We start from the raw sequence: 209,411 nt of genomic DNA, 5'->3' as shown, positions 1-209,411 counted from the left end.
CCGATAGCGGACCATCGGGATCTGTAATCCACGGATAGCTGATTCGACGAACATTAAATGACCGCTAGCGAACCTAAGCAGCCATAAAAAGAAAAACCGCCCGAAGGCGGTTTAAATTTGACGCAAATTTGATTAATGGTTATACCCTGAATTACCCATGGGCATATTTTGTTGCATCTGCTGGGGCATTTGTCCGCCGCCCATTGGCATATTCCCACCATTCATAGGCATTTGCTTTTGCATCTGCTTAATTTGTGCAGGAGTCATGTTGCCCATCATCTGTTGGTGCATTTGCATCATTTGTGAATGCATTGCAGGATCACATTGCTCATACCTTGCATTGCCACTCATTTGATGAGTGTCAGCATCTTTATAGCCAAGTAGCGATGGGTCTAACATCCCCGAAATCATTGCTACATGTCCAAATACCAGGAATAAGGCAACGCAGATTGCGTGAATCTTTAACTTACCCATTTGGTCTAGCTTTTGATTCACAAAACCAAACTCTTGCAAGGCAATCCAAATTAATGGCAAGCCACCAATGAGGTAACTACCCACAGCAACCACATCAATTGCCGTTCTCCATTCACCGCCTTTGGTAAGAGGAACAACTGCGGTAGTCATCAAATAGGCAATGATGCCAATAAAGTACAGCCCAACGGTTGTGCCCGAAAAGCGGTTGAGGTGATAAACAAAGCCATCAAACTTGCGAGTAAAGAGGATATACAGCTCAGTAATTGCCAAAGTCTCAGCAAGCACTATCGGTATAGCCATAAAGATGAGCAGATTCCAAGGCTGGTTGTCTGCCAATAACTGCATATAGTGAGTCATATTCATTACTAAATCTCCAAAACATAAATTATCAAAACGACAAAAGTCGTCCAATCAGAAGTGATTACAGATATTGTTTTGGTGGCTTGTAGATCGATTCAGTAATGTTAGAGATAGACTTGGGTGTTTCACCAAGCAAATAGACGTCAGATGATTCGTTAAGTGCAAAAGTAACTGGGTTATTTAAAACCGCAATAGATGAACAGCAATAGTGGCTAACACTTAACTTGCTAACTGGCTGAGATTCATCATGGGATGCAGAAGCAACTGCCTCCTCGCAGTGACTATGAGAAGCAGTCTGCAGGGCATGGGAAGATTCGCCTGATGCAATAGGCATTGTGCTGGCATTAACCATGCCAACTATGAAACTCAGAAAGAGCATTACTGCAATCTTCTTCATATACCTATTTTAAGCCCTAATAGCCAATTAAGCTTGGGGATTAGCCACAACAGCAGCCACCACTCTTTTTCTGGGCGGGAGCAGCAGATTGTTCATCCAAGTCCAAGCTAGATGGGTAGCCCTCTTCATCCAAGGCATGGATAAGGTCACCAGATTGATCTGTCGTTCTACCAACTTGCACACGACCAGACTGCAAATCCACATGAACACTTTCAACACCATCCAACACTTCGAGAGCTTTGGTTACATGCTTTACACATGAACCACAAGTCATACCCTGCACACTTAAATTGATTTGAGGCATAGCACCCCCCTTTACTTTATCTATATCTATATATGGTTACTTTTTTGTAAAAAACAAGTACTTACATAGGGCTGCTATCGAAAGAATGAGGGTAATTAAGACCAAAACCCTGACCAATCCCATTCCACCCATCATTGAGCCATCCATGAATTGATTCATATCAACCTCCACTAGGTTAAGTGCTTAGTTTCATCCTATGCCTATCTAGGCAGCATGTCTAGGTTTCTATAAACTGGACTGCAGCATATTATTTAGAGGCACAAATGGCTTGGATCATTACTAAGTACCTACTTACAGCAGGTATGGTTGTATTCATATCTGAAGTTGCCAAACGAAGTGATAGGTTAGGCGGTTTCATTCAAGCATTACCGCTAATGACATTACTCACCTTAGTTTGGCTCTATATCGAGAACCAATCTGAAGAAAAGATTGCAAATCACGCTTATTACACTTTTTGGTATGTGATTCCAACATTGCCGATGTTTCTATTATTTCCATACTTACTTCCAAAGCTGGGGTTCTGGATCACCATGAGTGCATGCGTAGTGGTAACGGTTATTTGCTATGGATTATTTGCCATTGTGATGAAGTGTTTTGGGATCCAACTTCTCTGAGTAAGGGCCGTTTCTGGCCGATTTGAGCCATCCAGGTTGCTTTAATCGAATAGTCACTTATCGACCCATGACGGACGTCTATAAACCCTCAGCCCTCATTATGACTTATGGTTTATTTGCATCGTATCGGGATCCAGGTTTGAATCGTCGTTGGCCTGCCCAGGCAATGGCATCTATCTGGACTGTTGCTGTTTGTTACTGTTTGCTGATGTCTGACTTAACTGCAGAAGCATTGGGAACCGCAGCTTCTACAGCATCATTTGGAGGATATCGGCAGATTGCACACCAATCATATCTGCATTACTTGAGCACATTAAAGAAAATAAAAAAGCGCTAAAGACGAAGCAAGCATGATGTTTCTAATTAGCATTCGCGTGCAAACCTCTTTGGTTAAGTAATGAGACTACAGAATCTTTTAAATAGTCAAATTAGTCAGTAGCCTGGATCAATTTTTGTCCGTCCACATCAACAACCGAGACTACGGATGACGCTTGCAATATGGCACCATCTACCCGTTCATCAAGTGCCGCTAATACCTGAACGGGATTAAGGGAATGCATTAGTTCAGTCGCCTCAGAATCCGATCTATTGCGAACATTAGGCAGGTCAACGCGTAACTCCTCCAATAAATCGATCATTTTTGCAGTCTTCTGCTCGGTTAATAAATTCACCTTAAGATCAAGATGAGCCCTTTGCTCCTCAATTTTTGCTAAGCGATTTTGGTTTGACAAAACAATAGTTGCCGTTAATAAAGCACTTAGACCAATGATTCCTTGCAAATAATGAAAAGGAGCAGGATCAAATGGATTAAAAGAGAAATACGGCATCAAAATGTTACAAGCAATCCAGGTAAATACAATAAATAAAATTAATACCAAAAAGATTGGCTCACTTATAAAGCTGCTAATTTTTTCAACTAGACGTTGAGCGTAGCTCATCTTTTCATCTTCGCGAACATAAAAATCAAGCACGGCATCTATGTTTTGATTTATATGGCTACGCTCAACCTCATCCGGAGTAGATTCAGAGTTTGGGAAAAATGAATTACCCAATAGAGGCACCCAAAAAATAATAAATTAAAGCTTTCATGGGGTTATTTCCATTGAATACTAATATTTTGATGTACGCCATTTTTAATAGTTAAGCTTGTATTCTTAACCTGCCCTTCATAACTTGACTCTATATAATATTTTCCAGGATTCAGTCCGATCAAAATTATAGGGCCATTAATTTGATGTGAAAGAACTAGCTCTCCTTTTGTATCTTTAATTACCAGCAATACATTCGATACCCATTCAGACTGCTGGCCATTAGCCTTGGAAAAAGTGAGCTCTAAAGGCCAGTTTTTCGAATCAGCCTTGATCGCATCAGACTCCCCAAGTCCAACACCGCCTTAAATATACTTCATGCCGTTATCAGTGTGGATCGGCGGCAATTGAGCCATTGCCATTAATGCGCTCATAGAAAAAATTAAACCAATGAGAATTTTAATCATCATCCATTCCTTATTCTTAAGTGAACTAACCAGCCACTAGACTAACAATCCTATGATTATTAACCCATCTTCTATCAGACATTGTCGAAGTCTAAAGAGAAAACATATGAATCCTTTAAACAACTCTATTAATACGTATTAAGAAAAATTAAGGCCGCGCTGAGGCAGCCCTAATAATTTCTCAATGCAAGTTACATCCTGACTATATGCCAAGCCCCATTGAGGTAGCCATCTCCGTTACGGTCATCCGGCTTTTTATCCATGCTGAAGTAATACAAAGGCTTGCCTTTATAGGCAAATTGCATCTTGCCATCATCGCGAGTAATGATGGAGTAGCTTCCATAGGATGTGGCATTTTTGTCCACCAATAATGGAGGCCAATTAATAGCGCAATCGCCATAACATGCTGACTTACCGGATCCTGCCTGATCACTATCAAATGTATACAAGGTCATATTATTAGTGCCAACCAAAATTCCATCATTTGTTTTCACAATACTTTGACTTGCTGACATAGAAACGCAAGCTATCAAAGAAATACTCACAAGCAATCCAATTCCAATTTTTTTAATAATGCTCATATCAATACCTTTTTGTAAGTCCCCAAAATTGTTTAAATATCAATCCTGGGGATCAATTCATAAAACAACTAGAAGGACTTAGAGCTTGCTTTTAAGGTCAGCTTTAACATCACCCAAACCAGCTTGAATCTTCCCAACTACTTGCTGAGTTAACCCCTCTGCTTGAAGAGACTTATTTCCAACTACATTGCCAACAACCTCTTTCGCTTTGCCTTTAACTTCTTCGACGCGGCCTTTTACTTGATCTTTGTTCATAACTAACTCCTTAGTATTACGTTTAACAACAGAACGACTACTACATGAGCTCTTCTCTCACATAATTTCTATTTGTAAAATGGGTTATTACTACCCTTTACCCGCATATCATTTTTCACTGAGGTCACGCCTGGGATACCCCTGGCAACCTCTACGGCTTTATTGGTTTGATCAATACTGCTAACAAAACCACTCAGCTGCACCTCACCCTTAAAGGTCTGAACGGTTATTTCGGAGGACTTTAATGTAGGCTCGTTAAAGATAGCTGTTTTGACCTTAGCAGTTAAAACACTGTTGTCTACATACTGACCAGTGCTTTCTTTGGTGTCAGTTGCAGCACAAGCTGATAACGAAATTAATATGCCAGTAAACGCTAATGCAGTAATTTTATTAATTAGACTCATTTGCTTCTTTCGTATAAATTGATGGTCGACTATTTTTTGGTGCCGACAGTTCCTCATGCAAGACTTGAGCGTATTCCCCAATTAATTAATTTCATGTTCGCTATCAGACATAAGAAATTATTTTTTTATATGTTGGATATCAGACAAATGCAGTCAATAATTGCCGCTAGAGTGTTCTATGAGTTAATTTTTTAGCTCACATGATTAGAGATATCTCTACTCATATTTTTAGGAGAAATATATGACAATCGACCCAAAATCAATTAGCACTATGCAACCTACCTCACAACAAACTCATGCTAAAGCTGCAGAACATTGCGATGCTGCCTCAATGGCTCACAAAGAAGCCGCTAAACATTGCGCTACTGGCGATACCAAGCAAGCTGGATATCATGCCGCTGTTGCGCAGGGTCATGCGCTTCAAGCAAACGAGCATAGTGAAGCCGCTTTAATAAATGCCGCGAATTCAGCCCCTGTAATGAAGTAATACGATCTGGCGACCTTATAGGGTATAAATTCTGCTAAAAGCAAGAATACTCAAATAAAAGAGCCTACCCACCACCCTGTGGTGGGTTTTTATCGTGTAATCTGATCATATGTGCGGTATCGCACATACTCAATTGGTTCCAGAAAATATATTTGAGTTGTCTCAAAACGATAATTCATACCTAGGCGCATCATGGAAACAAAGTTACTTAAAGATCAAAATCATCTTTTCCATTCAATACCCACGCTTGAGTGGGAAAGACTTCTTCCTCATATTGAAGTAACCGAGCTCCCGCTGGGCAAAGTTTTGTATGAGCCTGGCATGAAAATGAGTCATGTTTACTTTCCCTCAACAGCCATTGTCTCTTTGCTATATGCACTAGAAAATGGTTCGTCAGCTGAAATTGCGATTGTTGGAAATGAAGGAGTTGTTGGAATTTCTATTTTTATGGGCGGCGAATCTACATCCAGTAGAGCTGTTGTCCAAAGTGCAGGTAAAGGCTACCGCATCAAATCATCCATTCTTCTTGAAGAATTTAATCGCGCAGGGCCAGTAATGCACTTGTTGTTACGCTATACCCAAGCATTAATTACCCAGATGACTCAAACCGCAGTATGCAATCGGCATCACACTCTAGACCAGCAATTCTGCCGCTGGTTACTTTTGAGTCTAGACAGATTGCAAAGTAATGAGCTGCTAATGACCCAAGAGTTAATTGCTAACATGCTTGGGGTTCGCAGAGAAGGTGTCACCGAGGCAGCCCTAAAAGTCCAAAAGGCTGGACTTATTAAGTACGCTCGCGGACATATATCCGTCTTAGATCGATTAGGATTGGAGAGACGCACCTGCGAGTGCTATCAAGTAGTTAAATCTGAGTACGATCGCCTACTACCAGAAAAAATGGCCATTTAAGTGCGATAACAGACTGAGCAATCCAAAGTATATGCACATACTCCAACTGGGATAGTTACCGTATAGATTATTAGAGCCCTATTGCCCAAGTAAGGTTTATGAATACAACCCCAAGGCTTGGCAAATGAATAAAAATGCTCTAATCAATTTATTGCCACATAAGAATCAAGAGGCTCTTTTATATAGTGCTGAATTGGTTAATTTAAATTTATCTCAAATTATTTGTATGGTTGGCGAGCCAACCACTCATATTTTCTTCCCAATTAATTGTTTTATTTCTATCACCCAAGGAATTGATCATTACCCTCCAATTGAAATTGGGATGATTGGCAGAGAAGGCTTACTTGGCGCTGAAACTGTTCTTGGTGTCAGCGCCAATCCATTTGGAGCTTTAGTTCAGGGGGCGGGAAGCGCATGGAAAATAAATTCCCAATTTTTCACAAACCAAATTGAAAATGATCCAGAACTTAAGGACATCATTAATGCTTATATTGCAGTACGAATTAATCAACTTGGGCTATCAGCAGCTTGTGAGCATTTTCACCAAATTGGACCGCGTTTAGCTAAGTGGTTATTAATGAGTCAAGATCGCGCTCAATCTCCCACCTTCCTAATGACACATGAGTTTATTTCACTGATGTTAGGCGTTAGGCGTGTTGGAGTTACGACTACAGCAGCAGATTTTAGGAGAAGAGGGTTAATTGAATATCATCGTGGGGAAATGAAGGTACTCAATCGAGCTGCTCTGAAGGCTGAAGCCTGTAGCTGTTATATAAAAAATAGAAAAATTTACTCTTCCTTAATTGGTTAAACAGGCATTAGTCAAAAGCCTTGAATTTCAATTGGAATGATAGGGAGCCAGATACACGATCACCAATAGTTGGAATCACTATTAGATTTAATCCAACCCACTTACCTTCCACCGTAAAAGCAGGCAAGATTGCAGGAAACCACCCGCCATTGTTATTGCTAGGGTAGCCATTAAAGCCTCCAGCAACCACTCCAATATTTATTGGTCCAATTGCAATAGGCTGCCAGTACGCGCCAATATAGTTTGATTGATGGTAATTACTATTTCGGAAAGTCCCAGCTGTCAAAGAGGCGACAGATGAAAATTTATATTCAGCCCCAAACCCATAATTAACGGCATTGAAATTCCTGCTTTGATCAAAGTGATATGACAATAACCCGGGATTTAACCAAATTTCATTTTTCTCAGTTGGCTCAATAAAGTCAATTGGGCCATACGAATCCGCAAAGCAGCTACTAGCAAGAAATAGCAAAAGGATTACAGAGGCCGTTTGCCTAGAAAATTTATTGATCACCTTAATGAATGTATAGAAGGTTGGCGCTGTAAGACCTAGAAATCACTAAAAACTAAATCCAATTCACAGCGCCTATTTCGTTTTACTTCACTTCGAAAGGTTTAAAGTCTTTATTTTGCTCTTCAAACAGCTTAATTTGCTCCTCTACTTCGTCTTTAGTAATACCGTAGGCTTCTTGAATTTTTCCCGCTAATTCAATTCTTTTGCCTGCGATGAGTTCTAAGTGGTCATCGGTTAACTTACCCCAACGAACACGAACCTTACCTTTAAATTGCTTCCAATTACCTTCAACGATATCCCAATTCATAATAATTTCCTTTGCTGAGTGAAAATTTATCGTACCTGTTTATAAGATTTTTATTAGTACGATTCCGCACACAAGAAAAATTACTTAAATTTTGACCATATGTCTGATAGCGAACAGTCAAAAAATTGCTAAATAAGTAAATTAGTCCTTAGTAATTAAAGTAAAGGAAATTGATATGTTGGGAACAATCGTTTTAGTACTTTTGATTTTGATGTTACTAGGAGCCATACCTGCATGGCCCCACAGTAGAAATTGGGGATACGCACCTAGTGGGGGATTGGGTATTGTAGTAATCATCCTACTCATCCTTCTTTTGACCGGCAGAATTTAAATCCTTAAGAAAGAAATCTCATGAAAATGGAAAATAGTTTTAAAGCAATATTTGCATCAATGATGATTGTTTCTGGCCTAGCGGCTTGTGATAATCCAGGTCCAGCCGAAAAGGCTGGCAAGAAAATTGATCAGGTTACAGAGAATGTATCTACTTCTGTATCCAATGCTGCTGATAAGGCTGATAAGGTCGTTACAAAACAAGCAAATACTACCGGACAGGCAATTGATGACTCTACGATCACTGCAAAGATAAAAGCAGCACTTCTAAACGAGCCAGGGATGCAGTCTATGAAAATTACTGTTGTCACTGAAAAAGGAATGGTTAGACTTACAGGATCAGCCGATACTCAGGAAAAAATTGATAAGGCTATTAAATTGGCTGGGGCAGTAGATGGAGTTCAGTCAGTAAAAAGTAAGCTTGTAGTTTCAAACTAATTATTTGTTAGAGCTAACAAAAAAGCCGCATCAGCGGCTTTTTTGTTGACCGCCAATTCTTTAGTTAATGGTTGACTTGGAGGAATTTGATTTAGATGGAGATTTACTTTGATTCTTTTCATGCTGATCATATACATAACCACCTACAGCGCCTATAGCAGCCCCACCTGCCGCGCCCCATAAAAGACCTCCACCAGTAAGAGCCCCAATACCCACTCCCGCCGCGGTACCAATTGCAGCGCCAGATAAAGTTCTTTGTTGCGTATCACTCATATTTGAGCAAGCAGACAAAGTTAATATTGAGGTTGCCGATAAAACGATAAGAATCTTTTTCATAGTATTTCCTTTTTGCTTTTAGCGAATGATTTTGTTAACTGCTTTTCCAGGGGACATGTTTGATGATTCACATGGAAAACGAACAGCCAAAAATCTCAACAATGTATCTGCTGCAGGAGCGGTGTTATATCGAGGATTTTGTTTAACCCAATCAATAAACTGATTCATTACTTCACGACGCGAAGGAGCTGGCTGAACTACACAAATGAAGTCTGGTGCCTTTTTAGGATGGCGAGTAACAAGATAGCCATCAAATACACCCTGACCATACACATCACAATAAATTTGTGGCTGTGGACTAGACTGATCTCCACAAACACCCGCTAACTCTTGCGTACTAATTGCCCTAGTGCCATCTGGGGCAGCTATTGCAATCCCAGAGAAAACTAATAATGAAGCTATAAGCATTGTGATTTTTTTCATAGACTACCATCTCTTTCTAATTAATTGAACTAACTAGAAATTAGTCTAGAAATAATAAAATGATTGGTCTGTCTGGTATCAGACATATGAATTAAAGTCTGTGATTTTTAAAATATATTCAAATACCCCCTACCCCGAGGGATGGCTTTGATAACAAAGGTGCTGTATCCCTATAAATCCTTGTGATAACTATTGACTTGGTAGAAGAGGTCGCATCAAAACTAATGAAGGTCTCTTAATGGCCGGACTCGGTCGGTCAAAACCCTAGAAATAGTCTCTTTTGAGTGTCTGCAATGGGTAAAAAAGGAGTCTCCAAATATGGATTGAATCGTCCGTTTAGATCATCATGAGCGATTCTTTTGAGCGTAATACGAACTATCTGCGGAAACGATTCAATAGTTGCGGAAACGATTCACGTTTAGGTGTTTTATAAATCGCCATAAAACCCATGCTGGTGGCGGAGAGGGAGGGATTCGAACCCTCGGTACCTTTGACAGTACGCCTGATTTCGAGTCAGGTACATTCGACCACTCTGCCACCTCTCCGTTAACTACAGGATAGAACTTAAACGCTATCCCCACTTGAAGCCCTGCAATCTATTGCTCGCAGACGCCTGTCATAAGAAGTCCGCCAGAAAAGAACCCAAAGGGCTTCTTACTACCTTTTACAAACTCTTCGATGCTGAGGTATTCCACAAAAAAGCCATTCTTACCTTCAGCTTTTTGAGTCCAAATGACTTTATAAGAATTGCTTGCACTTCCGGAAGCCAGCACCTTGGGATTTTTTAGAGTATCCATTACATCTCCAAAAACTTCCCCAGTTTTCTTGATCACCACAAATTCCAGACCAACTCTAGGGCTGTCTTGAACTACCGCTAACTCCCCATTAGTTTTAATGTAGGCATCACTTAATACCTCGCAGCGATAGAATTTTTCAGCAGCGAAAACACCTTGAGACATCAATGCCGTAGCAATCAGGCATAAAAATACTGAGCATCTATTCATTTGAGTGAGCCCACTTTTCATTTGCTCTAAGATTAAATTGGTTTGAGCACTTCTAAGCCGCCCAAGTAAGGCTGCAGCGCTTTAGGAATAGCAATGCTGCCGTCTACTTGCTGTTTATTTTCCAGCAAGGCAACCAATGCTCTTCCTACTGCAAGACCAGAGCCATTTAATGTGTGAACTAATTCTGGCTTACCTTGACCCGCTTTAAATCTTGCCTGCATGCGTCTTGCTTGGAAGTCACCCATGCTGGAGCAAGAGCTAATCTCACGATAGGATTTTTGTGATGGCACCCATACCTCTAAGTCATATGTCTTGGCACTTCCGAAACCCATGTCGCCAGTACAAAGCAATACTTTTCTGTAAGGCAGCTCAAGTAACTCCAAAATCTTTTCTGCATGACCGGTTAAATCTTCTAGAGCCTGCATCGAATCTTCAGGCTTAGTGATTTGCACCAACTCCACTTTGTCAAACTGATGTTGACGAATCATGCCACGCACATCGCGCCCATAACTACCTGCCTCAGAGCGGAAGCATGGAGTGTGTGCAACATATTTCATTGGCAGATTATCTGCATTAACAATCTCATCGCGCACTAAATTGGTTACCGGCACTTCTGCTGTCGGAATCAAATAAAAGTTTTCGATTTTTGCTTCGCCTGATCCATCTTCGCCGCCCATCTGACGAGGCACCTTAAATAAGTCCTCTTCAAACTTCGGCAACTGGCCAGTGCCACGCATTGAAGCGGCATTCACCATATAAGGTGCATAGACCTCTTGGTAATCGTGTTGTGTAGTGTGGGTATCGAGCATGAACTGCGCTAAGGCACGGTGCAATCGAGCGATTGGCCCCTTCAGAACTACAAAGCGTGAGCCACTGATCTTCGCTGCCACCTCAAAGTCTAGACCCAAAGGACCGCCAAGATCAACGTGGTCTTTAATCTCAAAATCAAATATTGGAGCATCACCCCAACGCTTCACTTCTTTATTCTCGGTTTCGTCTTTACCCACTGGAACTGCTTCATCCGGTAAGTTTGGAATACCCATTAAGAAATCTGCAATCTCTGCCTGCAAAATCGCTAAGCGAGCTGCGCCTGATTCCATATCCACGTTAATCTGCGTTGCTTCAGCCATCTCAGCAGCAGCATCTTCACCCTTACCCTTTTTCATACCAATAGCTTTGGCCAATTGATTACGCTTAGCTTGCAATTCTTCTGTACGTGTTTGCAAAGATTTACGCTCGGACTCCAAGGTATTGAATTTCTCAACATCCAATTGAAATTTGCGAGTAGCTAAACGAGCAGCAACAGCTGCGATATCTTTACGGAGTAATTGCGGATCAATCATGTAATGCTCTACTGGTTAGGATGTAAGGGTGCCACTGAAGCTCTAGTTTAAGCGTAAGACCTCTGCTCCGGCGGGCGGAACAAATGTGAAGCGATTGGCGGGTAGATTCACATTGAGTTGGATCTTATCCAAAGTGACCAATACCACGCTACCTAAGCCATCAATGAGTTCTAGCGCTTTAGGGAGGCCATTGACCATTCCGACGGAGATCTTGGTGTACGGCAAGTCGTTGCCATTTTTAGCATTAGGATTTTTCTTAGGAACAAGGGCAACCCATTTCATACCCAGGCGATCTTCGCCCTCAACCAAATCAAAATGCTGGTCTAGTGAAGTCTCGCCAAATAAGATTGCAGCAGGAGTGGCAGCCAAAGCCTGGCCTGCAGGTCTGAAGGTTGCTTGATTTAAGTCCTTATCCCACAAAATGAGTTGCTTGCCATCAGCAATCAATTTTTGCTCGTACGGTTTTTGCGTATCCCAAATAAATCGGCCTGGGCGTTGAAACACAAAACGCCCTTGTGTTTGCCGAACTACTTTTAAACCTTTGTCTTGCGGCTCATTTGCTTTGGGTGCACGCAACTGCTGTTGCACAAATTCACCTTCAGCGGTTTTAGAGTTACGTACAAACTGACGCAACTGCTCTGCACCACTCTCACCATCCGCAAATACCAAACCTGAAGATAAAAGAACTGTGAGCCCTAAAGCTGCTGCTGAGAAAATTCTACGCAATGGAGTCGCCTTATTCAGAAGGACGATGAAGGATTTCGCGATTGCCGCCGTTACCCATCTTCGAAACTAAACCGGCTTTTTCCATATCCTCGAGCAAGCGGGCTGCACGGTTATAACCAATGCGCAAGTGACGCTGCACCAAGGAAATAGATGGACGCTTGTTTTCTAGAACGATGGCTACTGCTTGGTCATACAAAGGATCGGCTTCGCCGCCACCCTCACCAGTTAGTGCATCAATATTAGATTCATCGGCACCTTCCAGAACACCGTCAATGTAATTGGCTTCGCCCTTCTCTTTAAGCCACTCCACCACGCGATGAACTTCATCATCAGAAACAAAGGCGCCATGAACGCGAACTGGCAAACCAGTACCCGGTGCCATGTAAAGCATGTCACCCATACCGAGCAGTGCTTCAGCACCCTGTTGATCTAGGATAGTGCGGCTATCAATTTTTGAACTTACTTGGAATGAAATACGGGTTGGCACGTTGGCCTTAATCAGACCAGTAATCACATCGACGCTTGGACGTTGAGTTGCCAATACCAAATGAATACCAGCAGCTCGCGCTTTTTGCGCAATACGTGCAATTAACTCTTCAATCTTCTTGCCAGAAACCATCATCAAGTCAGCCAACTCATCGATCACGATCACGATCACTGGCGCTTTATAAATTGGCTCTGGATCATCCGGAGTCAAGCTAAATGGATTGGTGAGCTTCTCACCTTTTTCTTCCGCTTCTAAAATCTTTTTATTAAAGCCAGCCAGGTTACGCACACCAAACTTACTCATCAGTTTGTAGCGACGCTCCATCTCATTTACAGCCCAATTGAGCGCGTTATACGCCTGCTTCATATCAGTTACAACTGGACATAAGAGATGCGGAATCTTGTCGTACATAGCCATCTCGAGCATCTTCGGATCGATCATGATCAGACGCACTTCATCAGGCTTGGCCTTGAAGAGGATGGACAAAATCATGGCGTTGATACCAACAGACTTACCAGCACCAGTCGTACCAGCAACTAAGCAATGCGGCATCTTCGCCAAATCGGCAACGATCGGGCTACCTGAAATATCTTTACCCAAAGAGAGGGTCAAGTTGGAATGACTGTCGTTGTAAACCTGAGAACTCAAAATCTCGGAAAGGTAAACCGATTGACGCGTTGGATTTGGTAACTCCAAAGCCATACAAGTTTTACCTGGAATAGTTTCCACCACACGCATACTCACTACGCCCAGCGAGCGCGCCAAGTCACGTGAGAGATTCACAATCTGACTGCCCTTCACACCTACAGCAGGATCGATTTCGTAACGGGTTACTACCGGGCCTGGATAGGCGGCAATGACTTTCACTTCCACATTGAACTCAGCCAACTTGCGTTCAATTAAACGGGAAGTGAATTCCAATACATCTGCAGAAATCGTTTCTTTCGCTTCAGGCACAGGATCAAGCAATGCCAGCGGAGGTAATTCTGAATCCGGGATATCCACAAATAGTGGCTGCTGTTTCTCACGCTCCACTCGAGCGCTTTTCACTACCTCTACTGGGGCACGAACAATCTGTACCGGCTTAGCAATTTCAACGCGTCCACGAAACTCTTCAACAAACTCTTCGCGCTCTTCAGCTGCAGCTTCACCCAATTTACGATCTTCTTCGCTATCGCGACGTTCACGCAAGCGGTTGTAGGCGAGCTCAAGGGAGCGTCCTACTTTTTCAGCAACATCCAACCAAGAAAAATGAAGAAATAAGGACAGTCCAGCACACAGCGTAAAGAGCAAAACCAGGGTGGAACCAGTAAAACCCAAGGTCATCTGCAAGGGATCGCCAATCAACTCCCCTAAGATGCCCCCAGGAGGCCTTGGAAGCTCCCAGGTAAGCGAATGCATCCGAATAGACTCAAGACCCATGCTGCTGAGCAAAGTGAGCCCAAAGCCCAGCCAACGCATTAATAAGGAGTCTGGCTTGGCATCTGGATCTGGCGGCAAAGGAATGCTCCAAAGCTCGCGCCAACCACTCAGAACACGGCGGCCAAAGAGTACTACCCACCAAAAAGCAGAAATACCGAAGATATAGAGCAATAAATCAGCCAAATAGGCTCCAAAACGGCCGCCTAGGTTCTTGGGAACCTCAAAACTGGCATGTGACCAGGCTGGATCAGCCTTGGAATAGGTCAACAAAATGGCAAATAAGCCCAAACATAGGCCGCAGGAGATAAACCAACGGGCCTCTAAAAGGAGGCGGGGCATCCTACCCTGCCCTTGATTCTCAGGGGGCTGGGGGCTTAAAGGGGTTTGGGACTTCGGGTATGCGGTTCTTGCCATGTTCTACCGATTGTAATCAAGCAATCCTATAATTTGGAGATGACTACAAATACTCCAAAACACTCCAAAGTCCTTATTCTAGGTTCAGGCCCTGCCGGCTACACAGCAGCCGTATATGCAGCCCGCGCTAATTTGAGCCCAACCCTCATTACTGGCCTAGCCCAAGGCGGTCAATTAATGACCACTACTGATGTAGAAAACTGGCCAGCAGACCCTGATGGCGTCCAAGGACCAGAGCTCATGGATCGCTTTTTAAAGCATGCTGAACGCTTTAATACCGAAGTGATCTTTGATCATATTCACACGGCTGCGCTGACTGAAAAACCGATTCGTTTAGTGGGTGACTCAGGCACTTACACCTGTGATGCCTTAATTATTTCTACGGGCGCATCTGCTCAATATATTGGCCTCCCCAGTGAAGAGGCATTTATGGGTCGCGGCGTTTCTGGATGCGCAACCTGTGACGGCTTCTTCTATCGCAATCAAGATGTTTGCGTAGTCGGTGGTGGTAACACTGCTGTTGAAGAGGCACTCTATCTCACGGGTATTGCTAAGAAGGTAACTGTGATTCATCGTCGCGATAAATTCCGCGCAGAGCCAATTCTCAATGACCGCCTCATGGCCAAAGTTGCTGAGGGCAAAGTTGAACTCAAATTGAACTCAACTCTTGACGAAGTACTTGGCGATGAAAAAGGTGTTACTGGAGTGCGCATTAAGAAAGCCGATGGCAGCAAAGAAGATATCGCTGTGACTGGCGCCTTCATTGCAATTGGTCACAAGCCTAATACCGAGTTGTTTGTTGGTCAGTTGGATATGAATAACGGCTATCTCAAGACTCACTCTGGTTTGGAAGGTAACGCCACCGCTACCAACATCCCCGGTGTATTTGCAGCGGGCGATGTACAAGACCATATCTATCGTCAAGCGATCACTAGCGCAGGTACAGGCTGTATGGCTGCACTAGATGCGCAGCGCTATTTGGAGACTTTGGCTTAATAGGGGCAATCAAAGTATCAAATAAAAATGCCTAGCATTGCTAGGCATTTTTATTTCTAAGGAATCAATCAAACACTGAGAGCAAGCAATGCAATCTCAGGAGCCCTATCCAGAATCTTCAACAAAGCTTTGGCCGCACCAGTGGGACTGCGCTTGCCCTGCTCCCAGTTTCGAATTGTCTCCAGGGAAACTTCGATACGCTTAGAAAATTCTTGCTGGGATAAACCAATTCTCTCGCGCACGCCTTTTGCATACTTAGCAGCATCTAACATCGCATCTGCATCATCTTGCTGTTGATGCAATTTAATCAAACGCTCTGATGTCACATCAACCAATTTTTTATCGATGAATCCTTTAGGGAAGCTACTAGGATCATTTAGATCCACGCTAACTCGAACGATTTTCTTCATAACGTCTAACCTCCCTACGATTTGCCCGCCTAGCTGAAATAATCCTAATTGCTGTAGGCCTCTTTGTCTAAATCACTACAAATACTTTTTCATCCAGCAAGCCCAATGCCCGAAATCGCTCTTCCCCATAATCCCAGCGCTGATCTCTTTCTATCAACAAATTTGAATCTATAAAAATTGATATCACATATGTGAAATCAAAATTTCGGGAGTTCTGGCATAAATCACTTCTAGCCATATCCCATTCAAAATCCATTATCTCCATTGTAGGCCATTGGCCTACCATTAGTCAATCAACCTAGGGCACCCATCTATTGGTGTTGCTGCAGAAAGCCTTAAACTAGAGTCCATAAAGCATTCATGGCTTTAATTGCAGGAAATAGATTCGATCTTCAACAGCAAGGGTCCGCCTCTTTGCTAAGATCGAAGCGCACATTAATCACTAACCGGAGTATTTATGAGTTACGACAAGGTCAGCCCAGGTAAGAAAATCCCAGAATCATTCAACGTCATTATTGAGATCCCAATGAATGCGGATCCAGTGAAGTATGAAGTGGACAAAGAAACTGGCTGCCTCTTCGTAGATCGCTTCATGGGGACAGCAATGCACTACCCATGCAACTACGGTTACATCCCTAAAACAGTTGCTGGTGACGGCGATCCTGTGGACGTTCTCGTCATGACTCCATTCGCATTGGTTCCAGGCTCAGTTGTTAGCTGCCGCGCTATCGGCATGTTAGAAATGGAAGATGAAGGCGGACAGGATGCAAAGTTGTTGGCAGTTCCAGAAGACAAGATTTTGCCAATCTACAAGCATTTGCAAAAACCTGAAGATGTAAACGAATTACTCCTCGCCCAAATTCAACACTTCTTCGAGCACTACAAAGATCTCGAAAAAGGTAAGTGGGTAAAAGTTAAAGGCTGGACTGGTGTAGCTGCTGCCCATAAAGAAATCTTGGACGGCATCGAAGGTTACGCTAAGTCACAGAAGTAATTTAGTAGTCATTGGGAGTGAGCTCGCAAAAAATCGCCTTAGCGCAAATCAACCCTCTTTTGGGTGATTTGCCTGGCAACGCGCAGCTCATCTCTCAAGCCGCCGCAGAGGCTTATGCACAAGGCGCCACAGTAGTTCTTACGCCAGAGCTCTCGCTCACCGGCTACCCCCCAGAAGATTTGTTATTGCGCCCTGCTTTTATTGAGGCTGCTGATCGCGAGCTCAGTTGTTTAATGCTAGAGCTCCAAAAATTTCCAGGGCTGACCGTGATTATTGGTCACCCTAAAAAGACTGTCACTGGCTTACAAAACTATGCCTCCGTTATTCGTGATGGCAAAGTCATTGCTGGCTATGCCAAACAAGAATTACCCAATCATGAAGTGTTTGACGAGGTGCGTTATTTCACGCCAGGCAATGAAGCCTGTGTATTTGAAAATGCCGGAGTCAAATATGGGCTCATTCTTTGTGAAGATGCTTGGCATGAGGGTCCCGCTAAGCAGGCTCATGCTGCCGGCGCCCAAGTACTGCTAGTTCTCAATGCTTCGCCTTATCACCTCCAAAAAGAATCTTTACGTATTGAGGTGCTACGCAAACAGATTGCCTTAACCAAGATGCCGTTGGTTTATGTCAACGCAGTCGGCGGTCAAGATGAATTGGTATTTGATGGCGGATCATTTGCTTTAAATAGTGCGGGCAAAGTAGTTATGACTATGCCGCAGTTTGAAACTGCTCTTGGCTATGTCGATCTCAATGCGGCAGCCGATTTAGAGCCAGGATCCTTGGTCACTCCATCTACTGTAGAAGCTCAGGCATACCAAGCACTTGTTATGGGTGTGCGCGACTATGTTCAGAAGAATCGTTTTCCAGGAGTCATCATTGGCCTCTCAGGTGGAGTGGATTCCGCATTGGTACTAGCGATTGCGGTGGATGCTTTGGGTGCGGATAAAGTACGCACCGTCATGATGGCTTCACGCTATACCGCTGACATCTCTTGGATTGATGCTAGAGAAATGGCTCAGAATCTAGGCGTTCAATACGATGAGATCCCTATTAGCGAACCTGTGGATGCTTTAGAGCAGGCATTGGCTGAGCAATTCAAAGGCTTAAAGCTCGACGCTACTGAAGAGAATATTCAGGCACGAGTGCGCGGCACTCTTCTAATGGCGCTATCTAACAAAACTGGTCGCCTAGTTTTAACAACAGGCAATAAGAGTGAAATGGCTGTCGGCTACTGCACTCTCTACGGAGATATGGCTGGCGGCTTTGCTGTGATTAAAGATATTGCCAAGACTTTGGTCTATCGCTTGTGCGCTTATCGCAATAGTATTTCTCCAATCATTCCGGAGCGGATTTTGACTCGCGCCCCTTCTGCAGAATTGCGCCCTGATCAAACTGATCAAGACAGCCTGCCATCGTATGAAGTGCTAGATGGCATCGTAGAGCGGTATATGGAGCAAAACCAATCCATCGCCGAGATTATTGCTGCCGGCTTTGATGCCGAAAGCGTAGAAAAAGTAACCCGCCTGATTAAGCTCAACGAGTACAAACGTCGCCAAGCGCCTCCAGGCGTTCGTGTGACTACCCGAGCCTTTGGGCGTGACTGGCGCTACCCTATTACGTCCCAATTTAGGGCGTAACCGGGCATTCGTTTTCAGTTCTAGGTATGATTACTGTATTAAGGGGAATATATGAAGCTAATCACATCCATTATTAAGCCGTTCAAACTTGACGAAGTTCGTGAAGCCTTAGCTGAAGTAGGCGTTACCGGACTGACTGTTACTGAAGTTAAAGGTTTTGGTCGCCAAAAAGGTCACACCGAACTCTATCGTGGTGCCGAGTATGTGGTCGACTTTTTGCCTAAAGTAAAAGTTGAAGTCGTTGTTGCTGATGACCGCGTAGATTCAGCAATCGAAGCAATTACTAAAGCTGCACGCACTGGCAAGATTGGTGACGGTAAGATTTTTGTTAGCCCAATCGAACAGGCTATTCGTATTCGCACTGGCGAAACGAACGACTCAGCAGTTTAAGCATCAGCACTTAATGCGCTAATCCCCAAGGGGTTAGCGCTGCTGAGAATCTGTCCGGTCTACGGGTGGAGCCACCACTTCAGCAGCTTCCAATACTAAGGTTTTGAAATTCGAATTTGTCAGGCGCACTTTTGCGCCCTGAAAAAATACATCTGCCTGAGCAAGGCCACCAGTCAGCACTTTAAACGGCGGCTTGCCATAAAAGGATGCGCCCACACCAGGCTCAACCATCTTGTTCTGCATCTTTCCAGAAGCATCACTTACGCAAATCACTTGCTTGGTTTTAACTTGCACATAAACCATATCCGCAGCCTTACGAGGCGCATCAGGCTTATAACTAATGATGCCTTCCTCAGCGGGGCAAGCTGTTGAGGCCTCAGCACTAGCCGCAGGAACTGCTGCTGGCAGAGCCGCGGTTGGAGCAACTGGTACAGGCTCGACTGGAGTTGCTGCAGGGGCCGGTTCAATAATTTCTTCTTTGACAACAACGATTTCTTCTGGCTTGTCGGCAAAAAAGAGTGGGCGCAAGTTAATTACTGAGAACACCAGCGCAGCCAATACGCTGAGCCAAAGAAACAACTTCTTTGATGAGGTAGGCTTTGAGCTTGATGAAGTCGCAGAAAAAGGAATTTGTTTTGAGGTAACTTTTGTAGGCTCTACTTTTGTAGTTTCTGCTTTTTGGACTGGATCTTTTTTTTCTTCTTCAGCCACCAATATGGGAGCTTGAGTCTCCTCCGCTACCTCTTCAACTACTACAGCTTCTTTTTTTGACTGTGCTTTTTTTGCTGGAGCTTTAATAGGCTCTTCAACTTTTGACTCTTCAACAATTTTTACTGGGGCTTGAGAGCCATAGTCGAATGCTTCCTCATCACTTAAGTTCAGAAGCTTTGCTACTTTCTTAGCAGCGGTAAATTTATTCTGGGCTCCGTAGAAAAAACTGGACTCGCCATTTTCAATTTGAGAGATTTGATGGTGCGAAAGACAGGCCATCCCACCAAGATCTTTCGTGCTAAGACCAAGCGTTTCCCTGGCTTGAGCAAATGCCTCTTTACGAATCTCAGGTATTTTAGTGTTAGCAGTCACGAAAGTATTTAAAGTGATTTATCTGTCGAAATGATGCCCAATAATAGTGTCTATATAACACCAGGGAAATTAGCTCAAGAGCTAGCTTTTCTGGATGTTTTCTAAATCGGATTCAAGGTACTTTGCAACTAATGTTTGGACTGACTCCACATGCATTTTGTCCATGACTCTGGCCTTATGGACCTTAATCGTAGCATCTGTCGTGCCCAGTTTGACGGCAATATCCTTATTAAGCAATCCCTTGACCAGCCAAAAGCAGACTTCCTTTTCTCTAGGCGTGAGGGTTGCATAGTCTTTCTTGGTTTCCACCTCTTTAGAAACGCGCTTGAGCTGACGTCTATCGAACTCCAAGGCATCGGCAACAGCCTTTAATAAATCCTCTAAATTGAATGGTTTAAAGAGGAAATCGAGAGCACCGCGTTTGAGGCTTTTGACGATTTGATGAGGGTGACTCTGGCCGCTAACAAACACAATCGGGGTTTTACGGCCCAGTTGGACTAATTTTTCCTGTAAATCCAGGCCGGTCATATCCGGCATTTGCATATCCAGCAAGATGACGGCTGGCGCTACGGGCACTGAATGTTCTAAAAATGTCACAGCAGAGGAGAAATCTTCCACGATATAACCCACATCCTTGAGCATTCTGCTTAAAGAGGTACGCATCGACTCATCGTCGTCGATTAAGTAAATATGGCCAACTTTAGTCATTGAATTTAAAAGGAAAAGTAGTAGATAAGGCAATGTACCGCAGCTTTTTTACGAAGGATATTAGCTCTCAAGCTAATGATGGGCTCAAATCACCAAATACAATAGAGAAATCTGCTTGCTGCAGTGCACGACAAGAACACAGGAAAGACTGCATAAACCCCTGCGTTCAGCCTAGTCTCACGGCACAATAGAGCTTTTCGACAAATTCTTTTCTGGAGTCAATATCAGCATGAAACGCCTCAATGAACGCTCGCGCAATGTCACCGAAGGGGTTGCTCGCGCACCCAATCGCTCAATGTATTACGCGATGGGCTATGAAGAGAAGGATTTTGTTAAGCCGATGGTTGGTGTAGCAAATGGTCATTCCACTATCACCCCTTGCAATAGCGGTTTGCAAAAACTGGCAGACGCAGCGGTAGCTGCCCTTGAAGAAGCTGGTGCAAAAGCGCAAATGTTTGGAACACCCACTGTCTCCGATGGAATCGGCATGGGTACTGAAGGCATGAAGTACTCCCTCATCTCACGTGAAGTGATTGCGGACAGTATTGAAACTTGCGTCAATGGCTTATGGCAAGACGGTGTTCTAGTCATCGGCGGTTGCGATAAGAACATGCCGGGCGGCATGATGGCGATGGCACGCACTAACGTACCCAGCATTTATGTTTACGGCGGAACGATCAAACCGGGCCACTTTAAAGGCAAGGATCTGAACATTGTTTCTGCATTTGAAGCTGTTGGTGAATTCACATCAGGCCGCATGAGTGAGGAAGACCTCAAGGGCGTAGAGCAACATGCTTGCCCAGGTAGCGGATCTTGCGGCGGTATGTACACCGCAAACACCATGAGCTCCTCCTTTGAAGCTTTAGGTATGAGCCTGCCCTACTCTTCTACTATGTCCAATGTAGATGCTGAGAAGGTTGCCAGTGCGCATGACTCAGCTTTAGTGCTAGTTGAGGCAATTAAGAATAATTTACGTCCACGCGACATCATCACCAAAAAATCGATTGAGAACGCAGTCAGCGTGATCATGGCCGTTGGTGGATCCACTAACGCTGTTCTCCATTATTTAGCCATCACTAGCGCTGCTGAAATTGATTGGACTATTGATGACTTTGAGCGCATTCGTAAGCGTGTGCCTGTCATCGTCGATATGAAGCCTTCTGGACAATATTTGGCAACCGACCTTCATGAAGCTGGCGGTATTCCGCAAGTCATGAAGATCTTGCTAGATGGCGGACTCTTGCATGGCGATTGCATGACGATCACTGGCAAGACCATTGCTGAAACATTGAAAGATGTTCCATCAGTACCGCGAGCCGATCAAAAGGTGATTCGCACTTTGGATAACCCACTGTATAAGCAAGGTCACTTAGCTATTCTGAAGGGCAATATCTCTCCTGAGGGTTGCGTTGCCAAGATTACTGGCCTCAAAAACCCATCGATTACTGGTCCTGCACGCGTATTTGATTCTGAAGATGATGCAATGGCCGCCATCATGGCGCAAAAGATCAAGGACGGCGACGTCATGGTGATTCGTTATGAAGGCCCTAAAGGCGGTCCAGGCATGCGTGAGATGCTTGCCCCTACCTCTGCCCTTGTTGGTCAAGGCTTAGGTGAGACAGTGGGTCTGATCACTGATGGACGCTTCTCTGGCGGCACCTGGGGCATGGTAGTTGGTCACGTTGCTCCTGAAGCATTTGTTGGTGGCGTGATTGCCCTGATTCACGAAGGTGACTCGGTGACGATCGATGCACATAAGCTTCTCATTCAACTTAATGTGAGCGATGAAGAGATTGCGAAGCGTCGCGCTGCTTGGATACAACCTAAGCCACGTTATACCCGTGGATTACTTGCTAAGTATGCTCACCTTGCAAGCACTGCAAGTAAAGGTGCAGTAACCGATCTTAATTTGGATTAAGCATCAGCAACAAATCTAAAGCATCAAAATAAAAGCCCCTAAGTAAAACTAGGGGCTTTTTTAATGTTGAATCTGAATGTAGAAAACTGCGTACTTAGTGCTTCATAGCCCCAGGATTACCCATAGCATTCACAGGCATCTTCACCTCTACTTCACCCGCTTTAGCAAACTTCAACTTAACCGGAACAGTCTCGCCTGCAGTTAATGGCGCCTTGATATTCATGAACATTAAATGCATACCGCCTGGCTTTAATTCAACGGCACCACCTGCTGGCACAGGGATATCTTTCACTTGACGCATTTTCATGACATTGCCTTCCATAGCCATCTCATGCAGTTGCACCTCGCCAGCTACTGGAGAGCTAGCGGATACCAATAAATCTACGCCACCTTTGTTTTCAATCTTCATGAAACCACCAGCTACCTGCTGCCCGGGGACGGTAGCACGTGTATATGCATTCTCAATTTGTACGCTACCAACTTTAGCGTTTTGGGCTTGTGCGGTAGCCGTCAAACCAAAGCCCACTGCAGCAACTAATAAAGCATTTAATAAAGTATTTCTTTTCATGTTTACTACCTCCTAATTAATCTTATCGAGTATTTTGATGATCTGCTCCGAGCATCGCGCCCCGCACTAAATTCATTTGGGTAAAGCTATTATTCTCTAAGCAGCTTGGACAAACAATGATGGTTGCACCATTTGCAATTGCTTGCCTTATCGCCTCTTGTTCCTTGGAAATGCCTCCTGATTTAACTTCTACCCCAAGAATAACCGCCTTGTCATTGAGGTAGATAACAATCGGATACCCTTTTTCTGCGTATCGCCGACCCGCGTCTAATGCCATTGAAACCTTGGCCGGATCATTGGTGGCTAAGTTAATGTAGATAGGTTCTTTAGCCGCAAAAGCAGATAAAGGCAGAGAGATGACCGCTATCGTGGCCAATAATCTGAAAACTCTAGAGATCATCATTTGCCCTTTCTTTTCAATTAAATCGGCAGTTAGAACTTCATATTAGCGGAGACATAGAATGTTCTGCCCATGCCAGCGACACCAACGCCCCAAGGAACAGAATTCATTCCCATGGATGGCCCTTGACCAAGGTATGCCCCGCCCTGCGGTAAGGCGTAGAGCTTATTGAATAAGTTTTCAATACCCAAGTTCACTCGGTACTTCTTATCATCGTACGATGATCGGAGAGCAAATAATGAATATCCTCCAGTTGCCACTTCATTTCTAACTGAGTTCACATTAGTTTTTGATGTAACAAATTGACCTTGAATCGTATTGGTCCAGTGTGCACCGAGATACTGCACCAACCCGACTGTGCCGTTGAGTGGCATGATGTTATATAGATTAGTTCCAGCCGTTACGTTTTGTCCACGTGTATATGAACCTTGCGCATTTAACTGGAATTTTCCAAGTTGAGGATGGCTACCAAGGGCGGTAAAGCCTGACAAGTCAATGCCGTAAAGCTGTGCATTTTGATTGGCGTATTGCAATACATTAAATTGATTTGCTTTACATGGCGCCGTATAGGCAGCAGAACCGCATACAGCATCAATATAGTTGCTTACATAGGTGTAATAAGGATTTGTCTTAAAGCCCCAACGCTCCTTATTAGCATCATGCCAGTCGCTGGCAAAACTGAATGTATTTGCAACCTCAGGCGCCAAGCTAACGTTTCCATAGTAACCGTTACCATCGCCAACAAAGTTATTCATAATCGATGTCATGGAGTTTGTTGACCAGGTATAGCGCTCATACAAGTTAGGTGAACGAGTCTTACGTGAGTAGCCTGCCTCATAGTTTTGATTATCATCAGGCTTATATCTTGATAAGGCAGTTAAATCCCAGTTGTAATCTGTCTGCTTATGTTGCTGAGCATTAAATGCATTTGAATCACGACGATAATCTGTTGACATAGACATCATGCCCATGCCAATACTGTTTGTATTGCTATATGGCTGAACATTCCCCGCATTCGAGGCCACCTGCTCAACACGTAAACCAGCCAACCCCATCCACTCTTTCGTCCATTGCTGCTCTAGCTCGCCAAATAAACCAGCACGATCCCTCGTACCGTTATTAATATTTTGCATCGTGTTGGGGCCCATCATTCCCATGCTTCCAGGAACGGCAGGCCACCAATCATTCAGCTTATAAGTCTGAAATAGACCGCCCATCCTAGCTAAAGCAGTTTCCGAAAGCGGTAAAGTGCCTTTCACGTTGACGCCGTTTGTTGCGCTTGCAGTCAACATAGGCATTTGCATTTGTGGCGTACCGTTAGCATTCGTTCTCGCGCCAACGTTGTCATCCATCTGATGATTAACTATATGGTTATAAGCCTGCGCTTCAAGCTGTCCCCAATCATATTGGCCGGTGTACTTCAAATTAAATTGCGCACCGATGTTTTTAGTCATATCCATACGCTGATTTGAATAGCCCTCAAACGGTACAAATTGGTAGCTGGTCTTAAATTCAACTAAGTGATTATCTTTTTTCCAAGCTAAAGATAGCTGCTGATTTGTAGCGATGTATTTTGAGGCCCCCACCGTGCTTGGAGATATTCCATTTCCAGCTGGCTTGAAGTTTCCACCGGCAGTGTAATTTCCTGCCTTTGCGGAATCTACCGTGTAATTAGCGCTGAACTCATCACCAGCAGCGGTAATGTTTAAGTTACCAGCAATCGCGCTGGCATTACTGCTATAGGACGCACCGACTTCACCCTGTTGCAGTGTTTCACCCTTATTGGCAAATACTGGTGGCAAAGACTGAACAGAAACTACTCCACCCAAACTATCACCACCAGCGCTTACTGGCGATAGGCCGGTAATCACCTTAACGCTAGCAACATTAGATGGGCTGATATAGGACAGCGGTGAGTTCATGTGATTTGGACAGGAGGATAAAAGATCCATTCCATCAACCTTAACTGCAATACGATCATCCGCTAAGCCATGAATCGATGTTAATCCAGATACGCCACCGTTGGTGTACATACTGACACCAGGAATGTTGAGCAACATCGCCGCAGTGTTATTGGTATTTACACGTGATTGGTTAAGCTCTTTACCAGTAAGCGTTGTTTGGGTTGCTGGCGCATCCTGAATGCCCGTCACAGTGAGGGTATCTAAAATAGGGGCTGCTTGACCGTATGCATTAGAAATCATCAAAGATGCTACTAAGGCTATTGGCGTTATTTTTAATGCATTCATTTCTGCTCCGAGATATTTAATGTCTATAAATTAATGTGAATTTTTTACTTTTGAGTGGATGTAATTGGCGTGAGCACAAACTCTGCGCTAGGCAATGGGGTATTGGAATTGACTGCATTTGACAGAATGAGATAGCTGGCATACAAGAGCCAAATCGCTAAGCCCATAGCAATGCCAACATAGACGCGCTTTAGGCGTAATGAAATTTTTTCAGATAAAAACATGTAATTCTCCACACAACATCACGGCAACTGGGTTGCCAACTACATAGCTAAGCTATGCCCTAAAAAGATTTAGGCTTGTGTAGGAGGTGCTGCTGAAGGGGGTGTTACCCAAACAGCGAGAGGCTTGGGTGATTGATAGAAAAGCCGTGGCAGCAAAGCAAGTGTTTGCGGCGCTTGGAATGTGAGATTGGTATTGAATGCTGGTGTGATGGCTGTTTGAGCGATGCAATATGGGCAAGGCTGCGCTTCTGCCCGGTCTGCCTGATCTTCGCTCTGGATATTAATCTGGGCTTTAGCGCCATCAGCAGAACAGATTTCCATTGCAAAACCTTGGCCATGCTTCGCTAGCGATACCGCTTGAGAAACCGTTGGCGCAAGCGCACTCATTGCGATTGCTAGAGCAGCAATCCAGTGAATGAGGCGTTTTTTGTGGAAATTCATGATGGGGAGATTTTATCGGAATTTTGCTTTTTGCATGAAAAAAGGGGCTTGCGCCCCTTTTCCCTTATGAAATCGCTATTTCTAGCTTATTTCACTCTTATGCTGCAGCAGCTTTTTTCTTGCCTACAAACTTGCCAATCAATGGCCAGAATAGTAATAGCAATGCAAGACCTGTAATACCGCCTACCAATGGGTTAGAGAAGAAAATATCTAAGCTTCCCTGTGAGAACAACATGGATTGACGGAATGAGTCTTCTGCACGGTCACCCAACACCAAGGCCAAGACCATAGGCGCCATTGGGTAATCAAGTTTCTTGAAGACGTAACCCAACACACCGAAGCCCAACATCAACCAAACGTCAAACATCGCGTTGTGGACAGTGTATGCACCAACCGCACAAATCACGATGATGACTGGAGCAATGATGGAGAACGGAATTCTCAAGATTGAGGCGAACAATGGAACGCAAGTTAATACAACAAACAAGCCTGCCAAGTTACCCAAGTACATACTAGCAATCAAGCCCCAAACAAAGTCTGGTTTCTCAACGAAGAGCAATGGGCCTGGTTGCAAGCCCCAGATCAACAAACCGCCAAGTAATACAGCAGCTGTTGGTGATCCTGGGATACCTAATGACAACATTGGCAACAAGGCAGCTGTACCAGCAGCGTGGGCTGCAGTTTCTGGAGCAACAATACCTTCCATTTTTCCAGTACCAAACTTGTCACCTTCCTTAGATACGCGTTTTGCAACACCGTAAGCCATGAATGATGCAGGAGTAGCGCCACCTGGAGTAATACCCATCCAGCAACCAATCAGGCAGCTGCGTAATGAAGTTGCCCAGTACTTAGGCAACTGCTTCCAAGTTTCCCAAACAACCTTACCGCGAATCTTCGCTGCAGCACCCTGGAATGCCAAGCCCTCTTCCATTGAAAGAAGAATCTCGCCAATACCAAACAAGCCGATCACAGCGATCAAGAAGTCAAAACCACGCATCAACTCTGGGTTACCAAAAGTTAAACGCAACTGACCTGTAACCGTATCCATACCAACGGTAGCCAAAGCAAAGCCCAACATCATTGCTGAAATTGTCTTGAATGGCGAACCTTTATTCATACCCACAAAACTACAGAAGGTCAGGAGGTAGACCGAGAAGAATTCGGGCGGACCGAATTGCAGAGCAAACTTCGCAACCAATGGTGCCAGGAAGGTAATCATCACAATCGCAAAGAACGCACCTACAAATGATGATGTGAACGCTGCAGTCAATGCTTCGCCAGCTTTACCATTACGAGCCATTGGATAACCGTCAAAGGTTGTCGCAACAGACCATGGTTCACCAGGGATGTTAAAGAGTACGGATGTAATCGCACCACCAAACAATGCGCCCCAGTAAATACAGGACAACATGATGATTGCGGATGTTGGCGGCATTGTGAAGGTTAAAGGCAACAGAATCGCAATACCGTTCGCGCCACCTAAACCAGGCAATACACCAATAATCACACCAAGAGTTACACCAACAAGCATTAATAGCAAGTTAAAGGGTGTCATTGCAACGGCAAAGCCGCTGAATAGAGCGTTAATTTCTTCCAACTTAGACTCCTTTTTTAATCTTTTTTAATAGTTATTGTTTTTTAATTTACGCCCACAAACTCGAGTGGATTGAACCATGCACCGTGTGGCAATGGAACTTGGAACCAGTATTCGAACATGAGGTAAAGAGCCGCGCTCACTCCAACAGAAACAGCAACAGCTTTCCAAATTGGATATTTTCCCAGCCACACCATGAAGACCGCGATATAGAGAGCTGAAGAAACATAAATGCCAATCAATTGCACACCAAGCACAAACACAATCGCTGGCAACAATACCGCCATCACCTGCTTGGCGGGCTCACTATCAACAAAGGATTCGGTTTTCTTTTTCTTGTTCACGATTGCAGATTGATACAAAGTAACCGTGCTAGATAACATGATGATCAAGCTGATATAGAAAGGGAAATAACCAGCCTCTGGGCCATCAACACCCCAGCTAGCACCCAACTTCAGACTACCAATCATCACTGTCAGACCTATTGCCAGGAACACGATCGATGTAATGATGTCCATCGCTCTCACGCTAATGACTGAGTCTTGATTTGTATTGTTTGTATGTTCAGACATTTTTATACTTTTTTAATAAATTTAATAAACACAACCACTCAAAAAATAGGACCCCTTACTAGTGGGGCCCTATTTAGTTTCTCGAAAATTACTTAGCCAAGAAGCCAGCTTCAGCCATTAATTGCTTATGTAATGCTTCATTTAATGTGAGCCAATTTCTGAACTCTTTACCAGTCATGAATGTCTGATTGAATGCGCCATCAGCCATAAACTTCTTCCACTCTGCTGTCTCGCGTACTTTTTTGAACACGTTGATGTAGTAATCAACCTGGTCTTGAGTTACGCCAGGAGCCATAAAAATGCCGCGCAACATCACGTAGTCAGTTGGCACGCCAGCTTCTTTACAAGTTGGAACGTCGTTCCAAGATTGAGTTGCAGTGATCTTTTCTTTGTAAGGCATACGAGTGTCATCAAATACGCACAATGCACGTAATTTGTTTGCACGCCATTGAGCAACTGCTTCAATTGGATTGTTCACAGAAGAATCGATGTGATTACCAACGAGTTGCACAGCAACGTCGCCACCCCCTTTGAATGGGATGTATGTGAACTTAGCGCCAGTTGCTTTTTCAATCGCTACAGTAATGATCTGGTCTTCAGACTTAGAGCCAGTACCACCCATCTTGAACTTGCCAGGACCAGCCGCTTTGGCTGCATCGATATACTCCTTGGCAGTTTTGTAAGGCTTGTCAGCGTTATCCCATAAAACGAATTGGTCAAGTGCCAACATGGCTACTGGAGTGATGTCTTGCCAGTTAAATGGAACGCCTGTTGCCAATGGAGTTGTAAACAAGTTGGAGAGCGTAATCACGATCTTATTTGGATCGCCCTTAGCTTCTTTCATTGCCAAGAAGCCTTCAGCTCCAGCGCCTGCACCCTTGTTCACAGGAATGACTGCCTGTTTCATCAAGTTATTTTTTGTAATGATTCCTTGGATCATGCGTGCCATCTGGTCAGCACCACCGCCAGGACCGGCAGGAATGATGAACTCAACTGGCTTGGTTGGTTCCCAAGCAGCGAAAGCAGGTGAAACAGCAGCAGCACCGAGGGCTAATGCGGTGGAAATCAATGCCCCTTTTAACTTCATCTTCATGAACGCTCCTCCAAAAAATTTTGAATACCAATATTACTTTGGCTTCTCTTTGTTATGCATGGATTTTTATCCATATCGGGGCATGAATACTTGATTGCCATCAATAATTACCAAATGGACAGTTAGGGGTAACACTAGCTTATTAGTACTAACCCTATAAGGATTTTGCAGGGAAAATTCTTAGCGGAATCGATCCAAAAGCTTCTTACTGACTTTATCAAGCTGAGTGGAATCTTTGATCAAGAATTGGAGGCCATTAGAGTCGGCAATCAGAAGCGTATTGCCAGCAATTCGGCGAATGTCTTCTTCACCTTTAAGGCGAATTCTGGTGGGGCCACGGTCAGTTTCGAGATCCCAAATACTTGGGGTGGCAAAAGTCGATACCTTGGTGATTTTTTCGATCACAGGCATGAACTCACGAGCAGCCAACTCTTCCTCAATCAGAGCTAATTCGCCCTCCGGAATGGCGGTGACGCCGTCAAACCAACACAATTCTTTACCCGACTGATCCATGATGGAGATTCCAGCGCCTGGAGCGGTAATCGGGAAGGCTCTGACTGGATAGACCCCTGTATGGCGAGTGCCAGCAGCATCAATAAATACTAAGCGGCCAAGGGCATCACGTTCTAGCGTGTGCGATTGTTGATGATGACTCATACCCCGCCCCCAGTTTCTTTGGCAATTACTTGCAGGTGCTCTTCTTCGCGCTCATCTTTGCCTTCTTCAATGCTTTCACCAATAGCGCCGCCCTCAACCAACTCGGCAGCATGGCGTAGTTGGGCTTGATACAGGGCGTAGTAAGCACCTTGTGCATCCATGAGCTCATCATGCGAGCCAATCTCCACAATCTCACCTTTATCAAGCACAACCAAGCGGTCTGCTTTTCTTAAAGTGGAAAGTCGATGGGCAATCGCAATCGTAGTGCGGCCTTTAACCAAATTATCTAAAGCGCGTTGAATTTCTTTTTCAGTGGTGGTATCTACTGATGAGGTGGCTTCATCCAAAATCAGAATGCTTGGATTAATCAATAACGCACGTGCGATTGAAATACGCTGACGCTCGCCACCCGAGAGGGATTGACCGCGCTCACCCACCAATGAGTCATAACCTAGTGGTAGGCGAAGAATAAATTCATGGGCATGTGCGGCGCGTGCGGCTTCAATAATTTCTTCACGAGTAGCGTCTGGTTTTCCGTAAGCAATATTTTCTGCAATCGTGCCAAAGAATAAAAATGGCTCTTGTAAAACTAATCCAATACGCTTGCGATAGTCAGCAATGCCGATGCTACGAATGTCGCGCCCATCCAATGCAATTGAGCCAGCACTCACATCATAGAAGCGGCAAATCAAGTTCACCAAAGTACTCTTACCAGAGCCGCTATGTCCAACTAAACCAATCATTTCTCCAGGGGCAATATCTAGATCGACGCCTTTAGAAACCGCACGGTTACCGTACCGGAAACCCACACCACGCAAGGAGATGCGGCCTTTAACCTCACCCAAAGGTGCTGGATTAATTGGCTCAGGAACGCTTGAGACATGATCCAAAATATCAAAAATACGTTTAGCGCCAGCAGCTGCTTTTTGCGTATGGGAAACGATGCGACTCATTGAATCGAGTCGAATGTAGAAGCGTCCAATGTAGGCCAAGAAAGCAATTAATACACCAACGGTGACCTTTTGATGTGCCACCTGCCAAATACCGAAACCCCATACTACCAAGAGACCAGTTTCAGTTAGGAGCGTGACGGTTGGGGAAAATAATCCCCATACGCGATTGACGCGATCATTGATTTGTAAATTGTGTTTGTTGGAATCAACGAAACGTTTTAGCTCACGGTCTTCTTGAGCAAAGGCTTTCACTACCCGAATACCCGGAATCGTATCGGCCAAGATATTGGTTACTTCAGACCAAACACGATCAATCTTTTCAAACCCAAAACGGAGTTTGTCTCGCACTACATGAATCATCCACACGATAAATGGCAAAGGTGCCAAAGTAACCAATGCGAGCAAAGGATCAATTGATACCAAAATTGCTGCGGTCATCGTAATCATGATGACGTCGGTCGCAAAGTCCAAAGCGTAGAGGGATAGGAATACGCAAATGCGGTCAGTCTCAGCACCAATGCGCGCAATCAAGTCACCCGTTCTTTTGCCGCCGAAATACTCTAAAGATAATTTGAGTAAGTGTTCAAAAGTTGTATTGCGCAGATCTGCACCGATACGCTCACTCACCAATGCAAGCAGATAGGTTTTCCACCAACCCAAACCCCAGGCCACGATTGCCGCAGCAAATAAAGCCAAAAGGTATTTGGTGGCCAGAGCAAAATCAATCGGGTTACCTTTTTCATAGGGAATCAACACGTGATCCATCAAGGGCATCGTCAGATAAGGCGGTATGAGCGTAGCGCCAGTAGAGAGCAAGGTCAGCACGAAACCTAGTAAAAGCTGTTTTTTGTAAGGACGCGCAAAACGCCACAACTTAAATAAAGTCCAAGTTGATGGAGGGGCATCCTCTTCTGGATCGCAAGTAGGGCAAGCATCTGAATTAGCAGGCTTAGGACTCAAGCACACCGGACAAACCTGTTTGTCGTACTCAGAAGCCTCAGGCTCTTTAGTGGCCTGGTCACCTCGGATTAACCGTTTAAAACCACTCTGTAGGCGCAATACCTGAGGATTAACAGCTAAGGTGAAGTACCAAAGCCGGAGCAGACTATTCTCAGACTCCAGCTTGAGGTGCCCTACTCCAGCATGATCTCCATGCAAAAGATGAGCCCCAGGGCTAATGGGCCAGAATTCCGAGTGAGTGCCATCGGTCCAAAATAAGCCCGTTGGGGCCAAACAAAGCAGGCTTTTTTCAAAGCGCATTTCACTATCGAGATCCAGCTCAACCCATGCCAGTATTGAGTTAGCGTCTTTTACTGGAGATTGGGGTGCCTCTAAAGCGCCAGCCCAATGGGTTGGGAAAGGGGGAGCTGTTGGGGAGATTTCTGGCTTCATTAGTCCTAAAAGTATAGTGGAGCTAGATTTTTTAGATTTACTAACTCTGTCAACTTTAGTGGACGGAAAGCCGTTAAATTATTGAAGTAAGCTTTTTTGTGTATTTTTGCTAATTTTGTGGATTTTGAATAATTACTAAAACCAGAGAGACAGTCTGAGATATCCCGCCCTCACCTTCTGAAGCGGCGTTGAGACCCCCCATTCCACATATGCCCCAATTACTAGATAAAACCATTGAGATCTTGAGTGTCAAGCATCTCCGCGGCCCCAATATGTGGACTTACCATCCTGTTATTGAGGTTTGGCTCGATATTGGTGAATTAGAGGATTTCCCCTCTAACCTCATCCCTGGGTTTTATGACCGACTCGTCAAAGCACTCCCCAGCCTTCAAGAACACCGCTGCAGCTATGGCGAAGCTGGTGGATTCCTCAAAAGAGTAGAAGAAGGTACTTGGCCAGCTCACATCCTTGAGCACCTAACCTTGGAATTACAAAATTTAGCTGGCATCCCTGGCGGCTTTGGTAAAGCACGTGATGGCGATCGTCGCGGTGTTTACAAAGTCATGGTGAGCGCAATCAATGAAGAAGTAACTCTCACCGCCCTCAAGTACGCCCGCGATCTCTATCTTGCTTTAGCCCAAGACACCAAGGATCCTGTTGCTCTTGTAAGCACGATCATTGAAGAACTGCGCGAGCTGGGTGACGATCTATTACTTGGACCAAGTACTGCCTGCATCGTGAATGCAGCAGAAGAGCGCGGCATCCCCTCTATCCGTTTGTCTGAAGGCAACCTAGTACAACTTGGTTATGGCGCCAAGCAGCGTCGCATCTGGACTGCTGAAACCGATCAAACCAGCGCAATCGCAGAAACGATTTCTCGCGATAAAGATCTTACCAAGAGTCTTTTATCTAGTGCCGGAGTCCCTACACCTGAAGGCCGCACCGTTACTAGCGCTGATGATGCATGGGAAGCCGCGCAAGATATCGGCCTGCCAGTTGTGGTTAAGCCAATTGATGGCAATCATGGTCGTGGTGTCTTTATCAATCTGTACACCCAACAAGAAATTGAAGCTGCCTATGCGGTTGCAATTGATGAAGGTAGCGAAGTTTTAGTAGAGCGTCACATCATTGGCGACGAACATCGCCTGCTAGTCGTTGGCAACAAAGTAGTTGCAGCAGCCAAAGGCGAAACTGTTTGGGTTACTGGTGATGGCAAACATACCGTGCTTGAACTCATTCAGACCCAAATTAATTCTGACCCACGTCGAGGTACTACCGAAGAGTGCCCACTCAATCCAGTACGCATTGATTCTGCGGTGGAGTTAGAGCTTGCACGCCAGAAACTTACTGGTGCAAGTATTCCAGCTTTGGATCAAAAAGTACTCATTCAAAGTAATGGCAACGTTGCATTTGATGTGACCGATTTAATTCATCCAGAAGTTGCTAGCCAAGTTGCTTTGGCCGCCCGCGTAGTGGGGCTGGAGATTGCTGGCGTTGATCTAGTTGCACAAGACATTAGCAAACCATTGGATGTGCAGAATGCAGCCATTGTTGAAGTGAATGCTGGCCCAGGTTTATTGATGCACTTGAAACCTGCCAGCGGCAAACCTCAACCAGTTGGGAAAGAAATTGCAAATCATCTCTTCCCACCAGGAACTGATTTCCGCATTCCAGTAGTTGGCGTCTGCGGTTCTAGAGGCAAAACTCCAGTGGCTGAAATGATTGCCCACTTCTTGCGACTCACCAATTTGTATGTTGGATTATCTTGCAGCAAGGGTTTGTTTTTTGGTCATCGCTCAATTCAAAAGAGCAATGCTGCCAACTGGGAAAATGCCCGTCGTACTTTATTGAATCGTGCGGTTGAAGCAGCCGTCATTGAGAACAACAATCTATCGATGTTGATCGAAGGCTTGGCTTATGACCGCTGCCAAGTAGGTGTTGTTTTGAACGTAGATCCAACAGCCAACTTCCCTCAATACGCCATCTACGATGAAGACCAAGTGTTTAGCATCGTCAGAACTCAAGTGGATGTGGTTTTGCCAACAGGCGTTGCCGTTCTTAATGCGGATGACCCGATGGTTGTGAACATGGCAGAGTTATGCGATGGTGAGGTGATCTTCTTTACTCAAGACTCTGCATCTACTGTTGCTCAAGAGCATCTCAAGAATGGTGGTCGTGTCGTGATGATTGGCAACCAACAAATCACTCTGAAATCTGCCAAACATGATCAAAAAAGTATTCCGGTGCCGCGTAACTCTGAGCCTAGTGCCACTGAGCCATGGAAACCAATGAATCTTGGTGCTGCGATTGCTGCAGCTTGGGCATTAGATATTCCGTTCAACGTAATCGAAGCTGGTGCTGAAACCTTTGTTTCTGATGCCAGTATTCCAGCAGGGGCTTAATTGGAAATCACCCGTATTCGCATGTTGCGCGGCCCAAATTTATGGAGCCGCCACACAGCCCTAGAGGCAATTGTTTCTTGCGATGAAACAGAACGCTCCATTGAATCAATCCCGCAGTTTGAAATCAAGATTCGCGAACGCTTCCCTCAGTTGGGCAGCATGCGTCGTGGTGGACATAATGAAATCCTCTCCCTCGCACACGCTCTTGAACATGCCGCTTTAGGTCTTCAGTCTCAAGCAGGCTGTCCAGTAACTTTTAGCCGCACTGTACAAACTACTGAAGTCGGCATATTTCAAGTAGTGGTGGAGTACACCGAAGAAGTTGTTGGGCGCATGGCATTTGACTTTGCTTTTGGGCTAATCCAGGCAACACTCAATGATGTGCCATTTGATTTAGCAGCCGCCCTCTCTGAATTAGAGGCTTTGTATGAAGATGTACGCTTAGGGCCAAGCACCGGATCTATCGTCGATGCTGCCGTACAAAGAAATATCCCCTATCGCCGCATGACTGAGGGCAGCATGGTGCAGTTTGGTTGGGGTAGCAAGCAAAAGCGTATTCAAGCTGCTGAGACCAGCGACACCAGCGCAATTGCTGAAGCTATTGCACAAGATAAAGAACTCACTAAAAATCTATTAGCAGCTGCGGGAGTATCCGTTCCGATCGGCGAAGTAGTTACTACCGCTGATGATGCTTGGCGCGCTGCCCAAAAGATTGGTGGCCCGATTGTTCTTAAACCTAAAGACGGTAATCAAGGCAAAGGTGTTGTTGCCAACATTCAAACTGAAGAAGAGGTGCGCGCAGGCTTTGTAGTTACCCAAGCCTTTGGTCGTGAAACCATTGTTGAGCGCTACTTACCTGGCGCTGACTATCGCCTGCTAGTGGTAGGCAATCGCCTATCCGCTGCAGCTCGCCGCGAACCCGCTCAAGTGGTTGGCGATGGAAAACATTCCGTCTCTGAGCTGGTTGAACTAGAAAACAAAAATCCATTGCGCGGCGACGGCCATGCAACCGCATTAACCAAAATTCGTTTTGATGACATTGCCCTTGCACACTTAGCCAGCAATGGCTTAAGCCCTCAATATGTTCCCAAGACTGGTGAGCGCGTCTTACTTCGTAATAACGCCAATCTGAGCACTGGTGGTACAGCGACCGATGTGACTGATGATGTTCATCCAGATGTAGCTGCCAGCGCAATTGCAGCCGCCCAAATGATTGGCTTAGATATTGCTGGTGTCGACATTCTTTGTGAGGCGATTTACAAACCTCTAGAGACTCAAGGTGGTGGCATTGTTGAAGTCAATGCTGCACCAGGCCTACGCATGCATCTCAAACCCTCGTACGGCAAGAGCCGCCCTGTTGGTGAAGATATCGTCAATATGATGTATCCATTGGGTGAGGATGGCCGTATTCCAGTGGTAGCTGTCACTGGCACCAATGGTAAGACCACTACCGTTCGCCTGATTTCTCATTTATTGAATGAGACTGGTTTACGCGTGGGCATGACGACTACTGATGGCGTCTATATCAACCATCGCCTAATTGATTCCGGTGATTGCAGTGGCCCTAAGAGTGCACGTAATGTCCTCATGCATCCTGATGTCGATGCTGCCGTATTAGAAACAGCTCGCGGCGGAATGTTGCGTGAAGGTCTTGGCTTTGACCGCTGTGAAGTTGCCGTTGTGACCAATATTGGTGAAGGTGACCACTTAGGCCTTAACTACATCACCAGCGTAGAAGACTTAGCGATTCTGAAGCGGGTCATTGTGATGAACGTCGCGCCAACCGGCGCAGCAGTTCTGAACGCTGCCGATCCGATAGTCGTGAAGATGGGTGATGTTTGCACTGGTCGCGTGATTTTCTTTGCACAGAATCAACATCATCCTGTAATTGCGGCTCATCGCGCAAAGAATAAAAAAGTAATCTACTTTGATGGTACCTATATCGTCTGCTCAAAGGGAGCGCGAGTACTCTTCCGCTTCCCCGTAAGCGAGATTCCGCTGACTCAAAATGGTGTTTTAGGTTTCCAGATCGAAAATGCTATGGCTTCTATTGGTGCTGGCTGGGCTTTAGGCCTTGATGCCGAAAAGATTGCACGTGGACTTCATTCTTTTGAGAGCTCAGCTAATTCGGTACCGGGACGCTTTAATCAATTCCAGCATAAAGGCGCCACTGTGATTGCTGACTATGGTCACAACCCAGACGCAATGCGTGCTTTAGCAAGCGCTATCGAGGCCATGAAGCCTAAGAAGAGCCACGTAGTCATTAGCGGTGCCGGCGATCGTCGCGATGAAGATATTCGTGATCTGACACGCATTCTTGGCAATAGCTTTGACAATGTCATCCTCTATCAAGATCAGTGTCAACGTGGTCGAGAAGATGGAGAAGTTCTTAAACTTCTACAAGAAGGTTTGGTAGGCACTAAGAAAGCCAAACAGGTTAAAGAAATTACTGGTGAATTTCTCGCTATCGATACCGCCCTCAATGATTTATCAGCTGGCGACATCTGTCTAATTCTCATTGACCAAGTAGAAGAATCTCTGGCCTATCTTAAAGAGAAAGTGCAGCCTTAGTTCTTTAATTGATTTTCAAGTGATCGTCTGAAATAAAAAAGCCCAATCAGTGATTGGGCTTTTTTGTTAGATCTTACTCACTCTAAGTGCTGTAAGAATATTAGGCCTGAGAATGGTAATGCTGTAAACGCTCAATCTCCTCCTTAGAACCCAGCATGACAGAAACACGTTCATGTAGCTCTGTAGGAACCATATCCATAATGAGTTGATCACCATTGGTCGACGCGCCGCCAGCCTGCTCTACCAAGAAGCTCATCGGGTTTGCCTCATACATCAGGCGTAGCTTTCCTGGCTTATGTGGCTCACGTTGATCCCAGGGGTACATAAAGATACCGCCACGCGATAAGACACGGTGCACATCAGCAACCATGGATGCAATCCAGCGCATATTGAAATCTTTATCACGCTCTCCACTCACGCCAGCTAAGCACTCATCGACGTAGCGACGCACAGGCTCAGCCCAGTGGCGCATGTTCGACATATTGATAGCGAATTCTTTAGTTGAGTGAGAAATCTCTACCGCGTGCTTAATTAAAACAAATTCACCAGTCACTTTATTGAGGGTGAACATCACTACGCCATCACCCAGAGTTAATGCCATGGTGGTTTGTGGACCATACACAACGTAACCAGCTGCTACCTGGTGGCGGCCTGACAATAAGAAATCTGAAGTTTGCAAAGGCGCCGTAGGATCTTGTTTTTTGAGCACAGAAAAAATAGTGCCGATAGATACATTCACATCGATATTTGAAGAGCCATCCAATGGATCAAATAACAACAAGTAGTCGCCAGTACCTTGAACCGGGAGTGGTAACTCCATCTCCTCAGAGGCTAGACCAGCCAATGATTTGCATCCCTGCACACCATCAATTAATAAGTCATTGGCAATCACATCTAGTTTTTGCTGAACTTCGCCCTGAACATTGCCAGTACCAGCAGAGCCCAATAAACCAATTAAGGCGCCTTGAGCAACTTCATGACTCAAGGTTGAGCAAGTATCAGCAACTGCTAATAGCAACTCTTGTAGGCCCGCAGGAATGTCTGCACCCTTCACCTTGGTAGAAGTCAGGTATTGCTTGAAATTGGTATTAAAAGTACTTGAAGCGCTCAAAAGGAGTTTCTCCGTGATGGGTTTATATCTGTATGAGGTCTATTTTGCCTTGTTCTAGCTAGCTGAATTGCCTAAAGCCTTAGAAACCACCTCTTTCACATCTGCAGAGAGGGTTTCGCATGCTGCAACCCGCCTTAGGGCTGACAGCATCTGCTCCTGATAAAGCGGGGCAAATTGACGCCAGCGATCCAATCCCCTGGCCAAACGAGCAGCAACTTGTGGATTAATTGGATCTAAGGCGAGAACGGATTCAGCCCAAAATGCATAACCGCTACCATCCACTTGATGAAAGCTAGCGGGGTTATTCATACAAAAAGCATGAATCACGCTACGAACACGGTTGGGGTTATTCATTTTGAAAGCTTCATGTTCACGCAAACGTTTGACTTCACTCAAGGTAGATTCAGCGTTCGCCACTGGAGGTCTGCTCGATTGCAATGCAAACCACTTATCAATTACTAAAGCATCATCAGCAAATCGGGTATAAAAATCTTCCAGACAGACTGCGGCTGCTTTGCATCCATGCATCACTAAACCAGCCAAGGCGGCATATCGGTCAGTCATATTGTCAGCATTTTGATATTGATTGACCGCCATAGGTGCCCAGATCAACGGATCGGCTTCAAGCAGCATGCTGAGTGCAAGATTCTTTAAAGCACGCTTACCAGCACTTGCTGCATCAGGATTAAACGGTCCTGGTGTTTGCATCTGCTGGTAGAGAGCCGCCCACTCTATACGCAACTCGCTCGCAATAGCATGGCGAAAAGCACGACGTGCAGCATAAATCTGTTGAGGATCAACGCTTGCGCACTGTTCGTATAAATAAGTCTCAGCAGGCAAAGTCAGCGCCAGCTCTTTGAATGCCGGATCTAACTCCGGATCAGTCAAGAGAGTGCGATAAGCCTCAATCAGGGCTTTATCGGGTAAGCGATTACCCAAAATCATTTGCATTGCCAGTTTCTGACCGGCTTCCCAGCGATTAAAAGCATCGTCATCGCTCGAGAACATAGTGAGCAGGTCCGCCTCACTTTGATCAAAATCTAAATTGATCGGGGCTGAGAAATTGCGATTGATCGATAGCACGGGGCGACTTGTCACTTGATCAAAAGTCCAGGTTTGCTGATCTTGAATTAGCTCCAATAAAGTTTCGACCTGATCATCTGCAGGAGTTAATAAGCGCATCTTCAATGGAATATGAAACGGCTTGCTATCCTTGTGCGCTGTATTTACTGAAGGACTTTGCGTCAAAGTAATTTGATATTGCTTTTTATCCGCATCATAGAACTCCTGAACCTTGACCTTAGGAGTACCTGCTTGGCTATACCAATTCTTAAACTGGGAAAGATCACGGTGATTAGCATCAGCCATCGCCGCCAAGAAATCATCACAGGTGACTGCTTGACCATCATGACGCTTGAAATACAGATCCATGCCCTTACGGAAACCCTCAACACCTAATAGGGTTTGATACATACGCACAACTTCAGCACCCTTCTCATACACGGTCACCGTATAGAAGTTATTGATCTCTTGATACTCGTCCGGACGAATTGGATGTGCCATCGGGCCGGCATCTTCAGGGAACTGAAGTTGGCGCAATAAACGCACATCTTCAATACGCTTAACTGCCCTACCGGACTCGCTACCCATTTGATCGGCAGAGAACTCTTGATCACGGAATACAGTTAAACCTTCTTTAAGAGAAAGCTGAAACCAATCTCGACAGGTAACTCGATTGCCCGTCCAATTGTGGAAGTACTCATGGGCTACCACGCTTTCGATGTTAGCGAAGTCAGCATCCGTTGCAGTTTCTGCTTGAGCAAGAACATACTTGGTATTGAAAACATTGAGGCCCTTGTTTTCCATCGCACCCATATTGAAATCACCTACCGCCACAATCATGAAACGCTCGAGATCGAGTTCAAGGCCGTAGCGTTTTTCATCCCAATGAATCGAGGCAATTAAAGAATCCATCGCATGACGGGTCTTTTTCAAGTCATGTGGCTCAACCCAAATCTGCAATAACTTTTTTGCACCACTACTAGTGGTGATAGTTTCTTCAATGCACTCGAGCTTTCCGGCAACCAAGGCAAATAGGTAGGATGGTTTTGGAAACGGATCTTCCCAAACGGCGCTATGCCAACCATTAGGCAACTTTTCAGTACTAATGAGGTTGCCATTGGATAGCAATACTGGACACTCTGCCTCACGAGCACGGAGAGTGACACGATAGCGCGCCATCACATCCGGTCTATCAAGGAAGTAAGTAATCTTCCTGAAACCCTCGGCTTCACACTGGGTGAAGAAATTTCCATTCGAGACATACAAGCCCATGAGTGAGGTATTTTTCTCAGGCACACACACGCAGATGATCTCAACAACGAAAGCTTGTTTGCCTTCATTGGGTAGTGCATTAATCGTTAACGTTTCTGGAGTGAGCTCAAACTGACGATGCGCTTCGCCATTAATACGCAAACTCACAAACTCCAATTCATGACCTTGCAATACCAAAGGCATACCAGCTTCATGCCCAGCACCAGGGAGAACCTCTAGGCGACTCTTCACAATCGTCCTAGCAGGATCTAAAGCAATGTCTAGCTCAACCTGTGAAAAGGTGTAATTGGGAGCGCGGTATTCGAGCCTGCGAAAGCTCTGTGGCAGATCAGTTTTCATAGGGCAATTTTAAGCCCCTTAGAAAAATTCGACCTAAGCCCAGATGAGGGTAGCAATACCGATGGCAATGAATGTAACGGCAGCTATAGCGTGCACCCACTTAATGGGCATACGCTTGGTAAATTTCTGTCCAATCCAGACTGCTGGAGCATTAGCCAACATCATCCCCAAAGTGGTGCCAACCGTTACTGAAAAGACATCAGAATATTTAGCGCCCAAGGCGATCGTAGCAATTTGGGTTTTATCCCCCATCTCCGCTAAGAAAAAGAGTCCAACCGTCAACATGAATACTTGAAAGGCTTTATCGGCTACCTTTGACCCACCAGCATCATCAATATGGTCGGGTACTAATAGCCACAGACCAATTCCTAAAAAGCTCAAGCCCAAGACCCACTTCAGAAGATCTGGGCTCATAAAAGTGGTTAACCAATGTCCCAGCAAGGCTGCGCAAGCATGATTGGCAATCGTTGCAATGAATATCCCACCAATAATGGCAAGCGCCTGTTTTGGATAGCGCGCAGCCAACATCAAAGAGAGTAATTGGGTTTTATCACCCATCTCAGCGAGAGCGACTACACCAGTAGAAAGTGCTAAAGCAGATAAGTCCATGCTCTTAATGATAGAGGAAAGCTTGGGAGCCTGGACTCCCAAGACTTTCAATCATGACAACTTAGGTGAAGCAACTAAGCAGCCAGCAACTCTTCCGCTGGCACAAAATCGACTTTCTGCGCTTTCGCTACTGGCTCAGAAGTGAGATTACCCCGATGCACACTCAATCCATTTCGCAGATGATGGTTATGTGACAGTGCCCGCACCATTCCGCTGTTTGCTAAGACCTCAATGAACGGGTAAGTTGCATTCGTCAAAGCAAAAGTGGAGGTTCTAGCAACAGCTCCGGGCATGTTCGCAACGCAGTAGTGCAGCACACCATCTACGATAAAGGTAGGATCCGCGTGTGTAGTGGCTCTAGATGTCTCAAAGCAGCCACCTTGATCAATTGCCACATCCACTACCACTGCACCCGTTTTCATTTTTCGTACCATCTCTCTGGTCACTAGCTTTGGAGCTGCAGCGCCAGGCAACAATACGGCACCAATCACGACATCCGCCTCACAGACTTCTAACTCCACTAAAAGTGGGTCGGCGTAAAAGGTTCTCACACGATTGCCAAAGAGCATATCAATCTGTCTTAAGCAATCAATGTTGCGATCGAAAATGCAAACATCTGCACCCATGCCAACCGCCATCTGTAAGGCATTACGCCCCACTACGCCTGCACCCAATATAACTACCTTTGCAGGTGCTACTCCAGGCACACCCGCCATTAAGATGCCTAAACCTCCATTTGTTTTTTCCAAATGCGTAGCCGCTGCTTGAATGGACATCCTGCCCGCAACCTCACTCATTGGGGCTAGCAACGGCAAGGCACCACTACAGGAGGTAACAGTCTCATAAGCGATGCAACTCGCACCTGAGGCAAGCAAGGCCTTGGTTTGTTGTGGATCTGGCGCTAGATGTAGATAGGTAAATAGAATTTGATCTTCACGTAACATCGCACACTCTTGTGGCTGAGGCTCCTTCACCTTCACCACCATCTCTGCTTTTGCAAACACCTCGGCAGCGCTATTGATCAAGGTAGCCCCAGCCAAGCGATACGACTCATCACTCAAACCAATTTGCTCGCCTGCACCACGCTGGATTAAAACGGAGTGACCCTGTTTGCACAAACCCCTCACATTGCCCGGGGTTAAGCCAACACGAAATTCATTATTTTTTACTTCTTGAGGTACGCCAACAATCATTTATGTCTCCTTATTTGAATTCACGACTCAGTTTTGTTTTGCGATGCAAGCCAACGATGTAGAACATAGCTAGATACACACCCAATAAACACGGACCTAAGACCAATGCAATCCGTGCATCCTCATGAAAGCCCATTAACACCACTACCAAGGCAATAAATGCCAATGCGAACCACGAGGAATAGGGCCACCAAGGCGTGCGATATGCCAACTCAGCAACTTGGTCTTTTGTAAGGGAGCGACGAAATTGAATTTGGGTGAGCAAAATTGCAATCCACACCATTAATCCAACAAAGGTAACCGCAGCCATGACGTACTGAAATGCTTTATCTGGAACGAAGTAGTTGAGCACCACTCCAGTCATGCAAATTGCTACCGTCGCCATCACCGCACGATGTGGCACACCGTACTTGGATAGCTTGGCAAATGGCGAAGGTGCATAGCCATTGACTGAGAGTGCATATAGGAGTCGCCCGCCGCTAAAGATGCCTGCGTTGCAAGATGACAATGCGGCAGTAATCACTACAAAGTTAATGATTCCAGCGGCTTCACGCAAACCAATCCGCTCAAACATCACTACGAATGGACTACCCTGTTGACCAACCTCATTCCAAGGGAAGATCGCCAAAATGACTAGGATCGCACCCATGTAAAAAATCAAGATGCGCCACGCCAGAGAATCAATCGCCATCGGAATGGTTTTGCGTGGGTTCTCAGCTTCACCAGCAGACAAACCAATCATCTCGATACCAACGTAGGCAAATAAGACCATCTGCAAGGACAGCAGCATTCCACTAATGCCATTAGGGAAGAAGCCTCCGTGCTGCCATAAGTTACTAAAGCCAATAGGATTCCAGTTATTGGTAAAGCCAAAGAAAATGACTGAGCCGCCCAATGCAATCATGGCAACAATCGCAACTACTTTGATAAGAGCAAACCAAAATTCAAACTCACCAAATACTTTTACGGCAATGAGATTTATCAAACCCATCATCAAGATCGAAGACAATGCCCAGATCCACTGAGGTGTGTCAGGAAACCAAATAGTCATGTAAATGCCAACGGCAGTCACCTCAGCTATTCCAACAACAATCCAATAGGTCCAGTAACCCCATCCGACCATATAGCCCGCGAGTGGACCGACGTAAGTATTGGCATAGGCTGCAAATGAACCTGCGACCGGCTCATGCACTGCCATCTCACCCAAAGCGCGAAGGACGATGAAGGCAACGATGCCAGCTAGTAGGTATCCCAACAAGATTGAAGGTCCCGCGATCTGAATCGCGCTTGCCGAACCTAGAAATAATCCAACCCCGATAGTGGACCCCAATGCCATGAGGCGAATGTGCCGCACTTTGAGGTGGCGCTGTAAACCAGTTTGTTCAGTCTGCAAAAGAGACCTCCTTTCGATTTGTCGTTGGTAAGTCACCAACGAGGCAAAGTCTAGGGAGGACTGCGCATCTGCACTAGGGTAGAAAAATACGAAAAGTATTTATACAGATAAATGTGATGCTTAAGAAATGGGTCGGCTACGTAGGTGCCAGCCTAATAGCGAATTAATAAATTTGGGATGACATTAGAATCCGTAATTTCCTACAGGGATTCCCCCTAAGGATTTACTGGCGTATTTGAAGAAAAGGCTTGTTGAGCAGCAATCAGATTTAAAACTTCGGCTGCAGCAGCCAAACCACAGGCTGCAGTAACCATCACGGTGGAACCATAACCAGAGCAAGCAAGCCCACCACTAGCAACCCCTGCACGAGGCTCATGTGAGTAGATTGCGCGAATACCAATTTTTCTCTTCAGATTTCTAGAGAAGCCATGATCCTGTCTAAGACCCTGACGTACTTTTGCTAGCAACGCATCCTGCTCTGTTCTAGAAAGATCGTCACATCGCACAGAGGTAGGATCTGATTTCCCACCAGCAGCACCACACATTACTAGAGCTCGCTGATTTTTATTGGCCCAAACCGCCAAAGCAATTTTAGTTTGCACCGAATCCGTTGCATCTAAAATAGTCGCATTTTCAGGAATCAAAGCATCAAGGTTTTCTGGCTCTAAAAATGCATCGTGGCTAGTGAGCGTAATTTCAGGATTAATTTGACGAATGCGATCGGTCATGGCCTGTACTTTTGCTTTGCCATACTGGCCCTCAAGCGCATGCAACTGACGATTAGTGTTGCTTTCGGCAATATGATCAAAATCAATTAAGACAAGATGACCGATGGCGGTACGAGCTAGAGCTTCAGCAGCCCAAGAGCCTACACCACCTAATCCAGCTACGACGACTGTGGCGTGACGAAAACACTCACGCAGCTCTGGCCCATATAGCCGAGCTACACCCCCAAAGCGACGATCTCCCACACTGTCTTCTATCTTGTCTTCTGCCATAGCTTCTCTTTATACTGAAAAAATGGACTCCATCGCTCAACTCCGCAAAAACTATACCTTTGGCCAGCTTTCAGAGACTGAGGTTCCACCCAATCCACTGAGCTTATTTCAAGTTTGGTTTGATCAGGCCGTCAAAGCGGAATGTCCTGAGCCCAACTCGATGACTTTGGCAACAGCAGATACAGCAGGCAATCCATCAGCTCGTATTGTCTTACTAAAAGGTGCTGATGAGGCAGGCTTTACCTTCTTCACCAATTATGAAAGCCAAAAAGGCAAAGATTTGGCTGTTCGCCCTCATGCCGCTTTGTTATTTCATTGGCATGAACTAGAGCGCCAGGTTCGCATCAAGGGGATGGTTGAGCGTGTCAGCCCCACCGAGAGCGATGAATACTTCCACTCCCGCCCAGCAGCTTCTCGTATTGGGGCTTGGGCTTCACCACAAAGTGCCGAGATCCCCAATCGCGAATTTCTTGAAGAAGCTGAAAAACGTTTCGCAGCTGATTTTGGGGATAAGCCGCCAAGACCTGAGCATTGGGGTGGTTATCGCTTACATCCTACTGAAATTGAATTCTGGCAAGGTCGACCTTCTCGCCTGCATGATCGCATTCACTATCAACTTGAAGGCGCTCATTGGCGCATTGCTCGACTAGCGCCTTAATAAATTAACTTCGTAGATTTAAATACGCTTGATCTGATTGCTCTAGCGAAACTCTGGCGCAATCAGAGATTGAAACTTTGCTCTAAATTTTGCCAACTTAGGAGCAACTACTGCCATGCAGTAGCCCTGCCCTGGATGCTGACGAAAATAATTTTGGTGATAATCCTCGGCTGGATAAATAACCGGCGCCACATCAATTTGCGTCACCACTGGATTGGAATAGATCTTCGCCTCCTCCAGCTCTTTAACTACCTCATGAGCGGTTGCGCTTTGGCTATCGCTATGAGTAAAGATCACTGAACGGTATTGGGTACCATGATCATTACCCTGATAGTTCAAGGTGGTTGGATCATGAATGACAAAAAAGATCTCCAGCAAATCGCGGTAAGACACTACTGCCGGATCAAAATAGACGTCGACAATTTCAGCATGCCCCGTTTGGCCTGAGCACACAGAGTCATAGTCAGGGTTTGGAGTCGCCCCTCCTGCGTACCCTGAAACCACTGCGCTTACGCCTGAGATTTGCTGGTAAACCGCTTCTAGGCACCAGAAACAGCCGCCTCCCAAAGTGGCGCGTTCAAGACTTGGGTGGTTTTTGAGTATGGATTCGTTCATACCTTTATCCTAATACCTTATTCAATCGTTTGCTTGCCCCACATAAAACCCCCATGTCGATAAATCGCTTCACACTCCAATTAGATGAAATCAAGGCAGCTTATGCTGCAGAACCTAACCCTACGCTAGAGGTTCGCCTTGAGCGAATTGGGCGCATTGAGCGAATGATTTCTGCCAATGAAGAAAAAATCTGCAAAGTTTTGGCTGCAGACTTTGGCGTTCGCCACTCGATTGAGAGTCAGCTTCTAGAGTTTCAGATGATTTATCAAGCATGCAAACATGTTCGCAAACATCTGAAAGAGTGGATGAAACCTCAACTGGTAACAACACCAGGATTCTTAGGCTCATCTCACGCCTGGACTCAAATGCAATCGATGGGCGTCGTTGGCATCATGAGCCCTTGGAATTACCCCGTGCAACTGGCGCTAGTTCCAGCCATTGCAGCATTTGCCGCAGGTAATCGCGTTTGGCTAAAGCCTTCAGAAAAAAGTTCTCGTACATCTGGATTCTTGGCAACATTAATCCAAGAATATTTTCACCCAAGCGAATTTTGCGTGAGTGTCGGCGGCACTGAAGTGGCTGAATCTTTTGCAGCACTCCCCTTTGATCATCTCTTTTTTACAGGTTCAGGAGAGATTGCTAAGAAAGTAATGCGCGCTGCAGCCGATCACCTAACGCCGATTACTCTTGAGTTAGGCGGCAAATCGCCGGCGATAGTCGACTCCTCAGCCAAACTCAAAGATGCTGCTGCCAGCATTGTTTACGGCAAGCTGGTGAATGGCGGACAAACTTGCATTGCTCCAGATTACGCGGTAATTAACGCAAGCCATTGCGATGCATTTGTTCAAGAGTTACAAAATGCAGCTCAAAAACAATTCTCCAATCCAGAGGAATTTACTGGTGCGATTGATGAACATCAGCTGGCGCGTTGGCATCAACTAGTTCAAGATGCGTTAGATCGTGGGGCGCAAGCAATCCCACTTATCCATTCTGCTGATAACACTGAGTTGCCATTCACCCCAGTAGCACTCTTAAATGTTTCTGAAGATGCGCTCATCATGCAAGAAGAAATATTTGGACCCATCCTGCCTATTGTGGCAATCAACGATATCGACTCCACAATTCGCTACATCAATGAACATCCAAAGCCATTGGCTCTGTACTGGTTTGGCAAGGATAAAAAGGTGATGCAACGCATTTTGAATGAAACTCGCTCTGGTGGCGTAACAATCAACGACACGCTATTGCACGCAGCTATCGAAGATTTACCATTTGGTGGCATCGGTGCAAGCGGTATGGGCGCCTATCATGGCAAAACAGGTTTTGAGGCTTTTAGCCATCGCAAATCGGTTTTAGAGGTTCGCGGCTTCTTTGGTCTTAATTTCTTACGCGGCACCAAATTGGCAAGGCCACCCTACGGTAAAGGTGTTGAGCGCTTGTTGCGCTGGATGCGTTAATCGAATTACTTGCAATTAACTCGGGAAAACCCTTGTAATTAGCCTCTTAAAATGCCATAATAGGAGGCTTTTTAAAGCAATTTGATTCATCGCCCCCCAGCTATATTTCAGCGTACCGTTTAGAAGTCATAAACACCGAAGTTTAAAAAACGCGCTGCCGCCTGTCTGATGGTCGATGCCTTTGACCATCACACTCAATAAAAAACAGAGAGTGTATACACGGAGACATCCCTTAAAAGGGATGTGTAATAGCATGACTTTTTCTAAAGAAACTAATCCCTCTGGAAACGATTTCCAGAATTTCGCCCTCGCGGCGCCACTCCTTAAAAACGTTGCTGAACTGGGTTACACCCAAGCCACTGAAGTGCAAGCTCAGGTTATTCCTGCAGCTCTCGCTGGCGGTGACTTATTGGTCAGCAGCCAAACCGGTAGCGGTAAAACCGCAGCCTTCTTATTACCTTTGATTAATCAACTCATCGAAGACAACCCAAACGGCTCACCTGTACCAGGCCGCGCACAACCTAAAGTGTTAGTGCTCTGCCCTACTCGTGAATTAGCTCAACAGGTTGCCGCAGATGCAGTGAACTTAGTTCGTGGCATGAAAGGTATCCGTATTGCAACCGTCATGGGTGGCATGCCTTATGGCAAGCAAATCCAAGCGCTGAAAGGTGCATTGTTAGTTGTCGCAACTCCTGGTCGCTTACTCGACCTGACCGACAGCAAAGCAATTCGCTTAGATGATGTCAAACAACTCGTTATCGACGAAGCCGATCGCATGCTCGACATGGGATTTGCTGATGATCTCGAGGCGATTGATAAGCGTTGCGCTGCTCGCACCCAAACATTGATGTTCTCTGCAACTTTTGCACCGAAGATTATGTCTTTGGCTAATGAGTTGACTACTAACGCTAAACGTATTGAGCTTGCTCATGCTGGCGAAAAGCACGCAAACATTGAACAGAAGCTCCACTGGGCTGACAGCATGTCACACAAGCATAAATTGCTTGAGCACATTCTGGCTGACGCCTCTTTGGATCAAGCGGTGGTATTTGCAAGCACTCAGATGGAAAGCGAAAAAATTGCTGACACCTTACGTGCCAATGGTTACGAAGCTAGCGCCTTACACGGTGCAATGCCTCAAGCTGTTCGTATGCGTCGTCTTGAGTCTTTGCGTAAAGGTCACACCAAGATTTTGGTTGCGACTGACGTAGCGGCTCGCGGTATTGATGTGCCACGTATTAGTCACGTGATTAACTTTGGCTTACCAATGAAACCAGAAGACTATACGCATCGCATCGGTCGTACTGGTCGTGCGGGTCGTAATGGTGTTGCTATCACTTTGGTTGAACATCGTGATCGCGCCAAGATTCGCAATATCGAACGCTTTACACAGCAAGATATCGTTGCTTCTGTTATCGCCGGACTCGAGCCACAAGCCAAGCCTAGCTTTGGTGGTGGCGGTGGTCGCCCAGGTGGCGGTCGCTCTGGTGGTGGCTTTGGTGGTGGCAATCGCTCCGGTGGTGGCGGTGGTCGTTATGGTTCTGGTGCTCGTTCAGAGTCTCGTTCTGGTGGCGGAGGCGGTGGCAATCGCTCAGGCAATCATTTCGAATCTCGCTCTGGCGATTCCCGTCCATCCGGTGACTCACGTCCATCTGGCGATTCACGTCCTGCTGGTGGCAATCGTTTTGCTGATTCACGCCCTGCACGCTCTGGTGACTCACGTCCTGCTGGTGGCAATCGCTCTGGTGACTCACGTCCGTCAGCTGGCCCACGTTTTGCTAAACCAAAAGCTGGTGGTCAACGTAGAAACTTTAGCGGCAGCTAAAAATGGTTCACCGTCGTCGCCTCCGTTCTGCATGGAATCGAGTCGATTCCGGTGAATTGCATCAAGCGCCACGCAAGTGGCAGTCTTGGCTTAGTGATACCGGTTCTTTAACCCAAAAAATTGAACGTGCGATTGGACAAAAACTAGAAGTTCTGGTTTTACGAGATTGCCGTCAAAACCTAAATAGCGACGAGAGTCGCTATTTTCATTTCAAGATCAAACGTTGTCGCATCAGAGAGGTATTACTGTGTGCCAACGGCATTCCACTGGTGATGGCGCATAGCATTATCCCTAGCAGCAGCTCAAGTGGCAGTAACCATGAGGTTTTGCGCTTAGGAAAAAAGCCATTAGGTGCAGTGCTATTTGCCAAAACACGCATGCACTCCAAACAGAAACCACCTCGAGAAATTGCGCGCCTAGATAAACAAAGTGCCCTGTGGAAAAAATGCTTTCAGCAATATCCAGGGCTGCCATCAGTCAGTTGGGCAAGACGGACGCTATATCAACTTAAAGGTCGCCCGCTCCTGGTAAGCGAAGTATTTCTGCCGGCGCTACTTAACTACACTAGTAATTAAATAGATAGCCAAGCTTGCGATGCGGCAATCAAAGCCTCATCACCAGGCTCGCAAGTAAACACCTCACCAAAACCGATTTGCTCAGCAGCATCAGCAATGTTGTGATGCGGGCAAATAGCTGTTGCGAGATCGAGTGGTAATTTTGCTTGACCCAAATAGCGCACTGCCTCAGATGAGGTGAGAAGCCAAAGTGATTTAGCAAAATCCATCTCATGAATTTCGTTCCAGGCGGGACTATTGAGATCTAAAGGCACGCGTGCATAAACTGAAAATGCTTCAACTTGCGCACCAGCATGCTTCAAAGTATCAGCCAGCCAATCGCGCCCACCCTCTCCTTTAAAAATGATTACTGTCTTGGTGGACCAATCCCATTTCAACTTCTGCAATTCCGTCCATAAGCCCTCGGAATCCCATTGCGCGTTGTTTTGAGGAAGAATGACTTTCGTGGGATTACCCCCAATACCAATGCCATGATTTTTGAGGGCCGCCATGCTGCTGCCTCCCATCACTCCAACAGGTAAGGGCTTGTCAGAGAAATCTTGCCAAGATTGCTCGAGTAAACGCATCGTGCATTCAATCGCATTTGGACTAACGAATATTGCCAGGTCTGCAGTCTTGAGTGCTGCAGTAATCTGCCCCAGCAAAACATCATCACCCTTCGGGGCAATCGTCAGTAGAGGTAAAGAAATAATCTGGGGGGTGGTTGTTTTCGTAAACCCACTATCTACAAGACTTGTCTGCAATGCTTCTGACAATTGGCGCGCCTGTCCACTTGGACGAGTAATGACAATGGTCTTATTGCTCATTAGCGAATTACCTTGTTACCACTTACTTTGGTAAACCGTTAGGCAGCAATCGCTCTGCGCCTTGAGAAATTAAATCACGCGCAACTGAGAGCCCCAAAGCCTCTGCGTCTTCCAAACTCTTTACCGCACCTTGAGCACTGGCTAAGCAACTTGCAGTGCCATCAACGCTAGCAACAAAAGAGCGGATATTCATGTGATCTTGATCCCAAGTGGCATACGCCGCTAAAGGTACTTCACAAGAGCCGCCTAATTGGCGTGACACCATACGCTCGGCAGTGACAGCATAAAGAGTTGGCAGATCATTGAGAGGCGCTAGCCACGCTTTGATATTAGGATGCTTGCTGAGGGTTTCGATACCGAGCGCGCCCTGTCCAGCAGCTGGTGTGTAAGGATCAATCGGTAACAGCGCACGAATACGACTTTCTAGACCCAATCGTTTAAGACCTGCGGCAGCCAAAATAATGGCCTGATATTCACCGCGATCGAGCTTGCCCATACGGGTATCTAAATTGCCACGTAAGGGCTGAATCACTAAATGTGGAAATTTGGATCTCAGGACCGACTCACGGCGCAAGCTAGAAGTGCCCACTACTGCGCCTTTTGGCAAATCTTCTAGGCTGGCGTAATCGTTAGAGACAAATGCATCATGGGCATCTTCCCGCGCCATTACACAAGACAAATCAAAACCCTCGGGCATGACCATAGGCACATCCTTCAGGGAGTGCACGGCCAAATCAGCCCGACCATCCTCCAAGGCTGTTTCGAGCTCTTTCACAAATAAGCCCTTACCGCCTACTTTAGAGAGGGCCTTATCCAGTATTTGATCGCCCCGGGTAGTCATTCCCAGGATCTGCACGTCGCAAGCTGGGTAGAGATTTTTAAGGCAATCCCGGACGTGTTCCGCTTGCCACATAGCAAGGCGACTCTCACGGGAGGCAATTACCAGGCGCTGAGGGGTGGGGGAAACAGGGGATGTGGAGCTAGAAATGGGGGTTTGGGACATAACATTTAAAATAATCAAAGACCTACACCAATATACTGCGTTTATGAGCTCATCAAAAAATTCCCTTGCCAACAAAGCCCAAGCTTGGTCGGCCCGTTTTAACGAACCCGTTGACGAACTTGTTCAGCGTTATACCGCCTCTATTGGCTTTGATCAACGCTTTGCCTTGGTTGATATCGCTGGATCTTTGGCTCACGCTGAAATGCTGGCTACCCAAAAGATTATTAGCGCCCAAGATTTGACAGATATTCAAAAGGGGATGGCTCAGATCAAAGGCGAAATCGAAGCTGGTGAATTTAACTGGCAACTCGCCTTAGAAGATGTGCACCTCAATATCGAAGCTCGCCTCACTGAATTAGTTGGTGACGCCGGCAAGCGTCTTCATACTGGTCGCTCACGTAATGACCAAGTAGCTACTGATCTACGCCTGTGGTTACGTGGCAGCGTTGATCAAATCGCAGCCACTCTTAAAACCTTACGTATCGCCCTGCTCGATCTTGCTGAGACTCACTCTGCAACGATCATGCCCGGACATACTCATTTGCAAGTAGCGCAACCCATTACTTTTGGTCATCACTTGATGGCGTATTACGAAATGTTTAGTCGCGATGCTAGCCGCTTAGCTGATTTACGCGCCCGCTTCAATCGCCTGCCACTCGGTGCAGCCGCATTGGCCGGAACGACCTATCCGATCGATCGCGAGCAAGTTGCCAAGACTCTTGGTTTTGATGGCATCTGCAATAACTCACTTGATGCCGTATCTGATCGCGACTTTGCGATTGAATTCTGCGCCTTTGCATCCATCTTGATGATGCATGTCTCCCGCTTATCTGAAGAGCTAGTGCTGTGGCTTAGCCCACGCTTTGGCTTTATTGATTTGCCAGATCGCTTCTGCACTGGTAGCTCGATCATGCCGCAGAAAAAGAACCCAGACGTTCCTGAGTTAGCTCGCGGAAAAACTGGTCGCGTCTATGGCGATTTAATCTCTTTGTTAACTTTGATGAAGAGTCAGCCATTGGCATATAACAAAGATAACCAAGAAGATAAAGAGCCTTTATTTGATGCAGTCGATACCGTGCAAGATACATTGCGCATCTTCGCCGATATGGTTCCACATATTCAGGTCAAAGCAGATGTCATGAAAGCTGCGGCTGAAGAAGGCTTCGCAACAGCAACTGACTTAGCCGATTACTTGGTTAAAAAAGGTTTAGCGTTCCGTGATGCCCATGAAGCAGTAGCCCATGCTGTTAAGGCCTGTGTTGGTCGTAACTGTATGCTCAACGATCTAACACTTCCTGAATTGCGCTTTGCTTGTGGCCTAGACAATCGCCCCGAACTCATGGGTGACGATGTCTTTGCCCTCTTAACTGTTGATGGCTCTGTTAACTCTCGTCAACATGCTGGTGGCACCGCTCCAGCGCAAGTGCTTGCTGCGATCAAACGGGGTCGTGCAGATCTCTAAACTGCATGGGCTTTTGGGGAACGCTCTCAACAGGAATTGACCGCCTAAATCAATTCCTGGGCAAGATTGCTAGCATCATGATCTTGCTGTCTTGTGTAGTGTCAGCTGTCAACGCTGTACTCCGCTATAGCCTAGACATGAGCAATAACTGGCCACTGGAATTACAGTGGTATCTGTTTGCTGCTGCTGTCATGCTAGGCGCTTCTTATACCCTGAAACGCAATGAACATGTTCGGGTAGATTTAATTTACTCGCAGCTTTCCGATCGCAGTCGCCTTTATGTTGATCTTTTTGGCTTGACTGTTTTCTTAATGCCAGCGTGCATATTATTTACCTGGCTATCTTGGACGAGTTTGTTTTATCCCTCATGGTTAGTCTCAGAGCATTCACTCAATGCAGGGGGTTTGTCGCGCTACCCCATTAAGTTTGTTGTGCCTTTTGGTTTCTTCATGCTGAGCCTGCAAGGCTTATCCGAAATCATTAAACGCATTGGCGCACTCAGAGGCAAAGAAACATTGCCCGCTGCTGATCTCCATTATGGAAAGCCCATGCAATGATTCCACTTGAATGGATGCCACCGCTCATGTTTGGCGGACTCATCGTATTTATGTTGATCGGCTTTCCGGTAGCCTTCTCTCTAATGGCTGCGGGATTATTTTTTGCTGGTATTTCAATTGCCGAGAATTTCTTTGGCTTGCCGTTTTTGCAAGCCATCCCTCAACGCATCTTTGGCAGCGTCCTTGCTAACGACCTACTACTAGCAATTCCCTTCTTCACTTTCATGGGCGCCATTCTGGAGCGCTGCGGCCTTGCCGAAGAAATGCTGGACTCGATGGGTCAGCTCTTTGGACGCATTCGGGGTGGTCTTGGTTACTCAGTAATCATTGTGGGATTCATTCTGGGGGCAATTACCGGCACAGTAGCAGCTCAGGTGATCGCTATGGCGATGATCTCTCTGCCGGTGATGATGCGTTACGGCTACAACATGCGCTACGCTACGGGCGTTTTAGCGGCTTCTGGGACTATTACCCAGTTAGTACCACCCTCTTTAGTGCTAATTGTGCTGGCTGACCAGTTAAAAACCCAAAGTGGCAGCGCCGATGTAGGCAGTATGTACTTAGGCGCTTGGGGTCCATCCCTCCTGCAAATTGGCCTTTTTGCCCTTTACACCTTTTTCCTCTCTCGCTTTAGACCCGACTACCTACCCGCGGCCCCTGAGAATGAACTCACCCTGACAGGCTGGGCACTCTGGAAAAAATGCCTCATGGGAATCATTCCTTCGGCAGTGCTGATTTTCTTGGTACTGGGAACCATCATGACCGGTATCGCTACCCCAACTGAATCTGGCGCCATGGGTGCAATGGGTGCATTGCTCTTAGCTTGGATACGCAGAGCAAGTATTCCTAACCTTAAAGGGTTAATACAAGAGGCTTATCAAAACACCATGCGTATTACTGCGATGGTGGTCTTCATATTGATTGGCTCAACTTGCTTCTCGGTTGTCTTCCAAGGTGTTGATGGTGGTCACTGGGTAGAAGAGTTATTTTCTAATCTACCAGGTGGCTGGGTTGGATTCTTGGTGGTTGTGAACTTGTTTGTTTTCTTCTTGGCATTCTTCTTGGACTTCTTTGAAATTGCTTTCATCGTTGTACCCATGCTGGCACCAGTTGCAGTGAAGCTGCTTTCACCGGTGCTGCTTGCCTCCATGAATGGCAATCCTCAAGCTGCAGCTAGCGCTGCACTAGTATGGTTCGGCGTAATGCTCTGCGTGAATATGCAAACCTCATTTATGCATCCGCCATTTGGATTTGCGCTGTTCTATTTGCGTGGAGTTGCACCGAAAGAAGTCAAAAGTAGCGATATCTACTGGGGTGCGTTACCTTGGGTGGCGCTTCAACTCATCATGGTTGTGGTGGTTGCTGCATTCCCAGCATTGGTCACTACCCTATTGGATAAGCCTGCAGCAGTTATTCAGAGCCAGGACTTTAATTTCATTGGAAGTGATGACGCTAAATCGGAGACGCCTTCAAGCAAAGTGGATGAAGATGCACCGGTTGTATTTCAATTAGATAAGCCAGGCAAGTAGCAAGCCTTGAATCATGGTCATTGATAGTGGTATCGGCACGCAATAATCACAAGTTGATTTTTCTCGATGGCATAAACAAGACGATGAACATCATCAATTCGCCTTGACCAAAATCCCGATAAACTTTCCCTTAATTCCTCAGGCTTTCCAATTCCATCCTCAGGATTTCGCATGGCATCTTTTATGAGTGCGTTAGTGCGTTTTAAAGTTTTTTTATCTTGCCCTTGCCAGTAAACGTAATCAGACCATGCAGCGCTTGTCCAAACAACCCTACTCAGCATCTACAAGAGCCTTTTCTTTGGTTTGCCCTTTGCGATATTGCGCCAATGATTTCTCCAAATGTTTTACGTTAGCTGGAGATTTTAATAAATGGAGTGTTTCCATCATGCTGTTATAGGTATTTAAAGACATCACCACAGCATCATCAGCATCCCTGCGAGAGATGATCGCTACATCACAATCACTCACCACTTGATCGATTACTTGTTTGAATTGGTTTCTTGCGTCAGAAAAATTAATTACTCTCATGGTCCAGCCTTACTTGTTCAATATATCGTACAAGTATAGTCAAAGCCTTATTTAGACACAAGTAAAAAAATACCCTGCATTTGCAGGGTATTGGAGGATGGTTTACTTAAGCTGGATCACAGGGTGATATCCGGCTCTTGCCTCACGCAATCAACGTAGTACTCGCTGCGTCCATCAATATCGGCCTTAACCAAGCCGTGGATATCAGTTTCAAAACCTGGGAATCGCTCATTGAAGTCTCGAGCAAAGTAGAGATAGTCAATGATGCGTTTATTAAAGCGCTCGCCCGGGATCAGCAATGGAATACCTGGAGGATATGGGGTTACCAACATCGCAGTAATACGATCTTCAAGCTGATCTAAAGGAACACGATCTACTTTTTTGTGCGCCATCTTCGCCCAAGCCTCTGAAGGCATCATCGCCGGCACCATGTCTGATGTGTACATCTCTGTAGTCATGCGAGCTACGTTACGACTCTTATAAAACTCATGGATCTGCTGACAGATATCTTTCAGGCCAACGCGCTCATAGCGAGGATGTTTAGCAACAAACTCTGGCAATACTTTCCACAAGGGAGCGTTCTTATCAAAGTGATCTTTAAATTGCTGTAGCTCAGTTACCAAGGTATTCCAACGACCCTTGGTGATGCCGATAGTGAACATGATGAAGAAGGAATACAAACCGCACTTCTCTACGATCACGCCATGCTCAGCTAAATACTTTGTAACAATGCTTGCTGGGATGCCCATAGAGCCGAAGTTGCCTTCGATGTCTAAACCAGGGGTTACAACGGTAGCCTTGATTGGATCAAGCATGTTGAAGTCTTTGGCCACATTGCCAAAGTCATGCCAGCTGGCATTAGGCTCCAGAATCCAATCTGAACGCTCACCAATGCCTTCTTCAGTTAAGTGATCTGGGCCCCAAACCTTAAACCACCAGTCCGCACCGAACTTATCATCCACTTCGCGCATCGCACGGCGGAAGTCCATCGCTTCAGCGATAGATTCCTCAACCAGCGTAGTGCCGCCAGGGGACTCCATCATGGCAGCAGACACATCGCAAGAGGCGATGATGGCGTACTGTGGACTAGTCGAGGTGTGCATCAAATAGGCCTCATTGAAGCAATCACGATCAAGCTTCGTATCCTCTGCATCCTGCACTAACACCTGAGAAGCTTGTGAGAGGCCGGCCAATAACTTGTGGGTTGATTGGGTGGCAAACATCAAACTCTTCTTAGTACGCTTACGATCAGATCCGATCGCATGCATGTCTTTGTAGAAAGGATGAAAGGCAGCGTGTGGCAACCAAGCTTCATCAAAATGCAATGAATCTACTTTGCCGTCGAGCATTTCTTTAATCATCTCGACGTTATAGATGATGCCGTCATAGGTACTTTGCGTAAGCGTCATGACACGAGGCACCACGTTCTTATCTTTAATGAACGGGTTGGCATCAATTTTCTTCTTGATGTTTTTCCACTCAAACTCTTCTTTTGGAATCGGGCCAATAATGCCAAGGTGATTACGAGTTGGCATTAAGAAGATCGGAATCGCGCCCATCATCGTGATGGAATGAATCACGGACTTGTGGCAGTTGCGGTCCACCAACACTACGTCGCCAGGAGCAACAGTAGAGTGCCAAACAATCTTGTTTGATGTGGATGTTCCGTTAGTCACGAAGAACAAGTGATCGGCATTAAAGATACGGGCAGCATTACGCTCGCTTTGCAATACAGGGCCAGTGTGATCTAACAACTGACCCAACTCCTCCACTGCATTACAAACGTCAGCACGAAGCATGTTCTCGCCAAAGAATTGGTGGAACATGCGTCCCACTGGACTCTTTAAGAAAGCTACGCCACCAGAGTGTCCAGGGCAATGCCAAGAGTAAGAACCTTCAGAGGCGTAATTAGTCAGTGCGCGGAAGAATGGTGGGGCCAATGAATCTAGGTAAACTTTTGCTTCACGAATAATGTGACGCGCCACAAACTCCGGCGTATCTTCATTCATGTGAATGAAGCCGTGCAACTCACGCAAGATGTCGTTCGGCATATGACGTGAAGTACGAGTCTCGCCATACAAGAAGATTGGAATGTCTTCATTGCGCTTGCGCACTTCTGTAATAAATGCGCGTAAGTTATTTAATGCAGGTAAGTCATGGTCTTCAGAGTCAGAAACAAACTCCTCGTCATCGATCGACACAATAAAGCTAGAAGCCCGGGAGGCCTGCTGGGCAAAGGATGTTAGGTCACCATAGCTGGTTAAGCCAATAACCTCCATACCCTCGTTTTCAATCGCCTCCGCTAGGTCGCGAATACCCGAACCTGAAATATTTTCAGAGCGAAAGTCCTCATCAATAATGATGATTGGAAAACGAAATTTCATGAGTACCCCTTAGAGTCGCCAATATGGCGATGAAGCAGATTAAGCAGATTAAGTCTTCGGCAGAGTTACGCCGACTTGGCCTTGATACTTACCGCCACGATCTTTGTACGATGTACCGCACACTTCATCGCTTTCAAAGAATAGAACTTGCGCACATCCTTCACCGGCATAAATCTTTGCAGGCAATGGTGTGGTGTTAGAAAACTCGAGTGTGACATAACCTTCCCACTCAGGCTCAAAAGGAGTCACGTTCACAATAATTCCGCAACGTGCGTAAGTACTCTTGCCAACGCAAACAGTTAATACGCTGCGTGGAATCTTGAAATACTCAACGGTTCTTGCCAAAGCAAATGAGTTTGGAGGAATGATGCAAACCGGGCCCTTGAAATCCACAAACGATTGCTCGTCGAAATTCTTAGGGTCAACGATGGTGCTGTTAATGTTCGTGAAAATCTTGAACTCATCAGCACAACGAATGTCATAGCCATAGCTTGAAGTGCCATAGCTCACAATTTTTTGCCCGGCGGCGTCTTGGCGGACCTGCCCAGGTTCAAATGGGCTGATCATGCCTTGCTCGCCCATGCGGCGGATCCAGTGGTCAGATTTAATAGTCATGGCCGAATTGTAAAACCATCGCAGGCCATATGCCCACGAATTTACGAGGTGGCAGGCGGGGAGGTAAAAATCACCCTCTCAGGGGCATTGAAGATCTCAAAATGCTTCCCAGAACAGCGAGATAGCAAGGTGAGATTAGTCTTGCGGGCAAGCTCCAGACCCATCAAGGTCATGCCAGAGCGGGTCATCAAGAAAGGAATGCCCATCTGAGCACCTTTAATGACCATCTCTGAGGTTAGGCGCCCAGTAGTGAAGAAGATGAGATCTTTGCCTGGCTTGTCGGCGAGCCACATGAGACCGGAGATAGAGTCAACGGCGTTGTGACGTCCAACATCCTCAATAAAGTGAAGCAGGCGGACGCTGTCGTTACCTTCCCTCTCAAATACAGCGCAAGCATGTACTGAGCCAGATTTCTTATAAATGGTGTCGTGAACTCGAATACTGTCGATGAGGGCGACTATTGCCTCTTGGGTTAATTGAGGGCCATCTGGCAATCTAATCTCCGCCATCTCCTCAATCAAGCCGCCAAACATCGTGCCCTGCCCACAACCCGTAGTTACTACGCGCTTGCTGGTGAGGGCATCAATATCTACCGTGCTGCGATAGGTCTTGACCGCCGCCGAATCAGTCTCCCAATCTACCTGAATACTGGCAATATCGTCAGGCGACTCTACTAGGCGCTGATTACGTAAATAGCCTAGCACTAGGGCTTCAGGAGCGCTTCCCAAGGTCATCAGGGTGACAACTTCCCGTTTATCCAGGTAAATGGTTAAAGGACGCTCCCCAGGAATATGGGTGGTCTTAATACGCCCTGCCTCATCCATGACCTGCACTTCGTGAACCAAAGGCACGGAAGCGTGAGACATCTGAATGTTGTGGGGCAAAGCCATAAAACGCCTCTTAAATAGGTTCAAATCGGTATTAACTTTAACCGCAGACTAAAATTGCTGCTGAAGTAAGGCCCCAAGCCCCATAATCTTGTATTCCCATTTGTTGAAATTATTTCTATTTAAGTACGCATGAGTAGCCCTAAACGTCGCCTGCTAGTTACCTCCGCCCTGCCTTACGCCAATGGCCAGATTCATATTGGGCATTTGGTGGAATACGTCCAGACGGATATTTGGGTTCGCTTCCAGAGAATGCGTGGTCACGAAGTGCACTACGTTGGCGCTGATGACACCCACGGCACGCCGATCATGTTGCGCGCTGAAAAAGAGGGTCTTACCCCTAAAGAACTGATCGCCAATGTTTGGAAAGAGCACAAACGCGACTTTGATGATTTCTTAATCTCATTTGATAACTACTACACGACAGACAGTCCTGAGAATGAAAAGCTATCTCAAAGCATCTATCTCAAACTTCGTGATGCAGGCTTGATTGAAAAACGCGCAATCGAGCAAGCCTACGATCCTGTTAAAGAAATGTTCTTGCCGGATCGTTTTATTAAAGGCGAGTGTCCTAAGTGTGGCGCCAAGGATCAGTACGGTGACTCTTGCGAAAAGTGCGGAGCAACCTATTCCCCAACCGATTTAAAGAATCCATTCTCGGTAGTGAGTGGCGCAACACCGATTAAAAAAGTTTCCGATCATTACTTCTTTAAATTATCCGATCCGCGCTGCGAGACATTTTTACGCGAGTGGACACAAGTCAAAACTCCATTGCAACCTGAAGCGCGCAACAAAATGAAGGAATGGGTTGGACAGCCTGGAGATAGCAAGCTTGGGGACTGGGACATCTCCCGTGATGCACCCTATTTTGGCTTTGAAATCCCTGATGCGCCAGGCAAATACTTCTATGTATGGCTTGATGCGCCAATTGGCTATTACGCCAGCTTCCTCAACTACTGCCAGAGCAAAGGCTTGAACTTTGAGGAATGGGTCAGACCTGATACGACTACCGAGCAGTACCATTTCATCGGTAAAGATATTCTGTATTTCCACACGCTCTTTTGGCCAGCAACCCTGCACTTTGCAGGCTATCGCACACCAACCAATGTATTTGCTCATGGCTTCCTCACCGTTGATGGCGAGAAGATGAGTAAGTCACGTGGTACTTTAATTTCTGCGCATAGCGTGATTGAATCTGGATTTAATCCTGAATGGTTCCGCTATTACTTTGCAACCAAACTCAATGACAGCATGGAGGATTTAGATTTAAATCTTCAAGACTTTGTTGCTCGAGTAAATAGCGATCTATTAGGCAAGTACATCAACATCGCGAGTCGCAGTGCCGGTTTCTTAGTGAAGCGTTTTGGTGGGGTCGTTTCTGATGCGGCAATGAACAATCCGCTGCTGGCTGAGATTGCATCTGCCAGTGAAAAAATTGCTGAGCTATATGAAGCTCGTGAATATGCCAAAGCATTGCGCACGATCATGGAGCTAGCCGACAAGGTTAATGCCTTTGTTGATGAAAACAAGCCTTGGGAAATCGCTAAAGATCCTGAGCGTGAAGCTGACTTACAGCGAGTCTGCAGCATCACCTTAGAGGCATTCCGTTTATTGAGTCTCTATCTCAAGCCAGTACTGCCGCAAGTAACGGCTGGAGTTGAGGACTTCCTCTCAGTCCCAGCCATGACCTGGAGTGACGTTAAAACACCCCTCTCCAGTCAAAATCCGATCAAAGCCTATAAACACCTCATGACCCGAGTCGAAGCGCCTCAAATCGAGGCTTTATTGGCAGCAAACCTCTAAAAACGACCCCAAATAGGCTAATTTCCAGGAATTAGGCAAAAAGTCGGCAGCTTTGTAGGAAAAATCGTTAATAATGATGGGCTAGGCAGACAGTTGCCCCACAGTAATTTTTGCAAGCTATTGAATTAATTAAGAATTTTAGGAAATATGATGGCTAGATATACATCCGAATTCACCCAGTTCTTAAATGAGCTCAAATCCGAGAAACCGGACCTCGAAGCAGGCCAGCAAGCTGGTCGCGCACTCCTTTGGGATAAAGAGCCTTTGACTACTGAAGATCAACGTCGCGCTAAGGCAGCTAAATTAAAGCAGCGCGCTTACGTGTACTCGAATGACTGAGTTGGGAGCCGAGCCAGGAGCTCAATCTGAGTTATTAGATAGCACCCCATCGGTAACCGATGGAATGTCTTCCGCATTCGCCAAACTTTATGGCGAGCCATTATTTAAGCTTCCTACAGATCTATATATTCCGCCAGATGCACTAGAGGTTTTTCTAGAAGCATTTGAAGGTCCTCTGGATCTTCTGCTGTACCTGATTCGTAAACAGAATTTCAACGTCCTCGATATTCCGATGGCGCAGGTGACTCAACAGTACCTGAGCTACATCGATCAAATCCGCCACCATAACTTAGAGTTAGCAGCTGAATACTTGCTGATGGCTGCTATGTTGATCGAGATTAAATCTCGCATGCTATTGCCAATGAAGAAGGCTGATAGCGATGAAGAGGTTGAGGATCCACGTGCAGAACTGGTTCGCCGCCTCTTAGAGTACGAGCGTATGAAATTAGCCGCTCAAGAGCTCGATCAAATTCCACAGCAAGGGCGTGATTTCCAGATCGCCCATGGCCATGTGGATACAACCGTTGCAGTTACCTGGCCAGACGTTAATCAAGACGACTTACAGATGGCCTGGCGTGATGTCCTGCACCGCGCAAAACTAAACCAGCACCACACCATTACTCGCGAAGAGCTGTCTGTGCGTGACTTTATGACACGTATTTTGCGCCGCTTGCAAAGCACTAAATTCGTAGAGTTCGGCGAGCTGTTTGAAGAAGCCATTAAATCTGGCAAAGGCATTCCGGTCGTCATCGTCAACTTCATTGCCATGCTTGAGCTCTCACGTGAAGCGTTAGTGGAGATTACCCAAGCAGAGCCGTATGCACCGATTTATGTGCGCCTCGCCTACACACCTGTTGCATGAAAATTATTAGCGATATACAAGAGTTGCGTGACCACTTACGTGGACAAAATCGCGCCTCCTTTGTGCCGACTATGGGCAACCTCCATGAAGGTCATTTATCGCTCATGCGCCTTGCGAGACAACATGGCGATCCAGTGGTGGCCAGCATCTTTGTTAACCGTCTGCAGTTTGGCCCAAATGAAGATTTTGATAGCTACCCGCGAACCATGCAGGCAGATATTGATAAGTTAGAAAAAGAAGGTGTGTACATCTTGTTTGCGCCAACTGAGCGCGACTTATATCCACAGCCCCAAGAGTATCGAGTAGATCCGCCACAGCAATTAGGTGACATCCTTGAAGGTGAGTTCCGCCCCGGCTTCTTTAAAGGTGTTTGCACAGTTGTACTCAAGCTACTTTCTTGTGTACAACCTAAAGTCGCAGTGTTTGGAAAAAAAGATTACCAACAGCTGATGATCATTCGTCAAATGGCTAAGCAGTTTGCATTGCCTGTAGAAATCATTCCGGGCGAAACAGTGCGTGCTGAAGATGGCCTAGCCCTCTCCTCTCGCAACGGCTATCTCTCTCCTGAAGAGCGCGCAGAAGCACCTGAACTACAGAAAGTCTTACAAGAAGTTCGTGCCCGAGTGCTAGATTTAAGTCAGCGCAATATGCACTCACTGATCGAGATTGAAAAAATCGCGGTAGATCTTCTCACTGGCCGTGGTTGGCAACCGGACTACATTGCTATTCGTCAGCAAAGTGATTTAGCCCCAGCTTCCAATGAAAGCCTGCAGACTGGCGAACCGCTCGTCATTCTGACGGCTGCCAAGCTTGGTAAAACGCGCTTGATTGATAACCTAGAAATCTAGTTTCTAGGTATTTGATTTACGCTGCGATTTACAGCGCGAAGAACTGTCCCACTTCCAAGTTCAACTCTTTGGCTAATTCAGCGCCAGTTACTTTTCCAGCTGCGCCTTTTGCCTTCAGGACTTCGATTTGTCCACCATGGCAGGTGACAAAGAAAGAATCTAGGGTAATTTGAGTGACTTCACCAGGCTTACCCTTGACCGAACCAAATGTAGCCGCCACATGCTTGTGACAGTCGTAGATCTGCACTTTTTGCTCGCCAAACTTAGTCCAAGCGCCAGGCGCAGGATTGCATGCACGAATCAAGTTGTAGATCTGGGTAATGTGAGTAGTCCAATGGATTTGAGCTGCATCAACACCCAACCAACCTTCATAATTTGCCTGAGATTCATCTTGAACAACTTCTTGATGTTTATTGGCAACTACGAGATCAGCAGCCTCAAGCAAAGCCTTCACGCCATCCGGGAAAAGATGATCAAAGTAAATCTTACCCAAGGTGTCATCAGGGCCAATAGCGACCTCTTTTTGCAAAATGACTTCACCTTCATCCAAACCATCGGATGGGCGGAAGATCGTTAAGCCCGTTTTCTCCTCACCCAATGCAATCGCCCAATTGATGGCGCTTGGGCCACGATACTTAGGTAGAAGCGAAGGGTGATACTGAATAGTGCCGTGCTTTGGAATCTTGCAAAGCTCTTGCGGTACAAACTGAAGCACATAGGCCATCACACAGATGTCAGCCTTGCTATCAATCATTGCTTGCGCCGCCTCAGGGCCTTTAAGAGAGGCAAATTGCAAGGGAGTTAAGCCTCTAGCAATCGCCGCCTCTTTAAGGACTTCAGGCTTGGTTGATTTCGGATTATCGGGCGGACAGAACACGGCAACAACTTCATCGCCGCGATCTAAAAAGGCTTCTAATGCTGCCTTACCAAAATCCGCACTTCCAATCAACGCAACCCGCATCTTAGATTACCTTATCGTGACGAAGAGCAATCAACTCATCAGTAGTAAAGCCTAGCTCACTAAGAATCTCATCGGTATGCTCACCAAGCAATGGTGAACGAGTCACATCAGTTGGGCTATCAGACATCTTGATTGGATTACCCACAGTGAGGTACTTGCCACGAATTGGATGATCCACTTCAACAACCGTTCCAGTTGCACGCAGTGAAGGCTCCTCTGCAATTTCTTTCATTGACAGAATTGGACCGCATGGAATGTCATACTTATTTAAAGTATCCATTACTTCAAACTTAGACAATGTGGATGTCCACTTTTCGATCTCTGCAAAGATTTCCATCAGGCGGGGTAATCGAGCCATTGCAGACGCGTAATTAGGATCAGTGATCCAATCTTCACGGCCAATCACTTTGCAAATCGCCTCCCATACTGGAGCCTGAACCACTACATAAATATAGGAATTGGGGTCTTGCTCCCAGCCTTTGCATTTCAGAATCCAACCAGGCTGACCGCCACCAGAGGCATTACCAGCGCGGGGTACAGAATCGCCAAACTCGCCATTCGGAAACTGTGGGTACTCTTGCATCGTGCCGTTACGCTCTAAGCGCTGTTGATCACGCAACTTCACGCGGCATAAATTCAATACCGCATCTTGCATTGCTGCCAATACTTTTTGTCCGCGACCAGAGTGCGTGCGTTGATATAGCGCAGTCACAATACCAAGCGCCAAATGTAAGCCGGTACCGCTATCACCAATCTGTGCACCAGTTACCATTGGAGGACCGTCATCAAAACCAGTAGTCGATGCTGAACCACCAGCACACTGCGCTACGTTTTCATAAACCTTGCAGTCTTCATAAGGACCAGGACCAAAACCTTTTACAGAAGCCATGATCATCATTGGATTGAGCTCTTGAATACGCTCCCAAGAAAAACCCATACGATCTAATGCGCCAGGAGCAAAGTTCTCAACCAGAACATCGCACTCTTTAATCAAGCGCTCAAGAATTTCTTTGCCTTTTGGAGTCTTCGTATTCACAGTGATGGAACGCTTGTTATGGTTCAACATCGTGAAATACAAACTGTCTGCATCAGGGATATCGCGCAATTGACCACGAGTAGCATCGCCCTCACCCGATTTTTCTACTTTGATTACATCCGCGCCGAACCAAGCGAGCAACTGAGTGCAAGTTGGGCCGGATTGAACGTGCGTAAAGTCGAGGACTTTCACCCCTTCTAATGCTTTTGCCATGATTAAAGTCCTAATAAGATTGAAATTTTGAATTAAGCCAATTTTACCAGCGACGGATTGCGGTGCAACATGGCATGCCTACTTATTGGGCACATCTAGCAATGGATGCCCCATATTAGCTATTTGGGCGCAAATTTATTGATTTTCAAGATCAGAAAGTCGCTTTTTAAGAGCACTTTCTTCAGTAAAACGCTCAGTCTCATCACGAATCACTGCTGCCACCCCATTAGCCTGATGTTTCTCATCAAACAACATGCCCACGCTAAAGGCGATGGATAAAGTACGTCCATCTTTGTGCTTTGCTGGGACTTTTAATAATGAAGTACCGTATCGGGTAGTTCCTGTCTCCATGGATTTGCTGTAACCCTCGTTATGCCTTTGACGTTGACGCTCGGGAACGATCAAATCCAAGGTATTGCCAAGCGCCTCTTCCTCCGAATAGCCAAAAATTCTGGTGGCAGCGGCATTCCAAAGAACAATCTTTTCATGGGCATCGGCAACCACTACCGCGTCACCAATACAGTCAATTAATTGGTTTAAATCAATATTCGTTTTCATACTGTCAGTCTATAGACATTAGTTTGATCCAGGCAAATAAAAAAGGCGCCCACAAGGAGCGCCTTCAAAACTAAAACAAGTAATACTAATTATTATTAAACCGCTTTTGCTGCATGTAACTTAGCGATGTCATCAGCGCTATAGCCAAGGTCAGTCAATACTTCATTGGTGTGCTCACCCAATACTGGTGATGGACCAACTTCGATTTCCAAATCAGAGAACTTGATTGGGCTACCAATTGTCAAATATTTGCCACGAACTTTGTGGTCAACTTCAACGATAGAACCACTCTTACGCAAATCAGGAGATGCAGCCAATTCCTTCATTGAGAGTACTGGTGCACAAGGAATATCGAACTTGCGGAGGATGTCCACAGCTTCGTATTTAGTTTTGTCCTTGAGCCACTCTTCAATTGTTGCGAAGATGTCAAAAATCTTATCTTGACGCGCTTCAGCAGTCATGTAGGCTGGATCTGTTGCCCACTCTGGTTTGCCCAAAGCTTTAGTGATTGGCTCCCAAGCATGACCTTGAATAGTGAAGTAGATATAAGCATTAGGATCTGTTTCCCAGCCCTTACACTTCAATACCCAACCTGGCTGACCGCCACCACCAGCGTTACCGCCACGTGGAACTACGTCAGAGAATGTACCGTGTGGATACTGTGGATACTCTTCGAGGTAGCCAATTTTGTCCAAACGCTGTTGATCACGCAACTTCACGCGGCACAAGTTCAATACAGCATCTTGCATTGAGCAGGATACTTTTTGACCTTTGCCAGTTTTTTGACGCTGCATCAATGCAGTCAAAATACCAATTGCCAAATGCATACCTGTATTGCTATCGCCCAAAGCGGCAGCAGAAACTGTAGGAGGACCATCCCAGAAACCAGTTGTAGAAGCGGCACCACCGGCACACTGAGCAACGTTCTCATACACTTTTAAGTCTTCATATGAGTGGCCATCGCTAAAGCCTTTTACGGATGCCATGATCATCTTTGGATTCAATTCCTGAATACGTGCCCAGCTAAAACCCATGCGATCCAAAGCGCCTGGACCGAAGTTCTCAACCATCACATCAGAAGTCTTGATCATCTTCTCTAAAACTTCTTTACCTTCTTGAGTCTTAGTATCCAAAGTCAAAGAACGTTTGTTACCGTTCAACATAGTGAAGTACAAAGCATCCGCACCTGGGATGTCACGTAACTGGCTACGAGTTACGTCGCCAGAACCTGGACGCTCTACCTTGATCACGTCCGCGCCGTACCAAGCCAATAGCTGAGTACATGCAGGACCTGCTTGTACGTGTGTGAAGTCGATGATACGAATGCCGTCTAATGGTTTAGTCATGTTTGATTCTCCTTAAAGTCTTTCTTGTGTATTGCTAAATTTGTTCTTAAAAAATTACTGATTAATTGCTTTCGGATTACTTCTTGCCTGCTGCAGTTGATGGGTTCAAGTTAGTCAAACGTCCACTCTCTGTACCAGCTGTCTCATCAATCACGGCATTAATCAAAGCAGGCTTACCTTCGGCAATCGCTTTAGTCAAAGCCGCTTCCAATTCAGCTGGAGTAGTTACGTAGTAACCAACGCCACCAAACGCCTCAATCATCTTGTCGTAACGGGCATTTTTAACGAATACTGTTGGGGCAACATCTGCACCACCAGTTGGGTTTACGTCAGTACCGCGATACACGCCGTTGTTATTGAATACAACTGTAGTGATTGGCAGGTTGTAACGGCAAATTGTTTCCAACTCCATGCCGCTAAAGCCAAATGCGCTATCACCCTCAACTGCTACAGTTGGCAAGCCGCTAGTTACAGCAGCACCAATGGCGTAGCCCATACCAATACCCATAATTCCCCAAGTACCGGAATCGAAACGCTTACGTGGCTTATACATATCCACAATTGCGCGGCAATAGTCGAGTGTATTTGCGCCTTCGTTAACCAAGTTCACATCTGGGTTCTTCTTGATCACATCACGAATAGCGCGCAATGCGCCGTGGAAGTTCATTGGTGAAGCTTCTTTAGCAAGAGTCTCAGCCATCTTCGCCAAGTTCTTATCTTTCTTCTCATTGATTGCGCCAATCCACTCAGCGCTTGGCTTCGGAACAGCAGCAATACCTTTGAGGAGCTCGCCAACAACAGAGCCGATATCACCAATCAATGGAGCATCAATTTGTACGTTGCTATCAACTTCGTTTGATTGAATATCGATCTGGATAAATTTCTTAGGATCTTTGCCCCATGTCTTACCCTTACCGTGTGCAAGCAACCAGTTCAAACGCGCACCAACCAACATCACCGCATCGGCTTCAGCCAATACAAATGAACGTGCTGCAGAAGCAGATTGCGGGTGATTGTCTGGTAACAAACCTTTGGCCATTGACATTGGTAAGTAAGGAATACCAGACTTCTCAATCAATGCACGAATATCCGCATCGGCTTGAGCGTATGCAGCGCCTTTACCCAAGAGAATTAATGGACGCTTAGCACCCTTCAATACATTCAAGGCGCGCTCAATAGCATCGGCCGCAGGGATTTGACGTGGAATTGGATCGATTACCTTGAAGATGGACTTCTTAGCTTCTTCCACAGGCATTGTCTGAGCCAATAGTTGTGCAGGCAAGTCCAGGTAAACACCACCCGGACGACCAGAAACGGCTGCACGAATAGCGCGCGCAAAACCAATGCCGATATCTTCGATGTGATTAATACGGTATGCAGCTTTGCAATATGGCTTAGCAGCATTGAGCTGATCCATCTCTTCGTAATCACCCTGCTGCAAGTCAACGATTTCACGTTCGCTTGAACCAGAAATCAAAATCATTGGGAAACAGTTCACTGTGGCATTTGCCAACGCTGTTAAACCATTCAAGAAACCAGGCGCTGACACAGTCATGCAGATACCAGGCTTTTGAGTCATGTAACCAGCAATTGCAGCGGCGTTACCTGCATGCTGTTCGTGACGGAAACCAATGAAGCGCAATCCTTCCGCTTGAGCCAAACGGCACAAGTCGGTAATTGGAATACCAACGAGACCGAAAATAGTATCTAGGTCATTTGCTTTTAAAGCATCAATAACGAGATGGAAGCCATCGGTGACTTGGGTATTTTGATTATCTGTTGTCATAGAAATTTATAGTTAATTACACCGCCCGAACGTAAAGGTGTTCAGTGCAATTTAGCTTTCGCTAACTGTCTCCAATTAAGTTATTAGTAGTGCCACGGGCAACTAAAAACATACCCGTTGAGGCTGAGATGAATCTTAGGCTCGGGGCCGGTGTTCATCATTGACTTCGGTCAATTTCCCCTGAAATCTAGAAGCAACCGGGGGTTTCTAATTAGACAAAGAGCTCTTTATGCTTGGTTTTGAGGCGGCTCAAAGTCTCTGGGGAGAGGTTCAGGTAGGCAGCCAGCTCTTTTTTGGGGAGAAGCTCGAATAAGTCCTCGTATTTACGTAAAAACCGCTCTACTCGGCCCGGGGCATCGAGCATATGCAAGGTGATTGTGTGGGCCATGATCTCGCTCATGAGGCGCATAACCTCAAACTCAAAGCTTTCCTTGAGAGGTTTGTGGGCATCCAAAAACTCAGCCCACTTCTTGAGCGGCATACGGGCAACGCGGGCTTTGGTTACCGAGGCAATGCTGTATGGGGCCGCCGTCTTGAGGCGCCAAGCTGCATAGCTCGTTTCAATATCTTTTTCGATGGCAAAACGCAAAATCATCTCTTTTGCATCCGCACTAGAAACAATGCGCTTCAAGATTCCGTCCAGCACAAAGTACTGCTCCATCTGGTGATCACCTTGATGAAGCAGGATTTCTGATTTTTTGAGGTCTGAAATGACTAAATGGCGCTCTAAATCAGCCATCGCTTCAGGATCCAAGCTTTTCAACACCGAGTTTTGGCTCAGCTGCAAACGAATCAGGTTTTTTTCGGGGTGCTTGTCTAATGCGGTCATGAATCCTTAATCCTAGAGGCTCTATTGTAGGCTTTTTTAGCTTTTTAAGCCGATCCGAGGCTGGCCTGGGATAGAATTGCAGGGTCGTGGTGCTTTATTGCAGTGCAATAAAGTTAAACGGGAAACACAAAACGTGTGCTGCCCCCGCAACGGTAAGTAAATACACCCTAACTTCAAAGTGAAGGTGTCAGGAGTCTGAGTAAGCCACTGTGCGCGTCAATTGCATGGGAAGGCCAGATTCTGAGATTTACTAGCCCGGATACCGGCCAAGACAGGTGGAATTTTGCGGACGGGGACCTTCGCGCGCCGATGAAGCATCCCCAGTCAAGCTGGTCAGATGCCCAATTGACGCCTGAACTCTCACAAAGTGAAATTCTGTTCGACCCAGCTTACGGGGAAGTGAGCTAGGTGATTCGAAGGCAGAAGGTTCATCATGAAACAGCAGTTCAGCAAAACTAAAGTTACCCTCTTTATGGGTGTACTTACTAGCATCAGTGCCTTTGCGCAAAACAACTCACCCACAGTTTTAGCAAGCGCCAACAATTCCACTAATCCCATCATCGTCACTGCGACTCGGACACCAACTAAAGCCAGTGATGTACTGGCCGATAACGTTTACATTGGCTCAGAAGAAATTGAGCAAGCAGGGCAAACCAGCTTAGTGGAATTGCTCCAACGACAAAAAGGAGTGACCATCTCTAGCTATGGAACTGGCGGATCTAATGCCAGCGTTTTCTTACGCGGCACTACTAATAATCAGACTCTCGTATTAATCGATGGAGTACGCATTGATGATTCCATTAATGGCGGCACCAACTGGTCAGCAATCCCACTAACGATCATCGATCATATTGAAATTGTTTTCGGACCTCAAAGCAGTCTATATGGATCTGATGCCATAGGCGGTGTAGTGCAAATTTTTACAAAGAAAGGTGATGGTCCTGCCAAGGTAGGCGCTTCCTTTGGATACGGCAGCTATGGCACAAGCATTAGCGAAGTCAGCATCAATGGTTCAACTCAAGGCGATCAAAAAATTCGCTACGCTCTGGCAGCCAGTCAAACCCTCTCTATGGGTTTCAATACCATAGCAACCAACAACAAGGATGGACTTACTGCATCAGGAAGAACTGGGTATGTTCAAGATAGTATTACCGGCAGGCTATCGCAGGAATGGAGCAACGGACAAGAGATTGGTTTGCAGTTTCTAAATAGCCGACTGAATAATCAGCTACCAGGATATGACCCACAAGAGTTTTTATATCAGCAAACTCAAAATCAAGTTTCTCAATTAGGGACCTATTCCCTCTATTCTAAAAATCAAGTGATGGAAAACTGGCGCAGTCTCTTGCAAGCATCTGCGCAAACAGGGACTGCTTTGACTCATGCTCCCAACACACCTGATAATCCTGCATACGACAGCACTCTAAATCAGAGACAAAATACTTACACTTGGCAAAATGATTTTTCTATCGGCACCGATATTTTGCAAGTATTGGCAGAACGTAAAACCCAAAAGATATCGAGCAATCAACTCGACTACAACAACGGTGACTTTAATAATCTGACTGCACCCTATCCTTTTTTAGGCTTTAGTCAAACCCGCAATACGAATTCAGGGGCAATTGCGTATCAACTCAAAAGAGAAGCGCACATCGCAAACTTCTCACTCCGTAATGACAGCATCTCAGGCTACGGCCCTCAAACCACAGGCGCAGCAGCTTACGGCTACTTCTTCACTAAACAATGGCGCGCAAATATTAACTATGGCACTGGCTTTAGAGCGCCAACATTCAATGACCTCTATTACCCGGGCTATGGAAATACAGCGATCCTTCCCGAGAAAAGTAAGAACACGGAAGCAGGTCTGCACTACGAAAAACCAGGCCTTGATGGACACCTCGTAGTCTATAGCAACTCCATCTCAAACCTGATTCAAGTCAGCAATTCCGATACATGCCCAGTAGGAACGGGTATTTTTGGCTGCGCATCAAACGTAGCTAGCGCCAAAATTACCGGTGGGACTTTGAGTGGGGCCGCACAAATTTCATCATTTAGCCTCAAAGGCTCGTTTACCCAACAAAATCCAGTCAACGAGAGCACCAATAGCGTCCTTATTAAGCAAGCAAAACAATATGGCAATTTGGCTGCTGAATACCTCTACCTCAAACTGACTGCCGGCGTTGGCGCCACTTTCTCCGGAAGAAGAGATGATTTTCAGGGCGCCAATACCGGCATGGGGGGCTACACCATTTTTAATCTCTATGCCAACTATGATCTAGCGAAGGACCTGAGTGTCTTTGCCCGCTGGAATAATGCTTTAAATAAGAACTACCAATTAAGCTATGGCTACAACACCCCGGGCTCAAACGTATTTGTGGGCCTGCGTTACGCCATGAAATAAGCCCTTTTTTCAGACTACAATGCCATTATGAATGAGACTCCCCCTCTTTCCACTGGCAACCAGGCATCAGATATGGATGGGCTATGCGCTTCCATCAATCGCGTGACTGGAAAAATTCACGCCATTGCCCAAGCAGTTCAGAACTTAAATCAAAATCGAGTGCAACTCGAAAATAAGATTGAAGATGCACAAAAACGGATTCAGCATATTTTGAGTCGTCTGCCAGAACAAAGTGACGGACGTCAATTGAACTTGCTCGGTGAGCCCGTGACACCAACCAATCCAGAGGATGACAATGAGCCAACAACGCATTGAAGTAACCCTCGCCGGTCAAAAGATCACATTAGCAACTAGCGCTGAGCATGAGTCTTTACTTCGTGCGGCCTGCACATTAGTCGATGAACAAATTCAACTAGCAATTAACGGTGGCAATCGCAGCATTGAGCGCGCCAGCATGATGGCTGCGCTAAAGATCGCTGGTGACCTCATTAAATTACAAACCGCTTCCGAGCAAATTCCTGCTCAGAGTCATTCATCCAATCCTGAAGAGATTGCTCGACTCCAGAATGAAATTCATACCCTGGAAGATCAAGTGGATGCTCTGATGCAAAGCCTTTCCCTGCCTGGTTCGCCAAGGCCAATAGTTCCTTGAACCGATGCGCAAGCATCAGGAACGATCTTTACACTGTGGGCGTGAGCGTTTTGAATCTTCACAGTGGCAGCTTCGCGCTGTTCACTCCCTGAACTTCTTAATGCACCCGAAGCAGAGTAGCCGTTCCACCTTGAACCTTAGGGTTCAGGATGACGGCCTAGCGGCTAAGGCGGGGAATTCATGTCAATAACCGATATCGCAATGTTGATGTTGTGTGGGAGCATATCGGGCTTTCTAGCCGGACTCCTAGGTATTGGTGGCGGAATGATTTTGGTGCCATTCATGATTGTGGTCTTTAACCATTTAGGGTTTGGTCAAAATGTCATCGTACATATGGCCATCGCAACCGGTATGGCAACCATCCTATTTACAACTACCTCAGCCATCTGGGCGCATCACAAACACAACTCAATCGATTGGAAGTTAGTGGCATCACTTAGCCCAGGTCTAGTGATTGGCAGCCTTGTAGGCGGTAGTGAAATTTTTGAAGCAATTAATACCTCTTGGCTATCTCTATTCTTTGCCATTTTTATCGTCTACACGTCGATCCAAATGATCATCAATAAAAAACCTACAGCCGGAAGAGAGCTGCCAGGAACCCTTGGACTTTTCTCATTCGGAGCGCTGACAGGGGTGATTGCCAGTCTAGTTGGCGCAGGCGGCGCATTTATTACCGTGCCATTTATGCTTTGGTGCAATGTAAAACCGCATACCGCTATGGCAAGTTCTTCGGGCTTAGGATTTCCGATTGCGGCTGCAGCCACAATTGGTTATATGTATGGAAGTTGGGGCAACCCCAATCTTCCCGCTGGCTCACTCGGATTTGTTTATGTTCCAGCGGTACTCTGCATTGTGGCGGTCAGTATATTCACCGCCCCACTTGGCGCAAAAATGGCCAGAAAACTCAATGTAGCTCAACTCAAACGCATCTTTGGTGTGATGCTATTTATGCTTGCGGCCTTCATGTTTAATGAAAGCCGCAAGGCATTCGGTTTCTAAGTCAGTATTTTCTGCTGTTAGCTGGTGTATTGCTGACGCAGAATATTCTTCTGCACTTTACCCATAGCGTTACGGGGCAAGTCAGAAACAATCTCTAAACGCTTTGGAATCTTGAAATTCGCAATTTGAGTTTTGAGTGTGGCGATCATTGCTTGCGCATCTAATTTAGCGCCTGCTTTTGGCACTACCACCGCCATTACCGCCTCACCAAAGTCTGGGTGTGGAATACCGATCACAGCACTTTCATCTACGCCGTCCATATCATCAATAAAGCTCTCGATTTCTTTTGGATAGACGTTATAGCCACCAGAAATAATCAGATCCTTGCTGCGACCAACGATGCAGAGGTAGTCTTTAGGCGCTTTACCGCCATTGGCATCACCACCCCAGCGACCGACGTCACCAGTCTTAAACCAGCCGTCCTTGGTAAATTCCTCAGCGGTTTTTTCTGGCATGCGCCAGTAGCCCTTGAATATATTTGGACCCTTAACCTGAATGCTGCCGATTTCATCAACACCGCATGGCTTATTACCCTCATTCACCACGCGAACTTTGACGCCCGGTAAAGGCAAACCAACGGATCCACCTACGCGATTGCCTTTATACGGATTGGAAACCAACATCACGGTCTCACTCATGCCATAGCGCTCAAGAATCGGCTGGCCAATCACTTCTTTAAAAGAATTAAATGTTTCGGTCAGCAACGGTGCAGAACCAGAAACGAACAGGCGCATATTGCGGGCAACGTTTTTATTAAAACCTTTATCCGCCAACAAACGTACATAGAAGGTTGGCACACCCATCATCACAGTGGAGTTTGGCATGTGATGAATTAATTGCGCAGTATCTAAGCGTGGCAACCAAATCATTTTGCTGCCGTTAATTAATGCGCCATGTGCAGCCACAAATAATCCATGAACGTGGAAGATCGGGAGTGCATGCAATAAAACATCGCCTTTTTTCCAACCCCAAAACTTTTGTAGCACTTGCGCATTACTTCCCAAGTTTTTATGGGTCAACATTGCGCCTTTGCTGCGACCAGTTGTGCCAGAGGTATACAAGATTGCCGCCAAATCATCATCTTTAACGGCGACTGTTTTGAACTGATCGCTTTGACCAGCAGAGCGCTCTAATAGAGTGCCCTTGCGATCTTCATCCAAAGTAAAGACATGTTTAGTGCCAGCCTTAAAAGCAACCTTGGATACCCAAGAGAAATTCTTGCTGCTGCAAACTACGACTGCAGGCTCAGCATTCTCTAAGAAGTATTGAATTTCTGCTGCTTGGTAAGCGGTATTCAGAGGCAGATAAACGTAGCCCGCCTTAATAGTAGCGAGGTACAGAAAGAGCGCTTCAGGAGATTTCTCAACCTGCACCGCAATACGAGATCCTGCGGGTAGTTTGAGACTCTTGAGAAGGTTCGCCATTTTGGCAGTAGCGCGCTCTAGATCACTCCAGGAGTAATACAACCCATCATGCGTTTCTAGTGCACATGCCTGCTTATCTTTTGGAAAACCTTTTTCCAATAAGGAATATAAATTCATTAGAGCCTCAAATCCAAACCAGTAAATTAAATCAAATTGTTAATCAAGCTTTGCGCCAGAGGCCTTAGCCACTGCAGCCCAACGCTTAATATCAGCGGATACAAATTTGCCAAAAGCATCACCAGTCAAAGTTGGTGTATCTGAACCGTTGTTGGTCCAAATTGTTTTCAACTCAGGGGTATTGAGTGCTTTTTGCACCTCAGCAATCATCTTGTCAACGATAGGCTGAGGAGTTCCCTTAGGAGCAAACAGGCCATACCAAGTTGACACCTCGTAGCCCACTAAACCAGCCTCAGCCGCTGTAGGTACATTTGGAAATGCAGCAGAACGCTTCTGAGATGCAACCGCTAAAGCAACGATTGAACCATTTTTGATTTGTGCTGCTGATGAGCCTAAACCATCAAACTCCACATCGACCTGGCCTGCAATCAGGTCTTGCATAGCCGGGCCTGCACCGCGATAAGGAATGTGAGTAATAAAGGTTTTGGTCAACATTTTAAACTGCTCACCAGCCAAGTGATGTGAAGAGCCATTACCAGCACTAGCGTAGTTGAACTTACCTGGATTCTTTTTCAAGAGTTCAATAAATTCTTTTAAGTTTTTAACTTGAACATTCTTTGGGTTCACCACGATGACTTGAGGTGGGCTAGCAATCATTGCAACCGGGATAAAGCTTTTCTCAATGTCGTAATCCAAGTTTGGATACATGGAGGGAGCGATTGCATGATGAGCCGCACCAACAAAAAAGCTGTAGCCATCTGGAGCCGCTTTAGCAGCCAAGGATGCACCCAATGTACCGCCAGCGCCGCCACGGTTATCGATGATGATTTGCTTGCCCAACTGCTTTGTTAGTTGCGCAGCCAAAGGACGGGCAAAGGCATCAGTACCACCACCAGCAGGAAAAGGCACAACAAAAGTAATTGGTTTGTTTGGCCACTCTTGAGCCATCACGGCAAGAGGGGCAGCGCAAATTAAAAACAGCGCTTTTTTCAAAGTGCTTAATGAGAATGCAGAATTGCTGTTTGTTTTAGTAAACATGCTTGTCTCCTTTATCTTTTACCAACTATTGCGTTGGTTTTTGTTTTCACAACTAACTATTAACCCCTTATTCTAAGGGGACTTCCGCTTTTCAGCAGAAGTTAGCCCTAGCGTTAACACTAGGGCGCCATTAAGCGACCTACGGCTTTGGAATACACAATTTCACCATTGGCGAAGCGTTCATGATTATCTTCCACGCTTCCTAAGTCATACAGGTAATTCACCATCAGGCCAGCAGACTGGCGCAATCCTTTACGGGATAAATCACCCGCCCAGTTCACTAGGTGCAACTTCGCGCCATTACCCAAATGAAACTTCGCCACTGGATTACCATCACGCCCGGTGGAGGCAAGACCTAAATACATACTTGCCAAGCTCAATAAAGCTGCTTTTTCTTTCTCAGAGGCAAGATCTGGATGCCAGCCACCTGCTAAGCGCTCGCTCCAAGATTGACTCTCGAGCTTTAGTACTGCCAAAGCAGCATCTCTTGCGATCTTGAGATTTGGCTTCAATCTTTCAGCTGGAACACCCTCACCTAAATTCGCACCTGCGGCAACCCAATCCATAAACCCTGGAATTGGGGATAAAGTTACAAAGGTTTTTATTCCAGGGAATTCAGCATGCAACTGCTCTGCTACCCGCTTAATTAAAAAGTTACCCATCGAAACACCGCGAAGTCCGGGCTCACAGTTACTGATGGAATAAAAAACTGCAACCTTGTATTGAGAGGTTTGATCCACTACATCCGCCTTCTTGTCCACTAACGGAGTAATCACCGTTGGAATCTCAGGCAATAGCGCAACTTCAACAAAAATCAGAGGCTCACTAGGAAGTTGAGGATGAAAGAAAGCGAAGCAACGACGATCTGGCTGGAGGCGACGACGCAAGTCATCCCAACCATCAATAGCATGCACTGCCTCATGCTTAATGAGCTTCTCGAGCACCTCAGCTGGGGACTTCCAGTCAACCCGATGCATTTTTAGAAAACCCGGATTGAACCATGAAGATAGGAGATGACGTAAATCAAAATCGACTGCGGCTAACTCTGGTTTTTTATCAAGTAATTGCAATAAATCTCGGCGCATTTCCACTACGGCAGCAGTGCCCTGACTAGCGCGATTGAGGCGGCGAAAAAATTCTTGGCGAGGAGACTCAGAAACTTTTTGCAGCTGAATGTAATTACGTGCACTGGAATCAGCAACAAAATTTTGTGCCGCTTTCAGCACCGCATCAGCCTGAGGATTTAGCTTTTCAAAAAGAAAAGTGAAAAAAGATACGTACTGATCTTTAGTTAATTTACGGTAGTTATTAACCACATCATCAGCCATGCTGAGGGCATTCGATTCGCCTCGCTCAGATATCAAACGCTTAATGGCGTTATTTGCCTTAGACAAATTTCGAGCTTTTGTTAGCTTCTCCAGCATGAATATCCTTCAGTTGAGGTGGAAATAGTCAGAAATCGGGCAAATTCATCAAATAGCTGATGTTTTCATGGGGAATCTGGCCAATTTTAAGGAATTGGCTACAAAAGACCCAGAAAAACCGTTTTTTAACTACTGATAGCTGCCGTTTTTCGTATTTACTCTCACTATAAGGTAAATTCCGAAAATTATCATGGGCACCGAAAGCCACTGCCCCATGGACAGGCCAAGACCCAAGAGGCCCAAGAAGGCATCGGGCTCACGGGCAAATTCTGCTAAAAAGCGGCAAAGTCCATAGCCCAACAAAAACAATCCTGAAACCTGCCCCACCCGACGTGGCTTGCTGGAATAGATCCACAGAACAATGCCCAAACAAATGCCTTCGCCAAAGAACTGATAGATCTGAGAAGGGTGACGGGGAATGGAGTCAACCATTGGAAACACCATGGCCCAAGGCAAGTCTGTCGGCCTACCCCACAGCTCCCCATTGATGAAATTACCCAAGCGGCCAAATGCCAAACCAAAAGGTACTAGTGGCGCAACTAAGTCACTCACAACAAAGAATGAAACCTTACGACGATAAGCAAACCAGAGCAATGCCAGCAAAACGCCGAGCAGTCCTCCATGAAAGGACATGCCGCCCTCCCATATCTTGAAGATACTCAGGGGGTTTGCAAAATAGTAAGCGGGCATATAAAACAGGGTGTAACCCAAACGCCCGCCAAGCACGACACCCAAAACACCGGCAAACAGAAGATCTTCAAGATCTTTGTATGACCAACCTAAAGATTGATATTGCGCAGCGCGTATACGCAGACGACCTAACAATAAAAATTGAGTAAAAGCTAAGAGATACATCAAGCCATACCAATGGATGGCAAACGAGCCAATCCGAATTGCGGCAGGATCAAATTCTGGATGAATCAACATACTTGGAGATGGTTAATGATCACGCTTTAGATTGATCAAAGTTATGCAATTCATGACCTAAGTCGCGATAGGCTTTATAGCGCTCGCGACCTGCAAGGCGCTCCGCCTCATTGATAGTCACAACCTCAACAATGCGAGGAAAGCGTGCAAGCAATCCCGGAACATCAGAAGGCATACGCATCCCCAGATGAATCAGAACGTCTGCATGTGGTAGCTGAGATAAAGCTGGTGACAAGAAATCATCTGTCAGCAAAATAGGTGTATCGATTGCCGCCTCATCATCAATAAAACAATGGGGCAAGAAATCCACCGCACTAAATGCCCATAGAAGCTCATCTAGCTTTTTGAGATCCGCCTTCTCACCCACCATCACGATATGACGCACGGGTTCGCCAGCGGGTGTAGCACTCCAGATCTTGCGTGTTAAGCGACAGGCGTATTCCAGCTTATCGCTAACATTGCTATGAAAATCAATGCGGGCCATCAGCGCTGTCTTCTACTTTTGTTCTAGCAAGTAATTTACGAGCAATGGCACTGGGCGCCCAGTTGAACCTTTAGCGGCGCCACTTTTCCAAGCAGTACCAGCGATATCTAAGTGAGCCCATTTATATTTTTCAGTAAAGCGCGACAAGAAGCAGGCCGCAGTAACACTACCCGCTGGGCGTCCGCCAATATTGGCCACATCTGCGAAATTAGATTTGAGTTGCTCGTGGTATGCCGCATCCAAAGGTAAGCGCCACACGGTATCTAAAGAAGCATGGCCCGCCTTAGTAAGTGCACTGACCAAACCTTCATCATCAGAGAACACACCGCTGTGCACATGGCCCAATGCAATGATGCAAGCACCCGTTAAAGTAGCCACATCAATCACCGCCTTAGGCTTAAAGCGCTCTACGTAAGTTAGGGCATCACACAAGATCAAGCGACCTTCAGCATCCGTATTCAGAATTTCAATTGTTTGCCCTGACATGCTCTTCACAATGTCACCTGGACGAGTAGCTTGGCCAGATGGCATGTTTTCACAAGTTGGAATGACACCGATGACATTCTTTTTCAACTTCATCAAGGCAGCTGCATACATAGTGCCAATCACAGATGCAGCGCCGCACATGTCGTACTTCATCTCATCCATAGCTTCACCAGGCTTCAGAGAGATTCCGCCGGTGTCAAAAGTAATTCCTTTACCCACCAACACAATCGGAGCCTCACCCGCTTTACCACCCTGGTGACGCATCACAATAAATTGTGGCGGCGTATCTGAACCCTTGGCTACTGATAAAAATGAGCCCATACCCAAGGCTTCAATTTGCTTACGACCTAGGACCTCAACCTTGAGACCATTCTTTTTGCTCAGGCCTTGCGCTGCTTTACCCAAGTAAGTTGGGGTACAAATATTCGGAGGTAGATTGCCTAAGTCTTTGGCTAAGTTCATACCCTCCACCATTGCCGCACCCTCTGGCACAGCAGCCTTCAACTCCTTGGCGCAAGTATCGTTACCTGCAAAGGTGAGATGAGTAAAAGTATCTGCTTTGTCTTTAGCTTTGAATTTCATGGCAGGTTGACGCACTCCAAAGCGATAAGCCTGATCACCAGCATATTGAATTGTTAAGCGCACTTCTTCGGCCATGAACTCAGCACGGTGTCCAAAAGCAAAACTAGGGATAAACCACAAAGCACTTTGGATCGAGCCACCACTTAACTGCTTTAATGCAGCGCGAGCAATTTTTGAGTAGGCATTGAGGCTACGCGCGCTAGCAGGAGCAACATCTCCCAGGGACACTAAAAGAATGCGTTTAACCTTTGCGCCAGAAGTTGCCCAGGATTTTTCAGCACGAATTACACAGGTAGAGGCTGACTGACTGTCGAGATCGCCCACCAAATTTGCATGGGTAACCGAGCCACCAAGCAAGCGATCCAACTCGACTAAAAGTCCAGACTTGGATTTGCTTGCCGTCAAAGCATCTAAATCCGCCTTTGAGTAGGCCAAAACCAGGCAATCAGAGCTCTGCGCCAACAGAGTACTCAGGCTCGCCTTAAGTTGTTTGGGGTTATTTAGATCGGCTTGCGCGAAAATCTTGGTGCTAAATTGAATAGTCATAATGTCTTACGGTATTTTTAAGTCAATTCAAGGGAAAAAATGGGTGTTTATCCATTATCCTCCGAGATGCAGGTTCACATCTTGAGTGAGCCCATAACAGCCAATTCACTATTAATTCATGATTTTTCACCAAGCCCTTCGCCGCGAACTCAGTTTTACGACTGGCGGTGTTTTTTTGGTCTTGGTAACCATCATGATTACCACCCTGGTCATCCGAATTCTGGGCTTTGCAGCAAATGGCGCAGTAAACCCAGAGGATGCCCTAGTTCTCATAGCCCTAGCTACTCTCGGTTATATGGCCGTTTTGCTCACGGTCTCTCTATTTGTGGCTGTCTTAATTGTGCTGGTGCGTTGGTACAAAGATTCTGAAATGATTGTTTGGTTTGCAAGCGGCCTCAGTATTGCCAGTCTGATTAGACCAATCCTGCGTTTTGCGACACCCCTCATCATCATCATCGCCCTACTGGCTCTCTTTGTTTGGCCTTGGGCTAATCGTGAATCCACTCTGATTAGCCAAAGATTTCAGCAACGCAGTGACGTTTCCATGGTTGCCGCTGGTCAATTTAGAGAATCCGCCAAGGCAGAGCGCGTATTTTTCATTGAGGAACTGGATGTTGATAAAAGTGAAGTTAAAAATATCTTTGCCGCAGAAACTAAGAATGGTCGACTGAGCGTCGCCGTTGCCTCTACTGGATTTATTGAGGGTGCAAAAGGGGGTGGCAAATCCATCGTGCTCAATAATGGTCGCCGCTACGAGGGGGTGCCCACACAACCTGATTTCAGAATTCTAGAGTTTGCTGAGTACAGCACGCACATTCAAAGCAAAAGCGTTCTTGATCCAGCCCCACGTGATCGTGAAAAAACAGTCTCCGAACTTTGGAACGATTCCAGCGCCGACACAATCAACCCCAATCGCGCTGAATTACTCTGGCGTATCGGTTTACCGTTAATGGCTTTAGGCCTAGTGCTAATTGCCATACCACTTGCCTACGTCAACCCTAGGCTTGGTAACTACACTGCGATGTTTTATGCCGTGCTGATTTACCTTATCTATAGCAACCTTCTCAACCTCACGCAAAACTTTGTGTCGCAAGGTAAGGTAAATGTTTTTGTAGCAGCTTGGCCCATACACGCCCTCGCCTTTAGTATTGCTTTTTTACTCATCCGCAATCGCATCAACCCCTCACTGAAATGGTGGCGCCGTCAACTACCTTCATTCTTGGCCAATAGATGAAATATCTATTTCCATACATCTTTGAACGCTACTTGGCTAGGCAGATCTATGCTGCCTTTGGCTTCATCCTATTTGCCTTGGTGGCACTGTTTTTGTTTTTTGACATCCTCAGCGAGCTTGGTTCGGTAAAGGGTCAATACACTCTGCCATTAGCGCTTCTACACGTTTTATTGAAGGCCCCCAGCCGCATTTCCGAGATCATTCCAATCGCTGGTTTGATTGGAAGTATTTATGTATTTGCCATGCTAGCAAGCCAGTCTGAGTTCACGATCTTGCGTATTGCTGGATTGGATATGCGCAGAGGCTTGACTACTCTAGCTAAAATTTCATTACCGCTAATTGTTCTGACGCTCGTCATGAGTGAGTGGCTAGGACCCTATACAGAGAATCTGTCAGAGCAGATTCGCATGAAGGCTTTAGGTTCATCTTATAGCTCCCAATTTAAAACTGGGGTCTGGGTAAAAGATCGTTTGCGAGATGAAGATGGTAGTGGGCCGATTAGGCCGGGAGTTCGCTATGTCAACGTTGGCAAGATCGAACAAGATAACGAAATCAAAAATATTCGCATGTACGAATTTGATGATGCATATCGCCTACTTTCTATTAGAAGCGCTGTGTCGGGACGCTTTGATCATACGGGGACCTGGATTCTGGATGACGTCACCGAAACTCGCTTTAAAGAAACCAAACAGAGTGATCCACTCAACCCAGTCTATTCGGCGCAGACTTTTGTTCATCCAATTGTTAGCCTAAATTCTGAAGTCACACCTCAAATCTTGAGCGTGCTTTTGGTAAGCCCAGAAAAGATGTCTATTTTTAGTTTGGGGCGCTTTATTTCTCATCTAAGAGACAACAAACAGGATGCTCAGCGTCACTCTATTGCGTTCTGGAAAAAAGTCATCTACCCATTTACGATCTTCGTGATGCTGGCCTTAGCACTGCCATTTGCTTACCTCAAGGTACGCGCGGGTAGCGTTGGCATCAAGGTGTTTGGCGGCATCATGCTGGGCATGAGCTTTCAGCTCTTTAATTCACTCTTTTCGAATGTTGGCCTGCTAGGCTCTTGGCCCGCGCTGCTTACCGCTCTGACACCGCCATTGCTTTATTTCATCTTGGCGATTGTGGGTTTACGTTGGGTATCTAGGGCTTAATACCTCAAAATCATATAGAATGTCATTCATATATCGCATTTGATATAAAGAATGGAATCCATATGAATCTTCACCAATTTCGTTTTGTTCGCGAAGCTGTAAGACAGAATTTCAACCTGACTTCAGCTGCTAAAGCGCTCTTCACCTCCCAGCCTGGGGTCTCTAAGGCAATTATTGAGTTAGAAGATGAGCTGGGGGTAGAAATATTCCGACGCCACGGCAAACGCATTCGCTCGCTCACTGAGCCAGGCAAACGCATCCTCACCTCGATTGAGCGCATTCTGGACGAAGTAGAAACTTTAAGAAGAGTTGGTAAAGACTTTGCCAGTCAAGATCAAGGCAACTTTGTGATTGCTACTACTCATACTCAGGCGCGTTATGCTTTACCAAAGGTACTTACTGAATTTACTAAACGCTTTCCAAAGGTTCGGGTCAGCATTCAACAGGGAAGCCCCGGTCAAATTGCAGAGTTGTTAATTCATGATCGTGCGGATATCGCAATTGCAACGGAAGGCATCGCCAATACCCCTGGTGTACTGGCGCTTCCAGGCTACCAATGGCAACACGTTGTCATGGTGCCGTTAAGTCATCCCCTGCTTAATCAGTCAACAATTACCTTAGAGGAAATTGCGAAGTACCCGCTCATCACCTATGACAAAGCGTTTGCGGGTCGCAGCAAGATTGATGCCGCATTTGGGCAACGCAATCTCAGTCCAGACATTATTTTGGAAGCAATCGATGCGGATGTCATTAAGACTTACGTTGAAACTGGAATGGGTGTTGGGATTGTGGCTGGATTGGCCTACGATGCAGATCGAGATCGCAATCTCCGAGTGATTCCAGTTGGGCACTTGTTCGGTAATAACGTGACGCATTTGGGAGTTAAGCAAGGCGCTTACTTGCGCTCTTTTGTGTACACCTTCATCGAACTATTCTCACCAACACTCACAAAGAAAATTGTGGAGCAAGCCATGAACAGCGAATCGGAAACTTACGAGATTTAAGATTTGGAGCATCTCAAGGCGTCAATAACAACCTATTTGAGATGGTGCCCCGGGGCGGACTTGAACCGCCACGCCTTGCGGCACCGGATTTTGAGTCCGGCACGTCTACCAATTCCATCACCGGGGCAGGTGTTTGCAGTGGAAAAACTGCATTGAAGCTTACTAAGAGGTGAGAGTGTAACAAAAAAGTTGTACTACCCCCATTCTTGACCTGAGAAGCCTTTAAAATGAGGTCTTCAAGCCACATTACTCAAAAGGACTTACCCGTATGGCCGGCCATTCGAAATGGGCCAATATTCAGCACCGCAAAGGACGTCAAGACGAAAAGCGCGGCAAGATTTGGACCAAACTCATCAAAGAAATCACGGTTGCAGCTAAATTAGGCGGCGGCGATATCGCCACGAACCCGCGTTTACGTCTGGGAATCGATAAGGCTAAAGATGCCAATATGCCGAATGACAACGTGCAGCGCGCCATTCAGCGTGGTACAGGCTCACTCGAGGGTGTGAACTACGAAGAAATTCGTTACGAAGGTTATGGCCTCAATGGAGCTGCCATCATCGTTGATTGCTTAACTGATAACCGCACCCGCACCGTTGCAGAAGTGCGCCATGCGTTTGCAAAAAATGGCGGCAATATGGGCGCTGAAGGTTCTGTTGCTTTCATGTTTAAGCACTGTGGCCAAATGCTATTTGCCCCGGGCACGAATGAAGATCAACTCATGGAGATCGCGCTAGATGCTGGCGCTGAAGATGTTATTACCCATGATGATGGATCACTTGAGGTGCTCACACCAGTGCCTGACTTTTCTAAGGTACAAGACGCGCTCACCCAAGCAGGTTTAAAAGCTGAGCTTGCCACAGTGACAATGCGCCCAGAAACCGAAACTGAGTTCGAAGGTGAGCAATCTGAAAGCATGCAAAAACTGTTGGATGCACTTGAAAACTTAGATGATGTTCAAGAGGTATTTACGAACGCATCCTTGTAAGCCATCGAATTTATAAATTCTATTTATTAACTTATTTCTTAGCTCGTCATGAAAATTCTTTTAGTTGGATCCGGTGGTCGTGAACATGCATTGGCATGGAAGCTGGCTCAATCCCCACAAGTTCAAACCGTCTATGTAGCTCCTGGGAATGGCGGTACCGCCACAGCAAAACAGACTGCTGCCGGAATTGAAAATCTCCCCATCTCCGGTCTTCAAGAGTTAGCAGACTTTGCCAAGCGTGAAAAAATTCATCTCACCGTAGTGGGTCCTGAAGCCCCATTGGCCGCAGGTATCGTAGATGTGTTTCGCAACAATGGTTTGCGCATCTTCGGACCAACTCAACTGGCCGCTCAATTGGAGTCTTCAAAAGATTTCTCTAAAGCGTTCATGAAACGCCACGGCATCCCAACAGCGGAATACCAAACTTTCTCAAGTGCATTAGAGGCGCATGCTTACATTGATACTAAAGGTGCACCGATCGTCATCAAAGCGGATGGTCTAGCTGCCGGCAAAGGTGTGGTTGTAGCTATGGATTTAGCAGAAGCGCATGCGGCTGTCGATATGATGCTCGCCGATAACAAACTCGGTAATGCGGGTGCACGTGTCGTGATTGAAGAATTCCTGACTGGGGAAGAGGCTAGCTTCATTGTGCTCGTAGACGGTAAACATGTTTTGGCTTTGGCTACTAGCCAAGATCACAAACGTTTGCTCGATGCTGATCAAGGTCCTAATACTGGCGGCATGGGTGCTTACTCCCCTGCCCCAGTTGTCACTCCAGAGATTCATGCACGCGCTTTGCGCGAAGTGATCATGCCAACCGTTAAGGGTATGGAAGCTGATGGCATTCCTTACACCGGCTTCCTCTACGCAGGTCTCATGATTTCTCCCGACGGCAAGATCAAGACCCTGGAATTTAACTGCCGCATGGGTGACCCAGAAACGCAACCAATCATGGCACGCCTGCGCAGCGATCTTGTTAATGCATTGGATCACGCGGTTGACGGCACACTCAATGAAGTGGAATTAGATTGGGATCGTCGCACCGCTTTAGGCGTTGTGCTGGCAGCGCATAACTATCCGGATACCCCGCGCAATGGCGATGTCATCACCGGCATACCAGCCGATACTGAAGATCAATTGACCTTCCATGCCGGTACCAAACTTCAAGATGGCAAGCTTCTTACCTCGGGTGGTCGCGTTATGTGTGTAGTGGGCCTGTCAGATACTGTTCGTGGCGCACAACAAAAAGCATATGACGCTATTTCTCAGATCCAGTTTGATGGCATGCAATATCGCAAAGATATTGGCTATCGCGCTGTTAAATAACTTCAATAATTCATAACATCCAATACGAAGATCTCTGAACCTTGTCATCCACTGAACATACTCAAATTGATATTGCAGTCTTAAAAGATTACTTTTTAGGCCTGCAAGATCGCATCACGAGCGCAATGAGTGCGCTCGATGGCAAAGCCTTTGTGATGGACGCCTGGGAAAAGCCTGAGGATAGTAAGTTAAAGGGTTATGGACGTACCTGCATCCTGGATGGCGGCAATATTTTAGAGAAAGGTGGTGTGGGCTTCTCGCATGTCCGCGGTGATCAAATGCCGCCTTCAGCATCACACCATCGCCCAGAAGTTGCGGGGCGCAGCTTCGAAGCCATGGGCGTTTCTTTGGTCTTTCATCCAAACAATCCTAAGGTACCAACCACCCATATGAATGTGCGCTGCTTTATTGCGCAAGCTCCTGATAAGGAGCCAGTTTGGTGGTTTGGTGGCGGCTTTGATCTCACGCCCTATTACGGCGTTGATGAAGATTGCAAACACTTTCATCAAACAGCAAAAGATGCTTTGGATCCATTTGGTGAAGAGCTATATCCACGCTTCAAAAAATGGTGCGATGAATATTTTTACCTGAAGCATCGTGAAGAGCCTCGCGGTATTGGCGGCGTCTTTTTTGATGACTTTAATGATCTTGGCTTTGAACAAAGCTTTGCCATGACGCGCGCTGTTGGCGATGCCTTTATTGATGCTTACTTGCCGATTGTGGAGCGTCGCTATAAGGACAGCTTTACCGCTGAAGAAAAAGCATTTCAAGAATACCGTCGTGGTCGCTATGTGGAATACAACTTGATATTTGACCGTGGCACCATTTTTGGCTTGCACTCCGGTGGACGTACTGAGTCTATTTTGATGTCCATGCCACCGGTAGTGCAGTGGTGGTACAACTGGCAGCCGAAGCCAGGAACACCTGAAGCAAAGCTTTACGATTACTACCTTCAGCCGCGTGACTGGCTAGCCTAACTTGAGCTCAGCGCGTTTGGATACCCCAAAAAAAATTGGCATCTTAGGTGGTACTTTTGATCCGCCACATCTTGGCCATCTTAAGTTGGCCACACATTTTGCAAAGGTCTTGCATCTCGACGCGCTGCTTCTCATTCCCAGTGGGGAACCTTGGCAAAAAAATTCCGGCATAACCCCTGCAGAAATCCGCTTACAACTTACTGAAGCTGCGGGTATTGATCTAGCGAGAGCATTTCTCTATTTGCAAATCCCCACTCAAATTGGCGTTGATCGCATCGAAATTGATCGTGCAGGGCCGAGTTATGCCATTGATACTGCAAAAGCCCTAAGAGAGCGTTTTGGGCCTGATGTCAGCTTGATCTGGCTAATGGGGGCAGACTCCCTTCTGAACCTCCCCTCCTGGAACTCCTGGGATCAATTGCTAAGCTTTGTGAATTTCGCAGTAGCCAGCAGGCCACACCATGAGCTTTCAGCAGAGAAGAGCCCTGAAATTGAGGCTTTATTAGCAAATCATCAATGCGCAGACCCAAATACCCTTGAAAAAAGCCAATTTGGCCGCATCTATGTAGATAACAGTCTTTCAGTAGACCTTTCATCAACCGAGTTGCGAAATCAGCTTAAAAGCACCTCTCGTAGCGCCATTGCCTCCGAGCATATTCCGTCTCACGCTTTAGAAATCATCACAAATCTAGGCCTGTATAAGTAATCAGGCTAAGATCACCCCTATATACAAAAATCTTAGAAAAATATTAAAGAAACTATGGACTTAACTAAATTACAACGCGTCGTGATCGATGCCCTAGAAGATGTCAAGGCGCAGGATATTCGTGTTTACGACACCACCAAACTCAGCGAACTATTTGATCGCGTCATCATTGCTACCGGCTCCTCTAATCGCCAGACTAGATCCTTGGCTATCTCCGTTAAGGAATCTGTCAATGCTAAAGGTGGCGAAGTGATCTCCGTTGAAGGCCTGGAGACTGGTGAATGGGTACTCGTCGATTGTGGCGATATCGTGGTTCACATTTTGCAGCCTGCACTGCGTGCGTACTACCAACTTGAAGGCATGTGGGGCGCTAAGCCAGTGCGTGTCAAATTAGCAGCAGACAAGGGACTTGTGAAAGCAAGCGAACCTGACGACGAAGAGTAATGCTTTAGTAATGCGCTTAACGATTGTTTCTGTTGGTCACAAAATGCCAGAATGGGTTGCAACTGCAACCCATGATTACATTAAGCGCATGCCAGCAGATTGCAGTATTGAAATTAAAGAGATCAAACCTGATCTCACCCCAGCCAAAGAAGCTATAAAAATTGCCGCAGCCATTCCAAAAGGCTCCCGTGTCATTGCGCTTGATGAGCGCGGCAAAGATCAAACTACACAAAATCTAGCTACGCAGTTAGCAAACTGGCGTCAAGAAGGTTTTGACATCACTTTTTTAGTTGGTGGTGCCGATGGACTTCATGCTAGCCTCAAAGAAAATGCGCAAGCAATGTGGCGTCTGTCGAGCCTGACGCTACCGCATGCCATGGCAAGAGTCTTATTGGTCGAGCAGCTTTATCGAGCTTGGACTATTTTGCAAGGCCACCCCTACCACCGCGAGTAATCCATTGATGTTTTCTTATATTTATCTTGCATCACAAAGCCCGCGACGCCAAGAGTTGCTCAAACAGATTGGTATCCAGTTTGAGATGCTGATTGCTGCACCAGGTGAAGATACAGAGACCCTTGAAGTGCCACTCCCGAATGAAAAAGCCCGTCAATATGTTGAGAGGGTCACTTTCGCCAAAAGCGCTATTGCATTAGCAAGGTGGCAAAACAGCGGAAAACCATGGGCGCCTATTTTGTGCGCAGATACCACTGTCAGCCTACAGGACAATCCCGCTGGTGAAATCCTCGGAAAACCTAACGATGCCGCCGATGCCGCACGCATTCTGAAAATGCTCAGCGGTAAAGTGCATGAGGTACTCACTGCAGTTGTTCTCACGGTCGATCCCCAAACTACCCCCCTTTGTTTGGTGCAAGTATCCGAAGTGGAATTTGCCCACTTAACTGAAGCGCAAATTGATAGCTACATTCAGAGCGGTGAGCCTTTTGGCAAGGCTGGAGCATATGGCATTCAGGGTCTTGGGGGAGCTTTTATTCCCTCAATTAAAGGCAGCTATAGCGGTATCATGGGATTACCTATTTTCGAAGTTAACCAATTATTGGATTTCGCTAAAGTTGCCCGCATATGAATGAAGAAATTCTGATCAACATCACCCCCCAAGAAACACGGGTGGCATTAATTCAGCAAGGCGCCGTTCAAGAACTTCAGATTGAGCGCACACGTCAACGCGGTATCGTCGGCAATATCTATTTAGCTAAAGTAGTACGGGTACTACCAGGCATGCAATCTGCCTTCATTGAGATCGGCTTAGAGCGCACTGCATTTATGCATGTTGCGGATATCACCCAAAACAATCCTCAAGCTCAAATTGAAAAGCTGCTCTTTGAAGGGCAAAATGTTTTGGTCCAAGTACTTAAAGATCCTTTGGGAACTAAAGGTGCACGCCTTACAACCCAGCTCAGTATTGCAGGTCGCAACTTGGTTTATCTACCACCAGCTGGTACCGATGCAGCCACCGAGAAATATATTGGCGTATCTCAAAGAATTGATCAGCCAGAAGAGCGTGAAGCAATTAAGACGCGCCTTGCTGGACTGATGCCAGCCGATGAAAAAGGCGGAATCATTGTGCGTACCAGCGCACAAGATGCTAGTGATACCGAGCTTGAGCACGATATGCTTTACTTACGCACCACCTGGGAGAAGATCCGAGAAGCTGTGAACCACAAGGCTGCCCCTAGCCTGCTTTACCAGGATCTCAGCTTAGCTGAACGTGTATTGCGTGACGTTGCTGGCGAAGAAGCTACCCAAATCCGAGTCGACTCCGCTGAGAACTTTGAAAAGCTCAAAGGTTTCGCTACGCTCTATATGCCTAACCTCTTGGAGAAGTTAACCCTACATCGTGGTGAGCGCGCTCTATTTGATTTATTTGATGTTGATGCTGAAATTAATAAGGCCTTAGGCAGAAGAGTTGACCTCAAATCGGGCGGCTACCTGATGATCGATCAAACGGAGTCTATGACTACGATTGATGTCAATACTGGAAGTTATGTCGGCGCCCGCAATCTCGATGACACCGTTTTTAAAACGAATCTTGAGGCTGCTCAGGCTATTGCTCGTCAACTCCGTTTACGCAATCTCGGCGGCATCATCATCATTGACTTTATTGATATGCTGAGCAAGGACCATCAAGAATCTGTTTTGCACGAACTCAATCGCAATTTAGAGCGTGATCATGCGCGGACTTCAATTAGTGATTTTTCCTCACTGGGCTTGGTGGAGATGACGCGCAAACGCACTCGAGAATCCCTAGCCCACATCACCTGTGAACCTTGCGCTACTTGCCAAGGTAAAGGCGAAGTCAAAACAGCGCAGACTATTTGTTATGAGATTTTGCGGGAGATTGTGCGAGAGCATCGCCAATTTAATCCTCGTGAATTTAGAATTGTGGCTGCACCCGATGTAATTGACCTCTTCCTTGAAGAAGAAAATCAATTTTTAGCGCAATTGGGCGACTTTATTAGTAAGCCCATCAAGCTTCAAGCTGAAGGTAGCTTCCGCCAAGAGCAGTACGATATCGTTCTAAGCTAATCATCCCTTACGAGGCTCTTTTGAATATTTTACTTACTGGCGGCATGGGTTATATCGGCAGCCATACAGCACTCCTCTTGGCAAATGCTGGTCATCAGGTTCATATTTATGACAATCTTTGTAATAGCAATATTGGCACTTTAGATCGCGTTCAGAAGATTTGCTCCAAGACCATCGGATTTACTGAGGGTGATGTTCGGGATACCGAAAAGCTCACCAAAGTACTGCATGATAAAAAAATTGAGGCAGTGATTCATCTTGCTGGATTAAAGGCTGTCGGCGAATCATCCCAAAAGCCAATTGAATATTATGCAAACAATGTACAAGGTAGCATTAGCCTAATACAAGCAATGCAAGCGGTTGGCATTAAGACTCTAGTTTTTAGTAGTAGCGCCACCGTTTATGGCGATCCAATTTATCTACCGTACGATGAAAACCATCCCACCAGCCCAACCAATCCCTATGGTCGCAATAAGCTTCAGATAGAAGAAATACTGCGTGACCTGAGCGTAAGTGACAAGGAATGGCAAATTGCCTGTCTAAGATACTTCAATCCAGTCGGCGCTCATGAATCGGGGTTGATTGGCGAGAATCCCAATGGAATTCCGAATAATTTGATGCCAGTCATTGGGCAAGTTGTGAATGGAAAGCTGCCAGTACTCAATATTTTTGGAGATGATTACGACACCCCAGATGGCACAGGTAAGCGCGACTACATCCATGTCATGGATTTGGCTGAAGGCCATCTAGCTGCGCTCATCTGGCTTCAGAACAATGCCGGGTGCCATACCTTTAACCTAGGTAGCGGTGATAGCTATAGCGTTCTGGATCTCCTACGTCACTTCGAAAAAGCTAGTGGCCATAAAATTCCATACAAGATAGTTGGTCGACGCCCAGGCGATCTTCCGGAGTACTACGCCAAGGCAGATAAAGCAGAGAAAGTCCTGGGGTGGAAAACCAAGCAGAAGCTATCGGATATTTGCAATAGCTCTTGGCTCTGGATCAAAAATTCTAGAAAGAATTAAGCATTCGAAAACTGGATGCGATGCAGGTTCGCATACAAACCATCCTTAGCAATCAATTCTTCGTGCGAGCCATTCTCAATCACATGACCATGCTCCAGCACCACAATTCGATTGGCATGCTCAATTGTCGATAAGCGATGCGCAATAACTAAAGTAGTTCGTCCAGCCATCAGGCGCTCTAGAGCATCTTGTACTTGACGCTCAGACTCAGAATCCAAAGCGGAAGTTGCCTCATCCAAGATCAGGATAGGTGCATCTTTATAAATCGCCCTCGCAATCGCTAAACGCTGGCGCTGGCCACCAGATAAGCGATTGCCATTATCACCAATTTGGGCATCAATACCTTCAGGCATTTCTTTTATGAGAGTGCTTAAGTTTGCCGCCTCGAGCGCCTCCATCACGCGCCCTCGATCGATGCCCTCTGGGCCTACAGCACCATATGCAACGTTTGCTGCAATGCTGTCATTAAATAAAATGACATCCTGGCTTACAAAAGCAATTTGCTTGCGTACATCGGCCAGAATAATATCCTCAAGAGGAATATCGTCCAAGAAAATTTGTCCGCTAGTGGGCTTAAAGAAACGCGGCAATAAATTAACCAGAGTAGATTTACCACCGCCAGATGGGCCGACAAAGGCAACTACTTCACCAGGTTTGATATTTAAATTCACGCCAGTAAGCGCATCTTTGCGGCCGGCTTCTTGCTGATAAGAGAAGCCAACATCCTCAAATCGAATTCCGCCTTTAGCCTTAGCTAAGGACTTCATATTCTCTTTGCGGGACTCATCCTCCTCAAAAGGCTGGTCCATGAGAGAGAAGATCATTTCTGCAGCAGTTAAACCCCGCTGCAAAGGCTGATTAATATCCGCCAAATGTTTTATCGGCGAAATTACTAACATCATGGCGGTAATAAATGCGGCAAAACCACCAACCGTAGTGCCTTCAGAGGCTGACTGCATCAAGGCGATTACCAATACGATCGATAGCGCCATAGAAGCGATGAGCTGAGTGATAGGCTGATTTAGACCCCCCGCTACCGCTGCTTTCAGTGAGAACTGGCGTAAGCGCTCTGCCTTATCCATAAAGCGTCGCATCTCGTACTCTTCCGCACCATGCACCTTCACAATCTTGTACCCGGCCGCAGACTCCTCAACGATATAGGCCAATTCACTTGTCAGAGTCTGTTGTTCACGATTTAAAGTACGCAGGCGCTTGTTGATCTTGCTCATGATGAAGGCGATGATAGGAAAGATCACCAAAACCACTAAAGTCAGCTGCCAATTCAAATAAATGAGATAACCAATCAAACCTACTACAGTGAGCGAATCCCTTACCAAGCTAATCAACATGCCGCCCATGATAGAGAGGACATTGTTCACCTCAAAAACAACTGCATTAATTAAATTGGATGCGGAGTTCTTTTGGAAAAAAGTAGTTGAGGCATTTAGTAGCGTTTGGAACATCTGCTCACGTAATTTAAGTAGCACCGAATTAATGACGCGAGTGAGTAAATAATTTGATAGGAACTGGGCCAAACTACGAACTAGCGCCAAACCTACCAAGAAGACCGGTACCTGCCAGAGCTTGCTGTTGAGCTGTCCAGTAAAGCCGCGGTCCAATAATGGCTTCATTAAGGCAGGAATAGAGGTTTCAGCGCCTGCTACTAGCGCCATGGCCAGTAAAGACCCAATAATCGTCCAGATATGGGGCTTCAGGTACTGAATTAAGCGATTTAGGGCGGTACGGTCTTGAGCATTCATATAATGAATTATGCCCACCTTATCCGTCATACTCATCACTCGCAATGAAGAGGCCAATTTGGCCGATTGCTTGGCCTCCTTGGAGGGGATTGCCCAGCAAATTGTGGTGGTCGATACCAATAGCACCGATAGCACCCTAGAAATTGCCAAAAACCATGGTGCAGTCATTAGCCAACCGACTGATTGGCCCGGATTTGGACCCCAAAAGAACCGCGCTCTGGACCTGGCAACTGGTGAGTGGGTTCTCTCCTTGGATGCGGATGAGCGACTTACCCCAGCACTGAGAAGTGAAATTCTGACTGCCATTCATCATTCAGCTCATGTTGACTGTTTTGCGATTCCACGCCTTTCTTGGTATTGCGGTCGCTTCATTCGACACTCCGGCTGGAGCCCTGATTATGTGGATCGACTATTTAAACGTGGCACAGCTCGATTCTCAGATGACCTAGTTCACGAACGTCTAATTCCAAATGGGCAAGTAGCGAAACTAGAAAATCCCATGTTGCACTTCAGTTTTATGAATTTCTCACAAGTGCTCCAAAAAATTGATCGTTATTCAACAGCATCAGCTGAACAAGCTTTTGCTAAGGGAAGGCGAAGCAATCCCCTTAAAGCAATTCTGCACGGCATGTGGGCCTTCATCAGAACCTACTTCATTAGAGCGGGATTCCTAGATGGTTATCAGGGCCTTGCATTAGCCCTCTCAAATGCTGAGGGTAGCTACTACCGCTACATGAAAATTTGGCTCATTCAAAACCAAACAGAAAAATGAAGATCAGCGTCATCGTTGCAACTTACAACAGAATCGATGCCCTCGATTTTGTTTTGCAATCCCTAGAAACTCAAACCGATTCCAACTTTGAGATCCTGATCGCCGATGATGGCTCAAAACCGGATACCAAAGACTTTATTGACTCCTTTAAGCTCAAATCTAAACTGCAGATTAAACATGTTTGGCATGAAGATTTAGGATTTCGTTTGGCCCTCATTCGCAACCTTGCAAGTGCAGAGGCTTCTGGTGAGTACTTCATATTTTTAGATGGGGACTGCGTAGTTCAGCCCGACTTTGTAGCGCAACATCGAAAGCTAGCGAAAAAAGGTTACTTCACTACCGGCAGTCGAGTCTTGCTGAATGAGGCTTTAACAAAAGATATCCTCTCTTGGTCACGATGGGATTTCAAGAAATTCATCAGCCACTTGTTGAGCTATCGGTTATCTGGCGGCATCAATAAGTATTGGCCCATCAAAATCAAGCTGGGTGATGGAACCTGGCGTGACTATAAAAAATTTGTCTGGCGTCGCATTAAGGGTTGCAACCTGGCTTGCTGGAAAGCAGATGCCCTTGCCATAGGTGGCTTTGATGAAACTATGACAGGATGGGGGCATGAGGATGCTGATTTTGTTTTCAGACTGCAGAACAGGGGCTTGATTCGTAAATCTGGGTCATGGTCAACCGAAGTGCTCCACCTTTATCACCGCATCAATGACCAATCGAATGCCGCAGAAAATGCACGTCGCGTACGTGAAAAAATTCTGGCTAAAGCTCAGTAGGATTAAGTTACATTAACCCTATGACTGCATCCTCAGCACTAAAGCCAAAAAAAGTTTTATTTATTGCGACTCGCCAGATTGGAGATGTCCTTGTTACTGCGCCACTGATCGCACAAGCGCGCGAGCTTTGGCCTGATGCTGAGTTTCACTTTTTGGGCTACCGCGGTAAGCTCGACATGCTCAAGGGCAATCCTGATATTGCCCAGAAAATCGAAACTTCAGATCGACCTAAACTAAAAGAATATCTTTCCTTATTTTTTAAGCTCTTTCAACGTTACGACTTAGCAGTGGTTACGCAACCGAGCGATCGCGCCTATTTCTACGGCTTAGTAGCAGCTCATCAACGCGTAGGCGTATTGGGTGGACACCCTCAAGGCCTCACAGAGCAAGATAAAGCTAAGAAAAGTAATCAGCAAAATGCCTGGAAGAAGGCCATTAGCTTACATACGATTGATGTGGATTATTTTGCACAGCATGTCATTACCGAAAAGCTTCGTCTGCTTGAAATTTTTTATAAGAGGCCTCGAGAGATATTTAGTAAACCGATCTCAGTGATGGCTCCAGCAGGTGATCCTATCGCCCCGACGATTGCGGGTCAACTTCACTCGCCGTATATCGTGGTGCATCCTGGGCCTTTAACCGCCTACAAGCGCTGGCCACTGGCCTATTGGCAATCCTTGCTGACGTGGATTACGAAACAAGGTTGGCAAGTTGTGCTGAGTGCGTCACCAGCCAAGCAAGATCTACAACTTAATAAAGATATTCTTTCTCTACTTGATGAAAAAGCGCGCAGCCACGTTATTGATACCGCAGGCCTACTCTCTATTCCGCAAGCAGGCACCCTGATTCGCGGAGCGATAGCCTATGTTGGCGTCGACACTTCGATTACCCATCTTGCGGCAGCATGCAACACACCCACTATTGCATTGTTTGGTCCAACACCACCCACCAATTTTGGCCCATGGCCTAATGGCTTTATTGGCATGCAACCTTATCAATTGAGAGCGCGTTCGCAGACCGTTGGTAATGTCACGATTCTGCAAGGGCCTGGCGAATGCGTTCCTTGTCGTAAAGCAGGCTGCGAAGACCGCGCAAGCAGCAATAGCGCATGCTTGGATCTCCTAGAGCCAAATCAAGTAATTACAGCGCTTCAAGCCGCTACAAATAAATAACTCTATCTGGGTAGTTTGACTACTAATGATTTAGTGGTACTGAACCTGAACGGTATTGGATTGCTTGGCAGCCAAAATTTGATTCAGGCTATGTAAGCAAGCATCATCAGGATAGATGCGCAACTCTTCTGGGAATTGCATTAGACAGGCGCCGCCACTGGTAGTGACTGCAGCCGTAAGCATTAAACCTTTGAGCCCCTCACTGGCGCTTGGCATAGAGGCTGCTGCAGGCCCTAACTTAGGATCTCGCACGCGATTGCTCATTAAGTAAGGTCCAATTTGGCTACGCAAGGATTTAAGATCAATTGCTGAATCGATCGATAGATGTACATTGCGCGCAAAACGCATGCGGGCACCCGTAATATCCATCACCGCCTCTGACACGATACGCATTCCACCAGAAAACTTATCGGGCGTGACGTTTACCTTGGCTACCAGCAATTCATCTTCTTTGAGCCAAGAGCGATTCGGTTCATACACCTCGCTGTAGAGAGTCACCTCAATTGCAGCAGTTCCATCATCAATTGTTGCAATCATCATACGGCCACGCTGACCAGTTAGCATGCGAGCAGAAGTAATAATGCCGGCGATCAACTGATCTTTGCCCTCAGTCACCTTAGACAATGGCTGGCGAATAAAATGCGCAGTCTCGTCGCGATAGGCATCAAACATGTGGCCAGTCAAACAAAGACCTAGGGCACTTTTCTCATCCTGCAGACGCTTCTTCTCAGACCAGACTGGTTCGCGCACTAACTCAGGTAGATGGCGATCTTCTTCGCCTGCTACCTCAAACAAACTGACTTGGTTTATAGAGGCCTCGGCTTGTTCAGCCGCCTCAATTGCGCGAGCCAAAGAAGCCAGTAAAGTAGATCGAATATCGTAAGGATTGCCACCTGCAGGAATGGAGTCTTTATATAAGCCATCAAAAGCCCCAGCACGCATCAATGCCTCAATCGCACGACGATTCACCTGTCTACGATCGACGCGGGCACAGAAGTCAAATAAATCTTTGAACGGTCCGCCAGACTCACGCGCCTTCACAATTACTTCAATTGCTGCCTCACCAGTACCTCTTACGGCACCTAAGCCATAACGAATATGACTGATTGGTGAATCTGGTGCAGCATCTGGCGCACGCAATGGTGTGAACACATAAACACCAGTATTGATATCAGGTGAGAACACGCGAATATTATTTGCCAAACAATCGTCATACAGAATCTTCACCTTATCGGTGTCATCCATTGCGAGCGATAAGTTGGCCGCCATAAATTCAGCTGGGTAATAAGCCTTTAGCCAAGCAGTTTGATATGCTAGGAGTGCATAAGCAGCAGCATGGGATTTATTAAATCCATAGCCTGCAAAACGCTCCATCAAGTCATAAATCTCGTTGGCTTTGCCTTCGGTAATGCCGCCTGCTTTTGCACCATCACTAAAAATCTTGCGATGCTGCGCCATCTCTTCAGGCTTCTTCTTACCCATCGCACGACGCAACATATCCGCGCCACCGAGTGAGTAGCCACCGATCATCTGGGCCATCTGCATCACCTGCTCTTGATAGACCATGATGCCGTAGGTCTCTTGCAGAACTGGCTCAATACGCGGATCTGGATACTCTACTTTTTGACGTCCATGCTTACGCTCAATAAAGTCCGGGATCAAGTCCATTGGACCTGGACGGTACAGCGCGACGAGCGCAATAATGTCTTCGAAGCGGTCAGGCTTGGCTTCACGAAGCATGCCTTGCATGCCGCGACTTTCTAACTGGAAGACGGCGACCGTATTGGCATTCTTTAAAACCTCAAAAGCTTTTTCATCATCGAGTGGAATCTCACCGATATTCCAATCTTTACGATCAGCATGCAGCGTCTTAATCCACTTTTCAGCAGCCGCCAAAATCGTCAGCGTTGTTAAACCTAAGAAGTCAAACTTTACTAAGCCGATTGCCTCTACGTCATCTTTATCAAACTGACTAATGACGGAGCCACTCTCTTGATCTTTAGAGTCTTTTGCTTCTTGGGTATAGAGCGGGCAAAAATCGGTTAAACGGCCTGGAGCAATTAATACGCCACCCGCATGCATACCGACGTTGCGGGTCATACCCTCTAATTGCTGGGCAAGAGACAGCAGTTGACGAACTTCATCTTCGTTCTTTTCACGTTCACCTAATTGCTTCTCTTCCTTCTTCGCCATTTCAATAGTCATGTACTGACCTGGCTTATTTGGAATCAACTTAGCGATACCATCCACAAAGTTATAGCCTTGCTCGAGCACACGACCCACGTCACGAATTGCTGCGCGCGCAGCCATTGTTCCAAAGGTAGCGATCTGACTAACCGCATCTTTGCCGTATTTATCTTTTACGTACTGAATAACGCGATCGCGCCCATGCTGACAAAAGTCAATATCGAAGTCGGGCATAGACACCCGCTCAGGATTAAGGAAGCGCTCAAAGAGGAGGTTGTAGCGCAATGGATCTAGGTCAGTAATACCGAGTGAGTAAGCAACCAAAGAGCCAGCGCCAGATCCACGACCTGGGCCTACAGGTACACCATTATTTTTTGCCCAGTTAATGAAGTCCGCAACAATCAAGAAGTAACCTGGGAAGCCCATTTGAGCAATCGTCTTCACCTCAAAGACTAAGCGCTCGTGATAGCGAGCCTCTTCCTTGGCGCGCTCTTCTGGATCGGGGAAGTTGCGCTCCATATGGCGCTTCAAGCCAATCTCCGATTGCTGCAACAAATAATCGTCGAGCGTAATTCCAGGCGGCGTTGGAAAATCCGGTAAGCGTGGCTGACCTAAGGTCAACGAGAGGTTGCAACGTTTGGCAATCTCAACTGAATTAGCGAGTGCAACAGGTAAATCTGCAAAGCGCTTTTCCATCTCCTCTTGGGATAAGAAATATTGCTCTTCATTAAATTTCTTGGTGCGACGGGGATTGCCTAGAAGCTCACCCTCTGCGATACACACCCGCGCCTCATGGGCTGTGAAATCACTGCGTTGCATGAACTGCACAGGATGCGTAGCAACAATCGGTAAATCTAATTCACTGGCTAGGTGACAGGCAAGCTGCAGCTGTTTTTCATCTTGGGGATGACCGCCACGTTGAACTTCAATGTAAAAAGAATTTGGAAATAATGTCGCCCAGTGTTTAGCGGCCTCTTTGGCCTGATCTTCTTGACCAGCCAACAGCGCAGCACCAACATCACCCCAACGTCCGCTCGAAAGCGCAATCAATCCGTACGCTAGCGTTCTTTTTACAGCTTTATCTTCTGCTTTAGAAGCGGGCTCACTAAACCATTTAGGATCTACCTCAGCACGACCGCGTGTCTGATTTTCTAGGGAGGCCTTACTCAGCAACTGACATAGATTGAGATAGCCAGAGTGGTTTTGCACCAAGAGTAATAGACGATAGGGTTGATCTGGGTCCTGAGGATTGCTCACCCAAACATCCGCGCCCGCAATTGGCTTAATTCCACCAGAGCGTGCGGCACTGTAAAAACGAACCAAACCAAATAAATTACTTAAATCAGTGAGCGCTAAGGCCCCCATCCCGTCATTTTCAGCCGCAGCAACCGCATCGTCAATGCGAACGACGCCATCCGTAATAGAAAACTCGGAATGGACGCGCAGATGAACAAAACGGGGTGAAGCCATGAGATCATTTTAGCTGTGCCGAACCTGAAAAACCCCTCATCCCCAGCCGACGGCTATCGCGGGCGCTTTGCCCCCTCGCCCACCGGCCCGCTTCACGCGGGATCGCTAGTTGCGGCCCTGGGAAGCTGGCTGGATGCCCGACAAAATCAAGGGAAATGGTTGCTTAGAATCGAGGATTTAGACATCCCCCGCTGCATTCCGGGGGCGGATCAAGAAATCTTGCGCCAATTGCTTGCCTGCGGCCTCACCTGGGACGAGGAGCCGACTTGGCAATCCAGGCATCAAGAGGGCTATAAAAAGGCTCTGGAGAGCTTAAATCGGCTTCAAATCGTCTATCCATGCACCTGCTCCCGGCAAAGCATTGCAAACACCCTAGAGGCTTGCGGAGTCATTACCCCTCGCAACCAAGAGATGGTCTACCCCGGAACCTGCCGCCCCCAGGACATACTCACATACAAGGATGAAAGCGTTCTCTTGGATGGGGTGGCTTGGAGACTCGCCCTCCCCCCAGAACTCATCCTTCATTTTGAAGATATAGCCCTAGGCAGGCAAAGTCAGGATCTGAATCAAGAAGTAGGAGATTTTGTACTGCGGCGTCGAGACGGGATATTTACTTATCAACTTGCCGTAGTGGTAGATGATGCCGAACAAGGAATAACGCACATCGTGCGTGGCGCAGATTTACTCAATAACACGGCAAGACAAATTCATCTTCAACACGTTTTAGGATATGCAACACCGAACTACTTGCATCTACCACTAGTGCTCGATGCGCATGGTGAAAAACTGAGCAAGCAAACTTTAGCAAGTGCCATACATACTGAGAGTGCGCAGCAGGCTTTACAAGAATTACGTAAAGCTGCAGGACATTTAGGATTAAGAGATCTTCCGGACGGAAAAGATACTTCGATTGCTGAGTGGCTTTTAGCAGCCACCCAGGCTTGGGATAGAAAAATTACTTCTTCTTAAATCCACCGAGTAAGGCGCCGACAGCTGGCCTTGCGGGAGTGATACCCACTTTTTTCTCTTCTGAATTTGTAGCGCTAGCGTTTGGCTGTGCAGCAGCGCTAGGCTCATACGGCTTATAGAAAAATGGATCTGACATTTTTACCGGCGCATCTGATCTTGACGAAGTTCTAGTTGGTGCAGAGCTAGGACTACCTTCAGGTAGCGGTTGAATATCCAACTTACGCTTCATCAACTTTTCAATATCGTCGAGCAAACGCTTTTCACTGGCATCGACCAATGCAATCGCATCACCTTTGCTGCCTGCACGACCAGTACGGCCGATGCGGTGAATAAAATCTTCCGCATTAAATGGCAGCTCATGATTAATCACGCATGGCATCGAAGGAATATCCAAACCACGTGCAGCTACGTCAGTTGCAACCAGAGCTTCAATCGCACCAGACTTAAATGCATCCAGCGTTAAAGTGCGCTCACCCTGACTCTTATCACCATGAATCGCGCCCGCTTTAATACCATCGCGCTCCAATGAGCGCGCCAATCGAGCGCAACCTAAACGGCTGTTAGTGAAGATGATGCACTGACGAGATAAACCTTGACGCGTACGCGCTTCAAGCACTTTCACAATCGCGCGCTGCTTGTCAGCACTAGAAACCATATGCACCACTTGCTTGACAGTATCTGCTGCGGCATTCTGACGAGCCACTTCAACAGTGACCGGTGTACGCAAATAACTTTGCGCTAATTTTTTAATCTCTGGTGAAAACGTTGCCGAGAACAAAAGTGTTTGGCGCTGCGCTGGAATCAAATCAATAATGCGCTGCAAGTCAGGCAAGAAGCCCATATCGAGCATGCGATCCGCTTCATCCAATACGAGAATTTCCACCTGTGAAAGATTGGCCACCTTAGAGCCAATGTGATCAAGCAAACGACCTGGAGTGGCAATTAAAATCTCTACGCCACCACGCAATGTTGCTACCTGTTCTTTCATATCTACGCCGCCATAAACTACAGCAGCGCGTAAATCGGTGTGCTTGGAATAACTCGCTGCGTTCTCAGCAACCTGAACAGCCAACTCACGAGTCGGCGTTAATACCAGAGCACGAATTGGATGGCGAGCAGGAGACGCGCTGCTGCTAGCGTGACGCAGAATCTTTTGAATGATCGGCAACACAAAAGCCGCCGTCTTACCAGTACCCGTTTGGGCAGCGCCCATCAAATCGCTTCCCGCCAAAACGTGCGGGATAGATTGCGCTTGAATCGGAGTTGGGGTGTTGTAACCCTGCTCAGATACCGCTTTTTGAATCTTTGGATCTAATCCAAAGTCAGCAAAGGTAATTGTTGCTGGGGTGGCGCTACTCTCGGTAGCGCCGGTAGGGGAATTTATTTCAGGAACAGTATTTGTCAAGGTAACTTACAGAATGGCTGCAATGCCGGCCTTCGCGGTTTCGGCATCCTCAGTCGATTTAACGCCGGAAACGCCGACTGCGCCGATGGTAAACCCATTTACCTCGATATTGACGCCACCTTCCAACATGCCCGAAATATGTGGGGCAGATAAAAAGGAAACGCGTCCGTTATTAATAATTTCTTCGTAGACACGGCTCTCGCGCTTACCCATTGCAGCAGTGCGCGCTTTTTCTTCGGCAATGTAAGCTGAGACAGGAGCGCAACCATCGCGACGAATTAAACCCAACAGATGACCACCATCGTCACAAACGGCGATAGTCACTGCCCAGTTATTTGCTGCTGCATGCTTATCCGCTGCATCCAAAATCTTTTGAACATCAGCCTGGGTTAAATACGGTTTAGTTGCCAACATGATTAATCTCTCTGTCTCTAATGCTATTGATATATATGGTGAATTATAGGTTGAGTCTGCCGACCAAGCCTTACTTTAGGTACTCTTGGGCTGCAACAACACCGCTGGCCTTAGGTTTGTACCCAATAGAGCTAAAACTCATCTCTACGCCACTTAATGCGGCCATCAGGCTCAATTCGTTGCAATCACCAAGATGGCCGATACGGAAAATCTTGCCTTTGAGCTTGCCCAAGCCGGTTCCAAGCGAAAGATTGAACTTTTCTAAGGCATGCTTACGCAGCACATCCGCATCCATTCCCTCTGGAACCACAATCGCTGTTAATACTGGTGAATAGGCATTTGGGTCTAAACACTGGTTCTCAAGACCCCAGGCTGCAACTGCGCGACGACAAGCTTCTGCCAAACGTTGATGGCGAGCAAAAATCGTATCCATGCCCTCGGTTTGCATCATATCGATTGCTTCATGCAAACCGTACATCAAATTAGTACTTGGAGTAGTTGGCCAGTAACCTGTTTTATTCGACTCTAAAATTTCATCCCAAGCTAAATAGGCTTTTGGAATTTTGCTGTGCTTACTTGCTTCAATCGCTTTTGGTGACAAAGCATTAAAGCCAATCCCTGGAGGCAACATCAAACCTTTTTGTGAGCCGGAAACGGTTACGTCAGCACCCCATTTGTCATGCTCATAATCGGCCGAACCCAAGCCAGATACGCTATCCACGAGTAATAGCGCTGGATGTTTTGCATCATCAATCGCCTTGCGAACCGCAGCAATATTGGATGTCATACCAGTTGAAGTTTCGTTGTGTACTACACAAACTGCCTTGATTTCATGCTGAGTATCTTTGCGTAAGCGCTCTTCAATTACCGCTGCATCTATACCCCAGCGCCATGTATCTTGACCAGGCTTTCCAATGACCTCAACCTCGATGCCAATCTTTTTGGCCAGAGCGCGCCACAAGTTTGCAAAGTGGCCGGTTTCATAAAAGAGCACCTTATCGCCAGGATTGAGCACATTAACTAAAGCACCTTCCCAAGAACCGGTTCCAGAAGCGGAATAAATAATCACAGGCTGCTCAGTCTTAAAAATCTTCTTAATGCCATCCAAAACCTTGAGGCCAAATGCGCCAAATTCTGGGCCGCGGTGGTCAATCGTTTGGTAGCTAATTGCCCGCAAAATGCGTGAAGGCACTGGACTTGGGCCGGGAATGTGTAAGAAATGACGTCCTGAGAGGTGGTTATCTAGTTTTAGCATGCTGAGTCTCGCTTGGTTTTTGTAGTTAATCTTGCAAGCCAGTGTAAGTTACTTTTTGGCAATTGACAATTTTGTATGCAAAATATTTATCAAATAAGTAAAAAATAAGGCTTTTATAGCGTTATTTATGCTTATTGATGGGTTATAGTAAATATGTATACAAATTTAAGGCATTTCAAATGATGCTCACGGCACCCCCAAATACCCAAAACTTACACGAAGCGACCTTTCAAAAGCTCCGATCTTTATTGGTGGAGGGTGCGATCACTCCCGGCAGCAAACTCAATGAACGTGAGCTAGCAGAACAACTCAATGTATCGCGTACCCCTATTCGTGAGGCGATTCGTCGCTTAGCCGCCGATGGATTGGTTGAATTGATTGCTAACCGGGGCGCAATCGCAGTGCAACTAACTCGGGACGACATCATTCACACATTTGATGTGATCGCAAACTTAGAGGGCTACTCTGGGGAGTTAGCAGCGCAAAACATTAGTGATCAAGCACTCATCGAACTTGAAGCACTTCAATACGAAATGATGGCCTCTTACGCGCGTAGAGATCTTTCTAGCTACTACCGACTTAATCTCAAAATTCATCAAGCAATTAATCACGCAGCGAACAACCCCGTCTTAAGCCAGCTATTTACTCAGGTTAACGCGCGCATCGAGGCGCTCCGCTTTCGCTCCAACCAAGATGGCGTGAAATGGGAAAAAGCCGTTGGGGAACACCAAGAAATGTTGGATGCATTAAAGGCACGCGATAGCGTTCGTATGCGCAAAGTCATGATGCAGCATGTTATGAATAAGCGCGATGTGGTGATTCAATTAGTTGACTCAGAATCTCAAGAGAAAGTTGCAGCATGAACAAGCCACTGGATTTGCCCTTACCGGAATTCGTTGCCAATAAGGCAGAGCTAGCAAAGCGCCTGAAACAAGAAACCTCTGGCGAAGTCATGACAGACGTGGCTAGTCGCGGACGTTACGCAACCGATGCCTCGATCTATCAAGCCATGCCTGTTGCCGTCTTTGTACCTAAAACCGCTGAAGATATTGCGACTGCCATCCAAATTGCAGCGGATCTGGGTGTCCCAGTTTTGCCGCGTGGCGGAGGTACTAGTCAGTGTGGCCAGACCACTGGTACAGCACTCGTCATTGATAACACCAAATACTTTCGTAAACTCTTGCATGCAGATCCAAAAAAGGCGACTGCAGTAGTTGAGCCTGGCATTGTTTTAGATCATCTTAATGCTGCACTGAAACCCCACGGCCTTTGGTATCCCGTAGACGTCTCCACTGCAGGACAGGCAACGATCGGTGGCATGGCGGGTAATAACTCCTGCGGTAGCCGCTCGATTGCTTACGGCAATATGGTGCACAACGTTTTAGGAATTGATGCCTGGTTAGCAAATGGGCAGATCGCCAGCTTTGGTAATTATGCGCATAGCTCTGGCGCTGCAAAACAACTCGGTGACTTTGTAAAAGGTCTTGCTAATACACTCCAACCTGAAATCGAAGCCAACTTTCCTAAAGTATTGCGACGTGTTGCTGGATACAACCTCGATGTGTTCCATCCGCAAAGCGAGCGCCCTTACACTCAAGACGGTAGTGTCAATCTAGCGCACCTCTTAGTGGGCAGCGAAGGCACATTGGCTTACTTCAAATCGCTTGAACTCAAACTAGCGCCATTACCGCAACACAAGGTGCTTGGAGTAGTGAACTTCGCCAGCTTCTTTAAAGCGATGGATAGCGCGCAGCATATTGTCAAACTGGGGCCTACTGCTGTTGAGTTAGTGGATCGCACCATGATTGACTTAGCGCGCCACAACCCGAGTTTCAAGAAAACCATTGAGACAGCGCTGATTGATGCTAATGCTCAAACGCCTGAAGCCATTTTATTAGTAGAGTTCTCAGGAGAAGCGCATGCGCCCTTGCTCGAGAAACTCAAATCCTTGCAAAGCCTCATGAGCGACTTGGGACTTCCGGGTTCAGTAGTTGCAATGCCTGATGCGGGCTTACAAAAGAATTTATGGGAAGTGCGTAAGGCCGGCTTAAATATTATGATGAGTCTGAAGGGTGACGGTAAGCCAGTCAGCTTCATTGAAGACTGCGCAGTCCCACTAGAAAGTCTTGCTGAATACACCCAAGCACTGACAGATGTATTTTCTAAATACGGCTCGCGTGGGACTTGGTATGCGCATGCTTCTGTTGGCACCCTCCATGTCCGCCCGATCTTAGATATGCGTCGCGATGGCGCACAAAAGATGCGTGCAGTTGCAGAAGAAGCTTCAGCACTCGTTCGAAAATACAAAGGCGCCTATAGCGGCGAGCACGGCGATGGACTGTGCCGTGGCGAATGGATCTCTTGGCAGTTTGGCCCCAAGATTACTGAAGCTCTCGCAGAAATCAAGCATGCGTTTGATCCCAATGGATTATTTAATCCCGGCAAGATCATTGATCCACCCAAGATGGATGATGCAAGCAACTTCCGCTTTCCGCCAAGCTATAAAGTGATTCCACTGCAACCGGCTTTAGATTGGTCTGCCTGGAACGTACAAAACAATCCCGTTACTGAAGAAACGAGTGCGCCTGGTACTGGCGGCGACCCTGCAATGGGCTTAGCCAAAGCCGTTGAGATGTGCAATAACAATGGCCACTGCCGCAAGTTCGATGCAGAAGTGATGTGCCCAAGCTATCGCGTTACACGCGATGAAAAACACCTCACCCGTGGTCGCGCCAACACCCTGCGTCTCGCACTCTCCAATCAACTGGATATCAAAGATGAAAGCTCACCACTCGGAAGCGATGCCATTAAAGAAGTAATGGAGCTCTGTGTCAGTTGCAAAGCCTGCCGTCGTGAATGCCCAACTGGCGTAGACATGGCGAAGATGAAAATTGAGTTTCTGTCAGCCTATAAGAAGCGAACCGGTCATACGCTGCGCGATTTAGCAGTTGCCTACCTACCTAAATACGCCCCAATAATTAGCAGTATTCCAGGCCTTCCTGCCCTACTCAATCTTCGCAATCACATTGCGCCGATTGCTAAATTGCAAGAATGGGTCATGGGAATCTCTGCTCAAAGAAGTCTACCGATCTGGAAATCCAAAACATTCTGGAGCGATAAGAGCGCTATTACATCCTATCAATTTACCCCGGCAGAGCTGAGTAAGGCCGATACAAATGGCAATAAGGGTGTGGTGCTGTTAGCCGACACCTTCAATGCTTACTTTGAAGATGAAAACTTACAAGCCGCATTAGCTGTTCTGAAGGCTGCTGGATATCGTGTACATATTCCACAGAAGCGCTTGGATCAGCAAAACGCACAAGCAAGCTCAACACCAAATAGCTGCTCTAAAGAATTCTGCTGTGGTCGCACTTACCTAGCCGCCGGTATGGTGGATAAGGCTAAAGCCAGCTTAGATGAATTAGTAAATCATCTTGCCCCGTTTGCTGAAAAAGATATCCCGATAATTGGTCTCGAGCCTTCTTGCCTCTTTACCTTAAAGGATGAAGCATTGGTGATGGGTTTTGGTGAACGCGGAGTGACGGTAGGTCAGCATGTACAGCTTTTAGAGGAGTTCTTAGCTAGCGAAGTAAAGAGTGGGAAGCTCAAGCTGCAATTAAAACCTGCTTCGCGCCCCGTGTTATTTCATGGGCATTGCCATCAAAAATCATTTGCTGCTGTTACGCCAGCAATGGAACTCTTAAAGCTAATCCCCAATGCTGAGCCTAAGCTTATTGAGTCCTCTTGTTGCGGCATGGCGGGTAGCTTTGGTTATGAAGCCGAACATATTGAAGTGTCAAAGCAAATGGCAGAAGCCAGCCTATTGCCTGCAATACGTAAAGCGCCAGATAGTTGGGTGGTTGCGGATGGAACAAGCTGTCGCCACCAAATTGTCGATGGCACACAAAGAGATGCTGTGCATATTGCCAAAATTCTGGCAGCCCATCTCTAAACCAAATTACTAGGGTGATTGACTTAGCGCATTACGCCGTAAGCGAGCATCAAAAGTGTTCCAGTCAATAAGGCTGGAACGAGACGGCGTGTTGGCTTAGACACCATCACGCCAATACTGAGAACGCAGATCAGAATCCGAATCCATACAGGGACGGTTGCCAGAAGGCCAATCGGCATCAAAATCATTCTGACCACTAAGGCAGCAACCATCGCATAAGTTACTGCTGCGAGCCAGCGAAAGATCTCGCTATCTTGATTAATTCGTTTTGCAAGAAGGACACCAATCGCGCGACAGAAGTAGGTCCCGATTGTGGCGCCAGCTAAGGCAATCCATAAACCCCATCCTTGAAGAGCGGCATTCATCAGCTGACGACCCCTGCTTTCTTACGCAATACCTTGCGATCAAAGAAGTAAGCAGCTGTACCTGCTACCAAGCCAGTAGTGAGCAAGCTAGTATCGCGATCCAAGATGAAGAAAAAAGGTCCGAGCACAAAGCCCAAGCCAATTGCAATCCGATTAATCCAAGGCTTGACCTCGGTAAAGGTCAGCAAAAAGAATAATGGGTTGATGAAAACGAGGCCAAGCGTAATTGCAGCGGGAACCATACCGGCTAGAAAATATCCCAAGATAGTTCCGGGAATAGAGATGAGCCAACATAACAATCCCAAGCCAACAAAATAACTCAGGCGATGTTTTGCTTCCATCGTCTGAAACTCGCGCATCGAGATCGCCCAAGCGGTCATTGCTAACAAATGCACCGAAGCATAGAGGCGATGATTGCGATCTTTCTCATGGAACTGCGGAAAGAGGGTTACTGTCATCGTGATGAAGCGAGTAGACGTCAGTGATACGGCCAAAATGATTGCCAAGACTGATGATCCAGTAATCGCCATTTCCAGCAAAACTACCTGGCCAGGCAAGGCAAACATTAAGAAGCTGGTGGCTCCAGTGAACCAAGCATCCATTCCATTGGTTTTGCCCATCGCCCCAAAGCCCACCATGCCAGCAAACAAGACCATGGCTGGCGCCCCTGCAGCATCCCGAATGCCGGTCCAGAAAGCCTCACTGCGATTTTTAAAACGCTGTGCTGCTGAACCCTCTAGAGCAATTTCGCTAGGGTCTATATACGGTTGATCGGCTGATGACATGAAATCATTGTAAGTGAGATGGGGGCAACATTTCCAAACCGAGCTTAAGAACCCAACGCCCACTGGATATGCTCGGCGACCAAGGCGTCTGCCACGGGCAAAGCATCGCTCAGAGCCCTTCGCAGCAAGTCTTTATCTGCCTTAGGTACAGCGCTATCAGCTAGAGCATTGCCCATAGCCACCGCTAAGTTTCTGCGCCAGCGGGAGTAACCGATACGGCGGATGGCACTGCCCTCATGGCGCTTTTCAAATTCATCCTCAGCCCAAGACCAAAGTTGCAAGAGACTTGCTCTGCCAAGGCCATGACGCTCAGCAAAATCTGGCAAGGTAGATCTTTGCGCAAATTTATTCCAAGGGCAAATCAATTGGCAGTCATCGCATCCGTAAACGCGATTACCCATCGCCCTACGAAACTCTAACGGAATGGCATCCGGATTTTCAATCGTTAAATACGAGATGCAGCGTCGCGCATCTAATTGGTAAGGCGCAGTAATGGCCTGTGTTGGGCAAATATCAATACAGGCTTGGCAGGTTCCACAATGGGACTCTTCTTCTTGGTCAATCGGTAGTGGAACATCGACTAGGATTTCACCTAAAAAGAATGTCGATCCGGATTCACGATTTAGCAGCAGTGTATGTTTACCTCGCCAGCCTAAGCCTGCCTTACGAGCCAACTCAACCTCCATCAATGGCGCTGAATCCGTAAAGACACGATAACCAAACGATCCAATTTTCTTTTCAATCAGTTGCGCAAATTCTTGTAAACGATTACGCATGACCTTGTGATAGTCGCGCCCTCTTGCATACACTGAGACCACAGCTTGAGTAGAGTCCTTCAATCTATCCCACTCATTGTCAAAATCAATGGTGGGTGATAGGTAATTCATGGTGACGCAAATGACTCTGACGGCTCCTGGAACTAGCATGCTCGGATCAGAGCGAACATTGGCATGCCTAGACATATATTCCATCTGACCATGGCGACCCTGCTCTAACCACTCATGCAGCCTATCTGTAGCTGATCCAAGATGGGTATCGGTAATACGCAAACCATCAAAACCGAGCACACGAGATTGCTCATCTAGCCATTCACGCAGATTGGCTTGATCAACAGAGTTCGGTATTTGAGAAGAAGTCATTAGGAATACAGAATGTAGCTCAATAATTGAATAAACTAGGCAAATGGCTCAGAATTCATTTAATCAATATTGTAGGCAAGAAGCGGATACCACTGCTTTAGCGCAAAAGCTTGCCAGCAGCCTTAGCCATCTTTTCCAAGCAGATCAAAGCGCTCACCTCAATATCTCCCTAGAGGGTGATCTGGGAGCCGGCAAGACCACCTTTGCTCGCCATCTAATACAAGCGCTGGGATATGAGGGTCGAGTCAAGAGTCCCACCTACACTTTGTGTGAGCCTTACCCCATTCAAATGAATCGCAGCAATCCATCCACTGCTACAAATGTCACAGCACACCACTTCGATCTCTACCGCATGAGAGATCCGCTAGAGTGGCAAGAAGCTGGCTTTGCAGAGCATTTTGATGAGCCCGGATTCTGTTTAGTGGAGTGGCCAGAAAAAGCCGAAGGCACCCTGCCCGCTTTTGATATTGAAATTCATCTTCTTACTGGTGATGACGAGAATGCAAGAGATATTAGTTTCAAAGCCAACTCCACCCAAGGAATAGTTGTTATCGAAAAGATGCAAACCCAATAGAGATGAGCAAACCCCTGATTAATTCCTCCAGAAGAAAGCATCTCAAGACTTCAGCAAAGATGTTGGGCTTTATCCTCTTCTTCAGTGAGGCGGAGATCGCTTGGGGATCCAAGATTTTGGGTGTACGTATCTGGCCCGCAGAGGATTACACGCGCATCACCCTAGAGTCAGATAAAGCATTACCGATTACCCAGCAACTGCTTACCAATCCCGATCGCTTAGTGGTCGATGTTCAAGGTATGGAATTGAATTCCACCCTGAAAGACTTAGTTGCCAAAGTCAAACCGAACGATCCTTATGTTTCACAAATTCGAGTAGGTCAATTCCAGCCTGGCATGGTGCGCTTGGTATTTGATCTTAAGGAGCCAGTCAAACCTCAGCTCTTTACGCTAGATCCCATTGCCGAGTATCAATACCGTATGGTGCTCGATCTCTACCCCGCGATCCCGCCCGATCCTTTAATGGAATTAGTGAAGAGCAGTGCCCGCAAAGAAAGTGCTCTAGAAAAAGCCAACGAAGAGATTGACCTGATTGCACAGTTCGCTACCAAAAAAGAAAAGGATGCCCCAAGGGCTCCGGTAGCTCAAGCAATCCCAGATGTGAAGGAGCCTCCTGCGCTAGCAAAACATAAACGACTCATCACTATTGCAATCGATGCTGGTCATGGCGGAGAAGATCCAGGCGCAATTGGCACTATGGGCTCCAAAGAAAAGCATGTAGTGCTCTCAATTGCCAAACGCTTGCGTGACAAGATTGAAAATGATCCCTATATGCGTCCGTTCCTCACTAGAGATGGTGATTACTTTGTACCGCTACATACTCGCGTACAAAAAGCACGTCGAGTAGAAGCAGATCTATTTGTCTCCATTCATGCAGATGCCTTTATTGAGCCAAGAGCAAAAGGGGCTTCAGTCTTTGCCTTATCTCAAATGGGTGCCAGTAGCACTACCGCCCGCTGGATGGCTAATAAAGAAAATGCCTCCGACCTCATTGGTGGCATCAATATCAAAACCCAAGATAAGCAATTAGCAAATCTATTGCTGGATATGTCTACAACTGCCCAGATCAAAGACTCACTTCAAGTAGGCACATCGATCCTCAAACAAATTAGTGGATTTGCACCGCTACACAAAGGGAAAGTTGAGCAAGCCAGCTTTGCGGTTCTCAAGGCCCCCGATATCCCATCTATCCTGGTAGAAACTGCCTTTATTAGCAACCCTCAGGAAGAGGCTCGCCTCAATGACGACGCCTACCAAGACCGTATTGCAGAGGCTATTTTGAGGGGAATTAAGGACTATTTCTCAAAAAATCCACCAGTTGCTAGACGGGCAAACGCGTAGCGCTCTTGTAACTACAAGGCGTAGAGGGAAAACTCAGCAAACCGAGGCAAGGCCAACCAAGTTCTTGCTATAATTTCTGTCTTACTGGGTCGGTAGCTCAGTCGGTAGAGCAGCGGACTTTTAATCCGTTGGTCGCGAGTTCGAATCTCGCCCGACCCACCAGCATCAAGAAACCCTCACTAGCAATAGTGGGGGTTTTGTCTTTCTAGGTTGGTGAAATGTGTGGACTGTTCGGAACAATAGGCAATCTATTGGACGTTTCGAGTGGGGATGGAAGGCGCTGGGTTACCGTGGAGGGCCGTGGGGGGCTCTAAGAACTGCAGTATTTCCAAATGAACTCACCGGCAAAGTCCATAAAGCAGAGAAATACCTCATCCATCTTATCTGCCATTTCATCTGCTTTTTCATCAATGTCAGAATTTTTGTCAATTTTCCATATTTGATGAACTACTACATTGTTGGCTATTTCATCTGCAACTTTAAAGTTCCAGAAATGCGCTCTATTTCCTCGTGTAATTGACGAAATCCTTGTTGATGACTGGCTTGCCAAATCCTCAATAGCTCTAGTTATCAACTTGCTCGACTCATCATAATGAAAGGTCATAGTATTTCTTATGATGCCAATCAAGCCCTCTAATTCAGCCCTTCTATCACCTTTTGGCAAAAATCTAATCAGTTGATCAAATGATTGTTTGGTTCTTATATCGCAATTCTCAACCACCTTAAGTAGAAGCGGGTCTTTTGATATTGCATCTATAACCTGGAAACCTTCGTAAAGATGACTCATTTGGGTCCTGATGAAATACATACCAGCACCTTTTTGGCGATATGTTTTGTGCGGTAACTGAGGCTTTCTCCATTCTCCTAGAGCTTGATTTGCTAAAGACATATCGTTACACGCCATCATCAACTTAATTACGGTGGCACCGCTTTTTCCTCGACTTTTTAAAACATCGATATTGACTGATTTTGAGACTGTTGAACGCATCGCTGTAGTTGGAACCTGGTATTTAGAAAAACTGTTTGTGAATTAAAAAACTATATTGTCGTGTTTCCCGAAAACCTAGGCTTTCTCTGCCCTACTCCTGCGATTTCTCTGCTCAAACTCAATAGCTTCTTCTAATACGGCTTTTTGACGTGCAGCCTCAAGAGCAACTTCTTTTTGTTGCTTAATTAAGTGCTTGCCTGTAATCACGTGCCGGTCATTAAGCAGTGACTCTAATGTGGGCTTACCCTTCCCAGGGGAATCTTTCCACATCGGTTTTTTATAAATTCATGCTATAATGTAATCATGCGGCATGAATATAGGAGAATGCTATGGGCGCAGTAATAGATCATCAAGTTATTAAATCCATTGGATCCAGTGGGCAGATCTCGCTTGGGAAAGAGCATGCAGGACGTCAGGTATTAGTGGAAACGCCTGAACCTGGCGTTTGGGTGATTCGTACCGCAACAGTTATCCCCGACAATGAGCGTTGGATACATACGCCAGCCATTAAAAAGGACTTATCAGCAGCATTAGCCTGGGCACAAAAATCGCCGACCAAAGCAACTGACCTTTCTAAACTAAAAATGGCTAAAGCTCATGGCGCGAAACGCAAAGCCTGAACCCTTAGTTGAGCTTGATCTGAATAACCCCATCTTCCAATCAACCTGGGAGAGTCTGGAGCCAACTGAGCAAGAGAAAGCCTTTGCCACTTTTGAGAAAATCACGCAATTGACCTGGAACCAGGTTTACCGCGATAAGGGATTAAAGTGGGAAAAGATTCATAGTATTCCCACACCAAAAGGCATTGATGCACTCTACTCATTTCGAGTTAGCAAATCAGTCCGGGGAATTGGCTTCAGAGAAGATCATTTCCTAAGGGTTTTATTAATTGAACCAGATCATGATGCCGCTTATGGAAAAAAATAAACTGCCAAACAAAAGCGTTGGTTACACCACTGTTGAGCAGATCCTCAATTCGCCTGATCCCGATATTGTTGGATCTTATTACGCCATGCAACGTGCTGGGCAAGCAGCAATTGACTTAGCAATTCAAACGAACACCGCAATCGTAACTACCGTTGATGGCAAGATAGTGCGGATCCCTGCCGCAGAACTCATTAAGCAGCGGCAACTTACGGTCTAAACACCGTTGGTCGCGAGTTCGAATCTCGCCCGACCCACCAGTAATACCAAAAGCCACCTTCGGGTGGCTTTTTTTTGACTCAAGATCGCTTTGGGTACAAAGGCAAAATTAGGGTAATGTATATCTAAGATGAAATACATTGCCCGGGTAAACATGGCCTACAAAAAATTACTAAGTACTAGCTTGCTCGCTCTCGTCGCTGGATGCCAAAGTACGCCCGTAATAGTTCCTGCATTAAAAGATCCCGGGGGAGATGTTAGCCTCATTTTTAACCGTGAAAATAAGATATTAGCCAGCCGAGAAAATGCAAGGGTGTATGTAGACAGCACTGAAGTATGTGCCATTCCGAATGGTGATAGTTGCCAGATCAATATCCAGTCAGGCACTCATGCCCTGAAAGTAGACAATCCTTGGTCTTATTCTTATGGGATGTTTTCTAAGAGCTATGAATTTTCAAGCGGTAAAACCTATCGATTCATTATTTCACCAAACAACCCAGACTTGATTGTCAACATGGTTGGCACTGGAAGCATTATTTATAACGAAGCTAATAGGACAGCCACAACTAGCGACAATGGTGACTTCACCATGAAACTAGCCGATTAACCGTCAACTGTAGCAACCCCTCATGACAATTTATTGATTTATTAATTGCAATCGGGGATTTTAAAAAAACGTCATCTTTCCCACACACTGATTCGGTAGTTTCATACATAAGCTGTCTTATTTAAAAGAGTGCAAATTGCAAAACTTAATTTTTCAAAGTGACACCACCCTGATCCTCGCCCTGTTGATTGGCTTCACAAGTCTTTCAACTCTGATTACTTGGCTTGTTATCCACCCAGAGAATAAACACTTCGTTGAACAATATGAAGGGATTGTTGCCCCCTTCTTTAGTCTTCCTGCAGTGCTGTTTTCACTAACTGCCGCCCTCCTGGCAACATCTATCTGGGACAACTACAGTATCGCCACTAAGGCTATTAAAAACGAGAGTCAGGGCATTCTCAACATTATCAGTCTCGCTAATTCAATCCCAATACCCAAAGAAATTGATCTGCCTGGAGCTGCAAAGACATATACACAGTCCATCATTCATGATGAATGGAAAACATTATCGAAAAATCGATCCATATCACCAGAGGCTGATGAAAAATTTATCGCTTTGAGAGCAACTACATTTAAAGCCGCAAACATGCTCCCCGATAAGGCTGAATCTAAAGCGTTATTAAGCGCATTCAATTTAGTCAACACTGCCCGAGAAACGCGACTAGCCTATGCCACTATCGATGTCCATCCTATTCGTTGGTATGCATTACTCTTTTTAGGTGTTTTGGTTTTGATTACCGTTGCCTTTACCCACTCTTCCAAGCCCAAGGCTTTGATGCTAGCCATGCTCATCTCAACCCTCACCATCACCACTCCGCTTTGCATCATCTCCTTGACTTTTAGTAATCCCTATCAAGGTTTGATTTCCATCTCTAATGCGCCTTATTTGCAGATTACCAATTAAGTAGAAAATGATGGGTGGATGAAGTTATTCTCGCCCGACACGCCCGCAATAAAAAAGCCACCCTTGGGTGGCTTTTTCTTTATTCGGTCAACTATTTTCTAGTGACCTCATGACAATCAGCAACCGGACCAGCATCTTTATTCTTTGGAACAGTTGTAGTGGTAGCAAAACACACTGCAAGTTGATTAGGATTGAGTACTTTAAAACTATAAGTACCATCTTGGTCAGCCATAGCACCGCTCACCATATCAGCGCTCACGGAGCCAACGATGGGTACAGTATGTCCAGCGATACTAAAGGTACCTGAAAAGGCGCGATTCTTTTGCTGATCAAACTTATAAGTCACTACTGATTTCAAAAAACGAATTTCACCAGACTTACCATTCGGATAGTGGGTGCCTGCACCAATAACAGCATCATTAGTCTCGCCAACCCAAGTACCAATCAAATTTGGCGCCTGTTGAGCTGAAGCCAACTGGCAAGTGGCGAATAAACATCCAAATAAAGGCAATACAAACAATCTTTTGAAACTGAAAAATTGAGTGCCCATGGTGCACCTTTCATTAATGATCCGCTAGAGCAGAGTCCATCGAGTGCGATAGTTTTAGCAAAATGTTAAAACAGCTAAACGAGGTTATTTAATTAAACCACTAGTAAATACTGCGTGTCCTTGCTAACACGCACCACTATGGTGATATTGCTATTAACAAGGTAAATTCCTGAAATCCGTTGGTCGCGAGTTTGAACCTCGCCCGACCCACCAGTAATACAAAAGCCACCTTCGGGTGGCTTTTTCTTTTGGCTGGTAACTCATCAATGCGTAAATATCACGCAACAGGATCTTAATAAATTTGCCAGCCACCAATCGATATTAGACTCGGGCCACCCTCTTCTGAATTTGCTTCATTATTAATTGCCCTAGCCTCCCGCCTTCTTGCTGCCGCCTCTTCTCGACGAGCCTCCACCTGAAGATCTTTATTTAAGCCAGGGGCATCCACTGGCCTTCTGATGAAAATTCGGTAATTTCCATTAAGCCCGTCACATAGGGGCGTTACGGGCGAGGAAGCTATAGCGCCACTTGCCCATCTAGCCGTGAATGAGGGAGCTTCGTAACAGCTACCCTCAGCTTTTAGCATAGCCTTGCTGATATCTGGGGTTAACTCAATTCGATGAGGCGCAATACCTATGCTCTCATTATTACTGCTAATCAATGCCCCCTCTGGAACTGAGAGAACTGTAATGGAGCCCATACATGCACTTAATGTGAATGCCGGCAAAACAACCATAAGGAGACTTTTAATCATTATTTTTCTAACGGAATTGGGCTATTAGATACTATACATCCTGGTTAATACCCACCAATGAAGGCTAATTCCATCCGTTGGTGGTGAGTTTGAATCTCGCTGGGTCCACCATCAACACCAAAAGCGACCCTCTGATGGTTTTTCACTTCTACTCCACCTCTTACTCGGAAGCATCTATCCAAGTCGGATGCTTAATCATCACTGAGTTAAATAGATCTGACTCAAGTTGTTGATTTAGCCATGTCTTGACTGAGGAAAATGGTAAGCCTTCAAACCGCTGCGGATTCACTCCAGCAAACTGTCTGATAAATGGAAAAATGGCTACATCCACCAAAGACTTCTTATCGCCCATCAAATACTTGCTTGATTGGAGAGCGTACTCCATCGGTTTAAGCATGAGCTCTATAGCGCTATTGAGAACATCCTCTTGGTTCAGATCCGGAAATCGATTTGGATACTTGTACTGGTCTAGCAGTACTTTAAATGGACCATCATTTTTCTCAACCCATGTCTGAGAAACTTCTTTATCAACTTCGCCCCAGCCATCAGGGTCAGACTGCTCTAAAGCCCAGCGCATGATATCCAAGCTCTGGTCCAAGATCAGCCCATCAACACATAGAACTGGCACAGTTCCTTTTGGTGATACCAGCAGCATAGATTTCGGCTTATCTCTTAATGCAATCTCTCTGTGCTCAACCTGAATTCCAGCATACTTTAATGCCATGCGCGCCCGCATTGCATAAGGGCACCTTCGGTATGAGTACAAAATTGGCATCATTGATAACTAACCTAAGAACATTAATATTGCCGCGAGCGCCATCAAGGCCGTAGCAAACCACCCCAAAAATAATAGGATCTTTCCAGCAGTATGAGGTCCCATAACGGAGGCCCTGGAAGCCAGAACCAGAATCGCCACCATCAATGGCACAGCAACGACGCCGTTAATTACGGCACTCCAAAACAATGCCTTCATGGGGCTAATGGGAGAGTACTGAATCACGAGTGCGCCTAATACACTGAGTGCAATTACTGCATAAAATCTTACTGCATGCGAAGGGGTATCTTCAAGACTTGCTGGCCAGCCAAATACTTCAGATAAAGCATACGCAGCAGAACCTGCTAGAACTGGAACACCCATTAAACCTACACCTAGAATTCCTAAAGAAAATAAGAGATAAGCAAAATTTCCAGCAAGAGGCTTTAGCGCAGATGCCGCCTGGGAAGCTGTATTGATATCATTAATACCGGCAGCATGCAAAGTCACAGCGGTAGCCAAAATAATGCAGTAGGCAGCTACATTAGAATACAGCATACCGCTCCAGGTGTCCCATTTCATACGACGCAACTCAGACTTAATGGTGGCACTATTCTCAGAGAGTAAATCAACTTGATGGTGACCTTTCATCTCCTCAACCTCCTGAGAGGCCTGCCAAAAAAATAAGTAAGGGCTAATCGTCGTACCAAAAATTCCTACGATGACTGCGGCAGCTTCGGGAGAAAAGCTGAACTTTGGAAACAAAGTGCTCCAGAGAACTTCACCCCAAGGAACGTGCACCGTAAATAAAACCGCTGCATAAGCCAACAAAGACAGCGTTAACCATCTCAGAAAAAAAACATAACGGTGATATGGCACCAGTATTTGCAATACGAGGGTAAGCATGACAAAGAAGGCTGTCATGATGTGCCAATTAACTCCAGTTACAAGTTCGGCGACCTCACCCATGGCAGCAATATCGGCGGCAATATTTAAGACATTAGCAATGAGTAATAAAAGCACCAAACAGAACAAGACCGCAGGCGGAAAAGTGGTTTTAATGTTGGCCGCTAAACCGCGCCCCGTCACCCGACCAATACGTGCACACAAAAGCTGGATTGCCGACATTAAGGGGTAGGCAACTGGCATAGTCCACAACATATTGAGGCCAAACTGAGCGCCAGCCTGAGAATACGTAACGATTCCGCTTGGGTCATCATCTGCAACGCCCGTCACTAATCCCGGCCCAACACGGGTTAAGGGATGAGCTTTAATGCGGGCCCAGATGCTGCGAATATTCATAAATGGGAAGATGTAGGGTGTTCAATCACTTAAGCCTTATCAAGTTAGCACGAAAGATCATCGCAAATGATTTTAATAAGCGAAAAGCGCGTTTTGGGCCTTTATTGAGATAACTGTATTGATCTAATAAATAGATAATTAGTATCTAAATTATTTATTATGCAAATAAATAAATAGCCTCTAGAATGGTACCTGTTGTGAATCAACTATTTCATTTTTTACAGGAGAAACCCATGTCACTAATTAACACACAAGTTCCACCATTCAAGACCCAGGCTTTCCACAACGGTAAGTTTGTCACTATTTCCGATGAGACTCTCAAAGGAAAATGGTCAGTATTGATTTTCATGCCAGCAGCATTCACATTCAACTGCCCAACAGAAATTGAAGATGCAGCTGATAACTATGCAGAATTCCAGAAGATGGGTGCAGAGGTATACATCATTACTACTGATACACATTTCTCACACAAAGTATGGCATGAGACTTCACCTGCAGTAGGCAAGGCTAAGTTCCCATTGGTTGGCGATCCAACCCATACATTGACACGTGGTTTTGGCGTACACATTGAAGAAGAAGGTCTCGCATTGCGCGGCACATTCATCATCAATCCAGAAGGCGTTATCAAAACAGCTGAAGTTCACTCAAATGAAATCGCTCGCGATATCTCTGAGACGTTGCGTAAGCTCAAAGCCGCTCAGTACACAGCAGCTCATCCAGGTGAAGTATGCCCAGCTAAGTGGAAAGAAGGCGCAGCTACATTGACTCCATCTTTAGACCTCGTAGGCAAGATCTAATCATCGAAGTCAGCAGTAACTAGCAATCAATAGACTCTCTTCGGAGAGTCTATTGGGCAGGATGAGCAGCAGAAGCCCTGCCCAATAGACTCATCAAGATTAAATACCAAGGAATACATCATGTTAGATGCAAACATCAAGGCTCAACTCAAGGCCTATTTTGAAAAAATTGAGAGCCCAATTGTTTTAGAGGCAACATTGGATGACAGCGCCCATTCCGCTCAGATGTTGGAGTTATTAAATGAGGTTGCCGAGCAATCTCCTAAGATCACAGTAAAAACCTCTGGTAGTAGCAAAAACATCCCTAGCTTTACTGTCGCTAAGGTTGATGAACTTGCTCGTATTGCATTCTCAGGGTTGCCAATGGGTCATGAGATGACTTCTTTCATCTTGGCTATTTTGCAATCAAGCGGCTATCCACCAAAAGTTGAGCAAGACGTCATTGAGAGCATTAAAGGGTTGGAAGGTAAAAAGCGCTTCCAGACATTTATCTCTTTGTCATGCCACAACTGCCCTGATGTTGTTCAAGCCTTGAACCTCATGGCTGCACTCAATCCCAACATCGAACATGAAATGATTGATGGTGCCCTCTTCCAAGGTTTAGTAGATCAATATCAAATCATGGCTGTACCTACCGTGATTCTGAATGGTGAAGTCTTTGGCCAAGGCCGTATGAGTGTTGAAGAAATTGCCGCCAAACTAGATACCAACTCTTCAGCACGTGATGCAGAAAAATTGAACGCTAAAGATGCCTATGATTCTTTAATTATTGGCGGTGGTCCAGCAGGTGCTTCAGCAGCGATCTACTCTGCTCGTAAAGGCATTAGGACTGGTGTAGTGGCTCAGAAATTCGGCGGTCAAGTTGCTGATACTGTTGGCATTGAAAACTTCATTTCTGTTAAAGAAACTGAAGGGCCTAAATTAGTGATGGCGCTTGAGCAGCACGTGAAGGAATATGAAGTTGATGTCATGAACTTGCAAACTGCCAAGAGCTTAAGCAAGACTGGTGAAGAAATTGCCATCACCCTAGAAAATGGCGCGGTTCTGAAAAGTAAGACCGTCATCTTGAGCACTGGTGCACGCTGGCGCGAAATGAATGTGCCGGGCGAGCAAGAGTACCGAGGCAAGGGCGTAGCTTACTGCCCACACTGCGATGGCCCCTTGTACAAGGGGAAACGCGTTGCCGTGATCGGCGGAGGAAACTCTGGAGTGGAAGCTGCAATTGATTTGGCTGGCATTGTCAGTCATGTCACCTTGATTGAATTCGACACCAAGTTACGTGCTGATGCAGTCCTGCAAAAGAAATTAAATAGCATGCCGAACGTAACCATTATTACCAACGCTTTGAGCAAAGAAGTGTTGGGTGCGGATGGCAAAGTAACCACCCTGAGATATGAAGATCGTGCTGATAATCAAATGCATGAACTTGCCCTTGAAGGCATCTTTGTGCAAATTGGTTTATTGCCAAATACCGATTGGCTCAAAGGTGTGATTGATTTATCCCCTCGTGGCGAAGTCATTATTGACGCCAAAGGAGAGACATCAATGCCTGGAGTATTTGCTGCAGGAGATTGCACCACCGTGCCTTATAAGCAAATCATTATTGCTATGGGTGAAGGTGCAAAAGCCTCCCTCTCAGCGTTTGACTATTTGATTCGATCATAAGATCTTCAAAGCACCCTGAATGTAGAAAAGCCCCGAATCGCTCGGGGCTTTTTTTATTTCAAATGGGTAACTTCGCACGCATCATTAAGGGTATAAACCACGCATCTGCCGAGCCTTCAGAATACGTTCACACCCTACAATAAAGGTTGCAGTTCTCAAGCTCACATCATGCCTCTTGGCTACATCACAAATGCCCTTGAAGGCATCGACCATCAAAATATCTAGACGATTGTTAATTTCTTCCTCAGTCCAGAAGAAGCTAGAAAAATCTTGCACCCACTCGAAGTAACTTACAGTCACACCACCAGCATTGGCAATGACATCAGGCACAACCGTGATATTCATATCCCGCAAGATGTCATCCGCCTCTGGTGTAGTAGGTCCATTGGCACCCTCCACAATTAACTTCGCCTGAATGCTCGCAGCATTAGCGGGCGTAATTTGAGACTCTAATGCAGCTGGTATCAAAATATCGCACGGTGATGACCAAAATTGTTGACTGGTAATGGATTCACCAGGAAAGCCATTAATCTCACGAGCAATTGAGGCATGATCAAGCAAAGCATCGATATCAAATCCATTGGGGTTGTACAAAGCACCAGAGTGATCTTGAATTGCCACTACCTTAGCGCCAGCCTGAGCAAATAGACGCGCTGCATGACCGCCAACATTACCTAGGCCTTGAATCGCTATCCGCGCTCCAGAGAGCTCACGATTCATTTGCCCATAAGCCTCTCTTGCCACCACGAATACACCTCGACCAGTCGCATCCCTTCTTCCCAAACTTCCACCGAGCGAGATGGGTTTGCCTGTAACAACTCCGGAAGTGGTGTAACCCTGATTAACGCAATAGGTGTCCATCATCCACGCCATAATTTGCTCATTGGTATTGACGTCAGGCGCTGGAATATCTTTTTGAGGACCAATCATCATATTGATCTCACTAGTAAAGCGCCTAGTCATTCTTTCAAGCTCGGATTGCGATAGCTTTTTAGGATCGACACGAATGCCCCCTTTTGCCCCACCAAATGGAACATTCACAACTGCAGTTTTAATCGACATCCATGCCGATAAAGCAGTGACCTCAGATAGCGTGACATCCGGATGAAAACGAATACCGCCCTTACCCGGACCGCGAGATAAATTGTGGTGTACCCGATATCCTTCAAAATGGGCAATGGTACCGTTATCTAACTCTATAGGGACATCCACAATTAAAGATCGCTTTGGTCGCTTTAAAGTCTCTACCCAGCGTGTCAGTGGACCTAGATAAGGAGTTACACGATCAATCTGTTCGAGGTATGTGCCCCAAGCACCAAGATTTTTAGGGTCTAAATAAGATGCAATTTCATGGCTCATAGGCGCTCCAGAGGGTGACGTAATTAACTTAAGTACATATTACGCCTTAGATAGAGCAACATACCCAATATCTAGATTCCCATAATGCAAATACGTTTAATTGGGTGGTACAAATAAAAAATCCCCCGAATTAGCTCTCGGAGGATTCTTTATCTTAAATTGTAAATTTGTTACTTTGCTTGATGTGCCATCAGCAAAAGCTCTGCCAAATGCTTTACCTTGCGGCCAGTTTCTTGTTCGATCTGCTCTCGGCAACTAAAGCCATTGGTGAGAATGATCGTTTCTTGATCGGCAGCTCGGACAGCCGGAAGTAATACCAATTCTCCAACCGCTTTAGATATTTCCACATGCTCAGGATTAAATCCAAAGGAACCTGCCATGCCGCAACAACCGCTATCGATGTAATTCACCTTTGCACCTAAAGCAGCTAACAAGGCTACATCACCTTTGGTACCAAATAAAGACTTCTGATGGCAATGGGAGTGAACCAAAATATTGCAGTCTAGAGGTGGTGGTGTATAGCCCTTCTCATGCAGGAAGTCTCCAAGCAAATAAGTGCTAGAAGCCAAGAGTTGCGCTCTTGGATCGTGAGGAAAGAACTTTAATAGTTCATCTTTAAATACTGACATACAGCCAGGCTCAAGACCCACTACGGCGATAGGTGAATTTGGATCTGCGTTAATTTCATCCCCAATAGCATCCAGAATCTTCTCTAGTTTTTGCTTGGCGAGATCTAAATAACCAAAGTCATACAAAGGACGGCCGCAGCATAGCGGGGTCTTTGGCAGGGTTGCTTCAAAGCCAGCATGAGCCAGAACTTCTACTGCCGCATTAGCAACCTCAGGATGAAAGTGCTCGCAGAAAGTATCTACCCAGAGAATGACTTTCTTCTGCCCAGTACTTGCACTCTTTGATTTCTCAAATTGCTTTCTGAAAGATTGGTTTGCAAACTTAGGCAAGCTACGCTCTTGTGCTACGCCTCCAACCCATTTAGCTAGACTAGATAGCACCGGTGTTTGCATCATCCCATTGATCAGCCAAGAGAACTTGCTAGCTAGTGGCGCCCAGTCACCAATCCGCCCCATAGTGAGAGCCTGACGAGGCCTACTATTGGTCTCGTGATAGTGAGATAAGAACTCCGCCTTATAGGAAGCCATATCCACGTGCGCAGGACAATCCGACTTGCAACCTTTGCAAGAGAGGCAAGTATCGAGAGCATCTTTAAGCTCTTCGCTTTCCCAGCCATCCTTAATCACTTCACCTTGGAGCATTTCCCAAAAGAGTCGTGAGCGTCCACGAGTGGAGAAGCGCTCTTCTTTAGTAGCGCGATAGCTTGGACACATCGTACCAATTTTTTCACTACGACACTTGCCCATACCAACGCAACGCTCGACTGCTCTCTGGAAGCCATTACCTTCTTGGCTCAAGAAGTTCAGGCGGGTCTTGATATTCACAACTTTGTATTCCGGACCCATGCGGAGGTTTTCATCTACGCGATACGGGTGAACTACTTTGCCAGGATTGAGTTTGTTCTGCGGATCCCAGATGCGCTTGAATTCATGCATTGCACCCATTAGCTCTTCACCGAACATAATGGGTAGGAACTCTGCTCTGGCTTGGCCATCACCATGCTCACCAGTCAGCGAGCCACCAAACGCAACAACTAAAGTTGCCGCATCCCGAATGAAGGATCTAAATTTGGCTACACCTTCTGCAGAACGCAAGTTAAAGGTAATGCGCGCATGAATACATCCATCGCCAAAGTGTCCATAGAGCGAGGTCTCGTACTCATAAGAGTCTACGAGCGCTTGGAAGGAACGCAGATACTCACCCAAACGCGCCGGATCGACCGCAGCATCCTCCCAACCTACTACTGGGTCAGGAGAATTCGGATCAATGGACAGGTGGGTCGCAGATGCCCCATTCTCACGAATAGACCAAATACGCTTCTGCACCAATGGATCAGGCTCGAGCCAAGTTGATGGCTGAGGCCCTTTGGTTCGAGACTTGAAATACTCTTGTGCTTTTTCAGCCTGAGCTATAGCACCTTCTAGCGTGTCATCACCAAACTCCACAACCACCCACGCATTTCCAGGGGGAAGTAAATCAATTTCAGCTTTAGCTAAATTACGCTCTTGCAAGCCACGGATAATTTTGTAATCCAAACCTTCAATCGCGATTGGATTAAAGGATTGGTATTCAGGTACGGCATCACCAGCCAAATAGATGTCATCGAAACCTAACACCAAGACCACGCGCTTAGCAGGGCTCTTCACCAATCTCACTTTGGCAGCCAAAGTAAGTGCACAAGTACCTTCGGTACCAACCAATGCGCGTGCAACGTTAAAACCGTTCTCAGGCAAGAGTTGATCTAAGTTATATCCAGAAACGCGGCGCTTAATATTAGGGAAGCGCGCACGAATTAAATCGGCATAGCGATCACGCAAGGTAAGCAGGTCTTGGTAGATCTGACCTTTGCGCCCACCAGCAGCAATAATTTCTTGTAACTCTTGATCGGATGTCGGGCCAACCCAAAAACGTTCGCCATCGTAAGTCAGAATTTCTAAAGCTTCAGTGTTCTCAAGCGTCTTACCTGCCATCACCGAATGCGCACCACAGGAATTATTGGCAACCATACCGCCTAAAGTGCAGCGGCTATGGGTAGATGGGTCTGGAGCAAAAGTTAGGCCATGTAATTCGGCAGCATCGCGCAAGGAGTCACAAATCACGCCCGGCTCAACAACTGCATTACCAGCAGCTGGATCCAAAGCGAGAATGTGATTGCAATACTTGGAGATATCAAACACCACAGCGTTATTCACTGTTTGGCCATTCATAGAGGTGCCTGCGCCACGCATCAATACTGGAGCCTTATTGCGATGACAGATCTCGATACCTTTTACAAATTCTTCGGTATTTTTAGGGGTAACAACCCCAATCGGAATTTGACGGTAATTCGAGGCTTCGGAGGCATATACGGCCTGATGGGCTGTATCGAAATGAACAGAGCTTCCAAGAGCTGCTGTGAGCTCAACGTTGAGCTGCTCCCACTGAGAAATACCACCCATATTCAATCCTTGTTAGATGCACTTACCCCTTATTGGGCAATGTACATTCTAACAATTTCTGCTGTTTTGTGATTCCCGGCAGATTATTCAAATATGCTGAATTTATGCTCGTTTATGGCGTGGATTTTGCAATAAAGAAGGCCTTGGGAACCTCAGTACACCAAACTACACCGTCCCCTACTTGACCAGTTTGGCAAATAGTCACAATCCGGTCCATGAAAACCTGCGCAACCTCATCATTGCAAACAATTTCAACCTTCACTTTCGCAGAATAGTCCGTGAGTTCATCTTTGATATTGAACTTACCAGTGCGATTGGGAGCGCTACATCCCTCAACTTTAGTCACCGTCATCCCCGGAAAGCCTGGGGTCTCCAGTAGCGCCGTTCTGAGGGTGGCTAATTTATTTGGGCGAATGACCGCCTTCACTTCCATCATGCTTCCACCTCTTTATCTTCAAACCATCTGTATAAGACAGGGAGTACTAGTAATGTTAATGCGGTTGAGGTTATTAATCCTGAGATTACTACGGCTGCTAATGGGCGAGTCACCTCAGAGCCAGGACCACCAGAAAAGAGCATCGGCACCAAAGCCAACATCGCCACAGAAGCAGTCATCATGACCGGCCTAAAGCGATGACCACAGCCATGGAGCAAGGCATCTTCCATTGAGTAACCATCCTCGCGCAATTGCTTAATAAACGAAATTAAGACCACGCCATTGAGCACTGCAATACCCCAAAGATTGATGAATCCAACTGCAGCTGGAACAGACAAATACTCACCCGTGATGAACAAACCAAAGACACCGCCGATCGAGGCAAACGGCAAGACCAAAATAATCAGACCTGCCAAGCGCATGGACTTAAAGAGCATGAAGAGCAGGAAGTAGATAGCCAAAATCGTTAATGGGATGATGATCATCAAACGCGCCATAGCGCGTTCCATGTTTTCAAATTGTCCGCCCCACTCCAGGCTATAGCCTTGCGGTAACTCTACCTGCTTAGCGATAAGACTTTGCGCCTCTTTTACGAATCCACCAAGATCTCGACCATCCACATTGACGCCAACGACTAAACGTCGCTTACCAGACTCTCGAGAAATCTGTGCCGGGCCGTCAACCAAAGAAATATCAGCTAAGTCACGCATCAGGACTTGAGCGCCATCAGGTGAATGCAAGATGATGTTTTCAATCGCATCCACTTTGTCCCGGTATGGGGCTGGATAACGCAGAACTAAAGGAAAGCGTCTCTCTCCTTCATACACTGTACTTGCCTGCTTACCACCTATTGCTGTTTCAATCACATCATTTACATCAGAAACATTAATTCCATACCGAGCGATTGCATCGCGATTGATGTTGATATTGAGATAGTTTTGCCCAGTGGCTTGCTCGATGCGCAAGTCATTACTGCCCTTCATCTTGGTCAGAATTTGACTGATCTGAGCACCCAGCTTTTGGAGTGTGGCCATATCATCTCCAAAAATTTTGATTGCCACTTGAGAACGCACGCCAGAAACCATTTCATCTACACGCGCAGCAATTGGTTGAGAAATCGAGAGCTCAATACCTGGCAAGGTCTTCAATTTGTCACGAATCTCTTGCGCGATCTCTTCCTGACTGAGCTTACGATCCCCCAAAGGCTTGAGGGTCACAATCGGGTCAGATTCATTAGGCTGCCCCGGGTCTGCGGGGGATTCTCCCTTGCCTAAACGAGATACCGCCATCTGAACATCTGGAATTGTCATAATGCGTTTGATCGCCTCAAACTCCAACTTAATCGATTCATCCAAAGAGATATTTGGAGCTCGCACAATCACTGGGGTAATCGAACCTTCCTGCATCACTGGAATAAATGCCTTACCTAAAAGCACAAAGCCCACCAAGCTAACTGCGAGAGCAACTAAAGAACGTTTCACTACTAACTTAGGATTAGCCAAACTCCAATGTAACCAACGTTCATATGGAGCACGCAAGCGCGCCACAATTTTGGTGTCATCTTCACTGCCGCCCTTCAAAATATATGAGCACAGAACCGGGGATAAGGTGAAAGAAAGAATTAGTGAAATGGTGAGCGCAATGGCGATCGTAATAGCCATTGGTGCAAACATCTTTCCTTCCATGCCCTCCAGAGATAGCAGAGGCATGAAAACCAAAATAATGATGCCAACACCAAAGAGCACCGGCGTACCAACTTCGGTAGCGGCCTCCAAGATAATACGAATCTTTGACTCACCAGTCTTCAGTCTTTCACCTAACTTAGCAAAGGTGTTTTCTACCACTACTACCGAGCCATCGACCATAATGCCGATTGCAATCGCCAAACCTCCAAGCGACATGAGATTGGCAGAAATCCCATAGCGATTCATGACCAAGAAGGTTAAGAGTGGTGTCAGGATTAAGGTTGCCACCACAATGAGAGAGGAGCGCACATCGCCCAGGAACAAGAAGAGCAAGATCACTACTAAGATCACGCCTTCAATCAACACTTTGGCCACATTGAACATCGCAGCATTTACCAGATCCGTACGATCATAAAAAGGCACAATCTGCAGGCCATCAGGCAATAACTTGCCCTCATTAATCTCGGCAACTTTAAGTTTGATGCGATTAACAACCTCTCGCGCATTCCCCCCGCGGATCATCTGAATGATGCCCGCAACACTCTCTGTGTAACCATTCTTAATGGCAGCACCCTGCCTAACCTCGCTCCCAATAGTCACTTCCGCGACATTCTTCACGTAAACCGGGATTCCCTTAACCTCTTTGAGAATAATTTTTCCAATGTCTTCAGGCTTGGTAACTAATCCCACACCTCGAATCAGGAAACGCTCTGCATAGCTAGGCAATTGCCCGCCGCCAGAATTGGCATTATTTCTAGCAAGCGCTTCATATACTTCACGCAAACTGATTTGGTAATGACGCAATCTTTCTGGATTAACCAGCACCTGATATTCACGGGCAAAACCGCCCTGGGTATTGATTTCCGCAACACCTGGAATGGATCGCAACATAGGACGAACAACCCAGTCTTGAATCGTGCGACGTTCCTCGAGCTCTTCTACTGATAACTGCCTATCTCCATCAGAAGGATGGTCTAGGGTGTATTGGTAGATCTCTCCCAACCCTGTAGATGGGGGCGCCATTACCGGAGTAATGCCCTCCGGCATTTTGGCGGCAACCTCAATCAAGCGCTCGGTAACTAATTGACGAGCAAAATACAAATCAGTTTTTTCAGTAAAGACCAAGGTAATGACAGACAAACCATTGCGGTTCAGGGAGCGCATTTCCGTTAACCCCGGAAGACCTGTCATTGCTAACTCAACTGGCACCGTGACAAAGCGTTCGACCTCTTCAGGCGAGCGACCTGGTGCCTCTGAGGCAATTTGCACTTGCACATTGGTGACATCCGGGAAAGCATCGACTGATAAACGCTTGGTGGCAAGTAAGCCTGCGACCATCAGTACGATTGCAATAATGACGACTAGAAGTCGCTGTTGCAGTGAAAGTCGAACAATTTTCTCAATCATGAGATCTATCCACCGCTCAACTGTCGCTTACGTTCAGCATTTAAATGAAAAGCCCCATTAACAGCTATCTCCTGGCCCTCTTTGAGTCCAGAAATTACAGGACGATAGCCTTTTCCCTCTGGCCCCAATTTAACAGCGACCATTCGATAGGTGTCTTCATCTTCACGAACAAAAACATGATCATGATTATCTTGGCGAATCACGGCACTGACTGGCACCAATAATCTCTCTGTAGGTTGACTTTCAATCATCATTGTTGCCAACATGCCGGGTTTGATCAGACCATCTTTATTGGGCACTTCCATTCTGACAACTACCGTACGTGTTTGTGGATTCACAATCGAGTCCACGTGAGCAACTATACCTTCCACCTCAGCATTCCTGAGGGCTGGAATAATCAAGGTAATTTTTTGCCCCTTGTGAATCAAGTAGGCATTGCTCTCAGGTATCTCAGATACGGCCCATAAAGTACTCAAGTCAGCCACTGTAAAGAGCGCTTCTGCAGGCTGAACAACTTGACCCTTATTAATCTTACGCTCAACTATTTCACCAGGAATAGTGGCAATGACATTATTAGTGGATTCAATCACGCCAGATTTAGCCAGTCGATCAATGCTAGGCTGATCCATACCTTGAACCCTCAACTGATCATTGGCCGCACGAAACTCTGCCTTTGCGCTACTAGCTTCTGACTCACGTCTTTGCAACTCAGCTAACGCAATCACATCTTCTTTGTACAAAATTCTGGCCCGATTAGCAGCTTGATCGGCTAACTGACTAGCACTCTTGGCTTTTAGGTAAGCGAGTTGGGATTGCGTTAATTCAGTGGAAGTAATTTTAGCGAGGATATCGCCCTGCTTTACGACCTGCCCAGGAACACCCAAAATATCAGAAACTCGCCCCGTAACATTGGCACCAATACGGGATAAAAAGAGCTCATTGAAATCAATGCGGCCAGACGCTCGCAGCTCCTCAACAAATGAGCCCGTATAAATATTGCCATCTGTAATCATTTTTCTTAAATCAGCATTAACAATCACTATATTGGGATCCTGAACCGACTTTATAGTTGGGCTTCGATCAAACACATTGAAGTAATTCAAGATGATCAGGAATAAACAAAACCAAGGAAAGTAAAAAAGCCCTTTCTGAGTCCACTGTGGACTCTTATCGTATTGCTGAGCAACGCGAGGCAAATGCGTACTAAACCACTCATGAGTCAGCGCATACCAGTCGTTCTGAGTTTTAATGACGATGGCAATCCATTTCTGAATATGCACCTTTGCCACTGCCCTATAGCGAGCGTATAGCTCCTTTAATTTTCCGACTGCTGCCATGAATTCTTGCTTCATTGCTTTCCACTCTCAATTTTTGCAATCCATTCTGGAGTTGCTCTTAAACGCTGAATCTCTGTAACAACCGAAGCCAAATCAAAGCGAGCCTTGATCAAATCATTGCGAGCCACCCTAAATGTTCTTTGTGCATCCAAATACTCGAGCATGCCTCGCTCACCATAACGGTAAGAAACTTCGGCAATCCGCCTTGCGCTTGAGGCCAACTGAACAACGTCCTGATCTAGAATTTTTACCTGATAGCTAGTCATCTGATAGAGCTTGTATGCTGTCTCCAACTGCTGCTCTAGACTTTGGCTTTGTGCATTAAGCTGGTTCTTAGCTTTTGATGCATTAGCTTCCGCCTCTGCAATCTGCCCGCCCTTAAAGTCCCAGATAGGAATGCTCACCACTAAGCCATAGAGGCGATCAGTGAAATTGGGGTCGTTATATTGTTGCGCCTTGATAGACAGCTTTGGTAATCGAGAGTTCTGCTCAAAACTAAGCCTAGATTCAGTCGCCTCAACCTCTGCTTTTGCCCTTTGTAACTCGGGACTCTGCGAGTGCAACTCACTGAGCAAGGTTGGTAAGGGGGGTAAAGGCTCTATCTTGAAGGTTTGAGAAACCACCTCATAGTCAGCCGGCAAGTTATGTCCGACCACCTGTCTGAGTTGCCCCTTGGCCTGCTCAACTCTAAGCTTGCTAGATTCCGTATTAATTTGCGCATTTAGGAACTCAGTTTGTGCGCGGATTAATTCAAATCGAGCAGTCTCACCAACATCGTACCGAATTTGCATGCGATCACGAATTTGCTTCGTTAATCCCAAATCTTCTTCAGCAGCCTTTAGCTCTGCATCACGACGCATTAATTCATAAAAACGCTGTTGCACTCTTGAAATCATTTCAATCTCGAATGCAATTCGCGTTGCATCTGCGGCACGGACATTCGCTTCGGCAGCATTCACTCTAGGATAGCGGGTATACGGCATATCCAGAGGCTGTGTTACCGACCATGATGAGACATTACCTGTAGTCAATGGACCTGTTACCGACCTTTGTTGTCCAGTATTTAATTCAAACTCAGGATTTGGAATGGCACGGGCAGTAGAGAGCTGGCCTTTGACTACCTTAGACTGATCTCGTGCAGCCAAAACTTGAGGGCTTGATTCCAATGCAATCCCTATCAACTCATTGAGCGTAAGTGGCTTTTGACCCTGCGCACCAACCCCGCCCGCGAAGAGGATGCAGACAGTCAGTATCGATGCAGACGTTAAGCGATTCATTACGACAATTTTAGAAAATAGATGTGACTTCCCATTATCCGTCTCTGAGATGGCAAATAGCCGAGAAATTCCCCAAATCAGGGATCTGGGCACGATTTTGAGTGGACAAACGAACGATTGGGGCAGCAAATTCAAAAGATAACCATTTATAAAAATTAAAATGGTCTTGCCTTGAGATTAAATCACCCTTACACCGGACCCAAAGGTCGAATTGTCGGCATAAGGGACTCAGAAAACTGAGCAGGCTACTCCCCATGTGTATGTCTGTAATTAGATCATACTTATGATGAATAAATTGAAATGGGGGTGAAGTTCTCATACGTAAACATGTTTTGAAAATCGCCCATATTTTTGACTTTTATGAAACGCCTTCTGAATCAGCTTATAGATTTTCTTAAGGCACATTTCTAGAGCCATCCGCCTATCTCTCGCGGTCATGCTCACCTCGATTTGATGGTGGTCAAATGTCTCCAAGCTAATCATGCAATGTTGATTGCAAGTCGACTTTGATGACGGCACTGCAGAATATTGAATCTTGATTTTTCGCACCATCCAAAAGAGTCGCTTCAATGAGAACTTCACCCGATTCTCTGTGAAGGCCTTTAATTCCGACTCAACTTCTTCCTTCGCATCTAAGATCACATTCATTGTCATATCTCCTTTGTCAAACACAGATTCAGAATAGGGCAATCTTTACTTCTAATAAAGCAGAATTTAATTGACTTTATTTCAGTATTTAACTGAATATATAAAGGCAAAAAAAATGCCCTCAGAACAAGGGCATAAAAGAGAACAGCTGGATTAAAACTAATCGATCACAACAGCCATCAGTGCAGTTGCTGCGCCAGCACCCAGGGCTGGAATACCCCAACGCTCAAGTGCGGGCAAGGAGTTGCCAGTGACCACCTCTACTGGAATATCGCTGATTTCAAGCAACTTAGCGGTAGTAGAGTTTTCAAATAAACGGCTCAAAGAGTTTTTCTTTGCAGTACCAATCACTATGCGATTGCATTCAAGTCGCACTGCTTCATCACGAATGGCGCTACCTTTATCTCCACACACATAGGTAAAAGAAAAGTTCAACCCATGCTTTTCGAGGTAAGCGGATGCAGACGCTGCAGCCTGGGCAGCACGCTCAGCATGCCACTCATTAATGCTTTGTTTACTAAAGAATTTTCCGATGTGGCGATACAAAGTAGGCTGTACATTGCACAAGTGAAAATGTGCACTGGGGTCCTGCCCATATGTCTTCACAGCATGCTTTACTGCCATATCTGAATTTTTTGAACCATCCACAGGAATTAAAATTTTATTCATTTTGCTTTCTCCAAAATTAGGGGACTGCTCTTGTGAAACAACACTTGCAGACTCGGTAACTACAACCGAAGGAGCAATCACACTTTCAAGTGAACGCCTACTTCTAATAAACCCACTAGCTAACACACCCAACACAACAACCACTTGAATCACGTACTCCAAAGCGGGGCTCTGGGAAGCAAGCCACTCTTGAGAGATAGGCTCAGAGGTCATCATTTTTGCAGCCGTCCATGCCAGCACGCCAGCGCCCAAGTAGGTAACAGAAGGGAAGCGTTCGACCAACTTGAGTATTTGTGTAGAACCCCAAATAACCACTGGAATACTGATTAACAACCCTAGAACAACAAGCACGTAACTGCCATGAGATGCACCTGCCACTGCGAGCACATTATCTAAACCCATGATGGCATCTGCGATCACAATGGTTTTCATAGCACCCCAAAAAGTGGTGGATGCTTGACCGTGCTCATCATTCTCTTGCTCTGGATTTAGCAAGCGATAAGCAATCCAAACCAACAGCAATCCGCCTATCAGCATCAAGCCAGGCACCTTCAGCAAATAGACAACCATTAGCGTCATAGCGCTTCGGACCGCGATCGCACCAACAGCGCCCCAGATAATTGCCTTTTTCTGTAAATGGGCAGGGAGATTTCTAGCCGCCATCGCAATCACAATGGCGTTATCACCCGCGAGCACCAAGTCAATCACAATGATTGCCAGCAAAGCCGAAAAAAATTCGGGGCTAAATAGTTCCAATTTCATCTCCTCATTTAATTACCCATGAATTCCATGGATTTCCATGTGGTTAATTTAGGTTGATTTGCACTTAAGTAAAAGCAGAGATATAGTGATAGTAATTTCGTAAAAACCTGATAATCAAATGCTCTATAACTATCGTCACCTTTACTACTTCTGGGTAGTGGCTAAAGAGGGCAGCATGTCTAAGGCTGCCGAACGCCTTAATATCGCGATCCAGACAATTAGCGCTCAAGTGCACGAATTAGAGAAATCATTGGGATATCTACTATTTAAGCCGGCTGGTCGAGGTATTGCGCTAACCGAATCTGGATTTGCTGCCCTAGCAATTGCCGATCAAATCTTTCTCTTAGGTGAGCGCTTACCTGAGGCAGTGAGGGAGGCAGCAAGCTCTCCTAAAACCAAAATTACAGTTGGCGTATCCGATGGCCTACCCAAGCTGGTAACTAGGCAGTTACTAGAACCCATCTTAGAGAAAAATGATGTGCAGCTGATTGCGCATGAAGGTGAATTTGAGGATCTCTTGGCAGACTTAGCCTTACATAGATTGGATATTGTGCTGGCTGACAGACCCGCTCCAATCAACAAAAATCTTCACGTCTACAGTGAAGAATTAATCAAGTCATCTATTGCATGGTTTGGGCCCAAGAAACTACTCAAACAATCCAAGAAAGCCTTTCCCGCATGCCTGAATGAGTTGCCCATCTTGCTACCAACCTCTCACTCGAAGGTTCGCCATTTGATAGACCAATGGTTTGCTCAAAATGGCATCAACCCCAATATCGCAGGGGAGTTTGAAGATAGCGCCCTACTAAAAACCTTTGCAGCTAGCGGTCTTGGAGTATTTCCAGCCGGGGAAATAATCCAAAAGGATTTAAAAGAGACCTATCACATCGAAATGATTGGTAAGTGCGAGGATATCTACGAATATTTTTACGCTATTCGCTCAGAGAAGAAGATTCAGCATCCACTAGTAGAAGCAATTATCAGGCGTTAAGTTATGGCAAATTTTTTAGATCCCGCAATCCTGTTTTTCATATTTGGCGCATTTGCTGGCGCCGTGAAGTCGAACCTAGAAATTCCGCAACCCATTGCTCGCTTTCTATCGCTCTATCTATTAATGGCATTGGGCCTCAAGGGCGGATTCGCACTACATAAATCCGGCTTTACAACAGAAATCGCCCTCTCTCTGGGCCTCGCAATATTTTTAGCCATTCTAATTCCTATCATTGGCTATCAAATCCTCAGAACTAAACTGAATACATTTGATGCGGCAGCGATTGCTGCTACTTATGGTTCTGTCAGTGCAGTGACATTCATCACGGCTACCCAATACTTAGATCAATTCAATATTAGCTATGGTGGCCACATGGCAGCAGCGATGGCGCTGATGGAATCTCCGGCGATCATCCTCGCAATAGTTCTGGCAAACAAAGCGAGGGCCGCACACGCACAACAAACTCAAACTGATGTTAAACAAACGGGGATCTCAAAAATACTACATGAGTCCTTTACCGATGGCGCACAACTCTTGCTGCTTGGATCAATGGTAGTTGGTCTAGTAAGTGGCGATGCGGGCCAGAAACTTATGGCGCCCTTTTCTATTGATCTTTTCAAAGGAATGCTCGCATTTTTTCTTCTGGACATGGGCTTAATGGCAGCCAGAAATATCAAAGGTCTTCATGGGAAGCCACCTATCACCCTGCTCTATGCAATTGCATCTCCACTCTCACATGCTCTTATCGCATTGGCGCTCTGTAAGTTGATTGGGCTGCCACTTGGCAATACTATTTTGCTGATGGTTCTTGCTTCAAGCGCATCCTATATTGCCGTGCCAGCTGTTTTACGACATGCATTGCCTGAGGTCAATCCCGCACTCTATATGGGCATGTCCCTGGGCATCACCTTCCCATTCAATATTATTTTAGGCATTCCTTTGTATGCCATGATTGCCAAACTGGTGATGTAGCTAGCACCCGGGCTCTATGTAGAGATATTCTGATGAATATATATTTCAATAGAACAGCCAGCGTTTTAACAAAGCATGGCAAAGAGCTTGTTCTGAGAGATGTCCTGAGCCCTAGTATTGGACTTGAGATAAAGCATACCGATGCTTACGATACTGATTTGTTGGGAACCTTTACTTTAGAGACGCCCCGATACGGCAGCCAATTAGATGCCGCACGCAAGAAAGCTCAGATTGGCATGGAGCTTATCGGTACCGACCTCGGGTTAGCAAATGAGGGTGCCTTTGTCGCTGACCCATACACTGGGATGCTGTCATGGAATCATGAATTAGTCATCTTCATTGACCAAGCGAACCAGCTAGAAATTACAGGGTTTTATAGCGGCCCCGCTCAAAACGCCCATACTTATATCAGCCACTGGGAGGAGTTGGAGAAATTTGCACATACTGCACTTTTTCCATCCCATCATCTCGTTATAAAACCAACCGATGAATATCATCCACAATCAATAAAAAATATTAGCAACGTAAAGCAACTGAGGGATGCTTTTGAATGGGCCTGTGCACATTCATCAAAGGGGATTGTTTATGTTGAGAATGACCTCAGAGCCTTTGCCAACCCAACACGAATGGAACATATACGGTTAGCAACCATCGATCTTGCAAACAAATTAAATTCTCTATGCCCAGAATGTAAGACGCCTGGCTACTGGATTAAGGATATTCAGCGTGGATTACCTTGCAACGCTTGCGGCATGCCTACCAATCAAGAGATTGCAAAAATATGGGGATGCCTTAAGTGCGAATACAGGGATACGGAGGGGATGAAAGTACTTCAATTTGCCAACCCCTCCCTATGTGAGCACTGCAATCCATAGTCTACCAATTCAAATGCATAGCCTTATTTCTTTTTCGACTTTGCGGCAGGGCTACTTTTTTGTGCTGACGAAAACTGACTCATGTTTTCTACGCTCTTCTCAAAACTTACAAATGAGTCTGCCATTGCCGCTCGGATCAACTCAAAATTCTGAAGTGCATTGTTAAATGAGGCTTTGAATACAGAGGTATAGGGCTCAGTTCCCGCCGGAGCATTTTGAGTAGCTTCATTCACAAAATGAATTAAATCATGTTGCGATTCCTTAATCATCGTTTCCGCAATGTTTGCAAGCTCTTTATTGCCACTGGCGAAAGCTTGAAAAAGTTGGGCTTGATAGTCGGCAACCTCTTTTGCAGCATCCTGCAACACCTCGGCATGCACATAATCAAAAGCCGCCTTTGGATCCTGCGTTTTCATGAGCTCTGCAACTTTGGCCTGCAAGCGAGAAGATAGCTCTTGTGCAGCGCGTTGATTTAATTGGGCGATCTCCTGAGCACTTGTCAGCGCGGCTTGGCCAACCGCCTGGGCGGCTTTCATACCCTTGTTCTGATTTGCCATTGCACCTAAATCAAATGGATTCTTGCTCATTTGCACTCCCTTATTTAATCAGTGATTTTTTTAATCTACTCCCGAATGATTGGCAAGGAGATAGAGAAATACCACTAGAGACTGGCAGAAATGCAAAAGAGCGCCCTCAGGCGCCCTTTTTCATCGTTTAACTTGATTTAACGTACGACGATAGTGGCGCCCTGACGCAATTGGGACAAGAATTCAAACTGCTTCTTCTGCATCAAACCATTACGAATGGCTGTTTTAGCCTGCTCAAAAGTTGGCGGCTTGCTGGATTTTTTATCTTCCAACTTAATTAAATACCAACCTTGCGGCATCTGAATTGGCGCTGGAGAAACCTGACCCTTAGACAGGGTTGTCAGAACACTGGCAATTTGTGGCAAGGTCTGGCCCGCCTGCACCCAACCTACAGCACCGCCCTGAACCTTATTTGGGGCCAATGAAACACTCTTAGCCACTTTATCGAAAGACTCACCTTTTTTAATTCTGGCCAAGGCAGCTTGTGCATCCGCTTCAGTAGCGACAGCAATATCACTCACCTTATATTCCACGATCATGCCCTGCGAACCTAAAGAAGCAATCTCGCGGTTGTACTCCGCTTGAACATCTGCATCACTCACAGGATTTTTCGACATATAAGTAGATAGCTCTAGATCTGCTAAATAATTTTGACGAATCATAGCTAACTGACTATTGGCTCTATCAGAATTTGCAAGACCATCTTTGTCGGCTTGTTGTGACAAGAGGGAAATTTCAATCATCTTTGCTAAAACTGCTTTGCGAAGCTCTGGAGAATCTTTTTGACCCTGAGACAAAGCTGCCTGAATACCTTGCTCAACAACATCGTTGGAAATAATGTATCCATTAACAGAGGCGGCCGCGTTAATCGGTAGCGAGTTTTGGGAATGTGCAGCCGTAACAAAACCTAAGGCTATTACAGCGCTTGTAAGCAAACGAATGGAATGTAATTTCATGGGAACTCTTTTCTAAAATGTAGAAGCAATATTAACAGTTAGACCTTGCTAGAAGGTAAAGGTGGCAGGTATTGGCTCAAAGGGCGCAGCGGATTCGGTCTCCTGCGCTTCAGCCTGCTCTTCACCATCTGGATTTTTGACATAGCGTGAATCAAAAGGCACTTTGGGCTTTTGACTAACGGGGGGCGGGTCTAAGTAAACCGGGCCTGAGGGAGTCTCCATCGGCGCAATAGGCTGATTATTAAATTCTTGGATTTGCTCGGGAGTATAGGGTGAGAATGTCTGCGCATGAATAGCGACGGGAAATGCAAAGCTAAAAGTAATCCCGAAAATCAAACACGTCTTAAGTCGAATGGAATAATTCATACATCTTTCTAGATTGTGCCTAGGCCAGCAAGCCATCAGCAATTAATTTAATACTAGCCACTAATAAGAAAAATTGGACAATGATGTAATACCACTTAGCTGAAATCCTCTTGGCTAAATAAAAACCTAGATATACCCCGACAGGCACTAATGGCAGCAAGAGTATTGAGGTAGCCAACTGATTAAAGTTCAGCAAGTCAAGATAGGCATAAGGAACTAATTTGCCAAAATTGATCACCGTAAAAAATATACCTAATGTTGAGGTGTACACCATAGGTGAAACCTTCTCCCTCAGCATATAGATTGTGATTGGTGGACCGCCTATATGCGCAATGAATGAAGTAAAACCAGATACTCCTCCCATCAGCCTTCCAAGCCAAGGAAATGGTTTAGCTTCTTTAAGATTCAAGCGCGAGATCACCAAACTTTGTATCAAAAAGAGTAAGGTGAAGATGCCAATTGAGAGCGATAGAATTTTAGGCGTAATGGCAGAAAAGAAGAGGTAGCCTAAAAGCATTCCGAATGCAGCTGGCAATAGGACCAGCTTGAGTATTCTCCAATCAGCATTTCTGAGAAATCGTCGTAATCCCACCAAATCAATTGCAATCAACAGTGGCAACAGAATTGCTAAGGCCTCATTGATGCTGGACTGACTTGCCATTAGAGGCAAGGAAAGAACCCCCAGGCCAGCACCAAACCCACTTTTAGAGATTCCTACGATGATGACGCTCATAACCGCCAATACGAAGAAGAGTGCGGAATGGTCGTTAAAAGCCTGAACCAAAGAAATCATGAGGGAATTGCCAAGTGCGATAAGGTGAAAACCCATTTTAGAGCCAAAACACGATGGGGGTAGCTATAAAAAGGTATTCTGAAGCAAGGAGCCTCGCCCATATCTAGCTGATGAAGACACCGATTTCATTTTCCAATAAGACATATGCGCTTGACGGTGGGTCGAACTACCTTATTCGCCCTATCCAGCCGGATGATCGAGAGCGAATCATTGGGCTCTTTAATCACCTCTCACCCGAAAGCCGCTACCTGCGCTTTGCACATGCCATTTCTAAGTTGCCGGATGATTTTCTAGATGACATCCTGCACTTAGACTACAAAAAAGAAATGGCTCTAGTTGCAGTCATTGAAAATCATTCAGGCACGGATGAGATTGTTGGAATTGCACGTTATGTGACGCCACCCAAAAAAAGTAGTTGTGAATTTTCTCTAAGCGTTAGTGATAGCCATGCTACCCATGGTATTGGTACGCATCTAATGCTTGACCTCATTGCACATGCAAAAGAAAATGGATTGCAAGAAATATTAGGTTATGTCTTAAGTAAGAATCTCAAAATGTTGCACCTAGTTTCTGATCTGGGTTTTCAAATTACCAATCTCGATGATGATCCCGACTTTAAAACTGTGAGCCTTCTTCTATGAAACCAATAGCTATGAATACATCCAATCACATTCATTCAGAGTTATCCATCTTAATCTTGATCGATTTACAAGGGCGTCTGATGCCCGCAATAGATCAAGGCGAGGCAGTGCTAAATCAATGTATCCGCACCGCCAAAATTGCCCAACTGCTCGAGATTCCGATTATCGGCACCGAGCAGAGCCCAAGTAGCCTAGGGAGCAATGCCGAATCCATTAAGTCCTTTTGCAGCACCACCATTAGCAAAGAGCATTTCAATGCCTGCGCTGATGGCCTTACCGAAGCAATTCCTAGCAATCGCCAGCAATGCATTTTGATGGGATGTGAAACCCATGTTTGCTTATTGCAAACAGCACTCAAGCTTATCGACGAAGGCTATGACGTGTCGGTAGTAGTGGACGGAGTTGGCTCACGCAGAGCGCTTGATAAGCAAGTCGCACTAGACCGACTACAAACCGCCGGAGCCCGACTAATCACTGGGGAGATGCTGGGATTTGAGTGGCTCAAGAGTGCTCAAAATCCAGCCTTCAAAGAAGTTCTTGCGCTGCTCAAATAATAGGGCTGGGCTAGCGAGAGTTTATTTGCTATTCTGCATCATCACTTAAAGGATTTATATGACAAACGACACTCAAACCCAAAACGACGAAGATTTTGACTATGGGTGCGAATGCGCCATGACACTCTTAAATGAGCCGACAGAAGATTGCTTGAATGATCTGATTGACGAGCTGGATGAAGATGGCATGATCGCAACCGAAGTTGTTTATGGCCTGCTAGCAACTATCCTCATGAGTATTACCTCCGAAGATGAGGACGACGAGGAAGTTCAGTAAAGAAATTAGGCTAAGACTTGACGGGCAAATTGATCCATGGCGCTTGCCATGGTGATATCTAGCTCAGTTAAGGCCTTCATCGAATGGGTACTCAAGCGCACCGATACTCTATTCCAAGAATTAGACCAATCTGGATGATGATCCAGCTCTTCAGCAAAGTCTGCAGAGAGCGTCATAAACTCAAAGGCATCTTTAAAGTCTTTAAATTCAAATACTCGAGTTAACTCTTGAGCGTTAAGATTCACCTGCCACTCGGGTAGTATTTTTTCAAACTCAAAATCGCTTGCAACTAGTTTTGGCTTAGGCACTCGGGGCATCCACGCTCTTAGATAACTTTTGTAAATCTTCTGGATATAGCCAACGCCACTCACCTTCAGCTAAATCCGCAGGCATAACATATTGACCGATTTCAGTACGGTGTAGTTTGGCGACATGATTGCCTACTGCAGCCATCATTCGCTTCACCTGATGGTAGCGACCTTCAACGATAGTCATTGCTAATACATTTTCGCCAAGCTGTTTGCATGCTGTGGCAAAACAAGGCTTGGGATCATCATCTAGCACAACGCCTTTGAGCAAGTGGTCGATCTGTTTTTGGGTAATGGGTTCCGGAGTGGTGATCTCATATACCTTACCAATATTCTTCTTTGGCGTGGTCATCTTATGAATAAACTGACCGTCATCTGAAATCAAAATTAAGCCAGTGGTATCAAAATCTAAGCGGCCAACACATTGCAAACCCCGCTCTACAAAAGGCTTAGGCAGCAAGCTATAGACGCTTGGATGATGCGTAGTTTTGTGAGAACACTCGTAGTTTGGGGGCTTGTTAAAGGCGATATAGGCTTTTTCATGAAACTCCCAATCCTTGCCTTCTACATTGAGCATTAAACCCTCTGTAGCAATGCGCTCCTCAGGATCTTCCGCTAACACGCCATTGACCTTGACTAGGTCGGCATAGACTAAATCACTGCAAAAGCGCCTTGTGCCAAATCCTTGGCTGAATAATATTTTTTCGAGAGAAATTGGTTTGGCCATATGTTGCCGAGAATACTACAAAGCAGACCGACTACGCGACCGCGAAATGAAGCCGTTATGATTGACATACACCGTCTCTTAGATTTTTACTTACTGTCACCATGCTCTCCGCCCCAGCCCCTAGAAACCCCTTACATACCCGTGAAATTACTTTTCAGGGTTATGCCCGAGATGATGGCCTTTGGGACATTGAAGCCCATTTACGGGATTTCAAGTTTCAGCCTTTTAATACCGGTGGAAAAACCTGGGAGCCTGGCCAGGCTTTTCACGATATGTGGGTTCGCATCACCGTCAATACGGAATTAGTCATTCAGGCGATTGAGGTAGCAATGGATAGTCATCCGCACCCAGAGTGCCCCCAAGTGATACCTCCAATGGATGCGCTGATTGGAGCGCGCATTGGCAAAGGTTGGCGAAAAACCATCAATGAACATCTTGGTGGAATTAAAGGGTGCACGCACTTGCGAGAACTGCTGAGCAATATTGCAACAGCAGCTTTCCAATCTATTCCCGGAGCCTTATTTGATCCGGATGACAACAAGCCACCGCTCTATTTAGGGACCTGTAAATCTTGGGACTTTGACGGACCAGTAGTGATGCGCGTCTATCCCAAGTTTTACAAGTGGAAACCTACAGTCTAGGTTTCCTTAAAACTCACCACGGTGAACATTAAAGCCGTTGAAGGCTTGCTGCACTGGCATCAGCTCAACTAAATTAATGTTCATATGGCTTGGCAAGTTGGCGGACCAGTAAATAGCCTCAGCAACATCATCCGCACTCAATGCCTGAACACCGCTATAGACCTGACCCGCCTTATCATCATCACCCTTAAAGCGCACATTGGAAAACTCGGTTCCAGAACACATGCCAGGCTCAACGCAAGTAACGCGTACTGGTGTGCCAATTAAATCCGCTCTGAGGTTCAAACTAAATTGCTGCACAAAGGCTTTAGTACCACCGTAAACGTTGCCGCCTGGGTAGGGATAGTTTGCCGCCACGGAACCTAGATTGATCACATGCCCACATTTACGCTCCACCATTCCCGGTAAGAAAGCACGCGTCATATGCACGAGGCCTTTGATGTTGGTATCAATCATCTGATCCCAGTCAGAGAGAAATGCTTGATGTGCTGGCTCTAAGCCTAAAGCCAAGCCAGCGTTATTCACTAGCACTGTCACCTTAGCAAAGTCTGCCGGCAATGTTGCCGCAAGACCATCAACCTTGGCGCTGTCACATACATCCACAGCTAAAGTCAGTAATTTTTTCTGCTGCTCCGCCGGAAGGGATGCTTTTAAAGCCTCTAAGCGCTCTACCCTTCTGCCTACAGCAATCACTTTATGGCCATTCGCTAGGAATCGTCTAGCAGTTGCCTCTCCAAAGCCAGCGGTAGCGCCAGTTACTAAAACTGTATGTTCCATATTCTTTCTGCTTATCTTTTTTAATTGACTGAGTCATTTATATTAATGCCTATATGACATTGCTGCGGATTTTTACTCACCATCTGATTTCCATGGCTCTTCTGGGATTAATGGGGTCAGCTTTGGCCGATGAAAGCAAATTCTCAGGCGGATTTTTAGATCTTGAGAAAGCGTCTGATCAGTACTCTAGTCAACGGGTGCTCGAATTTTGGGGATATCACAATACCTTCGGAGAGCAAACTCAAAGCGACACCCTGAAACTGCGCTACTACCAACCTCTACAGCTTGATCAATGGCGGGGCACATTGCGCTTAGATACCTCCTATGTATCTACTTATGGACCACAACTTCCAGAGCAATCATCTGGAACCTATAGCGCGGGTAACACCATGCTTACCGTTTGGGGAAACCATCCTAGCATTCTAAAAAATTGGGAAGGCACTTTGGGCGGTCGAATCATCTTTCCATTTGGTAATTATGGGCAGTGGGCAGCTGGACCTCAGATAGGGACCGTATATGTTCCCAAAGAGGGATCTGACTCACGGCTCTCAGATTTTTCACCACTCTTGCGATATATGTACGGGTTTAACACCAAAGGCAATTCCTTTGCCAATAATTCCAACCAGCCACCTTTAGTTCGCAATCTGAATATTTTTCCAACGCTAGGATTTAACATCTTTCCCGATACTCAAATTCGTTTTTGGGATGAAAACGGGATTGCGTGGAATACTGGTGGGGGTGGTGGCTGGTTTGTGCCAATTGATGCCATGGTGACTCATCGACTCAATAAACACTTCTTATTTGCGGTAGGGGCTAGCAAACAGGTAGTGCAGAGCTATCCTGTTTACGACTGGTCTTTCTATGGAAAGCTCTCATTTAATTTCTAGTTAAAAGAGTTAATCAAGATTTACCAGGTAATCTTTTTCGATAGTTGCCGCTTTCGATTTCACTAAAGCCTGCACTAACCAGTCTTGAAACTCTTCAGCACCGAGATTCATTTGCTGACGGATACTTTCCAGTGCGGGCGTACCTGAAATCCACTGATTCACCGTTGCCAAATCCTGATTGCGCCATTCCAATAATTTGTACTTGAGAAGCACCTTGGCTCCATGACGGGCATTGCGATCGGCATCGCTTGAGAGGTAATCCAGGCGGGATTTAGCAGTCTCGATAGACTTCTTTACATCAGTAAAAGGTTTGCCATGCCCCGGAATAACCAGGGCAACAGAGAGGCTTTCAATTAACTCTAGCGTCTGCGCCACCTCTTCAAAGCCACCCTCACCCCAAAGCTCGGGGAAGATAACTCCAAAGCCCTCCTCCCAAAGTGCATCAGCAGAGATCAAGATTTGATGCTCCTCTTGGTACAGCATGATGGAATGATTATCATGGCCAGGAGCTGCAAGAATTTGCCAGCGATAAGGGCCTAAGGTAATTTCTTTGCCAGGCAGGAGGAGAGCATGATGTCTAAAGCGCGGGCATTCTTGCCCCAATTGCTTAAAGCTGAGTAAATTCTCATCCCAGTCTTGGACAGCAATTGCCTCGGCCTCTGGTATCCAGATCTCGCAATCAAATTCGTTTGATAGAGCTGCATTGCCACCACAATGATCTGAGTGCAAATGGGTATTGACTACTTTATTGAGCGTTTTTAAGCCATGCCGCTTGAGCGCATTGACGACTAAGTCAACCGTCATCTGCTGATGAGCGCAGTACCCAGTATCGACCAAGGAAACATCATCATCGCCGAAAAGAAAAATATTATTTGCCGATAACCAACCACGTTCGAAGATATCGATTCCAGGGGGTAGCAAGTAATTGCCGATTCGCTTTTCAGACACGTTAATTTTTCTGGGAAGTGAGCTCGAGCTTTTGAATGTCGAACTGCTGCTGCTTCAAACGCTGCAATAAATCGGCATACACTTTGGGATCGAGCTGCGGCGTTCTCGATAAAACCCAAAGATATTCTCTTCTCGGGTCGCTTACAGCCGCCACCTGATATTGCGCATCCAAATCAATTACCCAGTAATCGCCCCATACCATTGGTAAAAAAGAAAGCCAGTCCGGAGCAAAGCGTACTTCCAGTTTTGGGGAGTCCTTAGCGCCAATTTGACGAGCCAAACCCTCTGCCTCTGAAGTCTCTCCACCAGCAGTTTTACAGCTATTGAGTACTCGAAGATTGCCATCGGGCTTAGCGGTATATACAGCCTTGGTATTCGAAATGCATTTTTTCTGAAACCAGTTCGGAAACTTCGCTATCTCATACCAGGTTCCTAGATAGCGAGGAACATCTAGAGTCGCTATGGTCTTTACTGCTTGGTCACCCTGCTGAGCTATGGCCTGCGATGATCCCATGCAAATCAGCAGCGCGCCCAATATGGAAGTAAGTGAAGCGCGAGAATGTGAAAACAAAGTCATAGGTGAGTTGAGATGAGGTGATGTTAAGTAATGAACTGCTTGCTCAGGAGCTTGCGGATATAAGGAATCCTACAACATAACAGTAATAGCAAAACAACTGCATAGATTGTCACGGTATCTAGATCGTTCTTGCCTGCCTTGTGCCACCAATAATGCAGGATCACGGTGCAAGCAATAAGATAAATAAGTCGATGTAGTTGTGCCCAACGACGACCTAGCTTTCTTTGAGCCCAATGAGTCGAAGTCAAAGCTAATGGGATGAGCAACACAAAGCTAATAAAGCCCATGGTGATAAATGGCCGCTTCACCACATCTTTAATCATTCCCGCTAGATCGAAGTCTTGATCCAGCCAAAGCCAAATACCAAAATGTAGGCAGGCATAGAAAAAACTAAATAGGCCCAACATTCTGCGATACCGAATCCATGCAACTGAATTTGTGAGTAAACGTAATGGCGTCATCGCCAGTGTCAAACATAGAAAAACTAGTGACCATGTGCCAGTTGAACGCGTAATGAACTCAATGGGGTTAGCGCCCAAGCTATCAGTAAAGCCTAGCCAGATCAAACGATCTAAAGGCAGTAGCGCCAACAGGAAAATCAGTAACTTCATCAAGCTGTACTTATCACATGACCTTAGTAAAACTTCTTGAGGTCCATCCCGGAGTACATGCTTGCTACCTGATCACCATATCCATTGAACATTTGGGTTTTGATTTTGGGAGCAAAGACACCTTTGGGATCGCCAATACGCCGCTCGGTCGCCTGACTCCAGCGTGGATGATCTACTAAAGGATTCACGTTGGAATAAAAGCCATATTCCCTTGCATCGAACTGGCTCCAGCTAGTCTTCGGCATCTCTTCTGTCAAACGAATTTTGACAATCGACTTAGCACTCTTAAAGCCATATTTCCAAGGCACCACAATGCGTACTGGGGCGCCATTTTGCTTTGGCAGAGTCTCACCATAAAGACCAAAGGTAAGCAGAGTCAATGGATTCATTGCCTCATCCAAGCGCAGACCTTCGCGATAAGGCCATTCAATAATCTGACTCTTGAGTCCTGGCATTTGCTTGCGATCCGCCAAGGAAATAAATTCGACATACTTGGCGGAGCCTAAAGGCTGAACTTGATTCAGCAACTTGGATAAAGAGTAACCATCCCATGGAATAATCATCGACCAACCTTCAACACAGCGCATGCGATAGATGCGCTCCTCCATCGGGGCAAGCTTGAGCAATGCATCCATATCCAAGGTCATTGGCTTTTTAACTAAACCTTCAATCGTTACTGTCCACGGACGCGTCTGCAAGCTTTCAGCATAGGCGGCGGGATCTGACTTATCCGTACCAAACTCATAGAAGTTGTTATAGCTGGTCACATACTTATAGCTAGTCGACTCGTCCTTCAGAACAAAGTTTGGGTTCGGTGTAGCGAGTAACTTCTGTGGATTACTGGCAAGCGCCTCGCGCGAGAACCAGGGAGCAAGTGCAAGCCCAAAAGCGCCGGCAGCGGCACTTTTAATCAAGTCACGACGTCCCTCAAAAACTGCCTTGGGGGTTACCTCCTGAGATAGCCGCTTCAGTTCATTTGCGCGCATATTCAATTCTCCTCAATGGATATAGGCCAACATTGCTAATACCGACCATTCTCCTACGCCTACCAATTTCTTGCTGAACTGCTGAATTCCAGCAAATAGAGCCGCATAAGAAAAAAGGCAAACCGCTTGGTTTGCCTTTTTTGTGACGCTAACTCAGCTTAAGCTGCAGCTTTTTTCAAGATCTCGTTAAGCGTAGTGCTTGGGCACATTACCGCTTTGAACTTAGCTTGATCAGGCATAAAGTAGCCGCCAATATCGGCTGGCTTGCCTTGCACTGCCTTGAACTCAGCAACAATCTTTTGCTCATTCTCAGTTAGTGCTTTTGCAATCGGAGCAAAGTGGGCTTGTAGCTCTTTGTCTTCGGTTTGCACTGCCAAGGCTTGAGCCCAGTACATCGCCAAGTAGAACTGGCTACCGCGGTTATCCAACTCACCAGTACGTGGTGATGGTGACTTATTGTTGTCCAACAATGTACCAGTTGCTTCATCTAGGGTACGAGCCAAAATCTTCACTTTTGGATTATTAGTCTTGTCACCGATATCTTCCAATGAAACAGCTAAGGCCAAAAACTCACCTAGAGAATCCCAACGTAAATGGTTCTCTTCAACTAATTGCTGAACGTGCTTAGGAGCAGAACCGCCCGCACCAGTTTCAAAGAGGCCGCCGCCCGCCATCAATGGCACGATAGACAACATCTTGGCGCTGGTACCGAGTTCCATAATTGGGAACAAATCCGTGAGGTAGTCACGCAAAATATTACCTGTTACTGAGATCGTATCTTTACCGCGAATGATGCGCTCCAAGGTGTAGCGCATTGCGCGAGTCTGAGACATGATCTGAATATCCACACCAGTTAAGTCATGATCTTTCAAATAGGTTTGAACCTTCTTGATCAACTCAGCTTCATGTGGACGGTACTCATCCAACCAGAATACCGCTGGAGTGCCAGACAAACGCGCACGATTGACTGCCAACTTAACCCAGTCACGAATTGGCGCATCTTTAACCTGACACATACGCCAGATATCACCCTCTTCAACGTTCTGCTCAAGCAATACTGTGCCGTCATCCGCAACAATACGGGCTACGCCAGCTTCAGGGATTTCAAAAGTCTTGTCATGTGAACCATACTCTTCTGCCTGCTGAGCCATCAAGCCCACGTTTGGCACAGAACCCATCGTTGTTGGATCAAAGTTACCGTGAGTCTTACAGAAGTTAATCATCTCTTGGTAGATACGGGCAAAAGTACTTTCCGGAATAACCGCCTTGGTGTCATGCAAACGGCCGTCAGCACCCCACATCTTGCCGCCTACACGAATCATCGCTGGCATAGATGCGTCCACAATCACATCGCTTGGTGAATGGAGGTTGGTAATGCCTTTAGCAGAATCTACCATCGCCAATGCTGGGCGGTGCTCATGGCAAGCGTGCAAATCTTGAATGATTTCTTCGCGCTTGGATTCTGGCAAAGTTTTGATCTTGTCATACAAGCTGCTCATACCGTTGTTAGGATTAACACCCAACTCTTCAAACAACTTACCGTGCTTTTCAAAAGCATCTTTGTAGAAAATCTTTACAGCGTGACCGAACACGATTGGGTGTGACACCTTCATCATGGTTGCCTTCACGTGCAAGGACAACATCATGCCAGTCTTGTAAGCATCTTCGATTTCTTTTTCATAGAACTCGCAAAGTGCTTTCTTGCTCATATACATGCTGTCAATAATTTCACCAGCGAGCAAAGAGACTTTTGGCTTAAGAACAATTGTCTTACCGCTCTTCGTCACTAAATCCATCTTCACATCACATGCCTTAGTCATGGTCATTGACTTCTCACCTGCGTAGAAGTCGCCACCATGCATGTGGGATACATGCGTACGGGAAGCCTGGCTCCAGTCACCCATCGAGTGCGGGTTCTTACGGGCATAGCGCTTAACAGCATTTGGTGCGCGGCGATCAGAGTTACCCTCACGCAATACTGGGTTTACAGCACTACCCAAGCATTTAGAGTAACGAGCACGGATTGATTTTTCAGCATCATCCTTAGGATCATCTGGGAAATCAGGGAGCTTGTAGCCCTTCGATTGCAACTCTTTAATAGCAGCGAGCAATTGCGGAACTGAAGCACTGATATTAGGCAGCTTAATGATGTTGGTATCAGGCAATAGAGTCATGCGGCCAAGCTCAGCCAAATTATCAGGAACTTTCTGCTCGGCCGTTAAGCAATCAGAGAACTCTGACAAGATACGTGCCGCAACAGAAATGTCGCTTTCTACAACCTGTACTCCAGCTGGCGCTGTAAAAGTACGAATGATTGGTAAAAATGCACAGGTCGCCAATAAGGGCGCTTCGTCTGTCAGCGTGTAAATGATCTTTGATTTCTCTGAAGCCATTGATTTTTCCTCGATATGGATAAATATTAGGGCCCGGTCTTATACCGAACCACTCTCGCATTCCGCACGCAACACTTCAGGCGCTTTTGGCTGTCTTGGGTGTAATTTCACGCACTGGACCGAGACATCTATTTTAAATCATCGACCCCAGCAATTTAAGGGCTTTTAGGCACCAAATTGGCTGAAGTCGGTCAATTTAAGGGAATCCACCAAGCCAATATCGAACTTACTTACATCGTAAACTGCTGTGCATGACCAACAAGCACCCCCTACTCAACAAAAACCTCGTACTGTTGATTCTCTGCCAGGGCTTGTTTTTAACCAATAATGTGACCTTTATCGCCATTAATGGCCTAGTTGGGCTTAGTTTGAGCCCGGTTGCCTGGATGGCTACCTTGCCAGTGATGGGCTACGTTGTAGGCGGCGCATTCTCCACCTCGATTGTGGCCAAAACCCAAAATTACTTTGGCCGGAAGATTTCCTTTCAGCTAGGCCTCCTGGTAGCCGTCTTTTCAGCGCTTCTGTGCGCCTATGCCGCCATTACCAAGAACTTCTGGCTTCTAGTGCTAGGCACCTTTATTGCGGGCTATTACAGCGCCAATGGGCAACTATATCGATTTGCAGCTGCTGAGCTAACCGTTATCAGCCAGAGGGACAGGGCGGTCTCCTGGGTGCTTGCCGGAGGAATCCTTGGGGCTGTCATTGGACCTAACCTCGCCTCCTGGACTAAAGACTTCTTTGACACTGCTTTTTTGGGGGCTTACCTCACCCTCTCGATAGCCGGCTTTATCGGGATCATCGTGATGCAGTTCATCCACTTCCCAGAAGAGTTCAAAACCCAACACTCACTTTCTGATGGCAGAGATCTTAAGACTATTCTTCGCCAACCCGTTTTTATGGTTGCTGTGATTGGCGCCTCCCTGGGTTATGGCGTCATGAACCTCCTGATGGCAGCAACGCCACTGGCGATGCAGATTTGTGGACTACCCTTTTCCGAGACGGCACTGGTATTGGAATGGCATGTGATTGGTATGTTCGCACCCGGATTTTTTACTGGCTCACTCATTCAGCGCTTTGGCACACTCAAGATCATGGGCGTTGGAGTAATCCTCAATCTCATCTGCATTGCAATCGCACTTTCCGGCACCAACTTGCATCAATTCTTAATCGCACTATTTTTATTGGGTGTTGGTTGGAACTTTTTGTTTACAGGATCCACCTCACTAGCGATGACCGCTTACCGACCAGAAGAGCGTGACAAAGCTCAGGCAGCAATTAACTTCTTTGTATTTGGCACCATGGCCTTCACTTCATTTGGATCGGGTGCGCTCATTACTTCGCAGGGCTGGAGCATCCTGAACTTCGGATCACTACTCCCCGTCGCCGTCACAGCGGGTGCCTTGATTTGGCTGAGCGCCAATCGTAAGAAGACTGGCGCAGCCTCTGCTACTTAGGAAGCTTTAGCTAAGGGCAAATTGAAGAGTAAGTTTTGCGGTTTGAGTTTGAGTTGCTTTTCATCATTCATGGCAATAGCCATATATACCGGCTTGCCAGCCTGAGACTGAGTAACAGCAGCCTCATCAATAAAGTCTAGGCGGAATAAACAAATCACCTTCTCAAGCTCGTCAGAATCGACTGACTCTTTGTTGTAGAGCTTATTCAAGATATCGGTTGCAGCAGCATCTAGGCCAACATGCCAAGACCACTTAGGATCGGAAATTTGCTGCATTGGAGTAATGCGCACTTGGGCACCTAAAAAGTGTTGCACCCATTTTTCGAGAACGCGGCAAAAATGATTGATGGGTGGCTGACCAAAATTGAGCTGAACTGCAAAATCATGATCTTCATTCTTCTCCCAATACAGATCAGCATTTTCTTCATGCAGGACATCTAAATCGATCGAGCGCATGGACATCGACTTACTCTTCAGAAGATCCAGAATGTTTCCAGTCTCACCAGCTTGCGCATTGCGAGTGACCACCTCATCATCCGCGCCCATCACAACGCCGTCTTCTAGTACGGTGATCTTTTGAGTCCGGAAAAAAATCTCGCCCATACGCGCATCCAAGGGGTGGCAATCCTCACCCAAGATGTGTCGAATAAATATTTCCGCCAGCTGAGAAATAAATAATGGCGGTACATCAACGCCATCACCTTTAAACAAACTCATATAGAAGTTTTCTAAAGAGCTGGCTGCCAATAGCTTGGCTCGATACCTCAACCAAACTTGATAGTTGACCTGAATATCTGGATCCGCCATGGCAGCTACTTCTTGCTCTGAAATAGTTGCTCGGGGGTTCTCACTTAAGCGCTGGTGCAGAGCACGCTCTGCATCGCAGGATTCAGGAACGAGGTTTAACTCTGGGCGCAATAAGTAGGTGCGCAGAAAATCATCCGTCACCTGCAGTTGATTGTCCGAGCCAACCGCAAGGGTTTTATACGCAGAATGGGGCCAAAAGTTTGTCATGTTAGTTTGCTCGAACAAAAAGATTACGCTCAGAATATACTAGCCCTTCAATTTCAGCCAAAGAGGAAGATAAACGTGAGCGAACTCCAAAAAATAGATACCGTTGTTGGTGATGGCAAAGAAGCGACTGCCGGCAATCATGTAGATGTGCATTACACCGGATGGTTGTTTGATGACAAAGCGCCAGATCACAAAGGTCAGAAGTTTGATAGCTCCCTGGACCGCGGCCAACTGTTTAGCTTCCCTTTGGGTGCTGGGCATGTAATCAAGGGCTGGGATCAAGGCGTACAAGGCATGAAGATCGGCGGCAAACGCACTCTCATCATTCCTTCTGAAATGGGCTATGGCGCACGCGGCGCTGGTGGCGTCATTCCCCCAAATGCAACCCTAGTATTTGACGTAGAGCTACACGGAGTAAATTAATTCCAAGCTAGCATCTGCAAGTAATAAGGCCACTCGATGAGTGGCCTTATTTTTTACCAGAGAAAAACTGCCGATCTTACGAACGCAAGTCTTTTCCATTCAAGGTTAATTTATTTTGCATTGCTGGCTGACACAAGCCAATCAAACGATTTCTTTCAGCCATTACCTTATCGGTATAGCCACCATCGTTATCCGCATTTGCAGCGCCGACGTAATATTTCAAGCCATTGCGTAATGAACCACTGGTGGCAATCAAATATTTCAAAATATAAGCGCCTACCCGAATATTTACTTCAGGCTTCACAGCATCAGTAGCTCCACCGTACAAAGCATATTTATCTTTATGAATGGTGGTCATCACCTGCATCAAACCTTCAGCACCAGCCTGGCTTTTAGTCAGGGGATTAAAGTTCGACTCAACTGAAATTACGGCAAGCAACAAAACTGGATCAATGTTGACTTCTTTTGCGATCAACACCGTATTGGAAACGTATTCCTCAATCTTGGCACGATCTAACTTGTACTTCTTTTCAAAGAAGTCAGCGACAGCACGTTGATTCTGAATCGACACCATCAACTTTGAATCGAGCGCCTGCGGATCGATTTTTGAAGCGGGGATGCGATCTGATAGATGAGAAATCGGCTTTACTTGGGCATGAGCCACTGAAGGCATCAAGAGAGCAACTGTTTGTTGCTTAGCGCTCATGAGGCCGCTACTAGGACTGACCGAAGCTTTCCCGTAGATCACATTGGCAATCTCTTTATCTGCGATGACCTTTGGAGCTTCTTCTTGGTACTGATCAAGCATTCCAAAACCGTTTTGCCACACCATATGGCGCGATTCATCGGGAACCAGGATGCGAGCTAAATCAAAAGCACCTGCTTGAGTTCCATTGCCGGAGAGCCAGAGCCCCACGATCATGAAAATAGTCACGATCACCAAACCATTCATCACCCGATACACAGGCGATAGTGCGTGAGCTAACAACTCTTTAGCGTTAACCGTTGCTGGTTGCGCTAGTTGCAAGTCACTCGAATTGGTAGAAAAACATTTAATCATTCATGGTCTTGCAGCACACCTAAAATCAAGCTTCTGATTTATGTTGCGATGCAATAAGTAAAAAACATGAGTCATCCTAAGAAGGTTCTTATATCAAGTCAAGAATAAAGAACTCTGTTTCGATAACTTTTAGGTCTTGAAATAAGGATGATCCCTAATGAGGCCCCTGATTTTTATATTTAACTCTTTAAATTCAATGACTTAAATAAGTTAGTGAGGACTTATTTCATATAATAAAAAAGTGCTCAAAATCCAACTTTTTTACTATTTTTCAACTTCAAAAGCACTGTCTGACCCATACATCTAGTATTCCGGCGGACTGTATTTTCTACCGGTAGTGTTCTGATGGCCTTCTCTGCCAGTTGAGGATCTTGCATTATTTACGCCTTACGGTGACGTAAGGCAGCTGCACAAAATGCTTCTTAAGCCCCGTCCACACTAGCTCTAGAGCTAACTTAAATGCCCAGTAGACGAAAAACTTTTACATCCTCATGGCACCACTCATTACACTGACATGCAATGAAATTCCTGGTCAAACCATTCTTACTTAGCCTACTTTGGCTACCGCTCAGTGCGTTCGCCCTCTTCGATCAATGTAAAGATCTGTTCCCGGCCCAGCAAATACCGACAACGACTCAGGTAGGACGAGACCTTTGCTTCGACGATTTTGCGATCTACTACTCACCTTCAGATAAAAAGCCCATCTACACCATTGAGAAACTCAATGGCGAGCAGCTCCAAGCGCCTCACCCACGCCGCACCAATCAGTTTTATGAAGAGGCTAGACTGCCTTTTCATGAGCGCGCCCTACTGGCAGACTATCGCGGCAGTGGGTATGACCGTGGCCACAACGTGCCAGCTGGGGACATGACAAGTGAAAAGGGGATGGCGCAGTCATTCTCCCTGGCAAATATGATGCCGCAAGCCAGGCAAAACAATCAGGGTATCTGGGCAAAACGGGTTGAAGAACCTACGAGGATGTATATCAAACGCGCGCAAGGCGATGTGTACGTCTTTACAGGATCAGTTGGCAATGCTGGCAGCATAGGTAAAAGCAAGGTCACTATTCCAAGCCATCTATATAAGCTGGTCTACGACCCCAACAAAAAATTGGCTTGGGCTTATTGGGTTGAGAATGCTGATGATGCGCAAATGAGCGCGCCAATCTCTTACGCTGATCTGATTCAGAAAACCGGTATCGACTTTCACTTGCCAGTAGAGAGCGCCGAAAGTAAATCAATCAAATCGACTACGAAGAGCGCATCAGCACCCAGGCAAGTAGTGGGCGGTTGGTATCCGGTCTTTTTTGACCAATACTCACCTGAGAAGGTGGCGGCACTCATCTCCAACATCAAGTCAGGAAGGGTTGCCAGCATAGAGCTTCAATATGACCGCAACCTCAATTTGGCTCAAAGCTTAGCGAAAGAGATTGAAGCTCAGAGCTCAATCGTGGTCACACTCTCGCAAAGCAGTCCGCCGGATTCAGTCAGTGTGACTTATGAACGTCATCGCGTCATCGCGATAGTGCACTCCAAATAAATTATTACTCCCGAGTGCGGGGAGAAATTCCATGGGCCCGCTGAATGGGCGCCAATAAGCCTCGTAATCCATTGTGATCAAGGGTATGCATTAGCTCCAGGAGCTGTCCAAGCTCGCCCTTAGGAAAGCCTTCACGAGCGAACCAGGCCAAGTAATTACCAGGCAAGTCCGCAAGCGCACGACCAGCATGCTTGCCATAAGGCATCTTCATAGTGACCAGCTTCACAAGGGCTTCTGAATCCATAGCTACGGATCTTACAAGCTTGGCAGTCAACCCAGTCAAATCTCAACACCAAAGCACATAGGGTCATTTTCTCAATTGAGAATTATTCTCATTTACTGTATATTGCGAATGATTCTTAATTACTTTTACTAACCAGACCACCTCACTATGAAAATGACTATCAAAAGACTTGTTGCCTTTAGCATCCTATTAGCCACCGCCTTGCACTTCTCATTCGCCAATGCGGGTGAAGGTGCGTTTGGATGGATTTACACCCTAGATCTACAGCCAAAAGGAAAGCTTGAGTTTGAGCAGCGCTTACAGCTCAATAAACAACAAGCAGCCGGTTCTTATAACGCTTGGTTTTCTAGATCGGAATTGGAATATGGCGTCACGAATGACTTTCAACTTGCCGGCTACCTTAATGCCTATTACGTGAATGCAAATCAAAATTACACCAACTCAGATGCATGCGATGGCGCCGCATCCTGCACTGGTGGGCAACCTGTCCCTGAATCACATAATCCTGCCTCACCCTACAGAAAAGGTGGCATTGAGGGTGGTTCACTAGAGGCAATTTATCGCATCACCAATCCAGTCACCTCTCCAGTCGGAGTTGGCCTGTATTTAGAACCAACTATTGGTAAGAACAAGAATGAGATTGAAGCGCGTTTATTACTGCAATCCAACTTTATTGACGATAAATTAGTTCTAGCCGGCAACGTTGTAGTTGCAAATGAGCAATTGAAGTTTGTTGGCAATGGCAATGTTCCTGAATCGATGCTGGATTTCCTAGTGGGTGCAAGCTATCGATTTGCACCCAAGTGGTCTGGTGGCGTTGAGGCACGTTTTCATAATGACTACTCTAGCTACAACTTACAAAACCAAGTACAAAGAGCCACTTTTGTCGGCCCCAACTTACATTACGCAGAAAAAGACTGGTGGGTCACTGGTGCTTGGCGCTATCAACTCAAAGGCAATACGTGTATGGGTGACGGAACCGCAGAATGCTCCAATGCTCGCGTTTGGGATAGTCACTCGGTTAATGAATTTATCGTCAAAGTTGGCTTCCCGCTGAACTAAACAAGATCTCTCATATTTTTAATTTAAAGGTAATTATGGAAAAGCAAAATTTATTAATGGCCGCACTGATACATTTGATTAAGTTTCAGTCTACTCATTGCGCGACTGCGAGAGAGCGGGCATTGATGATGTTTGAGGCCTTAGCTCAAATAAGTGAAAGCACTGAAGATCTTGATGATCTTTGCTTTGAGGCCAATGCATTACTGGCAAATTAATTTATATCCCCCTCAAGAAAAAGAATTTAGAACATGAACTGGAAACTTAATCCTCTATTCATTATTGGGCTGGCTGCAACAACGATACCGATGGTCGCGCATGCCAAGATTTACGTATCCGTGGAGCAAGCACAAAAGATACTCATACCCAATAAACCGCTTATCAAAAATCCCATCATCATTACAGATGAACTGCAAGACAAAATGCGCTCAGCATCGAGTGTCCGACAAGCTTTTCAAGGAGATCGCATTTGGAAAGCAGCTGACGGAAGTTGGTTCATCGTAGATGAGGTGGTCGGTAAACACGAAATGATTACCTATGCCGTAGCACTAAGCCCATCGGGTGCAGTCACCGGCATTGAAATCCTAGACTATGTTGAATCCTATGGGTACGAAGTAGCTGAAGCCCAGTGGCGTAATCAGTTTATTGGCAAAACAGCAGCAGATCCCATTAAGCTTAACCAAGATATTCAAAACATTGGTGGCGCCACCCTCTCTTGCAAACACCTCACTGATGGCGTCAAGCGTATTGCAGTGCTTTATGACATTGCACTCAAAAACCAATACCAAGCGCCCAAAGCAAAATGATTCGCTGCAAACCACTCTTAGGCACCTTTGTTGAAATTTCAACTGAAGATGGAGAACACTCCCTGCATGCAATAGAGATGGCATTCACTGCCATTGAACAGGTTCAATCCTTGATGGGATTTCATGATCCGGAGAGTGAGCTTTCTCAAATTAATGCTAGATCCCATTTAGAGCCGATTCGCATTCACTCCTGGACAGCCGAGGTACTGGCCATTGCTAAAGAGATTCATATTGAGTCTCAAGGCATATTTAATTGTGGGGTTGGTCACCGCCTGGTAGAAGCAGGTCTACTGCCAAGGCATATCAACTTAAATGATCACTCATTCGGAGGCATTGAAGATCTTCGATTTATTGAGCCAAACCTAGTTCAATCTAAGCCCCCACTCTGCCTTGATCTTGGTGGCATTGCCAAAGGCTACGCTGTAGACAAAGCCGTTGAGGCTCTACAGGCTACAGGCGTTGTATCTGGTTCGGTCAATGCAGGAGGTGATATGAGAGTCTTTGGTGATAAAGCACAAGACATTCAAGTCCGAAATCCGAGTAAGCCTCTAGAGTTAATTCAGATTGGTAGCATGAGGGCAGGTTCTATTGCGACTAGTAGCCTCTACTTTGCAAAACGCGACACTGATGCCAAAAGTTATATGGTCAATCCCCTTAATCATGAACACATAGAGTTTTCCGAGTCTTACTCAGTCATCGCTAATGAATGTGTCTATGCGGATGCCCTAACTAAAGTGGTCAGCATTTCTGGCAATACCCAACATCCCTGCTTGAGTCATTTCTCTGCTCAAGCCATCAAAATTCCTCACGCTACTACCCTATGAACAACACTAGTCGCCTTGGCAAGATGCCAGCATGGCAAAAACATTTCGTCCTCATTGGCATGTTGAGCTGCTCTCTTACCGGTACAGCCTATTTGCTTGGGCATGAATTTCACATTCAAGGCCCTGTATTGGGCGCTCCCTCTATCCTGATGTGGCATGGCATTGCCGCAATGATTGCTACGATGGCTTTGGGCTCAGTCTTACCTTTTCACCTAAAAGCGGGCCTCAAGTCTAAGAGGAAGTTGTGGAGCGGATTAAGCCAATTGGCTTTTTTGGCTACTTTATTGATATCAGGCGCCTTGTTGTACTACGGCCCTGAAGAAATTCGAGATAGCGTCATCACAACCCACTGGGTGATTGGCATTGCTTTCTTTGCCATCTTTTTGTTGCACGCCGTTTATGCTAAAAAAGTGGGTACTCCAAATGGAAATAAGGCGTATTGAGTTTTATCTCTCAATACGCCTTAATCACACAGTAGAAAACTTACTTACAGCAAGAATCTTTGTCGCTAGATGTTCCGCAAGAATTGATTCCCAACAATGGGTAAGCTGGGCAGAAACGGAAAATGCCCGTAGCCAAAGGAATCACTCCAAGCCAGCCCCACCAACCTACGGTACCGTTAGCTGCAAGTGCTACCAGCACAATACCTACCGAGATTCTTAAGATACGATCGATACCACCGACGTTACATTTCATAATGAACTCCCTTTAAAAACGATTAAACAATTCTTTAAATTACTTTTTACAGTAATGCTTGTATAGCAAGCTCATTACTGCTACAGCAACCTGGCTTGATAGGGAGTAATAAATTTGTTTACCCTCTCTACGCGTTTTAACCAGATTTTCCTTACGTAATACGGTGAGCTGCTGGGAAAGGGTTGGCTGATGCAAATCTAATGCTGCCTCCAGCTCACCAACGCATTTTTCTGCTTGCCCAATTTCACATAAGAGCATCATGCGATCACGGTTCGATAAGACCTTCATGAGCTTGCAAGCCTCATCTGCCGATGACTGCATCTTCTTTAACTCTGCTTTAGAGATAGGCATATTCATTGTCATCACCCAATCAAAGCGCGTTTAAAGGAATTTTTAGGTAGGCAACGCCATTGGCATCTGGCTCAGGAAAATGTCCAGCCCGAATATTCACCTGAATGGAAGGCAAAATTAATGTTGGCATTTCCAAGGTTTTATCGCGCGCTGTACGCATCTGTACAAATTGATCCTCAGTGACACCATCATGCACATGAATATTGTTTGCCTTCTCATCGGCAACGGTAGTCATACCCGACGCGGGACGATTGTTTGGCGGGTAGTCATGGCACATATATAGCTTGGTCTGGCCAGGGTAAGACAAGAGCTTCTGAATCGAGCGATAGAGGGTCTTCGCATCGCCACCAGGAAAATCACAGCGCGCCGTACCAACATCCGGCATAAACAAGGTGTCGCCTACAAAGATGGCATCACCGATTTCATAAGCCATACATGCGGGGGTATGGCCCGGCACAAAAAGCGCCTTCAAGGAAAGATTTCCAAAGACGAGTGACTCACCTTCTTTAAGCAAGTAGTCAAACTGGGTGCCATCAGCTTTAAAGCGATCATCTAGATTGAAAACACCTTTAAATACTATCTGTACATTTTTGATGTGATCCCCAATCACCAACTTACCACCCAGGTGACTTTGCAAGTAAGGAGCAGCAGTTAGATGGTCTGCATGGGCATGGGTCTCCAGAATCCAACTTACCTGAAGCTTGTGCGCTTTAACGAAAGTAATTACCTCATCAGCAGATTTGGTGCTAGTTCTGCCCGACTTAGGGTCGTAGTTCAATACAGAGTCGATGATGACGCACGAACTGCCATCACCTTCATAGACCACATAGGTGTAGGTCCAGGTTTCTGGGTCAAAAAAGTCCTTAATTAGCGGGGTTTGCTGTGTGGTCACGAGATTCTTTCGATTGAATAAATATTATATATATTTATATACTATATTAATCTAAAATAAATTGCAATGGACTACTCAACCCTTATCAGCCCAGCACTAGGAATCCTAGTGGGCGTCCTTATGGGCCTCACCGGCGCTGGGGGCGGTATTTTGTCGGTTCCTTTGCTGGTCTTCTTTCTGGGCCTCCCTATTGCGGAGGCTGCTCCGATTGCACTGTGTGCCGTTGCCCTCGCTTCTAGTGTTGGGGCCATTCTAGGACTGAGAGATAAGATCCTGCGCTATAAGGCCGCAGGGTTCATGGCCCTCTTTGGATTGGCGCTATCCCCTTTAGGCCTTTGGCTTGCCCCACAGATTCCGAACGCACCGCTACAGATTCTGTTTAGCTTGATTCTCTTATATGTAGCCATCCAGCTATTGAGTCAAGCGCGCAATCAAATCAATAGCATTCCCGAAGCCAGCAGAAAGCCACCTCCTTGCCTAATGAACCCAGCCATTGGAAAGCTCCAATGGACCCTGCCCTGCGCACGTGCATTGATGTTTGCCGGCAGTATCGCTGGCTTCTTATCTGGATTACTCGGTGTTGGCGGCGGTTTCATCATCGTCCCTGCACTCAAGCGCTATACCGATTTACCAATCAAATCGATTGTTGCTACCTCACTCGGTGTTCTTGCCATCATCACTGGTGGAGGTGCGATTTTCTCAGCAGCTTCTGGCAGTCTCAATATATTGGTGGCAGCACCATTTGCGCTAGCGGCTTTAGGAGGGCTGTTGATTGGGCTCCTCTTAGGTAAAAAGTTAAGCGGTCCGCATACTCAACTCATTTTCTCGATCTTCACTTTAGCGATTGCAATTAGCCTGCTCATTAAAGGTGTGCTAACTTTGAATCCGTGAAACAACCGCTTCAATCTTTTCCTCTTATTTTCTCTCTCATACTGTTGGGAGCTCTACTCATGACACTCAAACCCAGCTCTTTTCTAACTAACTCTGTGAGCACTATTTCTGGAACGGTCAGTAATCTCAATAATGAGCTCCTGGAATATGTAAATCCTGAAAAGCCCACTCATGATCATTCTTCGGTGTATTACCAGCGTTTCTTTGTATCCAAATTCAATTTAGGCAATCAGGCTATCGAAGCTAAATTCTCAACACCTATGGTGGTGAGTGATGGTGATACCGTGACAGTCTCCGGCTATCAAAAAGGCAATGGCTTTCAGGTGCTCGCTTATGTCAATCAGAGCCAGAAGATGAGCAAGCATGAGAATTGGATTGTCTTGGGCCTAGGCGCCCTATTCTTCTTAGCAGTTGCCCTAGGGCTTCTCAACTCAGAACTAGCGGCTGAGGGCGCATTAGTACCTAAGTTATTTTTGATTGGTTTTGTAGGTGTCGCTATGTATATGGGTTATCGCGCCCTACTCATTAGAGAGGCGATCTCACTGCTTCAGAATTAGTTTGGCAAGTGGTTTGATTGCACCTCAATAGAAAAAGCCCTCTTTCGAGGGCTTTTTAACAATCAGCACACAACTAAATCTTAGTGACCGCCAGCACCACCCAAGTAAGCTGCTTTCACAGCTGGATCATGCATCAGCTTGTCGGCTGGACCATGAGTAGCAATCTTGCCATTCTCGAGTACATATCCGTAGTCAGCAACGTTAAGAGCCGCAGCAGCAAACTGCTCAACCAATAACATCGTCACACCCTGAGATTTGAGGTTAGAAATAATCTTAAATACTTCCTCAACCAAAATTGGTGCAAGACCCATTGATGGCTCATCCAAGAGAATGATCTCTGGGTTGAGCATCACAGCACGAGCCATCGCCAGCATCTGTTGCTCACCACCGGACAATGTTCCAGCCAATTGGTTACGACGCTCTTTTAAGCGCGGGAACATTTCTAGAGCGCGCTCTAGATCGTTCTTAATATCACCCTTTGGACGGCTACCTGTAAAGCGTGGAAATGCGCCTAACAGGAGGTTGTCATTGACTGACATAGTCGTAAATACACGACGACCTTCTGGGCTATGAGCTAAACCTAAGCGAGCGATTTTATGAGAGTCGTAACCATCAATTTTTTCACCGCCCAAGGTTACTTCACCACCAGTTGGTTTAATCATGCCGGTGATAGCACGCATGGTCGTTGTTTTACCGGCGCCGTTTGACCCGATCAAAGTAATAACTTGTCCTTTAGGCACATCAATATTGATGCCGTGCAGAACTTTTACTTTGCCGTAGCCTGCTTCAAGATTCTTAATAGATAACATGGTATTTACCGATTCAATATAGTTCTAGTGATTAAGTACCCAAGTAGGCATGAATCACCTTCTCGTCTGCCTGAACTTCAGCTGGTTTACCTTCTGCAATCTTCTGACCGAAGTCCAATACAGAAACGGTATCGCATACTGACATCACCACATCCATGTGATGCTCAATCAGGATGAAGGTAATACCGTTATCGCGGATCTTACGAATAATGCGCAAGAGCTCTTTGATATCAGGCGCTGTCAAACCAGCCGCAGGCTCATCCAACAAGAGCAACTCTGGATCCAATGCCAATGCACGGGCAATCTCCAAGAGACGTTGCTTACCGTATGGCAAGTTACGCGCTTCTTCATTTGCCAAATCATCTAAACCAACAAACTTCAGGAGAGCCATTGCGCGAGCGTGGGCTTCGGTTTCTTCTTTCTTGTAACGCGGCAGATTTAAGGCAATCTCCACCATGTTTGATCTGAAGGTGTGGTGTAAGCCAACCAAAATATTTTGGATTGCTGTCATTTCACCGAAGAGCTGAACGTTTTGGAAAGTACGTGCAATACCTGACAAGGCGATATCAGATGAAGTTTTACCAACTACGCTCTCGCCAGCATAGAGAACATTACCGGCGGTAGGCACATAAATACCCGTCAACACGTTCATCATCGTGCTCTTACCGGAACCGTTAGGACCGATCAGACCATGAATAGTTCCGCGCTTGATACTCAGATCAACATTGTTCAATGCTTTCAAGCCACCGAACTGCATCAATACAGAGTCTACTTTCAGGAGCTCAGCGCCGGAATTTTGATCGCTAACTTTGCTGATAAAGCTAATGGAGTCGTCTACCGCTTCAACTTCTTCACCGCGAGTAGTTTTTGTTTTGCCAACGATGGATTGGTAGAAGCTCTTCGCAAAACCAACAATACCGTTTTGCAAGTAGTACACAACTAACAAAATCATGAAGCCGAAAATACTCAAGCGCCAATCTGAAATGCTATTGAGCCAGAATGAGAATGCCGCCAAACCAACAACGCCTGCAATCGGAACTGCAACGCGGCGTACTGTAGTGACCTTTTTCGACAAAGCCATCGCAGCACCTACCACTACAACGATTGCAATGACAGAGGCAACAATACGGAATAGGTTGATGTCATCCAAGAGTTTTGGCAACAACACAATGATCGCCGCACCAATAACTGCACCAAGGCGTGACTTGCGTCCACCCATGATGATGCCTAGCAAGAACAAAACAGCAAGTTCGTTGTTATAGGTATTTGGTGAGATGTACTGTTCAGAGTAGGCATACAAGCAACCAGCCAAACCAGCAAAGCCCGCACTGATCACAAACGCAATCACCTTAAAGCGATATACGGATACACCCATACAGTCACAAGCAATTGGGCTGTCACGCAAAGCTTCGAAGGCACGACCGATTTGGGATTTTACAAAGCGGTCAACGATGATCAGAGAGATGATCAAAATGGCAGAGACCAACCAGAAATACTCTGCTTTGGTCATAGGTACGCCCATCAACTCTGGCTTTGGAATCTTGATACCTAATGGGCCTTCAGTCAACCAAGTCATCTCGTTAATCAGAATCTGTGCGATTGTGCCAAATGCCAAGGTCACCATCGCAAGATATGGTCCGATTACTTTCAATGCTGGCAACGCTAAGATGCCGCCAAAGATCGCAGTGACAATAATAGATGCTGGAATATTGATCCAAATTGGCAAGCCAAAGTGGAAATATAAAACACCGGCGGTATATGAACCGATTCCAAATAAGGCAGCGTGCCCTAAGGAAACCTGACCCACATAGCCCACCACGATATCCAAACCAAACAACAGAATGGTGTAAATCAGAATCGTTTCAACTAAGTGAATGTAATAAGGGTTATGAATAAACAGGGGTAATACAAACAGCCCCGCAATCGCAATTAATAGAGGTATTAGAGACTTCTTCATCATTAAACTTTCTTAATTGCAGATTTACCAAAGAGACCAGATGGTTTGTATGCAAGCACTAGCAACAGCAAAATCAAACCTGGTACATCTTTATAACCAGTAGAGATATAAAAACCTGTAGCTGTCTCAACGATTCCCAGAATCAAACCACCCACAATGATTCCCATACCGCTGGAGAGTCCACCAATAATCGCAACCGCGAAAGCCTTTAAGCCTAAGGCGCCACCCATACTTGCGCCCGTCAATGTCAGAGGGGCAATCAATACACCGGCAAACGCTGCAGTCAATGAAGAAAGAGCGTAAGAGAAAGTAATTACCAAGCTGGTATTGATGCCCATCAAACCAGCAGCATCACGATCGTTTGCTGTTGCTACAACAGCCTTACCGTAAATCGTTTTACGGTTAAAAAACTCGACCAATAGCATCATCACAAGCGCACCAACCACCACCAAAATTTCCATTGGCAAAATGTTTGCGCCAAGGAACTCCATTGGCTCCATCGGCAATGGTGAAGGGAATGGCAATGCGTCGCGTCCCCAGATATTTTCTGCTACGTTCTTGAAAATAATGCCGAGTGCGATGGTGGACATAATCCAACCAAACTCAGATTTAATCTTGATTGCAGGACGCACACCAATGAGCTCTACAAAGCTACCTTGAATCATGCCGAACAAACAAACTACGGGAATCATGACCCAGTAGTTCATGCCAAAAGTGTCTACGCAGGTTAAACCTACTAGAGCACCCAACATCAGTGCTTCACCTTGACCGAAGTTCAGAGTGCCTGATGTGGCAAAAGTTAGCTGGAAACCGAAAGCGATTACCGCATAGATCATCCCCACCGCGATACCGCTTGAGAGGATTTGTGCAAGCATGTCCATTTTTATTGGCCTAAAAGAAAATACTTAAAACTGTTTTATTAACGAATTCGACATTGTAAGCAAAACGCCGCCTTTTGGGCGGCGCTTTGATCTAACAAATGTTGCAGTGCAAAATAATTAGTGCTATTGCCTGCACACTTCAGCTAATTACTTCTTCTTAGCTGTAGCGTCTTCAGCATTCAAGAACTCAACTTTACCGTTCTCAACAACACCCATGACTACGTCCTTAGCTGCGATAGCCTCGTGGTTAGTAGCGCTAAATGGCTTGTTGTAAGTAATTACAACGCCTTCAACCGGAGTCTTTAAGTCTTGCAAAGCTGCCAAGATCTTTGGTCCTTCTGTGCTATTTGCTTGCTTGATAGCGGCTGCCAAGAGGTATACAGAGTCGTAGCCTTGAGCTGCTGATACTGGGGAAGCGATGATACCGTTCTTAGGTTTGAAATCCTTCAGGTAAGCATCTACGAAAGCTTTACGCTTTGGTGTAGTTGCAGGATTCTGAATGAAAGTCTCAGGCATTGTTGCGCCGTTACCGTTCTTACCAGCAGTATCAATGAAGCTAGCCATAGACAATGTCCATGAACCGATCATTGGCTTCTTCCAACCCAACTTCGCCATACCGTTAGCAATTTGTGCCAACTCAGGTCCAATTGCGTAAGTCAAAATCACTTCTGCACCAGCATTTTTTGCTTTGAGCAATTGTGAAGTCATATCCACGTCGCCAATGTTGAACTTCTCTGTAGCTACTGGAGTTACGCCATAGCCCTTCAAAGCCTTTTCTAAGTCTTCGCGACCCAACTGACCGTAGTTTGTAGAGTCAGCCAAGATAGCTACCTTCTTCAAACCACGCTTCTCAACCGCTTCTTTAGCGATCATTGGTGCTTGAATGTTGTCAGCTGCTGCGTTACGGAAGATGTAGTTCTCTGGTGCATTAGGGAACTGCTTAGTGATCAATGTGCCAGTTGCCACGTTGTTCATTACAGGGATCTTCGCCTCTTGGTAGAAACGCTGTGAAGCCAAAGCAACACCAGTGTTGATATAACCGAGAGTAGCAACTACTTTTTCATTGTTAATCAATTCTTGAGCAATTTGTACGCCACGTTCATTCTTGGCTTCATCATCGCGTTCAACTAAAACAATCTTGTTGCCATTAACACCGCCGGCAGCATTAATTTCTTTTGCGGCAAGACGCACGCCGTCACGCATACTTACGCCCATGGATGCTGAGCCGCCAGTGAACGGGCCTGCAACACCAAGTTTGATATCGGCAGCGTATGCGCCGGTTGTAAACATTGCAGCAGCAGCTACTGCAAAAATGTGATGACGAATATTCATAAAGTCTCCATGACTAAAAATGCTTAATTAAATAAATTCTTTTTTAGGTACAACTTGAAACGAATAGCCATCTTACAGTTAATGTAGGGGCAAAAAAAGGGGTTTGTATTAGGGTTTTACATTAGCCCTTGAGGATAAAAGTCGTTTTAAAAAAACTGACGACTTTTCTCTCGCAATGTTGGCCAGAAAAGATTGACCACAAGACCGGCAATTACCAAGCCAGCAGCCATGACTTTCCAGCTTGGCAAAGCCTCGCCCAGGAAGAAGGCTGAAGCCCCCATTCCAAAAATGGGTACTAGCAAGGGTGCAGGGGCTACCACGGCTGCTGGGTGCTTTGAGAGCAACCAGCCCCACGCTGCATAGCCAAATAAGGTGTTAGCCCAGGACTGCCAGAGCACGCCCACCCAAGCCCCCACGGGGGCTGCCAAGGTGACTTCCCATAAATGATTAACGCCACCCTCAAAGATGAGTGAAGTGATCAGTAGAGGGGGTATTGAGAAGGCGCTTGCCCAAACTACATAGGACAGCATATTGATGGCACCCGCCCTACGGCTCACGGTATTGGCAATCCCCCAGGAGAAACCAGCAAATACCACCAAAGCAAGGCCCAAGAAAGTCGTTGTGGAATCTGTGTGCAGCGCAATAATTACTAAACCTGTCATTGCTACCGCAACAGCTACTGCCTGATAGAGCCTCAGACCCTCCTTGGCAAAGAACATTGCAAAGCCAATGGTGAAAAACACCTGCGTCTGAATAACCAAAGAAGCGAGCCCTGGAGAAATACGTCCATCTATCGCAAAGTACATCACACCAAACTGCCCCACCCCGGTTGCCAGACCATAGACGCAAAGATTGCCCCAAGAGACCTTAGGCTTGGGCATAAAAAATACCACCGGCAATAAAGCAAAAATGTATCGCAGAGCTGCAAAGAAAAATGGCGGGAAGCTATCGAGAGATATCTTAATAACTACAAAGTTTGTTCCCCATACCGCAACAATGGCGAGCGCCAAAAGTAAGTGACTTGCTGGAAGCCCAGGATGGGACTGCGAACTGCCTTGTATTTTTGAACTACTCACTCGTGAGCAATTCAGCAGCGCGTTGCGCAATCATCATGGTCGGCGCTGCAGTATTACCAGAAGTAATTGTTGGCATTGCAGATGCATCAACTACTCTCAGATGATGAATGCCTCTCACGCGTAATTGTGAATCGAGCACTGACATCGGATCGTCATCGCGCCCCATCTTGCAAGTGCCTACTGGATGAAAAATCGTCGTACCAATATCACCAGCAGCTTTAATAAGCTCTTCATCAGTTTGATATTGCTTGCCTGGCTTGTACTCATCTGGTGTGTAGGGCTTGAGTGCAGGACTTTCCACAATCTTGCGCGTGAGGCGCAATGAGTCTGCAGCCACTTTGCGATCTTCCTCAGTCGATAAATAATTTGGTGCGATCACTGGAGGCGCTTCTGGATCGAGCGAGCTGATGTGCACACTGCCGCGAGAGGTTGGGCGTAAGTTACAAACGCTTGCAGTAATTGCATTGAAGGAATGTAAATCTTCACCAAACTTTTCTAGCGATAGAGGTTGTACGTGATATTCCAAATTTGCTGAAGGCTGATCGGGCGAGCTGTATGCAAAAGCGCCTAGCTGCGAAGGCGCCATTGACATCGGGCCAGAGCGCTTAAACACATACTCCATACCAATTAACAACTTACCCAATAAAGAATTCGCTTTGGTGTTCAAAGTCTTAATTCCATTGACCTTGTAGATCATGCGCAACTGCAAATGGTCTTGTAAGTTCTCGCCTACACCAGGTAAATCGGTAACCACCGGAATGCCTAGCATAGTGAGGTGTGCGGCTGAACCAACACCTGAGCGCTCTAGAACCTGCACGCTACCAATGGCGCCTGCGCTCAAAATCACTTCGCCTGGATTACTAGCATCGGAAGCGGTGCAATGCACATCGATGGTTTTGCCATCTTTAATATATTGAACACCGAAGCAATTTTTCGAACTTGGATCAATCAATAATTTATTGACCATAGCTTCAGTCACTACAGTGAGATTGGATCGCTTGGCAGCATCACGCAAAAATGCTTTAGAGGTATTGAGTCGCCAACCTTTGCGCTGACTGACATCAAAATACCCGACTCCAAAATTATCACCTTGATTGAAGTCATCGGATGCGGGGATACCAGCTTGTACTGCTGCTTCCCTAAAGATATCCATGATGGGCCAACGCAAGCGCTGCTTAGAAACAGTCCACTCGCCACCTTTACTGTGCCACTGATTAGCTGCGCCGTGATAATCCTCAAATGATTTGTAACGGCGCAATGCGTTTTGCCAAGACCAAGACTCATCTCCGGTTGCCTTAACCCAGGAATCGTAGTCGCCTGTTTGGCCGCGCATATAGATCATGCCGTTGATAGAAGAGCAACCGCCCAAAACTCTACCGCGCGGATATAACAATGAGCGCCCGTTCAGACCTTTTTCAGCAGCAGTCTTAAAGCGCCAATCTGCCCTCGGGTTATCGATGCAATACAAATAGCCAACTGGCACATGGATCCAGATGTAGTTATCGTTCTTGCCAGCTTCAATTAAGAGCACCCGTTTAGCGGGATTCTCAGTCAGGCGCTTGGCTAGCATGCAGCCTGCGCTGCCGGCGCCAATGATGATGTAGTCGTAGGTATTTGGATGGCTTGTTGTGCTCATGTCTCTACTTTTATAGATGCCTATTTTTAAACTCTATTATTTACCAAATCTCCCATTACGAAGAAATTAGGCGATTCAGCTAGAAACGGCAAATACCCGTCTAAAATAGCCCCATGCATGTCAATGAAAAGAACCGCACCCCCAAGAAAGAAGATCTTGACGAGGGACCCAGCAAATCTGAGCTAAAGCGGCTGATGACCGAGCGCCAAAAGCTGGCCGAAGTTCTAGCGGGGCTTAGTAGTGATGCATTAAAGACCATACCAATGGATGAGGCTATTAAAACCTCCATTGCCGAAACAAACAAAATTAAGAGTTTTGAGGCGATCCGTCGTCATAAGCAGTATCTAGGCAAGCTGATGCGCTTTTTGGATGAGGAAGAGTTGGATGCCATTCAGAAACGCTTGGATGCGATTCAGGGTGTTAGCAAGGCAGAGACTGCAAAGCTCCACCATCTAGAGTCTTATCGCGATCGTCTCATTGCGAATGATGAAGCCTTCACTAAGATGATTGAGCAATATCCGGATATGGACATTCAGAATATGCGCACTCTTATTCGTAATGCGCGTAAAGAAAAAGAAACCAATAAACCTCCTAAGGCTTTTCGAGAAATCTTCCGCGTCTTAAAGGATATGGGAATATAAACACCTCTCTTACCAAGAATCAGGCTTTTGGATTTTTGAGTTCGGGATCTTAGATGGAAGCTGCGCAGCGGCAATATGCGAAACACTAAGAATCTTCCTCCAATCTGAGTGCTTTGCTAGATCACCCGAAATATGTCGGTGATCTTTACTTTGAATTGGCGCAACTAAACCGATTCGCAATTGCGCATGGTGCCTCTTTACTGCCGCCAACGCACCCTCAAGATCAGAATCATTGCTACAAACTACCGCCTGCTCATATGCTCCCGTCCAAGCCCCAGTAATTAGATCTGATGCCAAATTAACATCCGTCTTTTTTTCATTAAAGTCATAAACCTGAACTATTTTTAATTCAGGGGCCTCATTAATCGGCCTCACCAATCTTTGGTAGGGTGTTGTCGCTAAAATTTTCCCTTGTATTATTTCCAAAGAACTGGGATACATTTTTCTTAAGGCCTGAAGATATAACCGTTGTCGCTGGGTTGACATCGGGTCATCCGACATCCTTCCTAGGACAGGCGCTGTGTAATAGCGCACTTGAGTTAATTCTGCATTTTTACCTAAGATGTACTCAGAAAACAACCTAACAATATCAACCCACTTCAATTTTGAATTTCTTAGCAAGCCGTAATAGAGGTTGTAACCATCAATATAAATAGTGGTTTTGATAATTTTCCCATTCCAGAAAAGACAAAACCACCCGAAGGTGGTCTGTCGCCCAAAAAGCAATCGGATATACCGAACGGTTAATGGGTGAGTCGTGAATAAATTATACGCCTTTTGAAGATCTCTGAATTCACCTAAACATTAAATGGTTTTCAATTCTGAAATAAAAAAATCTTCTAAATCTTTAACTTCGCTGAAGGAATCTCAACCAAACGATATAAGTAGCTAGCAGCAATAGTGCTACATACTAAAACTCCCAACATTAAGCCAATTGCAATGAGGCCGCTTTCGTGAGCGTGCATTCCAGAGGCAATATAGAGCGTATTTGCTAGCAAGATAAATGCAAAGTGAATTAAGAAGGCACAGTAGGAGCGTGGACTAGCCCAAGCAATTGAACGCAGTGTTAATGTCTTCAATCCGTGAACTGCGGATCCAGTGCTGAGATAAGTAGCGCTCCCCCACACAAATAATAGTAAGGCCACAAACCAAGCTAAGAAGTTGCGTAACCATACTTCATGCAATGTGGAGATCGTAATAACTACCCCAATAGCAATGAGTGCAAACCTAGCCAATCTTTGGACCCTCTGATCGGCAAAGTTCTTAGCAAGATAAGCCAATACGCCAAGGCCATAAGAGCCAATGAAGTAAATAAAGTAGGCTTCGTATTGTGCGGAACGATTGAAGTACAGCAAAGAGCTCACGGCAACAATACTAATCAACCATATCAAGGCTTGATAAGAAGAAAAAGAAATCAGCAATACCGCTAAAACTGAGTAGAGCTGCCAGTCAATCGCGATATACCAAGCACCTGCAGAGATCGAGTCAAGACCCAGAATGCCCTGCAGAAAAAATAGGTGGGCAATAAATTGACTCAGCGTTTCTTGCTCACCAACGAATTCATCATTCACCCAAAAGCGTGCAATCCAAGCACAGAGAATCGTGAAAATCAAAGCGGCAATGTATGGCGCAAACAAACGCAGATAGCGATTGATGATCACTCGCAGCAAATTCTGGCTACTGAATTTCGCATTAGCGAATCGCGTGAGGGACTGAGTTGCCAAGTAGCCAGCCATCACTAAAAAGATTTGCACGGCATAGCGACCATACTCAAAGAGCCATGTCATCAAGCCTGGCAATATTAAGCGCGCATCTTCTGCTATCTGGCCGTAGCTAGATAGGTGATGCAGGATGATTAACAGCGCTGCGAAGACCTTAAGAAGGTCAATTAAGAAAAGGGGTTGGGTTCGCTTCAAAACAGAAATAGACCGGCACTCAAATGAATAAAGAGTGCCTATAAAGAGTAATTATTTGGTTTTCTCGGACTTTGTCTTGCCCATCAAAGAGGCCAGCATAGGATTACTACTGGCAAGCTCTTTTTTGGTTTTTGCAATACTCTCCGCAGCACCTGGCTTTGGCGTCTTTGCAGCATTCTTCATACGTTGCGCAGTTGTCAGAGCTAGGTTTTTATAGAGATCGGTTTTTTTCATTGACATAACGTTTGCATTTCTAAATAAGTTCTACGGCTCTATTTTTATTTAGTTAATGAACGTGCGGCTAGACCCAAGAACAACAATGACCAGCCTTGCAAAAGCAACTCAATTGCAATCAGCAAGCCAGGCAACCACAAACTACTTTCTGGATAGCCATTCATGATGAGAACGCCCATCAAGATAGAAATCGCAGAAGACAAAACTAACCAGAACCATTCACGGAAATGACGATGCTGAAATGCAGAGATCAAGCGTAAAAATCCGGTAATAAAAAAGATCGCAGCAAGCCATAAGGTAATAGCTTCTAGCGCAGGAATTGGAAATGCCCAAGTGTAGACACCAGCGGCAATATATAAAACAGCTAATACCACTTGAATGCCAACACTCTTCCAGCCGGTGGATTTAAGGGCATGGGCAAATTGCACTGCACCACCAATGATCAAGAACGCACCCAATACATTAATAGAGACAAATGAAAACAATGTCTGACCAGCAATACCAATCATTCCCAAGGCAATGAAAAGAACGCCCATACCAATTAATGCACCAGGCACTTTAGCTGCGGCACCCAGGACCGCAATGCGGATTTCTTTAATTTGGCTTACGGATAATTCGGTCATATTGAATGCTTTCGAAGAAATATTGACTGCTAAAGACTCTACTGTATCAACAAAGTCAGGGTTTTAGAGCATAAATCAGGTCAAACGAGCCACCAAGCGCAATTGGTGCGTAGGAAAAACGGGTATTCTTACTTCTTTTATATGACTAGTTCACCGGTCGCCAGCATAAGAAAGTATTGAATTAGATGGATAACACGCTCACCGTTGTTCTTGGCATTGTTGCCATGCTATTGCCACTCGTAGTGGGTCGATTAGTCTGGAAGCGCTTTGACCAATACTTTGGTCGTAATGACGAAGCCTATATGGATACCCTGGAATATTTCCTCAAGAAACTTGGCTTCACTATTTTGGTTGCCTTCATCCTCCTGTGGATCGGCATCAGCTTGGTCTTCAGCGGCAGCCCTAATTACTAAGAGCAACTAAAAGAAGAAAAACCTAGGAACACCACGCAAAATGAATGATCAGTTACTCACGATTCTTAAGAAAGCAAAGCTCAACTTTGCGGTACTGGGCAGCATTCTGGTTCTTGCGATTGTCGGCAAGATCACCAACCCAGAGTTCACCAATGGGATCTTCTTCATGGCGGATCAACTGGTTTCTGAACTGATTCTGCTTTTTGTTGCCATTACCCTGGGTGCATTTATCCCAAACTTCAAGCTAGTAGTGTTCGGTGCAATCGCCGCCTTTATTGCCGCAGCTATTGCCATTCAGATAGGCGTCTTTACCTATTTGACAATTGACTACCTTTTTGCCGTTCTGATCGTAGTTCTAGGCTTTGCATCGATTGCCAACCTCTATCGGCATTACAGGGAATTTAGCTTCTAGAATTTCTGATCTATCAATAAATAAAGCCCCAGTTAATTGGGGCTTTATTTGTTTAAGCGGCTTCCCTTTGGAAGACTCTAATGCGCGGCTCTATTTCTTTCTGCAAGGTTCTTTTGGCAACCCTGATGTCATATTCCATCTGCAGGTTTAACCAGAACTTTGGATCCATCCTAAAAAATAGACCTAGACGTATTGCTGTGTCTGCAGTGATTGGGCGAGCTCCATTAACAATTTCACTAATCCGACTTGGAGATACATCAATATCGGCGGCAATCTGGCGCGCAGTGATCCCCATCGGCTTCATAAAATCTTCTAGCAATATTTCGCCAGGATGAATTTCATCTAATAGTTTTGACATCAAGTTCCTCTCAGTGGTAATCCACTATCTCCACCTCATAAGCTCCATCGGCTTTCCAAATGAAACAGATACGCCACTGCTCATTAATACGAATGCTATGACAACCTTTTCTATCGCCCATCAACATCTCCAATCTATTGCCCGGCGGAATTCGCAAACTTTGCAACTCAGTAGCAGCATGTAGTTGCAACAACTTACGTCTAGCCACCCTCTCAACACTCTTAAATCTCTGCGACATATGGCTGTTAAAGAGGGATTGGGTTTCCGCACATGAGAATGAATGGATCATGCGTAATTATATTCTATCATACAGAATCCGTTATATGGAACTTTTGTTACTTTTATTGCGGCATCCATCTAAAATAGTTGCTACATCTATATATAGAAATTAATATATAGATTCAATATTTAAGTATTTGTAGTTATAGGCATAGCCCCAGACAATATGGGTCTATGTACAAATATGACCATATTGACCAAACCCTTGTAGATCAACGGGTTATCCAATTCCGAGACCAAGTTGAGCGACGCCTGAACGGCACCTTAGCCGAAGAAGAATTCCGACCTCTCCGTCTGCAGAATGGTCTCTACCATCAGCGCCATGCTTACATGCTGCGTGTCGCCATTCCTTATGGCTTATTGAGTGCTAAGCAGCTTCGCACCCTCGCCTTCATTGCGGATAAGTACGATCGTGGATATGGTCACTTTACGACTCGTCAAAACATTCAATTTAATTGGGTAGAGCTAGAGCAGACTCCCGATATCTTAGCTGAGCTAGCTAAAGTTGAAATGCATGCCATCCAAACTTCAGGCAACTGTATTCGCAACATTACAAGCGACGCCTTTGCTGGTGTTGCCGCTGATGAATACATCGACCCAAGACCTATCTGTGAATTACTCCGCCAATGGTCAACATTACATCCTGAATTTGCTCATCTACCACGCAAATTTAAGTTTGCAATTAATGGCGCGAAACAAGATCGCACTGTCTTGCTCTGCCATGACGTCGGTATTGAACTCAAGAAAAACGCTGCAGGAGAATTAACTGCAGACATCTACGCTGGTGGTGGCATGGGACGCACACCGATACTGGGATCATTAATTAAGCAAGGTTTGCCATGGCAAGTTTTACCAAGCTATTTGACTGCCCTACTACGTGTGTATAACCGCTTTGGCAGAAGAGACAATCTCTATAAAGCCCGCATCAAGATTTTAGTGAAAGCCTTAGGCCCAGAAGAATTCGCACGCCAAGTGGAAGGCGAATGGGCTCAACTACATAATGACTCCAAACAGAGTAAAGATAACTTCACGCAGGCCGAGTGGGAGCGTGTTGCCAAGCACTTCACCAGACCAAACTACAAAACTTTGCCAGCATTGAGCAATGTGCAATTGCAGACTCATGCCGAAACTAAGATAGGCTGTAATGAGAAGATTGCATTTACTCGCTGGCTAGAGCGCAACGTTAGGCCGCATCAAGTGCCTGGTTATGCTTCAGTCATTCTGTCGCTCAAGCCCCATGGCACCGCTGCACCTGGTGACGCTTCTAGCGCCCAAATGAATGCCATCGCTGACTTGACAGATCAATACAGTTTTGGTGAATTACGTGTCACCCATGAACAAAACTTAGTCTTAGCTGATGTTGAGCAAGCGGAGTTATTGAATCTTTGGCGCGCCGCCAAAAACTACAACTTAGTTTTGCCTAATATTGGCTTACTCACAGATATCATTGCCTGCCCTGGTGGTGACTTCTGCTCACTAGCTAATGCCAAATCACTGCCGATTGCCAAAGCCATTCAAGAGCGTTTTGATGATTTGGATTACCTGCACGACTTAGGTGATATCACTTTAAACATCTCCGGTTGCATCAACTCCTGCGGCCACCATCACGTCGGCAACATTGGGGTTCTGGGTGTCGATAAAGATGGTGAAGAGTGGTACCAAATTACTCTAGGTGGAGAGCAAGGCAACGACGCCTCTATTGGCAAAGTCATTGGGCCTTCTTTCTATGCCAATGAAATTCCTGATGTTATGACCAGTCTGATTAACACCTATGTAGAGCAACGCACAAGTGATGAGCCTTTTATCGAGACTTATCGCCGACTAGGTGTAACTCCCTTTAAAGAAGCTGCCTATAAAAATAATGGCAAGCACCCCAAAGGGGCGACAGCCTAATCCTAGAAAAACTATGAACAAGCAAATTATTTCTTTTCCAAAAGGTGGCAAGCCAACCATCATTGCCAATGAATGGCAGGTGTGGGATGGCGAGCGTGATGAAGGCGGCATCCCTGATTTAGAGCATGGATTTCACAAGGTATTGGTACCATTTCATTGGTGGATTGCGCACTATAAAAATGCTGACATTATTGAACGTGCCAATAAAGGTGAGATTGGGGTTTGGTTTGCTGCGGATGATGACATCCTCAAGCATACTGACATCATCGAGGAAAGCAAAAGCCTTTGGCCAGTAGTAGGAGCTCATTTCCCTATTTTTAGAGATGGTAGAAGCTTTAGTACTGCAGCCCTCCTCAGAGATCGCTTTGAGTGGCAAGACGAAGTCCGCGCAATTGGGGATGTCTTAATTGATCAACTCTTACAAGGTGCACGCGTAGGCTTTGATGCTTTTGAACTACGTCCTGATCAGAATCTCGATGTCGCTCTCAAGCAATTTAATCTCTTCTCTGTAGTTACGCAAAACAGCTGGCGCGATCAACGCAGCACTCAAGAAGTCAACTAAGCCAGGGATAGCATAGGCAGATCATGGGCAATCTAAGCAAACTCGGAAAAGTGTATTTGGTTGGCGCAGGTCCTGGCGCCACTGATCTCATTACTGTGCGCGGAGCAAATCTACTGGCAAAGGCAGATATTGTGTTTCATGATGCCTTGGTAGACCCAGCTATGCTGGAGCTCTGCCCCCAAGCCATCAAAGAGCCTGTCGGTAAACGTTGTGGAAAGCTATCTTCCGCGCAACACTTTATCAATAAACGACTGGTTGACGCGGCTCATAAATATCAAATTGTCGTGCGCCTTAAGGGTGGTGACCCCATGATGTTTGGTCGCGCCGATGAAGAAATCCAAGCACTCAAAAAACACCATATTGAAGTAGAGGTGGTGCCGGGTATCACGGCGGCATTAGCTGGTGCAGCCGCTATTCAGCAATCGCTCACCCTGCGAGGCGTTAGCAGAAGCGTAGCTTTTGTGACTCTGGCACAAGCAAATGAGGCTACAGAAAACGTAGCAAGTGAAATAGAGAGAAATCAGAATGCACCCTTGCAAAATCCGAGTGCAGATACCTTGGTGTATTACATGGGTCGCAAAGATGCTAGCAATATTGCCAAACAATTAATTGAAGGTAATTCTCAACATACTAGCAAAACACCTGCTCACATACTAGAAGCGGTCAGCACCAAGAATGAGCGCCACTGGTCAAGCACTCTTGGTGAACTCGAAATTGGTAAAGCGAATGACTGGTTTGATAGTACCTCTCCAGCATTGATTATGGTTGGTGAAGCCTTACGAGAAAAGCAGCAGGTAACAGAGTTACAGAGCTCTAGCACCAAAATCGATGATAGCTTGCAAGACGGCAAGATCCTCACCAACAGCAGGCGTAGCGCTTAAAGTCACTCCAGGGAATTTCTTCTGGCAGGCTGATAGCAATACTGGAAAGTCATTGCGCAAATGGCCGCCTTGACCAAAAAAGACTGGCACAACCACTATCTCTGTAACACCAGTAGCAATCTGGGATGCAATTGCCTGCTCTAAGCTAGGCTCCATCAACTCTAAAAAGGCTACTTCCACCAAAGTATTGGGATGCTGAGCCTTCCAGAGGGAAGCTAAGCGATCAAAAGGCTCACGCCATCGTGCATCACGAGCGCCATGACCAAACAAAACAATTGCCTTCATATTCATGCAAACCTTTTAAACTATCAATATTAATACCCAAGCTTACCCTGAAATTTAGCCCAACATCTTTTATAAGCATCGACCCACATGACAAATCTTCTCAGCCAAACTTGGTTCATCGTCTTGATGGGGGTCACCCTCATTGGAGCGGTACTTTCTGCCGTCCATCATGCTGAGGTGATTGCCCATAAAACGGGTGAGCCCTACGGAACTTTAGTGCTATCGATTAGCGTCACCATTATTGAAGTTTCCCTCATTATTGCCATGATGCTGGCTGGTCATGAGGGATCTGAATTCATTGCTCGTGATGCCGTATTTGCAACAGTCATGATTGTGATTAACGGTGTGGTGGGCTTGTGCATATTTATGGGTGGGCTAAAGCATCATGAAATGGCCTTCCGTAACGAAGGTACTAATTCTGCATTGGGTGTACTGACTGCGATGGCAACCTTTATTTTGGTTATGCCGATGGTCACAGTCAGCACACCAGGACCAGACTTCACCAAGAGCCAGCTGGCTTTTGCTGGCATTGCTTCGTTTGCCCTGTATGGCGCCTTCCTATTCTTCCAAACAGTGAGCCATCGCGACTACTACCTGCCTAAGGCCGTCGATAAAAAATTGGACAGCAAGATTCATGCGGAGGGGCCGAGCAATCTCAAAACTACCATCAGCGCTCTTCTATTACTAGTCTCTTTAGCAATAGTAGTTGGTTTAGCTGAAGCACTAAGCCCGGCTATCGAAGCGGGAGTAAAAGCTGCTGGTGCCCCAAAAACGGTGGTTGGTATCGCGATTGCCATGTTGGTGCTCTTGCCCGAGGGCTATGCGGCAGTGAGGGCGGCGAGAGCTAATCGATTACAAAGCAGTTTGAACTTAGCGCTGGGTTCAGCCTTGGCTAGTATTGGACTAACCATTCCGACGGTAGCAGCTATTGCCATCTTCTTTAATCTACCACTCAGCCTAGGCATTAGCTCACTAAATATGACGCTGATGTATCTCAGCTTCTTTATTGGTGCACTAACACTTGCTATTGGTAGAACGACCCTATTGCAGGGTGTTGTACATCTAATTATCTTCTTTGAGTATTTATTCTTGAGTTTGGTGCCATAAGAGCAGATGCAAGATAGATTAAAATGATCGCATCGTTAAGGCTGTAAATTTTTACCAAGGGACTATGAGTGTTTTAGCCATCTCCTTTCTGACATCCCTATTAATCACACTTTGGGTGATTCGTAACAGTCATTTACATTCTAAATTTAGTGCTGACTCAGATATCAGCGGTATACAAAAATTTCACACTCATGCAGTGCCCCGAATCGGTGGACTTGGAATATTGCTCGGGCTTTGTATTGCATTAGTAGTGCGCTATTTTGAAAATGAATCTGTAGGACAGTTTGGGTTAATTCTTATAGCATCCTCGCTGCCAGCTTTTCTATCAGGATTTTTAGAGGATGTTACAAAAAAGGTTGGGGTTAAGGTTAGGCTCATTGCCACCTTTATCGCAGCTGCTATTGCAGGACATCTCCTAGGCGGCTGGCTCACATCCGTTCAGCTCCTGGGAATAGATAATTTAATGCTTGCTTACCCTGCTATAGCTATTGGCATTACCTGCTTTGCGGTTGCCGGCGTTGCAAATGCCTTTAACATCATTGATGGATATAACGGGCTTTCAAGCATGGTCGCGATTATTATTTTGGGCGGCCTTGCCTATGTAGCATTTCAAGTTGGTGATACTCAAATCATGATTGCTGGATTAGCCATGATTGGCGCCCTATTAGGATTTTTAGTTTGGAACTATCCGCGAGGTCTTATCTTCCTGGGTGATGGGGGCGCTTATCTGATTGGCTTTTGGATTGCGGAGCTTTCAGTCCTCTTAACGGCAAGACACCCTGAGGTATCAAAATGGTTTCCATTATTACTTTGCATCTACCCCATCTTTGAAACGCTCTTCACAATTTATCGCAGAGTCATTCTCAAGAGAGTCCATCCCGGCATGCCTGATGCATCTCATCTTCACCAACTCATTTATCGCCGAGTTGTCCGCTGGGATGATGTCAACAACGATCAGCGTATGTTGATCTATCGAAACTCAATGACCTCCCCCTATCTGTGGCTAATCTGCTTACTGGGTGTCATACCTGCAGTGCTTTTCTGGCGATATCACCTAGCCCTCAAAGGTTTTGTAATACTCTTTGCGATAAGTTATGCCTGGATATACTGGGGTATCGTGCGCTATAGAGTGCCAGAATATCTTATTAACAGAAGATAGGGATTGCTACAGGATTTGCGCTCTTACCCCCTCATTCTCTGCTCTCATTTATCTTTGAAAAAATTTATTTTTTCAAAGTACCTTTAGATAGATTGCCTAAAGTAGAAAAAAGTAAAGACCAGCAGGAAAACTTGTCCATCCTCAAAGGGGAAGGATTTTGCTCTGTAAAAAAATAATTGCCTTACTGAGGGCTATTAACCTACCCCAGACTTCTCTTCGACCGCCAAAGCGAGGAGGTCTAGAGGATGAGAGCGTGATTATTGCCTAGGGATCTTCAGGGGTGCCGACTTAGCGATTTGGCCCCCTTAAGAATTGCTGATATCCAAATGGGTGGATTGCAAAATCAAATTAAGGCCAAATACTAATAAGTAAAACCGTTCAAAAACTTTAAGGGAGGTGGATATTCATAACGCAAAGATCCACCGATGTAATTACACTTGTAGAAATTAAGCAAGGCTTTTACGTGGGATTCTATTAAAGAAAGTTAATAATACAATTGACACCAATCAAGAATTGAAAAGTAGTCAAATTAATCGCATTTAGAAACGTTTAGCTAAAGATGCAAAACTTCCTAAAGAAATAGTGCCGCGCAAAATCTCCTTCAAGCTGGAGCTATCTAGCCAGCTATTGTGAATAAAGGGAGCTGGATCAAAACCGACAGGGTTATAAGACATTTGAAAGGCGTATACCTCGATTATTTATAGCAAGACCAGAGCTATGAAACCAATAAATCCCCCCGAAGTCTCTCTGACATCACCTGCCAAGTGCAGAACTTTCGTCTCTCATAGTACAGCCGCCCTAAATGTGGCGGTAGTTGAATTTGAGAAAACGAAACTCGTTGCAAAGATTGGGTTCCGTAAACCAGGTAATGAATCAATACAAAAGGTGCGAGACCAGCCCAAGTACTAGCTTGGGAGGGGTAATTCAAAATAAAACTTAAGAATCGACAGCGATTAAGCCAGCTTATTTTCCTATTGAAAACTTCGCCATTACTTGCCAATGTTAGAAGGACGCGGAAAAATTGACCTTTACATTTATAACCATTATATAAAGGGAACTGCCATACTTTATCTATCAAATTTAATTGCTTTGTAACTATAACTCCAACAGCATGCAACGAGTCATGATCTGGATGCCCGCCCTCCCATGCAGGAAGATAAATATTCTCAATTTGAGCATTCTCAGACAGCCAACTAGTTAGCCATACTTTTGCTTTTTTTAAATGATTCACAAGCTTACCATCAGGAATTATCAATTCCTCGCCGACAAATAGAATATTTTTTCGAGGGACACCAAGTTTTGTCAACACCGTAATCGACTCTAGATTTCTTACTTTAGGAGAGCAGCCAACCGATACTCCGTCTGTTAAATATGCGCAATAAACTTCTCGTCCATCAGCAAGTTCATCGATAATCTTTTGAAATACGCCGAACTCATCATCTTGGTGAGCAAATAGAAAAAGGGCTATAGACATCATATAAATAATTAAGCTTTGGCACGAGAACGCTTCAGCCTATTAGTCTGAGCAATTTCCTGAACAAACTTAATTTTTACAGGAGACATATATGCTTGCATTTTTTCTTTGCATAATTCTCGCAGAGCTTGTCGAACAATAGATTCTTCAGCGTGCACATCCAGAATTAAATTAGCGCACACAACCTTTCCTAAAATAGGATTGGATTCCCCATAAACAACAGCATCAGCCACACCTGGGCATTCAAGGAGTATCGCTTCCACTTCTGCCGGGTATACTTTTTGACCGCCCACATTAATAATGTCAGATTGTCTACCTAAGATACGAAACCATTCCCCATCCGTTTCAACCAAATCGCCCGTGATTAAATAACCATCATCCGTAAAAGGACTATCTGAATTAAGATATCCCAACATAGCTGCATCAGCTCGAATTTGCAATATTCCATCAACCACTCTAGTTGAGTAACCCTCCCCCCCCAACTTAACCCAAAGCGAATCAGCGGAACGTGACTTTGTTCGCATTACTCCCAGCTCAATCATTCCATATGTCTGCCTGAATTCAACTTTGGGAAATATTTTTCTTGCACCTCTTAGAGTCGACTCTGGCATAGGCTCAGCCCCGTATGTAATCAATTTCAGGGAGTCTAAATTGCGCCCAATATATGCTTTTGAAATGAGTAGCATATTTAAAAAACTAGGGGTTGTGGGCAGTAGCTCGATTTTGAAACACTCAATCAATTCGCAGATGTGATCTGGAGTACGCCTCTCTGGAACTACAATAAGGCAAAGATTAGATAAGCAATGCAGTAAGGTATTTAAACCACCCCAATGATCAAAAAGAAGAAAATTTAAGGTAATCATTGCCTGCCGAACTACATGAAACTTTTCTAGCAACTTTGAAAAATCATGAACGACTGCTTTTGGTTTTCCTGAGGATCCCGAAGTAAAGAGAACTAATCCAGGAACATTTCTGCGTCTGATAATTTCATACAAAGTTGGGGTATTAAATATTTCAACGGGCTCTAGGATTGGGATAGAACCAGTCACATCTATAACCCAAGAAGGCGCAACCTCACCAAAAGAATCTCTCAGGGTATTAAAAGCATCTGGAGTCAGAGGAATTAAGATGCAACGCATTTCAATCAATGCCAAAAGCAAACTAATAGCAAGAGGAGAATAATCTCCACGTAAAATAACAGCATCACCTGGTTGAATATTTTTACTAGCCAACCATTCAATTTGATCAAATACCTCTTGCGAAAGAGTGCCATAACTTATAGAGATTCCCCGAAGAACCACTGCAATTTTATTTGGCTCGGCAGAAAATCTATCTAGTAAAAAATTGATATGGCTCACATGAGACTCCTTAAAATTCAACCAGGGCAGTTCCCCAAGATAAGCCAACACCAAAACCACACAAAATGACGGGCTCACCTTCAGGAATAGCGCCACCCTTAAGCAGTCGTGAAAGTAATACCGGTATAGATGATGAGACTAAATTTCCAGTCTCCTCCATATCGATAATCATTTTATTATCAGGGATTTTTAAACTACGCATAATCCCTTCCAAAGCAAGTCGGCTAGCCTGGTGAAATAAGAATAGGGATACGTCTGAGACGTTCTTACCATTTTTTTCCAAAAGCCCCAAAACTGATATAGGAATTACATTGTTGAAATAACTTAAAAGCCCCAAACCATCCATCGAAATATGCCTTGAACTTGTAATTCTACCGCTACGATCTAGAATAACTTCCTCAGAAATAGGGGCTTCATTTCTTGCGCCACCCGCCTCGACAATGAATCTATCGGCTTTTTTTCCCGCAGTTCCAAAACTCATATCCTTAATCTTCATAACCAAATTGCCCGAAGAAACTATAGTGGCCGCCGCTCCATCACCAAAAAGTGGACGTATCGATCTATCGGCAGGGTGAATCAACCTAGTGTATGTGTCCGCAGTGATCAAGAGTACTTTCTTTGCTGTGCCACTAGCAACCAAACTACGAGCTATACCAAGGCCATATATAAAACCAGAGCAAGCATGGCTAATATCAAATGCCATTACATTGGAAGCTAAATTTAATCGACCATGCAGCAAAGATGAATTTGGTGGCAGCACATAGTCTGGCGTTTGGGTGCAAAAAATTAATGCGTCAATCTCGCTTGAGGGACACTTCAATTGATTTAGTAGCTTATTAGCCGCCTCATATGCCAAATCAAGCGCAGTTGTTCCTGGGATGGCCACAGGACGAGACTTTACCCCTGACCTTTCTAATGTTTTTGACATATCCCAAGATGGATTTTCTTCTTGTAGTTGTGAATTAGAAACTGAGTTTTGTCCCAAACAAAACTCCACACCCTCTATTCCGATATCAAGACTGTGAAGCAAAGTTCTTACTCCAAAAAGTATTTAAGGTAAATGGCCGCCCATGCCCCGGGTAGACCAAGAACTCCCCAGGCAATTGGCGCAAAGTATCCATACTTGATTCCATCTCCCGAATATCCCCACCAGGCAAATGAGTGCTTCCTGGTCCGCCATACATCAATGTATCACCACCAAAAATATTGTTATCAGCCACTATACAAACGCCCCCCGGAGTATGGCCGGGTGTATGAATTATCTCAATCTTAAAATCCCCAATAAAAAATATTTTTTCCTCTGTAGCCAAGTCTTTATCAAAAAGTGGGATTGCAATACTATCCTTGGACTCAAATAAAATTTTATATAAATTGGCTTGCTTCATTAACCCCTCATCTTTTTTATGCAAATAAAAGGGGATGCTGAATTTTTGGACTAAAGCTGAAACCGCTCCAATATGATCATAGTGCGCATGAGTATTCAATATTGCCAATGGAGTTGCATCAAGATCGTTAATGCGAGAAATAATTTCCCCTGCATTGCTTCCTGGATCAATAATGATCAGCTCATGCTTTTCATTAGTAAGTAGATAGCAATTCTGCTTCCAAGCCCCATTAACTACCGCAGCAACTTGATAAGTATTACTCATGCACCACCAAAATAAATAGTTTGAGCACAAATATTTTTAGATAAAGGAGAGGCCAAGAAGTTTATTGCATGAATAATTTCTTCAACCTTTATAAGATCAGGTTTTATTAATAGGCGCTGCTTTTCAGCAAGGGCTTTTGGGGTCAAGGAATCCGACATTCCCGTCTTGTCAACTACTGAAAGTCCTATAGTATTGATGGTGATATCAGCCTTAGCATTCTCCCGGGAAAGGGTTGTAGCCATAGACTCCATTGCCGCCTTACTAGCGTTGTAAATTGAACTACCAACACTACCCAGCGGTACATTAATTGATGAAAAATTTACTATTCGCCCGTAATGTTGGCGCTGCATCAACTTTAGCGCCTCGCGAGTAATTAAAAAAGTGCCTAAAATATTTGTATTAATTATTTCGCTAGCAGCTTTAGCTCTCGTTAAGATTCCTAAGCTAGATTGAGTCATGCCCGCATTATTGATGACTAAATCAAGCCTAATTTTGAGCAAAGAAATTTCTTTAAACATAGAGATAATGCTTGCCTCATCAGAGATATCGAGCACGAAGTGCCGATAGTTTTGATGCTCAATAGTAGAAGCATTACGGGAACAGCCGAATACTTTCATGCCCATACTTAAATATGTTTCAGCCAATAACATTCCGAGCCCGCGACTAGAACCAGTTACTAACAGAGAGTTATTTGAGCCCAGCATTAAATCAACAATCTTTCAACATGAGCCATCAGAGTGCCAACGGTAGAAAATGGACTTTCCTCAGCTTCAAATGTAGACTCATCAACCACCACAACAGATTTTCCAGTTTTTTCTTCAATTAACCGCTCAACCGCAATCAACAACCTAACGAGAGTCAAGGAATCAACATTACTTTGGGAATTTAATAATAAAATCTCTGGGGAATTTATTATCTTGCCATCGAGATCCTGATCAAGATTAACCTCAATGATTGCCTCACTCACAATACTCTGAGCCAATTTTTTCATATTTGTTCCAATTCAATAGTTGCGCTGTTAAAAATAATCTAGATCTGCAAGCGTTAAATAAATGCTTTTATGATTTGATGATGGGTATATTTCCTCTGAGGAATGAATGAAAATTGGGGTTGGGTGAGGCAATAACCGATCTGGAATAACGATAAATGGAAAACCTATAAGCCATTTTAATGCAGGATTATCAGTATTAACTAAAGTAAATAAAACATCACTAGTTAATTTAAGGGAAAATTTAACCGCTAATAGCTTTATGGCCATTTTCTCCAACCCAGTTAAATTCCTGCGCATAACAATATCCATTAGCACGCATGCGTTTAGCCCGCCTATTTCAACCTGCTTAAAAACAACGCATCCAATGCATATTCCAGCAGATTTAATCCACTTAATCTCACCATTAAAAATAGGGCCCTCCCCAAAACGCCACCTATGAAATGCAAGACTTCTTTCAAAATGGCTTCCAGAAATTTCCTGAAACCCATCAAACACTTCTAGCGACTCAGACTCCATGGGGCGCGCCATGAAGTCCACCCCACTTAGGGCTACAAAAGTACTTGAGATACCAATCAGACCCCATCTCCAGGGTGCAAATAAATAGTCGATGACATTAAGCGCTCTGAGGTTTTTTAAGTGCGGCTTCAGGACTTTTGCAAAATATAAAGGCAGCCCCAACGCCATTAATTTACATGCAACGGGAAACTTAAATAATTTTTGATAAATCAAATCACTAACTTCATTTGATGTATGGGCCACCAATTCAATTCCAGCAGGAGATGTTATTGCACGAGTCATTCCTATTAGAGTAGATGCATTTCTTGCAAGTGGATCAATCACTAAATCAGTAACCAAAGCTCCATTACAAGAAAGGGTTTTGCTAATCCTAAATTTTCTGGGCTGAAGAAAGGAGCGTCCAAGTAATATACCCTTCCCATCCCTTAAGGTGATTGCAATAGATTTCCCATAAGGGCCATTAAGGTGCTTCCATCTAATGTGGTCCGAATCTACAACTTCTGGCGATGAATAAACAGTTTTACCAACAGCAATTTGCTCCTGAAGCCCGTCATGATCAAAATTTTCTAACTTTATTGAACCCATCATGCCCCCACCAAAAGAAAACCAAAATACTCCAATTATTAACTGCAACCAAAGGGATCGTTATGCACCCCTTTTCCTCAATTCATTAGCCACAACTTTTCCAATACGATCCGCATTTGCCATGATCGTCAAAGTATGCGGCTTTTCTGACAACAGCGGCAAGCAAGCTCCATCAATAATGTGAATATTTTTTGCGCCAATCACCACCCCATTTGGATTGGTCTCACCAACATTTGGTACTGAACTCATAGGCATAGTTCCGGAGTAATGGATATCTCCTCCTGGACGCCCCACAGTAAAGCTTCCGGGCAATATAAACCCTCCTAGCTTTGCATAGCTTGAACGCAAAACCTTAGCAACTCCCATCATTGAATCGTCTATCGAAGGATCCTTCGAGTAACTTAAGTTAAGCTCCCCTAATTTATCTAATTGACCTTTTGCACCCCCAAATCTGCCTGGCAAAAAAAGGTTGCCAATAACGCAGGAGCTTAGTATGTTTCTCAAAAAACTTATACTAGCCCTCACACCCATCGGCATATGAGTCACAAATTCCGAAACTGGTATTGCGGTAGTTGGGAAGGTGGCCCCATAGGCTGAAACACCCTTATCAGTTTTAATATTAAAGGCTAGCTGGCCAGAGCCAAATGTTGATTTTCTAATTTGACCAAAATATCGAGGGATCCACATCATAAAAGCAGCCGTTGGGCAAGATAGTAAATTAAATGATTCAAGATACCCAAGCAACTTCAGCGCCAATCTAGTCGAAGCCAAAGTACCTGCCCCAAGTAGTATTTTTGAAGCTGTAATTTCTTCATAACAATTTTGAGAAATATTTTTTCCTCTGATGCCAGTAATGTCATCACTTTTATTGAATAGATCTGAAACAACAAAACCTGGCATGTATTTAAAGTTACTAAACTTCATTAATACTGGCAATTCATCGCTTGCGGAGTACATTGATTTTCTATAGCAACCCCACAAACAATTTCCCGTCAAACTACAGCCCTGTCGACCCTTAAAATCTTTACTCAATACCGCTAATCGCGTACGGCCAAGTCTAAATCCAAGACCCAGCAAGTGCTCTCTTGACTTTTGGAATCTACTGAGAAAGTGCTTATGAATGTCGTCCAAATCTATAGGCGGCTGGCTCCACTGATCAAGTCCAAAATAAGATGACATATCATCATCACAGCCCCCGCTAATACCGATCCTGGCGACTACATCCTCATAGGATTTCTTGATATCTGATGCTGGGAATGGAAAAGATTCCAACTCTTCATTTGAATATTGAGCTACCCCACATCCCCATGCATTAGAAAGACCACCAGTAGCAAGTGATCCTACCGCCACAAAACCGTCGCTATTAATTTTATTTACTACTTTAAATTGATCGAAAACATATCCAAGCGAAGGAATTCTTAACTTTGGAGAATCGCTATCATGCGTCTTGAGCGCATGATAATCATCCCCCACCATTCGCTTAAACTGGTATTTGTCGTTACTACGCCAAGAAATAAAGTCCTCAATAGGAAAAGTTTGAGTTGGCGCCGCACCACCATCAACCATTAACACTCTTAAGCCAGCGTTAAGCAATGGAAATGCAGCTGAGACTCCTGAGGGTCCACTACCGACAATAATGACATCAAAATCAGGATTCATAACTCATGATTCGATTCAAGTTTTCTAAAAATTATTAACTGCAATAATGGGGCGAACAGGAATTTGCATATTAATAACAAAATTTCACATAATAAAGCTCCAAAAATTCCAAAAAGGCTACGCATAAACCCACCACCTTTTGGATCAATAAAATGTAAAGCGCCATCCGTACTTGCCTCGGCTAATAATGTAGTAGCCTTAAGCCTCCATTTAAATTCTTCAATCCATGGATATTTCTTTATTTTTTTTCTATCAAGAAGAGTAATCCAGAGCGGCCATGTTTTAGGCCACAATGGAAGATCGAGCGCGATTGCATTACGAAGCTTTTCAATAATTCTGACGTAATAACGTATGTTTATATTTTTTGCTTTAGCACCATCTATATATGAATAAAATGCAAGTCCCTCAAGAAGTAATTTTCGCCTCCTATTTGATCCAGAGCAATTTAAACCAGAATCTAATGGCCTCAAATTCAAATCGAGAAAACTTAAATCATTTTCAGTCCGCATCTCGACTAGATTGAATAAGGAATTTAGTCGGTTTAGGCCGCCACCAATTTTCTCAAAGATCCCTGCCAGATAGCGAATAATAATCGAAGGGAAGGGAATATAAATTCTTGATACACGCAAACGATATCTCGCAACACTTCGTAAAAAATAAGAAAAGGATATTGAATTTACACTGCCAAGCATCACAATAGAATTAATGGCGTTATTCGAACATTCTGCAACCTTAAGAATACCTATCACCAGATCATCAACATGAATTGGCTGAATTCGCGGGCCCGGCAAAAACAAAGGTAAAAAATGGAACTTTTTGACCAATCTCACAAGCTCTCCATATAGGCCATTGGAAGGGCCGCCATAGACTAGTCCAGGCCTAATAACAAAACCACCTGAGTCAATCACCATTTGTTCAATTTGAAATTTAATCCTACCGTAGGTGGTAGGAGCATCACTTCGTGCGGTTTGACTCGATATAAAGATACACCTGATGCCTCTAGCTCTTGCAATATCTATGACTCGTGCGGCAGCATCAATTTCCTCACGCTCGGTTAATCCACTATTAAATGATGTATTTGCAGCAAGATGAACGATGGCATCAACATCCAAAGGCAAATTTAGAGGTTCGTAGGATCCTAAATCATATTTAATCCAATTTGTTGCGAATGTTGAGCTTGGCACTCGAGATAGGGAAATAACTTGGTGCCCCCTCTTTAAGGCGGCGAGCAACAATCTTTTGCCTATATAACCCGTTGATCCAGTAACTGCTATCTTCATCCCTTTAAAAATCCTAAATTATCAGCAGTGCTATGGGTTTTAGAAAAAATAAGGTGCTTACTCAGCAGATATGAGATCCCAACACAAGCTATGTCTGATAAAAATTTTGCTAAAACAGCATCGGATACTAGATAGAGCGCCAGAAAAAGTACTGTACTAGCAATTGGAATATTAATAATTAATACTAAAAAGTAGAGTGCAGCCTGTTTACGCGTTTGATAATTAGCTGGAATCTTAAAGGTAAATTTTCTTTGTACAGTAAATGCGAAGATGCCAGCAAAAAATTTCGAGAGGACATTAGCACCAATGGGACTAATAAATGTCAAACTTACGATTAATATAAAACCCCCCATATCGATGACATAAGCCAATACCTGCACCGCTAAATATTTTAGAAAGGTCATCGTTCTAGCTTTTGGATAACAACAACATGATGCAAAGCTAAGACAGACTGAAAGGGGGTTAATATTTTTTCAAGGAAGCTTACCGTACCCGTCAATTTATCAGGAAGAATCTGTCTAAAATTTAATCCCCCAGACAATAGATACTTTAAATAATTGCCAAGAGTCTGCTTATGGACAATTTTCAGCGAAGGATATTTTTGTTCAAATTTAACCCTATCCCTCTCGAATACGATATAACTCAATGCTTGGTTCGCTCCGTGCATTGGCGCACATAGCGGAGTTTCCCAAGACGGAAATTTTTTATCAAATCCCTCTGTTTTAAATAATCGCTTGAACAAAAATTGAGCAAATGGACCATGGTAAGGATCAAGCATAATAAATCCGCCACCAGGAACTAGAACACGCTCTAACTCCCCGAAGAATTTGTCTGGATGCAGAAAGTGATGGAAACAATTCTGACCGTACAGCACTCTTACTGAGCAATCTTCTAGGTCCATCTTTTCGGCATTTAGAACTCTATCGAGATGCGGAGCATTAACAATATCTGTTGCCAATACCTCAGGGTATTTATCCCTCATCAATGAAACTCCGGACCCAAGCTCTATCTCAAGTCCATGGCCATTTAAAAACTTCAAATTCAATTGCTTAAATAGGTGGTGAAACTCATCAAAAACCTCTCTCAACATGCGTTTTTTTTTGAGCATTTTATGATGTGCATCTAAGCGACTTACGCCCTCAATATCCATACCTCTTATCATTGGATCGCTTAACAAGTTTATTAATCGCCTCATTCATTCTCCACTCATCTATTTTTCAAACATAGGCTTACGCACCAAAATCCGTCTACTACCTTAAAATTTATAGGCGGCTTAACGTCGAGCAAATATCAAGGCAGCGCTTATCCCATGAATTTTCCAAAAGAAATGACTCCCTTTCCAATGAAGAATATTTCTTTTTTGCACTACCATTTAAATACTTTTTGATTATAGATACGAATTCATTTTTATCGATGTAAAAATCAACAAATCGTTCAAATTTTTCCAAGCCTGCGTAATAAACAGATACTATCGGCTTATCAAAATATATATATTCATAAATTTTTACTGGATCAACTGATTTCACCAGGGAATTTACTATAAAGGGCATCACTAGAAGATTTAGTTCTATCGAATATTGATGTAATTCATTATGTTGGATAGGCCCTAGAAATACTATTCTCTCATGATCGGGCTTGGACTCAATAAGATTTTCTTCGGGTCCAATAATATAAAAAATTACATTAGGTAATTTTATAACAGCCTCTAAAATGACTGAAAAATCGAACCACGAAGATATTGTTCCAATATAGCCAATTCTGAATAAATCATATCTAATATTAGATCTGTTTATTTGGCTGTTTATTACTGAATTAATCGGCTCAAAGCCATTAAATACAACTGTATATTTATCTTCATGGCCACCCCGTCTAAGTATTTTATTTGCAAGATTAGTGCTAGAGCAAAAAATATGCTTACTTTTCTTTATCAATCTCTCCTCAGCCTCTAAGATATATTCGTAGCTATGCTGATTTTTATAAAAACCTAAAACATCATCCATGCAATCATAAATTATCTCCGGAGTGATATTGATGGGTAAAGTTTCAAATATTTCTGGTGATGAAATCCAAATAAAATCAAAATTTTTGAATTTCAACAATATCGAAAAATAGAATTTCCATATCCAAAAATTTATCCTCTTTATTATTTTTAATCTTCCACCAAAGGGCAGTCGAAATAATGGAAACAGCTTAACGCCTTCTCTCGGATTGCGAACAAGATTTGATCTTCTCCACGTGTAAGGATAGAAAACATAGACATTGTTAGATGCTGAAAGCTTTTCCGCCAAGAAATGAGGCCGTTGCTTTATCCAGTCCCAATCCACATTCATAATGTAAAGAATTGTCCTGCCCATTACATTCGACTCAGCTTGGGTTCCAATAAGCAATTAACCCTCAACAATCTTTTGCTTGTCAAAATATTTATGCAATACATCAATAATTCTGCTAGCAGCACGGCCATCCCCATAGGGAGAGCCACCTTTTAGCATAGATTCGTACATATTATTGTCATCTAGTAATTTTTGCACCTCACTAACAATAACTTCATACTTAACGCCAATTAGCTTAACAGCGCCCGTCTCAACTGCCTCAGGCCTTTCGGTTGCCTCCCTTAGGACTAACACCGGCTTTCCTAAAGCAGGAGCCTCCTCCTGAACGCCACCAGAGTCACTTAAAATCAGAAAAGCTCTTTGCATTGCATTGATAAAGGGCAGGTAATCCAAAGGTTTGCACATCACAATTCTGGGATGACCTCCAAAAATCTTATTAGCATATTCTTGTATATTTGGATTTGGATGCACTGGAAATAGCACTTGTATATCAGAATTATTTTCTAGCAAAGTTATTAATGCGGCGCAAATATCCTCGAAAGGCTTGCCAAAATTTTCACGGCGATGCACTGTAACCAATATCAGCCTTTTAATAGGGTCTATCCCAGATGAAATTTCTGCTGATTTTTTTATTACACTAAACAATGCATCAATAACTGTGTTTCCAGTAACAAAGATCCTATCTTCCTGAACTCCTTCTGCCAATAAATTTAACTTAGACCGCTCTGTTGGGGCAAAGTGCCAATTAGTAATTTTACTTACCAAAACCCTATTCATCTCCTCGGGAAATGGATTATTTATATCCCAGGTTCTTAATCCAGCTTCGATGTGACCGAATGGAATTTTATGGTAAAAAGATGCAAGCGCTGCAGTAAATACGGTTGTAGTATCCCCTTGTGCCAGAACTATATCTGGCTTTTCTACAATTAATACGTCATTTAAACCGTTAAGTAATCTAGCAGTGAGGGTCGTTAAATCTTGATTTGGGCGCATAACATCAAGATCGAGGTCTGGCTCTATGTTAAATATATTTAAAACCTGATCGAGCATTTGTCTATGCTGCGCTGTAGCCAATACTCGGACCTGAATGGATTTGTCAGATTTCAACAAATTAATTACAGGTGCCATCTTGATTGCTTCTGGCCTTGTCCCCACAATACAGAGAATTTTTTTCATGCGACCCTTACCTCATCGTTAATTTTCAAATCAGATATATTCTTCAATCATTTCATTTGGAAATTGGCCAACAGCCAAGATAAAAATTACTCCAAATAAGATTTAATTAATTCAGCATCAAAACTAATTAGAAGGTATTTTTTTAATCAGAGCAAGCCCTGAGTTTGAAAAAAATACTGGATTATCTAAGTCAAAATTTTGCTTGATAATACTTTGAGTAAGGCATATGTTTGCACTTTTCTGATGGGTTTCACCCTGATAACTAGAGTATCCTTCAATCAGTTTTGGCTGACTATGGGGGTTAAATTTGACCACTAAAAAATCAGATTTTCCAATATTTAATGGATAATAATTAACATTTTGATATTTAAATAAATAAGGCATACCCGCTTCGATAGAAGAAATATTCGCATTTTTTGGAATGTTTTCAAATAATATTTTTTGAATATGTGCATTAGATTGCCTGCTAATAATAAGATTCTTTAAGCTTGAATATAATGTTAAATTATTATATTTAAGTTTTACACTTAAAATTTGATCAGAGTTAATATTATAAGTAGAATAAAAAATTGCTATATTAATAAATATAAATAAATATAATATAAATGTATTTATTATTGACATACTAAATTTTTTTATTGATGCAAATCCAACTAAAAAGCCATATACTAAAAATGGGAAGTAAAGTGAATGATAGTGAGTAGAAAATCCTGTTTTTTCGGCGCCGCCAATATTTCCTATTATGTTAGGTAGTAGCATTATGATTGATATCAATGCATATCTGAAATTCTTAAATAGTGGTACCACTATAAATATGAAGCTAATTAATATTAATGATATAGATCCATTAAGGAATCTTTCATCATTAAAATACATTATTAACGATGAAATGTCCTTGGGTATTGCACTTGAATAATAAGCATTATTAATTACAAGCTTTGTAATTATATAAAATAATAATAGTAATAATAAGCCAAGGATAAACTCAAATATTCTATATCTTAAAAAATCTTTTTTAAAAAATAAAACTGAATGTGCAACTAAAAAAACTGCTATATATAAAATGCATTTTTCATTGATAAGGCATCCGACTAAGATTGAAAACAGGAGGGATTTTAATTTATTATTTTCTGCAAAATAGTATATCAATAGACCTACTGGAAGAAATAACCTATCGATGTATGGTTGCCCAATGATAGATTGGGACCAAGCAGGATGTAAGGCAACGCAACTAATGCCCAGAAGCGCAATAAGCCTTGATTGAGTTAGCCTTGATAATATAAAAAATGATATGAACAATAATGAAAAAAACGCAAGTATATTTAAACCCTGCACTACATAAGGCGTTTTAAATAAATATACTAATAGTGATATTGGGTATAGGATATAGTAAGTGTGGTATTTGAAAAAATCCATCTGCTCTTCGGTGTATGAAAAACTACTTACCCCCATTTCACAAACTTTTTCAAGTGGGGCCGATGGCAAATTAGATGTAAAAATCAAATCTGATATACTTGCAAAGATTTGAGTATATTGCCCATTTCCATTATGGATGCTTTCCAGCAATGAATATAATAAACCAGTATCGCCCATCATTGAAATTGGCGTATTTACCCTTAAGTAAGTTATACATATAAAAATAATTGAAAAAAATCCAAATACTAATATATTTAAATGCTGATTAATTTTATGAACAAATTTCATTTTTTCTGCTAATTTTTTTCTCATGGATAATGAATATACCATTTTAGGGGCAGGCTTAGCTGGACTTAGCTGTTCGTACCATATTGGGCATGATTTGTGTCACATCTTTGAGGCTAAGAATCACGCAGGCGGGCATGCTTACACACACGAAGAAAACAAATTTTATTGGGATGAGGGCCCGCATGTTTCTTTTACAAAGCACCCTTACATAAAAAAACTATTGACCAAGAGCGTCAGCAGCGGCGCTTCAAAATTTCAGACTACTATCTTAAATTATTTTAACGGCTCATTGGTACCCCACCCAGTCCAATCTAACTTAAGATATGTTCCGGAGCCATTGCGAACCGAGTGCTTGAACAGCTTTATGCATCAATCAGCCCAGAAGAGTGTAGCGAACCCTAAAGACTATGCAGATTGGTTAAAGGAGGCTTTTGGAACTGTTTTTAGCGTTAACTTTCCATGGGCATATACAAAAAAATATTGGACACAAGCACCAAGTGAGCTGGATGTCGACTGGATAGGTAATAGGGTTTTTAAGCCCTCGTCCGATGCCGTACTTAACGGCTATCATGGAAATCAAGTTATCGGAGCCCACTATGTTGATGAGGTTTCCTACCCTAACCAAGGGGGATTCTATAGTTATGCGAGCTTATTGAGAGAGGGTTCAGATATCAGTTTTGAACATATCGTATCTAAAATTGATTTAAAGAATAAACTTTTACATTTCTCCAATGGGAAAACACATAATTATAAAAAATTAATCAGCACAATCCCGCTACCACAATTAATATATTTGGCTGATGCTCCATCCGAGGTAAGGGATGCCTCTAAAAAACTATCATGCACGTCAGTATTGTTGATAAATATCGAAGCATCGAGCCAGCTTAATGTTAATTTTCACTGGATGTATGTGTACGATGAAAATAAAATGAGCACCCGATTACACTGTATAAATAAGTTATCTCCCAATAACACCCCCGCAGATAAAATAGGTATACAAGTTGAGGTTTATGAATCCACGTTCAAACCATTCAATATGAGCTACGAAGAAATAACGGCTAAGGTTTGCGAGGAAGTTTTACAAATGAAGTTGCTAGACGGCATTAATAAGGCAACTTATAAATATATTCCTTACGCAAATGTAATTTTTAATAAAGATAGACGAGCCAACCAAGAAATCGTTCTTGATTGGCTTTCCAAGTTCGGCTTGTTAAGAGAAGCTGATGATTTAGAGCCCAATGAAGATTGGCACTCAGTTGCATCCAGAAAATTTTCAACGGGGGATCTTATCTTGGCAGGAAGATTTGGTCAATGGAAGTATTATTGGTCTGATGACTGCATATTAAGAGGGCTTCAGATTTCTGGAAAGCTATCACAATCATCAGTTTTTAAGAGCGAGGTATAAAGTGCTTAAAACTGTCTCAATTTTATGTCCTGTCTACAATGAGTCTGAAAATGTAGAGGATTTTTTTTTAGAATTTAACAAATGCACTCTCCCATATAGAGATAGGTACCAGTTTAATTACATTTTTGTTGATAACAATAGCGAAGATGATACCTGCGAAAAAATCAAAAGCTTAGGTTTAATAAACAAGAATATAACTTTAATTAAGTACTCTAGAAATTTTGGTTATATGAAATCGATTTATACGGGTTTTATTAATTCACCAGATGACGCTTGCGTGATTTTTGACTGCGATCTTCAAGACCCCCCAAGTCTTTTGCTAGATTTTTTGCATTATTGGGAGGGCGGCTTCAAAGTTGTGTATGGAAAAAGAATAACCAGGGTGGAGAGCAGCCTGTTTAGTGCATTCAGAAAGGCATATAGGCGAATTGAAAATAGCATCAAGGGTTATCAAGTTCAGCTAGAAACCGGCTCTTGGTTTTTGGATAGGTGCGTGATTGAGGAGCTTAAAAAAACAAAATTTGACCCCTATCTACCAGGGCTCATAACACGCCTAGGGTTTAAGTCTAAAGGGGTGCCATATGATCGAGGAATCAGAAAACGAGGAACCTCCAAGGTAAATTATCCACATTATTTTTCTTATGCAAGAGATGGACTTGTAAGTGGGAATATTACGCCTTTAAGATTGGCAAGCATCTTTGGATTTTTATTTTCTGCCACTTCTTTTTTGCTAGTATTTTATATAGTTATTGCTAAATTGTATCTTGGTGCCCCATTCGCATCTGGGGTAGCTTTCACAATCACTATAGTGTTGTTTTCTTTTGGAATAAACTTTCTGATTTTAGGGGTCATTGGGGAGTATATTGGGCGAATTTATTTAGAACGCGAGTTAACTCAACCCGCAATTATCGAAGAAATATATAGGTCACAGGATTGAGATCCGTTAACTTCGTCAAGAACTAATGGATCCTAGAAATAAATACTCTCCATTTAAAACACTAAAACCTACAGATATCTATAAATTAATTCGCCTAACAAGCAAATAATATTTTAGTCATTAGAGATTTTTTTTAAAAAATTATTCGTGATCATTGCTGCTTTTTAGTTAATCCAACACAAATGAGGTACGCACCTCGAATATGCTTTTATCTAAAAACCCTACTAATGCATTTTCACAACTAGCTGGCCATTCGTTAACTTGATTCATCTTTTTTAAAATTGGAAATTTCTGGCACTAATCGCATAACTTCATTCTTACGATAAGGGACCTCTCCAAATCTTAAGCTCCCAGATGCCCCCCATTCCCTCCACCAGATCTCTGCAAATTCACGTAGAGTCAGCGCCGTACCCGAACCAATATTTTTTACCATGGCATTGCCAGGTTTTGCATTTTCGAAACTTAGGGCTTTAATGAATTCTTTGGCAACGTCACTCACATGAATAAAATCCCTTACCTGCTCGCCCAAGCTCATTGAAAAATCTTTTCCTGAGAGTGCCGCATGTTTCAACGAAGGCCAGAACCGAGACTCTTGCTCCCCATCCCCAAAAACCTGAAATAAGCGAAGTATGGTTAATTTAACCTGATTTTCAGTGGCAAACCCTATAAAGGCTTCAGAAGCTGCGGCCTTTGAAATTGGATACGACAAATTTGGCAATAAAGGGGCATCTACTGGAATCTTCTCATATCTACCAGCAGAGTCTCCATACTCAAAGCACGACCCAGCCACAATAAATTTATCAACACCACATTGCCTTGCTTGTTCAGCCAATCTAATGCTTGCATATACATTCCAATACAAACATCTTGAAAGAACATCATAAGGAGGGTTGGGGGTATGAGAGGCCAAATGAACTAATACCTCTATACCCAATAAATGTTCTGTAAGATCGCCGTCCAAATGACCATCGACCCAAATGGGCTGCTTCAATAGAGGCAGTCTAGAGTGAGACCCCGGACGCCTTAATGCCACTATCTCAATGCCACAAGAATGCGCAAGGTTTATAAAATGGCAGCCTATAAAACCAGTCCCACCAGTCAGAAAAATCCTCATACACAAGGAAAGGGGGTCTGAAAATCTTCAAAAGAAGGATGTGATAAGTCTCGGCTAGATAAAATTGGATTCTTTATCCCCCAATCAAAACTAAAGCTATTCCAAATAATCCCAGCATCATATTTGGGTGCATATTCTGAACTAGTCTTGTAGACTAATAGACTCCCATCGGCCAATGATTTAAATCCATGAGCAATGCCCTGAGGAATGATCAGCAATGAAGGTGAGGATGCCTCGAGTAGCATTGATTTCGTTTTTCCGTAAGTAGGGCCAGGTCTTAAGTCTAAAAGTACATCAAGAACTGCCCCTTTTGGACAATAAACAATCTTCACGTGATCATGGGGTGGGACTTGAAAATGCATACCTCGCACTACATCTTTATTCGAAACTGAGTAGTATTCCTCATGCATTAAAAAATCAAAATTAAGCTCATGCAACATAGATTTAGATAAAGTTTTCACAAAGGTGCCGCGCGAATCATCTAGACGATCCAAGCTGACCAACCAAGTTTTTGGCAAAATTTCGTTAATTTTTTGCATACAAAAATTTAAAAATTTACCCCCAAATACGTTTCAATTTTTATTGCCACAAATTCAAGCATTTCTCTAGTGAGCGCAGGCTGAACACCAACCCAGAAAACATTATTCATGACCCGATCTGAGTTAATTAAATCCCCAGAAATTCGATAATTTACATTAGCCATGTAGGGTTGTCTTGTTAAATTTCCAGCAAATAGTAGCCTTGTGCCCACCTTGCTTTGATCTAAATATGCAGTCAATTCATCCCTGCTTACAGGAGCATTATCCTTAACCGCAATTGGAAATCCAAACCAAGATGGGTCTGTATGCTCTGTAGCCTGCGGTAACTGCAAAAATTCTTCGCATGAACTCAAGCGATCTTTCAAAAATTTAAAATTATCTTTTCGAGCCTGGATAAACATCGGTAACTTCTCAAGCTGCGCTAAAGCACAAGCAGCTTGCATATCGGTAATCTTAAGGTTATAACCTAAGTGACTATAGGTATATTTATGATCGTAACCCTCAGGCAGATTTCCTAATTTCCAGCAAAAACGTTTACCGCAGGTATTGTCTTTTCCTGGAGGACAGTAGCAATCACGACCCCAATCACGAAAACTTTCAGCAATTTGCTTCAACTCACGATTGTTGGTAAAAACTGCGCCCCCCTCCCCCATCGTAATGTGGTGAGCCGGATAAAAACTTAAAGTAGCAATATCACCAAAAGTCCCCACCATCTGCCCCCTGTACATACTCCCCAGAGCATCACAACAATCCTCAACTAACCATAGATTATATTTTTTACATAATGCGGTAACAACATCAAGATTAAATGGATTTCCCAAAGAATGCGCCAACATAATGGCCTTAGTCTTTGGGGAAATAGCAGCCTCAATCTTAGTAGCGTCTATGTTGTGAGTGATAGGATCTACATCCACAAAAACTGGGACAGCCCCAAACTGCAGGATCGGATTTACCGTTGTTGGAAAGCCTGCTGCAACACCAATCACCTCATCACCTTTTTGGATTGCTCGATCACCCAACTTAGAGGACGTCAAAGTTGAAAATGCTACCAAGTTAGCAGAGGAGCCGGAATTAACTGTAATCGCATATTTAACCCCCAAAAACTTGGCTAAATTTTTCTCGAACTGCTCATTAAATCGACCAGTAGTTAACCAACCATCAAGAGAAGCATCCACCATATTTTTTAGCTCTTCAACGCCAATTAATTTTCCAGATGGTGGAATAGTTGTTAGCCCCATTTCAAAATTTTTTGGCGCAAACTCGATAGCGGCATATTGCTCAACCAATGCTGCAATTTGTTTGCGTATTCTCTCTTGCTCCAGCTTATCTATGCTTATTGTTTGTGTATTCATGATTTTGAGTTCATATATTGATTAATTTGAGCAAGACTGATCTCTTGCATATTTTCCTTAGTTTGAAATGATTTTTGCCAACTAACAGTTTTTTGAATTGACGTTTCCAAATCCCACTTAGGGGCCCAACCTAGTTGTGTATGCGCCTTAGCGCAATCTAGCTTCAGATAGCAAGCTTCATGTGGTTGCTCAAAACCCTCTTTTTCCCATGTGGCTTCGCCCCCCCACTTAGAAATCAAAAGTTCAATCACCTCTTGCACCGTGCAATTACTGCTATCAGATGGGCCAAGGTTCCATCCTGATGCAAAGGTCGAGCCATTCTCATAAAGAGCTTGGGAGAGAACCAAATAACCCGAAAGAGGCTCTAAAACATGCTGCCAGGGACGCGTTGACAAAGGATTGCGAATCCTTAATGACTCACAAGCTTCAAATGCCTTAATCGCATCCGGGATTAAGCGATCCTCAGACCAATCCCCTCCGCCGATTACATTACCTGCTCTGGCGGATGCGACTGAATTTCTTGAATTTATACCAGAGAAAAAAGATTGTCTATATGCAGAAGTAACTAACTCAGCACATCCCTTGCTATTGCTGTATGGGTCATATCCTCCCATCGCCTCATTCTCGCGATATCCCCAAACCCATTCCTTATTTTCGTAACATTTATCAGTAGTCACTACTACTGTAGCGCGAACGGAATCGGCATTACGGCAACTTTCTAATACATGCACCGTACCCATTATGTTTGTAGCATAAGTTTCCACTGGTTTGACGTAGGAATATCGTACTAGCGGTTGAGCAGCCATATGGATTACTATCTCCGGCTTTGCATCTGAAATAGCCGCCTGAAGGCATGCCAAATCACGAATATCGGCAATATGAGATCTTTCAATCAAAGATTTAACTCCTAAAACATCAAATAGATTTGGAGTTGTATTAGGCGCTAATGCATAACCCGTTACATCAGCACCCATTGAAGACAACCAGAGAGAAAGCCAGCTCCCCTTAAATCCAGTATGGCCCGTCAAAAAGACTTTCCTGTTCTTCCAAAAAAGAGGTTCGACATTAGCTGATTTCATTACCAAGATTTCCATGGGGCCTTACCAGAGGACCATAACGCCTCTAATAAATTTTTATCCCTCAGAGTATCCATGGGCTGCCAAAAACCATTATGCTGGTAAGCCATTATTTCAGACTCTCCAGCCAAAATCTCCAATGGCTCACGCTCCCAGGTTACAAAATCATCCTTAATCAAATCTATAACTTTTGGGGATAAGACAAAAAATCCTCCATTTATCATACCGCCATCCCCTTTGGGCTTTTCTGTAAATGAGGCAACGTGTTGATCCGCCCTAATATCTATCGCCCCAAAACGACCGGGAGGATAAACGGCGGTCAATGTTGCCTTCTTACCATGGCTGTTGTGAAACTTAATTAGCTCTGTAATATCAATATCACTCACGCCGTCACCATAAGTAAAGCAAAAGGCCTCATCATCTTTTACAAACTCTGAGACGCGCTTTAGGCGACCTCCCGTCAAAGTTTCAGCACCTGTATCTATTAAAGTAATCCTCCAGGGCTCAGCATAGCGATGATGAACCTCCATTTTATTGCTAGCCATATCGAAGGTAACATCAGACATATGCAAGAAATAATTGGCAAAATATTCCTTAATGACATAGCCTTTATAGCCACAGCAGATAATAAAATCATTCACACCATGAGAAGAATAAATCTTCAGAATATGCCATAAGATTGGCATTCCCCCGATTTCAATCATCGGCTTTGGCTTACTCTCAGTTTCCTCGGAAATTCTTGTACCCAATCCGCCTGCAAGAATAACTGCTTTCATTTACTCATCCTATGTAAAAAATCTTTGCCAATTAATACTGTACACATACACCCTAATCGGCAAACTACATCAAGCATGCCAAATTTATTTCAAAAAGACACTTATTGGCTTAGCGGGTACTGAGGATATATCCTCGTTTAAAAACGCAAGAATAAATTGCATGCCCAGAACAATAGGTAGAACGGAGATCATGACAGTGCCGATTGGGGTGTTTAATCCGCTAGTCATTGCCAGTTGCCACTTTAGAATTCCAAATATAAAGCCCCATAAAAACATTGCTGTACCCAGAGGAAGCATCAATGATCCAATCGTCATATCCCTTAGATAGTAGTTATAGAATATTCTCTTGAAAAGATTTCTGAGATTTTTATACATAAATTCAGGAATGATTTTACCTATCCTCATATTACTTTTTTCATCGCCATAATGGGCGTCCATAGGCATGTCCTGCACTACGGCTCTAACCGTATTTAATCTAAACAACATATCACTTTCAAAAAAGTATCTTTTGCTAATTTTTTCAAAAGGTAAATTTCTAGCTAAGGCACTGTCTATAGCGGTAAAGCCATTCGTAGGATCATAAATATTCCAATATCCGGAGGACAATTTTGTTATGAAAGAGAGGGCCGCATTACCAATAATTCTGTTAACAGGCATCATTTTTAATTTTTCTAAATTATAGAATCTATTGCCCTTAACATAATCAGCAGTACCCATCTCTATTGGTTTTATTAAGCGCGGAATTAAACGTGGATTCATTTGCCCATCGCCATCTAGCTTAACTAATATTTCCGCTCCATCTGCAATCGCCTTCCTATATCCACTCATTACTGCACCGCCAACGCCCTGGTTGTCACGGTGGTAAATCACTGAAACATTTTTAGAATGGCAGAATTTACTCTCAACCAATTTTCCAGAATATTCCGGACAACAATCATCAACCACATAAATCAGATAACCCATATCATTCAGACAATCAAGCAGATCAACTATATAAGCTGAAACCTTATATGCAGGAATAATGACGGCGACATTACCATTACTAATCATTGATCATTCCAATACGCTAATTTTTTTGAAAATTACTGGTATTTCCGAATGTGATGTTGCATAAACTATCGCATTTGAAGATTTAGGAGGCGATCTCATTTCAACTGAATAGCTTTTAAAATCCCGCTCACATTCAAAGGTCGTAATACTCGTTGAGATAAATTGACCTTTGGAATCCATCCAATTTACCTGTAATCGACCATCAGTAACCCGATCCGAACATTTAGCTTCGGCTATGTATTTAACTTTCTCAAACTCACCAACACTCACCATAGTTACCGCCGGGGAATTAACTGTAACTTTTAAATATTTTCCCTCTAAAACTTTAGCCCCATCTGCGAGCGTCCAATCTTGTGGGAATTTTATATTCTGTAACAAATCATATTGGAAATTTATTTCATTATCCACCTTCAAGACTGAAATATTTCCAATTTTCTCAACACTACTTGTTAAATTTTTTACTAACTCACGTCTTTCGGGGGTGCTCCATGAGTCATCTAGCAATAGATATTCCATTTTATGCCTTGAAAAGAGAAGAGCTAATTGCTTCTTATTCTCTACTTCAAATATAGCCTTTGAAAAACTATAGTTATACCACCAGCCAATCAGTGGAATCGCATGCAGGCCAGCAATGTACGGCGCAGTTGATAAGATTGCAACTGGAGAATTATTTAAATTAAGCTCATTAACAATTGCAACTGCCTTGCGCATTGGTACTCGTGACTCTATGTAGGCCTCTCGCTTGGTGTTATTAAAAATTACTGGGAACGAAACATCGCTATATCCGGATGCAGCTTTAAAAAATAGTAAGTTTGAAGAAAATACAAGGCAAACTAATGCTGAAAAAATAATTTTTACTGTGCTTCCAAATTTATTTGACTGTCCAATTGCAATTGCGATGAATATTGTGAGCAAAACAAATGCCGGATAAACATAACGCAAATATCCAACAGTATTAAAGACACCCAGAATAAAAGTCGAAGCGAATAACAATAGCGCCAATACCCATTTATTCCTAAGGAATAAAATTAAGAGGAATGAGGGTAGAAATAGCAAGACCCATTGAAACCCAGGGGATCCATTTCCACCCTCAATGAAATTTTTGGAATTGAATGTAATTTGATTAATTAAATCCCATGAAATCCCCGGCTTAAATGGATGAATAAATTTCTCAGGGGGATATAGGGGTGATTTAAATATTTCATTGTAAAAAGGAAAGAGTGGATTTCCAGTTACCCAATATGAGTATGCATATGAAATACAACCAATCAGTAAAAAAAACAAAATTGACTTAAAGAATTCTAAAATCAAAAAGCCATGTTTTTTTAAGTTGTATAGATATAGTAAAAATATAGTGGGAAGGATAAAAAGAGTGGTTAACTTTACCCCCATGGCCATGCCTAAAAATAAACCGACAAGAAAAAGAAATTTTTGGCTATGGAGTGATAAGTCCAGTGAAATTTTAAATAAAATTACCACCCCACCCACAAGATAGGCCGTCCAAATCAAATCTGTAAAAAGAGTTGAGGACTCAAGGAGAGTTAGTGGTGTTGACAACAAAAGCAAAATTGCAATTAGATATTCTTTTTTTGATCTATTAAAGGTGATCACTAAATCCCTTATCAAATAACAAATAATGGCTAAGAATCCTAAGCTAGTAATGCGCACTGCAACTTCAGAATTTGTAATCATGTAAGGGATTGTGAAAACCCAGTTTGCATTAAGTGGACCCAAAGACCATATCAAAATTTTTGGGTCATAAATCCATTTATGGTAGTAAGCCATCCTTTCGGGCACTACCAAATGTGATACCAATGCGTCGTAACCGATCTCAGGCATTAACGCAATTAAAAAATAGACAATAGCCAGGCTGCCAATCAACCCCTCTAAAAGCAACTCTGTCGTTGACTTTTCCAAGGCAGGATTATTTTTTACAAAACCAATGAAAATTTGATTAATTTCAGAGAAATGCCTCCAAGAGGCAGCAGTGATAATTATTAATACCGATACATATAAGCCAGCATAATTAATTGGAAAATGGGAACTTAAACCAACCATGGCGGCCAGTAATGCTATTCCAGCCATTAAATTATATAGAGTTCCAGGGTTGCTACTAGACACAAAGTGATTTATTCTGTAACCAAATGTGATTGAGGCAGCGGCAATAAAATAAAGAATCGCTAAATTTACTCCATTACCTGACATTACACCGATAATTAATATTATAAAAAAAGTTAGCTTTGGTATTGAAATGTTTGTTAGTTTGCTCAATAAAATACTGGCTATCGCATACCCTGCAGCCCACATTAAATATTCATTCCAATAGTTATTAATCGTAATACTTCTACAGTATTGAATAAAGCAAAACGCTATTGATAAAAATAGCAAAGGGGTAAAAAATATTTTTTTATTTAACATATAAATTTAATGATTTGTCTCACTTTTGATTCCCAGGTATTTTCTAAGGCCTCATTCAATAAATTTTTATTTTTTTCTTTACTATTTGCGGCGATATAAACTCCATCTAAGAATTGATTATAGTCTTGTGCTATAAAGATTTCTTTGTATTTATATACTTCATTAATAGCAGTGCTAACGACTGGTTTTTGAGCAGAAAAATACTCAAACAATTTTACTGGAGACACGGAGTCTGTAATTTTATTTTTTACAAATGGGATAATACAGACATTGAACCGATTTAAATACGGAATTAATTCATTTCTATTTTTTTTCGGCAATAAAACTATATTTTTGTATTTATTAACCAAAAAATTGACCTTGCTGCTTACATCATGTGAAATTGGCCCTATGAAGACGAAGCATATATCAGGGCTATTTTGCAGTAAAAACTCTATTAATTCAAAATCCATCCACTCTGCGATTGCCCCATAGTATCCAACTATTGTTGAACCCTCCAGATTTTGCAACTCATGTGGAATGTCTGAGCCTTTTTGCACCAAACTTATAAACTCGCTTGATACACCATTACCTACCAATATAACTTTTTGTCTGAATTCATTTGGGATGATTTTCAATAAATTATCAGATGAAACTGTAACAAGATCGGCAGCAGTTAATAATTTTTCATGCTCCTCCTGTCTTGACTCTGGATCTAATTCAAGAAGCTCAAGCTCATCCATTACGTCGTATATAAGGAATGAGTGAGGCAGTATATCTACATGTTTAATATTATTGGGCCACATGCAAAAATAGATAATCTCTTCCGCCTTATAAATTTCACCAAGATAGCAAAAGTAGTTTTCATTCAATAAATAGAAGTTCTCTGAAACCTCCTTAAGAATTTTGACATTATCAGTTTGCCTATTTAACGTACCGTATATCACCATAAAGCCTGCATTAGCGAATGCCTCTGCCATACCTTGAGGTCGCTGCATCATGTATGAATAATCAACCGTTGCTGGAAATACCACCACCTTTAATCCGGCTTTCTTAATATTCGATATAGTCGAAATTATTTTTTTTCTATCTTCACCATCTCCAATCAACCCAATTCTAAATAAAATTCTTTTGGATAAGTATGTTATGTACCTCCCCCGCTCGGCAGCTGTTCCATTAACAATATTTCTCCTAAAATTAAACGCTCTAGTTCTCCATTTTGAACGCGATGCAATTCCAAAATTATTTTTTTTAAGGTTTGGACTAGGGCTATCCATTTGTATCTCTTTTGCGTGAAGCTGGACTAGCAAATGTTCAAAATTATCAAGCCTAGAAATTACTCTTTCAAGTTCAGGGGAATTATTATTCCCCATCTCAAAATACTTCCGAAGATCTGTTGAAATTTTTTCTAAATAAGAAAGCGCTATATTCGTC

Annotated in this window: 212 protein-coding genes, 3 tRNA genes, 1 other RNA gene, 3 pseudogenes and 1 riboswitch; of the genes and pseudogenes, 86 read left to right on the top strand and 133 right to left on the bottom strand. The window is 45.0% G+C overall.

What is annotated here, in order from left to right; genetic code table 11:
• Window positions 1-132 precede the first annotated feature (132 nt).
• From ICN14_RS09210 to ICN14_RS09200, 3 genes are read right to left on the bottom strand one after another with little or no spacing between them, the layout of a single operon-like run.
• The gene (locus ICN14_RS09210; RefSeq protein ID WP_216226163.1) at window positions 133-837 is read right to left on the bottom strand and encodes a DUF6803 family protein; all 705 of its coding nucleotides are present in this window, start codon (window positions 835-837) and stop codon (window positions 133-135) included.
• Window positions 838-895: 58 nt separating this feature from the next.
• Window positions 896-1,231, bottom strand: a complete 336-nt coding sequence (locus ICN14_RS09205; RefSeq protein WP_216226162.1) for a hypothetical protein — start codon at window positions 1,229-1,231, stop codon at window positions 896-898.
• Window positions 1,232-1,271: 40 nt separating this feature from the next.
• A complete protein-coding gene (locus ICN14_RS09200; protein ID WP_216226161.1) occupies window positions 1,272-1,535 on the bottom strand; it encodes a heavy-metal-associated domain-containing protein in 264 nt (87 codons plus the stop codon).
• Window positions 1,536-1,798: 263 nt separating this feature from the next.
• On the opposite strand from ICN14_RS09200, the gene ICN14_RS09195 reads away from it, so the two are divergent.
• Window positions 1,799-2,149 carry a DUF3147 family protein gene (locus ICN14_RS09195; RefSeq protein WP_216226160.1) on the top strand — a complete coding sequence of 117 codons (351 nt, stop codon included), beginning with the start codon at window positions 1,799-1,801 and terminating at the stop codon, window positions 2,147-2,149.
• Between the two features lie 67 nt (window positions 2,150-2,216).
• Window positions 2,217-2,486 (top strand): hypothetical protein, encoded by a 270-nt coding sequence (locus tag ICN14_RS09190; protein WP_216226159.1) that lies wholly within the window; start codon window positions 2,217-2,219, stop codon window positions 2,484-2,486.
• A 91-nt stretch (window positions 2,487-2,577) separates the two neighbouring features.
• Here ICN14_RS09190 and ICN14_RS09185 read toward each other — a convergent pair whose 3' ends face one another.
• From ICN14_RS09185 to ICN14_RS09170, 4 genes are all read right to left on the bottom strand, one after another.
• Window positions 2,578-3,201: a DUF1003 domain-containing protein gene (locus ICN14_RS09185; protein ID WP_216226158.1), complete on the bottom strand. Its 624-nt coding sequence runs from the start codon at window positions 3,199-3,201 to the stop codon at window positions 2,578-2,580.
• 634 nt (window positions 3,202-3,835) lie between these two features.
• Window positions 3,836-4,225, bottom strand: coding sequence for a hypothetical protein (locus ICN14_RS09180; RefSeq protein ID WP_216226157.1), 390 nt, complete (start codon window positions 4,223-4,225; stop codon window positions 3,836-3,838).
• A 78-nt stretch (window positions 4,226-4,303) separates the two neighbouring features.
• Window positions 4,304-4,480 carry a CsbD family protein gene (locus ICN14_RS09175; RefSeq protein ID WP_216226156.1) on the bottom strand — a complete coding sequence of 59 codons (177 nt, stop codon included), beginning with the start codon at window positions 4,478-4,480 and terminating at the stop codon, window positions 4,304-4,306.
• A gap of 68 nt (window positions 4,481-4,548) precedes the next feature.
• Entirely contained in the window at window positions 4,549-4,884 is a 336-nt protein-coding gene (locus ICN14_RS09170) for a BON domain-containing protein (protein ID WP_216226155.1), read from the bottom strand.
• A 241-nt stretch (window positions 4,885-5,125) separates the two neighbouring features.
• Here ICN14_RS09170 and ICN14_RS09165 point away from each other — a divergent pair, with 241 nt between their 5' ends.
• From ICN14_RS09165 to ICN14_RS09155, 3 genes are all read left to right on the top strand, one after another.
• A complete protein-coding gene (locus tag ICN14_RS09165; protein WP_216226154.1) occupies window positions 5,126-5,371 on the top strand; it encodes a hypothetical protein in 246 nt (81 codons plus the stop codon).
• Window positions 5,372-5,563: 192 nt separating this feature from the next.
• Window positions 5,564-6,283, top strand: coding sequence for a Crp/Fnr family transcriptional regulator (locus ICN14_RS09160; RefSeq protein ID WP_216226153.1), 720 nt, complete (start codon window positions 5,564-5,566; stop codon window positions 6,281-6,283).
• A gap of 124 nt (window positions 6,284-6,407) precedes the next feature.
• Window positions 6,408-7,094: a Crp/Fnr family transcriptional regulator gene (locus ICN14_RS09155; protein WP_216226152.1), complete on the top strand. Its 687-nt coding sequence runs from the start codon at window positions 6,408-6,410 to the stop codon at window positions 7,092-7,094.
• A gap of 7 nt (window positions 7,095-7,101) precedes the next feature.
• On the opposite strand, the gene ICN14_RS09150 is transcribed toward ICN14_RS09155, so the two are convergent.
• On the bottom strand, window positions 7,102-7,608 hold the full coding sequence (locus ICN14_RS09150) for a hypothetical protein (RefSeq protein WP_216226151.1): 507 nt from the start codon (window positions 7,606-7,608) through the stop codon (window positions 7,102-7,104).
• 82 nt (window positions 7,609-7,690) lie between these two features.
• Complete coding sequence (locus tag ICN14_RS09145; protein WP_216226150.1) at window positions 7,691-7,915, bottom strand: CsbD family protein; 225 nt, start codon at window positions 7,913-7,915, stop codon at window positions 7,691-7,693.
• Window positions 7,916-8,090: 175 nt separating this feature from the next.
• Here ICN14_RS09145 and ICN14_RS09140 point away from each other — a divergent pair, with 175 nt between their 5' ends.
• Window positions 8,091-8,246 (top strand): DUF3309 family protein, encoded by a 156-nt coding sequence (locus ICN14_RS09140; protein ID WP_216226149.1) that lies wholly within the window; start codon window positions 8,091-8,093, stop codon window positions 8,244-8,246.
• Between the two features lie 20 nt (window positions 8,247-8,266).
• Complete coding sequence (locus ICN14_RS09135) at window positions 8,267-8,683, top strand: BON domain-containing protein (RefSeq protein WP_216226148.1); 417 nt, start codon at window positions 8,267-8,269, stop codon at window positions 8,681-8,683.
• Between the two features lie 60 nt (window positions 8,684-8,743).
• Here ICN14_RS09135 and ICN14_RS09130 read toward each other — a convergent pair whose 3' ends face one another.
• The 7 genes from ICN14_RS09130 to ICN14_RS09100 all read right to left on the bottom strand — a co-directional run bounded on the left by ICN14_RS09130 (window position 8,744) and on the right by ICN14_RS09100 (window position 14,838).
• Window positions 8,744-9,019 carry a YMGG-like glycine zipper-containing protein gene (locus tag ICN14_RS09130; protein WP_216226147.1) on the bottom strand — a complete coding sequence of 92 codons (276 nt, stop codon included), beginning with the start codon at window positions 9,017-9,019 and terminating at the stop codon, window positions 8,744-8,746.
• Window positions 9,020-9,037: 18 nt separating this feature from the next.
• Entirely contained in the window at window positions 9,038-9,442 is a 405-nt protein-coding gene (locus tag ICN14_RS09125) for a Rap1a/Tai family immunity protein (protein ID WP_216226146.1), read from the bottom strand.
• A gap of 455 nt (window positions 9,443-9,897) precedes the next feature.
• Window positions 9,898-9,987: transfer RNA gene (locus tag ICN14_RS09120), tRNA-Ser, on the bottom strand.
• 51 nt (window positions 9,988-10,038) lie between these two features.
• Window positions 10,039-10,446 (bottom strand): hypothetical protein, encoded by a 408-nt coding sequence (locus ICN14_RS09115; RefSeq protein ID WP_216226145.1) that lies wholly within the window; start codon window positions 10,444-10,446, stop codon window positions 10,039-10,041.
• Between the two features lie 32 nt (window positions 10,447-10,478).
• Window positions 10,479-11,789 (bottom strand): serine--tRNA ligase, encoded by a 1,311-nt coding sequence (serS, locus tag ICN14_RS09110; RefSeq protein ID WP_216226144.1) that lies wholly within the window; start codon window positions 11,787-11,789, stop codon window positions 10,479-10,481.
• Between the two features lie 42 nt (window positions 11,790-11,831).
• Complete coding sequence (locus tag ICN14_RS09105; protein WP_216226143.1) at window positions 11,832-12,515, bottom strand: outer membrane lipoprotein carrier protein LolA; 684 nt, start codon at window positions 12,513-12,515, stop codon at window positions 11,832-11,834.
• Between the two features lie 10 nt (window positions 12,516-12,525).
• Entirely contained in the window at window positions 12,526-14,838 is a 2,313-nt protein-coding gene (locus tag ICN14_RS09100) for a DNA translocase FtsK (RefSeq protein WP_216226142.1), read from the bottom strand.
• A gap of 39 nt (window positions 14,839-14,877) precedes the next feature.
• On the opposite strand from ICN14_RS09100, the gene trxB reads away from it, so the two are divergent.
• Entirely contained in the window at window positions 14,878-15,834 is a 957-nt protein-coding gene (gene trxB, locus ICN14_RS09095) for a thioredoxin-disulfide reductase (RefSeq protein WP_216226141.1), read from the top strand.
• Window positions 15,835-15,902: 68 nt separating this feature from the next.
• Here the strand turns inward: trxB and ICN14_RS10400 are convergent, their stop codons facing one another.
• Window positions 15,903-16,244, bottom strand: a complete 342-nt coding sequence (locus tag ICN14_RS10400) for a DNA-binding transcriptional regulator (RefSeq protein WP_255536026.1) — start codon at window positions 16,242-16,244, stop codon at window positions 15,903-15,905.
• A 67-nt stretch (window positions 16,245-16,311) separates the two neighbouring features.
• Window positions 16,312-16,482, bottom strand: coding sequence for a hypothetical protein (locus ICN14_RS10450; RefSeq protein ID WP_370624840.1), 171 nt, complete (start codon window positions 16,480-16,482; stop codon window positions 16,312-16,314).
• A gap of 219 nt (window positions 16,483-16,701) precedes the next feature.
• On the opposite strand from ICN14_RS10450, the gene ppa reads away from it, so the two are divergent.
• Genes ppa through glnK form a run of 3 tightly spaced genes read left to right on the top strand, consistent with a single transcriptional unit; the run spans window position 16,702 to window position 19,265 of the window.
• Window positions 16,702-17,238, top strand: coding sequence for an inorganic diphosphatase (gene ppa, locus ICN14_RS09080; protein ID WP_216226139.1), 537 nt, complete (start codon window positions 16,702-16,704; stop codon window positions 17,236-17,238).
• Window positions 17,239-17,255: 17 nt separating this feature from the next.
• A complete protein-coding gene (locus ICN14_RS09075; RefSeq protein WP_216226138.1) occupies window positions 17,256-18,875 on the top strand; it encodes an NAD+ synthase in 1,620 nt (539 codons plus the stop codon).
• A 51-nt stretch (window positions 18,876-18,926) separates the two neighbouring features.
• Window positions 18,927-19,265 (top strand): P-II family nitrogen regulator, encoded by a 339-nt coding sequence (gene glnK / locus ICN14_RS09070; protein WP_015420723.1) that lies wholly within the window; start codon window positions 18,927-18,929, stop codon window positions 19,263-19,265.
• A gap of 33 nt (window positions 19,266-19,298) precedes the next feature.
• On the opposite strand, the gene ICN14_RS09065 is transcribed toward glnK, so the two are convergent.
• Together ICN14_RS09065 and ICN14_RS09060 are read right to left on the bottom strand one after the other, a co-directional pair.
• Window positions 19,299-20,348: a helix-turn-helix transcriptional regulator gene (locus ICN14_RS09065; protein ID WP_216226137.1), complete on the bottom strand. Its 1,050-nt coding sequence runs from the start codon at window positions 20,346-20,348 to the stop codon at window positions 19,299-19,301.
• An 81-nt stretch (window positions 20,349-20,429) separates the two neighbouring features.
• Complete coding sequence (locus ICN14_RS09060) at window positions 20,430-21,056, bottom strand: response regulator transcription factor (protein WP_216226136.1); 627 nt, start codon at window positions 21,054-21,056, stop codon at window positions 20,430-20,432.
• 229 nt (window positions 21,057-21,285) lie between these two features.
• On the opposite strand from ICN14_RS09060, the gene ilvD reads away from it, so the two are divergent.
• Complete coding sequence (gene ilvD, locus ICN14_RS09055) at window positions 21,286-22,974, top strand: dihydroxy-acid dehydratase (protein WP_216226135.1); 1,689 nt, start codon at window positions 21,286-21,288, stop codon at window positions 22,972-22,974.
• Window positions 22,975-23,068: 94 nt separating this feature from the next.
• Here ilvD and ICN14_RS09050 read toward each other — a convergent pair whose 3' ends face one another.
• The 10 genes from ICN14_RS09050 to ICN14_RS09005 all read right to left on the bottom strand — a co-directional run bounded on the left by ICN14_RS09050 (window position 23,069) and on the right by ICN14_RS09005 (window position 33,117).
• Window positions 23,069-23,542: a copper chaperone PCu(A)C gene (locus ICN14_RS09050; RefSeq protein WP_216226134.1), complete on the bottom strand. Its 474-nt coding sequence runs from the start codon at window positions 23,540-23,542 to the stop codon at window positions 23,069-23,071.
• Between the two features lie 22 nt (window positions 23,543-23,564).
• The gene (locus tag ICN14_RS09045) at window positions 23,565-23,945 is read right to left on the bottom strand and encodes a hypothetical protein (RefSeq protein WP_216226133.1); all 381 of its coding nucleotides are present in this window, start codon (window positions 23,943-23,945) and stop codon (window positions 23,565-23,567) included.
• Between the two features lie 29 nt (window positions 23,946-23,974).
• Window positions 23,975-26,191, bottom strand: a complete 2,217-nt coding sequence (locus tag ICN14_RS09040) for a TonB-dependent receptor (protein WP_216226132.1) — start codon at window positions 26,189-26,191, stop codon at window positions 23,975-23,977.
• A gap of 44 nt (window positions 26,192-26,235) precedes the next feature.
• Entirely contained in the window at window positions 26,236-26,415 is a 180-nt protein-coding gene (locus ICN14_RS09035; RefSeq protein WP_216226131.1) for a hypothetical protein, read from the bottom strand.
• A gap of 69 nt (window positions 26,416-26,484) precedes the next feature.
• Window positions 26,485-26,856, bottom strand: coding sequence for a DUF2946 domain-containing protein (locus ICN14_RS09030; RefSeq protein WP_216226130.1), 372 nt, complete (start codon window positions 26,854-26,856; stop codon window positions 26,485-26,487).
• Window positions 26,857-26,953: 97 nt separating this feature from the next.
• Complete coding sequence (locus tag ICN14_RS09025; protein WP_216226129.1) at window positions 26,954-28,453, bottom strand: tripartite tricarboxylate transporter permease; 1,500 nt, start codon at window positions 28,451-28,453, stop codon at window positions 26,954-26,956.
• Between the two features lie 41 nt (window positions 28,454-28,494).
• A complete protein-coding gene (locus ICN14_RS09020; protein WP_216226128.1) occupies window positions 28,495-29,022 on the bottom strand; it encodes a tripartite tricarboxylate transporter TctB family protein in 528 nt (175 codons plus the stop codon).
• An 88-nt stretch (window positions 29,023-29,110) separates the two neighbouring features.
• Window positions 29,111-30,109: a tripartite tricarboxylate transporter substrate binding protein gene (locus ICN14_RS09015; RefSeq protein WP_216226179.1), complete on the bottom strand. Its 999-nt coding sequence runs from the start codon at window positions 30,107-30,109 to the stop codon at window positions 29,111-29,113.
• Between the two features lie 186 nt (window positions 30,110-30,295).
• A complete protein-coding gene (locus ICN14_RS09010; RefSeq protein ID WP_216226127.1) occupies window positions 30,296-30,772 on the bottom strand; it encodes a DUF1854 domain-containing protein in 477 nt (158 codons plus the stop codon).
• Window positions 30,769-33,117, bottom strand: a complete 2,349-nt coding sequence (locus ICN14_RS09005) for an ABC transporter ATP-binding protein (RefSeq protein WP_216226126.1) — start codon at window positions 33,115-33,117, stop codon at window positions 30,769-30,771. Before ICN14_RS09005 ends, ICN14_RS09010 begins: the two co-directional genes overlap by 4 nt.
• A gap of 209 nt (window positions 33,118-33,326) precedes the next feature.
• Here ICN14_RS09005 and cphA (ICN14_RS09000) point away from each other — a divergent pair, with 209 nt between their 5' ends.
• Complete coding sequence (gene cphA / locus ICN14_RS09000; RefSeq protein WP_216226125.1) at window positions 33,327-35,519, top strand: cyanophycin synthetase; 2,193 nt, start codon at window positions 33,327-33,329, stop codon at window positions 35,517-35,519.
• The gene (gene cphA / locus ICN14_RS08995; RefSeq protein WP_216226124.1) at window positions 35,520-38,090 is read left to right on the top strand and encodes a cyanophycin synthetase; all 2,571 of its coding nucleotides are present in this window, start codon (window positions 35,520-35,522) and stop codon (window positions 38,088-38,090) included.
• 100 nt (window positions 38,091-38,190) lie between these two features.
• Here the strand turns inward: cphA (ICN14_RS08995) and ICN14_RS08990 are convergent, their stop codons facing one another.
• From ICN14_RS08990 to ICN14_RS08965, 6 genes are all read right to left on the bottom strand, one after another.
• Window positions 38,191-39,201 carry a class 1 fructose-bisphosphatase gene (locus ICN14_RS08990; RefSeq protein WP_216226123.1) on the bottom strand — a complete coding sequence of 337 codons (1,011 nt, stop codon included), beginning with the start codon at window positions 39,199-39,201 and terminating at the stop codon, window positions 38,191-38,193.
• Window positions 39,202-39,255: 54 nt separating this feature from the next.
• On the bottom strand, window positions 39,256-41,874 hold the full coding sequence (gene pepN, locus ICN14_RS08985; protein ID WP_216226122.1) for an aminopeptidase N: 2,619 nt from the start codon (window positions 41,872-41,874) through the stop codon (window positions 39,256-39,258).
• 33 nt (window positions 41,875-41,907) lie between these two features.
• Window positions 41,908-42,483 carry a TMEM165/GDT1 family protein gene (locus tag ICN14_RS08980; RefSeq protein WP_216226121.1) on the bottom strand — a complete coding sequence of 192 codons (576 nt, stop codon included), beginning with the start codon at window positions 42,481-42,483 and terminating at the stop codon, window positions 41,908-41,910.
• A 74-nt stretch (window positions 42,484-42,557) separates the two neighbouring features.
• On the bottom strand, window positions 42,558-43,676 hold the full coding sequence (ald, locus tag ICN14_RS08975) for an alanine dehydrogenase (RefSeq protein WP_216226120.1): 1,119 nt from the start codon (window positions 43,674-43,676) through the stop codon (window positions 42,558-42,560).
• 10 nt (window positions 43,677-43,686) lie between these two features.
• Window positions 43,687-45,012, bottom strand: coding sequence for an amino acid permease (locus tag ICN14_RS08970; RefSeq protein ID WP_304610409.1), 1,326 nt, complete (start codon window positions 45,010-45,012; stop codon window positions 43,687-43,689).
• Window positions 45,013-45,284: 272 nt separating this feature from the next.
• Window positions 45,285-46,067, bottom strand: coding sequence for a ThiF family adenylyltransferase (locus ICN14_RS08965; protein ID WP_216226118.1), 783 nt, complete (start codon window positions 46,065-46,067; stop codon window positions 45,285-45,287).
• 22 nt (window positions 46,068-46,089) lie between these two features.
• Between ICN14_RS08965 and pdxH the strand changes: the two genes are divergently transcribed.
• Window positions 46,090-46,725, top strand: a complete 636-nt coding sequence (gene pdxH / locus ICN14_RS08960) for a pyridoxamine 5'-phosphate oxidase (RefSeq protein WP_216179149.1) — start codon at window positions 46,090-46,092, stop codon at window positions 46,723-46,725.
• Between the two features lie 42 nt (window positions 46,726-46,767).
• Here the strand turns inward: pdxH and msrA are convergent, their stop codons facing one another.
• Complete coding sequence (msrA, locus tag ICN14_RS08955) at window positions 46,768-47,340, bottom strand: peptide-methionine (S)-S-oxide reductase MsrA (RefSeq protein ID WP_216226117.1); 573 nt, start codon at window positions 47,338-47,340, stop codon at window positions 46,768-46,770.
• A gap of 53 nt (window positions 47,341-47,393) precedes the next feature.
• Here msrA and ICN14_RS08950 point away from each other — a divergent pair, with 53 nt between their 5' ends.
• From ICN14_RS08950 to ICN14_RS08940, 3 genes are all read left to right on the top strand, one after another.
• Complete coding sequence (locus ICN14_RS08950) at window positions 47,394-48,797, top strand: coniferyl aldehyde dehydrogenase (RefSeq protein ID WP_216863262.1); 1,404 nt, start codon at window positions 47,394-47,396, stop codon at window positions 48,795-48,797.
• A 253-nt stretch (window positions 48,798-49,050) separates the two neighbouring features.
• Complete coding sequence (locus ICN14_RS08945; RefSeq protein WP_216226116.1) at window positions 49,051-50,622, top strand: DEAD/DEAH box helicase; 1,572 nt, start codon at window positions 49,051-49,053, stop codon at window positions 50,620-50,622.
• Between the two features lie 2 nt (window positions 50,623-50,624).
• Window positions 50,625-51,197 carry a chorismate lyase gene (locus ICN14_RS08940; RefSeq protein ID WP_216226115.1) on the top strand — a complete coding sequence of 191 codons (573 nt, stop codon included), beginning with the start codon at window positions 50,625-50,627 and terminating at the stop codon, window positions 51,195-51,197.
• On the opposite strand, the gene ICN14_RS08935 is transcribed toward ICN14_RS08940, so the two are convergent.
• Window positions 51,194-52,003, bottom strand: coding sequence for a uroporphyrinogen-III synthase (locus ICN14_RS08935; RefSeq protein ID WP_216226114.1), 810 nt, complete (start codon window positions 52,001-52,003; stop codon window positions 51,194-51,196). The genes ICN14_RS08940 and ICN14_RS08935 overlap by 4 nt on opposite strands.
• Before the next feature lie 22 nt (window positions 52,004-52,025).
• A complete protein-coding gene (hemC, locus tag ICN14_RS08930; RefSeq protein WP_216226113.1) occupies window positions 52,026-53,006 on the bottom strand; it encodes a hydroxymethylbilane synthase in 981 nt (326 codons plus the stop codon).
• A 43-nt stretch (window positions 53,007-53,049) separates the two neighbouring features.
• On the opposite strand from hemC, the gene argH reads away from it, so the two are divergent.
• From argH to ICN14_RS08915, 3 genes are read left to right on the top strand one after another with little or no spacing between them, the layout of a single operon-like run.
• Window positions 53,050-54,468: an argininosuccinate lyase gene (gene argH / locus ICN14_RS08925; protein ID WP_216226112.1), complete on the top strand. Its 1,419-nt coding sequence runs from the start codon at window positions 53,050-53,052 to the stop codon at window positions 54,466-54,468.
• Between the two features lie 5 nt (window positions 54,469-54,473).
• Window positions 54,474-55,025 (top strand): TRAP transporter small permease subunit, encoded by a 552-nt coding sequence (locus tag ICN14_RS08920; RefSeq protein ID WP_216226111.1) that lies wholly within the window; start codon window positions 54,474-54,476, stop codon window positions 55,023-55,025.
• Window positions 55,022-56,554 carry a TRAP transporter large permease subunit gene (locus ICN14_RS08915; RefSeq protein WP_216226110.1) on the top strand — a complete coding sequence of 511 codons (1,533 nt, stop codon included), beginning with the start codon at window positions 55,022-55,024 and terminating at the stop codon, window positions 56,552-56,554. Before ICN14_RS08920 ends, ICN14_RS08915 begins: the two co-directional genes overlap by 4 nt.
• Before the next feature lie 17 nt (window positions 56,555-56,571).
• Here the strand turns inward: ICN14_RS08915 and ICN14_RS08910 are convergent, their stop codons facing one another.
• The 5 genes from ICN14_RS08910 to ICN14_RS08890 all read right to left on the bottom strand — a co-directional run bounded on the left by ICN14_RS08910 (window position 56,572) and on the right by ICN14_RS08890 (window position 60,965).
• The gene (locus ICN14_RS08910) at window positions 56,572-56,835 is read right to left on the bottom strand and encodes a Txe/YoeB family addiction module toxin (protein ID WP_216226109.1); all 264 of its coding nucleotides are present in this window, start codon (window positions 56,833-56,835) and stop codon (window positions 56,572-56,574) included.
• Window positions 56,825-57,082 (bottom strand): type II toxin-antitoxin system Phd/YefM family antitoxin, encoded by a 258-nt coding sequence (locus ICN14_RS08905; protein ID WP_216226108.1) that lies wholly within the window; start codon window positions 57,080-57,082, stop codon window positions 56,825-56,827. The genes ICN14_RS08910 and ICN14_RS08905 overlap by 11 nt, the downstream gene beginning before the upstream one ends.
• A gap of 116 nt (window positions 57,083-57,198) precedes the next feature.
• Complete coding sequence (locus tag ICN14_RS08900; protein WP_216226107.1) at window positions 57,199-59,466, bottom strand: arginine/lysine/ornithine decarboxylase; 2,268 nt, start codon at window positions 59,464-59,466, stop codon at window positions 57,199-57,201.
• A 48-nt stretch (window positions 59,467-59,514) separates the two neighbouring features.
• Complete coding sequence (gene dcd, locus ICN14_RS08895; RefSeq protein ID WP_041484826.1) at window positions 59,515-60,081, bottom strand: dCTP deaminase; 567 nt, start codon at window positions 60,079-60,081, stop codon at window positions 59,515-59,517.
• Between the two features lie 41 nt (window positions 60,082-60,122).
• Window positions 60,123-60,965, bottom strand: a complete 843-nt coding sequence (locus ICN14_RS08890; RefSeq protein ID WP_216226177.1) for a formate dehydrogenase accessory sulfurtransferase FdhD — start codon at window positions 60,963-60,965, stop codon at window positions 60,123-60,125.
• 135 nt (window positions 60,966-61,100) lie between these two features.
• Here ICN14_RS08890 and metG point away from each other — a divergent pair, with 135 nt between their 5' ends.
• From metG to panC, 4 genes are all read left to right on the top strand, one after another.
• Window positions 61,101-62,771: a methionine--tRNA ligase gene (gene metG, locus ICN14_RS08885; protein ID WP_216226106.1), complete on the top strand. Its 1,671-nt coding sequence runs from the start codon at window positions 61,101-61,103 to the stop codon at window positions 62,769-62,771.
• Window positions 62,772-62,921: 150 nt separating this feature from the next.
• Complete coding sequence (locus tag ICN14_RS08880) at window positions 62,922-63,110, top strand: DUF3460 family protein (protein ID WP_215330041.1); 189 nt, start codon at window positions 62,922-62,924, stop codon at window positions 63,108-63,110.
• Complete coding sequence (locus ICN14_RS08875; protein WP_216226105.1) at window positions 63,103-63,972, top strand: ScpA family protein; 870 nt, start codon at window positions 63,103-63,105, stop codon at window positions 63,970-63,972. The genes ICN14_RS08880 and ICN14_RS08875 overlap by 8 nt, the downstream gene beginning before the upstream one ends.
• The gene (panC, locus tag ICN14_RS08870; protein ID WP_216226104.1) at window positions 63,969-64,820 is read left to right on the top strand and encodes a pantoate--beta-alanine ligase; all 852 of its coding nucleotides are present in this window, start codon (window positions 63,969-63,971) and stop codon (window positions 64,818-64,820) included. The genes ICN14_RS08875 and panC overlap by 4 nt, the downstream gene beginning before the upstream one ends.
• Before the next feature lie 28 nt (window positions 64,821-64,848).
• Here the strand turns inward: panC and ICN14_RS08865 are convergent, their stop codons facing one another.
• From ICN14_RS08865 to ICN14_RS08840, 6 genes are all read right to left on the bottom strand, one after another.
• Complete coding sequence (locus ICN14_RS08865) at window positions 64,849-65,781, bottom strand: methionyl-tRNA formyltransferase (protein WP_216226103.1); 933 nt, start codon at window positions 65,779-65,781, stop codon at window positions 64,849-64,851.
• Between the two features lies 1 nt (window position 65,782).
• On the bottom strand, window positions 65,783-67,030 hold the full coding sequence (gene frc / locus ICN14_RS08860) for a formyl-CoA transferase (protein ID WP_216226102.1): 1,248 nt from the start codon (window positions 67,028-67,030) through the stop codon (window positions 65,783-65,785).
• A 135-nt stretch (window positions 67,031-67,165) separates the two neighbouring features.
• On the bottom strand, window positions 67,166-67,588 hold the full coding sequence (locus ICN14_RS08855; RefSeq protein ID WP_216226101.1) for a PAS domain-containing protein: 423 nt from the start codon (window positions 67,586-67,588) through the stop codon (window positions 67,166-67,168).
• 95 nt (window positions 67,589-67,683) lie between these two features.
• Window positions 67,684-68,934: a formyl-CoA transferase gene (gene frc / locus ICN14_RS08850; RefSeq protein ID WP_216226100.1), complete on the bottom strand. Its 1,251-nt coding sequence runs from the start codon at window positions 68,932-68,934 to the stop codon at window positions 67,684-67,686.
• 76 nt (window positions 68,935-69,010) lie between these two features.
• A complete protein-coding gene (gene oxc / locus ICN14_RS08845) occupies window positions 69,011-70,720 on the bottom strand; it encodes an oxalyl-CoA decarboxylase (protein WP_216226099.1) in 1,710 nt (569 codons plus the stop codon).
• Between the two features lie 211 nt (window positions 70,721-70,931).
• The gene (locus tag ICN14_RS08840; RefSeq protein WP_216179112.1) at window positions 70,932-71,549 is read right to left on the bottom strand and encodes a Crp/Fnr family transcriptional regulator; all 618 of its coding nucleotides are present in this window, start codon (window positions 71,547-71,549) and stop codon (window positions 70,932-70,934) included.
• Window positions 71,550-71,619: 70 nt separating this feature from the next.
• A riboswitch (cobalamin riboswitch) is annotated at window positions 71,620-71,835 on the top strand.
• A gap of 147 nt (window positions 71,836-71,982) precedes the next feature.
• On the opposite strand from ICN14_RS08840, the gene ICN14_RS08835 reads away from it, so the two are divergent.
• The 5 genes and pseudogenes from ICN14_RS08835 to ICN14_RS08815 all read left to right on the top strand — a co-directional run bounded on the left by ICN14_RS08835 (window position 71,983) and on the right by ICN14_RS08815 (window position 75,601).
• Window positions 71,983-73,950, top strand: coding sequence for a TonB-dependent receptor domain-containing protein (locus tag ICN14_RS08835; RefSeq protein ID WP_216226098.1), 1,968 nt, complete (start codon window positions 71,983-71,985; stop codon window positions 73,948-73,950).
• Between the two features lie 27 nt (window positions 73,951-73,977).
• On the top strand, window positions 73,978-74,265 hold the full coding sequence (locus ICN14_RS08830) for a hypothetical protein (RefSeq protein ID WP_216226097.1): 288 nt from the start codon (window positions 73,978-73,980) through the stop codon (window positions 74,263-74,265).
• Window positions 74,240-74,464, top strand: a pseudogene (locus tag ICN14_RS10445) (cell division protein ZapA); the annotation flags it as partial. The gene ICN14_RS08830 and the pseudogene ICN14_RS10445, both read left to right, overlap by 26 nt.
• A gap of 99 nt (window positions 74,465-74,563) precedes the next feature.
• Window positions 74,564-74,782: non-coding RNA, 6S RNA (ssrS, locus tag ICN14_RS08820), on the top strand.
• Entirely contained in the window at window positions 74,783-75,601 is an 819-nt protein-coding gene (locus ICN14_RS08815) for a sulfite exporter TauE/SafE family protein (protein ID WP_216226096.1), read from the top strand. It begins immediately after the preceding RNA gene.
• Between the two features lie 17 nt (window positions 75,602-75,618).
• Here the strand turns inward: ICN14_RS08815 and ICN14_RS08810 are convergent, their stop codons facing one another.
• The 6 genes from ICN14_RS08810 to ICN14_RS08785 form a co-directional block, all read right to left on the bottom strand.
• On the bottom strand, window positions 75,619-77,142 hold the full coding sequence (locus tag ICN14_RS08810) for a malonyl-CoA synthase (protein WP_216226095.1): 1,524 nt from the start codon (window positions 77,140-77,142) through the stop codon (window positions 75,619-75,621).
• A 39-nt stretch (window positions 77,143-77,181) separates the two neighbouring features.
• Window positions 77,182-78,180: a tripartite tricarboxylate transporter substrate binding protein gene (locus ICN14_RS08805; protein WP_216226094.1), complete on the bottom strand. Its 999-nt coding sequence runs from the start codon at window positions 78,178-78,180 to the stop codon at window positions 77,182-77,184.
• Between the two features lie 119 nt (window positions 78,181-78,299).
• Window positions 78,300-79,604, bottom strand: a complete 1,305-nt coding sequence (locus ICN14_RS08800) for a malonyl-CoA decarboxylase (RefSeq protein WP_216226093.1) — start codon at window positions 79,602-79,604, stop codon at window positions 78,300-78,302.
• A gap of 129 nt (window positions 79,605-79,733) precedes the next feature.
• Window positions 79,734-80,531 (bottom strand): prolipoprotein diacylglyceryl transferase, encoded by a 798-nt coding sequence (lgt, locus tag ICN14_RS08795; protein WP_216226092.1) that lies wholly within the window; start codon window positions 80,529-80,531, stop codon window positions 79,734-79,736.
• Window positions 80,532-80,550: 19 nt separating this feature from the next.
• A complete protein-coding gene (locus tag ICN14_RS08790) occupies window positions 80,551-81,015 on the bottom strand; it encodes a DNA polymerase III subunit chi (protein WP_216226091.1) in 465 nt (154 codons plus the stop codon).
• A gap of 12 nt (window positions 81,016-81,027) precedes the next feature.
• Entirely contained in the window at window positions 81,028-82,623 is a 1,596-nt protein-coding gene (locus tag ICN14_RS08785; protein WP_370624839.1) for a leucyl aminopeptidase, read from the bottom strand.
• A gap of 124 nt (window positions 82,624-82,747) precedes the next feature.
• On the opposite strand from ICN14_RS08785, the gene lptF reads away from it, so the two are divergent.
• The 3 genes from lptF (at window position 82,748) to ICN14_RS08770 (ending at window position 86,018) form a co-directional block, all read left to right on the top strand.
• Window positions 82,748-83,863 (top strand): LPS export ABC transporter permease LptF, encoded by a 1,116-nt coding sequence (lptF, locus tag ICN14_RS08780; RefSeq protein ID WP_216226089.1) that lies wholly within the window; start codon window positions 82,748-82,750, stop codon window positions 83,861-83,863.
• Window positions 83,860-85,014, top strand: a complete 1,155-nt coding sequence (gene lptG / locus ICN14_RS08775; protein WP_216226088.1) for an LPS export ABC transporter permease LptG — start codon at window positions 83,860-83,862, stop codon at window positions 85,012-85,014. The genes lptF and lptG overlap by 4 nt, the downstream gene beginning before the upstream one ends.
• A gap of 62 nt (window positions 85,015-85,076) precedes the next feature.
• Window positions 85,077-86,018, top strand: a complete 942-nt coding sequence (locus tag ICN14_RS08770) for a CysB family HTH-type transcriptional regulator (protein ID WP_216226087.1) — start codon at window positions 85,077-85,079, stop codon at window positions 86,016-86,018.
• Window positions 86,019-86,060: 42 nt separating this feature from the next.
• On the opposite strand, the gene ICN14_RS08765 is transcribed toward ICN14_RS08770, so the two are convergent.
• Window positions 86,061-86,145: transfer RNA gene (locus tag ICN14_RS08765), tRNA-Leu, on the bottom strand.
• A 141-nt stretch (window positions 86,146-86,286) separates the two neighbouring features.
• On the opposite strand from ICN14_RS08765, the gene ICN14_RS08760 reads away from it, so the two are divergent.
• The 9 genes and pseudogenes from ICN14_RS08760 (at window position 86,287) to galE (ending at window position 94,029) form a co-directional block, all read left to right on the top strand.
• Window positions 86,287-87,006 carry a YebC/PmpR family DNA-binding transcriptional regulator gene (locus tag ICN14_RS08760; protein WP_216226086.1) on the top strand — a complete coding sequence of 240 codons (720 nt, stop codon included), beginning with the start codon at window positions 86,287-86,289 and terminating at the stop codon, window positions 87,004-87,006.
• 48 nt (window positions 87,007-87,054) lie between these two features.
• Window positions 87,055-88,332 carry a phosphoribosylamine--glycine ligase gene (purD, locus tag ICN14_RS08755; protein WP_216226085.1) on the top strand — a complete coding sequence of 426 codons (1,278 nt, stop codon included), beginning with the start codon at window positions 87,055-87,057 and terminating at the stop codon, window positions 88,330-88,332.
• A gap of 65 nt (window positions 88,333-88,397) precedes the next feature.
• Window positions 88,398-89,309, top strand: coding sequence for an oxygen-dependent coproporphyrinogen oxidase (hemF, locus tag ICN14_RS08750; RefSeq protein WP_216226176.1), 912 nt, complete (start codon window positions 88,398-88,400; stop codon window positions 89,307-89,309).
• A gap of 1 nt (window position 89,310) precedes the next feature.
• Complete coding sequence (locus ICN14_RS08745; RefSeq protein WP_255536025.1) at window positions 89,311-90,015, top strand: nicotinate-nucleotide adenylyltransferase; 705 nt, start codon at window positions 89,311-89,313, stop codon at window positions 90,013-90,015.
• Between the two features lie 54 nt (window positions 90,016-90,069).
• Window positions 90,070-90,456, top strand: a pseudogene (rsfS, locus tag ICN14_RS08740) (ribosome silencing factor); the annotation flags it as partial.
• 13 nt (window positions 90,457-90,469) lie between these two features.
• On the top strand, window positions 90,470-90,913 hold the full coding sequence (gene rlmH / locus ICN14_RS08735) for a 23S rRNA (pseudouridine(1915)-N(3))-methyltransferase RlmH (RefSeq protein ID WP_216226083.1): 444 nt from the start codon (window positions 90,470-90,472) through the stop codon (window positions 90,911-90,913).
• A gap of 7 nt (window positions 90,914-90,920) precedes the next feature.
• Window positions 90,921-91,544 carry a nucleoside triphosphate pyrophosphatase gene (locus tag ICN14_RS08730; RefSeq protein WP_216226082.1) on the top strand — a complete coding sequence of 208 codons (624 nt, stop codon included), beginning with the start codon at window positions 90,921-90,923 and terminating at the stop codon, window positions 91,542-91,544.
• The gene (gene rng, locus ICN14_RS08725; protein WP_216226081.1) at window positions 91,541-93,004 is read left to right on the top strand and encodes a ribonuclease G; all 1,464 of its coding nucleotides are present in this window, start codon (window positions 91,541-91,543) and stop codon (window positions 93,002-93,004) included. The genes ICN14_RS08730 and rng overlap by 4 nt, the downstream gene beginning before the upstream one ends.
• 20 nt (window positions 93,005-93,024) lie before the next feature.
• Window positions 93,025-94,029, top strand: coding sequence for a UDP-glucose 4-epimerase GalE (gene galE / locus ICN14_RS08720; RefSeq protein ID WP_216226080.1), 1,005 nt, complete (start codon window positions 93,025-93,027; stop codon window positions 94,027-94,029).
• On the opposite strand, the gene msbA is transcribed toward galE, so the two are convergent.
• Window positions 94,026-95,789 (bottom strand): lipid A export permease/ATP-binding protein MsbA, encoded by a 1,764-nt coding sequence (msbA, locus tag ICN14_RS08715; protein WP_216226079.1) that lies wholly within the window; start codon window positions 95,787-95,789, stop codon window positions 94,026-94,028. The genes galE and msbA overlap by 4 nt on opposite strands.
• 10 nt (window positions 95,790-95,799) lie before the next feature.
• On the opposite strand from msbA, the gene ICN14_RS08710 reads away from it, so the two are divergent.
• The 3 genes from ICN14_RS08710 to ICN14_RS08700 are packed head-to-tail and all read left to right on the top strand — an operon-like array spanning window position 95,800 to window position 98,512.
• Window positions 95,800-96,561: a glycosyltransferase family 2 protein gene (locus ICN14_RS08710; protein WP_216226078.1), complete on the top strand. Its 762-nt coding sequence runs from the start codon at window positions 95,800-95,802 to the stop codon at window positions 96,559-96,561.
• Window positions 96,558-97,340, top strand: coding sequence for a glycosyltransferase family 2 protein (locus ICN14_RS08705; protein WP_216226077.1), 783 nt, complete (start codon window positions 96,558-96,560; stop codon window positions 97,338-97,340). Before ICN14_RS08710 ends, ICN14_RS08705 begins: the two co-directional genes overlap by 4 nt.
• A 20-nt stretch (window positions 97,341-97,360) precedes the next feature.
• Window positions 97,361-98,512, top strand: a complete 1,152-nt coding sequence (locus tag ICN14_RS08700) for a glycosyltransferase family 9 protein (RefSeq protein ID WP_216226076.1) — start codon at window positions 97,361-97,363, stop codon at window positions 98,510-98,512.
• A gap of 30 nt (window positions 98,513-98,542) precedes the next feature.
• On the opposite strand, the gene dnaE is transcribed toward ICN14_RS08700, so the two are convergent.
• Window positions 98,543-102,169: a DNA polymerase III subunit alpha gene (gene dnaE, locus ICN14_RS08695; RefSeq protein ID WP_216226075.1), complete on the bottom strand. Its 3,627-nt coding sequence runs from the start codon at window positions 102,167-102,169 to the stop codon at window positions 98,543-98,545.
• 15 nt (window positions 102,170-102,184) lie between these two features.
• On the opposite strand from dnaE, the gene gluQRS reads away from it, so the two are divergent.
• Complete coding sequence (gluQRS, locus tag ICN14_RS08690) at window positions 102,185-103,138, top strand: tRNA glutamyl-Q(34) synthetase GluQRS (protein WP_370624838.1); 954 nt, start codon at window positions 102,185-102,187, stop codon at window positions 103,136-103,138.
• On the opposite strand, the gene ICN14_RS08685 is transcribed toward gluQRS, so the two are convergent.
• The 3 genes from ICN14_RS08685 to ICN14_RS08675 all read right to left on the bottom strand — a co-directional run bounded on the left by ICN14_RS08685 (window position 103,125) and on the right by ICN14_RS08675 (window position 106,212).
• On the bottom strand, window positions 103,125-104,543 hold the full coding sequence (locus ICN14_RS08685) for a DEAD/DEAH box helicase (protein ID WP_216226074.1): 1,419 nt from the start codon (window positions 104,541-104,543) through the stop codon (window positions 103,125-103,127). The two genes, gluQRS and ICN14_RS08685, sit on opposite strands and share 14 nt — an antisense overlap.
• 6 nt (window positions 104,544-104,549) lie before the next feature.
• Complete coding sequence (locus ICN14_RS08680; RefSeq protein WP_216226173.1) at window positions 104,550-104,954, bottom strand: heme-binding protein; 405 nt, start codon at window positions 104,952-104,954, stop codon at window positions 104,550-104,552.
• Between the two features lie 73 nt (window positions 104,955-105,027).
• A complete protein-coding gene (locus tag ICN14_RS08675) occupies window positions 105,028-106,212 on the bottom strand; it encodes an alanine--glyoxylate aminotransferase family protein (protein WP_216226073.1) in 1,185 nt (394 codons plus the stop codon).
• Between the two features lie 179 nt (window positions 106,213-106,391).
• Here ICN14_RS08675 and ICN14_RS08670 point away from each other — a divergent pair, with 179 nt between their 5' ends.
• Window positions 106,392-107,075, top strand: a complete 684-nt coding sequence (locus ICN14_RS08670; RefSeq protein ID WP_255536024.1) for a GntR family transcriptional regulator — start codon at window positions 106,392-106,394, stop codon at window positions 107,073-107,075.
• Entirely contained in the window at window positions 107,072-110,164 is a 3,093-nt protein-coding gene (locus ICN14_RS08665; RefSeq protein ID WP_216226072.1) for an FAD-binding and (Fe-S)-binding domain-containing protein, read from the top strand. The genes ICN14_RS08670 and ICN14_RS08665 overlap by 4 nt, the downstream gene beginning before the upstream one ends.
• Window positions 110,165-110,187: 23 nt before the next feature.
• On the opposite strand, the gene ICN14_RS08660 is transcribed toward ICN14_RS08665, so the two are convergent.
• The 3 genes from ICN14_RS08660 to queG are packed head-to-tail and all read right to left on the bottom strand — an operon-like array spanning window position 110,188 to window position 112,453.
• Window positions 110,188-110,529 carry an AzlD domain-containing protein gene (locus ICN14_RS08660; RefSeq protein ID WP_216179062.1) on the bottom strand — a complete coding sequence of 114 codons (342 nt, stop codon included), beginning with the start codon at window positions 110,527-110,529 and terminating at the stop codon, window positions 110,188-110,190.
• Window positions 110,529-111,314 (bottom strand): AzlC family ABC transporter permease, encoded by a 786-nt coding sequence (locus ICN14_RS08655; protein ID WP_216226071.1) that lies wholly within the window; start codon window positions 111,312-111,314, stop codon window positions 110,529-110,531. The genes ICN14_RS08660 and ICN14_RS08655 overlap by 1 nt, the downstream gene beginning before the upstream one ends.
• A 44-nt stretch (window positions 111,315-111,358) precedes the next feature.
• Window positions 111,359-112,453 carry a tRNA epoxyqueuosine(34) reductase QueG gene (queG, locus tag ICN14_RS08650; protein ID WP_216226070.1) on the bottom strand — a complete coding sequence of 365 codons (1,095 nt, stop codon included), beginning with the start codon at window positions 112,451-112,453 and terminating at the stop codon, window positions 111,359-111,361.
• A gap of 43 nt (window positions 112,454-112,496) precedes the next feature.
• On the opposite strand from queG, the gene tsaE reads away from it, so the two are divergent.
• From tsaE to ICN14_RS08635, 3 genes are all read left to right on the top strand, one after another.
• Window positions 112,497-113,027: a tRNA (adenosine(37)-N6)-threonylcarbamoyltransferase complex ATPase subunit type 1 TsaE gene (gene tsaE, locus ICN14_RS08645; RefSeq protein WP_216226069.1), complete on the top strand. Its 531-nt coding sequence runs from the start codon at window positions 112,497-112,499 to the stop codon at window positions 113,025-113,027.
• Window positions 113,028-113,029: 2 nt separating this feature from the next.
• Window positions 113,030-114,367 carry an N-acetylmuramoyl-L-alanine amidase gene (locus ICN14_RS08640; protein ID WP_216226068.1) on the top strand — a complete coding sequence of 446 codons (1,338 nt, stop codon included), beginning with the start codon at window positions 113,030-113,032 and terminating at the stop codon, window positions 114,365-114,367.
• 86 nt (window positions 114,368-114,453) lie between these two features.
• Window positions 114,454-114,529 (top strand) — tRNA-Lys (locus ICN14_RS08635).
• Between the two features lie 148 nt (window positions 114,530-114,677).
• Here ICN14_RS08635 and ICN14_RS08630 read toward each other — a convergent pair.
• Both ICN14_RS08630 and ICN14_RS08625 read right to left on the bottom strand, forming a co-directional pair.
• Complete coding sequence (locus tag ICN14_RS08630; RefSeq protein ID WP_216226067.1) at window positions 114,678-115,355, bottom strand: hypothetical protein; 678 nt, start codon at window positions 115,353-115,355, stop codon at window positions 114,678-114,680.
• 75 nt (window positions 115,356-115,430) lie between these two features.
• Window positions 115,431-115,625, bottom strand: coding sequence for a hypothetical protein (locus ICN14_RS08625; RefSeq protein ID WP_216226066.1), 195 nt, complete (start codon window positions 115,623-115,625; stop codon window positions 115,431-115,433).
• Window positions 115,626-115,684: 59 nt separating this feature from the next.
• Here ICN14_RS08625 and ICN14_RS08620 point away from each other — a divergent pair, with 59 nt between their 5' ends.
• From ICN14_RS08620 to ICN14_RS08600, 5 genes are all read left to right on the top strand, one after another.
• Entirely contained in the window at window positions 115,685-115,975 is a 291-nt protein-coding gene (locus ICN14_RS08620; RefSeq protein WP_216226065.1) for a hypothetical protein, read from the top strand.
• A complete protein-coding gene (locus ICN14_RS08615; RefSeq protein WP_216226064.1) occupies window positions 115,953-116,282 on the top strand; it encodes a hypothetical protein in 330 nt (109 codons plus the stop codon). The genes ICN14_RS08620 and ICN14_RS08615 overlap by 23 nt, the downstream gene beginning before the upstream one ends.
• A complete protein-coding gene (locus ICN14_RS08610) occupies window positions 116,269-116,499 on the top strand; it encodes a hypothetical protein (protein WP_216226063.1) in 231 nt (76 codons plus the stop codon). Before ICN14_RS08615 ends, ICN14_RS08610 begins: the two co-directional genes overlap by 14 nt.
• A gap of 129 nt (window positions 116,500-116,628) precedes the next feature.
• Entirely contained in the window at window positions 116,629-117,105 is a 477-nt protein-coding gene (locus ICN14_RS08605) for a hypothetical protein (RefSeq protein ID WP_216226062.1), read from the top strand.
• A 136-nt stretch (window positions 117,106-117,241) separates the two neighbouring features.
• Window positions 117,242-118,009, top strand: a complete 768-nt coding sequence (locus ICN14_RS08600; protein ID WP_216226061.1) for a DUF4239 domain-containing protein — start codon at window positions 117,242-117,244, stop codon at window positions 118,007-118,009.
• 91 nt (window positions 118,010-118,100) lie between these two features.
• On the opposite strand, the gene ICN14_RS08595 is transcribed toward ICN14_RS08600, so the two are convergent.
• From ICN14_RS08595 to ICN14_RS08580, 4 genes are all read right to left on the bottom strand, one after another.
• On the bottom strand, window positions 118,101-118,559 hold the full coding sequence (locus ICN14_RS08595; RefSeq protein WP_216226060.1) for a hypothetical protein: 459 nt from the start codon (window positions 118,557-118,559) through the stop codon (window positions 118,101-118,103).
• Window positions 118,560-118,851: 292 nt separating this feature from the next.
• Window positions 118,852-119,313, bottom strand: coding sequence for a hypothetical protein (locus ICN14_RS08590; RefSeq protein WP_216226059.1), 462 nt, complete (start codon window positions 119,311-119,313; stop codon window positions 118,852-118,854).
• A gap of 160 nt (window positions 119,314-119,473) precedes the next feature.
• Window positions 119,474-120,088 (bottom strand): glutathione S-transferase, encoded by a 615-nt coding sequence (locus tag ICN14_RS08585; RefSeq protein ID WP_255536032.1) that lies wholly within the window; start codon window positions 120,086-120,088, stop codon window positions 119,474-119,476.
• Window positions 120,089-120,097: 9 nt separating this feature from the next.
• Window positions 120,098-121,369, bottom strand: a complete 1,272-nt coding sequence (locus ICN14_RS08580; protein ID WP_216226057.1) for an Nramp family divalent metal transporter — start codon at window positions 121,367-121,369, stop codon at window positions 120,098-120,100.
• Window positions 121,370-121,602: 233 nt separating this feature from the next.
• Here ICN14_RS08580 and ahpC point away from each other — a divergent pair, with 233 nt between their 5' ends.
• A complete protein-coding gene (ahpC, locus tag ICN14_RS08575; protein WP_216226056.1) occupies window positions 121,603-122,166 on the top strand; it encodes an alkyl hydroperoxide reductase subunit C in 564 nt (187 codons plus the stop codon).
• A gap of 120 nt (window positions 122,167-122,286) precedes the next feature.
• Window positions 122,287-123,831, top strand: coding sequence for an alkyl hydroperoxide reductase subunit F (gene ahpF, locus ICN14_RS08570; protein ID WP_216226055.1), 1,545 nt, complete (start codon window positions 122,287-122,289; stop codon window positions 123,829-123,831).
• An 84-nt stretch (window positions 123,832-123,915) separates the two neighbouring features.
• On the opposite strand, the gene ICN14_RS08565 is transcribed toward ahpF, so the two are convergent.
• The 9 genes and pseudogenes from ICN14_RS08565 to ICN14_RS10390 all read right to left on the bottom strand — a co-directional run.
• Entirely contained in the window at window positions 123,916-125,190 is a 1,275-nt protein-coding gene (locus ICN14_RS08565) for a Glu/Leu/Phe/Val dehydrogenase (RefSeq protein WP_216226054.1), read from the bottom strand.
• 170 nt (window positions 125,191-125,360) lie between these two features.
• Window positions 125,361-128,258 carry an FAD-binding and (Fe-S)-binding domain-containing protein gene (locus ICN14_RS08560; RefSeq protein ID WP_216226053.1) on the bottom strand — a complete coding sequence of 966 codons (2,898 nt, stop codon included), beginning with the start codon at window positions 128,256-128,258 and terminating at the stop codon, window positions 125,361-125,363.
• Between the two features lie 112 nt (window positions 128,259-128,370).
• Window positions 128,371-128,694 carry a P-II family nitrogen regulator gene (locus ICN14_RS08555; RefSeq protein WP_216226052.1) on the bottom strand — a complete coding sequence of 108 codons (324 nt, stop codon included), beginning with the start codon at window positions 128,692-128,694 and terminating at the stop codon, window positions 128,371-128,373.
• Window positions 128,691-131,786 carry an efflux RND transporter permease subunit gene (locus tag ICN14_RS08550; RefSeq protein WP_216226051.1) on the bottom strand — a complete coding sequence of 1,032 codons (3,096 nt, stop codon included), beginning with the start codon at window positions 131,784-131,786 and terminating at the stop codon, window positions 128,691-128,693. Before ICN14_RS08550 ends, ICN14_RS08555 begins: the two co-directional genes overlap by 4 nt.
• Before the next feature lie 5 nt (window positions 131,787-131,791).
• A complete protein-coding gene (locus ICN14_RS08545) occupies window positions 131,792-133,138 on the bottom strand; it encodes an efflux RND transporter periplasmic adaptor subunit (RefSeq protein ID WP_216226050.1) in 1,347 nt (448 codons plus the stop codon).
• Window positions 133,135-134,400: a TolC family protein gene (locus tag ICN14_RS08540; RefSeq protein ID WP_216226049.1), complete on the bottom strand. Its 1,266-nt coding sequence runs from the start codon at window positions 134,398-134,400 to the stop codon at window positions 133,135-133,137. The genes ICN14_RS08545 and ICN14_RS08540 overlap by 4 nt, the downstream gene beginning before the upstream one ends.
• A gap of 315 nt (window positions 134,401-134,715) precedes the next feature.
• Window positions 134,716-135,048, bottom strand: a complete 333-nt coding sequence (locus ICN14_RS08535; protein WP_216226048.1) for a hypothetical protein — start codon at window positions 135,046-135,048, stop codon at window positions 134,716-134,718.
• Window positions 135,049-135,207: 159 nt separating this feature from the next.
• Entirely contained in the window at window positions 135,208-135,717 is a 510-nt protein-coding gene (locus ICN14_RS10395) for a universal stress protein (RefSeq protein ID WP_255536031.1), read from the bottom strand.
• A 93-nt stretch (window positions 135,718-135,810) separates the two neighbouring features.
• Window positions 135,811-136,479 (bottom strand): annotated as a pseudogene (locus ICN14_RS10390) (TerC family protein); the annotation flags it as partial.
• A 118-nt stretch (window positions 136,480-136,597) separates the two neighbouring features.
• On the opposite strand from ICN14_RS10390, the gene ICN14_RS08525 reads away from it, so the two are divergent.
• The 3 genes from ICN14_RS08525 to ICN14_RS08515 are packed head-to-tail and all read left to right on the top strand — an operon-like array spanning window position 136,598 to window position 139,317.
• Window positions 136,598-137,470: a LysR family transcriptional regulator gene (locus ICN14_RS08525; protein WP_216226046.1), complete on the top strand. Its 873-nt coding sequence runs from the start codon at window positions 136,598-136,600 to the stop codon at window positions 137,468-137,470.
• Between the two features lie 3 nt (window positions 137,471-137,473).
• A complete protein-coding gene (locus tag ICN14_RS08520; RefSeq protein ID WP_216226045.1) occupies window positions 137,474-138,442 on the top strand; it encodes a sodium-dependent bicarbonate transport family permease in 969 nt (322 codons plus the stop codon).
• Between the two features lie 32 nt (window positions 138,443-138,474).
• On the top strand, window positions 138,475-139,317 hold the full coding sequence (locus ICN14_RS08515; RefSeq protein WP_216226044.1) for a DUF6671 family protein: 843 nt from the start codon (window positions 138,475-138,477) through the stop codon (window positions 139,315-139,317).
• Between the two features lie 23 nt (window positions 139,318-139,340).
• Here ICN14_RS08515 and ICN14_RS08510 read toward each other — a convergent pair whose 3' ends face one another.
• The 4 genes from ICN14_RS08510 to ICN14_RS08495 form a co-directional block, all read right to left on the bottom strand.
• Window positions 139,341-139,904, bottom strand: a complete 564-nt coding sequence (locus ICN14_RS08510; protein WP_216226043.1) for a phasin family protein — start codon at window positions 139,902-139,904, stop codon at window positions 139,341-139,343.
• 137 nt (window positions 139,905-140,041) lie between these two features.
• Window positions 140,042-140,860 carry a peptidylprolyl isomerase gene (locus ICN14_RS08505; protein ID WP_216226042.1) on the bottom strand — a complete coding sequence of 273 codons (819 nt, stop codon included), beginning with the start codon at window positions 140,858-140,860 and terminating at the stop codon, window positions 140,042-140,044.
• A gap of 48 nt (window positions 140,861-140,908) precedes the next feature.
• Window positions 140,909-141,226, bottom strand: a complete 318-nt coding sequence (locus tag ICN14_RS08500; RefSeq protein WP_255536023.1) for a hypothetical protein — start codon at window positions 141,224-141,226, stop codon at window positions 140,909-140,911.
• 19 nt (window positions 141,227-141,245) lie between these two features.
• Window positions 141,246-142,055: a sulfite exporter TauE/SafE family protein gene (locus tag ICN14_RS08495; protein ID WP_216226041.1), complete on the bottom strand. Its 810-nt coding sequence runs from the start codon at window positions 142,053-142,055 to the stop codon at window positions 141,246-141,248.
• Between the two features lie 74 nt (window positions 142,056-142,129).
• Here ICN14_RS08495 and ICN14_RS08490 point away from each other — a divergent pair, with 74 nt between their 5' ends.
• From ICN14_RS08490 to ICN14_RS08480, 3 genes are read left to right on the top strand one after another with little or no spacing between them, the layout of a single operon-like run.
• On the top strand, window positions 142,130-142,660 hold the full coding sequence (locus tag ICN14_RS08490) for a GNAT family N-acetyltransferase (protein WP_216226040.1): 531 nt from the start codon (window positions 142,130-142,132) through the stop codon (window positions 142,658-142,660).
• Between the two features lie 11 nt (window positions 142,661-142,671).
• Complete coding sequence (locus ICN14_RS08485; protein WP_216226039.1) at window positions 142,672-143,214, top strand: isochorismatase family protein; 543 nt, start codon at window positions 142,672-142,674, stop codon at window positions 143,212-143,214.
• 58 nt (window positions 143,215-143,272) lie between these two features.
• Complete coding sequence (locus tag ICN14_RS08480) at window positions 143,273-143,491, top strand: hypothetical protein (protein ID WP_046329638.1); 219 nt, start codon at window positions 143,273-143,275, stop codon at window positions 143,489-143,491.
• A 5-nt stretch (window positions 143,492-143,496) separates the two neighbouring features.
• Here ICN14_RS08480 and ICN14_RS08475 read toward each other — a convergent pair whose 3' ends face one another.
• Both ICN14_RS08475 and ICN14_RS08470 read right to left on the bottom strand, forming a co-directional pair.
• Window positions 143,497-143,799, bottom strand: coding sequence for a 4a-hydroxytetrahydrobiopterin dehydratase (locus tag ICN14_RS08475; RefSeq protein WP_370624836.1), 303 nt, complete (start codon window positions 143,797-143,799; stop codon window positions 143,497-143,499).
• Entirely contained in the window at window positions 143,792-144,526 is a 735-nt protein-coding gene (locus ICN14_RS08470) for a pseudouridine synthase (protein WP_216226037.1), read from the bottom strand. The genes ICN14_RS08475 and ICN14_RS08470 overlap by 8 nt, the downstream gene beginning before the upstream one ends.
• Window positions 144,527-144,627: 101 nt before the next feature.
• Between ICN14_RS08470 and ICN14_RS08465 the strand changes: the two genes are divergently transcribed.
• Window positions 144,628-145,167 carry a DUF2889 domain-containing protein gene (locus ICN14_RS08465; protein ID WP_216226036.1) on the top strand — a complete coding sequence of 180 codons (540 nt, stop codon included), beginning with the start codon at window positions 144,628-144,630 and terminating at the stop codon, window positions 145,165-145,167.
• A gap of 6 nt (window positions 145,168-145,173) precedes the next feature.
• Here ICN14_RS08465 and ICN14_RS08460 read toward each other — a convergent pair whose 3' ends face one another.
• Window positions 145,174-145,944 (bottom strand): SDR family oxidoreductase, encoded by a 771-nt coding sequence (locus ICN14_RS08460; RefSeq protein ID WP_216226035.1) that lies wholly within the window; start codon window positions 145,942-145,944, stop codon window positions 145,174-145,176.
• 53 nt (window positions 145,945-145,997) lie between these two features.
• Here ICN14_RS08460 and ICN14_RS08455 point away from each other — a divergent pair, with 53 nt between their 5' ends.
• A complete protein-coding gene (locus tag ICN14_RS08455; protein ID WP_255536022.1) occupies window positions 145,998-146,831 on the top strand; it encodes a hypothetical protein in 834 nt (277 codons plus the stop codon).
• 9 nt (window positions 146,832-146,840) lie between these two features.
• Here the strand turns inward: ICN14_RS08455 and ICN14_RS08450 are convergent, their stop codons facing one another.
• From ICN14_RS08450 to ICN14_RS08430, 5 genes are all read right to left on the bottom strand, one after another.
• Window positions 146,841-147,779, bottom strand: a complete 939-nt coding sequence (locus ICN14_RS08450) for an MBL fold metallo-hydrolase (protein WP_370624835.1) — start codon at window positions 147,777-147,779, stop codon at window positions 146,841-146,843.
• Between the two features lies 1 nt (window position 147,780).
• Window positions 147,781-148,356, bottom strand: coding sequence for a lipocalin family protein (locus ICN14_RS08445; protein WP_370624834.1), 576 nt, complete (start codon window positions 148,354-148,356; stop codon window positions 147,781-147,783).
• 23 nt (window positions 148,357-148,379) lie between these two features.
• Window positions 148,380-148,967, bottom strand: a complete 588-nt coding sequence (locus ICN14_RS08440; RefSeq protein WP_216226167.1) for a sulfite oxidase heme-binding subunit YedZ — start codon at window positions 148,965-148,967, stop codon at window positions 148,380-148,382.
• Between the two features lie 23 nt (window positions 148,968-148,990).
• Window positions 148,991-149,953: a protein-methionine-sulfoxide reductase catalytic subunit MsrP gene (gene msrP, locus ICN14_RS08435; protein WP_216226034.1), complete on the bottom strand. Its 963-nt coding sequence runs from the start codon at window positions 149,951-149,953 to the stop codon at window positions 148,991-148,993.
• 158 nt (window positions 149,954-150,111) lie between these two features.
• Window positions 150,112-152,346 carry an NADP-dependent isocitrate dehydrogenase gene (locus ICN14_RS08430; protein WP_216226033.1) on the bottom strand — a complete coding sequence of 745 codons (2,235 nt, stop codon included), beginning with the start codon at window positions 152,344-152,346 and terminating at the stop codon, window positions 150,112-150,114.
• A gap of 251 nt (window positions 152,347-152,597) precedes the next feature.
• Here ICN14_RS08430 and ICN14_RS08425 point away from each other — a divergent pair, with 251 nt between their 5' ends.
• Window positions 152,598-153,800, top strand: a complete 1,203-nt coding sequence (locus ICN14_RS08425; RefSeq protein WP_216226032.1) for an MFS transporter — start codon at window positions 152,598-152,600, stop codon at window positions 153,798-153,800.
• On the opposite strand, the gene ICN14_RS08420 is transcribed toward ICN14_RS08425, so the two are convergent.
• Complete coding sequence (locus ICN14_RS08420; RefSeq protein ID WP_216226031.1) at window positions 153,797-154,813, bottom strand: DUF6352 family protein; 1,017 nt, start codon at window positions 154,811-154,813, stop codon at window positions 153,797-153,799. The genes ICN14_RS08425 and ICN14_RS08420 overlap by 4 nt on opposite strands.
• Before the next feature lie 75 nt (window positions 154,814-154,888).
• Here ICN14_RS08420 and ICN14_RS08415 point away from each other — a divergent pair, with 75 nt between their 5' ends.
• Complete coding sequence (locus ICN14_RS08415) at window positions 154,889-155,236, top strand: FKBP-type peptidyl-prolyl cis-trans isomerase (protein WP_216179006.1); 348 nt, start codon at window positions 154,889-154,891, stop codon at window positions 155,234-155,236.
• 76 nt (window positions 155,237-155,312) lie between these two features.
• Here the strand turns inward: ICN14_RS08415 and ICN14_RS08410 are convergent, their stop codons facing one another.
• Window positions 155,313-156,296 carry a transglycosylase SLT domain-containing protein gene (locus ICN14_RS08410; protein WP_216226030.1) on the bottom strand — a complete coding sequence of 328 codons (984 nt, stop codon included), beginning with the start codon at window positions 156,294-156,296 and terminating at the stop codon, window positions 155,313-155,315.
• Between the two features lie 519 nt (window positions 156,297-156,815).
• Here ICN14_RS08410 and ICN14_RS08405 point away from each other — a divergent pair.
• Window positions 156,816-157,835 (top strand): DNA/RNA non-specific endonuclease, encoded by a 1,020-nt coding sequence (locus ICN14_RS08405; protein WP_216226029.1) that lies wholly within the window; start codon window positions 156,816-156,818, stop codon window positions 157,833-157,835.
• A gap of 4 nt (window positions 157,836-157,839) precedes the next feature.
• On the opposite strand, the gene ICN14_RS08400 is transcribed toward ICN14_RS08405, so the two are convergent.
• Window positions 157,840-158,079: a DUF3820 family protein gene (locus ICN14_RS08400; protein ID WP_216226028.1), complete on the bottom strand. Its 240-nt coding sequence runs from the start codon at window positions 158,077-158,079 to the stop codon at window positions 157,840-157,842.
• A gap of 153 nt (window positions 158,080-158,232) precedes the next feature.
• Between ICN14_RS08400 and ICN14_RS08395 the strand changes: the two genes are divergently transcribed.
• From ICN14_RS08395 to ICN14_RS08375, 5 genes are read left to right on the top strand one after another with little or no spacing between them, the layout of a single operon-like run.
• Window positions 158,233-159,141 (top strand): DUF6662 family protein, encoded by a 909-nt coding sequence (locus ICN14_RS08395; RefSeq protein WP_255536021.1) that lies wholly within the window; start codon window positions 158,233-158,235, stop codon window positions 159,139-159,141.
• Between the two features lie 35 nt (window positions 159,142-159,176).
• Window positions 159,177-159,356, top strand: coding sequence for a hypothetical protein (locus ICN14_RS08390; protein ID WP_216226026.1), 180 nt, complete (start codon window positions 159,177-159,179; stop codon window positions 159,354-159,356).
• 33 nt (window positions 159,357-159,389) lie between these two features.
• Complete coding sequence (locus ICN14_RS08385; RefSeq protein ID WP_216226025.1) at window positions 159,390-159,944, top strand: FMN-binding protein; 555 nt, start codon at window positions 159,390-159,392, stop codon at window positions 159,942-159,944.
• Window positions 159,941-160,768: an FAD:protein FMN transferase gene (locus ICN14_RS08380; protein WP_216226024.1), complete on the top strand. Its 828-nt coding sequence runs from the start codon at window positions 159,941-159,943 to the stop codon at window positions 160,766-160,768. Before ICN14_RS08385 ends, ICN14_RS08380 begins: the two co-directional genes overlap by 4 nt.
• Window positions 160,765-161,211: a hypothetical protein gene (locus ICN14_RS08375; RefSeq protein WP_216226023.1), complete on the top strand. Its 447-nt coding sequence runs from the start codon at window positions 160,765-160,767 to the stop codon at window positions 161,209-161,211. The genes ICN14_RS08380 and ICN14_RS08375 overlap by 4 nt, the downstream gene beginning before the upstream one ends.
• 40 nt (window positions 161,212-161,251) lie before the next feature.
• Here ICN14_RS08375 and ICN14_RS08370 read toward each other — a convergent pair whose 3' ends face one another.
• From ICN14_RS08370 to ICN14_RS08360, 3 genes are read right to left on the bottom strand one after another with little or no spacing between them, the layout of a single operon-like run.
• Complete coding sequence (locus ICN14_RS08370) at window positions 161,252-161,464, bottom strand: DUF2892 domain-containing protein (protein ID WP_216226022.1); 213 nt, start codon at window positions 161,462-161,464, stop codon at window positions 161,252-161,254.
• Between the two features lie 39 nt (window positions 161,465-161,503).
• Window positions 161,504-161,821: a metalloregulator ArsR/SmtB family transcription factor gene (locus ICN14_RS08365; protein WP_255536030.1), complete on the bottom strand. Its 318-nt coding sequence runs from the start codon at window positions 161,819-161,821 to the stop codon at window positions 161,504-161,506.
• Between the two features lie 13 nt (window positions 161,822-161,834).
• On the bottom strand, window positions 161,835-162,707 hold the full coding sequence (locus ICN14_RS08360) for an MBL fold metallo-hydrolase (protein ID WP_216226021.1): 873 nt from the start codon (window positions 162,705-162,707) through the stop codon (window positions 161,835-161,837).
• 66 nt (window positions 162,708-162,773) lie between these two features.
• On the opposite strand from ICN14_RS08360, the gene ICN14_RS08355 reads away from it, so the two are divergent.
• Both ICN14_RS08355 and ICN14_RS08350 read left to right on the top strand, forming a co-directional pair.
• Window positions 162,774-163,598, top strand: coding sequence for a sulfite exporter TauE/SafE family protein (locus ICN14_RS08355; RefSeq protein WP_216226020.1), 825 nt, complete (start codon window positions 162,774-162,776; stop codon window positions 163,596-163,598).
• 59 nt (window positions 163,599-163,657) lie between these two features.
• Window positions 163,658-164,155: a hypothetical protein gene (locus ICN14_RS08350; RefSeq protein ID WP_216226019.1), complete on the top strand. Its 498-nt coding sequence runs from the start codon at window positions 163,658-163,660 to the stop codon at window positions 164,153-164,155.
• Window positions 164,156-164,235: 80 nt separating this feature from the next.
• Here ICN14_RS08350 and ICN14_RS08345 read toward each other — a convergent pair whose 3' ends face one another.
• The 6 genes from ICN14_RS08345 to ICN14_RS08320 all read right to left on the bottom strand — a co-directional run bounded on the left by ICN14_RS08345 (window position 164,236) and on the right by ICN14_RS08320 (window position 171,846).
• A complete protein-coding gene (locus ICN14_RS08345) occupies window positions 164,236-164,964 on the bottom strand; it encodes an ABC transporter ATP-binding protein (RefSeq protein ID WP_015420530.1) in 729 nt (242 codons plus the stop codon).
• 31 nt (window positions 164,965-164,995) lie between these two features.
• On the bottom strand, window positions 164,996-166,924 hold the full coding sequence (locus tag ICN14_RS08340) for an ATP-binding cassette domain-containing protein (RefSeq protein WP_216226018.1): 1,929 nt from the start codon (window positions 166,922-166,924) through the stop codon (window positions 164,996-164,998).
• The gene (locus tag ICN14_RS08335) at window positions 166,924-167,802 is read right to left on the bottom strand and encodes a branched-chain amino acid ABC transporter permease (protein ID WP_216226017.1); all 879 of its coding nucleotides are present in this window, start codon (window positions 167,800-167,802) and stop codon (window positions 166,924-166,926) included. The genes ICN14_RS08340 and ICN14_RS08335 overlap by 1 nt, the downstream gene beginning before the upstream one ends.
• Before the next feature lie 147 nt (window positions 167,803-167,949).
• Window positions 167,950-169,134 (bottom strand): ABC transporter substrate-binding protein, encoded by a 1,185-nt coding sequence (locus ICN14_RS08330; RefSeq protein WP_216226016.1) that lies wholly within the window; start codon window positions 169,132-169,134, stop codon window positions 167,950-167,952.
• Window positions 169,135-169,280: 146 nt separating this feature from the next.
• The gene (locus tag ICN14_RS08325; protein ID WP_370624833.1) at window positions 169,281-170,210 is read right to left on the bottom strand and encodes an EamA family transporter; all 930 of its coding nucleotides are present in this window, start codon (window positions 170,208-170,210) and stop codon (window positions 169,281-169,283) included.
• Entirely contained in the window at window positions 170,203-171,846 is a 1,644-nt protein-coding gene (locus ICN14_RS08320) for a GMC family oxidoreductase (RefSeq protein WP_216226015.1), read from the bottom strand. Before ICN14_RS08320 ends, ICN14_RS08325 begins: the two co-directional genes overlap by 8 nt.
• Before the next feature lie 113 nt (window positions 171,847-171,959).
• Between ICN14_RS08320 and yjgA the strand changes: the two genes are divergently transcribed.
• Entirely contained in the window at window positions 171,960-172,487 is a 528-nt protein-coding gene (yjgA, locus tag ICN14_RS08315) for a ribosome biogenesis factor YjgA (RefSeq protein WP_216226014.1), read from the top strand.
• A gap of 9 nt (window positions 172,488-172,496) precedes the next feature.
• Here the strand turns inward: yjgA and ICN14_RS08310 are convergent, their stop codons facing one another.
• The 4 genes from ICN14_RS08310 to ICN14_RS08295 all read right to left on the bottom strand — a co-directional run bounded on the left by ICN14_RS08310 (window position 172,497) and on the right by ICN14_RS08295 (window position 175,260).
• Window positions 172,497-173,213, bottom strand: coding sequence for an NYN domain-containing protein (locus tag ICN14_RS08310; RefSeq protein ID WP_216226013.1), 717 nt, complete (start codon window positions 173,211-173,213; stop codon window positions 172,497-172,499).
• A 113-nt stretch (window positions 173,214-173,326) separates the two neighbouring features.
• Window positions 173,327-174,403 carry an acyltransferase gene (locus tag ICN14_RS08305; protein WP_216226012.1) on the bottom strand — a complete coding sequence of 359 codons (1,077 nt, stop codon included), beginning with the start codon at window positions 174,401-174,403 and terminating at the stop codon, window positions 173,327-173,329.
• A 51-nt stretch (window positions 174,404-174,454) separates the two neighbouring features.
• The gene (locus tag ICN14_RS08300; protein WP_216226011.1) at window positions 174,455-174,643 is read right to left on the bottom strand and encodes a hypothetical protein; all 189 of its coding nucleotides are present in this window, start codon (window positions 174,641-174,643) and stop codon (window positions 174,455-174,457) included.
• A gap of 38 nt (window positions 174,644-174,681) precedes the next feature.
• Window positions 174,682-175,260: an HdeD family acid-resistance protein gene (locus ICN14_RS08295; RefSeq protein WP_216226010.1), complete on the bottom strand. Its 579-nt coding sequence runs from the start codon at window positions 175,258-175,260 to the stop codon at window positions 174,682-174,684.
• 185 nt (window positions 175,261-175,445) lie between these two features.
• Here ICN14_RS08295 and ICN14_RS08290 point away from each other — a divergent pair, with 185 nt between their 5' ends.
• Window positions 175,446-175,673: a hypothetical protein gene (locus ICN14_RS08290; protein ID WP_216226009.1), complete on the top strand. Its 228-nt coding sequence runs from the start codon at window positions 175,446-175,448 to the stop codon at window positions 175,671-175,673.
• Between the two features lie 40 nt (window positions 175,674-175,713).
• On the top strand, window positions 175,714-176,085 hold the full coding sequence (locus tag ICN14_RS08285; protein WP_216226008.1) for a hypothetical protein: 372 nt from the start codon (window positions 175,714-175,716) through the stop codon (window positions 176,083-176,085).
• A gap of 52 nt (window positions 176,086-176,137) precedes the next feature.
• On the opposite strand, the gene ICN14_RS08280 is transcribed toward ICN14_RS08285, so the two are convergent.
• Window positions 176,138-176,443: a HigA family addiction module antitoxin gene (locus tag ICN14_RS08280; protein WP_216226007.1), complete on the bottom strand. Its 306-nt coding sequence runs from the start codon at window positions 176,441-176,443 to the stop codon at window positions 176,138-176,140.
• Between the two features lie 10 nt (window positions 176,444-176,453).
• On the bottom strand, window positions 176,454-176,732 hold the full coding sequence (locus tag ICN14_RS08275; RefSeq protein ID WP_216226006.1) for a type II toxin-antitoxin system RelE/ParE family toxin: 279 nt from the start codon (window positions 176,730-176,732) through the stop codon (window positions 176,454-176,456).
• A gap of 164 nt (window positions 176,733-176,896) precedes the next feature.
• Between ICN14_RS08275 and ICN14_RS08270 the strand changes: the two genes are divergently transcribed.
• From ICN14_RS08270 to cobA, 3 genes are read left to right on the top strand one after another with little or no spacing between them, the layout of a single operon-like run.
• On the top strand, window positions 176,897-178,615 hold the full coding sequence (locus ICN14_RS08270) for a nitrite/sulfite reductase (protein ID WP_216226005.1): 1,719 nt from the start codon (window positions 176,897-176,899) through the stop codon (window positions 178,613-178,615).
• 13 nt (window positions 178,616-178,628) lie between these two features.
• Window positions 178,629-179,177, top strand: a complete 549-nt coding sequence (locus ICN14_RS08265) for a DUF934 domain-containing protein (protein WP_216226004.1) — start codon at window positions 178,629-178,631, stop codon at window positions 179,175-179,177.
• Between the two features lie 23 nt (window positions 179,178-179,200).
• The gene (cobA, locus tag ICN14_RS08260; protein ID WP_216226003.1) at window positions 179,201-180,058 is read left to right on the top strand and encodes a uroporphyrinogen-III C-methyltransferase; all 858 of its coding nucleotides are present in this window, start codon (window positions 179,201-179,203) and stop codon (window positions 180,056-180,058) included.
• On the opposite strand, the gene ICN14_RS08255 is transcribed toward cobA, so the two are convergent.
• A complete protein-coding gene (locus ICN14_RS08255) occupies window positions 179,981-180,349 on the bottom strand; it encodes a sirohydrochlorin chelatase (protein ID WP_216226002.1) in 369 nt (122 codons plus the stop codon). The two genes, cobA and ICN14_RS08255, sit on opposite strands and share 78 nt — an antisense overlap.
• Before the next feature lie 81 nt (window positions 180,350-180,430).
• Here ICN14_RS08255 and ICN14_RS08250 point away from each other — a divergent pair, with 81 nt between their 5' ends.
• Complete coding sequence (locus ICN14_RS08250) at window positions 180,431-181,450, top strand: calcium:proton antiporter (protein WP_216226001.1); 1,020 nt, start codon at window positions 180,431-180,433, stop codon at window positions 181,448-181,450.
• Between the two features lie 64 nt (window positions 181,451-181,514).
• Window positions 181,515-182,609 carry a glycosyltransferase gene (locus ICN14_RS08245; RefSeq protein ID WP_216226000.1) on the top strand — a complete coding sequence of 365 codons (1,095 nt, stop codon included), beginning with the start codon at window positions 181,515-181,517 and terminating at the stop codon, window positions 182,607-182,609.
• A 715-nt stretch (window positions 182,610-183,324) separates the two neighbouring features.
• On the opposite strand, the gene ICN14_RS08240 is transcribed toward ICN14_RS08245, so the two are convergent.
• From ICN14_RS08240 to ICN14_RS08175, 14 genes are all read right to left on the bottom strand, one after another.
• Window positions 183,325-184,086 (bottom strand): PIG-L deacetylase family protein, encoded by a 762-nt coding sequence (locus ICN14_RS08240; protein WP_216225999.1) that lies wholly within the window; start codon window positions 184,084-184,086, stop codon window positions 183,325-183,327.
• An 8-nt stretch (window positions 184,087-184,094) separates the two neighbouring features.
• Window positions 184,095-185,441 (bottom strand): fatty acid--CoA ligase family protein, encoded by a 1,347-nt coding sequence (locus ICN14_RS08235; RefSeq protein WP_216225998.1) that lies wholly within the window; start codon window positions 185,439-185,441, stop codon window positions 184,095-184,097.
• A 10-nt stretch (window positions 185,442-185,451) separates the two neighbouring features.
• Window positions 185,452-186,471 (bottom strand): 3-oxoacyl-ACP synthase III family protein, encoded by a 1,020-nt coding sequence (locus tag ICN14_RS08230; protein ID WP_216225997.1) that lies wholly within the window; start codon window positions 186,469-186,471, stop codon window positions 185,452-185,454.
• Window positions 186,455-187,090 (bottom strand): MBL fold metallo-hydrolase, encoded by a 636-nt coding sequence (locus tag ICN14_RS08225; RefSeq protein ID WP_216225996.1) that lies wholly within the window; start codon window positions 187,088-187,090, stop codon window positions 186,455-186,457. Before ICN14_RS08225 ends, ICN14_RS08230 begins: the two co-directional genes overlap by 17 nt.
• Window positions 187,087-187,794 (bottom strand): SDR family oxidoreductase, encoded by a 708-nt coding sequence (locus ICN14_RS08220; protein ID WP_255536020.1) that lies wholly within the window; start codon window positions 187,792-187,794, stop codon window positions 187,087-187,089. Before ICN14_RS08220 ends, ICN14_RS08225 begins: the two co-directional genes overlap by 4 nt.
• The gene (locus ICN14_RS08215; RefSeq protein WP_216225994.1) at window positions 187,794-188,081 is read right to left on the bottom strand and encodes a hypothetical protein; all 288 of its coding nucleotides are present in this window, start codon (window positions 188,079-188,081) and stop codon (window positions 187,794-187,796) included. The genes ICN14_RS08220 and ICN14_RS08215 overlap by 1 nt, the downstream gene beginning before the upstream one ends.
• Before the next feature lie 27 nt (window positions 188,082-188,108).
• Window positions 188,109-189,230 (bottom strand): hypothetical protein, encoded by a 1,122-nt coding sequence (locus tag ICN14_RS08210; RefSeq protein ID WP_216225993.1) that lies wholly within the window; start codon window positions 189,228-189,230, stop codon window positions 188,109-188,111.
• Between the two features lie 12 nt (window positions 189,231-189,242).
• Window positions 189,243-190,841 carry a GMC oxidoreductase gene (locus ICN14_RS08205; protein WP_216225992.1) on the bottom strand — a complete coding sequence of 533 codons (1,599 nt, stop codon included), beginning with the start codon at window positions 190,839-190,841 and terminating at the stop codon, window positions 189,243-189,245.
• Window positions 190,838-192,121: an NAD(P)-dependent oxidoreductase gene (locus tag ICN14_RS08200; RefSeq protein ID WP_216225991.1), complete on the bottom strand. Its 1,284-nt coding sequence runs from the start codon at window positions 192,119-192,121 to the stop codon at window positions 190,838-190,840. The genes ICN14_RS08205 and ICN14_RS08200 overlap by 4 nt, the downstream gene beginning before the upstream one ends.
• Window positions 192,118-192,525: a GtrA family protein gene (locus ICN14_RS08195; protein WP_216225990.1), complete on the bottom strand. Its 408-nt coding sequence runs from the start codon at window positions 192,523-192,525 to the stop codon at window positions 192,118-192,120. The genes ICN14_RS08200 and ICN14_RS08195 overlap by 4 nt, the downstream gene beginning before the upstream one ends.
• Window positions 192,522-193,316 carry a class I SAM-dependent methyltransferase gene (locus ICN14_RS08190; RefSeq protein ID WP_216225989.1) on the bottom strand — a complete coding sequence of 265 codons (795 nt, stop codon included), beginning with the start codon at window positions 193,314-193,316 and terminating at the stop codon, window positions 192,522-192,524. The genes ICN14_RS08195 and ICN14_RS08190 overlap by 4 nt, the downstream gene beginning before the upstream one ends.
• A 67-nt stretch (window positions 193,317-193,383) precedes the next feature.
• Window positions 193,384-194,451, bottom strand: coding sequence for a hypothetical protein (locus ICN14_RS08185; protein WP_216225988.1), 1,068 nt, complete (start codon window positions 194,449-194,451; stop codon window positions 193,384-193,386).
• 57 nt (window positions 194,452-194,508) lie between these two features.
• Window positions 194,509-195,627 (bottom strand): non-hydrolyzing UDP-N-acetylglucosamine 2-epimerase, encoded by a 1,119-nt coding sequence (gene wecB, locus ICN14_RS08180; protein ID WP_216225987.1) that lies wholly within the window; start codon window positions 195,625-195,627, stop codon window positions 194,509-194,511.
• Between the two features lie 123 nt (window positions 195,628-195,750).
• Window positions 195,751-197,355, bottom strand: coding sequence for a hypothetical protein (locus ICN14_RS08175; protein ID WP_216225986.1), 1,605 nt, complete (start codon window positions 197,353-197,355; stop codon window positions 195,751-195,753).
• On the opposite strand from ICN14_RS08175, the gene ICN14_RS08170 reads away from it, so the two are divergent.
• Together ICN14_RS08170 and ICN14_RS08165 are read left to right on the top strand one after the other, a co-directional pair.
• Window positions 197,354-198,736 (top strand): NAD(P)/FAD-dependent oxidoreductase, encoded by a 1,383-nt coding sequence (locus tag ICN14_RS08170; protein WP_216225985.1) that lies wholly within the window; start codon window positions 197,354-197,356, stop codon window positions 198,734-198,736. The genes ICN14_RS08175 and ICN14_RS08170 overlap by 2 nt on opposite strands.
• Before the next feature lies 1 nt (window position 198,737).
• A complete protein-coding gene (locus ICN14_RS08165) occupies window positions 198,738-199,673 on the top strand; it encodes a glycosyltransferase (RefSeq protein WP_216225984.1) in 936 nt (311 codons plus the stop codon).
• 256 nt (window positions 199,674-199,929) lie between these two features.
• Here ICN14_RS08165 and ICN14_RS08160 read toward each other — a convergent pair whose 3' ends face one another.
• The 8 genes from ICN14_RS08160 to ICN14_RS08125 all read right to left on the bottom strand — a co-directional run.
• The gene (locus tag ICN14_RS08160) at window positions 199,930-200,787 is read right to left on the bottom strand and encodes an NAD(P)-dependent oxidoreductase (RefSeq protein ID WP_216225983.1); all 858 of its coding nucleotides are present in this window, start codon (window positions 200,785-200,787) and stop codon (window positions 199,930-199,932) included.
• Complete coding sequence (locus ICN14_RS08155; protein WP_255536019.1) at window positions 200,784-201,326, bottom strand: dTDP-4-dehydrorhamnose 3,5-epimerase family protein; 543 nt, start codon at window positions 201,324-201,326, stop codon at window positions 200,784-200,786. Before ICN14_RS08155 ends, ICN14_RS08160 begins: the two co-directional genes overlap by 4 nt.
• A gap of 8 nt (window positions 201,327-201,334) precedes the next feature.
• Window positions 201,335-202,678 carry a lipopolysaccharide biosynthesis protein RfbH gene (gene rfbH / locus ICN14_RS08150; protein ID WP_370624832.1) on the bottom strand — a complete coding sequence of 448 codons (1,344 nt, stop codon included), beginning with the start codon at window positions 202,676-202,678 and terminating at the stop codon, window positions 201,335-201,337.
• Window positions 202,675-203,757 (bottom strand): CDP-glucose 4,6-dehydratase, encoded by a 1,083-nt coding sequence (gene rfbG, locus ICN14_RS08145; protein WP_216225981.1) that lies wholly within the window; start codon window positions 203,755-203,757, stop codon window positions 202,675-202,677. The genes rfbH and rfbG overlap by 4 nt, the downstream gene beginning before the upstream one ends.
• On the bottom strand, window positions 203,757-204,530 hold the full coding sequence (rfbF, locus tag ICN14_RS08140) for a glucose-1-phosphate cytidylyltransferase (RefSeq protein WP_216225980.1): 774 nt from the start codon (window positions 204,528-204,530) through the stop codon (window positions 203,757-203,759). Before rfbF ends, rfbG begins: the two co-directional genes overlap by 1 nt.
• An 84-nt stretch (window positions 204,531-204,614) precedes the next feature.
• A complete protein-coding gene (locus tag ICN14_RS08135; protein WP_216225979.1) occupies window positions 204,615-205,580 on the bottom strand; it encodes a glycosyltransferase family 2 protein in 966 nt (321 codons plus the stop codon).
• Between the two features lie 3 nt (window positions 205,581-205,583).
• The gene (locus ICN14_RS08130; protein WP_216225978.1) at window positions 205,584-207,998 is read right to left on the bottom strand and encodes a hypothetical protein; all 2,415 of its coding nucleotides are present in this window, start codon (window positions 207,996-207,998) and stop codon (window positions 205,584-205,586) included.
• Window positions 207,992-209,411 (bottom strand): hypothetical protein (locus tag ICN14_RS08125; protein WP_216225977.1); only part of this gene is annotated, 1,420 nt, incomplete at its 5' end. The genes ICN14_RS08125 and ICN14_RS08130, both read right to left, overlap by 7 nt.

The organism is Polynucleobacter sp. MG-27-Goln-C1, from assembly GCF_018881905.1.
Lineage (GTDB): Bacteria > Pseudomonadota > Gammaproteobacteria > Burkholderiales > Burkholderiaceae > Polynucleobacter.
Note: the sequence above shows the minus strand (reverse complement) of the source record. Positions and strands in the feature narration are given on the sequence as shown.

Bases quoted from the DNA above. Each gene is read 5' to 3' on its own strand.
- argH (WP_216226112.1), top strand. From the start codon at position 53,050: ATGAGCTCATCAAAAAATTCCCTTGCCAACAAAGCCCAAGCTTGGTCG.
- ICN14_RS08835 (WP_216226098.1), top strand. From the start codon at position 71,983: ATGAAACAGCAGTTCAGCAAAACTAAAGTTACCCTCTTTATGGGTGTA.
- ahpC (WP_216226056.1), top strand. From the start codon at position 121,603: ATGTCACTAATTAACACACAAGTTCCACCATTCAAGACCCAGGCTTTC.
- dcd (WP_041484826.1), bottom strand. From the start codon at position 60,081: ATGACTATTAAATCTGACCACTGGATCCGCCGCATGGGCGAGCAAGGC.
- yjgA (WP_216226014.1), top strand. From the start codon at position 171,960: ATGCATGTCAATGAAAAGAACCGCACCCCCAAGAAAGAAGATCTTGAC.
- ICN14_RS09180 (WP_216226157.1), bottom strand. From the start codon at position 4,225: ATGAGCATTATTAAAAAAATTGGAATTGGATTGCTTGTGAGTATTTCT.
- ICN14_RS08800 (WP_216226093.1), bottom strand. From the start codon at position 79,604: ATGCTGGAGAAGCTAACAAAAGCTCGAAATTTGTCTAAGGCAAATAAC.
- ICN14_RS08220 (WP_255536020.1), bottom strand. From the start codon at position 187,794: ATGCTGGGCTCAAATAACTCTCTGTTAGTAACTGGTTCTAGTCGCGGG.
- ICN14_RS08980 (WP_216226121.1), bottom strand. From the start codon at position 42,483: ATGGACTTATCTGCTTTAGCACTTTCTACTGGTGTAGTCGCTCTCGCT.
- ICN14_RS09165 (WP_216226154.1), top strand. From the start codon at position 5,126: ATGACAATCGACCCAAAATCAATTAGCACTATGCAACCTACCTCACAA.
- ICN14_RS08830 (WP_216226097.1), top strand. From the start codon at position 73,978: ATGAATGAGACTCCCCCTCTTTCCACTGGCAACCAGGCATCAGATATG.
- ICN14_RS08920 (WP_216226111.1), top strand. From the start codon at position 54,474: ATGGGCTTTTGGGGAACGCTCTCAACAGGAATTGACCGCCTAAATCAA.
- ICN14_RS08130 (WP_216225978.1), bottom strand. From the start codon at position 207,998: ATGTTAAATAAAAAAATATTTTTTACCCCTTTGCTATTTTTATCAATA.
- ICN14_RS08620 (WP_216226065.1), top strand. From the start codon at position 115,685: ATGGGCGCAGTAATAGATCATCAAGTTATTAAATCCATTGGATCCAGT.
- ICN14_RS08710 (WP_216226078.1), top strand. From the start codon at position 95,800: ATGCCCACCTTATCCGTCATACTCATCACTCGCAATGAAGAGGCCAAT.
- ICN14_RS09060 (WP_216226136.1), bottom strand. From the start codon at position 21,056: ATGACTAAAGTTGGCCATATTTACTTAATCGACGACGATGAGTCGATG.
- ICN14_RS10400 (WP_255536026.1), bottom strand. From the start codon at position 16,244: ATGAAGAAAATCGTTCGAGTTAGCGTGGATCTAAATGATCCTAGTAGC.
- ICN14_RS08580 (WP_216226057.1), bottom strand. From the start codon at position 121,369: ATGAATATTCGCAGCATCTGGGCCCGCATTAAAGCTCATCCCTTAACC.
- ICN14_RS08160 (WP_216225983.1), bottom strand. From the start codon at position 200,787: ATGAGGATTTTTCTGACTGGTGGGACTGGTTTTATAGGCTGCCATTTT.
- ICN14_RS08245 (WP_216226000.1), top strand. From the start codon at position 181,515: ATGAGTGTTTTAGCCATCTCCTTTCTGACATCCCTATTAATCACACTT.
- ICN14_RS08670 (WP_255536024.1), top strand. From the start codon at position 106,392: ATGATGCTCACGGCACCCCCAAATACCCAAAACTTACACGAAGCGACC.
- ahpF (WP_216226055.1), top strand. From the start codon at position 122,287: ATGTTAGATGCAAACATCAAGGCTCAACTCAAGGCCTATTTTGAAAAA.
- panC (WP_216226104.1), top strand. From the start codon at position 63,969: ATGAAAATTATTAGCGATATACAAGAGTTGCGTGACCACTTACGTGGA.
- ICN14_RS09050 (WP_216226134.1), bottom strand. From the start codon at position 23,542: ATGAAAAGAAATACTTTATTAAATGCTTTATTAGTTGCTGCAGTGGGC.
- msbA (WP_216226079.1), bottom strand. From the start codon at position 95,789: ATGAATGCTCAAGACCGTACCGCCCTAAATCGCTTAATTCAGTACCTG.
- ICN14_RS09130 (WP_216226147.1), bottom strand. From the start codon at position 9,019: ATGAAAAAGATTCTTATCGTTTTATCGGCAACCTCAATATTAACTTTG.
- rfbF (WP_216225980.1), bottom strand. From the start codon at position 204,530: ATGAAAGCAGTTATTCTTGCAGGCGGATTGGGTACAAGAATTTCCGAG.
- ICN14_RS08195 (WP_216225990.1), bottom strand. From the start codon at position 192,525: ATGACCTTTCTAAAATATTTAGCGGTGCAGGTATTGGCTTATGTCATC.
- ICN14_RS08330 (WP_216226016.1), bottom strand. From the start codon at position 169,134: ATGAATATTCGTCATCACATTTTTGCAGTAGCTGCTGCTGCAATGTTT.
- ICN14_RS08355 (WP_216226020.1), top strand. From the start codon at position 162,774: ATGGACTACTCAACCCTTATCAGCCCAGCACTAGGAATCCTAGTGGGC.
- ICN14_RS09020 (WP_216226128.1), bottom strand. From the start codon at position 29,022: ATGTCTGAACATACAAACAATACAAATCAAGACTCAGTCATTAGCGTG.
- wecB (WP_216225987.1), bottom strand. From the start codon at position 195,627: ATGAAAAAAATTCTCTGTATTGTGGGGACAAGGCCAGAAGCAATCAAG.
- ICN14_RS08540 (WP_216226049.1), bottom strand. From the start codon at position 134,400: ATGAATCGCTTAACGTCTGCATCGATACTGACTGTCTGCATCCTCTTC.
- ICN14_RS09135 (WP_216226148.1), top strand. From the start codon at position 8,267: ATGAAAATGGAAAATAGTTTTAAAGCAATATTTGCATCAATGATGATT.
- ICN14_RS09200 (WP_216226161.1), bottom strand. From the start codon at position 1,535: ATGCCTCAAATCAATTTAAGTGTGCAGGGTATGACTTGTGGTTCATGT.
- ICN14_RS08350 (WP_216226019.1), top strand. From the start codon at position 163,658: ATGACACTCAAACCCAGCTCTTTTCTAACTAACTCTGTGAGCACTATT.
- ICN14_RS09205 (WP_216226162.1), bottom strand. From the start codon at position 1,231: ATGAAGAAGATTGCAGTAATGCTCTTTCTGAGTTTCATAGTTGGCATG.
- ICN14_RS08505 (WP_216226042.1), bottom strand. From the start codon at position 140,860: ATGAAATTACATTCCATTCGTTTGCTTACAAGCGCTGTAATAGCCTTA.
- ICN14_RS08430 (WP_216226033.1), bottom strand. From the start codon at position 152,346: ATGGCTTCAGAGAAATCAAAGATCATTTACACGCTGACAGACGAAGCG.
- ICN14_RS08900 (WP_216226107.1), bottom strand. From the start codon at position 59,466: ATGAAATTTCGTTTTCCAATCATCATTATTGATGAGGACTTTCGCTCT.
- ICN14_RS09045 (WP_216226133.1), bottom strand. From the start codon at position 23,945: ATGATGATCTCTAGAGTTTTCAGATTATTGGCCACGATAGCGGTCATC.
- rfbH (WP_370624832.1), bottom strand. From the start codon at position 202,678: ATGAATACACAAACAATAAGCATAGATAAGCTGGAGCAAGAGAGAATA.
- cphA (WP_216226125.1), top strand. From the start codon at position 33,327: ATGCCCCAATTACTAGATAAAACCATTGAGATCTTGAGTGTCAAGCAT.
- ICN14_RS10395 (WP_255536031.1), bottom strand. From the start codon at position 135,717: ATGAATAAAATTTTAATTCCTGTGGATGGTTCAAAAAATTCAGATATG.
- ICN14_RS08135 (WP_216225979.1), bottom strand. From the start codon at position 205,580: ATGATTAGTAATGGTAATGTCGCCGTCATTATTCCTGCATATAAGGTT.
- ICN14_RS08425 (WP_216226032.1), top strand. From the start codon at position 152,598: ATGACCAACAAGCACCCCCTACTCAACAAAAACCTCGTACTGTTGATT.
- ICN14_RS08970 (WP_304610409.1), bottom strand. From the start codon at position 45,012: ATGGCATTGGGGTCCACTATCGGGGTTGGATTATTTCTAGGTTCGGCA.
- frc (WP_216226100.1), bottom strand. From the start codon at position 68,934: ATGACTAAACCATTAGACGGCATTCGTATCATCGACTTCACACACGTA.
- ICN14_RS08500 (WP_255536023.1), bottom strand. From the start codon at position 141,226: ATGAATTATTCCATTCGACTTAAGACGTGTTTGATTTTCGGGATTACT.
- ICN14_RS08270 (WP_216226005.1), top strand. From the start codon at position 176,897: ATGTACAAATATGACCATATTGACCAAACCCTTGTAGATCAACGGGTT.
- ICN14_RS09210 (WP_216226163.1), bottom strand. From the start codon at position 837: ATGAATATGACTCACTATATGCAGTTATTGGCAGACAACCAGCCTTGG.
- ICN14_RS08855 (WP_216226101.1), bottom strand. From the start codon at position 67,588: ATGAAAACGAATATTGATTTAAACCAATTAATTGACTGTATTGGTGAC.
- ICN14_RS08495 (WP_216226041.1), bottom strand. From the start codon at position 142,055: ATGGGTTTTCACCTTATCGCACTTGGCAATTCCCTCATGATTTCTTTG.
- ICN14_RS08965 (WP_216226118.1), bottom strand. From the start codon at position 46,067: ATGGCAGAAGACAAGATAGAAGACAGTGTGGGAGATCGTCGCTTTGGG.
- ICN14_RS08285 (WP_216226008.1), top strand. From the start codon at position 175,714: ATGAATGATCAGTTACTCACGATTCTTAAGAAAGCAAAGCTCAACTTT.
- ICN14_RS09040 (WP_216226132.1), bottom strand. From the start codon at position 26,191: ATGAATGCATTAAAAATAACGCCAATAGCCTTAGTAGCATCTTTGATG.
- ilvD (WP_216226135.1), top strand. From the start codon at position 21,286: ATGAAACGCCTCAATGAACGCTCGCGCAATGTCACCGAAGGGGTTGCT.
- ICN14_RS08595 (WP_216226060.1), bottom strand. From the start codon at position 118,559: ATGGGCACTCAATTTTTCAGTTTCAAAAGATTGTTTGTATTGCCTTTA.
- ICN14_RS08660 (WP_216179062.1), bottom strand. From the start codon at position 110,529: ATGAATGCCGCTCTTCAAGGATGGGGTTTATGGATTGCCTTAGCTGGC.
- ICN14_RS08810 (WP_216226095.1), bottom strand. From the start codon at position 77,142: ATGAATTTATATTCCTTATTGGAAAAAGGTTTTCCAAAAGATAAGCAG.
- ICN14_RS08250 (WP_216226001.1), top strand. From the start codon at position 180,431: ATGACAAATCTTCTCAGCCAAACTTGGTTCATCGTCTTGATGGGGGTC.
- purD (WP_216226085.1), top strand. From the start codon at position 87,055: ATGAAAATTCTTTTAGTTGGATCCGGTGGTCGTGAACATGCATTGGCA.
- ICN14_RS08410 (WP_216226030.1), bottom strand. From the start codon at position 156,296: ATGATTAAATGTTTTTCTACCAATTCGAGTGACTTGCAACTAGCGCAA.
- ICN14_RS08470 (WP_216226037.1), bottom strand. From the start codon at position 144,526: ATGGCCAAACCAATTTCTCTCGAAAAAATATTATTCAGCCAAGGATTT.
- lgt (WP_216226092.1), bottom strand. From the start codon at position 80,531: ATGTTGATTCATCCAGAATTTGATCCTGCCGCAATTCGGATTGGCTCG.
- ICN14_RS08290 (WP_216226009.1), top strand. From the start codon at position 175,446: ATGGATAACACGCTCACCGTTGTTCTTGGCATTGTTGCCATGCTATTG.
- ICN14_RS08440 (WP_216226167.1), bottom strand. From the start codon at position 148,967: ATGAAGTTACTGATTTTCCTGTTGGCGCTACTGCCTTTAGATCGTTTG.
- ICN14_RS09125 (WP_216226146.1), bottom strand. From the start codon at position 9,442: ATGAAAAAAATCACAATGCTTATAGCTTCATTATTAGTTTTCTCTGGG.
- ICN14_RS08665 (WP_216226072.1), top strand. From the start codon at position 107,072: ATGAACAAGCCACTGGATTTGCCCTTACCGGAATTCGTTGCCAATAAG.
- ICN14_RS08445 (WP_370624834.1), bottom strand. From the start codon at position 148,356: ATGACTTTGTTTTCACATTCTCGCGCTTCACTTACTTCCATATTGGGC.
- ICN14_RS09010 (WP_216226127.1), bottom strand. From the start codon at position 30,772: ATGAGTCATCATCAACAATCGCACACGCTAGAACGTGATGCCCTTGGC.
- ICN14_RS08935 (WP_216226114.1), bottom strand. From the start codon at position 52,003: ATGAGCAATAAGACCATTGTCATTACTCGTCCAAGTGGACAGGCGCGC.
- ICN14_RS08405 (WP_216226029.1), top strand. From the start codon at position 156,816: ATGAAATTCCTGGTCAAACCATTCTTACTTAGCCTACTTTGGCTACCG.
- ICN14_RS08200 (WP_216225991.1), bottom strand. From the start codon at position 192,121: ATGAAGATAGCAGTTACTGGATCAACGGGTTATATAGGCAAAAGATTG.
- dnaE (WP_216226075.1), bottom strand. From the start codon at position 102,169: ATGGCTTCACCCCGTTTTGTTCATCTGCGCGTCCATTCCGAGTTTTCT.
- ICN14_RS08320 (WP_216226015.1), bottom strand. From the start codon at position 171,846: ATGAGCACAACAAGCCATCCAAATACCTACGACTACATCATCATTGGC.
- ICN14_RS08255 (WP_216226002.1), bottom strand. From the start codon at position 180,349: ATGAATATGAAGGCAATTGTTTTGTTTGGTCATGGCGCTCGTGATGCA.
- ICN14_RS09030 (WP_216226130.1), bottom strand. From the start codon at position 26,856: ATGAATTTCCACAAAAAACGCCTCATTCACTGGATTGCTGCTCTAGCA.
- ICN14_RS09145 (WP_216226150.1), bottom strand. From the start codon at position 7,915: ATGAATTGGGATATCGTTGAAGGTAATTGGAAGCAATTTAAAGGTAAG.
- ICN14_RS09035 (WP_216226131.1), bottom strand. From the start codon at position 26,415: ATGTTTTTATCTGAAAAAATTTCATTACGCCTAAAGCGCGTCTATGTT.
- ICN14_RS08340 (WP_216226018.1), bottom strand. From the start codon at position 166,924: ATGATGAAGAAGTCTCTAATACCTCTATTAATTGCGATTGCGGGGCTG.
- metG (WP_216226106.1), top strand. From the start codon at position 61,101: ATGAGTAGCCCTAAACGTCGCCTGCTAGTTACCTCCGCCCTGCCTTAC.
- ICN14_RS08485 (WP_216226039.1), top strand. From the start codon at position 142,672: ATGAATACATCCAATCACATTCATTCAGAGTTATCCATCTTAATCTTG.
- ICN14_RS08300 (WP_216226011.1), bottom strand. From the start codon at position 174,643: ATGTCAATGAAAAAAACCGATCTCTATAAAAACCTAGCTCTGACAACT.
- ICN14_RS08705 (WP_216226077.1), top strand. From the start codon at position 96,558: ATGAAGATCAGCGTCATCGTTGCAACTTACAACAGAATCGATGCCCTC.
- ICN14_RS08155 (WP_255536019.1), bottom strand. From the start codon at position 201,326: ATGCAAAAAATTAACGAAATTTTGCCAAAAACTTGGTTGGTCAGCTTG.
- ICN14_RS08815 (WP_216226096.1), top strand. From the start codon at position 74,783: ATGTCAATAACCGATATCGCAATGTTGATGTTGTGTGGGAGCATATCG.
- tsaE (WP_216226069.1), top strand. From the start codon at position 112,497: ATGGCTCAGAATTCATTTAATCAATATTGTAGGCAAGAAGCGGATACC.
- ICN14_RS08205 (WP_216225992.1), bottom strand. From the start codon at position 190,841: ATGAATCCTGATTTTGATGTCATTATTGTCGGTAGTGGACCCTCAGGA.
- ICN14_RS09190 (WP_216226159.1), top strand. From the start codon at position 2,217: ATGACGGACGTCTATAAACCCTCAGCCCTCATTATGACTTATGGTTTA.
- queG (WP_216226070.1), bottom strand. From the start codon at position 112,453: ATGACTTCTTCTCAAATACCGAACTCTGTTGATCAAGCCAATCTGCGT.
- ICN14_RS08565 (WP_216226054.1), bottom strand. From the start codon at position 125,190: ATGAGCCATGAAATTGCATCTTATTTAGACCCTAAAAATCTTGGTGCT.
- ICN14_RS08295 (WP_216226010.1), bottom strand. From the start codon at position 175,260: ATGACCGAATTATCCGTAAGCCAAATTAAAGAAATCCGCATTGCGGTC.
- ICN14_RS08390 (WP_216226026.1), top strand. From the start codon at position 159,177: ATGGAAAAGCAAAATTTATTAATGGCCGCACTGATACATTTGATTAAG.
- hemC (WP_216226113.1), bottom strand. From the start codon at position 53,006: ATGTCCCAAACCCCCATTTCTAGCTCCACATCCCCTGTTTCCCCCACC.
- ICN14_RS08625 (WP_216226066.1), bottom strand. From the start codon at position 115,625: ATGTGGAAAGATTCCCCTGGGAAGGGTAAGCCCACATTAGAGTCACTG.
- ICN14_RS08655 (WP_216226071.1), bottom strand. From the start codon at position 111,314: ATGTCATCAGCCGATCAACCGTATATAGACCCTAGCGAAATTGCTCTA.
- rng (WP_216226081.1), top strand. From the start codon at position 91,541: ATGAATGAAGAAATTCTGATCAACATCACCCCCCAAGAAACACGGGTG.
- ald (WP_216226120.1), bottom strand. From the start codon at position 43,676: ATGATTGTTGGCGTACCTCAAGAAGTAAAAAATAATGAATTTCGTGTT.
- ICN14_RS08380 (WP_216226024.1), top strand. From the start codon at position 159,941: ATGATTCGCTGCAAACCACTCTTAGGCACCTTTGTTGAAATTTCAACT.
- ICN14_RS08805 (WP_216226094.1), bottom strand. From the start codon at position 78,180: ATGTTTACTAAAACAAACAGCAATTCTGCATTCTCATTAAGCACTTTG.
- ICN14_RS08345 (WP_015420530.1), bottom strand. From the start codon at position 164,964: ATGTTATCTATTAAGAATCTTGAAGCAGGCTACGGCAAAGTAAAAGTT.
- ICN14_RS08865 (WP_216226103.1), bottom strand. From the start codon at position 65,781: ATGCGGGTTGCGTTGATTGGAAGTGCGGATTTTGGTAAGGCAGCATTA.
- ICN14_RS08275 (WP_216226006.1), bottom strand. From the start codon at position 176,732: ATGATCCATTCATTCTCATGTGCGGAAACCCAATCCCTCTTTAACAGC.
- ICN14_RS08280 (WP_216226007.1), bottom strand. From the start codon at position 176,443: ATGTCAAAACTATTAGATGAAATTCATCCTGGCGAAATATTGCTAGAA.
- ICN14_RS08760 (WP_216226086.1), top strand. From the start codon at position 86,287: ATGGCCGGCCATTCGAAATGGGCCAATATTCAGCACCGCAAAGGACGT.
- serS (WP_216226144.1), bottom strand. From the start codon at position 11,789: ATGATTGATCCGCAATTACTCCGTAAAGATATCGCAGCTGTTGCTGCT.
- ICN14_RS08520 (WP_216226045.1), top strand. From the start codon at position 137,474: ATGGCAAATTTTTTAGATCCCGCAATCCTGTTTTTCATATTTGGCGCA.
- ICN14_RS09195 (WP_216226160.1), top strand. From the start codon at position 1,799: ATGGCTTGGATCATTACTAAGTACCTACTTACAGCAGGTATGGTTGTA.
- ICN14_RS09100 (WP_216226142.1), bottom strand. From the start codon at position 14,838: ATGGCAAGAACCGCATACCCGAAGTCCCAAACCCCTTTAAGCCCCCAG.
- ICN14_RS08225 (WP_216225996.1), bottom strand. From the start codon at position 187,090: ATGAGTAATACTTATCAAGTTGCTGCGGTAGTTAATGGGGCTTGGAAG.
- msrA (WP_216226117.1), bottom strand. From the start codon at position 47,340: ATGAACGAATCCATACTCAAAAACCACCCAAGTCTTGAACGCGCCACT.
- ICN14_RS08525 (WP_216226046.1), top strand. From the start codon at position 136,598: ATGCTCTATAACTATCGTCACCTTTACTACTTCTGGGTAGTGGCTAAA.
- ICN14_RS08510 (WP_216226043.1), bottom strand. From the start codon at position 139,904: ATGAGCAAGAATCCATTTGATTTAGGTGCAATGGCAAATCAGAACAAG.
- frc (WP_216226102.1), bottom strand. From the start codon at position 67,030: ATGGCAAAAGCATTAGAAGGGGTGAAAGTCCTCGACTTTACGCACGTT.
- ICN14_RS08945 (WP_216226116.1), top strand. From the start codon at position 49,051: ATGACTTTTTCTAAAGAAACTAATCCCTCTGGAAACGATTTCCAGAAT.
- ICN14_RS09155 (WP_216226152.1), top strand. From the start codon at position 6,408: ATGAATAAAAATGCTCTAATCAATTTATTGCCACATAAGAATCAAGAG.
- ICN14_RS08730 (WP_216226082.1), top strand. From the start codon at position 90,921: ATGTTTTCTTATATTTATCTTGCATCACAAAGCCCGCGACGCCAAGAG.
- ICN14_RS09170 (WP_216226155.1), bottom strand. From the start codon at position 4,884: ATGAGTCTAATTAATAAAATTACTGCATTAGCGTTTACTGGCATATTA.
- ICN14_RS08460 (WP_216226035.1), bottom strand. From the start codon at position 145,944: ATGGAACATACAGTTTTAGTAACTGGCGCTACCGCTGGCTTTGGAGAG.
- ICN14_RS08215 (WP_216225994.1), bottom strand. From the start codon at position 188,081: ATGAAAAAATTGGCTCAGAGTATTGTGAGTGAGGCAATCATTGAGGTT.
- ICN14_RS08175 (WP_216225986.1), bottom strand. From the start codon at position 197,355: ATGAGAAAAAAATTAGCAGAAAAAATGAAATTTGTTCATAAAATTAAT.
- ICN14_RS08365 (WP_255536030.1), bottom strand. From the start codon at position 161,821: ATGAATATGCCTATCTCTAAAGCAGAGTTAAAGAAGATGCAGTCATCG.
- ICN14_RS08545 (WP_216226050.1), bottom strand. From the start codon at position 133,138: ATGAAGCAAGAATTCATGGCAGCAGTCGGAAAATTAAAGGAGCTATAC.
- ICN14_RS08550 (WP_216226051.1), bottom strand. From the start codon at position 131,786: ATGATTGAGAAAATTGTTCGACTTTCACTGCAACAGCGACTTCTAGTC.
- trxB (WP_216226141.1), top strand. From the start codon at position 14,878: ATGACTACAAATACTCCAAAACACTCCAAAGTCCTTATTCTAGGTTCA.
- ICN14_RS08555 (WP_216226052.1), bottom strand. From the start codon at position 128,694: ATGATGGAAGTGAAGGCGGTCATTCGCCCAAATAAATTAGCCACCCTC.
- ICN14_RS08905 (WP_216226108.1), bottom strand. From the start codon at position 57,082: ATGAGAGTAATTAATTTTTCTGACGCAAGAAACCAATTCAAACAAGTA.
- ICN14_RS08480 (WP_046329638.1), top strand. From the start codon at position 143,273: ATGACAAACGACACTCAAACCCAAAACGACGAAGATTTTGACTATGGG.
- ICN14_RS08185 (WP_216225988.1), bottom strand. From the start codon at position 194,451: ATGAATGTGGATTGGGACTGGATAAAGCAACGGCCTCATTTCTTGGCG.
- ICN14_RS08940 (WP_216226115.1), top strand. From the start codon at position 50,625: ATGGTTCACCGTCGTCGCCTCCGTTCTGCATGGAATCGAGTCGATTCC.
- ICN14_RS08585 (WP_255536032.1), bottom strand. From the start codon at position 120,088: ATGCCAATTTTGTACTCATACCGAAGGTGCCCTTATGCAATGCGGGCG.
- ICN14_RS08335 (WP_216226017.1), bottom strand. From the start codon at position 167,802: ATGGACATGCTTGCACAAATCCTCTCAAGCGGTATCGCGGTGGGGATG.
- ICN14_RS10450 (WP_370624840.1), bottom strand. From the start codon at position 16,482: ATGGCTAGAAGTGATTTATGCCAGAACTCCCGAAATTTTGATTTCACA.
- ICN14_RS08790 (WP_216226091.1), bottom strand. From the start codon at position 81,015: ATGGCCCGCATTGATTTTCATAGCAATGTTAGCGATAAGCTGGAATAC.
- ICN14_RS08190 (WP_216225989.1), bottom strand. From the start codon at position 193,316: ATGAGGCGATTAATAAACTTGTTAAGCGATCCAATGATAAGAGGTATG.
- ICN14_RS09115 (WP_216226145.1), bottom strand. From the start codon at position 10,446: ATGAATAGATGCTCAGTATTTTTATGCCTGATTGCTACGGCATTGATG.
- ICN14_RS09160 (WP_216226153.1), top strand. From the start codon at position 5,564: ATGGAAACAAAGTTACTTAAAGATCAAAATCATCTTTTCCATTCAATA.
- ICN14_RS08615 (WP_216226064.1), top strand. From the start codon at position 115,953: ATGGCGCGAAACGCAAAGCCTGAACCCTTAGTTGAGCTTGATCTGAAT.
- ICN14_RS08560 (WP_216226053.1), bottom strand. From the start codon at position 128,258: ATGGGTGGTATTTCTCAGTGGGAGCAGCTCAACGTTGAGCTCACAGCA.
- ICN14_RS08675 (WP_216226073.1), bottom strand. From the start codon at position 106,212: ATGCTAAAACTAGATAACCACCTCTCAGGACGTCATTTCTTACACATT.
- ICN14_RS08395 (WP_255536021.1), top strand. From the start codon at position 158,233: ATGACTATCAAAAGACTTGTTGCCTTTAGCATCCTATTAGCCACCGCC.
- ICN14_RS08770 (WP_216226087.1), top strand. From the start codon at position 85,077: ATGAATCTTCACCAATTTCGTTTTGTTCGCGAAGCTGTAAGACAGAAT.
- ICN14_RS08370 (WP_216226022.1), bottom strand. From the start codon at position 161,464: ATGAAATGTAACGTCGGTGGTATCGATCGTATCTTAAGAATCTCGGTA.
- ICN14_RS08700 (WP_216226076.1), top strand. From the start codon at position 97,361: ATGACTGCATCCTCAGCACTAAAGCCAAAAAAAGTTTTATTTATTGCG.
- cobA (WP_216226003.1), top strand. From the start codon at position 179,201: ATGGGCAATCTAAGCAAACTCGGAAAAGTGTATTTGGTTGGCGCAGGT.
- ICN14_RS08400 (WP_216226028.1), bottom strand. From the start codon at position 158,079: ATGGATTCAGAAGCCCTTGTGAAGCTGGTCACTATGAAGATGCCTTAT.
- ICN14_RS08535 (WP_216226048.1), bottom strand. From the start codon at position 135,048: ATGAATGTGATCTTAGATGCGAAGGAAGAAGTTGAGTCGGAATTAAAG.
- ICN14_RS08590 (WP_216226059.1), bottom strand. From the start codon at position 119,313: ATGATTAAAAGTCTCCTTATGGTTGTTTTGCCGGCATTCACATTAAGT.
- ICN14_RS08915 (WP_216226110.1), top strand. From the start codon at position 55,022: ATGATTCCACTTGAATGGATGCCACCGCTCATGTTTGGCGGACTCATC.
- lptG (WP_216226088.1), top strand. From the start codon at position 83,860: ATGAAATATCTATTTCCATACATCTTTGAACGCTACTTGGCTAGGCAG.
- glnK (WP_015420723.1), top strand. From the start codon at position 18,927: ATGAAGCTAATCACATCCATTATTAAGCCGTTCAAACTTGACGAAGTT.
- pdxH (WP_216179149.1), top strand. From the start codon at position 46,090: ATGGACTCCATCGCTCAACTCCGCAAAAACTATACCTTTGGCCAGCTT.
- ICN14_RS08455 (WP_255536022.1), top strand. From the start codon at position 145,998: ATGACATTGCTGCGGATTTTTACTCACCATCTGATTTCCATGGCTCTT.
- ICN14_RS08385 (WP_216226025.1), top strand. From the start codon at position 159,390: ATGAACTGGAAACTTAATCCTCTATTCATTATTGGGCTGGCTGCAACA.
- ICN14_RS09005 (WP_216226126.1), bottom strand. From the start codon at position 33,117: ATGAAGCCAGAAATCTCCCCAACAGCTCCCCCTTTCCCAACCCATTGG.
- ICN14_RS08515 (WP_216226044.1), top strand. From the start codon at position 138,475: ATGAATATATATTTCAATAGAACAGCCAGCGTTTTAACAAAGCATGGC.
- ppa (WP_216226139.1), top strand. From the start codon at position 16,702: ATGAGTTACGACAAGGTCAGCCCAGGTAAGAAAATCCCAGAATCATTC.
- ICN14_RS08170 (WP_216225985.1), top strand. From the start codon at position 197,354: ATGGATAATGAATATACCATTTTAGGGGCAGGCTTAGCTGGACTTAGC.
- ICN14_RS09175 (WP_216226156.1), bottom strand. From the start codon at position 4,480: ATGAACAAAGATCAAGTAAAAGGCCGCGTCGAAGAAGTTAAAGGCAAA.
- oxc (WP_216226099.1), bottom strand. From the start codon at position 70,720: ATGACAACAGATAATCAAAATACCCAAGTCACCGATGGCTTCCATCTC.
- ICN14_RS08640 (WP_216226068.1), top strand. From the start codon at position 113,030: ATGAGCAAACCCCTGATTAATTCCTCCAGAAGAAAGCATCTCAAGACT.
- ICN14_RS08880 (WP_215330041.1), top strand. From the start codon at position 62,922: ATGGCTAGATATACATCCGAATTCACCCAGTTCTTAAATGAGCTCAAA.
- ICN14_RS08875 (WP_216226105.1), top strand. From the start codon at position 63,103: ATGACTGAGTTGGGAGCCGAGCCAGGAGCTCAATCTGAGTTATTAGAT.
- ICN14_RS08910 (WP_216226109.1), bottom strand. From the start codon at position 56,835: ATGCTGAGTAGGGTTGTTTGGACAAGCGCTGCATGGTCTGATTACGTT.
- ICN14_RS09140 (WP_216226149.1), top strand. From the start codon at position 8,091: ATGTTGGGAACAATCGTTTTAGTACTTTTGATTTTGATGTTACTAGGA.
- rfbG (WP_216225981.1), bottom strand. From the start codon at position 203,757: ATGAAATCAGCTAATGTCGAACCTCTTTTTTGGAAGAACAGGAAAGTC.
- pepN (WP_216226122.1), bottom strand. From the start codon at position 41,874: ATGAAAACTGATCTGCCACAGAGCTTTCGCAGGCTCGAATACCGCGCT.
- ICN14_RS08950 (WP_216863262.1), top strand. From the start codon at position 47,394: ATGTCGATAAATCGCTTCACACTCCAATTAGATGAAATCAAGGCAGCT.
- ICN14_RS08610 (WP_216226063.1), top strand. From the start codon at position 116,269: ATGGAAAAAAATAAACTGCCAAACAAAAGCGTTGGTTACACCACTGTT.
- ICN14_RS08375 (WP_216226023.1), top strand. From the start codon at position 160,765: ATGAACAACACTAGTCGCCTTGGCAAGATGCCAGCATGGCAAAAACAT.
- ICN14_RS08465 (WP_216226036.1), top strand. From the start codon at position 144,628: ATGCTCTCCGCCCCAGCCCCTAGAAACCCCTTACATACCCGTGAAATT.
- lptF (WP_216226089.1), top strand. From the start codon at position 82,748: ATGATTTTTCACCAAGCCCTTCGCCGCGAACTCAGTTTTACGACTGGC.
- ICN14_RS08605 (WP_216226062.1), top strand. From the start codon at position 116,629: ATGAAATACATTGCCCGGGTAAACATGGCCTACAAAAAATTACTAAGT.
- ICN14_RS08265 (WP_216226004.1), top strand. From the start codon at position 178,629: ATGAACAAGCAAATTATTTCTTTTCCAAAAGGTGGCAAGCCAACCATC.
- msrP (WP_216226034.1), bottom strand. From the start codon at position 149,953: ATGCGCGCAAATGAACTGAAGCGGCTATCTCAGGAGGTAACCCCCAAG.
- ICN14_RS09015 (WP_216226179.1), bottom strand. From the start codon at position 30,109: ATGAAGTTAAAAGGGGCATTGATTTCCACCGCATTAGCCCTCGGTGCT.
- ICN14_RS08840 (WP_216179112.1), bottom strand. From the start codon at position 71,549: ATGACCGCATTAGACAAGCACCCCGAAAAAAACCTGATTCGTTTGCAG.
- ICN14_RS08490 (WP_216226040.1), top strand. From the start codon at position 142,130: ATGAAGACACCGATTTCATTTTCCAATAAGACATATGCGCTTGACGGT.
- ICN14_RS08630 (WP_216226067.1), bottom strand. From the start codon at position 115,355: ATGCGTTCAACAGTCTCAAAATCAGTCAATATCGATGTTTTAAAAAGT.
- ICN14_RS08420 (WP_216226031.1), bottom strand. From the start codon at position 154,813: ATGACAAACTTTTGGCCCCATTCTGCGTATAAAACCCTTGCGGTTGGC.
- ICN14_RS08240 (WP_216225999.1), bottom strand. From the start codon at position 184,086: ATGATGTCTATAGCCCTTTTTCTATTTGCTCACCAAGATGATGAGTTC.
- rlmH (WP_216226083.1), top strand. From the start codon at position 90,470: ATGCGCTTAACGATTGTTTCTGTTGGTCACAAAATGCCAGAATGGGTT.